Raw genomic sequence first — 226,498 nt, forward strand, 5'->3', positions numbered from 1 at the left:
CCGAGAATTTTCTCGCGGCCATCGATATCGGGGATCGGCACGACGACCTGACGGTCGAACCGGCCCGGACGCAGCAGCGCCGGGTCGAGCACGTCGGGACGGTTGGTCGCCGCGACGATGATAATGCCTTCATTGGCTTCGAAGCCGTCCATTTCAACCAGCAGCTGGTTCAGCGTCTGCTCGCGCTCATCATTGGAATTGCCGAGCCCGTGGCCGCGCGAACGACCGACCGCGTCAATTTCGTCGATGAAGACGATGCACGGCGCGTTCTTTTTCGCCTGCTCGAACATGTCGCGGACACGGCTTGCACCGACACCGACGAACATTTCGACAAAATCGGACCCGGAAATGGTGAAGAACGGAACGCCTGCTTCGCCAGCGATCGCGCGGGCGAGCAACGTCTTACCGGTACCCGGCGAACCAACCAGCAGCGCGCCTTTCGGGATCTGACCGCCCAGCTTGGAGAAACGCTGCGGGTCCTTGAGGAACTCAACAACTTCCTCGAGCTCTTCGCGCGCTTCGTCGATCCCGGCGACATCCTCGAATGTCACGCGGCCCGATCGTTCGGTGAGCATCTTGGCCTTGGACTTGCCAAATCCCATCGCGCCGCCTCCGCCGCCCTTCTGGACCTGGCGCAGCGCGAAGAACGCGATGCCGAGGATCAGGATGAACGGTAGCGATTGGATCAGAATGTAAAGCAGCAGATTGGGCTCCTCACGCGGCTTGCCCGAGAACCGCACGTCGTTCTCCTGCAGCAATTGCGTGATGCCGGTGTCTGCCGGGACGGGGATGGTCGAGAATGTCTGCCCGTTCTTGAGCGCGCCTGTGATGAGGTCTTCGCCCAGCGCCACTTCCTGCACGTCGCCATTGGCGACCTGCGCGCGGAATTCCGAATACTGGATTTGAGTACCGGGATTCTGGCCTGCATTGTTGAACAGCGAAACGACCAAAAGCAGGGCAAGGAAAATGCCGCCCCAGATCATCAATTGCTTGATCCACGGGTTCTGGCCCTCGGGGGGCTGTTGCTGCGGATCTTGGGGGTCACTCATCAGGGGGATTCCTTTCTCGCCTGATTATGTAGGATCGGACGTGTGAATGGCAAGATAATGCGCACCTCGGCTCGTCGTGCTAATTTTCGAACACTGCCATGCGAAAAATCGATTTCACCGCTTCGCTGAGCGCGCTCGTCTAGTCTGCGCCGTAAGCTGCGAGGAAAACATCGACTGCACCGGCGATGCGGCGGTCGCTGTCTTCGGCGGAAACTTCGGCTCCGAAACGGCGCTCAAGATCGCCCATCCCCTTGCACATCGACACGAATTGCTCTGCGGCAAGCTCGGCATTGTCGACATGCAGCTCGCCGCTGGCCGATGCATGGGCAAGAAACGCGCTGAACGCCTGCTTCATGCGCCACGGGCCGGCCTCCAGGAATGCAAGACCGATCGCCGGTTCGAATTCGGTTTCGGCAGCAATACGGCGTTCGAACTGGATCATTTCTGGCCGGGAAAGAAATGCGAACATGGCCTTGCCGATGACCGTCAACCGGTCCCGGATCGACCCGCGCGCCATGTCTTCGATGCTGAAATGGCCGCGCATCTTTTCGCATTCGAGCTCGACCGCTGCACCGAACAGGGAGCGTTTGTCGCCAAAATTGTTGTAGATCGTGACTTTGGAAACGCCAGCATCGACGGCGATCTGCTCGATCGAGCTGGCCGCGAAACCGGCATCGAAAAAGCTCCGCGCAGCCGCTTCGATAATCGCGTTACGCTTTGCGATATCGGACTAGCCGCCCCTGGCGTTTTCGAATGGCAGTTGACAAAATGAACGACTCCGTTCAGTTAAACGCGACCGTTCAATATGTAGCTGAGCCTCCACTCAACACAACCCCTCCTGCTTGCAAAGGTTCCTCCGCCCGTGCTCTGGATCGCCATTCGAATGCTGACCGGTGATGCACAGAAGTTCTATGGACTGCTGTTCGGCATCGCGTTTTCGACGCTGCTGATCACTCAGCAGCTGACGATCTTCGTCAACCTGATCGAGCGCGGGGCCAGCGGCGTCTACAACGCGCCCGAGGCGGAGGTCTGGGTGATGGACCCGGTCAGCCGCACGACTGACGTAAATTACGCCATGCCATCGACCGCACTGGATGAAGTGCGCTCGGTCCCGGGTGTCGAATGGGCCGTGCCGCATCTGCGCGCAGTCGCATCGGTTCGGACCCGAACGGGCGACCTTGAGGGCGTGGCCATTATCGGCGTCGACGATGCGACGCTGATCGGGATGCCAGAAAACATGCTCGAAGGGTCGAAATCGGTCCTGTCGCGGCCTGATTCGGTCATTATCGACGATGGCGGGGTCTTCAACCTGTTTGCAGATGGCGAAAATCCAATCGGCCAGCGGTTGGAGCTCAACGACCAGCGCGCCGTGATCCGCGGCGTTGCCGATTCCATCCCGAGCTTCACCAGCCAAGTGGTGCTTTATACAAAATACAGCCAGGCGCTGAATTACGTGCCGGGAACGCGGAACCGCCTGACCTTTGTCCTAGCAGGAATCTCCGACGGCCTCACCGCAGATGAGGTCGCTACCCGCATTGAGGAGCAAACCGGACTTAAAGCGGAAACGCGAGAAGAATTCGCCGAGGCGGGCGTCAATTTCATCGTCGAAAACACAGGCATTCCGACCAATTTCGGGATCACTGTCGTCCTTGGCTTCGTCGTGGGAGTTGCCATCGTCGGCCTGACATTCAGCCTGTTCATCCGCGATAACATCAAGCAATTCGGAGCGCTCAAGGCTATCGGCGTAACCAATGCCAAGATCGTGAGCATGGTCGCTGCGCAGGCGGCGCTGGTCGGAACGGTTGGATATGCGCTCGGGGTGATTGGCACGGTCGCCTTCATCTATGCCTTCAGCGGCAATCCGTTCTTCAAGGGGTTCTATATCCCTTGGCAAATCCCGCTCATCAGCCTCGTCGCGGTGATCGTGATCCTCGCCATGACCGGCTTCATCGCGCTCAGAAGCGTTCTGAGCACCGAACCCGCGGCGGTGTTCCGGTGATGGCCCAAAATAGCACCAGGACGATGGACACGAGCGCAATCGGCGGATGCTCGCCCGATGCCGCAATCTGCGCGCGCAAAATCGTGCGGGATTTCGAAAGCGGCCAGACAACCATTCGCGCGCTTTACGGCATCGACGCCGACATCTTGCCGGGCGAGATGACCTATGTTGTGGGAGAGAGCGGCTCGGGGAAGACGACGCTGATCTCGATCATGTGCGGCATCTTGTGGCCGACCGAGGGAGAGGTCAGGGTCTTCGGGACCGACATCTACAGCCTTTCGGACACCGAGCTTGTCAATTTCCGCCTGAACAATATCGGCTTCATTTTCCAGCAGTACAATCTCATCCCGTCGATCGACGCGCTCGCAAACGCTGCGGTCCCCCTGATCGCCAAGGGCATGGGGATCGATGAGGCGCGCGAAAAGGCCAAGGTGCTGCTTGAGAAACTCAATATCGCCGATCAGGCCGACAAGCTTCCGAGCCAGCTTTCAGGCGGCCAGCAGCAGCGCGTCGCCATTGCGCGCGCGCTCGTGCATGAGCCGCGCCTTGTGGTCTGCGACGAACCGACGGCTGCGCTCGACGCGAGCTCAGGTCGCCGAGTGATGGACCTGCTGCGCGAAGTCGCCATCGCGCCCGACCGCGCCTGCATCATCGTGACCCATGACAACCGCATTTTCGACCTCGCCGACCGCATCCTCGTGCTCGAGGACGGCAAAGTTACGCATGACGGCAATGAAATGCCGGACGATCACTAAGCCCCTTCCCTGCAATCCCTTGAGAAACCTATGGCCCTCCTTCCCCAAAACCTGAGCTTTTCGCGGCAGATCCTCCCGGTGCTGGCGTTGATCGGAATCGTCGTTGCGGCCTTCATGATATTTGGCGGTCTGCCCGACCGATCGACTGCCGAGCCCGATCAGCAGCCGCCCAAGGCCACCGGTGAACTCGCTAACGCTTCAAGGGTGGCGGGATCCGGGCTGGTCGAACCGTCGAGCGAGATCATCGATATCGGCTCGGCCTTGTCGGGGCTAATCACGGACTTGCGCGTCCAACCGGGCGACCGCGTCGAAAAAGGCCAGCCGCTGTTTCTCGTCGATGACCGCGCCGCCCGCGCGCGCCTCGCCGAAGCCAACGCCGCGATCGGTGAAGCCCGCGCGGCCATCGCCGAGGCACAGGCAGCGCAGAGCACCGCCAGCCAGCAGCTCGCCCTCTACCGCAATCTCGATGATCCCGCAGCCGTAAGCCGCGCCGAGGTTATCCGGGCGGAAGGCGACGCGGCGGCTGCCAAGACAAGGCTAAACCTCGCTAGGGCCCGGCTTTCCGCAGCACAGGCTCAGGCTGGCAGCGCGCGCACCGAATTGGGCAGGCTTACTGTCCGTGCCCCGATCACCGGCGAAATCCTCGCGGTGAATATCAGGCCGGGTGAATTCGTCGCCACTCAAGGCGGCAATTCGCAGCCCTTCATCCAGATGGGCGAGACGAACCCGCTGCACGTCCGCGTTGATATCGACGAGAACGAAGCGGCGCGGGTCGAACTTGGCGCCGATGCCGTGGTCTCGCCGCGAGGTGCTGCGCAAATTCAGGCAAAGGCGCAATTCGTTCGCGCCGAACCGCTCGTGGTGCCCAAACGCCAGCTGACCAACAGCGCGGTACCGAACGGGTCGATGTCAGGGTCCTCCAGATCATCTACGCGCTGCCGCAGAGCGAAGCCTTCCGGGTCGGCCAGCAGGTCGATGCGTTTATCCCCGCTAACGAAGCCGCGGCTGAGCAGGAGTAAGAGCGATGCGCCGTCTTCTCGCATTATCGCTGATGGCAGCCTTGGGTGCTTGTGTGGCCGGCCCGCCGCCGGAAGTCGCGACCCCGACGCCGGAATTGCCGGCAGACTTCTTCTTCATCGGAGACGAGCAAACGGCGTCGTCGGTCGAAGCGCTGTTGCCGAATGAGGACCCGGCCTTTGCCTCACTTGCGACGCAGGCACTCGTGGACGCACCCAGCCTTGCCGAAGCGATTGCACGGGTCGAGGCGGCCCGCGCCAGAGCGCGCCGGGCGGGCGCTGAACGCCTGCCCAATGTGAGCGCCGATGCATCGGTGACTGGAACGCGGATCAATCCCAACCAGTTCGGCGATGGCGCGGGCGGGTTTATCGACACCGAGCAGGTGTCATACGGCGCAAATATCGTCGCAAGCTGGGAAGCGGATATTTTTGGCCGCCTCAAGGCTCAGGAGCGCGCAGCCATCGCCAGGATCGACGCGGCCAGCGCCTCTGCCAATGCAGCGCGCCTTGCATTGATGGCTGAGATTGCGGGCAACGTGATCGACTGGCGCGTGCTTTCCGCTCGTACGGAGGCGCTGGAGGAGGATGTCGACGCTGCAACGCAGCTCGCATCGCTTGCGAAAATACGCGAGGATGCAGGCATTGCGCCCGGTTTCGACAGGGTTCGTGCGGAAGCCACCGCCAGCGCATCGCGGTCACGCCTCGCAGCGCTGGCAAGCGAGCGCGCGCGGATCATCGGGCGGCTCGTCACCCTGACTGGCCAGAACGCAGCGGAGGTGACAGCGGCGCTGTCGCAGCCTGCGGCATTGCCCGAACCCAGCCCTGCCCCATCAGCTCTCCCAACCGAGCTGCTCACTAACCGGCCTGACGTGGTCGCGGCTGCCAGCGAACTTGCGGCCACCGATGCAGAACTCGCCGCAGCCGCGCGCTCCCGCTTCCCCAGCCTCACATTATCCGCCGTCATTGGCCTGATCGCGTTCGACCCAAGTGATATTTTCGATGAGGATTCCATCGTCGGCACGCTGGCGGCTGGCCTTGCCGGACCGCTGCTCGACTTTGGCCGGATCGAGGCCGAGATTGATGGGGCGGCGGCCAACAAGAAAATCGCCTTTGCAGCCTATCGCGGGGCCGTTTTCCAAGCGCTTGGCGATGCCGAGGCGGCTTACGGCCTGATCGCTGCCGCCGATGCCGAAGCTGCGCTTGCCGTGAAGGAGCGAGACCAGCTCAGGCGCGCCGCAAATCTTGCCGACACGCGCTTCCGCGCCGGTTTGGCGAATTTCCTCGAAGTGCTCGGAGCGCGGCGCGCAGCCGATGCGAGCGGGGAACGCGCTGCTGCGGCGCTGGGCCGGGCAGAGCGGGCACGCGTCCTGCTGTGGCAGGCTTTGGGGGGCACCCCGGTGAGCGAAAAACCGGAAGGCTAACCGGCGATCCTCTCGATCAGCCAAAAGCTTCCGGTGATACCGATCGCGTAGGTTGCAAATCCGATCGCCGGGGTCTCCGCCCTGGGAACCGCGCGGCGCATCCCTTCGAGCGCTACCAGTAGCGCAGCGATCACCAGCAGCTGACCCGCCTCGACCCCGAGATTGAACGCGATCAGCGCGCTGGCGACTTCGCCTTGCGGCAAACCGATTTCGGCGAGCGCTCCTGCGAAGCCGAAGCCGTGCAACAGGCCAAACGCGAAGGCGGCAAGCCACGGTATGCGCCGGGTGACAGTTGGATTGTCAGGGGCGCGGATCGCTCGCATGACTTCGGCGGCGAGGAAGACAATCGACAACGCAATCAGCGCCTCGACCGGACGGCTCGGCAGACCGCTATAGCCGAGCGTAGTCGCCACGAGCGTGATCGAATGCGCGATTGTGAAAGCGGTCGCGGCCTTGACCACTGCCCAGCCCCTGCGAACGAGGAAAACCAGCGCGATCACAAACAGGAGATGGTCCCAGCCAAGCAGGATGTGCTCCGCGCCAATGATGAAATAATCGCGCGAGACTGCCCATCTATCGGGCTGCGCGGCAATCCGGGCCGTTGGCGCGCTCGACGTCAGCCTGAAGGTCTGCACTGGCTGGTCAAGCGGGACGTAACGCGCAATCGCGTCGGCATTTCCGATGAGTTCACTAAGGCCGAATGCCGTGCCCGGCATCTCGCCGTCGCAGCGCAATTCGGCGCGGCCAATCAAGGCCAGCGGCGCGGCTCGCCTGACCGGCTCTGCGATCACAGTGCAATTGCCTGGCACGACCGGCTGTGCAACTTGAACAGCCGAAGCACCTCCGCTCGCTGCTATGGGCACGGTCCATTCGAGCAACCATTCGCCGGGAGCGGTTTCCGCCAGCTCCATCACCGCAGGCCGAAGTTCATCGGCGGCGAGCGGCCCGGCAAGGCAGGCACAGACGGCCGCGATCAGTACCCGCATGAGCCTCGTCATCGGTCGATCTCGATACGGTAAGCATCGCGCAGAACTTCGTATGCGCGCGACTTTCGCTTGGCGATTTCTGCGCTGCGCCAGTCGCGTTCCACCCGCAACCGCTGGGCGTCAAAATCGGGCAACGAGGTCGTGCGCTCGCGCATCTTCACCAAATGCCAGCCGAAGCCCGATTGCAGCGGCCCTTGCCACTCATCGCCTTCATCGAGATCCGCGATAGCCTTCGCAAATGCTTCGCCGAAAACGACGCGCACATCTCGAAGCGGTTTGGCCTCCAACACCGGCGGCAGTGACGATGCTTCTCCCCTGGACCGCCACTCAGATGCCTCTCCCACATCGTTTAACGCCGCGCGCGCCGATGCGGCATCTGCAAACACGATCTGATCGAAGGTGACCGAGATTTCTGCTCCATATCGCTCCGGATCTCGCATTGAAAAAGCCTCGCAAGGCGTCCTCATCCGGATCGGCGCTTTCAGCAGCCGCAGCCGCCACCAGATCCATCTTGGAGACCAGCCGCCTGCGCACGACTGCATCGCCTTGATCCAGTCCAAGACGCAGTGCCTCTCGGTAGAGCACCTCATCGCGCACGAAGCGGTCGATTTGCGCGTCAAGTTCGGCATCCGTGGGCGCGCGGCCCATGATCCGTTCGAACTGAAGTGCCAGCTGCGCTTGCTGTTCTCGGTCCACGTCTATCACGCGCGATGCAGGATCGAGCGCATTGCCGCCGGTCCAGACAAAGAAGGCGTAGAGCGCAGCGCCCGCGAGCAGAAAATGAACCAGAGGCTCACGGACCCAGCCTGGAAGTTTCACTCTGCGCCTTTCAGGCGTTCGGTCGGAGCCAGATCGGCGAGGTATAGGCGCGCTCTTGCGCCACCAATTCTACGTCGCTGGTCAGCTCGGTGCCATACTGAACGCGGTCGAAAAGCGGCCAACGAGGAGTCGGGATTTCGAGGACGCGGACATAGTAGAAAGCGCGCAGGCCTTCGGTGTAGTCGGGGTCGGTCCACACGCTGCGCAGCTCCGCCGCCCCGATATCGTTCGTATAGGTCGCGGTTTCGCGGTCGACCGTGTCGCCGACAGCAGGAACCTTGCCTCCGCTGCGCACACGTTCGGTCATATCACTCCACACCACGTCATAGACCCGCTCGCGCAATTCGCCCGAGGCATCAAGCCAGCCCTTCACGACCTGCACCCGGTCCAGATTAGCGCCATCCGGATCTTTCATGGCGCTGATCATGAAACTGGGCGCCTCACCGCCATCGGAAAGCTCACCGCCCATCGGCACGCCTTCGGAATACCCCTTGCGGACCCAGTCGCCTTCCCAGTCACCTTCCTCGAAACCGAAGCCACCAAACACTCGCACGCTCATCCGCGTACCGGTGGTGGCGTAGACTTCACGTCGCTCGAAAGCATCGAAGATCTCGGCGCGCGTATTGCCGCGTGCCCAAGCCGCCGCATATCCACCAGCAAGATAATGCCAGCCGAAGCGTCCCTCGCGCGTCCCGAGATTTTGCGCATCGAGGGCGCGCCCACTGCGCGGTTCGTTGCCGGTGTGCTTGCCGTAGAAATTGTCTTCGCTCGTGGTCGCGAGTGCGGTGTGGCTGTCGGTCGATCCGATCATGCCAAACGCGTAGGGGTTCACGCCCATTTGCTCTTCAAGCGTCAGCCCGCGCTTCAATGCTTCGCGGACATAGGAACCAGCCAGCATGTCAGGCTCGGTTTTCCTCGTGAGCGGTAAATTGCCGAGCTCCCAGCCGGTCACCCCGAAGCCGGCCATTTCGTCATTCGGCGAAAGAAACGGGTGGGCTTCGCTGTCACCCTTGATCTGCGTCACCTCCACCACCGGCTCCGCGGCGGCCCTCTTGGCCGCGTATTCCGCGGTCATCGGCGCGCCGCCGGGCATCGTCATCTCGAACATAAGCCCATTCGAGAGGTTGGAATTGTGCGGTATTGCGAGCGCCCTGCCTCCCGTGTTTTCGGCATAGGCGGCCATGTAATCCCACAGCTGCTCGGGCGTGGTATCCAGGCCCGGAAACGGGACGACCTGGCTCGTCTTGTCGCTGCCATCTCGAAACATCACGACCCGGTGCAGATTGTTGCCATCCGGCATCAGCGTCCATTCGAACCCTGCAAACGCCGTGAAGATGCCAGGCCGGTTGTAACGGTCGAGCAAATCGAGCTGCGTGTTCCAGATATCGCGCGTATTCTCGGCCTGCTGCTCTGGATCCCGTAACGCCTCGGGCAAGGTTCCGTCTGCTGCGACCGTTATCAATTCTGCAATCGCAAGCTGCGACTGCTGCGGGCTTTCGTGCATCATGTCGTACCAGCGCAGCAACGTCTCATCGCCCTGCGCGACTACCCCTATACGCGGCGCATCATATAGCCGCCGCGTTGCTCCAAGTCCGTCGGAGTGGTCCGCGATAACAAGGAAATCGAGCGGGCGAGCCAGCTTCGCCTGCGCGCCCGTGGTCGCGGTGACCTCTTCGCCGCTGGCAAATCTTAGCGCTTCTTCCGGCCCAAGCCGCACGCCAAAACCAAAGGCATCTACCGAGTTGTCGGTGTGGAGATGAGTGTCGCCCCAATAAGGTCGGTCGGGAAATTCAGCGAGTTCGATCGTGCCGGTGCCATCGCCGCTCTGGCTCGCATCGACCGCTTCCAGTCCATCGCACGCCGACAGGCCAATCGCCGAAATGCTCGCCAGCGCGAGCCTTTGCCATGCTGATTGCATGCGCTTTCCCCTCTTCTCTCCGGGGAATAGTCTGCCGCTAGAGCTGCGGGTCCGTCAAGCGCCCATCACAAAAGGCATATAGCCACTGCCAGCTGCTTCGGAGCCGAAGTAATAGAAACCCAGCCCGATCATGGCAGCGAGCGCGAGCACCCACGCAATCAGCATGGCAAGCCCGTCGCGCACCATTATGGCGACGCAGATGATGGAGATCGCGATCATCGGACCCGCGCTCGCCCATGGCAATAATTCGAGCGGAGGAACCGCCAGCGCCAGCACGATAATTATGGCCGCCGCGACACGCAGAGAGGGGCCTTCAGCCAGAAATTCGAGGCGTCCTCTTGCTACACCGTCAAGCTTTTCGTACCGGACCGTCCAGCGTCTTGGTAGCCTTTTCGAGCTTTTCCGACGTGACGGATCGGCTCTGGATAAACTTCGGCACCCAAATGTGATCGCTACCCAAGAGCAACTGCAGGGCAATAAGCGCGATGCACAGCGCGAGCAGGCTCGGTACGCCAGGAATTATTCCGATCGGTGTAAGCTCGAGCAGCGCCAGGACCATCATGATCGGCGCGAAACTCCGATCGCCGAATTTATCCAGCACGTCGCCGAATGATACTTGTGCCTCGCTCTCGGCGAGTTCGCCAAGCCCTTCGACGACATCGCCGATAGATTCAGGTTCTTTGGTTTCCTGCGCCATAGCGATGATACAACGCGCTTCGCAGCGGAATCGGTCCCGGAATTATGCAGATTTATGCAACAAGGCCGAGCGCTCGCAGCGGCAGACCACTTCGTCTCTCTGGTTCACAAGTTCATGAATAAAGGTCACAATTCCGGCTTCCGGACGCGATTTGCTCGCGCGCACCTCCTTCACTTCGCTTTGCGCACGCAACGTGTCTCCGATGAAGACCGGCTTGGGGGTGACAACCTTGTCGAATCCCAGATTAGCCACCAGAGTGCCTAGCGTAGTGTCGCCCACTGACAGCCCGACGAGCAGCGAAAATGTGAAAGTAGAATTCACCAGGATTTGTCCGAACCCGCTCTCCTTGGCCGCCTCGACATCGAGGTGCAGAGGCTGCGGGTTGTGGGTCATGGTCGAAAACAGAAGATTGTCGGTTTCGGTCACTGTCCGCCTGATCTCGTGCTGGATCCGGTCACCGACCTGCCATTCATCGAAGTATTTTCCAGCCATCTTGCGCCTAGCCCTTCGTCCAGTTGGCGGCGATTTCGGCGCCGTCTTCGGTGCTTGAACGGATCGCTCCCGGCGTTCGGCTGAACCGCGGCGCGGGCGCTGTGTGCCAGGCCCCGTCATGCTCGACGAATGCCCCGCGCGCCTTCATGTGAGGATGCTCGCGCGCCTCGTCCATTTCGAGCACCGGAGCAAAGCAGGCATCGGTTCCCTCCAGCAGCGCGGTCCATTCGGCCTGCGTCCTGGTCTTGAACATTGCGGCCAGCCGGTCGGCGTAGTCGTCCCAGTTTGCAGGGTTCATCTGACCCTCTGCAAGGTCCGCCGGAGCCCCTGACTTCGCCAGCAGCTCAGCGTAGAATTGCGGTTCAATCGCACCGACTGACACTTCCTTGCCATCGGCGCATTCGAAACAGCGGTAGAAGTGAGCCGCACCGCCCAGCATCCCTTTGCCTCGCTCGGTAGTGATGAAGGGCCGGTCGCGCACACCGAAGAAAAAGCTCATCAGGCTGGTCGCGCCATCGACGATTGCCGCATCGACCACCTGTCCTTTGCCCGACCGCTGCCGTTCGTATAAAGCCGCGAGAATTCCGAAAGCGCAGTACATCGAACCGCCCCCGAAATCTCCGACGAGGTTTTGCGGCGGGACCGCCGGCTCGCCAGCCTTTCCGACGGAAGACAGCGCGCCGGTGACGGCAATGTAATTGATGTCGTGACCGGCTGCCTGTGCAAGCGGGCCCTCCTGTCCCCATCCCGTCATGCGGGCGTAAACAAGGCGCTCATTCGCTGCGAGCAATTCTTTGGGACCAATGCCCAGGCGCTCCATGACACCGGGACGAAACCCTTCGATCAGAACATCCGCTCTTGCAGCAGCATCGAGGCAAAACGCCTTGCCATCTGCGCTCTTGAGATCGACCGCCACACGGTGCCGGGCGCGCTCCACGACGGGATTTGTGATGGCGGCGCCGGGCCGCTCGATCTTGACCACTTCGGCGCCCAGATCGGCGAGCAGCATCGCGACATGCGGTCCCGGTCCGATCCCGGCAAATTCGATGACTTTCAAGCCGGCTAGTGGGCCATTTGCGTCGCTCATGGGGCGCTCTCCTTATGCTTTACCTCTTTGCCGGTGTGACATAACGCTGGCAACAGTTGGCAAGTCAGGAATTTTTGCGCTCTCTCGAACCGATCGCATACCCCGAAAATTCGGCTCACGCCGGGCTGGGAGCTATGGACTTGCTCATTGCCGACACATGGAGTGGTTGCTATCGCGCACGCGAACAAACGCCATTCCAAGAAGCGAGAATCCCCCCGTGAAAATTGCAATTTTTGGCTTGGGATACGTCGGCTCGACTGCTGCCGGCTGTATCGCCAAACAGGGCCATCATGTGGTCGGCATAGACGTCAGCCAGGCCAAAGTTGACGCGCTAAACGAAGGATGCGCACCAGTATACGAGCCGGGCTTGGACGATTTGATCGCAAACGCGCGGTCCGAAGGGCGGATCGAAGCCTACACCAGCATCGCCGGACATCTCGATGATTGCGACATTGCGATCGTTTGCGTTGGCACCCCCAGCGGTGTCGATGGCGCCCATGATATGAGTTTTATCGCGCAGGTTACGCGAAACATAGCCGAAGCAATCGATCCCGCGCGCTCAAACCCGCTGACACTGGCTTATCGCTCCACGATGCGTCCCGGCTCTTGCGAAAACATCATCTGGCCGATCATCGAAAGCGCGCTCGGAAGCGCTGCAAGCAATGCGGTGGAGTTGGTCTATAACCCGGAATTCCTGCGCGAGGCATCCGCAATCGAGGACTATTTCAATCCTCCCAAGATTGTCATTGGGACGCTCGGTGCAAAACCATCGCTCAACATGCATGCCCTGCATCAAGGTATCGATGCTCCGATTTTCGAGGTTGGCTTGCGCGAAGCGGAGATTACCAAATTCGTAGATAACAGTTGGCACGCCGTGAAAGTGGCCTTTGCCAACGAGATCGGCCGAGTATGCCAAAACCTCGATATTTCAGCGCGGCAAGTCCACGAGATTTTCAAGAGCGATACGAAGCTGAACATATCGGCTTATTACACCCGCCCGGGCGGCGCATTTGGCGGGTCCTGCCTGCCCAAAGATGTACGCGCGCTGCAGTATATTTCGGCAGATACGGGATCGGCAACGCACTTGGTGGATTCGCTCATCAGGTCGAATGAGGCGCACAAACATCATCAATTTCAGCACGCTGTTGATGGTCTGAAGCCCGGAGCGAAGGTCCTGCTGGTCGGACTTTCGTTCAAGATGGAAACCGACGATTTGCGCGAAAGCCCAGCGGTCGACATGGCGCGCAAACTGCTCGAAGCCGGGTTCGCGCTGGAAATTCACGACCCACAGATCGAGCCAGACAATCTCGTGGGACAGAATCTCGGCTATGCTTATGCCTGGCTGCCCAAGATCGACGGGTTGCTGGTAGACAAGGAGCGTGCCGAAAGCGGTGTTCATGACCGCGTCATTGCAACCAATCGCCTGATAGACGATCTCGATATAGACCCCGGGAAGCTCGTTGATGTGAGCACGATCCCGTGAATCAGGCGCTTTCTGCTGAAGCAGGCTTACCCTCCATTATCGAAGGCGAACCGCTAAAGGATCGGCATATCCTGATCGTCGTCGAAAACCTGCCCCTGCCGTTCGACCGACGTGTCTGGCAGGAAGCGCGCACTCTGAAAGCCGCGGGAGCGCACGTTTCGATCATATGTCCCACCGGCAAGGGGCATGAAAAACGCTTTGAAGTGATCGAGGGCGTGGAAATCCACCGCCATCCCTTGCCGCTCGAGGCGAAAGGAGCCCTTGGATTTCTAGCCGAGTATGGTGCGGCGCTGTTCTGGGAAACATTGCTTGCCTGGCGCATATTCTTCAAGCGGCGATTCGACGTCATTCAAGGCTGCAATCCGCCCGACCTGATCTTCATTGTCGCCTTGCCTTTCAAGCTGCTGGGCGTGCGCTACATATTCGATCACCACGACATCAATCCCGAGCTGTACGAAGCAAAGTTCAACAAACGCGGGTTCTTCTGGAAACTGATGGTGCTGTTCGAAAAGCTGACATTCAAGGTGGCAGACGTCTCAATCGCCACCAACGAAAGCTACAAGGCGATTGCAATTGATCGCGGAGGCATGACGCCCGATCGTGTCCACGTCGTGCGCTCAGGCCCCGACTTATCGCGGCTCAAAATCGTGCCGCCCGTCAACGGCTGGAAAAACGGACGCGCGCACATGGTGGGCTATGTTGGTGTCATGGGCGAGCAGGAAGGTATCGATCTGCTGATCGATGCAGTCGAACACATCGTGCGACATAGCGAGCGGACGGACATTCAATTCGTTCTTGTCGGTGGAGGACCCGCGCTTGACGACCTGAAAGCGCTTACGCTCGACAAGAAACTCGAAGATTACATCTCCTTTACAGGAAGAGCTCCTGACAAGGACCTGTTCGAGGTACTTTCGACGATGGATCTCGGGGTCAATCCTGACCGGGTCAACTCAATGAACGACAAATCGACCATGAACAAGATCATGGAGTATATGAGCCTCGAAAAGCCAATGGTGCAGTTTGACGTTACCGAGGGGCGTTTTTCAGCTCAGGGTGCTTCCTTGTATGCTGCGGCGAATGATCCGGTTGATCTGGCTGACAAGATCATCGAGCTTGTCGACGATCCCGTCAAACGTTCCGCGATGGGCAAATATGGCCGCGAACGGGTCATCAAAGAATTGAACTGGCAGCACCAGATCGATCCTCTTCTGGCGGCCTATAAGCAGGCACTTTCGCGCTAGAGACAGAGCGGCACAATCTGCCACAGTGGTAAAAACCGCATAAAGCATAACCCGATCTTAAATCCTTTACGCTCAAGAAACCCTGCAAACCGGGGATTTTTGAGAGCTGATGAACGCACCCTTTGACACTCTGGCAGCATTCGGTCCGGATGCCGCTTATCAACCTGCACCCGATCATCAGATCGCCGTGATAGGTCTCGGGTATATCGGCCTGCCAACATCCGCCGTGCTTGCCAGCTACGGCTGGAATGTGTGCGGCGTCGATCTTTCCCAGAAGATTGTCGAGACTGTTAATGCTGGCCGCGTTCATATCGAAGAGCGTGATCTCGATCGATTGGTCCGGGAGGCAGCTGATACCGGTACGTCTTACTGCGTCAACGACGGTCCCGACAGCGCATTTCTACATGATTGCGGTGCCGACACCGCTTCGCTCCGACAATTCGCCGGATATAGCATTTGTCGAAGCTGCGGCTCGCTCTATCGCCCCGAAAATTCTTCCTGGTGCATGCGTCATCGTGGAAAGTACCTCTCCGGTGGGGACGACCGAAAAAGTCGCTGAAATTATCGCTGATATGCGACCTGATCTGAACATCCCGAAATTCGGCGACAAGAACGGCGGCGATATCGCGCTGGCCTACTGCCCCGAGCGTGTTTTGCCGGGGAAGATCGTTCACGAGCTGGTAGCAAACGACCGGGTCATAGGCGGCATCACACCGGCATGTGCGGAGCGCGCCGCCGCGCTCTACACAAGCTTCGTTCAAGGCGATTGCCTGACCACCAATGCGCGAATAGCCGAAACCGTAAAGCTGGTTGAAAACAGCTTTCGAGACGTCAATATCGCCTTCGCCAATGAATTATCGATGATTGCCGACGAGATCGGCGTAAATGTGTGGGATGTGATCCGGCTCGCCAACCGCCACCCCAGGGTGAATATACTCCAGCCAGGTCCGGGTGTGGGTGGGCATTGCATTGCAGTCGACCCGTGGTTCCTCGTCGCCGGGGCTCCTGAGGCTGCGCGTCTCGTGCGGACTGCTCGCAACGTCAATGACAGCAAGGCAGCCCACACCGAGAATCGCATTCGCGCGATCATGGAAAGCGCGCCCGATTGCAAAGTCGCGCTGCTCGGTCTCGCCTTCAAGCCGGATATCGACGATTTCCGCGAGAGCCCGGCTCTTCAAATTGCAGAGAATCTCGCCGACGAATTCGGCCAACGGTTGCTTGTGGTGGAGCCTTTTGCAGAACAACTTCCGGTACGGATTGAGTGATTGCGGAGCAATGCTTGTGCAGCTTGACGTGGCATTGGATGCAGCAGAAGTAGTCGTGGTGCTCGTCGATCACACCGGTTTCAAACACCTCACGGTCGGCGATTTGGCCGGCAAGGTGACGTTCGACACGCGCGGAATGCTCAACAGATGAGCAAGAGCGCGCGACGTCCGCGCATTTTGGTGACCTTTGGAACGCGTCCGGAAGCGATCAAGATGTTTCCGGTCGTAAATGCACTGCGAGATTTCGATCGATACGACGTTCGGGTCGCAGTCACCGCGCAGCACCGCGAGATGCTCGATCAGGTTCTCGAAATTGCTGATATCGAAGCGGACATAGACCTCGACCTGATGCAACCCGAGCAAAGCCTCGATGCACTTTCAGCAAGGATCATCACCCGCTTCGGTAGCGCTCTGGATGATCAGCAGCCGGACCGGGTGCTGGTGCACGGCGACACCTTGACAACAATGATGGCAACCCTCGCATGCTATTTTCGGCGCATCCCGGTAGGACATGTCGAAGCGGGATTGCGGTCTGGTGACATTTATTCACCATGGCCCGAGGAGGTTAACCGCAAGGTCACCGGCACGATAGCCGATCTTCATTTCGCTCCTACACAGAATGCAGCGAACGCCTTGCGGGCCGAAAACATTCCCGCTGATGCCATTCATGTGACCGGTAACACGGTGATCGACGCACTTTTTGACGCGCAGTCGAAGATCCGCGAGGATCCTTCGCGGGCCCCGCAAGTGGAGAGCCTCAAGAACCGTTTTTCCGGTAAGCAACTCATCGCAGTCACTGCGCATCGGCGAGAAAACTTCGGCAGCGGCATGAAGCAGATTGCAGCGGCTCTCCGCGAGCTTGCGCAGCGCGACGATACGGCGATCATCTACCCGATGCATCCCAATCCGAATGTGGTGGATGTTATGCGTCCGGCCCTTTCAACCTGCAGCAACATCGCGCTCATCGAGCCGCTCGACTATCTTGGTTTCGTTGCCATGCTCGAAGCATGTGACATCGTGCTGACGGATTCAGGCGGCATCCAGGAAGAGGCACCCAGTCTTGGCAAGCCTGTCTTGGTCATGCGCGATACCACTGAAAGGCCCGAAGGCATTTCGGTACCGGCACGGCGAAGTTGGTCGGCGCCGATCGCGCCTCGATAGTCATGGAGACCGAGCACCTGCTGAATGACTCCGATGCGTACTCGCAGATGGCGAAGGCCCACAATCCTTATGGCGATGGCAATGCAAGCCGCCGGATCGCGCAGATTATTGACCAAGCCCACGAGGCGGGCGCGTTGAAATGACGATCTTGACGTAATAAAGCGCACTAGCCGCGACAAGCGCGCTCAGGCCGATGTCTGCTATCCAGTTGAGCTTGAGCGGCCCGTAGAGCAGGCCATCGACCGGGCTCAGCGAAATCAATCTCAAAGCAACCAGGAACAGCATGGCGGCGCCCCCGCCCAATGCCACTGCAACTGCTATGTTGCGGCGACCTGCGATGGAATGGGCAGTGCGGAAGAAGTAAAGGAAGCCTGCAAAGCCACCGAGTGCGACTGCAATCGCCGCCAGCGGTACGCTGGAAATCTCTGCGCGTGTCATAGGTCTCCTGTGAACGCATCGCGTCACGAAAGCTGTCGCGCAAGAGATCTTCGATGTCGAAAAGGCGCATTGCAAGAAGCACGGCAAATAGGGCCGCCAAACCAAGCCAGCTTCGCCAATGCCAACTGCGCTGGCCATTGCGAACAGAGGCGGCGATCGCAGTGGACAGTGCGACTATCACCAACAGGTAAAACCCGCTGGCAAAAAGGCTCAAGCTCGTGACGCCGCTCAACATGATGTGTCAGCTCCCCAAATCACGGTAATCAGCCGCAAAGGCGAATGCCTTCATCGCTCTGGATAATGCGAAAAGACCAACCTGCAACCCGGCGCAATGACATCAGGCACAATGCCGCAAGGACGCCTCCATTCGTCGCGCTCTATTCTGCGCTCTTGTGTGTCAAAACGTGGACAAGTCGTGTTGCACTGCAGAACGCGAAGGGTTAAGCGGAAACACCTACTTTGGGAGGGTTGCTTGAAATTCATCGAATTCAAAGGCCATGCAGGGCAAGGCCTTCTTGCAATTATGGCCATATCGATCGCCGGATGTGCATCGACGCCCGAGCCGGTCATCGGAGCGGCCTCCACTCAAGCACGCAGCGATCTCGGACAGCAGAGCTTCAGTTATGCACGACCTGACGTCTATTTGCTCCGACCATCCGACAAAGTTTCCGTCAATGTCTTTCGCGAACCTGATTTTTCGATGGATGCGGTTCAGATCGGTGTCGAAGGCAACGTTTCATTGCCGCTAATCGGTTCGGTTCGCGCAGCCGGCATGACGGCAAAGCAATTCGAAGAGGATGTGACGCAGCGACTTGCAGGTGCCGGGCTTCGATCGCCGACGGTTAGCGTCAATATCGCGGAGTACGCTTCGCATCTCGTGACGGTCGAGGGTGCAGTTGAAACTCCAGGTGTCTACCCTTTCCAGCCGGGCGCACGGCTATCCTCCGCTATTGCCATGGCCCGTGGCCCGACACGAACAGCGGATACCGAACAAGTGGCGGTCTTTCGTGAGACCCAGGGCGGTATCTCCGTCGCAAAGTTCGATTACCAGCAGATGAGTCAGGGAACCATGCTCGATCCGGTACTCGAACCGAATGATCGAGTTGTCATCGGAACGGACGGGTTGTCGGTGTTCTGGCAGGATTTCCTCCGTGCGCTGCCGGCTTTCGGGATCTTCGCCAACCCCAGTAATTTCTGACCGGTCCAATGAACGATCGCTCGATGATCCACGCGCCAGAGCCCAACGGACGGGGCAACTGGCTAGATGTCTACATGCCCGACAATCAGTTGGTTCCGCACCAACCACAGGCCCGGCTCATCAATGTCGCGGCGATCCGAGGGCTCATTTTCCGGCAGCGGTGGCTGGTGGCGGGTGTGGTGCTTGCCGCTACGATCGCCGGGCTGATCCTTACCCTGCTGGCCACTCCGATGTACGAGGCCCGGGCGACCGTCCGGATCGAGCCATATGGTGCTAACATTGTGGAAGGTCAGGATGTCGATCGAGGTGTCGCATCGAACCAGGTCTACGAACTTCTGGCTACATATGTCGGCATCATAACCAGCCGCCGGTTGGCAGAGACGGTGGCAGAAGACCTCAACCTTGGCGAGCGCTATGACCTGCTAGGTCGCGACATTGACGAGCGGCGGCCCGCCAACATGAGCGATGAGGCCTGGATTCAGGCCAAACAGAATATGGCTGCCTCCATTCTGCACGGATCGGTAACTTCGGAGGTTCCGGTCAACAACTGGATCATTTCGATCGGATACCGGTCAGACAACCCGTTGCTGGCCGCTGAATTAGCCAATGCCTATTCGGATGCGTTTGTAGCCACGGACACGCAGGCTACCCTTGCGAACAACGAATACGCGCAGGAATACCTTAGGGAGCAGATCGATCTAACACGCGCGCGGCTCGAAGATGCAGAGCAGGCTGCAAACGCGTATGCGCGCAGCAGCGGGATCATAGTGCAACCCTCTGCAGGCGAAGACGGCGAAGGGGGCGTGACGCTCACATCAAGCAACCTCGCGAGTATCAATGCGCGCGCCGCAGCTGCCACTGCAGCCAGAATTCAAGCCGAACAACGGTGGCGCTCAATTGCAAACCTCCCGGCAGACCAGCTGCCTGAAGTGCAAAACAACTCCGTATTGCAAGGCCTGACGGCGCAGCGAACTGACAAGCAAACCGAACTCATTGAACTTCGCCAGCGCTATAACGATGAATTCCCTCAAATCGCAAACCTGCTGGCGCAAATTGAAACTCTTGACCGGCAGATCGCTCAGACGAGTGCGAATATCAAGGCGACCGTGAGGAATGAATTTGTCGTTGCCCGTAATCAGGAACAGGCGCTGCTAAGCGAGCTTAATTCGGCCACAGGCGATACGTTGGCGGAGCAGGACCAACAGGTCGAATACAGCGTCTTGGAACGCGAAGCCCAGGCATTGCGTGATCAACTGCAAGCGCTGCTCAATCGCTACAATCAGGTCAGCACAGCCACAAATGTACAGACCGGCACGATTAACCCACTCGATTCTGCAGTGGTTCCAAGCTCCCCCTACGAACCAAGCCTGATCCGAAATATGTCGATGGCAATTGTATTCGGCATAGCCTTGGCCGGTTGTCTCGCCGTCTTACGCGAGACCCTTGATGACCGCGTGCGCACGCTTGACGATATCGAAGACCGGCTCGGCCTGCCCCTGCTCGGCCACACGCCTTACGTGGAAGAGAAAGATATCGATTATGAAGGGAGCAATCACTTCGGCGCACTGATGGAGGCTTATGCATCAATCAGGACGACAATCGATTTTGCATTGCCGCGCGACCGAAACGTGATCCAGCTGACCAGCAGCCAGGAATCCGAGGGTAAATCGACAACGGCAGTCATCCTGGCCGAGCTGTTTGCCAGCCTTGGGCGAAAGACCTTGCTCGTCGACGCCGACCTGCGGCGCCCTTCTGTTGCTAGGCTGCTAGATATCGAACGCCCTAAAGCAGGCTTGGTCGAAGTATTGCTTGGACATACGGACCTTCAGTCCGCCGTCATCAAGGGCGTTCATGACAACCTCGAGATACTGCCAATCGGCGAGCTTCCATCGAACCCGACAGAATTGCTGGCGTCATCACAGCTCCGCGATTTCATTGCCGCACAACGCGAGGACTATTCGCTGATCATCTTCGATTCGCCGCCGGTCCTCGGTTTGGCCGATGCACCTATGCTATCGCGGCTGGTCGATGGAACGATCTTTGTCATGGAAGCCAATCGAGTGCACTTCGGTGAGGCGAAAACTGCCTTGCGCCGGATACGCAGCACTGGCGGTCAAGTTCTGGGTGTGGTTCTTTCCAAATACCGGGCTCTCGAAGCAGGCCAAACATATGATTACCAATATCGCTATTATCGATATGGAGAACGAGAGGACCGCGCGTAGCTGTTCTGAGAGCAGTGCGGTACGCAATTCGCAGGCGTCCCCTTCCCCCTCCAGACGCACGCTGCTCGACGACTGTCTCAAAACGACTTATTGGCTCCCCGCCCCGCTAAAGGAATAGGAAGACGTGGCTCAATCGCCAGCTTTTTCAGTCATCATTCCTGCACATAATGAGGAGGCCGTCATTGCCCGGTGTCTTCGTAGTATCCTGAAGGACGCACCGGCAGACCATCGAATGGAAGTCGTTGTGGCGGCGAATGGCTGTACCGACCAAACGGCAGCTGTTGCCCGCACCGCAGCGCCCGATGCGACAATCATCGAGCTCGAATATGGTTCAAAGACCATAGCCATAAACGAAGGCAATCGCGTCGCCGCGCATTTCCCCCGGATGGTTCTCGATGCTGATGTCGAGTGCAGTTTCGTTGCTCTGGAAGCGCTTGCCGACGCCTTGGAAAAACCCGGTGTGATGACTGCTGCGCCCGCGATCAGAATGGATTTGTCCAAATCGAATTGGTTGGTCAAAGCCTATTACCGGGCATGGATGAAGCAACCATACGCGAAGGAAGGAAAAGGCGGCGCGGGCTGCTATGGTCTGTCCCGCGAAGCGTCACAGCATATTGGAGCCTTTCCCACCATCATCGCCGACGACATCTGGATTCATTCGCGTTTCCCGGAAGATCAGAAGCGCTACATAGCCGAGAATGCCATCGGACAGCCGGTATTTACAATCGTCCACCCACCACGCCAGGCGATCGAGCAGATCCGGGTCGAAGCGCGCCGCAGAAACGGCAACGCCGAAGTCAGTCGACGATATCCCAGCCCTTTTCCGGCTAATTCCCCAAAGCCTAGCGGGGTCGGTGCCGCGCTCAAGGCTGGAATTGCACCGATCGACCTGTTGGTGTTTGCAGCCATGAAGTCTGCAGCGCGAATGCTGGCCGCTTGGAACCGTTGGCGAGGTCGCGGCCAGGTCTGGACGCGGGACGACAGTTCCAGACAATTCTCATGACAAGCCGTGATCATGCTCTCTGGGCAACACCTGACTGACCATCCTTTACCGCAACCCCAGACGAAACCGGATCTGACCGAACAGAATGCAGCACCCCCGCCCCGAATTGAGCATAATGATAGTCGCCTACAATTCGCGCGGCTGCATCGAACGGTGCCTGGATGCTGTCACTAGCCAATCCGTGATTAATGACTACGAAATCCTGCTCGTCGACAATGGTGAGGACGATACGGAAGGCTTTGTGCGTTCCAACTTTCCTCAGGTCAAACTGGTCCCGAGCGAGGGAAATATCGGCTTCGCACGCGGCAATAATCTCTTAGCACGCCGCGCCGAGGGATCATTTCTGCTGCTCCTCAACCCGGACATGTACCTGAAGCCCGGATCCATCGATGCCTTGATAAAAGGTGCGCGGCGCCATCCGCATGCGAGTGCCTGGGGCGGAGTTACCGTCACTGCTGATGGTGAGCCCGATACCGGAAACGCAATTCCAATGCCGTCGATATTGGAATTTGCCACGGCGAGCCGCAGGACGTTCACGGGCGGGAACAAGGCTATCGAAAGTCGGACGGAAGGATGAGCAGACCACCTTGCTATCGGGCGGGTTCGTAATGTTCAGCCGCAAAGCCTGGGACCAAGCCGGCGGTTTTGACGAGAGTTTTTTCCTCTATTGCGAAGAAGTCGATTTGTTCTATCGTCTAGCGCAATCAGGGCATGAATTCTGGCAAATAGCCGACGCGCGCGCGCATCACGCCATTGCGCATGGCAACAGCCTTTCCCCGATGCGTTCGCTTTACCGCGCAGCCGGCACGATGCAGTTCGTTCGAAAACACTGGTCGCCGCCGCGGACATTGGCAGCCATAGTGCTCATCTGGTCAGCTGCCGCCGCACGTTTCGGAGTGGGCCAAATGTTCGGTTGGTCAAGCGACAGGCTTGCCAAGCTTGCAGCAGGCTATCGTCCTGTAGCAATCAACCCTCGTTTGTGGATTTATGGCTACGATTGTGAACGCGGCTTGATGACGCGCCTTTCCGGCATGAAGCCTTAAGGAAGCCGCGTTGCAGCATTTCGTTCTCACTCGGTTCAACATCGCAAGCCCAGGCCGCGAGGCACCTATTCGCAATGCCCCCGGGTGGCTAAATCGGCGATTCGACCTGTTCGAGCAATACTGTCTGCCGAGCATGGCCTCCCAATCGACCGCGAATTTCCAATGGCTCATATATTTCGACAAGGGCACACCGTTCGAATTTCGCGAACGGATTGAAAGTGCCCGGCGAGCAGTACAATTTGAACCAATCTTCGTCGACGTGTTTCGGAGCAACGAAGCGGCGAAACATGTGAGCGTGCGGCTCACTGGCGGATCAAGCCGAATTGTCACCACGCGGCTTGATAATGACGATGCGGTCTCGAAAGATTTTCTCGCGCGGGTGCAATCCGAAGCAGCCAGCTTGCCAGATGAAACCATCATAAATTTTCGTGACGGGATCGCCTTGTGCGAAGGCCGCCTCTATTCCGCAGCCGATGAAAGCAATCCCTTCACATCGCTTGTGGAATCGAGCGAGTCCCCTCGAACGATTTGGGCTGCGCCGCACACCGAGCTGGCAAACCGATTTTGTGTTGCACAGATTGTTACCGAGCCGACCTGGTTGCAGGTCGTTCATGGCGAAAACGTCACTAACCGTATCAAGGGGCGACGTTTGAGTGATTCTGACGTGATCGAGAATTTCGCGATTGCACCTTCGGTATTTCTGAAGCCAACCGGAAGCCTCGCAACCGTTGCGGATCAGCTCTTGCTGCACCCTCTGCGTTCACTCCGCGAAGCAGCCATCGCTCTCGCCAAGATCATCTTGCGCCGCCGCTGATCTTGGCCTGATTGTCTGGTCGAGAATTCAGGCCGATTGGTGGTAATTGCGCACTATACCAATTCCCATGTTTCCTTGATTGGCGTCTTCTACGATCTCTTCGGTATCGAAGCGTTGTTTGACCTCTTCCCAGAAGCGATCAACCTGAATTTCGGCGTCGAAGCGATTGGGCAGTACATCATGCATGACTATGATACCGTCATCGGCGATGAGCGGTGCGTAGAGCTCGAAATCACGTTTCACGCCTTCGTACCGGTGATCCGCATCTATCATTATCAGATCGAAGGGCGCCTCACCTGCCCTCCTGATGACCTCGGCCTTGCTTTCTTCGCTATGTGAATCGCCTCTGATCAGGATCAGTTTTTGATCGGGCTGCGCGAAGGATTCGTAAATCGGGATTTTCCAATCAGGATACCCGCCACCATTTATCCCGAACGGGAGGTCAAGGCTTACGATCGTCGCATCAGCGGAAGCATTCTGGCTGAAAAGAAACAACGTTCCGCCGCGGGCCGTGCCAATTTCCAGAATACGTTTTGGTCCGCGGTCCCGGACAAGTGACATTAGCTGTCCGATCTCATGCCGATTTTGCATCGGCCGAAGAAAGCCCTGTGCGGCATTCATCGCGAAACTAACCTGCGCGTTCAGATCATCGTTTCGACGAAGTTCCGCAAGGTTTTGCTGGAGAGAAGCGCGATTGAAGAAATCTCGCATGTTCACGCGCTGGTAGTTCGCCTTGGCAAGCAGGTTCAGGGGACCCACGAATTTCCCTTCGGACCGAAGTTGGCGCAAGTAGGATTTAACCGAAGGCATGAAGAATTACTCCTGTCGAAGCGCTGCATTTGGGGTCGGCAATGGGGGCCGATCATCGCGGCCATGGAATACCGAAGGTGTCGGCACAAACGAAGCCGCAATCGGTTTCGCGAATTGGCCCAGGCTGACGGTAATACCCAACAGCATGAAGAACCACACTTGTGCCGACAGCCAAATCGACACCGAAACTATCCCGATCGCAAACACTCCGAGCGCAATCAGGACCGCCCGCACCAACCGCCGGTCGGCCAAGCGAAGTTTTACACTGCTGCGAGACAAGGTGACGAGCGCGATGATCGTCGCCAATGCAATAAGCAACGGCGGAATTACGCCGAATTGGATGGCCAACAGAAGCCAATAGTGATCGATCGATTTGGCCATCCATGCTGGCCGGTCCCAGTCCGCATAGCCAATTCCGAACCATGGGTTCTTCTCGACATTCTCGCTGCCGAAGCGCCAGATTAGCAATCTGTAATAGGCATTGTGAGGACTGAGTGAAGCATAGCGCATGATCAAACTGAAGGCGCCTGACTGCGTGCCGAATTCGAGGGCGAAGAATATCAAACCTGAGACCATTAGGAATATTCGCCAGCGCACTTGCTGGTATCGTTCACTCAACCAGTTGTAGATCACTAGTCCCAAGCCTGCCGCAAGCCCGATCAATGCCGCTGAACTTATGGTGAAAAAGCTGCAGATGGCGGCAACGCAGCCCAAAATAGGCGGCCAACCACGCAAACCGGACAGGGCATACAGTGGCAAGAAGCTGGCCAGAAAGATCCCAGCAAGGATCGAATGCGGAAATGATCCTTTCGCCCTCATCAGGCCAAGCCTGACGGGCGTCTCCTGAATGGACGGAGCTCCTGCAATCGCTGAAAAGAGCGGTTGGTAGATATGGGTTTTCGTTAGTGATTCTACTGCGATGATCGCCCCCATCGCAAACAGTCCTGGCGCCAACAGGATCAGGAAGACACGCAAATCGCGAGGCGTCCTAATGACGGCCCGGCCAAAAAAATAAGCAAGCCCGATGTCGCAGATTTGCGCAATCGCGCTGGTGATTGCTTCAGATGCGTCGGTCGTAATGAAGAGTGATAGGGCAATCCAGAAAGTCGCCCCGACCATCGCTAAGTCTGGCCATTCGATACGCATTTGCCCACGTACCGCACGCTGAACGACAAATATCGTCGCGGGCAGAAGAAACAATCGATAGGGCGGCAGGACCGATCCACCGATTGCAACATTGAGCTGCGGCGGTGCTAGCAAAAGGTAGCCGAGCAACACAGCAAGCCAGATCGTCCACATCTCGGTTGGAGAGTGACGATCAATTTCCAAATTTGGCAAAATTGGAGGTTGGCGGAGCCGAGTAGCCATGCGTCAGAACCTATCCTCCCCGGCAGTCTGATCCAAGCAATATTCGCTCGATCTGCAGCGAAAAAGAGGCTGACTGGCGATGCTGAACTCTTTTGCCTGGCTTAAATGGAGGACATGGGCAGATCTGTGCTGTTATAACCTTTTTGGTTAAATGACTTTCCTACAAGTTATCTAAAGGGTTATCACCCTCACCTCAACTAGATACGAGGTAAAGAGATGACATTCGATCCATTTGAATCTGTGGGCGAAAGCATTATCGCTCCTGCCAAAGCGGCGTTCGCAATCACTCCGGCGGATGGCGCCGATCTGCCGAGCGCGACCAAGGCTATTTACATCGGCTCCGGCGGCGATTTGGTTGCAAGAGCAATCGACAATGAATCCGACGTCGTCTTCCGCAACGTGGCCGCGGGCAGCGTTCTCGCCGTCCGCCTGCGTGCCGTGCGCGCGAGCGGTACGACCGCTTCTGATCTGATCGGCCTTACCTAATGCCGTGGCTCGGATTGGGAGTTGTCACCGCAAGTAATGCGGCTAGAAATCCCCACGCAACCAATGGTGTGTATCTAGCCCCTACGTTCACATATGACGGCACGGCAGGCAGCGGCTTTTCGACCACGCCGTCCGATCCGACCCGCACCACGGCCAAACCTGCTGTGCGGCTCATCACGCCGCCAAACCAGCATTTCACATTTGCGCAGGACGTGGGTGTCATGGCGGCTGCGAATGATGGCGGCGACCTGTTCAACACCTTCGGGATCGAAAAGGTTGTCTATCACTTCGAGGGTAGCAGCGCCGAGGTCACTTCGCCGAAGTGGCACACAATCCAGACGCAATCGGGGCCGCGCACCTATTTTGGATGGTGGGCGCAGCTTCGAAAACTCATTGGCACGGTCGGTGCTGGCCATCTGTATATCGAGGCAGTCCCGCGCGATGCGACCATGCAAAGCCGGGTGCTTGGCCCTTACATCTATTCGCCGGTCGATGAGCTATACGACCAGCAGCTTGAGGTCGCCCCATCGCAGCCGGAGATTGCCGGGACGCGCTATCAAAGCATCCTTGCGGCAGGAACCTACGCCAAGCAGCAGAGCGCCCAAAACCCGCTGATCACGATCACAGAGGCGGGCAAGTATGACATTGGCGACCAATCCACCAATGCTTGGGATGCGGATGGCTACTGCAATATCCGCGCGGGCGTCGCGGGCGTCTCTCTCGGCAAGACCAGCTACGCCACAGACGCGGCAGCGGGTATTGCGCCGAACCGAATGAAGCTGCACTTGATCGGCGGCAACGGCTTTACGCTCGATCATCGCTATTCGACCGGATTGCTGACCGCTGCTGGCAATGAGCACAATCACTGGCTCGACGGGATCACCTTCACCAACACCGCGCCCGATAGAAAAGAAGAACTGTTTCGCGGGGGCACTCGCCCGACAACGCGCGCCGTCGCAGGCCGCGCCTATTTCACCGAGTGCGATATCAGCGAGATCGACACGTCGTTCGTCTCGGCCAGCCTGGTGCGCGGCTGCTTTGCCCGCGACATTGGGCAGGACGTTGTGAGCAACTCATTCTGTGTGACGCAATCGGACTTCGGGGACCACGACAACAACATTTGGAACACCGATTTTCCAGCAATCGACGTCCAATATACCGGCTCCGAAACCACGGCGACGATTGAGCGCAGCGGCGGAACCGAAGGCAGTGGCGGCGGCGTTTACACCGTCACTATCGGGGCGACCACCTACACCTTCGACGTCGGGAACGGCAGCGAGGATTTTTTCACCGGCGCGCTGGGAGACGGATACTGGTTTCAGGACGTGGTCGATTGGCTCAATACCCTGCCCGATGTAACCGCAAGCCTTCTGCTCGCGGAGGACCGGCGCGCTGCAACCGGCTCTCTGGCGGGTGATAGGGGGCAAGGTTTCGGCGCAACCGACTTCAAGGCATCGGTGTTGGAGATCCAATCGCACTTCGACAAGCACGGCGATTTCTATCAGCACGATGCAGGCGATTTCGAGAACGTCATCGTGTTCTTCAACCAGCTTCGCCAGGCGCAGACGCAGTGCATATTCCTGTCGCCCGAGTTTAGCGGCACCGAAAGGGACATGCTGTTCCTCGGCAATGTATTCCACACGACCCCGGTAGCCGATCCCAACTTTGACAGCGCCGTGGCGGCTTCGCAATGGGGGCGCAGCAACACGGCGCACAGCCATGTGGTGATCGCCGGGAATTCATTCGTCGATCAGCGCTTTCAGGTCCGCAATGCGACGGGCGCAGTTTCGGACGCCTATTGCCTGTTCTCGAATAATGTCCTGCCATCAATGGCCTTTGACGCAGGAGCGATGGCGAATCTCGTGGTCAAGAACCTGCACCTCTACGATGGTGCGGCCACACCTCCCGGCTCCAGTTTAGTCGCCAAGGGCGGCGATGAAACCACCCTGTTTGCTGACGCGGCGGGCGGGGATTACACGCCAGCAGGCGATTTGCTGACCTCGGGATTTGCCCCGGCATTGCCTCTTGATGCAGACCGAAACACCTACTTGGCTTTCGCAGCTCCTGGCGGCGTTGCGGCAGTGGCGACAGAGTTCGATCCGGGCAGCGGCAGCGCCGATCCAGAGGGCGATCTGCTGGCCGCGATGAACGCCTACGCGCCCTCGCAATCCAGCTATCACGACTACACCAATGCGACCAATCCCGGAACTTGGGATTCTGCAAGACGCGAGCGACAACGATAACGATCACTTCAACGCAACCGGCTCGCAGCAACCGGCTATTGGCGCTGGCGGTGCGACCTTCGATAACGGCGATCAGGTGCGGCAGGATATGTCGGCAGGCACGACCTTCACGGTCATCATGGCCTTTACCAAAGACGATGCCAGCACGATTGGCTCTCTGGTGAGCGACAATGCTGGTTCGGCTCCGGTGCAATACGGTCAGGGCCAGACGGGCGCAGGCCATCAGGCGGACGTTTACGTTGACGGCGTTCTGACCGCCAACCGCGACCTGCTATATCAGGCACTACATCAGGCAGGCGAAGTCGTCGTTCGGATGGAGGGGCTTGATATGTCCGCGCGCACACAGCTTCGTATCGGGCGCGGCGCAACCGGCATGGTCGGAACCGTGCGCCGGGTTTTCGTCATTGATGAAGTGGCTCACGCGGCAACCCTCGCGGATGACCGCGCAAACGCAGAGGCGGCAGCAGCGCTATGATTTGCTGTGCAGTGCCTGAACGCCGACGATCCAACTATGGACTGGTCCGTGGCTGTCGGAAAAGCTTCCGAGAACGTACGGCTATCGTCAATGCCGCACCAATCCAGAACATTTCGAATGCCAGTTGCGCAAATGCAGCGCCGGCAGCGTCGAAGTTCGATATCAGCCAAGGAGCCATAGCCAGCGACGTCAGCGCGATCAGATTGCATACGAACATCGTGCGCGGGCCAATCTCGATGATTATCCAAGCTCGAAGTCCCAGAGTCACGAGCGGAGCACCAGCCGCGAGGACGAGTAGCAAGAGTATCGCCGAAGCCGGTGCGAATTGCTCCCCAGCAACCAGCACCACCAGGATCTCGCCAAACACAAGTACAAACGCACAGGCTCCAGCAGCAATAACAAGGCAGGCTAGTGCAAACTTCACGATAAGTTCGAGTGGCTTTTTCGCGCCATTGATTTCGCGAAACACAGCCTCGAAGCCAGCGCGATAGACCATTTGCATCACCGAAGCGATCCGATCTGCGACCGCATAAAGTCCGACGGCGACCGGCCCGGCGATGGCGCTCAACAAGAGCACAATACCGTGCGTCCGCATTGCCCCGATTGCTCCGGAGCCGCCCGTTGGCAGGCTGAAACCGACAACGCGCTTGAGTTCGCGCGCGCTTGGCCAAGCGGGTTTGCAAGCGTGAATTCCGCGGCTCAGTAACATGCCGGCAGATGCTACCTGGATCAAAGCCGACATCATGATGTAGCTTTCGAGTTCCGCCTCAAGACGCCAAAGCGTGAAAGCTGTGAGGACCGATAACGAAGCAGTTACCATGCGCGCGATGGCGATGAAATCGAACTGGTCTCTTCTCCTCAATATCCCAGTCGCCGGTTCGGGCACGCGAAGCACCAGTGTCGCCAAATGGAGATAGACCACCCATCCCCCCTCCAGTTGAAGTGCAAAAGCGACTGCCAAACCGACACAAACGGCCACGACCCCGCTCGTCAGGTTCATGGCCAAGGCAGCGCCGAAAATGCGGGCCTCATCCTCCCCCTTGTCGGGTAGGGCAAGGACGGCCTGCCAGCACTGCATACCTGCCAACACTTCCAGCATGAGCGAGAGCGCGAGGACGGTTACGTATGAACCGAGCCCTTCAACGCCCAAGGATCGAGCGTTGAAATATGTGCTCGCAAAGCCAGTGACCGCGACGAACGCGAGGGAAGTCAGAGACCAACCCATGTTTCGTCTTAATCTTTGCCACATGCCAGTTTCAATTTCGCTTGATGAGCGATTGAAACCGCTCGGTAATCGCATCGGCCCGCCGAGTTCGAACGGCATCGAATTGTAGCGGTTCGCGGTTTGACAAGCCGCGGATGATATCTTCGAATGGCTTGTCTGCAACATGAAGACCCCATTCGCGCAGCCGTGTTATCATCGCAGAAGAATTTTGCGCAAGGCTCCGCAGATCATGGACCATCACATTCGCAGGACTGGATTGCTCTATGTGATCGAGCAGGCAGGAATTGTAGAATATCCATGCGTCCAGAAAACCGTCCTTTAGTGCTGCGGTTCTTGCCAGGATCTCATTCTTCTTCAGCCAGAATAGCGGGCGCTTCAATCCAGAATACTTGAATTCCTTGATGGCCAGAGGTTCACGCGAAACCAACGAGCCAACCACCTCCTGATAGGAACGAAAAAGCACAATCGATCGGCAATCGAGCCTTTCGCGATAGAACGGAAGAAAAAGACACGTTCTTGGTTCTTTCCAGCCGAACGGTTCGCCGGATGGTTTGCATTTTGTTTCAAGCAAAGTCTCCGCATCGTCGCGATGCGGGCCAGAGATGGTCAATTGGTCATATCGGCATTTATCGAAACGAGGGTGCTCAAGGTCGACCATCCCGTTGTCTGGGAGATCGGCTGACCTGAGCGCGCGTCTGTGCAATTCGAAAAAATCCATGTCCTCGAAATGACCGTCGGTGTTGCCGACACCGTCGGGGAGCAATTCTCCACCCATATCGACACCGCATTCGTTCAGCCAACGCGCGACAAGAGACGTATAGGACCGGTGCATCCCCAGTAAGAGAAGCGCCTGCATTATGCTCCCTCGACCACGTTTTCGTATCCAGCGTCGCGCGCGACTTCCTGAGCCTGCGCTAACAACTTTTCTGGCCGTTGGGCGACATTGCGGCGGCGCCAGCGCACTCGCCAAAGCGGCAGTGGATTGTAGCTAATTTCGCAAATCGTGGTGTATATCGGCAAGCGATGCCGCCATTTGCGGCGCGCGAACTTGTAGCCCTTCACATATCCGCCGCCCAATGACGAGTAAGGGCGGTTATTGTGTACGACAGGTAGCTCGACCGCCCAAGCACTGCGGCCACGATCCCACACGGTTTGCACGAGATCGGTGCCGTAAAGATGAAAATGCGGAAGATCCCTGTCGAATTCGAAGTCCGCCGGGCGCTTGAGTATCAGCAAAAGCTCATCGAGAGACTCAACTGCAGCAGGTGAGAAACCGCGTTCGCCAAGCTCTTTACCCATATTTACGTCCCAAACCCTCCCAATGTGTGTCCCATCCTTGCGGACACCATATGATCCGGCCACCATCCAATCAGGACTAGCTTCTTCGAGGCGGTTCAACTGCTCCACCGCAAGATCCAACCAGCCCGCAGGCAGGTAAACATCCTGGTGAGCGAAAATGCAGATACGTTCATCCGTCTTGGTAAGGCCAGCATTATAGGCCTCGGCCATGCTGCGTGAGTCCCGTATCGCCGTGAGCGGCAGATCGCCGCTCACAATGTCCGGGGACGCAGCAAGGCAGTTTTCCAGTACATAATCGCTGTCAACCGCCGCGATTACGCAGAAGTCGGAACGATCAAAGGTCATGTCTGAAGTGCTTTCCACCAAGCCTCATTGTCGAGATACCAATGCAATGTCTGACGAAGACCCTCGTCAAATCCATGGCTGGGGCGATAGTCCAGCTCCTCTCGGGCCTTGGTCTCATCGATTGCGTAACGACGATCATGACCAGCGCGGTCCGTCACATAGGTCTTGAGACTATCGCTCCGTTTTCCAGTTGCTGCGGGCGCATCAGGATATCTTTCGTCAAGGCCGGATACCACCTCGAACGCTAGATCGACCTCGCGGCAAATCGCATCGATAACCTCCATATTGGGAAGCTCGGCACCGCCGCCGATATTGTAAGTCTCGCCCTGCTTACCGCGAGCCAGACACGCATCGATACCGCGGCAATGATCTTCCACATGCAGCCAGTCACGGACATTCATTCCATCGCCGTAAATGGGCAGCGGTTTACCCGACAAGGCGTTGAGCAAGAATAGCGGGATGAGCTTTTCAGGGTATTGATATGGCCCGTAATTGTTCGAACAATTGCTCGTGGTGACGTTCAGGCCGAAAGTATGATGATATGCCCTGACCAAGTGATCCGAGGACGCCTTTGAAGCTGAATAGGGCGAATTCGGCGCATAGGCCGTCGTCTCGCTAAAAGCGGGATCGTCCGGTTCGAGCGAACCGTAAACCTCATCGGTCGAGATGTGATGAAACCGGTGAGGGACTCCATCGCCGTCGAGCCATACTGCGCGCGCAGCCTTCAGCAGACTGTTCGTTCCCAGAATATTGGTATCGATGAATGCGTCGGGTCCAGTGATCGAGCGGTCGACATGGCTCTCGGCTGCGAAATGGACGATCGTCTCTATTCCGCGTTCGCGCAGAAGCTTTTCAACCAGCTGCGTATCCCGGATGTCGCCTTCGACAAGTTCCGCCTGTTCGACGTCCGCTATGGTCGAGCGGTTGCCCGCATAGGTTAGAGCGTCGAGCACGATCAGCGCGTCGTCTGGATGCTCCTTGCTCCAATAGTGAACGAAATTGCCGCCGATAAAACCGGCGCCGCCAGTTACGAGAAGATTAGCCAAGTGCTTTTTCCTGTTGCAGCATCAGCCGCAGATTTTTTCGCCAGTGCGTTGGTGCGGTGCCGAGCGCCGCGTGCGTTTCGCTGCAATCCAATAACGAAAATTTTGGGCGGCGCGCGGGAGTTGGATATTGCCCTGACTCTATAGGGCGTATGTCCGGGATGGTTTCGAGCATGCCAAGCGCTAAGGCTTCCTCCGCAATCGCCACAGCGAAATCATACCAGCTGGCAACGCCGGCATCGCTAAAGTGATACGCCCCGCTCTTTTCTTTCGCAATTAGCCCCCAAAGGACATTCGCCAAACTCGTCGCCCATGTGGGACAGCCGATCTGATCTGCAACAATGCCAAGCTCATCGCGGTCTTTCATAAGGCGGAGCATCGTCCTCACAAAATTTGCACCGCCCGCTTCATAAACCCAGCTTGTACGTACTAGCAGATCCTTCGGTCGCAACGCATCCTCACCTTCCGCCTTGGTCCGGCCATAGACGGACAAAGGCGCACGGCGAGCGCCTGGCCGATAGGCGCTCACGGCATCTCCATCAAACACGAAGTCCGTGGAAACCTGAACAAGCCGCCCCCCTTCTCGGTCCAGCGCGCCTACGATGTACTGTACTGCTGAGGCATTGACGGCATGCGCTGCGCCTTCATTGCTTTCGGCCTTATCGACGGCAGTATAGGCCGCTGCATTGATGACTACATCGGGAGCTTTGTTTTTTATGAGCGCGGCAACCGAATTCTCATCGGTGATATCGCAATCGGCGATGTCGATCGCAGTAATATCGTTCCCGGCGGGCACCGTCGCCTGGAGCGCGCCGCCGAGTTGACCATCTGAACCGGTGATCAAGATTTTCATGCGAACGAAGCCGCATCAGCAAGGCACTGCCCCTCGCCGTCCTTGCCCGAAATGATCGGCTGGCTACCTTCGAGCGGCCAGTCGATACCGACAGCCGGATCATCCCAAGCCAGTGTATGCTCGTTTCGAGGAGCATAGGGTGCCGTGCATTTGTACAGGAAATCGGTGTCGTCCTCGAGAGTAAGGAACCCGTGGGCAAAACCTTCAGGCACCCAGAGCATACGCTTGTTTACGGACGATAATTCTACACCAATCCATTCACCGAAATGCTCGGACGTCCGGCGTAAATCGACGGCGACATCGAACACTGCACCAGATGTGACCCTCACCAGCTTTCCCTGTGGTTCGGGATTCTGGAAATGCAGCCCGCGAAGGACGCCTTTTTGCGACCTGCTATGATTGTCTTGTACAAAGGCCAGGTCGAGTCCCGCATCCGCGAACACCGACGCATTCCACGTTTCCATGAAAAAACCGCGGTCGTCGCCGAACACGCGCGGCTCGATGACCAATGGCCCGGGGATGGCACATTCGATAATTTTCATGGCGTTGCCGGGGATTCCAAGAGTGCGAGCAGGTATTCGCCGTAACCCGATTTTCGCAGCGGCTCTGCAATCCGGGCCAGTTCCGCATCGTCGATGAAGCCCTGCCGCCAGGCGATCTCCTCCGGGCAAGCAATTTTCAGTCCCTGGCGTTCCTCGGTAATCCGGACATAGGTCGCCGCGTCCAGCAGTGACGAATGCGTTCCTGTATCAAGCCACGCATAGCCTCTGCCCATGATTTCGACCGACATCGATCCTTCATCCAGGTACAATCGGTTGAGATCGGTGATTTCGAGCTCCCCGCGCGGCGAAGGCTTGAGATCGCGCGCCCGGTCCACCACAGTCTCATCGTAGAAATAAAGGCCCGTGACCGCATAATTCGACTTGGGCTGAACAGGCTTTTCCTCGATCGAGATTGCAGTACCACCATTGTCGAATTCAACGACACCGAACGACTGGGGGTCAGTCACGCGGTACGCGAACACGCTCGCGCCTGCAGATTTCTCATTGGCGCTTTGAAGGATTTGAGGCAGGCCGTGCCCATAAAAGATGTTGTCACCCAGGACCAATGCACTGGGGCCGCCCCGCACAAATTCAGCACCGATGTGATAAGCCTGAGCCAGGCCCTCAGGCTTTGGCTGCACTGCATATCCAAGCGAAACGCCGAAATCCGATCCATCGCCCAGCACGCGCTGGAATTGTTCCGCATCTTCTGGCGTGGTGATTATCAGGATGTCTTGAATGCCGGCCAGCATCAGTGTGCTGAGCGGATAATAGATCATCGGCTTGTCATAGATCGGCATCAATTGTTTCGACACGCCGCGTGTCAAAGGATAGAGCCGGGTTCCTGAGCCACCAGCCAAAATGATGCCTTTGCGTGGTCTGCTCACTCTTGCCGTCCTCTACGCATTCTCACTGAGTTTTGCATTGCAGCATGGCCAAAGCGGGTCAATGGGCATGGGGCCTAGAATCACGAAATTGCCTCTGACAGGTAGAGACCATCGGTGGGCCGCTTGCCAATCGATGCCCCAATCGCGATACCGCACACTTTCCTCGCTATTTCAGGATGTATGAAGCGCAATCTGGGCATGACAGAATCCGGGGCCATCGACCAATTTCTAGCCAGTTGTGTGCGCGCTGTAATCCGTGGTTCCGGTATGCCCAAATGGCCTGCAGAATTGAATTCTTCGGACCAGGCCGTGGCCGCTCGCATTTCATATCACGGCATCGCATTGATGCTTTTCGAAGACTCCTCTGCGTTAGCGGGTTGGCCCGATCGTTTGATCGAGGCGGTGCAAGACGAAGCGAGGATGCAGGCGATGTGGGAGGTCAGCCATTCTCGCGTGATGGCACGGCTGGTCGAGGCGCTGCATAATGCCGGCTACCGGTCGGTTTTGATGAAGGGCTCCGCTCTTGCCTATTCCGTCTACGCCGATCCTGCAGTCAGGCGCCGCGGTGACAGCGACCTGCTTGTTGAAACAGGCTCTCGCAGAGCGGTGCGCAAAGTGCTTGCACAGCTCGGTTTCGAACCGACCGGAGGCTCCCACGCGGTTCAGGAATCCTGGCAAATCCCAACCGATGCAGGTTTTTCGCACGAGGTCGATCTTCATTGGATGATCAACGGCAGCGTGGCAGTTTCGCAGGCGCTGGAGCTGTCTCACCCGCGCAAACGAGCAATTACGATGCCGCGCCTTTCACCGAACGCGTGGGGAACCGCGCCAGTCGACACTTTCATACACATCTGCATCAATCGCGCATCGCACGAAGCATTTGGCTACCGTGTCGGGGATAGCAAGTTGTTCGAAGGTGACAGATTGATCTGGGCGGTCGACCTAGATCGCATCGCCTCGATCCTGACACCGGAAGAATGGGATATGCTGACTGCTATCGCACGGAAATGCAAAGCGGCGGACCTTGTCAAATCGGGACTGGACTTCGCACGATGGTCCCTCGGGACGTTGCCTCCAGAACGAGTGACTATTGATCTGGCGGATAGCTCGGCGCAAGGCGATGCCATATCTGTATATTTCAGGACACGGTCAGCGAGCGAGCGGCTGAGAGCCGACGTGCAGGCGGCACAGGATTGGCGGACGAAGTTGACGGTTATCAAGCACCAGGTTTTTCCCGGAAAGCCCTTTATCAGAGAACGCTATCCTCTGAACAAGCGCTGGCCCGTCGCGGCCCTATACACCCGCCGATTGATTGGCGTGGGCGCTCGGTTCCTGCTTGGCAGCGCGAGATGAAGGTGAAGTTCCTGTGGCAACGCGCCCGGCAGTTCAGCGTTGAACTGATACTCATCAGCTGCCTAACGCTGCTTAGCTCCGCAGCAACACTGGCAATCCCGTGGCTGGCCGGTCAGCTTCTGGGGGACATCGTCGAGCCCGATCAAAATGAGCTTGGTCAGACAATTGAATTGCTGATCGGCGCGCTCGTGGTTCTCACGGTTCTCAATATCACGTCAGCCATCATCTCGTCGAGCCGCGTCGCAGCGTATTCTCGCAAAACTTCGGCAGGATATCTACGAACATGTGCAGTTGATGCCGATGGATTTCCACGACCATCGCAGCGGCGGCGATCTCATTTCCTTGATGACCTACGAGGTCGGCAACCTCAGCAGTTTTCTTGCATCAACATTGGCCAATGTGCCCTCCATGTTGCTCACGGCTGGCGGCGCAATCATACTGCTGTTCCTGATCGACCCGTCAATGGCGTTGGTCATACCTTTGCTGATCCCAGTCTTCTTCATAGTTATGAAGCTGATCGGCCGCCGTATTCGCGTGCTGGCAAGACGCGCGCGCAAGGCAGAAACTGAGGTTCTCAGAACCGCCGACACCGATCTGAAGATGCTTTCCGCGATAAAGGCGTTCGCCACGGAAGAGACCCATCGCGGGGAATACGCGGCCAGGGTCGACGAAGCCCGTAAGCTTTCCTTTGAGCAGGCGCGCATCAACGCGTTTATCGGGCCGGTCGTGGCTTTGGTCGCGGCATTGGCGGTCATCGCGATGCTGATTGTCGGTGCGGGAGATCTGGGCGGAGGGGAACGCGATCCGGGAGAGCTCTTTGCTTTCCTGTTGTACGCGGCATTGCTGACGCGCCCGGTCGGAGGTTTAGCGGACCTCTATGGCCGGTTCCAGATCGCGCGCGGTACACTCGCGCGGCTCGAAGGCGTGCTCGATATGGCTCCTGAACCGGGATACGCGCGCGGCGAACCGTTGGGCCGGGCCGAGGGAGCGGTCGTCTTCGAAAATGTGCATTTCCAGTATGAAGGACGCCCGCCCGTCCTCGAAGGCGTCAGCATGGCCATCCGACAGGGTGAAATTGTCGCACTGACCGGCGACAACGGCGTCGGAAAATCTACCTTGGTGAAGCTCTTGCTGCGCTACTATGAACCGCAAGCGGGGCGGATTACAATTGACGGTAAAGATATTGCCAGCCTGCAAATTCAGGCGCTACGCCGCCAATTCGGCTACGTTCCGCAACGGCCGCTGCTGTTCAATGGCACGATCGAGGAGAATATCGCGTTCGGGCATGTGTCTGCCGATGGTACAATCGACACCGAGGCGATCGCGCGCGCGCTGAAGCTCGCACAGGCCGAAAATTTCATTGCAAGGCTGCCCCGCGGCCTGAATACCGAGATCGGCGATTACGGGATCAGGTTGTCGGGCGGTCAAGGCCAGAGGATTGCGCTCGCGCGAGCCCTTTACCGCGATCCACCAATCCTCATCCTCGATGAGGCGACGAGCATGTACGATCTTGATAGCGAGGCGGCTTTTGTCGAAGATTGCATCGAGGCGCTGCGCGATCGCACCGTCATTATCATCACTCACCGACCTGCGAGCCTGAATCTGGCAGACCGCATTCTACGGGTCGGTTCGGATGCAATCCTCGAACTGGATACCTAGAGCCGATATCCAGGCAAGCTGTCGCTCAACAGGCCGCGATTTCCACAAGCTCCTTTGCGAGCAAGTCGCTGGCCAGATCGATGATATCCTTCTCTATCCGGTCCTTAGGAGCATCGTATTCTTCATCGATCGCGTCGCGCAAGGCAGCCACGCTGCGTGGTTCATCGGAAAGCAATTGCCACACTCTGCCGCCAACCGGGTCCAGCCCGAAATAGAGCCCGCTCGCGAGATTGAGCAGCACCATCTCACCGCCGACTTCACGGCCCACAACGTCGTCGCAAGCGCGGATAGTGTCAGTCAGTTTCATCTCGTTCCTTACCTTCACGCAGATTTGTCAGGATCGCATCGCAGACGCTGGGCAATTCGGTATACTCGCGGCGATAATCCAGCGCAAAGCATTCTACTTCGTGTGCCAGCGATGCCAGCCGGCTGAAATGTCCTCGCAAACGAGGCTTGTCCTCGACATCGAGCAGAAAAGCGTGCGGCATCATTGAGGCCAGCGCCTTCTGCTCATTCATGCGTGCGATACACAATGCAGCCTCGTGATCTTCCCCCAAGATGTAGAGCTGGCGCAGACACGCGGGGTCTTGTGAAAATGCAAGACTGCTTCCGGGCCGCAACTCCACCTTGCCCTCGCTGGTGTCGAACCTCTGGCCGCGGCCAAGAATGAATTCGGCACTATCCGGGAAAAGGCGCAGAGCCGAGTGTTTGGGGCGAAGCCAGTGCCCTTCCGACCGGACCTCAAGGTCGATCACATCCTCGGTCATGAACGGGTAGCCAGCCTTGGCGAATGCACCAGCCAGTGTCGTCTTGCCGGACCGCGAAACACCCAGGAAGCCGATCGCTTCCTCACCCACGCGAACCGCGCTGCCATGCAGGAACAGCCCGCCCTGATGATTGCCAATAATCGGGGCTATGGCCGTGTGGAGCAGCCGTTCGATCACTTTCGGCTCGGCCGCTTCGGCGGGATAGGCGTCTATCGCCGTGCAATCTGCCGAGATCAGAAAATCCACCTCGTCAGGAAAGCGCACGAGATATCCTTGTTCGCAGCGATGGAATTCAGCCATGAACTGCCCCGCGGGCGTCACCCAGCGATCATAAGGATCGCTGCCCAAATCGGCTTGGGCGCGCGGCTCATGGATTTCCTGCCTGGTCACGCAGAAGTGTTCCGGGCCAGAACCTTCCGCACAAAATCTATCGCAGCGCTGCGCGTAGGACGGAGTTCCGGGCGCTCTGTCAGAACGGCTTGCTCGATCTGTTCCGAGGTTCGCTTCCCATCCACAAAGGACAGGACATAGGCTGTGTCGGACGCCTTATCCGTCAGCCTGACAGGCTCTCCGTTACGCTGGGGCAAATCATCGCCCGTGAGGATCATGCTTGACCAAGTCGACTGCTTCTGCAGGGCCGCGTCACCGGGAGGCTGGATGTTCCACGAAAGCAATTCACCATCCGACCGGGCGCGAATTGTCACACCGATCCGGTCGCCCGCTTGCACTGCAAAAGGCTTGGAAACCGGAAAAAACGCCTGCCCTCGACCAATATTGCTTTCATCAAACGGGGAGTTTGTCATCCAGACACCCGCGCCCAGATGCGCTGAGAACCAACCGGCGAGCCCATGGAAAACGCAATCGCGTTCAATCTCAAGTTCTGCAAAGAATGTGAAGAGATCTTCGGCGTCCGGGCCAAGAACGACGAGCCCAAGTTGCGCTTCGCGCGAACACAACTCTTCCGTTAGGAACTCCAACGGGTACTTTGAATTGCGCGCGTGCCCGTCCAGCCATCGATATTCTTCCGGTACGGAGCCACTCGACCACGCACTTGCTGCCTTTTCTGCTTTGTCCGACGAAACTCCGGCCAAATGCAGCGAAAGCCTGTCAGGGATCATCTTGCCATCTGGTCTGAGTAGCCTCTTTGCTGCATCGCGCATCATGTCAACGATACCGTAGTCGATACCGAAGAAACCGACATGGTCACACACCAGTGCATCGACCGGCTCGGGAAGCGCCGTGTCGAAAGTGGATCCCGAAATGCATTGATACCTGTTGGTCAGGCCCGCGCGGTTGACCGTCTCTTCAGCGACGTGAATGGCTTTGCTGCTATCGATGCCGTATATCTTGGCAGCGCCTGCATGGAGGCACTGAAGGCCGAGTACGCCCACGCCGCAACCGAGATCGGCCACGACATCGCCATCCTCGATGCTGCCATCTAGCGCCGATTTGTAGAGATCGTACCTGCCCTTGAGTGTCAGGTACGAGATATGTTCGGCCAGTACGCCGGACATTGAAGCTGTACGAAAATTAGAAGAAGAGCGTCAAAACATCATCCGCATGCTGCTGAAGCCATCAGCATCGCCGCCGTTGCTGCCGCCCGTGAGATTGCGGACCGATCCGAAAACCTTCACCTTGGGTGTGGCGTAAGGCCGGAATTCTTTTTGTGCCTTCGACATTGTCATTTCGCCCTTATCATTCCTCAGCTTTAGCAGCACAAGCTATCGTTGTTGCGCTGCAATATCCAGTAAAAATTGCCGAACCATGAAGATGCCCCATAGCTCAAATAACATTTCTGCGCGCCTGCTGTCGTCCGTGTTCGCATCGAGCACCGCGCTCAAGGCTTGTTTATCAACGGCTTGATCCATCGCCTTGGGCCACCCAGCCAGAATTAGCGCGATTACGTGTTCGGCTTCAAGACACGCAAAAAAAGCTGCTTTCGTTCGGCGGTGCACAATTTGCGCTGGAAGGACGTTTTCAAGCGCCCGGCGGTGCACCCACCTCCCAAGCCCGTCCCTCCGTTTCAAATCCTCTGGTAACGAACTGCAGAATTCGATGAATTGCCTGCTGAGCATGGGGCTTCGGCCTTCGATGCCCGATGCTGCGCGCTGCCTGCTCATCAGGTCGTTCGCGAATTGCGTCCAGGTTGACAGAAAAGAAGACTGTTGACCCATTGCGACGGGATTTCCGGGCATCTGCGCATCCCTTTGCTTCATTCGGGCGCGAATGGATGCCGCTATCTGTTCCGGCACATAGTCATGCGAGGGGCCATATGCGCTGGTCAGATCATTTCTGAGCTGACGCAGATGAGCGCGAAAGCCGTCCGGGAGTGCGGCAAGAATTGTCTGGCGCATGGCCGAAGGCAAGGCTTTGAGCAAACCCTGCGCGCCCACTTCCGATCTGATGCCATCCCAATACCGCCCGAACCGTGCCGCTCTCAAGTTTTGCTCTAGGTGTGCGCTCGACCCGTCCAACCACTGATCCCCGCCATTTCCTCCGATAGTGACTTTGGCACCATCGCGGACCATCTGGTTTTCGGCGCCGATGGAATGGGAAGCATTGGGGAAGGTCGCTATATCGGATTCTCGGCTGGTCAGCTGGGCAAACCAGTCGAGCGGCGGCAGGAACAGCGGAACTTCTGTAAGGTTGCCGTGAACGTGCCGGGCTGCTGCGCGGGCGAACTCTACTTCATCGGCGCGAGAACCCGGCTCGCCCGTCAGTGTGTAGCCGCGAATGGAGCGAGCCTGCAGTTCGCCGCTATCCGCGAGCCGGTGAGCGAGACAATAGAGCGCCGAGGAATCCAAGCCTCCGCTGACATCGAACGCCAGCGGGCCAAGAGCGCGCGAGGCCCGCCTGACAACGTCGCTGAGCATATTGAGATACGCCTCGGCATACTCGTCGTCAGATCGGAGATCGCGCACTTCCGAAGTCTGCAAGGTGTAATATTTCGAGATCTTTTGCTTTCCATCGGAATGCGTGAGGGTCGAGGCAATCGGCAGACGATAGATGCCTTTCCAGACGGTATGCTCGATCGAGGCGAATTGCGCGATCGACAGCTCGGCCAGAAATTCGAAATTGGGCTCGGGCCGCGTCTTCATCCCTGAGAGCAGAGCCGCTACGTTCGAGGCCGCCATGAACACGCCGTTGTCGGTACGTGTAGTAGAGCGGGCGCAGCCCTTGGTGGTCACGCGCGCAAAACATCAGGTGGTTGCGCTCATCCGCGACGATGATTGCGAATTCGCCGTCTAGATGGCGGGCGCAGTCCTGACCCCATTGCTCATAGGCACGCAGCGCCAACTCTCCGTCCGACCGATTGCGCAAGGTGACACCGCGCTCGATCAGGTCTCGTCTGAGTTCCTCGTAATTGGTCAGATACCCGTCAAGGACCAGAGCTACACGCTGGTCCTCGGTGACGTGCGGCTGATCCGCATCGAGAGATTCTTCGGTCGTATGCAGCGTGCAGGCAGCCACGGCCTGTCGATCGGAAGTCCACGAGCCGCTGGCATCATGAGGCCTGTCCTCGAGCGACCTCATCATCGATTTGAAGCACCGCGCGTCGATTGGCACATTGGCGAAAATCGCGGCAATCTGAGACATCAAGCCTTCGCAGTCTCTTCAACGAACAAATCGCACAAGGGAACCAGCTCTGGAATGCTGAAGTGATCAGACCAGCGAGCCGGACGGACGAGGTTCTCGCAACCCTTTGGATAATAATGGAGGAACAGCAGGTTGCAGAATGCTCCGGGCTCGATTTTATCGCGATAATGCCACTGAGAGCTGCCATTGAAAATGACCGCATTGTTCGGCTTTAGCGCGTGTGAGCTGAAAGTGAGACGCGATTCTTCCAAGACGTCTCGTGGCTGCCAATCGTTCATCAATTCGGTCGATGGCCAATCTGTGACGTTGCTGAAGTGGATCGGCCACTCGGCGCTCTGCTCGATGCAATAATCCAGCGTGTACATCGCGAACGGCTCGTCCATGTGAAGTGCGCAAGAACCCGATCCGCCATAAAGGCTCAGAAAATTGTATCCGAGCACAAGATCCTTCTGAACCAGATCGCTAACGAGCGGGAGGAGTTCCGACTGCAATTGCAGGAAGTACGGATCATCTTGAACAACTTGCCGTCCGAACGATTTGATCTCATGATCTCGAAATCGAGCAATGAGGCATTGATCGAACGGTTTGTGCGATGCGTTCGGTGGTATCCGCATCGAACAGGTTGTCGATCTTTTTGACCTCGAAATCCGGATCCGGAAGAAGCTTTTCGAACTCGCTTTCGAAATGTCGGAGTGCCTCCGGCCTGACCTCCCTGAGATAAATTCTCGCGGCTTGGTATCGGCGGTGAAACAAGGCATCGTACCATCTCGGCGTGCCCACACGCGCGCACGATGCGACAGCGGCCATGTGCAGGTCGAGATAGGCCGGATCCTCGAGCTTCGATGCGATTGTCGCGGCGCGCATGGAGTACCTTGTCGAACGATTTTCCCAAATTGCGATTGGAAGACCAAGGTATTCCGATCGCGGCGAGCTATATCGCCTTTTGAAACCGTGCGTGGCATTAGACAAGCATGATGGGAACACAAAGTGACACGGTGCCACGCGAAGGAGAAAAACCGCGATTGCGCGATTTGCGCTGGCTCCTGCCCTACAGCCTGCGCGGTCTGAGCGAGCTGCTGCGCGCGAAAATGATCTTTCGCACCCTCAAGTCGAGCGACATTCCCGCATTCAACAAGGCAGCGAGGACACGGACGGTTAAGCCCGTCAACGCGCCGCCGGGATTTGCCGAGCGCGTTGCATATGTTCTTCCCCGCATAGCGCGCCGCCTGCCGTGGCGCAGCGACTGCCTTATCCAGGCCATCGCTGGTCAGAACTGGCTGGCATCGCGCGGTATGGCAAGCGAGATCAGAATTGGCGTCGAACGCCCTGAAGACGGCACGTTCGGGGCGCATGCATGGCTCGTTTGCGGCGACCAGATAGTCACCGGCGGCGACATTTCCCGCTATGATCTGCTGCTTGGAGGCATGGATTGAGCCGCAGACTCAATCATTTGTCGCTGTTTCAGCACGGGTCAGAGTTCATTTACGTGTTTCCCCTAAGGAGTTGTTGTAATCCGTGCTGCACTGCACTAGGCACCATTTTGTAATTTTGCTTGAGGAAACCATACTGATGAGGAAGATCGCTTCACGGCTCGCCGTTGCCACCGCCGCAGCCAGCATGGTTCTGACCCCGATTGCGGCTCAGGCGAACACCCGCGCAGGCGATAACGCGACGATCTATTCGTCCAGCGCTGTCTCGCAGCCGGGCACTGCCCGGAATGCATCAGGCGAAGACCTGGATGGCGCCTTCTTCAATGAACGTTTGCTCTTTGCGCTGATCGCATTGCTGGCCACCGCTGGCGTCATCATTATCATCGACGATGAAGACGATCAGTCGCCAGGGACGTGAAGCAGTCTCATCGCGGCTGAACAGTGACGGACGATAATTGAGCGCACGGTCTTAACGGTCCGTGCGCTTTTTGGTTGGAGCGCGAATGTCCAAGGCCCTGCCGCACGCCCCTTCGCGAACACCACGGGGATTGAACAAGTCTCCAGCGGCTGTGCCGTTCGTGGCAATCGCGGTGCTGATTGTAGTCGCAGTGTTCATGGGAGGAGGCGGAGCCAGATATGGCCTCCTGAACCTTTGCGTCCAGCTCACGGCCCTCGCGGTGCTTGCGATCAACCGGGAGGCTGTCTGGGAATTCTGGACACGCGCTCCCATGGCGCTCAGAATATTGGTCGGCTTGTCCGTTATGGTGCCTATGCTGCAGCTGATACCGTTGCCGGAGCCGGTCTGGAGTGCGCTTCCTGGCCGGGAGCTCGTAAAGCAGTCATTCGAGCTGATCGGTCGATCGGGATGGGCTCCGGCTAGCGTCGATCCGATCCGAACGCTGGTCGCGGCGACCGGGCTTATCGTGCCGGTCACCATCTTGTCCGCCGGCTGGGCTCTGTCACACGATCGATTGGTCCTTGTCGGCTGGATCGTGATCGGGCTTGGTCTGGCGAATGTCGTGTTGGGGATCGCTCAGGTGACCTCGCTGGGTTCGACCGGTAATCTGTATGATGGACAACACGCCGATGTGGTTCTCAAAGGCACGTTTGCTAATCGCAACTCCACCGGCGTATTCCTGATCGCGGCCCTTGCCTTCGCAGCTGTGCTGCCCGCGCCAATACGGCACCCGATCATAGCGCCTGCAAGGGTCGGCTGCGCGCTTCTCCTGATTACGGCGATAATATTGACGCAGTCGCGCACGGCCCTCGTGATCTCCGCACTGCCGATGGCGCTCGCGGCGCTGCGTCTGATTTCTTGGACGCGCGAAGCAAACTTGGCTCGGCACTTCAGCGGATCGAAGCGGATGCGGCTGATTATTCCCGGAGCAATCGCACTTGTTCTCGCAGCAGCAGCGGCCATCATCGTCGCCGCTCCGGGCAGGGTCGGCGATACGATCGAGCGTTTCGAATCGCGAAGTGACGCCCGGACCTACATCTGGGAGGACAGTGAGTATGCCGCGTCACGTTATGCTCCATTCGGATCGGGAATGGGCACTTTCGACGAGGTGTTTCAGGTCGACGAATCGCTCGAGAACACGACCGTGCGCCGCGCAGGCCGGGCGCACAATGACTACCTTGAAGTCTTAATCGAGGCCGGCGCGCCTGGAATGGTCCTCATCCTGTGCTGGCTGCTGCTGGTAGGCTGGCTGTGCTGGCGCGCCCGGGGGTCCGAATGGCGATGGATCGCTTGGGGAGGCGGCGCGGTGCTGCTTGCTATCGCGCTTCAATCCATCACCGATTACCCGCTGCGAAACCAGGCCATGCTGGCGATTGCAAGCTTTGCCCTGCTTCTGCTGGCTCGGTCTGCAATGGACAGGGGTAGCGAAACCCAATGATAGGCCGACTAGCCTGGTATTCCCTGCTTGCCGCAATCGCTGCCATCACGGTCTCCGTGCAGATCGACCGGCAATCGGCAATCCAGCCAGCCTATGCGCCCCTGACGCCAGAGCCGTTCCGAGGGTTCGCACAAGCGCAGTTGGCAGCCATAGCTCAGCAGAGCGGCGATGCAGACCGCGCGGTTACCGAAGCAAGGCTGTTGGTGGAACGGCGCCCCATCCCCGCAGAGACCCTCCGGCTGCTTGCGCAGGCACAATTCGCGGCAGGACACCAAGACGAGGGCTTCGTCACAATCCAGGTCGCAGCGCAGCGCGGCTGGCGCGACCCGGCAGCTCAGGAATCGATGCTCAGACTGGCACTTGCGGCCGGCGATGAAGCCGAAGCGGCGCGGAGATATACCGCCTTGTTCCTGATCAGGAGTACGCAGGATGCGTTATTGCAGGAATTCGGCGCAGACCTCTTCTCGGATGTGGACGGCCCTGCAGTCGCGGAACTCGCTAAGATTGTCGCAGGAAGCAATCGCTGGCGCCGCGCATTCCTCAGCCGAGGCGCCCGCGTAATCCCGCGCGACGCTTTCGCAGCGATCATAGAGACTGCGGCTGAACAAGGAGGCGCGTTCCGATGCGATGACCTGCAAGCCCTCGCACCCGGCATAGCGGCCACAGTCAACGGCTGTGTACCCGAGCCTTGAGGAAAAATGGTGCCCAGAAGAGGACTCGAACCTCCACGCCCTTGCGAGCGCCAGCACCTGAAGCTGGTGCGTCTACCAATTCCGCCATCTGGGCACCGGGTAGCGAGCTGGTCATCGAATACCGCTCGCCGGTAGGCGCGGGCCAATAGCGAGCGGAGCGCCGTGCTGTCAACGCTTTGTGTACCTCGCCTGTGACGATTGTCGCACAGGAACGCTTGCCCACGGCGCCGCGTTGACGCATTGGGCACACACGCATCAACGCTGAACACACGCACCTCATGACCGCACGGGATCATTCGATCATGACCAAGACCTCTCCCCTCGCCGACAAGCTCGTCACCGTCTTTGGCGGCAGCGGGTATATCGGCAATTACGTCGCCCAGAGCCTGCTTGAACGCGGAGCGCGGCTGCGCATTGCCAGCCGCAATCCGGAGAAGGGATTTGCGCTGCAACCGCTCGCCAATCTTGGCCAGCTCCAGTTTGCGCGCTGCGACATCACCAAGCCGGACAGCGTCGCCGCCGCGCTTCACGGGGCCGATTACGTCGTCAACCTGGTGGGCGCGTTCAGCGGCGACCTGGAGGAGCTGATGGGCGAAGCACCCGGCACCATTGCCCGCCTCGCCAGTGAAGGCGATGCCTCCGCGATGGTCCATGTCAGCGCCATCGGCGGGGACGAGGATTCCAGCGCTGCCTATGCGCGCGGCAAGGCGAAGGGCGAGACCAACGTGCTCGAGGCGTTCCCGAGCGCCACGATCATGCGCCCCTCGATCGTGTTCGGTAAGGACGACAACTTCCTCAACATGTTCGGCGGGATGATCTCAATGCTGCCGGTGCTCCCGGTGTTTGGTCCGGATGCCAAGCTGCAGCTGGTCTTTGCCGACGATGTTGCCGAAGCGATTGCGGTCGCTCTGGAAGACCCGGCGAAGCATGGCGGCCATATCTACGAGCTTGGCGGTCCCGAACAGCTCACCATGATGGAGATCAATGAGCGTATCGCCGCAGCGCAGGGGCGCAAGCGGCGCTTCATCGCGATGCCGGACGGACTGTCCTCGGCATTTGCCAGCCTGCCCGGCACACCGATGAGCAAGGACCAGTGGACCTTGCTCAAACCCGGCAGTGTCGTCTCGGGCGAGCACCGCACTTTCGCCGACCTCGGGATCGAGCCGCGTCCGCTTGGCCTTTTTCTCGACAAGTGGATGACCCGTTATCACAGGTTCGGCTGCTTTGGCCGCAGCAATGAGCGCAACAAGGAGCGCATTGCGCGCGGCGTTTCCCGACCCGAGAGCGGCGCAGGCTCCGAACTCTGATCGCTCGTCCATGAGACACATGAGACAGTGTCCTGGGGCAAAAATCCCCGCCTTCTCCTGACCGCGATCAAAACGCGCCGCAGACGGGCTGGACGGGGAGGGATCGCGGTGCATTCCATCGCTGTAGCGCGCACGTTCCAAGTAGGAAAACCCGCGCGTGTCAGACGGATGGCGCAGCTTTAGAGCGCCATGGAATAGAGTTCCTTGAGATCGGTATAAGCCTTCTCGGCGGCGGCCTCATTGTAGGCCGGGCTGTCAGGGACGGTCCAGCCGTGGTCGCCGCTATATACGTCCACCGTGAAGGTCAGCCCCTCAGCTTTCGCCGCCTCGCCGAAGGTCGACTTCGCTTCCGGATCTTCGGCATCGTCATCCTGTGCCACAGCGATCAGCAGGCGTGCATCGACCTGGTCCAGCACATTATGCGGGCTCATCGGATCGTCCTCGCGCACCAGCCCGCCGCCATGGAAGCTGGCCGCTGCCTTGATCCGGTCCGGCACTGCCGCCGCGCTCCAGATGGTGAAGGGTCCGCCCATGCAATAGCCCTGCGTCCCGATCCCGCGCGCACTATCCACCTGCGGCTGCGCATCGAGCCAGCCGACAATCGCCTTCGCATCGCGCTGGATCGCCTCGGCGGTCAGTTTCTCGCGCCAAGGGCGTACCTTGGAAAACCCTTCCGCTGCAATGAAAGAGGCAAAGTCGGCAAATTGCTCGCCCGCCACGTCGCGGTAATAGGGGTTCACGACCAGCACCGCATATCCTTCACTCGCCAGCCGCATCGCCATTTCGATCTTGGACTGGCGGACACCAGCTATATCGGGCCACAGGATCACCGCCGGATATTCCTCGCCCTGTTCTGGATAGACGAGAAAGCCGTCCATCGTTCCGTCCTCGGTCGCGAAGGACACCGCGTCGCTGAACATCGACAAGCCGGTTTCATTTGCGCCCTCGGCTTCCCCGACGGCCGGAGCGCACGCCGCGATCGCCGCTGCGCCCACGGCCGATCCGGCGAGAGCGCCGAATTGCCGCCGGCTGATGGTATTCTTCGCCCAGGTCTTCAGCTTCGCCTCATCGCACATGGTCGCAGTCCTTTCGAATATCCTCGCGCTTTCAATAGGCGCGCGTGGCGGCGATGGACAAGCACTCCTTCACGCGGCAACATGCACCACCAAAGGGAGAGGGATTCCATGAACATCAGAACCTGGGCGCTGCCCATTCTGGCAACCGGCGCGCTGGCGCTGGGCAGCTGCGACAGCGCTTTCGAGGAGCAATTCGCAGGGCAGAGCGGGATAACGCAGGCAATGCTCGTCGGCGCGGACGGCGATCACGCCAACTGGATGAGCCACGGGCGGACCTATTCCGAACAACGTTTCTCTCCGCTCGACCAGATCAACGCAGGCAACGTCGGCGATCTGGGACTTGCATGGTTTGCCGACATGGACACCGCACGCGGGCAGGAAGCGACGCCGCTCGTGATGGATGGGAAGCTCTATGTCACTACAGCGTGGAGCAAGGTGAAGGCATACGACGCTGCAACCGGTGAGCCACTGTGGGATTACGACCCCGAGGTGCCCGGCGAAACTGCGGTCAAAGCCTGCTGCGATACCGTCAATCGCGGTCTTGCCGCATGGGGCGACAGCCTTTTCCTCGGCACGCTGGATGGACGTCTCGTCGCGCTCAGCCGCGATACCGGCGCCGTGCAATGGGAAACCGTCACTGTCGATCAGGCGCAAAGCTACACCGTGACGGGCGCGCCGCGCGTGATCGATGGCAAGGTCATCATCGGCAATGGCGGCGCGGAATTCGGCGTGCGCGGATATGTCGCAGCCTATGACGCGGAAACCGGCGAAGAGGCCTGGCGTTTCTACACCGTGCCCGAAGGAACCGAGGATGAGGGTTCACCCGAATACCTCAAGGTCGCAGCCGAGACGTGGAACACCGAAGTGCTCGCCGGCAACGATTCCATTGGCGGCGGCGGCACAGTGTGGGATTCCATGGCCTACGACCCCGATCTCGACCTGCTCTACATCGGCGTCGGCAACGGATCTCCGTGGAACCGCGCCTACCGCTCACCGGGCGAGGATGGCACCGGTGAAGGTGACAACCTTTATCTTTCCAGCATCGTCGCGATCCGGCCCGATACCGGCGAATATGTCTGGCATTATCAAACCACGCCGGGCGAGACCTGGGACTACACCGCCACGCAGCACATCGTGCTCGCCGATATGGAGATAGATGGCGAAATGCGCGAGGTGCTGATGCAGGCACCCAAGAACGGTTTTTTCTATGTGATCGACCGGGCCACCGGGGAGTTCATCAGCGCCGAAGCCTACATCCCGCAGACCTGGGCCGAAGGCATAGACGAAAACGGTCGCCCGATCGAAAATCCCGAAGCGCGGATCGACAAGACGGGCGAGCCTGCGCTCATCATGCCCGGGCCGCTCGGCGGCCACAACTGGCACCCGATGGCGTACCACCCTGGCGAAAACCTGGTCTACATCCCGGCCTTCGAGGCGGCATGGATCTATGCGCCGCAAGACAATTGGAAACCTGACCGCGCGCGCGGTTTCAATGTCGGCATGGACATGGCGGCGAACGACCTGCCGCCGGATCTTGGTATTCGCCGCGAGATCGAAGGCACGATAAGCGGAAAGCTGGTCGCATGGGACCCGGTCAAGCAGGAGGCCCGCTGGAGCGTCGAGCATTCCGGTCCCTGGAATGGCGGCCTGCTTGCGACCGGAGGCGGCCTCGTGTTCCAGGGCAACCAGTCGAGCACGTTCAAGGCCTATGATGCAGCGGGCGGCGAGGAGTTATGGAGCTTCGGCGCACAGACCGGCATCGTCGCGCCGCCGATTACCTATACGGTCGATGGCGAGCAATATGTCGCCGTGCTGGCCGGTTGGGGCGGCGCGTTCTCGACCTCGACCGATGGCGGCCTGATCGACAAGGACGGCGCGGTGCGCAATATCAGCCGCCTGCTCGTCTTCAAACTTGGCGGTGAGGCTACGCTTCCCGACATGCCGGAGCTTGCCGCCATGCCGCTGGACCCGCCGGTAAGCCGCGCGAGCATGGATACGATTGCCGCCGGGGGCGAAGATTACGCGCGCTATTGCGCGGTGTGTCACGGCCCCGCAGCTGTCGGTGCAAATTACTTGCCCGATCTCAGGCGCTCGGGCGCGCTCGGCAATCGCGGCACCTGGACCTCGATCGTGCATGAAGGCGCGCTGAGTGCAAACGGCATGGCATCGTTCGCGGAATCGCTCAGCGAGGAAGAGATCGAGGCGATCCGCGCTTACGTCATCCACCGGGCAAACGAGGACAAGGGTCTGGAAGGGGCAACGAACAAGGTCGCACGGCGGTAGCGCGCACCGCTCAGCGGTGTCCGCCCATCTGCCATGCCACCGTGAGCGTTCCTGCCGCGAGGACAAGCACGGCTGCGACGCCGGCCCATTGGCGCAGCGGCGAGGTTATTTCGGCGCGCGCCGGGTTGGCGGGGTCATACCGGACGGTCACGGCTTCGCCGAGCGGTCCGGGCTCACTGCGAAATTCGTTCTGGGACTGGACCTCGAATTCTTCCGCTGAACCATCAGGGGTGAACCGAAAGATCGCGCCGTAGCTGTCGTGGGCTTCATCATCGCGCAGAACTCGGTAACCGGTGATGCGGCCCCGCGTTGTCATGCCATGCGCGAGCCTGACATTGCGGTCGGCAAGCCAGAGCGCGATTGCGAAGAGAACCAGCGCACCGATACCGAACAGCGCCTCGGGAAAACCGCCCAGCACTCTTGCCAAGGCATCGGATACACTCATCGCTTCGCTCCCCTACCCGCGGAACACCACCGTTCGGCTGCCATTGGCCAGCACGCGCTCCTCCACGAACAGCCGGACGGCCTCTGATAGCACGCGGCGTTCGATGTCGCGGCCTTTTCGCACGAGGTCTTCGGCGGGGTCGGCGTGCGTGATGCGCTCGACATCCTGGTGGATGATCGGCCCTTCATCGAGGTCGGCGGTGACGAAATGCGCGGTTGCGCCGATGATCTTGACCCCGCGCTCATGCGCCTGGTGGTAGGGGCGCGCGCCTTTGAAACCGGGCAGGAAGCTGTGGTGAATGTTGATGCAGCGACCGGCAAAATGCGCCGATTGCTCATCGGAGAAGATCTGCATATAGCGCGCCAGCACCACCAGTTCGGCATCGGTGTCGGCGGCGATCCGGCGGATTTCGGCTTCCTGCTCGCCCTTTGTCTGCTTGGTCACCGGCAAGTGGTGGAACGGGATTTCGCCGATATCCATCCGCACCGAAGCGGCGCGCGGGTGGTTCGATATGATCGCAACTGGATCGATATTGAGCTCGCCCGTGCGCCAGCGATAGAGCAGGTCGACCAGGCAGTGATCGAACTTGCTGACCATGATGATGACCCGGCGCGGCCTGTCTTGCGCGGCGAGCTTCCACGTCATGCCGAAACCGGTCGCCAGCTTTTCGAACTCGCGGCGCAGGCTTGGTGTATCCGTGCCGGTCGGATCGAAGGCGACCCGCATGAAGAACTGGTCGCTGCTGCGGTCGTTGAACTGCTGCGCGTCGAGGATGTTGCAGCCGCGCTCGAACAGGAACCCGGTGACGCGCGCGGTAATGCCTGGCCGGTCAGCACAGCTTAGCGTGAGGATGAGAGGGTCCGACATCCTACCTCAGCGTGAGCGCCTGTTCGCATTCGGACATCAGCGATACGGTCTTGTGGAAGTCTTTCATGTAATTTCCAGCTAAAATTTAGATAACTTTGGATAAATTCTCAGAAGGACGAATGCCAAGCAAATAAGGTCGATCCGATTATCACAATAGGTATCCAAGTCTTGTCAGTTGATGTGATATAGGATTGCAATTGCAGATTGGGGTTTCGGTATGCTGCGCGAGCGTAACTTGTCGTTTTTACTGGCAGCAGGGTGCCTTTCGATAACGTCCTGCTCAACGTCTGGAACCGATGTTGGCATAGTAGCGCCTCCCCCCTCGCCGGCCGTTATAACTCCGCCTCCTCCACCTTCCCCTCCGCCGATGGGGTGGGAAACGGGCGATCCGGGACCCTCGCCTACACCGGCGCCGACGCCCCTGCCAAGTCCGAACGGAGGAAGCGGCGGGATGGCCGCCGGCTGGGGGCAGTCGACCGGATCCGGCAATACCAGGACGCGCCGCGTTCCAGAAGCGAGCGAGACGCGCGCCCCAGCCGCTGGCGGCCAAGGCGAGTTTGCCTCGGCCATCGAATACGCGGCATCTCCCGAAGCCGCGGCACGAATTGCGCGCGACCATTTCGCGATGCTGCGCGCGCGCGATGCGTGGCTGACCGGACAGGGCACGCTGACCGAGGCATCTGTCCGCGATGTGCTGGCCACATGCGCGGCGATCGGCCTGCATCCGCGTGAATGTGCGGGCAGCATCCTGGCAGGCGAATACCCCTTCGATGTGCTGAACGACACTGTGCGGCAGGAGGCGAACCTGCTGCTGCGTGCGTGCGAGTTGAGCGACAGCATCGCCGAATGCGGCGACCAGATCGAGAACTTCCGTTTCATTCGCGACCTGCCGATCGGAAGGCTGAATCCTCGCCCGCTCGAGATGACGCAAAACGAGACGACGACCTTCACGGCCTTCATCGAGCGGACGAGCATCGTGCGCGTTTCCGGAGAAGACGGGTTTATCGAGCCAGATCAGAACTCCTCAACGGACGAGGGCGAGCGCGATCCGCTCCCGAACAGCGACAATCTGGTCGAATATACGCGCGAGACGTGTTTCAGGCTGACGGCCACGGTGAGCACCGACTTCCGGATCGAAGGTGAAAACCCTCAGTGCCTCACCATCCTGCGATCCGGGCCGCATGCTTTCGCACCGAAATGGGATGTCACGCCGCTGGCCGGGGAGCAGGAGCGCGAGCTGCGCCTGACCCGGATCCTGAAACGCGGCGGGGAGATCGTGGAGGAAGTTCCGGTGAGGCCGTTCCCGATCCCGATCACGGTGGAGCTGGAACCCTCGTTTGCGCAGAAGGTCATCGCATGGCTGACCGAATGGACCGGCGTCGCCGAAGAGGCCCGCAATTTCGTCATCGCGCTGGAGGCTTTGCTGCTCGCGATCAGCGGGGGCATCATCTGGAAATGGCTCCGCCGGCGCAAGCAAGGGCCGGGTGGCGTTCAGCCCGCCCCGCCTCCATCCGCCCTGCCGCCGGCAGGATAGACGATCCGCACCCGGCGAGCGGCCTCTGCAGCAAGTGCGCGGGCCTCGCCGGTCTCGTCAGCGCTGGCAAGCGCCACGCCCATCCGCCGATAGGGCCGGGTCACAGGCTTGCCGAACAGGCGCACGTCGACATCTCCCTCAATTCCGAGCGCGTCGGCCAGTCCTTCGAAGGTGAAATCCTCGCTGTCCCGGTCGGCAAGGATTACCGCCGATGCCGCCGGGCACGTGGCGATCTGCGCAGGCACGGGCAGGCCGAGTACGGCGCGGGCGTGCAGATCGAATTCGGACAGGTCCTGCGACATCAGCGTGACCATGCCGGTGTCATGCGGGCGCGGGGACAGTTCGGAAAAGATCACGTCCTCGCCGCGCACGAAAAACTCAACGCCGTAGAGCCCCCAGCCCCGCCCTTCGCCTTGCAGCGCCTCGACCACCTTGGCCGCCATGTCCTGCGCGCGTTCGAGCACGTCCAGGTTCATGGCGGCAGGTTGCCAGCTTTCCTGGTAATCTCCGCGTTCCTGCCGGTGGCCGATCGGCGGGCAGAAGCTGATGCCGGTCTTGTGCCGCACGGTCAGCAGCGTGATCTCGTAATCGAAGTCGATGAACTCCTCCACGATGACCCGCGCCCGGTCGCCGCGCATATTGGCGACGGCGTAATCCCACGCTGCCTCAAGCCCGGCCTCGCCATTCACCTTGGTCTGGCCTTTGCCCGATGAGGACATCACCGGCTTTATCACGCAGGGCAATCCGCTGTGCCGAGCCGCAGCGCGCACTTCATCGAGGTTCGTCGCATAGCGATAGCGCGACGTGACCAGGCCGAGATCGTCTGCGGCAAGATCGCGGATCGCATCGCGGTTCATGGTGAGCTGCGCTGCCCGCGCCGATGGGACGATATTGAACCCCTCCTGCTCCAGGTCCGCAAGAACCTGCGTGCGGATCGCTTCGATTTCGGGGACGATCAGGTCGGGCTGGTGCTTCTCGGCTGCGGCGCGCAGAGCATCGCCATCGAGCATCGAGAATACCTCCCGCTCATCGGCAAGTTGCATTGCCGGGGCATCGTCATAGGCATCGCAGGCGACGACCCGTGCGCCCAGCCGCTTGGCTGAAATGACGAATTCGCGGCCCAGTTCACCGGAGCCAAGCAGAAGAATCGTTGCAATATGCGCCATGGCGCAAATGCCTAGCGCGCCGCGGCAGCAACTCCAACCGTGCCTGCCATGGATGAGCTTGCCGCCTCCGGCATGATGGCTGCGCCTTCATATCCGATCTGCCCGACCTGCATCCCGCCACCGGCCCTCGCCATGACCAGCGCAAGCTCGGCCTGGCGCAAGGTCCAGTCGACGGTGCATTCGACCGTGGCCAATCCGGCGCTTGCCGAAAGTTGCGGCCCGCGCGCCGAGGATGGCAGCGCCAGGGCGGAGAATGTCTTGAGCACATCGTCCGCCCATTCGCGCGCCGCCTTTGCCGACATGTCCGGCAGGATGACGGCAAAGCGTTCTCCGTCGAGCTGGCCGATCTCGTGACCTGGCAGCGCCATTGTCTCGAGGAACTTGGCGAAACCCCACATGATTTCATCGGAGGTGCGCTGACCGTATTGCATGAAGATCGCGCGCATCGAATCGACTGCCAGCACCGCAACGACCTGTCCGCCGCCCGCAGCGAGATGCCGCCGCAGGCTGGCGCAGAATGCGTGGCGATTGGCGAGGCCGGTGAGCGGATCGGTCACCGCCCGGCTGTGCAATTCGCCTTCGAGCACTCTCTTGTGCTGGACCGAGCGCAGCAATCCCAGCGCACCTTGCACCGCGCCGTCCTCATCCCGGATCGGGCGCAGGCTCAGCGCATACCAGCGCCGGTAGTCCGCCGGGTTGAAAACCGCGTCCGGAGCGTTTGCGATGACTGGAAATTCGCACCAGCTGCGCGGCGCATTGCCGGCAATGACCTTTTCGACAAACTCGCTCACGACATCGCCGTGCTCGCCTTCCGCCAAGTCCGATATGTGCGGCATGACGAGCATGGCCGACAAATCGTGACCCAGTTCGGACACGTTGTCCGATGCGTGAACCATGAACCCCTGTGCATCCAGCCTGACGACGATATCGCCGGATGCCTCTTGAACCAGACCGTGCAGCACACGGCCCTCTACGTCACTCAAACCCATTTTCATGCCGAAAGCCCCCGGCGTTAGCGACCAACCCCTGTCTCTTCGTTTGAGTGTCAAGACGATTCGTAAACTAACAATTCATCGGCTTGGAATAAATTTACCCCTGTTATTCCGTTGCCGAAGATAAATCCTGTTAGTCTCGTGAACTTACTTAACTAAAAAACGAATCAACGCTGGAATTTGTTTACCATAATTCGAAGTAATAAACGTGATCTATTAGACACACCAACGGTATCTCGTCCTAAACCTCGATCATGATACGGATGCTATGCGGGTCGGTTCCGAAGGCCGTAGCAATACGTAAGCGGCATTCCTGAGCGACCGCGCTGCCTTCGCTGGATGGGACCGTATCGCCCAATTCCTCCACCATAACGCCCAGTGCTTCGGCGATCGCCTCGATCCGTTCGGGTAGCGGGCGGGCTTTGCCCTTTTCCCACGCCCAGACGGTCGGCTTGCTGACATCGAGAGCATCGGCAACCTGCGCCAATGTCAGCCCGCGTTCGCGCCGCAACCGGTTGAGCCGGACACCGAAGGGCTCGGAAGCGACGGAGGCAAAGCGCGCGGGGGACGGATCTTGCGCAGTCGCCGGGGAGCGGACCCTGCCCAGCATGTCCTGCGTCTGCGCGGCGGCAAGATCGCTCTCGCTGATGGGCGCAGCAAACGCGCAGCCATACAGCCGCCCGCTCGTCCAGACGACCCGCGCATCGACCGCGCCTGCCTCGGGCAGGTCGACGGCCAGCGCCTCGCCCTGCTCAAGCGGCAAGTCGGTTTCCAGCAGCAATCCGGATGCGGAAAGGTCGTGGACCGTAACGTTCGCCTCGGCCCCGTCCGGCAGCGCACCGGAGGTTTCAAGCTGCATGGCGCGGCGCTGTTCGCGGCGGTCGTCGAGGACGCCGGGGGCTGGATCGAGGTGAGCTTTGAGGACCATGTAATGCGACTCCCGTGTGGAGTGCAATAAGTCCGGTTAGCACCGTTAAACGCGAGTTACCGAGTATGGTTAACAGCGGTCAAATGCCCGCCGGATACCGCAGGCCGAGCCGCGTTAATCCTCCGCGTCCAGACCGTAGGCCGTGTGCAGCACGCGGACGGCCAGTTCGGTCTCGTCCTCGTCGATCATGACGCTGACCTTGATCTCGCTCGTGGAGATCGCCTGGATGTTGATCCCGCGATCCGACAGGGCGCGGAACATTGTGCTGGCGACGCCCGCATGACTTTTCATGCCGACGCCGACGACGCTGATCTTGGCGATCTGACTGTCGGTGATGATGCGGTTGAAGCCGATCATGTCGCGCTTGTCCTCCAGCATCGCCTGCGCGCGGGCGAGGTCTGCCTGCGGCACGGTGAAGGTCACGTCGGTCTCGCCCTTGTCGCGGTCGACGTTCTGGATGATCATGTCGACATTGATGCTGGCATCGGCGAGCGGTTCGAAAATATGCGCCACCGCCCCCGGCTTGTCGGGAACGCGGGTGAGGATGATCTTCGCCTCGTTCTTGTCGTGGGCGATGCCCGTCACGTGCCGGCGTTCCATCAGGCCCTTCTCCACCAATTCGTCCATTTCTTCATCCGACACGATCATCGTGCCGGGCAATTCGTCTGCCGATATTGCATCGTCGCCTGTAAAGCTGGAGAGCACCTGCAGGCGCACCCCTTCCTTCATCGCGAGGCCGACCGAGCGGGTCTGGAGCACCTTCGCCCCGACGCTCGCCAGTTCCAGCATTTCTTCGTAGGTCACCGCTTTCAGCTTGCGCGCCTTGGCCACGATGCGTGGGTCGGTCGTGTAGACCCCATCGACATCGGTGTAGATATCGCAGCGATCCGCGCCGACCGCCGCCGCGACCGCAACCGCCGACGTGTCGGAACCTCCGCGCCCCAGCGTCGCCACCCGGCCCTCGCCCGAGAGGCCCTGGAAACCCGGAACAACAGCAATTTCGCCCGCTTCCATGCTGGCAATCATGCCTGGCGCGTCGATTGTATCGATCCGCGCCTTGGCATGGGATTCGACCGTTTTGACCGGGATTTGCCAGCCGAGCCAGCTGCGCGCCTTGCACCCCAGAGATTGCAGCGTCAGCGCAAGCAGGCCGCTCGTCACCTGCTCGCCGCTGGAGACGACGACATCGTATTCCGCCGGATCGTAGAGCGCGTTCGCCTCGCGGCAGAAATTGACAAGCCGGTCGGTCTCGCCCGCCATCGCGCTGACCACCACGGCAACCTCATTCCCGCCAGCGGCCTGAGCGCGCACGATATTGGCGACGCGGCGAATGCGTTCGGTCCCGGCCATCGATGTGCCGCCGAATTTCATCACGATGCGTTGTTTGCTCTTTGCCAAAGCGCGAAAGCCCCCGCTGGTTAGTGCGCGTTCGCGCTGTTAAGGAGCCTCAATGGGAAACGCAAACGTATCAAATGTAACCATCCGTCCGGAGGAGGCCGCATTCTTCTCCGATCTGGCGCGCGACTGGTGGAATCCTAAAGGCAAGATGGCCAGCCTGCACCAGGTCAATCCGGTGCGCATGGAGTTCATTCGCAGCGCCATCGACGCGCACTGGAACATCGATCCGCGCTCGATCAGGCCGCTTTCCGGCAAGACCGCACTCGATATCGGCTGCGGTGCGGGGCTGGTGTGCGAGCCGCTCTCCCGGCTGGGCGCTGACGTCACCGGGGTCGATGCCAGCGCGGAGAACGTCTCGGTCGCGGCCACCCATGCCGAGGCAAGCGGGCTAGATATCCGCTATATGGCAGGCGAAGTCGGCGGCCTCGATATCGGCACTTTCGATCTCGTGACCAGCGTCGAAGTCATCGAACACGTCGCGGACAAGCGCGCATTCCTCGCCGATGTCGCTGCGCGGCTGGCACCGGGCGGGCTGCTCGTAATGTCCACCCCCAACCGCACCGTGCAATCGCGCGTCCTGCTGGTCGGCGCTGCCGAAGCGGTCGGATACGTGCCTAAGGGTACGCATCACTGGAGCGACTTCATTACCCCGGAAGAATTCGAAGAGCTGCTATCCGAGGTCGGTCTCGAAGTGACGCAGCGCCGCGGCATCGCCTACGGCATCGGCAAGGGGCTGCATCTGTCGGATAACGAGGCGCTCAATTATATCCTCGCAGCAACGCGCAAGGATTAGTCGCCGAGCATGTCGGCGAATTCCTCCACATTGTCGGTGAAGAACCCGTCCGCACCCGATGCAATCGCTTTCGACCACAGCTGCTTGTATCGGCCATCGGCGGCGGGGCCGCTTCCTGTCTGGAGCGCAGCCGGCAGGAAGCCGTTTTCCTTGCGCAGGGTCCAGGGGTGAACCTTTAGCCCGAGGCTTTGAGCATCGGCGACAAGCGTTGTCGCCTCCATGGTCGCCGGGTCGAGGACATAGCCGAGCCAGGGGCCGATCCCGTCGGCATAGAGCGCGATTTCTTCCAGTCCGCTGGGTGTGACCATCTCTGGATAGCGCATATCGGGTTCGTCCACCGGACCGCCCTCCGGGTGGATCAGCTGCACCAGCTTGTAATCGCTGCGCTTGTCGAGTCGCTGGAGCGCGCCGACCTCAAAGCTCTGGATATAGAGCAGGTCGGTCGGTCCAATCCCGAGATCGCGCAATTCGAGCAATATGAGGTCGACCATGTCGATCCCGGCATCTTCGAGCAGGAACGTGGGATGTTTCAGTTCCGGATAGAGGCCGATCCGGCGTCCTGTCTCGGCTTCCTTGATACGGACCAGTTGCACGATCTCGGCGAAGGTCGGCACCTGATAGAGGCCGTTATAGCGGGCATTATCGGGCCGTGCGCTCGGCACGCGTTCCCTTGCACGCAGCGTGCGCAATTCGGCAAGCGTGAAGTCCTCGGCAAACCAGCCCGCGACGCGCTGTCCGTCGATGGTCTTGTCGCGGCGGCGATCCTCGAATTCCTCGCGGCTCGCCACATCGGTCGTGCCGGAGAGTTCGTTTTCGTGGCGGGAGACGAGCACGAGATCCTTGGTCACGACAAGATCGGGTTCGATGTAGTCCGCACCCTGCTCGATCGCGAGTTCGTAAGCGGCGAGCGTGTGTTCGGGCCGGTCACCGCTGGCCCCGCGATGCGCGATGATCAGCGGGTCATCCTGCGCGTAGGCAGGCGCGGATATTGCCGCCGTTGGTAACGCAAGCAATAGCGCCAGTGCGCCCAAGGAGCCCCTCATCAAAATGTCGCGGACCATTCGTCTTCCTTGAAACCAATCAGCGTGCCGTGCGGGTGCACGGCCACTGGCCGCTTGATCATGGAGGGGTGCTGAACGAGCAGCGCTACAGCTGTGTGACTGTCGCGCGCACCCGTCTTTTCCTCATCGGACAGCTTGCGGTAAGTCGTGCCGCGCGTGTTCAGCACCACATCGACGCCGTGCTCGGCAATCCAGGCCTTGAGCTTGGCCGGGTCGGCGCCTTCCTTTTTGTAATCGTGAAAGATGTATTCAACGCCGTTCGCATCCAGCCATTTCCGGGCCTTCTTGACCGTGTCGCAATTGGGGATGCCGTACAGTTCGACCAAAATCATTCTCCGTCAGCCCCGGTCAGGCGATCGGGCACGGCGCAGCAATTAGGTGAAGTCGCCCGCTACGACAAGCGCAAGGCAAGCGCGGGGCAAGCGGCAACAAGGGCGCGCTTTTCGCACGCCCTTGCCTGTCGCCTCAGAGGCTGTCGGTTATTGGCCACTCCGCAGGGGACTGGCGCAGATCAGGTCATTCGCCGGCGCCGTACCAGAGGCCGGTGCCACGCGAATTTGTGTCGGAATACCACTCCATGGTCAGACCGCCGCGGCGCCCTTCGAACGGCCCGGTGCGTCCCTGGATACCGCCCAAGCATCCAAGCGGCGTTTCCGGACCGGGCTTGCCGAGGAAATTGCAGCCATAGATCGATGTGGCCGTGCCGGTTTCGGAAGTCAGATTGCAGGTGAGATGGATTGCGAACACGCCGCCATCGGGCTGGTCCATCCCGACGCATTTGACGGCACCGGAATTCTGGCTGCCATCAGTATAGGTCGCAGTGTAGGCCCCGGTAACGCTACCACCCTGATATTGCGGGCCGTCTTCACCCTCGAGACCGCCGATCTGCTCGACCGGGTCCCACGTCACTTCATAGACAAAGCTTTGTGCATGGGCCGCAGAGCCGGCAAACATGGCTGCGCCAGCCATCAAAGGTAGTGCAAGATTCTTCATGGATTCTCTCCCGAGTCGTCTGCGCGACCACGGTGTTAGTTACCATTTATGCAACTTACAGTCGATCAAGCCCGCTTTGTGTGCGCTGCGGCTATCGCGACAGCGAGCGCGTCGGCAGCATCGGCTCCGGCGATTGCGGCTCCGGGCAGCAGCACCTTGAGCATTGCCTGCACCTGCGCCTTGTCCGCTCCGCCGGTTCCGACCACGGCCTTCTTCACCACCCGCGCGGCGAGCTCGTGCACGTCGAGGCCGCTGGCACCGCAGGCGGCAAGCACCGCCCCGCGCGCCTGCGCAAGCTTCAGCGTCGATTGCGGGTTCTTGTTTACGAACATCTCTTCGCAAGCGGCCCGGCTAGGGCTGGTGCGCGGCAATGACGGCGCGCACCGCGTCATGCAGATGGTGCAGCCGCTCAGCCATCGGAGCCTTTGCGTGCGTTTTGACCTGGCCGTTGGCGATGTGCGTGATGCGCGATCCCTCGGCGCGGATCACGCCCCAGCCGGTGCAGCTGAGCGAGGGATCAAGGCCGAGGATGATCATGAGATCACAGCCCGACCCGCAGTCCGAGCCGCCATAATATCGCCAGCAGCAGTGCAGCGCCCAAGGCTAATGCAAAGGCCCATTCCTTCCAGCTCACGCGGCAAGCCCTCAGGCGTCCAGCTTGTCCATCACGTCGTCGCTGATTTCGTAATTGCCCCACACGGTCTGGACGTCGTCGTCGTCATCGAGCGCGTCGATAAGCTTCAACAGCGTGCTCGCGCCCTTTTCGTCCATCTCGACGGTCAGGTTGGGCTTCCACGCCAGCTTGACTTCCTTGGCCTCGCCCAGCGCCTTCTCGAGGCTGGATGCGACCTCGTGCAGGTCTTCGGCGGCGGTCCAGATTTCATGACCGTCATCGGAGGACGCGATGTCCTCGGCCCCTGCTTCCATCGCCGCTTCAAGGACCTTGTCCTCGCTGCCTGCCTCGGCCGAGTATTCGATATAGCCAAGCCGCTCGAACCCGTGCGCGACCGACCCTTCGGTACCGAGATTGCCGCCGTTCTTTCTGAACGCGGTGCGCACGGCGGTGGCGGTGCGGTTGCGATTGTCGGTGAGAGTTTCCACGATGATAGCGCTGCCGCCGGGGCCGTAGCCTTCGTAGCGAACCTCTTCGTAATTCTCGTCATCGCCCGCGCTCGCCTTGTCGATGGCGCGCTGGATGTTGTCCTTCGGCATGGATTGCGCCTTGGCGGTATTCACCGCCAGCCGCAGACGCGGGTTCATATCCGGATCGGGCGTGCCCATCTTTGCCGCCACGGTGATTTCGCGGCTGAGCTTTGAAAACAGGTTCGAACGCTTTTTGTCCTGCGCACCTTTGCGGTGCATGATATTCTTGAATTTGGAATGGCCTGCCATGAGAACTCTTTTTGCTTGTCTTAAGCGGAAAATAAGAGCCATCGCATTAGCCCGATGAGCGATATGACCACAAGCCCTCTAAGCCCTGCCGAAATCGAGAATGTCTTCGGTGATGACAGCAGTTCTGGCGCGCTTTTGCCCGCCCCGTCTGCGAAAGCCGAATGGCGCCGCTATCTGGCCTTCCTGAAACGGCCCGCACTGCCGGACCGCGTAGGTGCCGCCGCCAACCCCGTGCAGGGGACGGCGCGGATACTGGGGCTCGACCTCATGATCATGACCGCGTTCATCAGCGGTCTGATGCTGATCATCGCGCTTGGCGTGGAATTGCCCGAGAACCTCAACAGCGCGCTCGAGATGAACCTGACGACAGTCGCGCTGGTCGTATTGGTCGCCCCAGTGATAGAGGAGATATTCTTCCGCAGCTGGCTATCGGGGAAGCCTGGCTATCTGCTCGCATTCGCGGTGCTCGTCGTGACCGGAATTGCAACGGCGATGATCGGCGTCTCGGCAACCGGAGAGGCCGCAATGGCCGGCGTCGGACTTGCCCTCATCGCCGGAGTTCTGCTCGCCGGTGTGAGCCAGCTTGTACTCCGCAAACGCCCGCCAATGGGCTGGTTCCGCAAGGTCTTTCCGGGCTTCTTCTGGCTGAGCACGCTCGCCTTCGCGCTGGTGCACCTGCTCAATTACACCGAGGGCGCGCTCGCGATCCTGCTGCCACTGGTGTTGCCGCAATTCGTGCTCGGTTCGATGGCCGCCTATGTGCGGGTGCAATACGGCCTGATCGCAGCGATCGGCCTGCACGCTGCGCATAATGCCTTTGCCCTCACCATCGCCGCTTTGGCGATGGCTGCTGGGCTGGACTAGACTTTCACCGCGGTCCCGCTGGCGGAAACCATCAGCATCGAGCCGGTGTCGCCGATCACTTCGTAGTCGAGGTCGATTCCGACCACTGCATTACCCCCGCGCGCGGCGCATTCCGCCTGCAATTCCTCGATCGCCTGATTGCGCGCGTCAGCAAGAATACGCTCGTAACTGCCCGAGCGCCCGCCGACGATATCGCGGATATTGGCAAACAGATCGCGGAACAGGTTCGCACCGACGATAACCTCGCCAACGACGATGCCGCAATATTCCTGGATCGGCTGCCCTTCGACCGTGGGGGTCGTTGTCACGATGATCCCGCGCGCGTCTTTCCATTCTCCTGCCATCGAATATCTCCTTGGTTAGCTGTATTAAATCGATAACACAGCTTGGAGAAGATGCAATGACATGACGGTAATGGTGCGCCTGGCTTGCCGCTCATTCAAAGACGTCGGTCATCGGCCTCACTGACCTTGCCAGCTCGACATAGAGCGCGATCGCCATCAGGCTAAGAAACCACGTAAAAAAGGCATAGCGAGCGGAAAAAGCAATCTCCATCGCCAGTACAGACTCGGCACTGATGAATTCCGAAATGGCCATCGCCAAGGCCAGATCAACCGCCGAAATGAGAAGATAGAGCAAGAGGAACGCCCATCGCTCGCCCCACACGAAGCGGTGCGCCTGCCCGAGCGTTGGCGAGCGGCGGTCGCAGATCAATCCCGTCTCCCAAACGAAAAACCCAAGGAAGGCCGGGTAAATAATCGTTTCGATGATGGTTTGATGCCATTCAGGCGGAAAGGCCAAGAGCAAGCCGGGCGCAGCGATATAGCTGGCGACAACCAGGGCGTAGCTCAGGCCGAAACTCACGATGCCCAAAATCGCGGCTATGGCAGTCCACATCAGCCACCGAGGCGGCCCCATCTCTAACTTGCCCCGCAGCAATATCCGCGTCAGCGGAAAGATCAGCGCGGCAAAGACGGCGGTACCCACGACCCGCGTAATCGCATTATACTCGAAGTACCCGAATTCGGCAGCCGAGCGACCAATGAAATAAAAGATCGGAACATTGATCAGGAAGAAAACCAGCGCCGCAATCCAGCCTGCCGGGCGCTTGAGCAGCACCAGATAGATGCGCAGGGTCTGCACGGAAACGTGCCCTGTCTCAGCCCATGCCCAGCGCGGCCTTGTAGGTGTCGAGGATCATTTCCTGTTCGCTGCGGTCGTCCGGCTTCATCTTACGCAGGCGCACGATCTGGCGCATGATCTTCGCGTCGTAACCCACCGCTTTCGCTTCGGCGTAGACGTCGCGGATATCGTCGGCGATGCCTTTCTTTTCTTCCTCGAGGCGTTCGATGCGCTCGATCAGCAGACGCAGGCGGTCGTCGGTGGCTTCGGCCATTCTTGAATTGCTCCGGTAAATTGAGAATCGATGCGTGCTGATAAGCGCGCGCCATTGGCTTGGCCAGAGGGGAACGGTGCGATTTGCGCACTGCTTTGCAAACAAACCGTCCTGTAGTACAATCCAAAGAAAAAGCGGCGTCGTGATCCAGGTTAACTAACCGCGGAGCATCACATGCAAAAGAATTCATCGCTTTTACTTGGGCTTATCGCTGCGTTTGGCCTCGTATTGTCAGGCTGCTCCCATCATTTGGCGCAAGTCGATATCCCCGATTACGGGCCGCCGGGCGAACCCGCTTCGCAGACTTCATTCTTTGGGCGCGCAGGTGCGAGCACGAATTCTGCGACCGGCCTGGTCCGGTGCGACAAGGAAGGCTTCGAGCCGCGTCGAGGTGGAGCGGAACATCGGCCAGGGGCTTATCGCTGCGCTGACGCTTGGCACGATCAATCCCGCGACGATCAAGTTCAACTGCATGCCCCCTGCGCAAGTGCCGGAATATGTCTGCGAAGCGGTCGTCGGCGCGCAGGAGATCGTCTGCACCAAAAATCCCGACGGTGAAGGCAGTGAAGTCGTAACGTTCGATTGTGAGCCCGTTACCGCAGGAAGCCCCATTACCGACGGGTTTACCTGCACTCCGCAAAGCTCTGCTTGGACGCGAATACTTCCGTGGATCGAAGCGTCCGAAAGCGCGAGGGGGTAGATCATGCCGCAACAAAACGTCGCCTTCGCCCGCCATAATGTCGGAGCAAAATGGGAAAACTGGCACGAGACGATACCCGATGACGCGACCGGCCCGATCCGCACCGCATGGATCGACGAGATCAATCCGCCTTCCCAAAACCGTACGACCTACTCGGCCAATGCGGTGAAGACCTGCACCGCCCGCATCCAGCAATCCATCAAGGACGCGCTCGATGCCGGTATCGAATGCCGAGCCGTTGGCCGCCGCTGGTCGCTGTCGGATGCCCCGGTGACGCGCGGCGCGATGATCGATCTCTGGCGGCTCAAGGGCAAGCGCCAGATCCGCAAGAGCCAGGTCGATCCGAACTATGTCGGCGGAGATGACACGCGCCGTACGCTGTGTCTGATCCAGGCCGGAAACTACATCTCGGAAATCAACGAATGGCTTGAGGACGATGTCCGCAAGCTTTCGATGCGCACGACAGGTGCAGCCAATGGCCAGACCATTGCCGGAGCCTTGTCGACGGGCACGCATGGCTCGGTGCTTGGCCTGGGCGCGATCCATGATCAGATCGTCGGCCTGCATCTCGTCACCGGTCCCAATCCTTCGGATCAGGTCTGGCTCGAGCGGGCCAGCTATCCGGTCCTGCTACCTGCCGTTACCCAAGGGTACGGCGCAACCCTTGTCCGCGACGACGATCTTTTCAACGCGGCCTTGATTGGCCTTGGGGCGTTCGGCGTGATTCACAACGTGGTGATGGAGACAACGCCGCGCTATCTGCTTGATGCTCACAACACCGATGAGGATGCCAACAACCAGCGGCTGATTCTTGATGCTGATATGCGGCAACGCGTCGGCAATCTCGACTTTTCGGTGGCGCGGCTCGACCCGCCGGGACGAAGCGGCGCGCCCCTTTTCTACCAGCCGATCATCAATCCCAACTCGCACCCGCCGCAAGTCCTGCAAACACACATGTACAGGATCGACTGGGAGGACGGCTATCAACCAGATTACCGGATCAAGGAAGACAAATTCGGTCCGGGCTATGACTTTGTCAGTGTCGCCGGTCGCATTCTCGATGTCGCCGGGTTCCTGGTTCCGATGTTCGCCAACCTCGTCGCGAGCAGCATGTTCAAGTTGGGACCGGCCAAGGGCTCGTGGGGCGAGTTATTCGGTTACAAGGTTCAGCGCACCAAGGTTGCCAGCGGCACGGTCGCGGTCGATATCGCCGATGCGCTGGCAACGCTCGACGCGCTGATCGAACTCAACGCCGATATCGGACCCGTCCCGGTGGTCTATGGTTGCCGCTATGTCGCCAAGACCGCAGCGTTTCTGGGCTTCAACCGCTGGGACACGACATTCGTGGTCAGCATTGACGGCCTCTACAATGACGATTCCATCGCGCTGTTCGGCGCGCTTCCTGCGAAGATGGCGGCCAAGGGGATCGCCTTCACTCAGCATTGGGGCAAGACCAACGCCTATGACGCCGCCACGGTCCGCGCAGCCTACGGCGATGCCGCGGTCGATGCATGGATCGCCGCGCGCCAGCAAGTGCTGCCGGATCCGGCAGTCAGGGCAGCCTTCGCCAACGACCTTATCCGGCGCTGCGGGCTGGACGCCTGACCGGTCAGCGCAGGTCGGGCTTGTTCTTCGTCAGGCTCGCTTCCATCGCCGCGATCTGCGCTTCGGTTGCCGGGATTTGCCGGGTCGCCTTCCATTCTTCCATCGGCATTCCGTGGATCAGCTCGCGCGCTGCCGCCTTGTCGCCGTCATACCCGGCATCGCGGATCCAGTCAGCGAGGCAGTTGCGACAAAACCCGGCGAGCCCCATCAATTCGATGTTCTGGGCATCGTGCCGGTGACGCAGGTGCTTGACCAGCCGCCGGAACGCTGCCGCGGCTACCGCGTCGTCCAGTGTATCGAGCGCATCAGGTGAATTCGTATCCGCAGTGCCTGCTGTCATGTGACTATTCCTTGAGTTGCAAAACTTCCATGCCATAGCTGTCCTCGCACAAGGAAAATTCAAAGCTATGGCAAGACGCGATCAATCAAGGATCGACCCGCGCGGTCGCAAGGTCAAGATTCTGGCGACAATCGGCCCGGCGAGCCGGTCTCCCGAAATGCTCCGACGCTTGTTCAAGGCCGGCGCGGATGCCTTTCGCGTCAACATGAGCCACGGCTCGCACGATGACCATGCTGAAGCGATTAAGGCGATCCGCGCGCTGGAGAAGGAATTTCACCGGCCAATCGCGGTCCTGGCCGATCTGCAAGGGCCCAAGCTGCGCGTGGGCACGTTCAAGGACGGCAAGGCGACGATCAAGCATTCGGCGCATTTCACGCTCGACCGCGACGAGACACCGGGTGACGAGAACCGCGTGTTCCTGCCGCACCCCGAACTGTTCGGCATCATGGAGCGCGGCCAGCGCCTGCTGATCAATGACGGCAAGATCCGCCTCAAGGTCAAGGAAGCGGACGAAAACCGCATCTTCTGCACTGCCGAGGTCGGCGGAGTGATCTCCGACCGCAAGGGAGTGAACGTGCCCGATGCCGAGGTTCCGATCCCCGCGCTCACCGACAAGGACCGCAAGGATCTCGCCTTTGCCGTGCAGCACGGCGCGGACTGGATAGCGCTGTCTTTCGTCCAGCGTCCGGACGACCTTGCCGAAGCGCGCAAGCTGATCGCTTCGCACGGCGGCAAGGCGGTTGCGCTGTGCGCCAAGATCGAAAAGCCGCAGGCCGTGAACCGCCTTCCGGAAATCATCGACATGTCCGACGGCATCATGGTCGCGCGCGGCGATCTGGGTGTGGAGCTGGAGCCGCACGAGGTTCCGCCGCTGCAAAAGAAGATCGTCAACGCAGCGCGGCACGCGGGCAAGCCGGTGATCGTGGCCACGCAGATGCTCGAATCCATGATCGAAAGCCCGATCCCGACCCGCGCCGAGGTCTCCGACGTCGCCAATGCGGTGTATGACGGCGCCGATGCGGTCATGCTCTCTGCCGAAAGCGCGGCGGGCGACTGGCCGCAGGAATCGGTCGCGATGATGCATTCCATCGCGCGCGAAGTGGAGCGCGACGAGGACTATATCGAGCGCGTGCGCTTCCTCGAAACCCCGCCCGACGCGACCACTTCCGATGCGCTCGCGCATAGTTGCATGACCATCGCAGACACGGTTTCGATCAGCGCGATTACCGTGTTCACCGCGAGCGGCTCGACCGCGCGCCGCGTCGCTCGCGAACGGCCCGACACGCCGGTCCTGGTGCTGACACCCTCGATGCGCACGGCCCGCCGGGTGCAATTGCTGTGGGGCACCCACGCGGTTGCGACCAAGGATATCGGCAGCTTCGAAGAGATGATCGCGAAGGGCAAGCGCATGGCGCTGCGCCACGGTTTCGGCGAGGCAGGATCAAAACAGATTGTGCTTGCCGGGGTTCCTTTCGGCGCGCCCGGCTCGACCAACCTGCTGCATATCGTGACGCTCAACGGCGACGAGCTGGAAAAACACGAGCGCTGACGCAGACTTTGCGCGCAATCAGGTCGGAGCGATATCGGTCCTGTAATCGACCCCGCAGGCATCGAGCGCTTCGTTCACCGTCCGGTGAAAGCTGCATTGCTGCGAATTAAGCGAGCCGAGACTGTCGGCCACCGGCTGATGCACGGCGGCGAACCGGGTTTCGATGCCTTCCTCGTGCAGGCGCTGGACCATCCGTTTCAGCATCGCAACGCCGCTTGCATCGACTGCATTGACCGCGCGCATGTCGAGTACGAGACACTCGATCCCGTCATGCTGGCCCAGCCACGCGAATACCTGGTCTTCGATATAGGCGGAATTGGCGAAGAAGATCGAGCGATCGACACGCACGACCAGCGCGGGTTCGGCTTGCGGTTCGACCGTGTCGCGGTCGACCGAGCGGAAGGATTCGCCGTCATCATCGGTGCCGACCCGCGTCACGCGCGGGAGCGATGAGAACCACAGGTGATGCGCAGCAGCCGCCAGCGCTCCGACCAGCAGGCCAAGCTCCACACCAAGCCCTAGCGTCGCAGCAAACGCAATGGCGATGATAACGCCTTCATATCGGTCATGGCGCCAGACATCGCGCATTTCGCGCAGCTTCACGAGACCGAACACCGCGCTGATGACGAGCGCGGCAAGTGCGGTCTTGGGAAGGTACCCAAGCAATGGCGCGAGAAAGAAGATCGTCGCCAACACCAGCAGCGCAGCAATGACGGACGCGAGCGGGGTCTTCGCGCCGCTATCTTCGACCAGCGCCGAGCGGCTAAGGCTCGCGCCGACGGCATAACCGCCCGACATCGCGGCACCGACATTGCCCAGTCCCAAGGCTAGCGCTTCACGGCTGGTATCGAGCGCGCTGCGATCGCTTCCTGCAAGCGATTTGGCAACTGCGGCGGCAGTCACGAAGGTGACGACCGCGACGGCTAGCCCGCTCGGAAGCAAATTGAGCCACAACGCCGGATCGAGCGGCGGGAGCGCCACCGACGGCAGACCGCCAGTGGGCGCTTCGACCCGGGCAACTGTCTCGCCGTAATTGGCAGCGACAAACGCCGCCCCGGCGATGATGAGCAGCGGCAGCGACTTGGTGATGGCCTGGCGCCAGGGCGGCCTGATGCCGACCTTCCAAGCGGCGGGCGCTGCGTAGCGATCGAGCGCGAACAGCAGCACCGTAGCAGCGACGCCGATGGCGGCGGTCACCGGCTGCCAATCGGGCAGCACCTTGGCGAATTCGCTGATCGCCGCCGGGAGGTTGCCCGCACGCTCGGGATCGGTCCCGACCAGTGTCGGCACCTGGCTTGCGCAGATCAGGAAGGCGACCGCGGCGGTGAAGCCGAGCAGCACCGGTCCGCTCACGAAATTTACCAGCCGGCCCAGCCCGAATGCGCCCAGCACCGCAAGGATCACGCCGGACTGGATAGCAATGATCGCGGCGGCGGTCTGAGGTTCGGTCCCAGAGCCGGACGCAGCCTCCGCAATGACAAGCGAGACCAGCGCGACGGGTCCGACAGACACGAACGGGCTGGTCCCGAACAGCAGGTACAGCACCGGCGGCAAAAGCGCGGCGTAGAGCCCGGTTTCGGGCGGAAGTCCGGCGAGCTGCGCATAGGCCATCACCTGCGGGATGAGCAGAATGGCAAGGATCGTGCCCGCAATCCCGTCGGCCAGCGCAGAGCGCCCGTCATACGCGCCGACCCAGCTGAAATCGGGCATCAGGGCGCGCAAATTCATCGAGTCAGTCGCGCTCTCGGCGCGATTGTGCGAGGTTTGGCATCAATCACAGACACATAACTTCAGGCAGCCGCTGCTCGTTCCAGCCGTGCCCGCGCGTCCGTCTCACCTATCAGAGGCAGCAGCTCGCCCATATCGGGTCCGTGGTTCATGCCTGTGAGCGCCTGGCGCAGCGGCAGGAACAGCGCCTTGCCCTTGCGACCGGTCTTGTCCTTGAGCGCCGATGTGAGCTTGCCCCACGGGTCATCCCCCCACGCAAGAGCGCCCGCGGCTTCGGCCAGATAGGCGCGATCATCGCCGGAAAATTCGGGCTGCTCGATCGGTCCGGTGACGAGCCGCCACCATTCGGAAGCCTCGCCCACCGTCTGGATATTGGGCTGCACCGCATGCCATCCGGCCTCGTCCATACCGCCGGGCAACCGGCCTCGCACCGCTTCGTAAGGCATCGCATGAACGATGGCAGTGTTGATTCGCTCCAGATCGGCATCGTCGCATTTTGCCGGCGCGCGGCCAAAGGTCGAAAGGTCGAACGTCTCGATCAGCTTTGCGCGGTCGGCGATTGGTTCGACCGGCAGCGAAGTGCCGAGCCGCGCAAGGACCGCGATGATGGCTTCGGGTTCGATACCGCGCTCCCTGAAAGTGTCGCAGCCGAGCGAGCCGAGGCGTTTGGACAGCTTGCCTTCCTTGCCCACCAGCAGCGCCTCGTGCGCAAAGGCCGGCACGGCGGCGTCCATCGCGGCAAACATCTGGATCTGCACGGCGGTGTTGGAGACATGATCCTCCCCCCGCAGCACCTGCGAAACGCCCATATCGATATCGTCGACCGTGCTGGGCAGCATATACAGCCAAGATCCGTCAGCGCGGCGGATAACGGGGTCCGACAGCAGCTTGGGATCGAATTTCGATGCGCCGCGCACGCCGTCTTCCCAGGTGATCATGGCGGCGTGATCAAGCTTGAAGCGCCAGTGGGGCTGGATGCCTTCAGCCTCTTTCGCAGCGCGCTCTGCCTCGGTCAGGTCCAGCGCGCCGCGATCGTAGATTGGCGGGAGACCGCGTCCGAGCAGAACCTTGCGCTTCAGCTCGAGCTCCTGCTGCGTTTCGTAAGCCGGGTAGATGCGGCCCGCTTCGCGAAGCGCCTCGAAAGCCGCTTCGTATTTTCCAAGCCGCTGCGACTGCCGCTCTTCGCGGTCGGCGGCAATGCCAAGCCAATCGAGGTCGACCCGGATCGCTTCGACATATTCCTCTTTCGAGCGCGCCGCGTCGGTATCGTCGATGCGCAGGATGAACTCGCCGCCGGCCTTGCGGGCGAGCATCCAGTTGTGGAGCGCGGTGCGGATATTGCCGACATGCAATCGGCCCGTGGGTGACGGTGCGAAACGGGTGGTGGTCATGGCGTGTCCGGTAAAGCCCGCAGGCCCGCGCGGCAAGGCTTAGGATGGCGGTGCGGCGTGCGCCTCGGCTGCGACGAGGGCGAGCACCGCGTCCCATAGACGGTGCTTGCGGTCCGGTCGGATTAGCCCGTCGATAGCGCCCTCGAACCCGGAGCGATCGCGCCGCGCTGCGCTGTCGATGAGCGCACCGATTGTCGCCTCGTCATGAGAGAGAAACTGACAGCAGAAACGTGCGACATGAATGCGCTCGGGCCAGCACGACGAAATCGCCTGAGACAGAGCAAGCGCCCGCGCCGCGACCTCCACATTGCCAAGCCTCACTGCGAGTTCCGGCACCGGATCTCGCCGCTCGCGGTCATGCAATGCGATGAGGCGCAGCGAGTAAACGAAACGCGCGGAGATGGGCGACAATTCTTCCACGCACGGCGGATCGGCGAGCTTGGCGATGGTCGATTGACGGGCGGCGAACGATGTAGAGCGGTGAGCCATGGGCCTCCGGTGTGACTGGATTGAACACCACCCATCTAAGCTTTATGCAAATGGTTCGCAATAGCATTTATGTCATTGTGAGAAGAGCAGCACCGAGCGGCCTTGCCCTGTCAGTCTAACGCCATTCTCCCGTGTTCGCTCTGCGCGGGTGACACTGTCAAATGCGCTCGCCAACTGCGTCCACTCCGGTATCAGGCCGATCAGGCACTTTGGTTTTGATGGCGGTGGCACTTCAGCAAGTCCGGCGACTGGAGCTGGCGCTTCAAAGCGCGATAGTTCAAGCGCATCGCCAACAAAGTTTACCTCCCAGATGAACCCCGCGCAAACCGGCTCGAACGAGAGCAGCGGACCATCGACCGAGACTGCGATACCGCGATCGCCGTCGAGCGATGCGCCATCGATCCCCGCTACTCGATATTCACCCAGCAAATCACCAAGTTCGGTTATCGCAGTGCCTTCGGGAGAGCGCTCGGGCTCTTCCGTGCCATCCTGGCCGTGAACAACGACAGGCTCATTGAGCGGGACATCATTAGTGTCCGAGCAGGCGGCCAAGCCAAACAGTGTCAGCGCAATGGCGGCAGGTTTCAGCATGTCTCCAGTCTCGCTCGCGCAGGCTTTACCGGACATGAAAAACCCCGCCGGAGCGCGATGCTCCGGCGGGATTGTTTCATATGCTATGCACGAAAGCGCGCTTATTCAGCCGCAGGAGCTTCGCCGCCGCCCATCGCCGCTTTCATCGCTTCCTCGCTCGACACGGGATCGGCAGCGGGCTCGGGCTCAGGGGCAGCGGCCGCATTGTCCGCTGCAAGCTTATCCTGCTGCTTCTTCCATGCGGCCTTGAGCGCGGCGTCGCGGCTCGAGGCGGTCACGCGCATCCGGTTCATGCCCGCGCCGGTACCGGCCGGGATCAGGCGGCCCACGATCACGTTCTCCTTGAGACCGATCAGCGTGTCCTTCTTGCCCTCAACCGAAGCCTGCGTGAGCACGCGGGTCGTTTCCTGGAAGGACGCGGCCGAGATGAAGCTGCGGGTCTGCAGCGACGCCTTGGTGATCCCGAGCAGGATCGGCGTGCCTTCGGCGGGCTGCTTGCCCTTGCCGAGCTTGGCGTTCGCCTCGTCCATTTCCTCGCGATCAACCTGTTCGCCCGGAAGCAATACAGTGTCGCCGCCCTTGGTGATCTCGACCTTCTGCAGCATCTGGCGAACGATCACCTCGATGTGCTTGTCGTTGATCTTCACGCCCTGCAGTCGGTAGACTTCCTGGATCTCGTTGACGAGATACTCGGCCAGTGCCTCGACGCCCATGACCTCGAGAATGTCGTGCGGGTTCGGCGAGCCGGAAATCAGGGTGTCACCCTTCTTCACGAAGTCGCCTTCCTGCACGTCGATCACCTTGGTCTTGGGGATCAGGTATTCGACTGCATCACCTTCCTCGGGGATGATTGCGATCTTGCGCTTCGCCTTGTATTCGCGAACGAACTCAATCTTGCCCGAAATCTTGGCGATGACCGACATGTCCTTGGGCAGGCGTGCCTCGAACAGCTCGGCAACACGCGGCAGACCGCCGGTGATGTCGCGGGTCTTGGCAGCTTCACGCGATGCACGCGCAAGGATGTCACCCGCTTCGACCGTCTGACCGTCTTCGACCGAGAGCGTCGTGCCCGGTGCGAGCATATAACGCTGCGCTTCGGTTTCGTCCTCGCTCTGACCTTCGCCGAGAAGAGTCATGCGCGGACGCAGTTCTTCTTTCTTCTTGCGGTACGGTTGCCCGGTTTTCGGTCACAACGCGCTGGGCAATGCCCGTCGCATCGTCGGTCTGCTCCTCGAGCGTGGTTCCCTCGACGAGGTCCTGATACTTCACGACACCCGACTGTTCGGTGATGATCGGCAGGGTGAACGGATCCCATTCTGCGAGCCGGTCTCCGACCTTCACCTTGGCGCCGTTCTTGAACATCAAGACCGTACCGTAGGGGACCTTGTGCATCTCGCGCTCACGCCCTTCGGCGTCGATCACGGCAATCTCGCCGTTGCGGGCAAGCGAGAGAATGCGGCCCTTCTTGTCGGTGATGGTCGGCATGTCGCGCAGTTCGATCGTGCCGTCCGAAATCGATTCCAGGTGGCTCGTCTCGTTAAGCTGCGCCGCACCGCCGATGTGGAAGGTACGCATGGTCAGCTGCGCGCCCGGCTCACCGATCGACTGTGCAGCGATAACGCCGACAGCTTCGCCGATATTAACCGGAGTGCCGCGGGCAAGATCGCGTCCGTAGCACGTGCCGCACACACCCTGATCGGCTTCGCAAACCAGCGGCGAGCGGATCTTGGCGGACTGAACTTCAGCCGCTTCGATTTCCTTCACCATCGGTTCGTCGATAAGGGTGCCGGCCTTCACGATGACTTCATCGGTCGCCGCGTTCATGATGTCCTCGGCCACGGTGCGGCCAAGGATGCGTTCGCCAAGCGAGGCGATGACGCTGCCGCCCTGGACGATCGCGCGCATTTCCAGCGCGTTATCGGTCTTGCAGTCCTCGACGACGATCGTGCAGTCCTGCGAGACGTCGACCAGACGGCGGGTCAGGTAACCCGAGTTTGCCGTCTTCAGTGCCGTATCCGCAAGGCCCTTACGCGCGCCGTGGGTCGAGTTGAAGTATTCAAGAACGGTCAGGCCTTCCTTGAAGTTCGAGATGATCGGCGTTTCGATGATCTCGCCCGAAGGCTTGGCCATCAGGCCGCGCATCCCGGCGAGCTGCTTCATCTGCGCGGGCGAACCACGCGCACCGGAGTGGCTCATCATGTAGATCGAGTTGATCTGCGCTTCCTTGCCGTCCTTGTCGATCGGCTGCGACTTGATCTCTTCCATCATGGCGTCCGCCACCTGGTCGCCGCAGCGGCTCCAGGCGTCGATCACCTTGTTGTACTTTTCCTGCTGGGTGATGAGACCGTCCTGATACTGCTGTTCATAGTCGGCAACCAGCGCCTTGGTGTCATCGACCATCTTTATCTTCGAATCCGGGATGATCATGTCATCCTTGCCGAAGGAGATGCCGGCCTTGAACGCGTGGCGGAAGCCGAGGACCATGATGGCGTCGGCAAACAGCACCGTGTCCTTCTGGCCGGTGTGGCGATAGACCTGATCGATCACGTCGCCGATCTCACGCTTGGTCAGCAGACGGTTGATGATGTCGAAGGGAACCTTGTGGTTATTCGGCAGGCATTCACCGATCAGCATCCGGCCCGGCGTCGTCTCGAACCGCTTCATCACGACCTTACCGTCCTCATCGGCCTGCGGAACGCGGGCAAGGATCTTGGTGTGGAGCGTGACGGCCTTGGTCTCGAGCGCCTGGTGCACTTCGGCCATGTCGGCAAAGCGCGGCAGTTTCTCGACCTTCGTGCCGTCTTCGTTCTCGAGGTATTCCGGCTTTTTCTCCTGACGTTCCATCGAGAGATAATAGAGGCCGAGGACCATGTCCTGCGAAGGAACGATGATCGGCTTGCCGTTGGCTGGCGAGAGGATGTTGTTGGTCGACATCATCAGCGCGCGCGCTTCCAGCTGCGCTTCGAGCGACAGCGGAACGTGAACGGCCATTTGGTCGCCATCAAAGTCAGCGTTGAATGCCGAGCAGACCAGCGGATGAAGCTGGATTGCTTTACCTTCGATCAGAACAGGCTCGAACGCCTGAATGCCAAGACGGTGAAGCGTCGGCGCGCGGTTCAGCAGAACCGGGTGCTCGCGGATCACTTCGTCGAGGATGTCCCAGACTTCCTTGCGCTCTTTCTCGACCCATTTCTTCGCCTGCTTGAGGGTCATGGAAAGACCCTTGGCATCGAGGCGGGCGTAGATGAACGGCTTGAACAGTTCGAGCGCCATCTTCTTGGGCAGGCCGCACTGGTGCAGCTTGAGCTCGGGACCGGTCACGATGACCGAACGGCCCGAATAGTCGACGCGCTTACCCAGAAGGTTCTGGCGGAAGCGGCCCTGCTTGCCCTTGAGCATGTCGGACAGCGACTTCAGCGGTCGCTTGTTTGCACCGGTGATGACGCGGCCACGGCGACCATTGTCGAACAGCGCGTCAACGGCTTCCTGAAGCATGCGCTTTTCATTGCGGACGATGATGTCCGGCGCGCGCAGTTCAATCAGACGCTTCAAACGGTTGTTCCGGTTGATCACGCGGCGGTACAGATCGTTGAGATCCGACGTCGCGAAACGGCCACCATCCAGCGGCACCAGCGGGCGCAGCTCTGGCGGGATCACGGGAATCACTTCGAGGATCATCCATTCCGGGCGGTTGCCGGAATCGATGAAGCTTTCGACGACCTTGAGCCGCTTGATGATCTTCTTCGGCTTGAGCGTCGACTTGGTGGTCGCCAGCTCTTCCATCAGATCGTCGCGCTCCTGCTCGAGATCGAGGTCCATCAGCATGACCTTGACCGCTTCGGCGCCGATATCGGCGGAAAACGCGTCTTCGCCGTACTCGTCCTGCGCTTCGAGCAGTTCGTCTTCGGTCAGCAGCTGGAATTTCTCAAGCGGGGTCAGGCCCGGCTCGATCACCACGTAGCTTTCGAAGTAGAGAATACGCTCAAGCTGCTTGAGCTGGATGTCGAGCAGCAGGCCGATGCGCGAAGGCAGCGACTTGAGATACCAGATGTGCGCAACCGGCGCGGCCAGTTCGATGTGGCCCATACGCTCACGGCGCACTTTGGTAACGGTCACTTCAACGCCGCACTTTTCGCAGACGACGCCCTTGTACTTCATGCGCTTGTACTTGCCGCAAAGGCATTCGTAGTCCTTAACCGGACCGAAAATGCGCGCACAGAACAGGCCGTCACGCTCGGGCTTGAACGTGCGATAGTTGATCGTTTCCGGCTTCTTGATCTCGCCGAAGGACCAAGACCGGATGCGCTCGGGCGATGCGATCCCGATCTGGATCTGGTCGAAGGTTTCCGGCTTAGCCAGCTGGTTGGTGAATTTGGTCAGTTCGTTCATGACTTAGTTCCCTCAGGGGGTGAAATTTCTTGAAGAGGCAAAATGAACCGCAGCGATTTGCGCCGACTATTTCGCTATCTCTACCTTGCTCAGACCACTCGTGGATTGATCTGCGGATTCAATTTCAGGCTTGTCCCAAATATGCGGTGAAGCCCGAAGAAAGGAGGCAAATCCGATCACCAGAAATACGACTCCCATCCAACGAAAAATCTCACTGTCACTGTCAACCAAGGAACTTCCGGCAAGGATGGGTATCAGTGATGCCCAAAAAACCATGTAGCCTCTGGTGACGATGACTTTCTCATCATAATCGTGTAGAAATTTCATCGCTTATTCCGCTGCCTCCGGCCATTCGTCGTCGCCCTCTTCGCCGTCGGACAGCGACTTGAGTTCAACGTTCATGCCCAGCGAGCGCATTTCCTTGACGAGAACGTTGAAGCTCTCCGGAATGCCCGCTTCGAAGGTGTCATCGCCCTTGACGATCGCTTCGTAGACCTTGGTCCGGCCCACGACATCGTCAGACTTGACGGTGAGCATTTCCTGCAAGGTGTAGGCGGCGCCATATGCCTGCAGGGCCCAGACTTCCATCTCACCAAAGCGCTGTCCGCCGAACTGCGCCTTACCGCCCAGCGGCTGCTGGGTGACGAGCGAGTACGGACCGATGGACCGCGCGTGGATCTTATCGTCCACAAGGTGGTGCAGTTTGAGCATGTAGATGATGCCCACGGTCACCTTGCGGTCGAACGCCTCACCGGTCCGGCCGTCATAGAGCGTCGACTGACCCGAGCTGTCGATACCGGCTTTCACCAGCATGTCCGACACGTCCGGTTCGCGCGCACCATCGAACACTGGCGTGCCCATCGGGACGCCGGCTGACAGGTTCTGCGCCAGTTCGACGATCTGCGGGGTCGAGCGGCTTTCGAGGTCTTCGAAATACTGCTCGCCGTAAACGTCCTTGAGACGCTCCACGACCGCCTCGGGCGGCTTGGCGTTCTTGTAATCCTCGTCAGCGTTCGGATTGGCGCGCTTCCACTCTTCGAGCTTGTTCGCGATATCCATGCCGAGGCCGCGTGCGGCAAAGCCAAGGTGCGTTTCGAAGATCTGGCCCACGTTCATGCGCGAAGGCGCGCCCAGCGGGTTCAGCACGAGATCGACTGCGGTGCCATCTTCGAGGAACGGCATGTCCTCGACCGGCAGGATGCGCGAAATCACACCCTTGTTGCCGTGCCGTCCGGCCATCTTGTCGCCCGGCTGAAGCTTGCGCTTAACGGCAACGAAGACCTTGACCATCTTGAGCGCGCCCGGTGCAAGTTCGTCACCGCGCTCGAGTTTCTCCTTGCGGTCCTCGAACTTGGCATCGATCCCGGCGACGGCTTCGTCATACTGGGCCTTGATCGCTTCGATCTGGGCCTGACGTCCGTCCTCGGCGACAGCGAACTTGAACCATTCGTGACGCTCGACTTCGCCAAGGACTTCCTCGGTGATCTTGCTGCCCTTTTTCACGCCCTTCGGAGCAGCCGATGCGGTCTGGCCGAGCAGCATGTCCTTCAGGCGGTTATAGGTTGCACGGTTGAGGATCGCACGTTCATCGGCGGCATCCTTGCCAAGACGCTCGATCTCTTCGTTCTGGATCGCGCGGGTACGGTCATCGATCTCGATGCCGTGACGGTTGAAGACGCGAACCTCGACGATAGTCCCGGCAACTCCCGGCGGCAGGCGCAGCGAGGTGTCGCGAACGTCGGAGGCCTTTTCACCGAAGATCGCGCGGAGGAGCTTTTCTTCCGGTGTCATCGGGCTTTCGCCCTTCGGCGTGATCTTGCCGACCAGGATATCGCCCGGATGCACTTCGGCGCCGATATAGACGATGCCCGCTTCATCGAGGTTGCGCAGCGCTTCCTCGCCGACATTCGGGATGTCGCGGGTGATGTCTTCCGGACCAAGCTTGGTGTCGCGGGCCATGACTTCGAATTCATCGATGTGGATCGAGGTGAACACATCGTCTTTCACGATGCGTTCGGAGATCAGGATCGAGTCTTCGTAATTGTAGCCATTCCACGGCATGAATGCGACGAGGCTGTTCTTGCCGAGCGCCAGCTCACCGATATCGGTCGAAGGACCATCGGCGATGATGTCGCCCGCTTCGATCGTCTCGCCCACCTTCACCAGCGGACGCTGGTTGATGCAGGTGTTCTGGTTCGACCGCTGGAATTTCTGGAGCGTGTAGATGTCGACGCCCGACCGGTACCGTCTTCGACATCGCCGATGGCACGGATCACGATACGAGTCGCGTCCACCTGGTCGACGATACCGCCGCGCTTGGCAGCAATCGCAGCGCCGGAATCGCGCGCCACGGTCTCTTCCATACCGGTGCCGACCCAAGGCGCTTCAGCCTTTACAAGCGGCACAGCCTGGCGCTGCATGTTCGAGCCCATCAGGGCGCGGTTGGCGTCATCGTTTTCGAGGAACGGGATGAGCGAGGCGGCAACCGAAACGAGCTGCTTCGGCGACACATCCATCAGGGTGACCGTTTCGCTCGGGGCCATAAGGTTGTCGCCAGCCTGACGCGCCGAGATCAGCTCCTCGACGAAAGTGCCATCCGGGTTCAGCTCGGCGGAGGCCTGGGCAACGGTGTGCTTCTGCTCCTCCATCGCGGAAAGGTAGATCACATCGCCGGTGACGCTGCCGCTATCGACCTTGCGGTACGGTGTTTCGATGAAGCCGTACTTGTTGACCCGGCTGAACGAGGCCAGCGAGTTGATCAGGCCGATATTCGGGCCTTCCGGCGTTTCAATCGGACAGATACGGCCATAGTGGGTCGGGTGAACGTCGCGGACTTCGAAGCCTGCGCGCTCACGGGTAAGACCGCCTGGGCCAAGCGCCGATACGCGGCGCTTGTGCGTCACTTCCGACAGCGGGTTGGTCTGATCCATGAACTGCGACAGCTGCGAGGAGCCAAAGAATTCACGAACGGCAGCCACAGCCGGCTTCGCGTTGATCAGGTCGTTCGGCATGACGGTCGAGACATCGACGCTGCTCATGCGCTCCTTGACCGCGCGTTCCATGCGCAGCAGGCCGACGCGGTACTGGTTTTCCAGCAGCTCTCCGACCGAACGGACACGGCGGTTGCCGAGGTTGTCGATGTCATCGACATCGCCCTTGCCGTCCTTGAGGCCGACGAGTTCCTTGACCACGGCAAGGATGTCTTCCTTGCGCAAAGTCGTCACTGTGTCTTCAGCGTCGAGCTCCAGACGCATGTTCAGCTTCACGCGGCCAACAGCCGAAAGGTCGTAGCGTTCGCCATCGAAGAACAGGCCTTCGAACAGCGCTTCGGCAGTTTCCTTGGTCGGCGGCTCGCCCGGACGCATCACTTTGTAGATGGCCTCAAGGCCCTCATCGCGGTTTTCGGCCTTGTCGACCTTCAGCGTGTTGCGGATCCACGGGCCGGTGTTGATCTCGTCGATGTCGAGCAGCTCGATGCTGTCGATCCCGGCATTGTCGAGCGTTTCGACGTGTTCGAGAGTAAGCTCATCGCCCGCTTCGACGTAGATGCGGTCGGTGCCTTCATCGATCATGTCGCGCGCGGCGTAGCGGCTGACGATTTCCTCGGTTGGAAGCAGCAGTTCCTTCAGACCATCCTTGGCCGCCTTATTGGCAGCGCGCGGGCTGATCTTCTGGTTGGCAGCGAACACTTCTTCGCCGGTCTTGGCATCGACCAATGCGAAAGCAGGCTTCTGCCCGCGCCAGTTTTCTGCGTCGAACGGGATTTTCCACCCATCCTTGGCGCGTTCCCAGACGACCGTGTCGTAGAAATGGTCGAGGATACCTTCGCTATCGAGGCCCAGCGCATAGAGAAGCGCGGTGACCGGCAGCTTGCGCTTGCGGTCGATACGGACGTTGACGATGTCCTTGGCGTCGAATTCGAAATCGAGCCACGAGCCGCGATACGGAATGACGCGCGCGGCAAACAGCAGTTTGCCCGACGAATGGGTCTTGCCGCGATCATGGTCGAACAGCACACCGGGCGAACGGTGCATCTGGCTGACGATCACACGCTCTGTGCCGTTGATGATAAAGGTGCCGTTGTCGGTCATGAGCGGCATGTCGCCCATGTAAACATCCTGCTCCTTGATATCGAGAACGCTGCGGGTCTCGGTTTCCTGGTCGACTTCGAATACGATCAGGCGCAGTGTGACCTTCATCGGCGCGGCATAGGTAATGCCGCGCTGGCGGCATTCCGTGGTGTCGTATTTCGGCGGTTCAAGCTCGTAATTCACGAAATCGAGCTCTGCGGTTCCGGCGAAGTCGCGGATCGGGAACACGCTGCGAAGCGTCTTTTCGAGGCCCGAGACATAATCGATGGCAGGATCGGAGCGGAGGAACTGTTCGTAGCTCTCGCGCTGGACTTCGATCAGGTTGGGCATATCGACGACTTCATGAATGTCGCCGAAAATCTTGCGGATACGCTTTTTCGCAGTTCCCTCAGCCTTGCGGCTGCGGAGCTTGTTCGAGGTTGCTGGAGCTTTCGCCTTGGTCGCCATGGAGGTGATTCGCCTCTTCAGATTGCGCGCGCGGGAAGGAGACCCGCTCGCTTGAATGATATTTCACGTCACGCGAAACGGGGGCCATATACGACGCAAAAGAGCCGCGCGCCTCGGCGCAGACCCTTTCGGGCTGCCGGGATGCAGCTGATCAATCCGTCGCGAATATGGCTAGCGCCGCTTCTATTCTGGAGCCGATTCCCGCGCTTGAATCGGCCTGTCTCGAAGCTGACGTGTGAGGGCTATCTAAGAAGCCTGTTGGATTTGTAAAGGGGGAGTTCGTGAGTGTGCGCACCATCCGACGTGAAATGTACTCGCGCCTTCAGCGTTGCGGGCGGGCGGTCGCCCTTGCAGTCACTGCGCGGCAGATCTCCGCCACCAAGAAAACAACACGAAATCGTCGCGAGCCGCAGGCGAGTCAATCGACGCCATCATATACCCCTAAACGATAACTTCTATATCGTTTTACAATATTATTGATTGACAATAAATCGAGATCGCTCCTAGTTCGTGATTATCGAAAAACAATATCACGCATCAAGGAGAACGATATGTCACAGATGTTCAACCACTCGCTCGCCGTTTTCGGCGCCCTGTTCCTTACCGTCGCCTCGATCGGCGCAATCGTGACCGTCCCGCCCGCACAGGCGCGCGCCTCGCAAGGCTTCCCGGCGTCGGTCGAGCTCGCTTGATCCAGAACGCCGCAAAGGGGAATACCAATGAAAGAACAATTCAACGACCCGCTCCTGCTCGCGGGCAAGGTCCTCACGATCATCATCCAGGGACTGATGGCACTCGCCGGAACGGTGTTGGCCATCTTGATCCCGGTGGTCCTGATTTTCCGCGATGAAATCAACATGGAGCTTAGCGAAGAGCAGGCCGGCATGATCGCCGAGCTGCCGACCATGCCGATTGTTGGCCTGTTCCTCCTGATCATCGTAGTGCTCGCGCTCACCTTCCAGTTCTTCGGAAAGCTGCGCGCCATCATCGCAACCGTCGGCGAACGCGACCCATTCGTCCCGGAAAACGCGGCCCGGCTCAATGTCATGGCATGGCTGCTGCTCGCCGTTCAGGTCCTCATGATACCGGTCGCAGGTCTCGGGCTGCTGGTGGCGAAGTGGGCGGACGAACTGGAGAACGCCGAGTTCACGATAGACGCAGGACTCGATCTCACGGGTATCCTGATGGTGATCGTCCTGTTCATCCTCGCCCGCGTGTTCAAGCACGGCGCAGCAATGCGCGAAGACCTCGAAGGGACCGTGTAATGCCAGCCGATGATGAAGGAGCAACGATCATGGTCAAACTCGACGACCTGCTTCACGAGCGCCGCATGACGCTGACCGAACTGGCCGAGCGCGTCGGCCTTACCCTCGCCAACCTCTCGATCCTCAAGACCGGCAAGGCCAAGGCTATCCGCTTCTCAACCCTGGCCGCGATTTGCCGCGAGCTGGATTGCCAGCCGGGTGATCTCCTCGCTTACGACGCGAGCTGAGCAAGCCATCCGATCCATGCAATGCGAGGGGCCACCGCGTCAGTCAGTGGCCCCTCCGACCAGGACTGCGATCTCAGGGGCGGATCGTCAGCCCTTCGCCGTTTTCGATGGCTCCTGCGAACCCCCACCCACCGAAAGTCTCCGACACCGCAGCCGTCAGGGTGTTTTCTCCCTCCTGCAAATTCAGCAAGACGGCGTCATTGAAGCCGATCGTGCCGAGAAAGAAGAAGTCGCGGCTGCGCCAGCCTGCAATCCCGCTGAAGACCAGCCGACCATTCAGAAACAGCCGGACGCGGTCGGAATAGCCAAAGCGCAAGCGCACTGGCTGCGCCGCATTCGATACGATCCTGGTCGAAACCAGCACGGTGTCCGCATTGTCCTGAGGCCGAGCTGCCCGGCCCAGATCGACGATCCCGCTCGGCTCCACCTGAAGCGTGAGATCTCTGTCCAGAGCTTCCAGCTCGCCGGGCAGGGATATCACGTTGTCGAGCAGGTCTTCGGAAAAGCGCTCTGACACTCGCCAGTTTTCGATGGTTCCGGGCGGTGCAGTCCGAACGTCCTTCGCGCGGCTAGACAATTTGCTCGCCTTGCGCCAAGTCTCGAACAGTCAGGTTTGCGATCCGGACCTTGCCATTCGGTCCGCTGGTGCGAAAGCCAATCCCCCCGCGCCCCCGGTCGGTCGCCAGGTCGGGAATATGCAGCATCGGCTGCTTGCTTCCATTGAAATAGATATCGGCAGTGTCATTTGCGATTATGAACTTGAGTCGGTTCCAACCGTCATAGGTGAAGGCGAATGGCGCCATGGCGTTCGCGTCGGAGAAGATCTGCCACGAAGTCAGCCCGGCGCGCATCGGCGTATATTGTCCGGCATCCGGCAATCCCGATTTGTGCTGGCGAATGTAAAAGTACTCGGCATCGCCAGTATCCGACGCGTGCCACATCAGGCCGCCGAAACCTCGTCTATTCTCGAACGCAATGTCGAATTCGATAACCCCGTCTGTGAAGTCGAGGCCGTCAATCATTGCCGAGGCGCGAGCAAGGATCAGCTCCTGCTGGCCATTGACCTCCTCCACCGAAACGCCGCCTGCCGGGCCAGTGGGCCTGACTTGATAGCTTTCGAATTGGAGCAGGCTCGGCGCGTCATCCTGCGCCTGCGCCATGCTTGCGGCAGTCGCTGCCGTAATCGCTGCAACATATCTCAGATCAAACCAGCCCATCGATTCCTCCACGCAAAACAGATTGCGCGCACGAAGAGCACCCGGTCAGCCCTGCGTATTGAACGAAACGGCCATGATCCGGCGCTGCCTGTGCCATTCGGCGGGACTCGTGCCGATCAGAGCGCGGCATTCTCGGATCATGTGGGATTGATCTGCAAAGCTGTGTCCGGCGGCGATATCCGCCCATGCGGGCTGGTCTGAGCGCTCAGCAGCCAGCATCGCGGTGGTGAGCCGCCGCCTCCTGAGGACCGCGCGCGGCGAAAGGCCGAGACGATCGGCAAAGCCGCGGCGCATGTGGCGTGCACTCAGGCCTGCGCGCGCGGCAAGCTCGCCGGGGCCGAGCATGCCACACGAATTGCGTGCCAGACTTGCGGCCAAGTCGATCCTGTCGAGCTCGACGTCACTTGCTGCAGTGCCGAGCACGGCGAGCATCGCCTGCCAGGCACCGACAAAATCGTCATCATCGGCGCACCGCGCCACCCGATCGAACTTTCGTGAGAGTTTGCTGGGTACTTCGCAATCCTCAGCCAGATGATCCCTGGCGCTCATCCCCAGTCCAGTTTCCATCGCTTCTGGTGCGAGGCGGAGTGCGTAAAGGTCTTCCCCGTGCCGAGGAGCGTAAGATCCGCCATCGGGTTGCGCCCTGAAAATCACGAAATCCCAGTCGGTCGTCTCACCGCCCGGTCCGAACCTGCGGCGCAGCGCGATCGAGGGTTCTGTGAACGGCAAAAGCCGATGCTGTTCCCGCGCACCGTAATGCGAGCGGCTGTACCAGGCAAGATCGACCACGCCGGGCGAACGTGCGGTCAGTTGCCACGCGCGGTAAGAACCGCTTTTCTGGACCGGTTCAGAATTTTCCAAGGCAGGCGTGCTCATCGTCGTTTGTTTCTTGCACATGTCTGCGCTGCATCGAGGGCCGTTTCTACCAGCATCGGACGCCCTTCGACGGGCAGCGTACATCCGCATGGTCACGCTGCGGCACCGGCATATTTGCTTGACTCTGGAGGCGCGGCCTTTATTGGCCCGGCTCGACCGCTTTGCCGAAGGGCTTGGCGGTCATCCGTCCAAGACAGTTGGTGGAGGCAATCTGGCCTCCTTAATTTCCAGCCTAGGCGGGGAACAGAGAATTTCAGGTCCGCTTCCATGCGGTCCGCCCGATGCCGGTCATGGCATCCTCCTTCCCCATCATTGGACCTTATGGCTGTGCCGGTTAGCGGCATGGCCTAATGTGAGCCGGTCGCCCGGAACGTTTCCGCGCGATCATTAGTGAAGGAGTAAGGCATGGATCGTTCGCAAAAAGCCGATGCGGTTGCCCAGCTCAACTCGGTCTTCAACGAGGTTGGTGTGGTGGTCGTCACCCGCAATCTCGGCCTGACGGTGGATCAGTCCACCGATCTTCGGGCGAAGATGCGCGATGCTGGTGCTTCCTACAAGGTTGCGAAGAACCGTCTCGCCAAGCTCGCCCTGAAAGACACCGATTACGTCGGGATCGATGAATATCTCACCGGTCCGACCGCGCTGGCATGGTCGGAAGACCCTGTCGCGGCTGCCAAGGCCGCTGTCGAATTCGCAAAGTCGAACGACAAGCTGGAAATCGTCGGTGGTTCGATGGGTACGCAGGTGCTCGATGAAGCCGGTGTCAGGGCGCTTGCCTCGATGCCGAGCCTCGATGAGCTGCGCGGCAAGCTCGTAGGGTTGGTCAACGCTCCGGCAACGAAGGTTGCCCAGTTGATGAACGCCCCTGCAAGCAAACTTGCCCGCGTGTTCGGTGCCTACGGCGCCAAGGACGCTGCATAAGAGCTGTACGAAGAGACGATTTCGCAAACGCGATTTTTACATGTGTTGGGGTGTGACCTCGTCAGGCCGCCCCGTTTGAATTGGAGTGAACATCATGGCTGATATTGCCAAGCTTGTTGAAGAACTTTCGAAGCTGACCGTCCTCGAGGCGGCACGAACTTGCAACCGCTCTTGAAGAAGAGTGGGGCGTTAGCGCTGCTGCTGCAGTTGCTGTTGCTGGCCCTGCCGGCGGCGGCGAAGCTGCTGCGGTCGAAGAGAAGGACGAATTCGACGTTGTCCTGACCGGCGACGGTGGCAAGAAGATCCAGGTCATCAAGGAAGTCCGTGCCATCACCGGCCTGGGCCTCACCGAAGCCAAGGGTCTCGTCGAAGGCGCGCCGAAGCCTCTCAAGGAAGGCGTCAACAAGGCGGAAGCCGAAGAGATCAAGGGCAAGATCGAAGCAGCTGGCGGCACCGTCGAACTCAAGTAAGAGTTCGCGTCACCAGACGCATCGAACAGCTTTTGCTGATGAGGAAAGGGCGGCGCCAGCGATGGTGCCGCCCTTTTCATGTTCGGACTGCTGAATTGCCACCGGGCGAAGAAGGTGCGGGGCTTAACTCTCGCCAGTGCGGTGGCGGTAGGTGACGTTCACTCGCTCCGACAGCAGCAAGTAGGGCAGCCAGACCAGGGCGCTGATCAGAACCTTGGTCAGGTTTCCGTTTAGTAGTGCGACGAGCGGCTCAGTGAGAAGATGCGAGAGGCTGGCTATGATTCGCCGATGGCCCCGCGCATCTTTACTCTCGTGCGGCTGGGGATGATCTTCCTGCTGCCTGGCCTGTACCTGCTCATCGCCCTGACGCGCCCCGAGCCGCCGAGCTTCCTGCAGATCTACATTGTCGGTTCGCTGCTTGGCCTGCTTGGTCTGTTCCTGCCCAGCCTGTTCATACAGGCCAAGGCAGACCGCCGCCGCGAGGAGATCGTCAATGGTTTTCCCGACTGCCTCGACCTCATGCTCGTCTGCATCGAAGCGGGTCTGGGCATCGAAGCGGCGATGGACCGCGTGGGCCGCGAAATGGTGCAATCGCACCCGCTGGTCGCAGAATTGCTCTCGATCTCTGTGCTTCAACTGCGCGCAGGTGCAACCCGCGAAGAGGCGTTCCGCAAGCTCGCCGATGTTGCGAGCGTCGATGAAATCCGTTCCTTCTCGACGCTGCTCATCCAGTCCGACAAGCTCGGCACGAGCCTTGGCGGGACGCTGCGTGTCTATGCCGAGGAAATGCGCGAAAAGCGCCGGATGCGTGCGGAAGAGAAAGCGCACCGTCTGCCGGTATTGATTTCCATACCGCTCGTGGTTTTCATGCTCCCGACGATGATCGGCGTGATGATGCTGCCTGCGAGTATTCGCATGGTCAAAGAAGTCTTTCCGATGATGGCAGGGGGATAATATTATGAAACATCGTTTGCTGGCTGCGACTGCAATATCGCTCGCACTTCCCCTTGGCGCCTGCTCCGGCGGGCCCGAGTTCAACTTTGCATCTTCCGCCGCCTCCCAAGGCGAGACCGGCGATCTCGACATGTCGGAATATTTCGAACGCCGACTGGTCGACGGTAAGAGGAACCTGATTGCAGGGCGTCTTTCAAAGGCCGCAACTGCATTTCGTCAGGCGTCGCGTCATGCCGATACGGCCGCAGCAGCGGCCAACGGGCTTGCGATCACTTTCGATCGGCTTGGCCGGGACGATCTCGCCGAGAGATACTTCCGTCAGGCCATCGCCATCGACCCTGCGAACAATCGCTTCCAGCGCAATCTCGCCCGCTTCGAGGGCAAGCAGATGCGCGTGCAGCCAGCCGCGCAAGAAACCGGACAGCGCAACTGCGCTCGCAGCGGCTCCGGCCCCTGAACCGAATGCTCCCGAACGGCGCCAAGCGGCTTTGGAGATTACCTCGGTCAAAGTCCGCGCCGAACCGGTCCCATCAAACCGTACCGTCCGCACGGGCGGTGTGCGGATCGAAACCAGTCCGGCCCGTTCTGCCTTCGTGCAGGTCGATGACCGCAGCGTGCGCCTGACGCGGGTTTCGCGCAACGAAGTTCGCATCGGGCGGACAGTAACAACACCGCGCCCGGCAGCGCGCATCGAAACCGAGATCGTCAAGCCCGCCACCAAAACGCCCGACATCGTCTACATCAGCCGCCCGGTGATCCAGAGGATCGCTGCGGCCAGTGAGCGAGCAGACCCGGCTTCATCCTTCGCGCTCAACAGTGCGATAGACGCCTCGATCACCGGCTCTGGTGTGACAGCGATCGCCTCGCTCGACGTGGGCACTCGCGCGCCGCTTGCGCTTGGTGAGGCATGGAACAGCGTGCAAATCGGGCTGCTGATCCGTGCGCTCTGCATGATCGCAGGGGCCGCACTGGACATCAAATCGCGCCGAATTCCCAACTGGCTCTGTCTGGTAACGGCCGCAGCCGGACTTGGCTTTGCAGCTTTTGCCGGCGGCCTCGATGCGGTCCTATGGCACGGCGCCTCCTTGCCGTAGCCCTAGTCATCGGCATGGCGCTATTTGCGGCCAAGATGTGGGGCGGCGGCGATGGGAAATTCCTCGCTGCGAGTGCAGCCTGGATTTCGCTTGGCGAGATGTTCTCGCTGATCTTTGCGATCTCGCTCGCAGGTCTAGGGCTGATCCTTGTGCGATTCGTCGCAAGGGGGTTCAAGCTCAGCGCAAGCAAAGATGAGAAATCCGGGATGGTCCCCTACGGCGTCGCAATCGCCATCGGTACTTTCGTTACAGCCGCCATGGCATACCTCCCATTAGACATGAGCTCGAACATCCTCGGCTGAGCGCCGCGCTGGCGCATTAGCGCTTCCATCACTGACCTCGCTGGCCTATCCGGACCGGCTCGCATTGCCGCGGGCGAGGCACGATATGCGAGAACAGGCTCTTCTTGAGACGCCCAGCTGGGGGCAGGAACTGCGCGCGACGACGCTGCTCGCCGCGCCGCTGGCGCTCGCCAATCTGTTGCAGGCGGCAATCTATATTGTCGATGTCATCTTCATTGCCCGGCTTGGCGAGGAACCGCTTGCTGCATCGGGTCTGGCAGCCGGGTTGTTCGGACTGATTGTCTGGTCGCTGGCATCGCTTACCGGCGCAGTCGCCCCCTTGATCGCAGAGGCGATTGGATCGCGCTCCCCTTCGTTCAGGCCCGTTCGCAGAGCGACCCGCATGGCATTGTGGCTGGCGGTGTTTTGCGGGATTGCCGGTATGGGGCTCGCCCTGATGCTGGGTCCGGTCATGCAGATCACCGGTCAGGAGCCGGTAATTATCGGTCTGGCCATCGAATACAATCTGGTCATCATCTACTCGCTGGTGCCGATGCTGCTTTCATCAGTGCTGCGCAACTACGTCTCCGCTTTGGGACGGCCCGTTGTGGCAACGGCGATCACTGCGCTTGGCATACCGGTGAATGCACTTGCCAATTACGCTTTCATATTCGGCAATTTCGGCGCGCCGGAGCTTGGACTCTCGGGCGCTGCAGTGGCGACGATCATCACCGCGCTGGTGACCCTCGTCTCCTACATCGCAATCATCCTGTTCAATCCCGGACTGGCTCGGTTCAGGATCTTCTATCGATTCTGGCGCCCCGATTGGCAGCGGTTCTGGTTGATCGTCCGGATCGGCACACCGATTGCCCTTACCGTCACGGTACGAAGCAGGCGTGTTCAGCGCAGCGGCGTTCCTGATGGGACGGATCGGCGCAGCGGAGCTTGCAGGCCACATCGTTGCGCTGAATATCGCCGCGCTCGCTTTTCAAGTGCCGTTCGGCGTGGGGCAGGCCGCGACAATCCGCGTAGGATATTTTTACGGCGCCAGGGACAAGAGCGGCATCAAGCTGTCAGGTTGGGTGGCGCTTGCTATCGGGACCGGGTTCATGGCGCTCACAGCATCAGCGATGGTCCTGATGCCGGAAACGCTCCTGCGGATTTTTGTCGACATTGGCGACCCGGCAAACGCCGCGCTGATCGGCTTTGCGCTGCAATTTCTCGTGCTCGCTGCCGCGTTCCAGCTGGTCGACGGTGTTCAGGCCGTGGCCGCCGGAGCGCTGCGCGGATTGCAGGATACGCGCGTGCCGATGTGGATCGCGATTTTCAGCTATTGGGTTCCGGGGTTCGGGCTTGCCGTCGGACTTGGCTTCTTCACACCGCTTGAGGGCGTCGGGGTCTGGATCGGGCTTGCCACGGGGCTCGCCTTCGCGGCGATCCTGCTGACGTGGCGGTGGCTGCTGCGCGAACGGCTGGCGCTGACAAGCCGGCACGGCTGATCACCTGCAAATTTCGTGAGAAAATTTTCCTGAACACTTGTTGACTCGGTGACGCCGCGCACCCATCTGCACTTCGCTGGCACTCTCGGGAGGAGAGTGCCAATCGACACATCAACCTAATTGAAAGGTCATCAATCATGGCATTTCGTCCGCTGCACGACCGCGTAGTCGTCCGCCGCATCGAAGCCGACCAGAAAACCGCTGGCGGCATCATCATCCCAGACTCTGCCCAGGAAAAGCCCAGCGAAGGCGAGATCGTCTCCGTGGGCGAAGGCGCCCGTGACGACGATGGCGCCCGCATCGCTCTCGACGTCAAGGCAGGCGACCGCGTCCTGTTCGGCAAGTGGTCCGGCACCGAAGTCAAGATCGACGGCGAAGACCTGCTGATCATGAAGGAAAGCGACATCATGGGGATCATCGCCTGATCGGCTGACCCAACCGCTTTTTTCAACTCACAAGAATTCCAGGAGAAACACCAATGGCTGCCAAGGACGTAAAGTTCAGCCGCGATGCCCGTGAAGGCATCCTCAAGGGCGTCGATACGCTCGCAAACGCTGTCAAAGTGACGCTCGGCCCGAAAGGTCGCAACGTTGTTATCGACAAGAGCTTCGGCGCACCGCGCATCACCAAGGACGGCGTCACTGTCGCCAAGGAAATCGAGCTTCAGGACAAGTTCGAAAACATGGGCGCGCAGATGCTCAAGGAAGTTGCCTCGAAGACCAACGATCTTGCAGGCGACGGCACCACCACTGCCACCGTGCTGGGCCAGGCTATCGTGCGCGAAGGCATGAAGTCGGTCGCTGCGGGCATGAACCCGATGGACCTCAAGCGCGGCATCGACCTCGCTGTGACCAAGATTGTCGATAACCTCGCCGGTCGTTCCAAGGAAGTTGCCGGTTCGGCTGAAGTGGCACAGGTCGGTGTCATCTCCGCAAATGGCGACAAGGAAGTCGGCGAGAAAATCGCCGAAGCCATGGAGAAGGTCGGCAAGGAAGGCGTGATCACCGTCGAGGAGGCCAAAGGCCTCGAATTCGAACTCGATGTCGTCGAAGGCATGCAGTTCGATCGCGGCTATCTCTCGCCGTACTTCATCACCAATCCGGACAAGATGACGGTCGAGCTTGAAAACCCGTACATCCTGATCCACGAAAAGAAGCTGTCGAACCTGCAGTCGATGCTGCCGGTGCTCGAAGCGGCTGTTCAGAGCGGTCGTCCGCTGCTGATCATCGCCGAAGACATCGAAGGCGAAGCGCTTGCGACCCTCGTCGTGAACAAGCTGCGCGGCGGCCTGAAGGTTGCTGCGGTCAAGGCACCGGGCTTCGGCGATCGCCGCAAGGCGATGCTGCAGGACATCTCGATCCTTACCAAGGGCGAAATGGTCAGCGAAGATCTCGGCATCAAGCTTGAGAACGTCACGCTCGGTATGCTTGGCGAAGCCAAGCGCGTCACCATCGACAAGGACAACACGACCATCGTCGATGGCGCTGGTTCGCAGGACGACATCAAGGCCCGCGTCGGTGAGATCAAGGCGCAGATGGAAGCGACCACCAGCGATTATGATCGTGAGAAGCTGCAAGAGCGTCTTGCGAAGCTTGCTGGCGGCGTTGCCGTGATCAAGGTGGGCGGAGCTTCGGAAGTCGAAGTGAAAGAACGCAAGGACCGCGTTGATGACGCGCTTCACGCAACCCGCGCCGCTGTCGAAGAAGGCATCGTCCCGGGCGGCGGTACCGCGCTGCTCTACGCTTCGAAGGTCCTCGAAGGCGTCAAAGGCGAAAATGACGATCAGAGCCGAGGTATCGACATCGTTCGCCGCGCAATCCTGACGCCGCTGCGCCAGATTGCCGAGAACGCCGGCCACGACGGCGCGGTTGTCTCCGGCAACCTGCTTCGTGAAGGCGATGAGACGCAGGGCTTCAACGCTGCGACCGACACGTACGAAAACCTGGTGGAAGCCGGCGTGATCGACCCGACCAAGGTTGTCCGCACCGCGCTGCAGGACGCAGCGTCGGTTGCCGGCCTGCTGATCACCACCGAAGCGGCGATCACCGACGCTCCGGAAAAGGAAGGCGCCGGCGGCCCGGCAATGCCCGATATGGGCGGCATGGGCGGCATGGGCGGCGGCATGGGCTTCTAAGCCAGCCGCCAGCTCCTACGCTGAAACACGAAGTCCCGGTGGAGCGATCCACCGGGACTTTTTATTTGCCCGGCTCGCAACGATCCTGCTTCCTGTGCGTTGGTCAGAAAAGGGAGATTAAAACCATGAAATTGCCTCACAATTCCCATGTTGCCGTGGTCGATGGAGAAACCTTCCTCCTGTTTCGCAACGAAGGGCAATTGTTCGAGCCCAAGCTGCGCAAGGAGACCAGCCCGAACCTCGACGTCACCAATTTCAGTGCCGGGATCAAGCATCAGGACGATATCGGCCAGCGTCTTGGCAGAACCGATCTCGAAGAGCTCGGTCACGCCGCTGCGGCTGCCGAATGGCTGAGCGCCAAGGCCATATCGGGCGACATTCACGACGTCCTCATCATTGCCGACCCGAAATCGCTCGGTGAAATGCGCCAGCATTACCATTCGGAACTCGAGAAGCGGGTGGTTGGCGAAATTGACAAGACTCTCACCGGACAACCAGTCGAAAAAATCGAACAGGCGATCGCCGCCGCCGAGTGATGCAATGCGCAAATACAAACAAGAGGCTCCGCAGGACTTACCGTCTGACGAGGTCTTTCGTTTATCGAAACCGTCCCTTCCCATAAGCCGCAGGCTGCCCCATGCTGCCGGGCGATCTTGGACACGTAGGGGACTTACCGTGAATACGAAATTTGCAGCCATTCTGCTCGCATCCGTGGCGCTTGCCGGATGCGAACAGCTTACCTCGCCGACCGTCGCGACAGTCGAATGCGAAAGCAGTCAGACCGATTGCATCAATGAATGGTTCGAGACGAAATTCGAGGAAGAGCTGAAGTTCAGCCCGATCCGCCAGACTGCGCTCGGGCGTAAGACCGATTACGACCGGATCGACGACCTCTCGCTCGAAGCACAGCAAGAGCAGATACAGTGGTGGCAGGCGGCGGTGGCCGAAATGGAAGCCAACTTCGACTACGACGAGCTTTCGGACGAAGCCAAGCTGTCATGGGACATGTTCCAGTTCCGCGCAGATCAGGCCGCCCGCGCAGCTGAATTCACCGATCAGGAGTACATCCTGCACCAGATGAACGGCGCGCACACGGCCTTACCGAGCTTCATCCTCACGCAGCACAACGTCGACAATGAAAGCGACATGGAAGCCTTCATTGCCCGCATCAGCGGGATCGGCACCGCGATGGACCAGCTGCTTGAGCGCGTAAAGAACAATGCAGCAGCCGGAACGCGCCCGCCGCGCTTCTCCTATGACGCGGTGATCGAGGAATCGACCAAGCTAACCAGCGGCGCCCCCTTCGACGACAGCGAACCATCCGCTATCTGGGAAGCGAGCGAGGCGCATCTCGCGAAGCTTGTCGAAGACGAAACCATCACCGAGGATCGCGCCGGCGAGCTGCGCGAACAGGCGCGCTCTGCGCTGACCGATGAGTTTGCCCCGGCCTATCGCCGCGTCATCGACTGGTATACCGAAGACCGCGCGAATTCCGACGAGACGGCGCGGGGCGTGAACGCGCTCGCGAAAGGCGAGGAGTTTTACAACTACCGGCTCAACCTGATGACGACCACCGATCTGTCGGCGGACGAGATTCACGAAACGGGCCTGTCCGAGGTTGCTCGCATCCGGTCCGAGATGGAGGCGATCAAGGACATGGTCGGCTTCGATGGAAATCTGCAGGAATTCTTCACCTTCGTGCGCGAGGATGATCAATTCTATTATCCGGAGAGTGATGCCGGCGCGCAGCAATATATCGACCAGGCCGAGGAGCATCTCGCCTTCATCAAGGAACGCCTGCCGGACTTCTTCGGGACACTTCCCAAGGCCGACCTTGTCGTGAAACGCGTCGAGCCTTTCCGCGAACAGGACGGCGCTGCGCAGCATTACCGCGTCGGTACGCCCGATGGCTCACGGCCCGGCGTCTATTACGCGCACCTTTCGGACATGCGGGCAATGCCGATCCCCGCTCTCGAAGTGATCGCCTATCACGAAGGCAATCCAGGCCATCACATGCAGTCCTCTATCGCGCAGGAGCTGACCGGAATTCCGAAGTTTCGCGCGCAGGGCGGCTATATCCCCGCATTCGGCGAAGGATGGGCGCTGTATTCGGAGAAGTTGGCCAAGGAGATGGGCGCCTACGAAGACCCCTATTCCGACTTTGGCCGTCTGACGACCGAGATGTGGCGCGCGATCAGGCTCGTGGTCGATACCGGGCTGCACTCCAAAGGCTGGAGCGAACAGGACGCAATCGACTATTTCCTCGAAAACTCACCGATTCCGGAAACCGCCGTGCGCTCTGAAGTACGCCGCTATATCGTCATGCCGGGGCAGGCGACTGCCTACAAGATCGGCATGATCCGCATCCAGGAATTGCGCGCCAAGGCCGAGGAAGAATTGGGCGACCAGTTCGACATTCGCGGCTTTCACGACACGGTGCTGGGAGGAGGTTCGGTGCCGCTTTCGATCCTGGAAAAGCGCGTAGATCAATGGATCGCGAGCGTCAAAGCGGCCTGATCGGCGATCGCCTCGAATGCAAAAAGGGCGGGATGGCATCAAGCCGCCCCGCCCTTTCGTTCGCTTGCGCTTAGACTTTAACCGCCTTGGCGGCTGTCCTCGACGGCCTCGATCACGTCCGGCGACCAGGTCACCTGCGTCTGGGTCTGCGGGTTGAAGCGCGTGTTCGCATAAGACGCAGCCTCCGCCGCCGCGATTTCTTCGGCGGTTAAATAGTCGCTCGGCTCAAGCGCGAAGACGTCGATCCCGCGCGTGATCTCGGTGCCGTAGATGCGGTACGTTGTACCAATAGGACGACCAGAAGCCGCCCACGACCAGCTGCTCGTCATTGATCGCGCCGCGGTCGAAATAGGCTATTTCCTTGGGATTGGCGCTGTCGGTGAAGTCCATCACGCTGATCCCGCCCTGATACCAGCTCTGCACGAAGATATCGCGCCCCGGCACCGGAACGATCGAGCCGTTATGGGCAACGCAGTTCTCGTATTCGCCCTGCGGCCCCGGCATCTTGTAATGGCTGCGAAACTCGAGTTTGCCATCGACGATGTCGTAGATCGCATTCGCGCCCCATGTCATGGGGTCGGACGCACGGCAGCGCGGTCGCCCGCCCCCGCCCCATTCATCGGTGAAGATGACCTTGGTACCGTCATTGTTGAAGGTCGCCGAGTGCCAGTAGGCGAAGCCCTTGTCGAACACGGCATCGATCCGCTTCGGGTTCATCGGGTCGGAAATGTCCATCAGGATGCCATTTCCCGAACACGCGCCGGCTGCGAGGTTCTTCGACGGAAACACGGTGATGTCGTGGCACTGGTTGGTCTGCGCGGTGCGCTGCGCGCCCTCCTCGCTTTCGCCGCCCTTCCACAGGCCGGCGATCTCTCCGGTTTCGGCATCGGCGAAGACGCGCGGGCTGCTGACGATCCGGGCTGCCGCCGGGTTGGCGACAGGGATTTCGATCACATCAATGCTGAAGAGCGCGGTGCGGCTGCTCGCGGGGCTGTCGATGCAGCGAGCCAGCTCTTCCTGATCGCGCGCGCGGCTGGTGCCCGAGTTGTAGACGATGATCTTCTCGGCATCCGCGCTCACGATCGAGTGCGTGTGGCTGCCGCGGCAGGTCTGGACCTGCCCGACTTGACGCACGGCAGTGAGGTCCGAGATGTCGAAGATGCGCAGCCCCCTGAAGCGTTCGTCGCTCACATCATCCTGCGCGCCCTGCAAACCGCAATCGACCCGGCCGCGGGTCTGCTCGACGCTCATGATGAGAATATCGCCGACCACCGAGACGTCGCCTTGGCCGCCGGGGCAGACCACCGAGCTCAGCAGATTGGGAACACCGTCATCGCCAAGGCGGTAGATGTTGAAGCCGTGATAATTGCCCGCGACCATGATGTCGTCGAAGAAGGCCATGTCGGTGTTGGCAAAATCGAGCAGCGGTGTGCGTTCGGCAAACTGGGTAAGGCTTTCCTCGTCTTCTTCATCGCGGACAGGGTCCTCGGCGTCGACCGCGGCAACCGTTGTGTCGTCGTCATCATCCACTTCGACCGCGACAATGTCATCGTCGGCAAGTTGAGCGAGATTGATTTCCGCCTCGGTCACTTCGGCTTCGCTGGCGTCTTCATCGCCTTCACGCGGCGGCACCACTGCGCGCAAGTCGGCAGGGTTCTCAGGATCGAAGAATCCAGCCGGTTTGGAGAGGCTCGCGACCTTGCGCAGGTTCATGATCGCTTCGCCCGCATTATCGAATCCCGAGGCAAGCGTAGCGCGCGGATCGGCCGAAATGCTTGCGAGGATGGTGTCCATTCGGTCGATCTCGCTCGTCTGGTCATTTTCGACATCACCGACAAAGCGGAACAGGATCGGGTCTGCCGCGCTACCGGGCTGACGCAGCAGCGCATCGACCATGTCCACTGCGCCTTCATGGTGCGCAATCATCAGGGTCAGGAACTGGCGATCGAATTCCGTGCCCTCCGCTTCCTGCAACATGGCGATCTGCTCCGGGGACGCCATGCCCTTCATCATGTGATGCATGTGGTCCTGGTGCCCAGCCATGCCTGGCATTGCGACTGGCTGTCCACGCGCCTCGAGCCATTCGCGCATGAAGGTGACTTCATCGTCCTGTCCGGCAAGGATACGCCCGGCGATTGTAACGACGTCTTCGTTATTGGTCCGGTCATCGACAAGCTCCGCCATCACGACAGCCTGCTCGTGATGGACGATCATCTGCTGCATGAACATCACGTCGGCCTGCGTATATTTCGAGCTGGCGAGCTGCGTCGCCTCTTCGGCGCTCAGCGTCTTGCTGTCCTGACCCGGTGCGCCAGGCTGCACGATCGGCGCGCTCTGCGCAAACGCCAGGCTCGACGTGCCGAGCAACATGGCCGAGATGATAGTGCGGGAACTGCGAATTGAAGTGCTTGAGAGGGTCATGGAGCGTCCTGTTGCGATTGGTGGCTGCATAAACAGCGGCGGTTTTGCCGTCAGTCAAGGCCATTTCCACGGGCGTGTATGGCAAATTGCCGGGAACAAGCTAGCCGCTCCGGATTTCAGGTTTTGACACGGTTGTCGGTATTAGCCTCGGCTGCATCCATTATTGGCGCATAATCGAGTGTCCGCGCCGAATTGAGCACTTGCGGGGACGAATCGCACCGTTCTACAGTGCGCCATTAAGTCGGCGGCAACCATATTGTGAGTAACATCTACCCATGAACTCAAAGCCACGCTTCACCTTCATCGCTGCCCTGGCAGCCGGATTCGCTCTGTTGACCACGCCGGTTTCCGCCCGCGCGCAAGAGCAGGCACAAACGCGGCAAGGTAATGAACTTCAATCCAGCTTCGACAGCGCGTTCGGCACCGACCTGCGTAATCCGCAGACCTTCGAGGCCATTTATGAAACCGGGTTCGAACGTCGCATCGCAGAGCTCGCCGATGGTGGAAAGGGCCGGATTGGTGTCGCTGCAGTTGATCTGAAGACGGGCGAGACGCTGACGGTGCTAGGCGATCAGTTGTTCCCGATGGCATCCACCAGCAAAATCGCCGTGGCCGCAAGATATCTTGAGATGGTCGAGCAAGGCAAATATTCGCTTACATCGGAATTCCCGCTGCTAATCCCCGTACGGTCCCGGAAATTCTCCTCTGCCGCTGCGCCTGTTCGCAAGGGGCAATATATGCCGGCGATTGACCTCATCGAGATCATGATCACTCGGTCAAGTAACCCTGCAACCGACGCGCTGCTCAAAGCCGTTGGCGGCCCGGCTGCGGTGAATGACTGGATGGTCCGTCAGGGCATTACTGAATTTAGCATCGACCGCGACATTGCCACGCTTGTCCGTGACGATGGTGAATACGATCCCGCAACCTGGATCGACAAGCGCGATGCGGCGACGCCGCGCGCGATGACGCGCCTGCTGCAGGGCCTTTACCGCGGGGACTTTCTATCCGACCAGAGCCGGCGCGTATTGCTGGGCGCGATGAGCCGCACGGTGACGGGCAAACGCCGGATCGTGGCGCACATGCCGAGCGAGGCGCGCGTGAGCCACAAGACGGGGTCGCTCAACAACACGTCGAGCGATGTCGGCATCATCGAATATCCCGATGGCCGGGCGATTGCCGTTGCGATCTATGTGACGGGCCAAGGCGCTCGCCGCGCCCGCGAAGCCCGCATCGCATCGATTGCCCGCGCGCTCTATGATGGGTTCGATGCGAAGGCCCGTGCCCGCGAACGCCAGCAAAACTGGACAAGCGCTCCCAATACGGGCGGCTGATGCTGATCCCCATCAGAGCATGAAAAAAAGGCGGCGCCCGATAAGGACGCCGCCTTTTCTGTTTCAAGCGACCTTCGCGCCGCGAAGGTGCGAAAGCGTCTACGAATTAATCGGTAGCAGCTTCGGCTTCGCTTTCGTCTTCGATTTCAGCTTCTGCTTCAATCGCGGCTTCTTCTGCAGCGGCGCCAGCAGCGTCCGCACCAGCTTCGACTTCAGCAGCAGCTTCGCCAGCAGCAGCTTCAACGGCTTCAGCGTTCGCTTCGGCGTCTGCAGCCATCGCGTCGCCCATGTCGCCAGCCTGGTCAGCGGTTTCGCCGCATGCAGCGAGGCCCAGAGCCGAAGTAGCAATAGCGGCTGCGAGTACGATCTTACGCATAATATCAAATCCTTAGTCAGTTAATGAATGAAGCAAGGTCAACAATTCTGGCCGTGCCGAAACCGGTATCTGACCCCCGGCTCTGCATGATCAAATAATGGCAGGAATGTGGCATTGCAAGCAAATTAAGGCGTCCCTGCCTCAATTTGGCCCTCTTATCGCCCCATTTCAGACAGCCCGTGCCCAATTCGCGGCGATAGCCAAACCGGCTTACGCAACCGCCCCACCGATGCTAGCAGGCGCTCATGGCCGATCAGCAGCAACACCTCTATCTCGTCGATGGTTCATCCTACATTTTCAGGGCCTACCACCGGCTCCCGCCTCTGACCGACCCCGAGGGGACGCCGGTTGGCGCCGTTTATGGCTACACGACCATGCTCTGGAAATTGGCGGACGATCTCGACGCGGCAGACGGTCCGACGCACCTTGCGGTGATTCTCGACAAGGATTCGAAAAGTTTCCGCAATGATATCTACCCCGAATACAAGGCCAATCGCCCCGAACCGCCCGAAGACCTGCGCCCGCAATTCCCGCTGATACGCGACGCGACCCGTGCATTCAGCCTTCCTTGCATCGAGGAATCCGGGCTGGAGGCGGACGATCTGATCGCCTCCTATGCCCGCGAGGCGCAGCGACAGGGCTGGAACGTGACCATCGTCTCGTCCGACAAGGACCTGATGCAACTGATCGGCGAGGTCGATGGTGCAAAGATCGACATGCTCGACACCATGAAGAGTGCGCGAATATACATTCCCGAAGTCGAGGAGAAATTCGGCGTCGCGCCGGAGCTGGTGGGCGATGTCCTCGCGCTGATGGGAGATAGCGTCGACAATATTCCGGGCATTTATGGGGTTGGCCCGAAGACCGCTAGCAAGCTCATCGCCGAGCACGGTTCGCTCACCGCAGCACTCGATTCTGCAGAGGACATGAAGAAGTCCAAGCTCAAGGAGCGCCTGCTCGAGCACCGCGACGACGCCGAGATGAGCCGCGTGCTTGTCACGCTGAAAGAGGATTGCGATCTGCCGCAGCCGCTGGATGAAATGCGGATCGAGAAAATTCCTGAGGAACCGCTCGCAGCGTTTCTCGAAAAACACGGCTTTACCTCGCTCCTGCGGCGGCTTGGCACTGGATCGGGCAGTCCGGAGCGGACCAATAATCTCCACCCCGCCGCCGCAGAGAAAGCGGGCGATGCCGGTGAACTTTCAGGCAACAGCCAGCCGCTGCCGGAAATGCCCGATGTGGACCGCAGCTCGTATGAGACCGTGCAGACGGCAGAGCGGCTCGAGACGTGGGCACAGCGCGCGATTGCAGCGCGGCTCGTTGCCGTCGACACGGAAACCTCGTCGCTTGATGCGATGCAGGCAGAGCTTGTGGGGATCAGCCTTGCACTCGGACCGAACGATGCCTGCTACATTCCGCTCGCGCATGGCGGCAGTGACATGTTCGACGAAAAGCCCGAACAGGTGGACCGCGATAAAGCGCTTAAAATCCTTGCGCCCATGCTCACCGATGACAGCGTGACCAAGGTATTTCAGAACGGCAAATACGACCTCAATGTGCTTGCCCGATACGCTGCCAATGTCTCGCCGATCGAAGACATGATGATCGTCAGCTTTGCCCTCGATGCAGGGCGCGGCCAGGACGGGATCGGCGGCGGCCACGGGATGGACGAGCTGTCCGATCGCCACCTCGGTCACCAACCACTCGCGTTCAAGGATGTCTGCGGCACCGGCAAGAAAGCGATTCCCTTTGGGCAGGTGCCGCTCGACCGGGCGACCGAATATGCCGCAGAAGACGCCGATGTGACGTGGCGGCTGTTCCAGCATCTCAAACCGCGCCTCGCGGTGGAAGGGGGCACGAAAGTCTATGAGCGCGTCGACCGTCCGCTTATCCCGGTGGTCGCCCGGATGGAGCGCGAAGGCATCAAGGTAGACCGGGCGCGGCTCGCAAAGCTGTCCGAGGAGTTTGCCAAGGAGATCGGCAGGCTGGAAGGCGAGATCCATGAAATGGCAGGGCAGGAATTTGCAGTCGGCAGCCCCAAGCAGCTCGGCGAAATCCTGTTCGACAAGCTCGGATACAAGGGCGGCAAGAAGGGCAAGAGCGGCCAATACTCGACCGATCAGAGCGTGCTTGAGCGGCTGTCCGGTGAAGGCGCACCAATTGCCAACAAGGTACTCGAATGGCGCCAGCTGTCGAAACTCAAATCGACTTACACCGATGCGCTGCAACAGGCGATCAATCCCGATACGGGCCGCGTCCATACCAGCTATTCGCTGGTCGGCGCACAGACCGGGCGGCTGTCCTCGACCGACCCCAACCTTCAGAATATCCCGATCCGCACGGCCATCGTACCGCCAGATCCGCGAAGCCTTCGTTCCTGAAAGGGGCAACATCCTGCTCGCTGCCGACTATTCGCAAATCGAGCTGCGCCTAGCTGCACACATGGCGGAGGTCGACACGCTCAAGGAAGCCTTCGCCAATGGCGAGGACATCCATTCTCGCACCGCGACCGAGATGTTCGGCGAGGTCACACGCGACACGAGGGCGCGCGCCAAGACGATCAATTTCGCAATTCTCTACGGCATTTCGCGTTGGGGTCTTGCTGGGCGGCTCGAGGTTGAGCCCGATGAGGCGCAGGACATGATCGACACCTATTTCAAGCGCTTCCCCGGCATACAGCGTTATATCATGGAAACGTTGGAGACCGTGCGCGAACGCGGTTATTCCGAAACGCTGTTCGGTACCGAAAGACGTGGTTTCCCCGGATCAAGTCGAAGAACCAGGCCGAACGCCAGGGCTCCGAGCGTGCAGCGATCAACGCTCCGATACAGGGCACGAGCGCGGACATCATCAAGCGCGCAATGGTCCGGATGCTGCCGGCGCTGCGCGATGCAGGCCTGCCGGATATCCGGATGCTTCTGCAAGTGCATGATGAACTGGTGTTCGAACTGCCGGAAAGCGATGCGAAAGACGCGGCCATGGTTATCGAGCGTGTCATGGCCGATGCTGCATTGCCAGCCGTTACGCTGGACGTGCCGCTCGCTGTCGATATCGGGACGGGGACCTCATGGGATGCAGCGCATTAGGTTGTAATCAGGGCGCGCAGTCCATAGGGGCCGAGCATGTTTGATAATTTCAACCCCGCAAATTGGGACATCGACTGGAACCTGTTGGCATACGATGCCGCCGCGTCGGCGCTCGTCGTGCTGATCGCGGTCATCCTGTCCTATGTCGCTTACCGCGTCGTGTTTGCGGTGGTGAACCGGTTCACCCGGATGTCCGAAAACGATGTTGACGACCTCATCATTTCCCGAATGCGCAGCCCGATCAAATGGTCCTTCATCGCCATCGGCGTAACGCTTGCTGCGCAATTCGATGATTCACTTGGCCTGCTGTGGGAGCCTTTTGCGCAGTTCCTGAGGCCGGCCCTGCTCGGCTGGATTGCCTACAATGTCGTTCGCGGTTTCACAGCCGCTCTCGAAGCGCGCATGGAGATGCACACCGATCCTGTAGCGATGCGCAGCAGGCGCACTCGGATCGCGGTGTTTTCGAGGATCGCGACCTTCGCAATCATCCTGATCACAATCGGATTGATGCTTTTCTCGATCCCGGAAGTGCAAGCGATCGGGACCACGATGCTCGCCTCCGCCGGTCTGGCCGCGCTCGCTGTTGGTGCTGCCGCCCAGCCAGCGCTCAAATCATTGATCGCGGGGCTGCAAGTCGCCTTGACTGAGCCCATGCGGATCGGTGACCTCGTCAAGGTCGACGATGACGTAGGCCGGGTTGAGGAGATTCACATGAGCTTCGTTACCGTGCGGACATGGGACGAGCGGGTAATCATCGTGCCAACATCGCGGTTCCTTGATGACAGCTTCGAAAATTGGTCACGCCGCGATGAGCAGCTCACCGGCCCGGTCTTCCTCCACCTCGATCCGGCAACGAATGTGGCGCCGATCCGCAATGAATTCGATCGCTTTGTACGCAATCACGAGCTGTTCGACGGACGCAATATTGCCGCCTTGCTGACCGAGACATACCCCGAGAGCATCGAGCTGCGCCTTTCGATGAGCGCCAAGACGATTGGCGATCTGTGGAACCTGCGCTGCGAGACGCGCGAGCACATGGTCGGCTGGCTGCGTGAACACATGCCGGATGCGCTTATCCGGCACCGGCTGGAAGTGCCCGGTGGCCATGCAAAGGCCGGGGAAGCGGCCGCTCCGTAGAGCAGCCGCCCGCCGCTTCAATCGTGTTTCTTGGCCTTCACCGGCTCAAGGGTGTCGGGTGCGAAAAAGCCGATCGGATTTGCCTCGGCCGCGCGTTTCTTCAGCTCTCCGCGCATCTTGCGATATTCGGCTTCCATCCGCGATGTCACCGTAGCGCGCGAGTCCTCAAGCGCTGATGCAAAATCCTCAGCCGCCACTTCGCTGACGTCGCCGCCGAGCCGCCGCAATGCAGCCAGCCCGGCCCGGCGCACCACGTCTTCGAGATCGGCTCCGGTAAACCGCTCGGTCTTGGCGGCGATGTCCGACAAGTCGACGTCGCCGGCCATCGGCATTTCGGAGGTGTGGATCTTGAGGATATGTTCGCGCCCCTCTTGGTCAGGCGTGCCCACGTAGACGAGCTCGTCGAAGCGCCCCGGTCTCAGCAGCGCTGGATCGACCAATGTCGAGCCGGTTGGTTGCGCCGACTACGACGACTGATTGCAGTTCTTCAAGGCCGTCCATTTCGGCGAGGATCGTATTGACCACGCGGCCCGTGACCTGCGGCTCGCTTTGTCCCGATCCGCGCGCGGGCACAAGGCTGTCGATCTCGTCGATGAAGATCACGCACGGTGCAACGGCGCGTGCACGGGAGAACAGGCGAGCAATCTGCTGCTCGCTCTCACCGTACCATTTCGACAAAAGATCGGAGCTCTTCATCGAGATGAAATTGGCCTCGGCCTCTTTCGCGGTTGCCTTCGCCAGCAAGGTCTTGCCGGTTCCGGGCGGGCCGTAGAGCAGGAACCCCTTGGCAGGTCTGATACCGAGACGGCGGAAGGCCTCGGGGTTCTTGAGCGGCAGCTCGATCCCCTCCTTCAGCTTCTCGATCGCGTCTCCGACGCCTCCGATATCGTCCCAGCGGACGTTGGGCACCTGCACCATGACCTCGCGCATGGCCGAAGGCTGGATGCGCTTGAGAGCAGAGAAAAAGTCATCGCGAGTGACACATAAGTCTTCCAGCACGTCCTGCGGGATCGTGCGCTCGTCAAGGTCGAGGCGCGGCATGATCCGCCGCACCGCATCGATGGCGGCTTCCCGCGCGAGCGCGGCGATATCCGCCCCGACAAAGCCGTGGGTGATGCGTGCAAGTTCGTCGAGCTTCACTTCTTCTTCGAGCGGCATCCCGCGGGTGTGGATCGCCAGAATTTCGCGGCGCCCGCTCTGGTCGGGCACGCCGATCACGATCTCACGGTCGAACCGGCCCGGTCGGCGCAGGGCTTCATCGATGGCATCGGGCCGATTGGTGGCAGCGATGACGACAAGGTTGGCGCGCGCTTCCAGCCCATCCATCAAGGTGAGCAATTGCGCGACAAGACGCTTTTCAGCCTCGCCTGGCACCTGGGTGCGCTTCGGCGCGATCGAGTCGATCTCGTCGATGAAGACGATGGCGGGGGCCGCGCGGGTTGCCTCTTCGAAAACCTCGCGCAGGCGCTTTTCGCTTTCGCCATAGCCGGAGCCCATGATTTCGGGGCCGTTGATGGTGAAGAACTCTGCATCGCTTTCGTTGGCGACCGCCTGCGCCAGCCTTGTCTTGCCGGTTCCGGGCGGGCCGTGGAGCAGCACCCCCTTAGGCGGATCGACACCAAGCCGCGTAAACAGTTCGGGGTAGCGCAGCGGCAATTCTACCATTTCGCGCAGCTGCTGGATGGTCTCTTCCATCCCGCCGACATCATCGTAATTGACGACCGCGCGGGCATCGCGCGGCTCTTCGAAATCTGTGCGCAGCTCGACTTCGGTGTTCTCGTCGATGTGGACGATGCCCTTGGGACTGGTCGAGGCGACGGAGAGGCGGATCTGGGTCAGGGCATAGGCCGGGGCGCGGAGCAACTGGCGCACGTCCGACGGCATGTTCTGAACCGGCTGCTGCCCGGTGGTCGCGACCAGATCACCCGCGACGAGAGGTTTCCTGAAGAAATTGCGCTTGAGCGCCTGCGTCGGGCCTTGCAGCCGCATTTCCCGCTGTGCCGGCGCGAACACCACACGCGTCGCCGGGCGCGATTCGGCGGCCTTGATCTCGACATGCTCACCCGATCCTGCCTCGGCATTGCCCCGCTGCAAGCCGTCGAGCCGGACGACATCGAGTGTCTCATCCTCGGCATAGGCAGCGGTCGCGATGGCGGCGGTCGTCCGCTTGCCGGTTATTTCGACCACGTCGCCTTCGGTAATGCCGAGTTCCTGAAAGGCCGAGCGCGGCATGCGGGCGATGCCCTGTCCGGATTCCTCCTGCCTTGCGGCCGCGACTTGCAGGCGAGCGGTTCGACTGGGGGCGGCGGCTTCGGCATCAGCCATTGGCAAATCCTCTGGGCAGTTGGAGTCGTTGGTCGGACAGCCTTTTAGCTAGGCAGCACGGCGGTCCTTTGCAAACGAGGAGGGACGCAATCCGATCCGCTCGAACATGCCAAACCGACCTTTTCCTTCGGCACGGGTCCGCCTCCATTATCTTTTTCGTCAAAAAGATTGCGGGCAGAAAAAAGCCCGGCACGAAGGCCGGGCTTAACAGTTTGGGAGAGGATGCCTGAAAGGCAGTGACATGTATGCTCGCGGACCATTCATTTCGCAAGTGCGAAAGGCGCATTCTTTGTTGCAAATTGCGCAATAATATCTGGCCATATTGTCCCTGTTGTCCTGATTAACGCAAATTCATTGCCTATTTTTTGTGCATCGGCACGATTTGAGGGCAAATTTGCGCCTGCCAGATTGTGCGGCGCAGCATGATTTGAGTGCTGCGATACCTCATCGACGCAATGGGTGACATCAATCGATCAAACGATTAATCACACGTCAAACAAGACGTTAACGCGACAGCAAAAATCATCACTACGGCAGGCAGACATTTTTCATGAGCAAGCTATTCCCCGATGCCGCCAGCGCGCTTGAAGGCGTCCTTCAGAACGACATGCTTGTGGCTGCGGGCGGATTCGGCCTTTGCGGCATTCCGGAAAGGCTGCTCGATGCGATACAGCAAAGCGGCGTTACCGGCCTGACCTTCGCAAGCAACAATGCCGGGATCGACAATGAAGGCATCGGCAAATTGCTCAGGACGCGGCAAGTGAAGAGAATGATTTCTTCCTATGTCGGTGAAAACAAGGAATTCGAGCGGCAATTCCTCGCCGGCGAACTCGAGGTGGAATTTTGCCCGCAGGGTACGCTTGCCGAACGCATGCGCGCCGGAGGGGCGGGCATTCCCGGCTTCTACACCAAGACCGGCGTCGGCACGCAGGTTGCGCAAGGCAAGGAGCACAAGGAGTTTCCCGATCCCGACGGCGTGATGTCGACCTACATCCTGGAGCGCGGCATCTTTGCCGACCTTGCCATAGTGAAGGCATGGAAGGCGGACGAAACCGGCAATCTCACATTCCGGAAGACTGCGCGAAATTTCAACCAGCCGGCTGCGACATGCGGCAAGGTTTGCGTCGCCGAAGTCGAGGAGCTGGTCCCTGCCGGCGCTCTCGAACCCGACGAAATTCACCTGCCCGGCGTGTTCGTCAATCGCATCATTGTCGGCGCGCCCTATGACAAGAAAATTGAATTCCGAACCACGAGAGAACGCGAGACTGCATGATGAACAAACGCATTCTGACCCTGTGCGCGCTGGCCTCTGCCAGTTTTGGCCTTTCCGGTTGTATCGCTGCAGCCGTTCCAATTCTCGCGGGCGGAGCGCTCACGCGGACTGCAACCGATGGCCGTGAAGCAAATGTCACGGTCGAGCCAGGCGCGTCGGTGCCGGTCGAAACGAGTATGCCTGCGCCAGTCGAATCAGAACTGGCTGAAGCTCCCGCGAATACTGCCGCGGCGCCTGCAACGCGAATGTCCGATGCCGAGATTGCAAATGATCGTCTGATCGAGCCCGGCGCGGCAACCTCGATAGAACCGAGCGCGCCCGCGCTCGCAGAGACCGAACTGGCGCAAGCACCCGTGCAATCCTCCGTCGCTTCTGCCGCACGGATGTCCGACGTCGAGATCGCCAATGACCGCTTGATCGAGCCCGGCGCGGCATCCCCTATAGAAGCGAGCACGCCCACGCCCGCCGAAACTGAACTGGCGCAAGCCTCGGCAAGCACAGCCGTAGCCGCTGCCGCGCCTATGTCCGATAACGCAATCGCCAATGACCGGTTGAATCAGCCCGGCGCGGCAACCCCGGTCGAGGCGCGCGCATCCGGACCTGCCGAAACCGAATTGGCGCAGGCCCCGGCAAACACAGCCGTTTCCGCCGCCGCACCGATGTCCGATACCGCAATCGCCAATGACCGGTTGATTCAGCCCGGTGGGCAGGTGTCAAAGCCGTTGGCCTTTGCGTCCTCTCCGATGCTGGCGGACTTCATCCGCTATGCAGGTGAGCAGGCTTTTGTCGCATCGGAAAGCGGCATGCCGCAGCCATCCGCCGTGTTGAGCGATCCCGGAGCTCTCGATGGAGATCGGCGTCAATGCAGGGTAAGCGTGAACAGGCCCGCTTCCGTTCTGATCGACATCGATCCCGGCGCAGAGCCCTTCGATCCCGAGACTGTCGGCCTAGCCTCCCCCGACCTCGCGCTGAGCCTGAAAGTGCTGCGCCTCGAAGGTGTGGAGATTGCCTGGATTTCCAGCAACTCGTACCGCAAGAGCCGATGTAATTCGAAAAGCCCTCTCGGATAGCGGCCTCGATCCGCAGGGCGAGGATCAATTGCTGCTGCTGCGCTATCCCGGTGACCGCAAGCAGACGCGGCGCAAGCAATTGGCATTGGAGACCTGCCTCCTCGCTATCGCTGGCGATCAGCGCAGCGATTTCGACGAGCTTTACGACTTCCTGAACAACCCTGACGCCGCGCTTGAGCTCAATCGCCTGATGAACAATGGCTGGTTTCTCATCACACCTGCGCCTCAATCACAGACATCGCCGGCTGCAGGGCCGTCAAGCACCCGAGAAGAGCAGCCGTAATGACACAGGACACATCGGGCTGGACCCGCGACCAGATGGCAGCGCGCGCCGCCAAGGAACTGAAGGACGGCTATTACGTCAATCTCGGCATCGGCATCCCCACGCTCGTCGCGAACCACATTCCCGAAGGCATGTTGGTTACGCTCCAGAGCGAGAACGGGATGCTGGGCATCGGTCCCTTCCCCTATGACGACGAGGTCGACCCCGACCTCATCAACGCGGGCAAGCAGACTATCAGCGAATTGCCGCACAGTGCATACTTCGACAGCGCGACCAGCTTTTCAATGATCCGCGGCGGTCATATCGACCTGACCGTTCTGGGGGCGATGGAAGTCGCCGAGAATGGCGACATCGCCAACTGGATGATACCCGGCAAGATGATCAAGGGGATGGGCGGCGCGATGGATCTTGTCGCTGGCGTTAAAAAGATCATCGTCGTGATGGATCACAATGCCAAGGATGGCAGCCCGAAATTCATCCCCGAATGCACCCTGCCGCTGACTGGCGCAGGGGTCGTAGACATGATCATCACCAATCTCGGCGTGTTCCACCGACCGGACAAATCCTCGCCATTTCGCCTGATCGAATTGGCACCGGGCGTGAGCGAAGAAGAGATCGCGGCCAAGACGACTGCCAATTACGAGGTGGCGCTTGAGACCGCTTGAGCCATGTGGCTTGAAGAACTCCGCAATCCCGACGCTCCGCTTGCCGGCGTCAAGGTAATTGAGCTCGCCCGTGTCCTTGCCGGACCGTGGGCGGGTCAGATCCTCGCTGATCTCGGCGCGGATGTGATCAAGGTCGAGAGCCCCGAGGGCGATGGCACAAGACAGTGGGGGCCGCCCTGGGTCGAGCGAACAGGCAGCGACGGCACCGTTCACCGCGAGGCGGCCTATTACCACGCCTGCAATCGCGGAAAGCGCTCGATCATTGCGGACTTCCGCGATGCGGCCGATCTGGAGCGAGTGCGCGAACTGTGTGCATCTGCCGATGTGCTGATCGAGAATTTCAAGACCGGCAGCCTTACGAAATTCGGCCTCGACCATGCATCGCTCGCGGCGGTCAATCCCGGCCTCGTCTATTGCTCGATCACCGGCTTCGGACAAACCGGGCCGCGCGCGCATGAGGCGGGGTACGACTTTGTTATCCAGGGGATGAGCGGGTTCATGTCGCTCACCGGAGAGCCGCAGGGCGATCCGATGAAGATGGGGGTGTCCATATCGGACCTGTCGACCGGAGTTTATGCAGCAACCGGCATACAGGCCGCGCTTATTCAGCGTGCGCGGACCGGCAGGGGACAGCAGATCGATATGAGCCTGCTCGACTGTTCAATCGCGCTATTGGCTAATCAGGCGACGTTTTTCATGAATACAGGCGAAAATCCGCCCCGTATGGGCAATGCACATGCCCAGGTCGCTCCGTACGGTGTCTTTCCGGTGAGCGATGGCCATGTGATCCTTGCCCCTGCCAATGACCGGCTCTTCGTAAAGCTGGTGAGACTGCTCGGACGCCCTGAACTTGCAGATGATCCCCGCTTCGCCAGCAATGGCGAAAGAACCGCAAATGCTGCCGCGCTGGATGCGGAGATAGCTACGGCGACGGCGAAATGGAGCAAGGCGGCGTTGCTCGCCGAATGCGCGACGCAGGGTGTGCCAGCCGGACCAATCAACAATCTGGACGAAGTGTTTGCCGACCCGCAGGTGATAGCGCGCGGGATGCGCGTTGACCTTGGCGGGATGCCGGGCGTGCGCAGCCCGTTCACTTTTTCCGAGGCTGAACTGGCGCTCGACCGCCCCTCACCAATGCAGGGCGAGGACGGCTAGGAGAGCAACTTCGCTCCCGAGCGCCAAAGCCGCTCGAAGGGCCCCTGCCCGAACCTGGCAAGCCACAGCGGCGACCACAGCAGCATCGCTGCGATAGGCACGAAACCGAGCGCGAAGGCCTGCGCACGCGAAACTTGCGCAAAAAGCCCCATGCCCCAGCTCGCAAACATCGCCGCGAGCATCACGCTCGCCATCAGGTAATTGGTCAGCGACAGGCGTCCTGCCGCTGCGAGGCGCTTGGTCAATGGTCCGGAAACGCCGAAAAACGCCATCGCCAACGCCGCATAGGCTAGCGCGAGCAGCATATCGAACGGCGCCGATAGGATGAGCGATGCCGCCCCGACCAGCGCTCCGGGAAAGCCATTGCTCGAAACCCACCACGCAAGCGCGAGCAGCACCGGGATCGCGAGAATAGCGCAAATCGCCGCGAGTCGCTGCAACCGGAACGTCCGCCATTCACCGGCCAGCATCCGGTCCTTCCACAAGGCCATCCCGAGTGTCATGGCCGCGAGGTTGAGCGGTACAGAGCCCGCGATCGCCGCGATCTGGTTAGGGATCGCCGCTGTCCGGCGCGCGATCCGTTCGCCAAACCCCTCGCGCCCCAGTTCAAGCGCATGTCTCAGCGCCGGCTCATCGGTTCCGAAATTGCGCTCTGCATAGAGTGACGCATCCGTCAGCATACGCTCTGCGTAGAAATCGATGACACTGCTGCCGAACAGGACAATGCCTCCTCCGACATGCACCATGACGAAACCGATCGCGATTGCGTAAAGTGCCCGGTGGGACAGCGGCGCAAGCAGCGGCAGCAGCAGGCCTGCCAAGGCATAAGCTCGCAGAACATCGTTGCTTGCCAGCAAGACCGAATGCACAAGACCGATCACAAACAGCACTGCCATGCGCGCATAGTGGCTGCGCATTGGATGCTGCGCATCGCGCTCGATCAGGATCAGGCAGCCCGCACCGAACATCATGGCGAACAGCGTGCGGAACTTGTCTTCTACAAAGACGAAGCTTGCCGCCCAGATCAGGCGGTCGGCACCGCCCTCTCCGCCCCACGCGACCGGATTGTAATAGGCCTGAAGCGGTAGGGCGAAGGCATGGACGTTCATCCACACGATACCGATCACGGCGAGCCCCCGCAGCGCGTCGAGCTCGGCAATACGGTCGGTTCGGGAATTGGGCGCCGCCATCGCAAGCGCCCTTATCACATCAAGCGAGAGCTGCCTTCAGGTCATCGACGAGATCCGTCTTCTCCCACGGGAAGAAGTCTCCATCCGCCGTCCGTCCAAAGTGCCCGTAAGCTGCGCTTTTCCGGTAGATTGGCTTGTTGAGGCCAAGATGCGTCCGGATCGCGCGCGGGGTCAATCCGCCCAGCTTGCCGATCGACTTGATCGCATCTTCGATCGAGGCATCGTCCGCTCCACCCGAACACGTCCCGTGCGTATCGACATACAGCGACAGCGGCTCTGACACCCCGATAGCATAGGCAATCTGGATGGTGCAGCGCTTCGCCAGCCCTGCTGCGACCACATTCTTGGCGAGATAGCGGGTGATGTAGGCCGCGCTGCGGTCCACCTTCGTCGGGTCCTTGCCGCTGAACGCGCCGCCGCCATGCGGGCTTGCACCGCCATAGGTGTCGACGATGATCTTGCGTCCCGTGAGGCCCGCATCCCCGTCCGGACCACCGATCACGAAGCTTCCGGTCGGATTGATGTGCCACTGGGTCTCGTCGGAGATGAAGCCGTCCGGCAGAATGTCCGCCACGACGCCTTTGACATAGGATTTGAGTTCAGCTTCCTTTTCGCCGTCGTCATAGCCTTCGGCGTGCTGCGTGCTGACCACGATTGCTGTGCATCCGACCGGCTTTCCATCCTTGTACCGCAAGGTCACCTGGCTCTTGGCATCCGGTTCGAGGAAAGGAGCTGCACCCGAATGACGGTCTGCCGCAAGCATTTCGAGGATCTTGTGGCTGTAATCGATCGGTGCCGGCATCAAATCGGGCGTTTCGTCGCAGGCAAAGCCGAACATGATGCCCTGATCGCCTGCGCCTTCATCCTTGTTCGAACCATCCTCGCCCGCATCGACGCCCTGAGCGATGTGCTCCGACTGTCCATGAAGGTGGTTTTCGAAGGTCAGCGTCTTCCAGTGAAAGCCGTCCTGCTCATATCCGATGTCGCGGACCGTGCTGCGAACCGCCTTTTCGATCTCTTCTTTGGCGCCGGGTGCCCAGCCGCCGTTCACCGCCCAGTCTTCGTTGTTTTCGTCATACATCGGCGCGCAGCGAATTTCGCCCGACAGGATGACGCGCTGTGTCGTCGTCATCGTCTCGCAGGCGACGCGCGCTTCGGGATCCTTGCCGATCATCAGGTCGACGATCGCATCGGAGATCTGGTCCGAAACCTTGTCGGGATGACCTTCGGAAACGCTCTCGGAGGTGAAAAGAAAATCGCTACGCATGGGGACTCCCGGAGAAATATCGGTATCGGCTGGCGGCCCTTATGCAGATATAAGGAAACCTTTATGTGTTCGGATAGGGCCTAGCCGCGAGCGCTGCGCAGTGCAAGCATTCTCGGGCCCACTATTCCGAGTAGTATCAGCAAGCCAGCCCAGCCCAGCGGCAGCGCATTGCCCAGTCGGGCAAAGAGCGTCGGCGACATCGCCGGCGGAATGATCCCGCTGATGGCATCGGCTTTGCCCGAAGCGATCGATTGGCGCACCTTGCCGCGCGCATCGATCACCGCGCTGATACCGGTGGTGGTGGAGCGCAGGACGGGCAGCCCCTCCTCGATCGCGCGCATCCGCGCTTGTGCGAGATGCTGCGGCGGGCCCCACCATCCGAACCATCCGTCATTGGACGGATTGAAAATGTAGTCCGGGCGGTTGTCGGGATCGACGACCTGACCCGAGAACACGATCTCGTAGCAGATCTGGATGCCGGCCTTGCCATGCACGCCCAGATCGATGGTGCCCGGTCCGGGTCCGGGGTCGTAATCTATTGAGCCAGCCACAAGGCGTGACAGGCCGAGCGGTTCGAGGATCGGGCGCATCGGCAGGTATTCGCCATACGGGACGAGGTGCGCCTTGGCATAATGCCCGGCAATCTCGCCCGCGCTGTCGATGGCGAGCACCGAATTGCGCGCGGAGGCGACCCGCTTGATCCCCGATGTTTCGACAAAATCGAGGTTCACCGCTCCTGTCAGCAAGGTCGCTTCAGGCCCGGCGATTGCCGCCATGCGCCGCCGGGCGAATGCCGGATCGCCGCCAGCAGTCATGCGATCGTAATATCGCTGCGGATAGCCGTCTTCGAGATAATCGGGGACGGCGCTTTCCGGCCACAGGACAAGCCGAGACTGATCGCGGCCCGGCGTCGTCAGTCTCGTAATCCGGTCGAACTGTTCCTCGAACTTGGTCGGATCGTTGATCTCGTCCTGCGTGAGCAGCGGCTGGACGAGGGTATAGGGCACGCCATTGGTAGGCGATGTGACGACGAAATTTGGCAAAAGTATTGCGACTGCAAAAACTGCGGCAAATACGCCTGTCCAGACCCAGCGACGCGTAGCCAAAAACCATTCAATGAGGCTGGCAGCGAGAATTGCGACGCCGGATAGAGCATAGGTGCCAAGCCACGGGAGCAACCGCGCTATCCCGGCGCTGTTCCAGTCACCAAGCAGCAAGAGCCCAAGCGGCGGCCACGGATAGCCCGTGAAGACCCACGCCCGAAGCCACTCGGTAAAGATCCATGCTCCGGCCAGGACGAGCCCAAAAGCCAGCCGCCCGGACTTCCTCGCCAGCAGATGTGCCGTCAAAGCCGCGAGGGCCGGATAGATCGCAAGATAGATGCACAGCAGCGGGACCGCGACCCAGCCAAGAAATTCAGGCATTTTCGCCTGGTGGGTAAACGCGGTTGCGATCCAGTTGTTCGCCAGCGTCAAGTGTGCCCAGCCGAACAGCCAGCCCATCCATGCCGCCGATCGCCAGCTGGCTGCCTCACGCAGCAGCGCGATGAAAACGGCAAGCGCTGGTATCGCAAGCCACCATGCGTGAAGCGGCGGATAGCCGCAGGCCGCGATGAGCCCGAGTATGGCCGAACTCAGCCCGGGCCGAGCCTGCGCTGTTGCATAGACCTGTTCGAGCCGGGCGCGCATCCGAAGCTACTCGCGTGTCTTCAAGCGCCGCCCGTCAGAGCCCGATCAACCGACCGCTTCAAGGCTGTCGTCGCTGTCCTTGTCGGACGCCGAACTCGCGCTGATCGCGGGCGGAAGAACCGACGAATCGATTTCACCGGCACCGGAATTGTCGTCAGACTTGGGCGCGCGAGGCTTGCGGCGCTTGGGCTTCTCATCGCCGCTCGCCGCTTCGCTGCGCGGCTTGCGAGCGCGGCGCTTGGGTTGCTCGGATTCGTCGGAATCATCCCGCGAGGAGGTGTTCTCGTTCTCCTGTCCGGAATCGTCGCCGCGCTGGCTCTCGGTATCGTCCCGTCGTCCGCGCGGGCGGCGATTTCCGCCACGGCGATTGTCGCCCCGGCGGTTGTCACCGTCCTCGTCGTCGCTGTCATCATTGGCCTGACCGCGCTCTTCATTGCGTTTCGCACGAGCTTCGTCCTGGCGCGCCTTGTTATCGGCGATGACGCGGAAATAGTGGTCTGCAAACTGCAGGTAGTATTCGGCCTGGACGCGGTCGCCATTGTGCTGCGCGTCCTGCGCCAGCTTTTTATACTTGTCGAGCAGCTGCGGCGCGTTGCCCCGCGCGCGGCTGTCGATCCGGTTAAGCTGGTTGCCTCCGCCGCCGCCCTGATTGCGATTACCGCGACCGCGGCGACGATTGTTACGTTGGTTATTCAAGGAAATTCTTCCCTTTAGCGACCTTGCGCAATCACAGATTGCACTCTCGGCCAACAGACTGCTCGTCTTTGCGCGTGATACAATTCACGCGCGCTCCGTGCTGCCTTGGCCGGGGGCAAGCCCTGACGGCCGTTTGACATCGAATTTGGAGCTTGGCCGGTGACTTTGCGCAGTTCACAAATCAGTGGCCTGATTCGGAGGTAGCGAGCCAAATCGCATTTGCCAAGCCCTGTGCGCCTTTTCATGTGCGGAAGATCAAGACGCGTGGCCTATTTGCAAGATCACGGCGCATTTCGACCGAAAATCCGGCTTTTTCGGCGATCTTCGTGACGGATTGGGCCTGGGAGGCTCCGATTTCGAAGACAGCGCCGCCGCCATTGTTTAAAAGCTTGCCAAGCTGCGGGACAAGGACGCGGTAGTCGTCAAGCCCCTCGGGTCCGGAAAATAGCGCGCTCGCAGGCTCGAATGCGCGAACGTCCGGCTGAAGCGCGGCATCCTCCTCGACATAGGGCGGATTGCACAGGATCAGGTCGAATGTGCCAAGGCCGCTTGCCCAATCGCCTGCAGTCCAGTCTCTCCGCTCGAAATCGGCAGTACCGCCCAGCCCCAGATCGCGCGCATTGGCAGCTGCCACCTCCAGCGCCGCCGCCGAAGCATCGACCCCGAGACCGCTCGCATCAGGTAGCTCGGCCAGCATCGTCAGCAGGAGCGCTCCCGAACCCGTCCCAAGATCGAGCACCCGTTTCGGCGCAGGGGCGAATTCAAGCGCCGCCTCGATCACGATTTCGGTGTCGCCGCGCGGAATCAGGACGCCGGGTTCGACAGCAAAAGAGCGCCCGTAAAATTCCTGCGTGCCCGTAATATAGGCGACTGGCTCATGCGAAATACGGCGCTCGACAAGCGCGCCGAACCCCTCGGGCGCCTCGCCTCGCATCGCTTTTATCAGCATGTCCGACCGGCTCAGCCCCAGCGAATGCGCCATCAGCAATTCGGCATCCAGCCGCGCGGTGTCGCTGGTTGCGCCGAGCTTGTCTGCTGCCGCGCGGATCGCTTCTGCGACTGTCATTCCGAAAGCGCAGCGAGCCGCTTGCCTTCGTCCTCGGCAATCAGGGCATCGGTCAGTTCACCAAGCCCCGGTCCCGCGAGCACTTCCTCAAGCTTGTGCAGGGTCAACCCGATGCGGTGATCTGTCACTCGCCCCTGCGGGAAATTGTAGGTCCGGATGCGTTCGGAGCGGTCGCCGCTGCCGACCATCGCCTTGCGCGCTTCGGCCTCGGCCCCTTGCGCTTCGTCGCGGGTCTTTTCGAACAGCCGCGCGCGCAGCACCTGCATCGCCTTTTCGCGGTTCTTGTGCTGGCTCCGCCCATCTTGGCAGGTCACGACCAGCCCTGTGGGTTCATGCGTGATCCGGATCGCGCTGTCAGTGGTGTTGACGTGCTGCCCGCCCGCCCCGCTCGCACGGTAGGTGTCGATCTTGAGGTCGCCGGGATCAATCTTGATGTCGACATCGTCCGGTTCGGGCAGCACCGCCACGGTCGCTGCGCTGGTGTGGATGCGCCCGCCGCTTTCGGTGACGGGCACGCGCTGCACGCGGTGCACGCCGCTTTCGAACTTGAGCTTGGCAAACACGCCCTGCCCGGTGACGTTGGCGACGATTTCCTTGAAGCCGCCCACCTCGCTTGCATTCATGCTGACCGGTTCGACCTTCCACCCTTGCTCGGCGGCGTAGCGCTCGTACATGCGGTAGAGATCGCCGGCGAACAGCGCCGCTTCATCGCCGCCCGTCCCAGCGCGGATTTCAAGCATCGCAGGCTTGCTGTCGGCGGCATCGCGCGGAAGCAGCGCTACGGCGAGCGCGCGCTCCTTTTCGGGTAGGCTGGCGCGCAGGCTCGCAAGCTCCTCTTCGGCCATCGCCTTCATCTCCGGATCGGCCAGCATCTCCTCAAGTCCCGAAATCTCCTCGCGCATCGCCTTCACATCGGCTGCGGTTTTCGCGACCGGCTCCAGCTCGGCATAGTCGCGGCTGGCCTGCACAAACTCGTCGCCCTCAAGCGTGCCCGACGCCATCCGCGCTTCGAGCTCGGCGAAGCGGTTGGCGATCTGGTCAAGGCGGGCGGCGGGGATTTGCAATCGGGTTCTCTGGAATTACGGGTGACAGACTGGACCAAGTGTCATGCGTGTCATATAGACTAACACTATGATTTTACGCGATTTTATCATGTATGATACGGATGACACTTATCCAACTTGAAACGGATTTGGCGCAGCTTCGATTTTCCTACCGTTAGCCGTAATTCGGCGCAGTAGGAAAGGGGCTGCCTTGCCGCGCCGTCATCCCGGCCCCAGTGGTCATTTGGCTCGCCGGGATCCCGCTCACTACTTGCAACACTGGAAAGCAATCCCGGATCAAGTCCGGGGTGACGCTGAGTTTCGATTGATGGCGGCCACGATCCTGTCTGTGCTGCCCTCACCCGAAATCCCGTAATAGCCGGTCTCGTTTACTCGCAGGATATGTTGAGGGTGCTGCTTCAGGGCCTTTTCATAACGCTTCTTGGGCGATCCCGAGGCCATGATTTCAGCGACTACCCCTCCAGCGCGAAGGTCAGCGAGAAGCTTGTTCGCAGCAGCGAGGCCGTCGTCATGTTCTACCAGCACAATAGCTGCGAGGAGGTCCTCCTGCTTCTCCCCAACCAACATCGCCAGCCGTTCAATTCCCGCAGCCCAGCCAACCGCAGGCGTGGGCGCGCCGCCGAGGCTTTCCATCAAGCCGTCATAGCGCCCGCCGCCGAGCACCGTGCTTTGTGCGCCCAGCGCATCCGCCGCCGCCGAGCCGTCGTCCGGGATGAATTCGAACGCTGTGTGCCGGTAATAATCGAGCCCGCGCACCAGGCTTTCAGCGCGTTTCCACTTTACGCCTGCCGCGTCCAGGCCGCTGGTGACGCTTTCGAAAAACGCGGTCGCCTCGTCGGTCAGGAAGTCGTCGATTTTCGGTGCATCCGCGAGGAACGCCTTGTCGCGGCGATCCTTGGAATCGAGGATGCGTAGCGGATTCTTCTCGAGCCGCTCCTGCGAATCCTCCGACAATTCATCCTTCACTGCGCGGAAATACTCCACCAGCGCCGAGCGCCATTGCTCGCGGCTGTCGGCATCGCCCAGCGTGTTGAGGTGCAGCGTCACGCCCTCGATACCCAGCTCTTTAAGCAGCTGGTCCGCCATCGCCAGCAATTCGACATCGGCCTGAGGCTCAACCGCGCCAATGATCTCGGCATCGATCTGGTGAAACTGGCGATAGCGGCCCTTCTGCGGGCGCTCATAGCGGAACAGCGGTCCGTGGGTCGCCAGCTTCAGCGGAGCGCGCTGCTGCCAGCCATTGGTGAGAAAGGCGCGCGCGATCCCGGCGGTAAATTCGGGGCGCAGGGTGAGCGAATCCCCGCCGCGATCCTCAAATGAATACATCTCTTTCGACACGACATCGGTCGTCTCGCCGATCGCGCGGCTGAAAACTTCGGTCTTTTCGAACACCGGCATTTCGACCCGGCGAAACCGGTACAGGCGGCGCACGCGCTCGAATGTCTCGACCACGAAGGCGAAGGCCTCGGCGTCGGGGCCGAAGATATCCTGCGCGCCGCGAATGGCTTTGGGTGTATTCTTGGACATGATTTCCTACTTTTGAGCGACGCGCTTAAGACCAAGGGAGGTCTTTCGCAATGCCGCGACAGCGGCTAGAGGCGCGCTCAACCCATTCCCTCCCTTTTCAAATTCGAGAAAATCATGCGCATCGACAAGATCCCCACCGGCACCAACGTCCCCGACGATCTCAACGTCATCATCGAAGTCCCGACCGGCGGCGAACCGGTGAAATACGAATTCGACAAGGAAAGCGGCGCGTTGTTCGTCGACCGCATCCTGCATACGCCGATGCGCTATCCGGCCAATTACGGCTTCATCCCGCACACGCTTTCACCCGATGGCGACCCGCTCGATGCGCTGGTGATCGCGCGCTCACCCTTCATGGCCGGGTGCGTCGTGCGTGCGCGCCCCATCGGTGTACTCAACCTCGAAGACGAGCACGGCGGCGATGAAAAGCTGGTCTGCGTACCGGTCGACACGACCTTCCCGTATTATTCGGATGTCGGCGAGACAAAGGACCTGCCCTCGATCATATTCCAGCAGATCGAACACTTCTTCACCCACTACAAGGATCTCGAAAAGGAAAAGTGGGTGCGCGTCGGTAAATGGGGCGACAGAGCCGAGGCCCGGCAGATCGTCCTCGAAGCGGTCGAGCGCGCTTCCTCCTGAGCCCCCAAGCGCCGGGCGCGGCATGACCCGCGGCGGCCCATCGGCACAATGTTATTCTACTGGGCGCGAGGGATCGAGCAGGTCCTTCGCCTGCTCAGGATCAGACTGGCGCTCGCTTTCAACCATTTCGCTGATTTCGCTCTCGGGCCGCACGTCGTCGCCATCCGCTGGCGGTGAGGCGCGCCTCTTGGCCGGTGCCGGCGTCGCATCGCCATCCTTCGGCGATCGCCCGATAGGCAGGGGGTCGGTTCGCCCGTCAAAGCGCAGGCGGTAGATCGGCTCCGGCAAGGCGAAGCCTGCATCCTCCAGCGCTTCCTTCACCGCTGCAATGGCGAGACTGCGCGATTTAAACCAATCCGCCTCGCGCTGGTCGATCCAGCCGAGGAACAGGATGACGATGTTGGAATCGCCCACCTGCTCGATCCGCCCCGCAGGTTCCGGTTCATCGAGCACGAATGGCAGTCCCAGCAAGACCTCGCTTCCGAGCTGCATGGCCGAGCGCGGATCGTCATCGGCATCGATACCAAGCTCAAAGCTGAAGCGCCTTTGCGGGTTGCGCGTGAAGTTGACGATCACAGCCTTGAACACCTGCGAATTGGGAACGCGCAAGTGGTTGCCTTCCAGTGTCATAAGCACCGTCGCGCGGCTGGTAAGGCGGATCACGCGGCCTTCCAAATCGTCGATCAGCACGTGGTCGTTGGGCCGGAACGGTTGGCGCAGGCTCAGCATCAGCGATGCGACATAGTTCTCGATCGTGTCCCGCATCGCAAAGCCGAGCGCGATCCCGATCACGCCAGCTCCGCCCAGGACCGCGCCGAGCAAAGCGCCCGCGCCCAACATGTCGAGGGCAATCACGATCCCGCCCACTACGAACGCGAACCGGATCGCGCTGCGGATGAGCTCGCCAAGGAAGGCGTTCGGAGCGATCCGGTCCCAGATGAAGCCCAGGCCGGCGATCAGATATCCTACCGCCCCGATGACAAGCGCCGTGAGCATCGCCACGGCGAACAGCGGGAGGCCCGCCATAAAGCTGTCGAACAGGCCCGAAACTTCTCCGAATACCGACAGGTTCTGTTCAACGGACAGATCGCGCTCGATGGCATTCTCGACCGTCACGACGCCTGACACGCGCGACGCGATTCCCTCCGCGCGCGCGATCGCATCGGCATCGGCGAGCGTTCCGGTCAGGCTGACAACGCCTTCGTTGACTTCGACGCCGACCGTTTCGAAGTTCGGGAGTTCTGCGAATATGCCTTCGATACGCTCGGTTATCCGGGCGTCATCGCCCTCGCCCTGCCCTTGCGCGATGGTCTGCTGGACCGGTTCAGACGCCGCGCTGTCCGTCGCAGGAGCCTCGAGACCGGGAATGGCGGCAAGCGCGGGAAAAGCAGCGATGAGCGCGAGAAAAACAAGGATCGAACGGAAAAATTTCACGCAGACAGCACCGCAGCAGCGCCAGAGTGCGGCGCACGTGATCTAAACTTGTTGGAGATGGTTCGGGTTCCCGATGCGAGCCGGGAGCCTCCTCACATCACGGCGAACATGCCCTTGAACAATCCAGTCAGCGCGAAAGGCAGGCCAATAGCCAGCAGCCAGAGTGCTATGATGTCGCGGCGGAACTCGTCTGCCAATGCCGGGTCGGAAGCTTCCTCATCGGACAGTCCGGTCCAGCGCCGCTCGAACCAGCGACAGGCGGGAATGATCGCCGCGATCAGCACTACAAGCGCGAAATAGGGCAGAAGCGAGGGAAGACCTTCGGACATGGCCTTGACGGTCATGAAGATATGCAGGCCGGTATAGGCGAGCAGCGCATAGGCGACGTGGTCGCTAATCGCCTTGCGCCAGTCCTTTACCTCGCCATTCGAGGCAGACTGCGCGGTACTTTTCGTGCTTTGATGCGAATAATCGCCCATTAAGCCGCTCCCCAACGGATTCTCTCTCTCACGGGAGGAGTATCTCAAACTGTGCGATGAGTTGCAAGCGCGGTAACCAAAATGCAACAATGTTGCGCCCCGCGCCTTGCAGAGCAAAGCGAGGCAATGCGGGGCAATGCGTCATGCGTTCGCCCGAAACCCTCGCTCGCATCCGGTCGCTTAAATCCGCATGTAAAGCAAAAATCCTGCCAAAACGGCAAACGGCCCCTTTTCTGTCAGGGCTGGGCTGCTAAAGCTTGGCCGATGAGCGAGTCACCCGCCCTTGAAGAGCTGGCCCAGTCCGCTTCGGACACGGTCGATGCGACCGTGCCGCTGCCTGATGGCGGTCTCGAAGTCGTCTCCATTGCCAAGAGCTACGACAAGCGCGCCGTCCTGACCGATATCTCGCTGAGCGTCGGCAAAGGCGAAGTGCTGGGCCTGCTCGGCCCGAACGGCGCGGGCAAGACGACGTGCTTCTATTCGATCATGGGCCTCGTTAAACCGGATTCCGGGCGCATCCTGATGGACGGCGAGGACGTGACCAAGCTTCCGATGTATCGCCGCGCGATCCTGGGCCTCGGCTACCTGCCGCAGGAAACCAGCATCTTCCGCGGCATGACTGTCGAGCAGAACATCGCCTGCGTGCTGGAAATGGTTGAGCCCGATGCCGAAACGCGCAGCGCCGAACTGGAGCGGCTTCTGGACGAATTTGGCCTCACGAGGCTGCGTGAAAGTCCCGCCATGGCGCTGTCCGGCGGTGAGCGCAGGCGCTGCGAAATCGCGCGCGCCCTTGCGGCAAAGCCTTCAATCATGCTGCTCGACGAACCCTTTGCCGGGATTGATCCGCTATCGATCAGCGACATCCGCGATCTCGTCGCCGACCTCAAGACGCGCGGGATCGGAGTGCTGATCACTGACCACAATGTCCGCGAAACCCTCGAGATCGTGGACCGCGCCTGCATCATATATGGCGGGCAGGTCCTGTTCGCCGGCACGCCGCAGGAACTCGTCGCCGACGAAAACGTGCGCAGACTTTATCTTGGTGAGAGCTTCACCTTATGATGTGCCGGCGGGAGGTGATCTGATGCTCTGGGGCGGATCTTGGTCCGCCGGGTGCTGCACCAGCCCAGCGCGTAGTGCGGCGCAAGCCGAACGGATCGACACATAATGGCGCTCGGACCCAGGCTCGACCTTCGCCAATCGCAACAATTGGTGATGACGCCGCAATTGCAGCAGGCGATCAAGCTGCTTGCCGCATCCAATCTCGAAATCGAAACCTTCATCGGTGACGCGCTCGAGAGCAATCCACTGCTTGAGGCCGGCTCGGTCACCAGCGAGGATACCGGCCCGCCGGGTGAGCCCGATGATATCCCGCGCGAAGAATTCACCTCGGACCAGCTGATGTCGCAGGCGCAGGGTGAGCGCGAGGCTCCGCTCGACCTCGATACCGGAGCGCTCGATCGGGACCGCGATACCGGCGACGGCTCGCGCGGATCCTCCGCGCAAGGCGACGGCGAGTGGGGAGCAGGCGGCGCGACATACAGTGCAGGCGATGGCGATTTCCCTGGCATCGATGCAACCCGCGCGCATGAGATCACACTAAGCGAGCACCTGAATGAACAGGTCGGTTCGGTTGCGGTGAACCCGAAAGAATCCTTCATTGCGCGGCATCTGATCGGATTGCTCGACGAGGCTGGCTACCTGACCGGCGACCTGCGCAAGATCGCCTACGACCTGGGCGTAAGCATGGACGAAGCCGAAGACGCGCTGACGGTCGTCCAGATGCTCGATCCGAGCGGTGTGGGCGCGCGCAGCCTCGCCGAATGTCTGGCGATCCAGGCCCGCGAAGCCGACCGGTTCGATCCCTGCATGCAAAAGATGATCGACAATCTCGAGCTTGTCGCGCGCGGCGAAGTGGCGCGGCTCAAACGCCTTTGCGAGGTGGATGACGAAGATTTTGCAGACATGCTCGCCGAACTGCGCGGCTACGATCCGAAGCCCGGCTTGGCTTTTGCCCCCGACACCGACAGCGCTGTGATCCCCGATATCTTGCTCAATGCCAAGGACGATGGCGGCTGGGACATTGCGCTGAACGAGGAAACGCTCCCCCGACTGATCGTGAACCGCGACTACTATGTCGAGCTCAATGAGGGATCGCCCGACCCGCAGGCGCAAAGCTGGCTGAAGGAAAAGCTGGCCGATGCGCATTGGCTGATCCGCGCGCTCGACCAGCGGCAGAAGACGATTCTCAAGACCGCCGCCGAGATCGTGAAGCAGCAGGACGGGTTCTTCAGGCGGGGCGTTTCGGAATTGCGCCCGCTCACCTTGCGCGAGGTGGCCGAACAGATCGACATGCACGAAAGCACCGTCAGCCGGGTAACGAGCAACAAGTACCTGCACTGCGATCGCGGCTGTTTCGAGCTCAAGTATTTCTTCTCCAGCGGCGTTGCCTCCAGCGACGGCGAAGGCGCATCGTCCGAGGCGATCAAGGCACGCATCAAGGCGCTGACCGACGCCGAAGACCCGAAGAAGGTGCTGTCGGACCAGAAGCTCGCTGACATGCTGGGGGAAGAAGGATTCGACCTCGCCCGGCGAACTGTTGCGAAATACCGCGAGGCAATCGGGATCGGATCGAGCGCCCAGAGGCGGCGAGCGAAAAAGCTGAATGCGTTATAGTGTGCGCATCTCCTCCGGTCGAGGACATCGCGCACCGGATTGCGTTCGCAGAACAAAAACTCCCGCGCCCGGCGGCAGAGGGCGCCAAACCGATATGTTGCACAAAAGACTCGCAAACTTTCGCGCGAGGCGTTTACGGCGCGTTAACCTTTTCCGTTCAGATGTTGTGTGGTTAATACATGGCAACACCTCTTGACGAGGCGTTACCGACACAGCTTGCCAAAAGGTAAGCTTGCCAGGTTCTGGGGCAAAGTAGGGGACCAGATATGCGAGTGCTGTTGATTGAGGACGAGCCGACAACCGCGAAAGCGATTGAGCTCATGCTCACCACCGAGGGGTTTAACGTCTATTCGACCGATCTGGGCGAGGAAGGCCTCGATCTTGGTAAGCTGTATGATTACGATATCATCCTGCTCGACCTCAACCTGCCGGACATGCACGGCTACGACGTGCTGAAGAAACTACGCGTCGCCAAGGTGCAAACGCCTGTCCTGATCCTGTCGGGCATTGCCGAAATGGATAGCAAGATCCGTTCGTTCGGCTTTGGCGCTGACGATTACGTGACCAAGCCGTTCCACCGCGAAGAACTGGTCGCCCGCATCCACGCTGTCGTGCGCCGTTCGAAGGGCCACAGCCAGTCGATCATCCGCACCGGTAAGCTCGCCGTGAACCTCGACGCAAAAACTGTCGAAGTCGACGGCGCCCGCGTTCACCTCACCGGCAAGGAATATGCGATGCTTGAGCTGCTCAGCTTGCGCAAGGGCACCACGCTGACCAAGGAAATGTTCCTCAACCACCTGTATGGCGGAATGGACGAACCCGAACTCAAGATCATCGACGTCTTCATCTGCAAGCTGCGCAAGAAGCTCAGCCATGCATGTGGCGGCGAAAACTACATCGAGACCGTATGGGGTCGCGGATATGTGCTGCGCGACCCGAACGAAGAGGCTGAAGCCGCCTGACGTCACTCGGTTACCCAACGGAAGACACCCGGAGCGCCTACAAGCGCTTCGGGCGTTTTCGTTTGACTAGTCTGCCGCCGAAACCAACGACGCAAAGTCCCGACCACTCGGCTCCTGGAACACGCGCAGGCCGAATTCGGGAACGATCGAAAGCAGGTGGTCGAAGATGTCCGCCTGGATCGCTTCGTATTCGCCCCAAGTGGTCGTGTCGGCAAAGCAATAGATCTCGATCGGCAGACCCTGCGGTCCCGGATCAAGTTGCCGCACCAGCATCGTGAAACCGTCCCCGATGCGCGGATGCCAGTCGATATAGGCGGCTATATACGCGCGGAACGTCCCAATATTGGTGAGCCTGCGCGCGTTGACCGGCTGGTCGTCGCCAGCAAGCTCTGCCTTGTTCCATTCCGCAATCTCATCGCGCTTGGCAGCCAGATAGGGTTTGAGGATGCGGAATTTCTTAAGGTCAAGCACCTCCTCATCGCTCAGGAACCGGATCGAGTTCTGATCAAGCACGATCGACCGCTTGATCCGCCGCCCGCCGCTCTCGCTCATCCCGCGCCAGTTGCGATAGGCGTCGGATACGAGCCGGTGCGTCGGGATCGTGGTTATGGTCTTGTCGAAATTCTGAACCTTTACCGTGTGCAGAGAGATGTCGATCACATCGCCGTCCGCCTGCATGCTCGGCATTTCGATCCAGTCTCCGACCCGCAGCATGTCGTTCGAGGTCAGCTGGACACTCGCCACCAGCGACAGGATCGTGTCCTTGAACACCAAGAGCAAGACCGCAGTAATTGCCCCGAGGCCCGACAACAGCAGCAGCGGCGATTCGTCGATGAGGACCGAGATCATGATGATCGCTGCACCGCACAGGACGATGATCTTCACGACCTGCACGAAACCCTTGATCGGGCGATTGTTCGAACGCGGTTGACGCTCGTAAACCTCGTTCGCGTAGGCGAGCCCCCTGACGATGGCCATCGCCACCGACACCACGATGAGCGCCTGCGCGACATTTCTGACGACAGTATAGACGTCCTCGGGCAGGTGCGGGACAAGGCCAATCCCGCGCGAAACAATCAGGAGCGGCGCAACCGTCGCGAGCCATGCGGCGGAATGGTCTATCGTTTTCGTGGCGCGGTCGAGATACGGCGCGGCAAGTCGCAGCATCACATGCTTGAGCACGTAATTGACCGCCAGGGCTGCCACGGCAAGGGCGACGAGCCCGATCAGCGATTGCACCCACAGCGGCTGGTCCCCGAAGAGAGAAATGAGATAATCCATGAACGGCGCGTTAGCGGTTCGGTAGGGCACCGCTCAACCCCGCATGTCACTCACGAAGAAATCCTCCCGTCATCCGGTCTGGACAACCACCCGCATCAGGCCTTAGCGGACCCACCATGAGTGCGTTCAAAGAAGGCGACCCCACCACCCTCAGCCGGCTGTATGGCCGCAGCGTCGGCAAACCCCTGCGCGCGCGTCAGCAGGGTCTGGTCGATAATCTCCTGCCGAAAATCGCCGTGCCCGAAGAGGGCCCGGTCACGGCCGAGAGGCTGTTTGGCGAGGACTGCCCGCTCCATGTCGAGATCGGGTTCGGCAGCGGAGAGCACCTCGCCTACCGCGCGGACTTGCTGCCCGATCACGGCTTTATCGGCGCAGAACCCTTCCTCAACGGTGTGGCCGCAGCGCTGGGCCATGTGGATGACGAAAAGCTCGCCAATGTGCGGCTCCATCACGGTGATGCGCTCGAAGTCCTCAAGCGCATCCCTGATGGGGCGCTCACTATGGCGTATCTGCTGCACCCCGACCCCTGGCCCAAGAACAAGCATGCAAAGCGGCGCATGATGAATGATGGCCCGGTCGGCCTGCTCGCGGACAAGCTGAAACCCGGCGGCGAGTTCCGCTTCGGTACCGATCACGCGGTTTACCTGCGCCACGCGCTGATGGTGATGCAGCGCTTCACCGACAAATTCGAATGGGTCGTCGATGGGCCAGCAAGCTGGCAGAACCGTCCGAGCGGATGGAGCGAGACGCGCTACGAGCACAAGGCGCGCACCGTGTTCGGTCACGAAGTCTGGTATTTCCGGTTCCGGCGGCTGTGATGGGAGTGCTGCTGGTGCGACATCTGCATTGGCTCTTCAGCCTCGCGATTGCTCTCGACCTAGCAATAATCTTCGGTCCACCGCTTTTCGAATCCGGGAATTGGGTTGTGTCGTATCTTTTGCTGGCAACGCGGTGGTTGGTGATGGTGCTTGCGGTTCTGGCACTCTACAGAGCGCACCAAAGTTCGCATTTTTCGACCAAGGAGCTTGGTTGGAACAGCATCTACTTCATATTCGGCTTCACCGCCGCTGGCGCCGCGAACGGATTTGTAAACACGGTTTCCTGAAGGCGCCGACTGCGAGATTGCATTCCATCCCCGACCGCGTCAGTTTACTCGTTATCAAGGTGGGGACAAAACAAATGGTAGCACGGCGACAGTTTCTCGGCGGACTTGCAATTGCAGCGGGGTCTCTCGCGGCATGCCGCCAGGTGCAGGGCCAAAGCGCACTTCCCGCTCCCTCGCCCGGGGTCAAGGCGACCGCCCTCACCCGGACCGATCTGGAAGACGCGCTGGTCGGCAGCTCCTATCTGGGCACGGGCGGCGGAGGCAGCCTATCTGCGGCGCGCGAGCTGATTGCCAGCGATCTGGCGGCCGGGCTCGCGTTTTCAGTGATCCCGGTAGAGGGTCTATCCGATACCGACCGCGTCGCGTGCCCCTATGGTCTCGCCAGCCTCGCCGACACCAGTGAAGCAATGCAGGCGAAGCTCGATGCGATCGAGAGCCCGGTGGAGATGCCGGTGCAGGCCGCTTTCGAAGCGCTCGAGCGTCATATCGGCCAGAAATTCGCAGGCGTCATCATGGGCGAGATCGGGCCACTCTCCCTTGCCGAGGGGCTCTCGACCGCCGCTCGTCTCGGCGTGCCTGCGCTCGATGCCGATACCGTCGGGCGCGCAGTTCCGGAGATCAACCAGCACTCGGTCAAGGTCGCTGGCATCCCGCTCACCCCGATCGGTGCAGCAACACCGTTCGGTGACGAGATGATCGTCGAGGCACTCGGCGATCCCACCAGAGCCGAAGACATTTTGCGCAGTATAGCGGTGGTCAGCCGGGAATGCGGCGTCACCGACAGCCCGATCACCGGAGCGCAGGCCAAGCAGGATGGCACACTCGTAACCGGCAGCCTCACTCTGGCAAGGAACATCGGCAAGGCGGTGCGAGAAGCCAAGGCGGAGGGGAGCAATCCGGTTGAGGCGGCGCGCGCTGCGGGCGATGGATACCTCCTGTTCACCGGGACCGTCTCCGATTTCGAATGGCGCGACGAGGACGGATTTCTTGTGGGGCAAGTTTCGCTCGCCGGGACAGGCGCGTTCGCGGGGCAGACCTTCGTTTCCGACGTCAAGAATGAGCATCTCGTGGCTCGCCGCGATGGCGCCGTCATCGCCACGTGCCCCGATCTCATCAGCATCATCGACACCGGCAGCGCCGACGGCATTGTCAATCCCGGCTACGAACGAGGACAGCGCGTAACGGTGCTCGGATTTCGCTGCGATCCGCTGTGGCGCAGCGAGGCTGGCCTTGCCGTCTTCAGCCCGCGATATTTCGGCTACGATCTCGATTACGTGCCGATCGAACAGCGGCTCGGCTGACACGATAAAGCGGCACGCAGCTCGTCGCGGACGAGTCCCGCCTCACCGTATCTATCGAAAATATAATAGTTTTTTCGGAACGATCGCGCGTGCGGCCCATTGGTCTTGTGAAAAGCAAATCAAACCAAGGGTAGAATACTCAATGACCATCAACACTCTCAAAGACCTCTATATCGACCAGCTTCAGGACATCTACAGCGCCGACAAGCAATCGCTCGATGCAACCAAGAAATTGCACGAAAAAGCGACCTCCGAGGACCTCCGGTGCGCGCTCGAAGACGGCGTGAAGGGTATTTCGGAAGGCATGGTCCAGGTGCGCAATCTGATCGAATCGCACGACGCCAATCCGAACGGCGAATTCTGCAAGGGCATGGAAGGCCTCGTGAAGGAAGCCAAGGCACATGCCATTGATGCCGATATCGAAGACAAGGACGTCCTCGACGCCTCTATCATCACGCAGTTCCAGCGCATGACGCACTATGGACTTGCAGGCTATGGAACAGCAGTGGCGTTCGCCAAGCGCCTCGGCCTCGACCAGGACGCGGAAACGCTGCAGACGTGTCTCGATAACACCTACGGCGGTGACCGCCGGATGACCGAGATTGCGACCGGCGAAGTCAACAAGGAAGCGATGGCCGCGTAATATCCGCGCCTCTTCCTAGATCACGGATACAGAAAAAAGGGCTCGGCACTGCGCCGGGCCCTTTTTCCTTGTTCGCTACCGGCTCCGATTGGTCAGCCGACCACCCCGGCCCCAGCCAATACCGCCAGCGTCAAGACATCCGGTGCAAGTGCCGTCATCGGCACGATCTGCACCGGCTTTTCCATCCCGATCAGCATCGGGCCGATGGTCGCATTGCCGCCAAGCTCGCGCAAGATCTTCGCAGAAAGGTTCGCCGATTGCAGGCCCGGCATCACCAGCACATTGGCCGGCGCGGACAAGCGGCTGAACGGATAAAGCTCCATCACCTTGGGATTAAGCGCAGCGTCGGGCGCCATCTCGCCTTCATATTCGAAACCAGGCTCTTCCTTGTCGAGGATCGCCACGGCTTCGCGGATATTGTTGAGCCACTGTCCCGACGGATTGCCAAAGGTCGAGTATGACAGGAATGCGACGCGCGGCTCATGCCCCATGCGGCGCGCGACGGCAGCGGTTTCGCGCGCGATATGCGCGAGCTCTTCTAGCCGTCGGACGCTCGTTGATGGTGGTATCGGCGAGGAAAGTCGTGTGGTTTTTGCCGATCATCATGTGGATGCCGAACGGGATCGCTCCCGGCTTCGGTTTGAGGACGCGATTAATCTCCTTGGCGGTCTGGGCGAAGGTTCGCGTCAGGCCGGAAATAACCCCGTCGCCGTGCCCAAGCGCGACCAGCAGCGCGGCGAAGATGTTGCGTTCCTGATTGACCATCCGGCGCACATCGCGCTCGGTATAGCCGCGCCGCTGGAGCCGCTTGTAAAGATAATCGACCATTGCGGGCACATGCTCGCTATCAGCCGAGTTCTGGATTTCGAAACTGCCCGGATCCGAGACCGAGAGCTGGTGCAGCTTGTCGAGAACCGCTTTCGTCCGCCCGACAAGGATTGGCGTGCCGTAGCCGAAATCGCGGAACTGGATCGCGGCGCGCAGCACCACTTCCTCTTCGGCTTCGGCAAAGACCATACGCTTCGGGCTGGATTTCGCTTCGTTGTAGACACCGGTCAGGACCGAAGTCGTCGGATTGAGGCGCGATTTCAGCTGATGCTGGTATTCCTCGAAATCCTCGATCCTCGCCTGTGCGACGCCTGAATCCATCGCTGCTTTCGCCACGGCGGAGGATACGACCTCGATCAGGCGCGGATCGAATGGCGCAGGTATGATGTAGTCTGTGCCGAATTTCTGGTTCTTGCCGTACGCGCTTGCCACTTCTTCGGGCACTCGCTCGCGTGCAAGCTCGGCAATGGCCTGCGCAGCGGCAACCTTCATCTCTTCGTTGATCGTTGTCGCCTGCACATCGAGCGCGCCGCGGAAGATGAAGGGGAAGCCGAGCACATTGTTGACCTGGTTCGGAAAGTCGCTGCGCCCGGTCGCGATGATCGCATCGGGACGAACCTTCTTTGCATCGTCCGGCATGATCTCGGGCACGGGGTTGGCCATTGCGAAGATAATCGGTTTGTCCGCCATTTCCTTCACCCATTCGGGCTTGAGCGCGCCGGCAGCCGAAAGGCCGAGGAAGATATCCGCGCCTTCAAGCGCGCCTTCGAGGTCGGTCGCATCGGTCTGTACCGCGTGAGCGCTCTTCCACTGATCGACATTGTCGCGGCCCGGCGTGATCGGGCCCGAGCGGTCGCACATGATGACATTGTCATGCGGAACGCCCATCGCCTTGATCAGTTCGGTGCAGGCAATTGCAGCCGCACCCGCTCCGTTTACGACGACCTTCACATCTCTGATATCGCGGTCGGTCAGGTGGCAGGCATTGAGCAGGCCCGCAGCGGTGATGATGGCGGTGCCGTGCTGGTCATCGTGCATGACCGGAATGTTCATCCGTTCACGCAGCGCCGCTTCGATGATGAAGCATTCGGGCGCCTTGATATCCTCAAGGTTGATCCCGCCAAAGGTCGGCTCCATCAGTGCGACCGCATTGATGAAAGCTTCGGGGTCTTCGGTATCGAGCTCGATATCGATCGAGTCTACATCGGCAAAGCGCTTGAACAGCACCGCCTTGCCTTCCATCACCGGCTTGGACGCCAGCGCGCCAAGATTGCCGAGCCCGAGGATCGCAGAACCGTTGGAGATTACCGCAACAAGGTTCGCCTTGGCAGTGTAGCGCGCGGCCAGCGCAGGGTCCTGCGCAATGGCTTCGACCGGAGCGGCAACGCCGGGCGAATAGGCCAGGCTGAGGTCGCGCTGCGACGTCATGGGCTTCGTCGCAACGATCTCCAGCTTACCGGGACGAATGGTCTCATGGTAGAACAGCGCCTCGCGAGTGGTGAAACCCCCCGGCGCCCGCTTGTCTGTCCGCCGTCTTGATCGTCCGACATAAAACCCTTTTTCCTTTACGGCATTTGCCTGAATCCTGCCTGCGCTTAGCCCGCTCCGATTACAAACGATAGGGGAAACACGGGCCATACCCGTTCCGAATCACCGCCGCGCTAGCTAGGCCGGTCATATGGCCTCGCCCAAACCCTCCCAGCCGACCCCGATGATGCGGCAATACCTTGCGCTCAAGGAGCAGGCGGACGGGTCATTGCTGTTCTACCGGATGGGCGATTTCTTCGAGCTGTTCTTCGATGATGCGCGCGAGGCGGCGGGAATTCTCGACATCGCGCTGACGACGCGCGGGGAGCATGGCGGAGAGCCGGTGCCGATGTGCGGCGTTCCGGTGCACTCGGCGGAAGGATACCTTGCGCGGCTGATCAAGGCGGGGCAGCGAGTCGCCATCGCCGAACAGGTCGAAACGCCCGGCGAGGCCAAGGCGCGCGCCAAGTCCGAAGGCAAGCCGTCATCGAAAGTGCTCGTAAAGCGCGACATCGTCCGTTTTGTCACGGCTGGCACGCTTACCGAGGAGGCGCTGCTCAATCCGCGCAAGGCCAACCTGCTCGCGGCGCTCGCCGAGGTACGCGGCACTATCGGCATTGCGAGCTGCGATATCTCGACCGGCACTATGGTGCTGGAAGAATGCAGCGCCGACATGCTGGGCGCGCAGCTGGCGCGGATTGGCGCGACGGAAGTTGTGGTGCCGGAAGATTGGACCGAGGGTCCGGAAGACGCGACCTTCCATAATCGCGGCGACTTCTCGAGCGATGCGGGCGGCGAGCGGCTGAAGGCTATTCACGGGGTCGCGACGCTCGACGGTTTCGGCAATTTCTCGCGCGCGATGCTGGCGGCGGTACGGAGGACTGATCGCCTATCTCGACCATGTCGGGCGCGGCAACCTGCCGCTGCTGCTGCCTCCCTTGGTCCGCTCGGGCGCTTCGGGAATGGCGATGGACGAGGCAACCCGCGCAAGCCTCGAAATATTGGAGACGCAGCAAGGCGGGCGCGCAGGCAGCCTGATTGCCGCGCTGGATCGCTGTGCAACTGGGGCCGGGTCACGGTTGCTGGCCGAAGACCTGTCCGCCCCTTTGCTCGACCAATCCGCCATCAATGACCGTATCGCGCTCGCCGAGTTCTGGCGGAGCCGCCCGATCGAGCGGGCGGACCTCCGTGACACTCTGCGCGCGCTCCCCGATGTCAGCCGCGCGCTCGGGCGCATTGTTGCAGGCCGGGGCAGTCCCCGCGATCTGGGACAGGTCCGGGATGGGCTGGCAGAGGCGCAGCGCGTGCATGACCGCTTACAGACCGAAGCGGACCGCCCTGCCCTACTCGATCTACTTCTACCCGACCTGACCGGGCACGGCGCTCTCGTCGATCATCTGGCACGCGCGCTTGTCGCCTCGCCGCCGACAGAGCGCGGTAATGGCGGCTTCATCGCCGATGGCTACGACGCCGGGCTCGATGAATTGCGCGAGGTTTCGGGCAATGCCCGCCGCGCCATTGCAGCGATGGAGACGCGCTACCGCGAGGAAACCGGCATCGCATCGCTGAAGATCAAGCATAACGGCGTGCTCGGCTACTTTATCGAGGTCCCCAGCCGTCACGGCGACGGCCTGATGGAGGCCGATAGCGGCTTCACGCACCGGCAGACCATGAAGGGCGCGGTTCGGTTCAACTCGCTCAACCTGCATGAAGAGGCCTCGCGCATTTCCGAGGCTGGTGGACGCGCTCTGGCCGCCGAAGAAGCGCATTTCGAAGAGCTCACTGGCGAAGTCAGCGCGGTGCGTGAAGCCATTGCGCGCACTGCCTCGGCGCTCGCGCGGATCGATGTCGCGGCGGGCAATGCCGAACGCGCTTCGGAGGGCGACTGGGCGCGGCCCGAAATTACCGCGGATGCCGGTCTTGCCATTACTGGCGGGCGCCACCCCGTGGTCGAGGCTGCACTGGCAAAGGCGGGCGATCGCTTCGTGGCCAACGATTGTTCGCTCAATGCAGATGACAGGCTGTGGCTGATTGGCGGCCCGAACATGGGCGGCAAATCGACCTTCCTGCGACAAAACGCGCTGATCGTGCTGATGGCGCAGGCGGGCTGCTTCGTCCCTGCAGACGCGGCGCGGATCGGGCTCGTGGACCGACTGTTCAGCCGTGTCGGCGCATCCGACAACCTCGCGCGGGGCCGCTCGACCTTCATGGTCGAGATGGTCGAAACCGCCGCGATCTTGTCGCAAGCGACCGAGCGAAGTTTCGTCATCCTTGACGAGGTCGGGCGGGGCACTTCGACCTATGACGGTCTTGCACTGGCTTGGGCGGTGGTCGAAGCGGTGCATTCCCGCCTCGCCTGCCGCTGCCTGTTCGCAACGCATTACCACGAGCTTGCCCGGCTGGCCGATAGCTGTGAGGCGCTCTCGCTGCACCATGTGCGCGCGCGCGAATGGAAGGGCGACCTGGTGCTCTTGCACGAGCTTGCCGAAGGGCCGGCGGACCGGTCTTACGGACTGGCCGTAGCCAAACTCGCCGGCGTGCCGGAACCAGTTGTCAAACGCGCGGCGCAAGTGCTCGCAAAACTCGAAGAAGCGCGTACTGAAACCGGCGGTATCGCTGCGGGGCTTGGCGAATTGCCGTTATTTGCCGCTGCCGCGCAGCAGGGCGACCCGGAACCTACGCCGGAACAGCAGCTTGCAGAGCAGCTATCGCGGACCGATCTCGATGCTCTTTCGCCGCGCGAAGCGCTCGATCTGCTTTACGATCTCAAGCGAAGAATTGCCTCCACCGAACATTAACGGTTGGTGAGTTATGGCATGATCCCATGCTTGCTACCTTGTTCAAAAACCCGAAGGTCGCGCTTGCGTATGTCGGCTTTACGCTGCTGAGCGTGGTGTTGTTCGTGGGGACGGAAGACGATCCGGGCAGTCTGACGCAGACGGTCGATACCCTCGGTAGCGGCAACAATACCGCTCGCTCAGGTCCCGAGCCAAGATTCGGCGATCAGCGACCGGGTCAGGCAAGCGCGGCTCCCGACTTTTCACAAGAGCGCGGCAGCGCAACCGAATTTGCGACCGATGAAGATCTGGTCGACGGCGCAGAAGGGTTCGATCCGTCACCGAGCGAGGATTTTTCCGGCTTCGATCCCAATCCGAACAAGCTGCCGTATCTCAGCGATCAGGACAAGGTCTCAGCGCAGGATTCCGATGCCGGATGGGCAGTCCCTATCGAAGAACCGGTCGAAAGGCTGCATCAGTAGCGTAGGCTTTTACTGCTCTTTGCCCTGATACTTGGATGTATTGTCGTCGTGGTTTGGTTCCCCGGCGAACGCGCCGTTATCGATCCGGCCGGTGTCTTCCATGTCGCGCATTTGGTCGATCATGTCTGTCTCGGTCCCGGCAACTCCATCGACGGAGGGTGAGCCGGGCTTGCGGCTTTCCGTAGCACCTGCCGCTGCGGCATGGTCTTTCGCCTGCATGGCGATTTCCTGCGCCTGGCTGCGGTGATCGTCCTGCTCATCATTGTGCATTTCGGGTGCGAGCTCGGCCTGGCGTTCTTCCTGGCTCTTCACGGGAATGTTGCGGTCGGTCATGCGAATATCTCCTTTGCATGACCAACGGGGGGCTGCGGCCTGTGTTCCGAATTTTACCGCGTCGGAACGGGCGCTTCGCCGCTGTAATCGTAGAAACCGCGCCCGGTCTTGCGGCCCAGCCAGCCCGCCTCGACGTACTTCACCAGCAAGGGTGCCGGGCGATACTTGGTGTCACGGGTCGTCTTGTAGAGCACCTTGATAATGTCGAGGCAGGTATCGAGCCCGACGAAATCGGCCAATTGCAGCGGCCCCATGGGGTGATTGAGCCCGAGACGGCAGCCCTTGTCGATATCCTCGATCCCGGCGGTAGACTGGCCGAGCACGAACACCGCTTCGTTGATCATCGGCAAGAGGATGCGATTGACGACGAAGCCGGGTTCATCCTGGCTCAGGACCACCTGCTTGCCGAGCCCCTCGGCAAAGGCGGTGACCCGGTCGGTCGTACCTTTCGAGGTCGCGAGGCCGGGAATAACCTCGATAAGGCCCATGACCGGCACGGGATTGAAGAAGTGCAGCCCGATGAAACGCTGCGGATCGGGCGAATGGTTTGCCATCCGCGTGATCGGGATCGAGCTGGTGTTCGACGCCATGATCGCGCTATCGTCCAGCACCTTGCCCGCGGCATCGAAAATCGCCTGCTTGATCTGTTCCTTTTCGGTCGCCGCCTCGATTATCAGCTCGGCTTCGGCCATCGGCTCATAGTCCGCCACCGGGGTGATCCGGGTCAGCAACGTTTCGGCCGCGTCTGCTTCGATCTTGCCGCGCCCGACAAGCTTCGTGACCGCTTTCTCGATCGAATCCTTGCCAGCCTGCGCGCGCGCGAGATCCACGTCCGACAGCATGACATACATGCCATGCTGCGCGACGGTCTGGGCGATGCCGGTCCCCATCTGACCAGCTCCGATGACCCCGATTTTCCGCATGATGATTCCCTTCGCAAGCGCAGCATTTTTGTTCGCCGCGCGTGTTAGCGCCGGGGGACGGGGTTGGCCAGAGAAACCCTCTAGCGGTTCGCGCCCGGCACCCATTTCACATCGGCCTGACCGTCATCGTTCAGCACCCGTGCGAGCACAAACAACAGATCGGAGAGGCGGTTGATATAGGCCGATGCTGCCGGGTTTACCGGGGTTTCGGCTGCCATGGCGGTCACGGCGCGCTCTGCCGAGCGGGTGGTCGCGCGGGCGACATGAACGCGCGCCGCCGCCTCGCTTCCGCCAGGCAGGACAAAACTGGTCAGCGGTTCAAGCCGTTCATTCAGCGCGTCAATCTGACCTTCGATCCACTCGGATTGGGATTCGATCATGCGCAGCACCATGTCAGACGGCGCGAAATCGCTGTCTTCCGCCGGTGTCGCAAGGTCTGCACCCAGATCGAACAAGTCGTTCTGTACCCGCGTGAGGAGGGCGCTCAAAGCCTCGTCCCCGATCGCACAGATAGCGTGGCCGATGGCGCTGTTGGCCTCATCGACCTCGCCTATCGCAGCGATACGGGCTGAATACTTGGGACAGCGCGAGCCGTCGACGAGGCCCGTCGTACCATCGTCGCCGGTGCGAGTGTATATCTTGTTGAGTTTTACCATGCCCGCGCCCTAGCGCGCCCGGCACAGGCGCGTCTAGCGTGAGACTGCGAGGATGATCGCGACCACGGCGATCGCCAGCGCCTGATACTTGATCCGGGCAAACATCGCCTTGTTTTGCAGCAGCTGCATATCGGTCGCTGTTTCGCCTTCGCCTGTTTCGAGGTCGATCTTGGTCGTCTGCAGAAAGGCGATCACGCCGCGAATGAGCGAGACGACTACCATGATGCACAGGAATACAAGGGCGGCGACGAGGATATAGGTCATGGAACCTAAATGGAGAGCATCTCGCTAAGTTCCAGATGCTTTTTGTTGCAACCGCAATTGCTCGGCGAGCGCCAGTCCGTCTTCGCCGGCTTCGCGGCGGTCCGCGATGGCAGGCGAACCGCGCCGCTTGGCCAGTTTCTGACCGTCATCGTCCAGCAGCAATTTGTGGTGATCGTAGTGCGGGACGGGCAGATCGAGCAATTCCTGCAATATCCGGTGCACATGCGTCGCGGCGAACAGGTCGGACCCGCGTGTGACGAGGGTTATGCCGTCGACCGCGTCGTCGAGAGTTGCAGCGAGGTGATAGCTTGCCGGGAGATCCTTGCGCACCACAACCACGTCGCCAAATTCACGCGGATCGGCGATGACCGAACCTGCCTCTTCATCGGTCCAAACCAGCTCGCCTAGCTCGTCCATCGCCTTGTCGACATCCAGCCGGAGCGCAGCCGGCTTGCCCGAATCGAGCAGACGCCCTTTGCAAGTGCCTGGGTAGACCGCGCCGTCCTCGCCGCGGCGCAGCCCCAGCGCCTCGATTTCCTTACGCGTGCAGGTGCATAAATAGATCATGCCCATGTCCAGCAGCCGAGATGCCGCGTCCCGGTAGCTGTCGAGCCGGGTCGATTGGGCGGGAACCTCGTCCCATTCGAGCCCCAGCCATTCGAGGTCGCGGCGAAATTCGTCGGCAAACTCCGGGCGCGAACGCGGACCGTCGATATCCTCGACCCTCAAGAGAAATTTTCCGCCAGCCTCCCTTGCCAGATCGTGCGCGTAAATCGCCGAATATGCGTGCCCCATATGCAGGTGGCCGTTCGGGCTCGGCGCGAAGCGGGTAACGATCTCGGGCGACGCATTCATGTTTTGCCCATGCCACAACCGTTATCCATAAGCTATGCACACGGCATCCACAGGCCGTCACTGTGGATATGAACATTGTCATGGGTTTGACTCTTTTTGTTGCCACGGCATGGTTCGATCAATCAGGGAGGAACGCAAAGCGTGTTCAAGAGCGAACTGATCGAAACAGCGGCCAAGTTCCGCAGCGCACAGGAAGACCCGACGCGCAACCTGTCGGCTTGCCCCGCATTGGTGCTCAACGCGGACTACACCCCCTTGTCCTATTATCCGCTGAGCCTGTGGCCGTGGCAGACGGCGATCAAGGCTGTGTTTCTCGACCGGGTGGATATCGTCGAGAGCTATGACCGAGAGGTCCATTCGCCCAGCCTCGACATGAAAATTCCGAGCGTGATCGCGCTGAGGCAATATGTGAGGCAGAGCGAATTTCCAGCGTTCACACGCTTCAACGTGTTCCTGCGTGACAAGTTCACATGCCAGTATTGCGGCAATCCCGATCACCTCACTTTCGACCACGTCATTCCCCGGCGGCTGGGCGGCAAGACGACCTGGGAGAACATCATCACCGCCTGCGCGCCGTGCAACATGAAGAAGGGCGGGCGCACTCCCAAGCAGGCGAGCATGCCGGTTCAGATGAAGCCGATCCGGCCCACCAGCTGGCAATTGCAGCAGCAGGGCAAGCAATTCCCGCCGAACTACCTGCATGAAACCTGGCGCGACTGGCTCTATTGGGACATTGAACTGGAAGCCTGACGCCGGAGGCCGGATTCAACCTGCCTTCGGGAGACCATGCGCCCGAAATCGGACTGCCGTTTGGCTTAGACAACCCTGAATTCGCTCGATATAGCCTCCAGGGTCTAGGACAATGGATCGGGGGAGCCTTTAGTGGAAAGTCTGCTGGCCAAATACGGCAAGGTCACGCCCCTGCGGCAGGAGGAAGAAGACGCCTTCAAGAGCCTTGCCTGTGCCAAACGCAGTTACGAGGCGGGCACGAACCTTGTCGCTGGCGAAATCAGCGAACCCGACCAGCTTTTCATCGTCGAGCAAGGGCGGCTGTTTGCATCGCTTGAATTGCCGAGCGGTGAGCGAGCCATCACCCGGCTGTATTTCTCGGGCGACATCGTCGGCACCGCCAATATACCCTTCGAACACGCCACCCAGACGATCACCGTCAACGCGCCTTCAGAGCTGTATATTTTTCCGCGCAGCCATTTGATCGAAGCATTCACGAATTTGCCGCGCGTGGCTGCGATTTTCTATACATTCGCCGCCATGGAAAGCGCGATCCTGAACGACCGGCTGGTATCCGTCTAGCCGGACCAGGGGTAAAGCGCGGCTGGCCTCCCTGATTCTCGAAATCGAGGTGCGCCGCAATCTGCTGCTCGACATGCCGGAAGATCGGTTCCGGCTCGGGCTGACGCAGGGGCAGATCGGCGATGCGATCGGCCTGACCGAGGTTCAGGTCAGCCGGCTGTTCCGCCAGCTGATCGAAGATGGAATTATCGAGCGCCAGAACGGCGGCACAAAGATCCTCGACCGGCAGCGACTGGTCGATCTCGGCCAGTTTACCGACCGCTATGAAGATCTCGATCTCGACTGGTTCGAAGACAACGACTGATTACGGTCGCACCCTCGCTATCGATCTAATCCTGATTAAAAAATGCCCCGCCGGACAGTCAGGAGTCCGGCGGGGCGAGATATCCACCGCATCGCTGCGCCGAGAACGACAGATACCTCATTCAAACTTTTAAAGTGCGGTTGCGTACTGCAATCCGCCGAGCCTTGGTGACAAAGCAATCACCGGGTCAGCCACTCGCCTGTTTCTGGGCGCCTTCGACCAGCCAGACCCCGGTTTCCTCGACCAGCCTCATCCGGCATACCATTCGACCACCATTGTACAGTTCGGCCCAATCGCCATCGGCGGAGGTTTTCGCGATCTCCAGCGCGCCCGCAGTCGAGTGTGCGTAGAACGACACCGTCTGCTCACCCGCGGAATTGTCCGCTGCAAATTTTAGCGAGTACTGGATCACGTGACACCCCTCGATTGGCGTCATGCAATACCGATCCGTGAGATTACCGCATTAACAAATGATGGGGCTGCCCCTGGGCGAGCGCCCAGGGCCCATGCCTGAGCAAGCGCTATATCGGCGAAGCTTGACCGGTGAGGGCGGATAGGATCAATTCCGAATCCATGATCGCTATTGTCCTTGCCGTCCTCCTGATCGCCGCGACGATCTTCATCCATTACGAGATTCTACGATACACCTCGCTCGGAGCCACCGATCTCCGGGTGCATCCGCGCATGCGGTTGTGGATGATGCTGACAGCGGCGATGATCTCGCACATTCTCCACGTACTGCTTTACGCGGGCGCGTTTGTCCTGCTGGAAGATGTGTTCGCTGTCGGCACAATCGCCGGGCCGAATTCAGGCGCGTATAACGATGCGTTCTATTTCTCGATCACCAGCTACACCACGCTGGGTATCGGCGATATCTATCCGACCGGAGAGGTGCGCCTGCTGAGCGGGCTCGAGGCTCTCAATGGGCTGGTCATGGTCACCTGGACAGCATCGATGACCTATCTGCACATGGAGCGATTCTGGACCATCCACCTGACCAACCAATTCGATGACAAGAGCTAGGTAACTGCGCTGCGCCGATTGAATTGCTCGCGCTGCCATTCCTCGCCCTGAAGCACATCGGCAAGGTGCCGCGCAGCCTCGGCCATGTCCTCGTACCGTAGATAAGCTGGTGCAAAGCCCAGCCGCAGAATGTCGGGATCGCGGAAATCCCCGATAACGCCGCGCGCGATCAAAGCCTGGCACATCGCATAGGCGTGCTCGTGGCGAAAACTCAGTTGGCTGCCGCGCTCCCCGCTGCTGGCAGGGCTTACCAGGTCGAGGTCCACATTCCGTTCGGCAAGGCAATCGAGGAAGAACTCCGACAACGCCTGCGACTTTGCATAGAGCCTGGCCGCACCGATTTCGGCAATCAGGTCGACGCCGACCTCCAGCGCGGCAAGCCCCAGCACCGGCGATGTCCCGCACTGCAATTGCTCTATACCCGGCGCAGCTTCGTATTTATCCGAGAATGCGAAGGGCCGCGCATGGCCGAACCAGCCGGTCAGCGGCTGCTTCAGGGCCGCGTGATGGCGCTCAGCGACAAAGGCAAAAGCGGGCGCGCCCGGTCCGCCGCACAGATATTTGTACCCGCACCCGGTCGCGAAATCGGCTCCGACCCGGTTCAGGTCGACCGGCATCGCGCCGGTGCTGTGCGACAGGTCCCACAGGACCAGCGCGCCGGCCTCATGCGCCGCTTTCGTAAGCGCTGCCATGTCGAACAACTCGCCCGTCTTGTAATGCGCGTGGGTGAGCATCAGCAGCGCGACATCACCGTCGAGCGCGGACTGCAATTGCTCGCGCGGTGCCAGCCTTTGCGTGGCCAGACTCTGCCGCTCGAGCCCTTCGACCATGTAGATATCAGTCGGAAAATTGCCCGGCTCCGACAAAATGACACTCCGTCCCGGGCGCATATCGAGCGCAGCCGCGATCAGCTTGAACAGGTTCACGCTGACCGTGTCGCACGCAATCACCTCGCCTGCGCCCGCGCCGATCAGCGGGGCGATCTTTCCGCCAATGCGCGTGGCCATCTCGAACCAGTCCGCCTCGTTCCAACTGCGGATCAGCCCTTCGCCCCATTCCTGCTCGATAACGCGCTGCATCGCTGCCGGGGTCGCTTTCGGAAGAGCGCCGAGCGAATTGCCATCAAGGTAGATGACCCCCTCGGGCAAAATGAACCGTTCGCGGTATTCGGCGAGCGGGTCGGCGCCGTCGAGTTCGCGGGCTCGGTCTATCATTGCATGGCCCTCAGGATTGCACGGACGGGCGAAGCGTCGCCGCCGATGATCGGCAGCGGCAGTGCAATCAGCTCATAACGTCCTTCCGGCACATCATCGAGCACCAGCCCTTCGAGCACGCGGATATCGTGTTTCAGCACCGCCTTGTGCGCGAGCATGTCCTTTGAATCCTGCGGGTCGATCGAGGGGCCATCGATACCGACGAGCTTCACGCCCTGCACGGCCAACCACGCGATAGTCTCGGGCGCAATAGCGGCGGTGTCCGCGTCCCATTCATCATGAGGGAAGGCATCGAAGGTGCGAAACAGCACCCGGTCAGCGCTGCGGAGATGCGGCAGGTCGCCGACCTCGATTGCGCTACCGACGCCGCGCGCATCGACGACCAGGCATTCACCCAGATACGCGTCCAGATCGACAGAGGCGATATCGGGCGCGGTTTCGCTGTAGTGCAGCGGCGCATCGGCGTGGGCACCCGAATGGGTCGAGAGCGTGAGCGCGGACACATTGACCGGAGAGCCCTCCTCCATCTGCCACGTCTTCGCCTGCGTGAATACGGTGTCGCCGGGCCATACTGGAAGGCCGGGGCGCAATTTCTGCGAAATATCCCAGATGCGTCGTTCGTTGCTGGCCGTCATCAGATCGCGGTCCTGACGCTGAGCAGTTCAGGAAAAAACGCCTGTTTCAGCACTCCGGCAAGATAGGGCGCGCCCGGCGTTCCTCCGGTGCCGCGCTTGAAACCGATGATCCGCTCCACGGTCTTGAGATGGCCGAAGCGCCAACGCTGGAAATGATATTCCAGATCGACCAGCTTTTCCGCGAGTTCGTACAGGTCCCAGCGCTTGTCTGGTGCACGGTAAATCTCCGCCCACGCGCGCTCGACGCTGGCATTGTGGACATAGGGCGCGTCGAGATCGCGCTCCAGCACCGCCGCATCGATTGCAAACCCTCGCCTGGCAAGCAGGTGGATCGCTGCATCGTAAAGGCTGTCGCGAGCCACTTCGCCGCGTAGCCGGTCCGACCAGTTGCCGGTCTTTTCATGCAGCGCGATATGCTTCAGATCGCGCCCGCCCAGCATGAATTCCATCATGCGGTATTGCGGCGACTGAAAGCCGCTCGAGGCGCCAAGATGCGGCCTGATGCGCGAATAATCGTGCGGCGTCATCGTGCTCAGCACGTCCCAGCTCTGGATCAATTGCTGCTGCGCGCGGGCGACACGTGAAAGCATCTTGAATGCGGGGCGCAGGTCATCGGCTTCGATGCATTCGCGCGCTGCGGTAAGTTCATGCAGGCACAATTTGAGCCACAGCTCACTTGCCTGGTGGACCACGATGAAGAGCATCTCGTCATGCGCGCCCGATGCCGGATGCTGGGCCTCAAGGACCTTGGGGAGGTCGAGATAGCTGGAATAGGTGACGTTTTCGGCCATGAGGCACGCCCTAGCGCGCTCGCCGAAGAAAAGGAATTACCCCTTGATAATCCGCGTCTCGGGATAATGTTTGTCGAGGTGCTTCTTGATGATCTTGAGGTTGCGCGAATTGGATCGGAACAAAAAGTCTGCCGCGTCCCCGACCACGGGGATCAGTCCGATAGCCGTGTCAAAAGCCACGTTGGCGCCCATTCGGGTCAAATGCCATTTCGAAAGGCCAAGATTGCGTCCTTCCCAAACAATGTAGGCGCCCATCGCGGTGGTGATGAAATCCCCCACTACCGGGATAAGGCCGACGATCGCATCGAGGCCAATCGGCATGTTTACGCCGGGCACGCGAAAGCTTCGCTCGAGCAGCATTTCGACCGCTTCGACCCGCGCCCTGATCGATGCAGGATCAGTGCCGCTGGGCAATTTCAGGCTGAGCGTTTGCGGGCGATTGGGGCCGTCCATGGGGTCTCCTTGTCCCGCTTATGTGGTGGGCTGCGACAGCGGGAACAAGGGGTGCAGGCCCCACTGATTGGCCTGGTAGGCCGTGACCGCGCCGCGCACGAGCGACCAGCGAACCGGCGCGCCGAGCGGGATGAACACCTCCTCCTCGACCAATGCGGCGTGCGCCTCAGCCAGTACGCGCTGCTTAGTATCCATGCTGCGCTGGGTCAGCGATTCGCGCACCAACTGGTCGACTTCGGTACGAGCACAGGCCGACCTCAAGCTCGCAATTGAACTGGTTCAGAAACCACCGCGGAGACGAATACCGCGCCAGCCGGTCGCGCAATTCAAGATCGGCCCCCTCACCCGGCGCAACGCGCTGCAACGCAATGCCAATCGCGGTCCAGCTTTCCTCAAGCTGTTCGAAGAGAAGGTCGCTTCCCGGCCCCTCCGGCAGGCCGATGCGGAGCAAGGCTTCCTCTCCGCGTTCCCCCTGCCATGCGGCGATCCGGCGCCGTGCAATCGCGCGCCGCTCTTCGATCGACAGGTCGCCCCAGCGCGAGATCGGGATAGACTTGCTCGCCAAACAAGCCGGGCGGCACGATCCACGTGGTCGGCTGCCAGCCGCCGAGTCCAAAAGGCTGGATCAGCGCATCACGGTCGAGCGCCATCGACAAGGCCTCCCGCCGTTCAGGATCGCCAAGAACCCCCGAATCGCTCCGGAAAACGAGGCCGAACAGGCCGAGCGCGGGATCGACCTGGATTGCACCGCGCGAAAGCGGGCCGAGCTGCGCCAAAGGAAAACTCGATAACCGGCCATTCAGCAGCAGGTCGACCTCGCCATCGGCAAAGGCATTGACCGCGTCCTCGGCAGGAAGCGCGCGGATTGTGATGGCGCGCGACAGGTCCTCCCAATCCTCCCGAGCGGCTAATCCGCGCGCCTCCGGCGGCAGCGCGCTGAGCCGGGCAATGGGCGCATTTTCGTCGCGCGAGACGACCATCGGTCCCGAGCCTCCGCCGCTTTTGACAAAGCCAAGCTCGGGCTGCGCGACCAGCCGCAGGAACTCTGGCATGGGGCTCGAGAGCCGCAGCTCGACGACACGCCCGGTCATCGCCCTGACCTCGGTCACCTTGGCCAGATCCAGCCCGAGCGAACTCCCCTCCAGCCGCTCTAGCGTGTCGCTCAGAAGTGCACGGACATCCTCGGCGGTAATTGGTTCGCCATCGGGCCAGGAGGTGTTGCGCAGCCGAAAAATGTAGCTGAGGCCGTCATCGGTCACGATCCAGCGTTCGGCTATCGCAGGGACAATCTGCCCGGCAGGATCGAGCGCCACGAGCCCTTCGTAAGAGGCGGCACGCAGGTGCTGGGCGGCAGGCGAAAGCCGCACACCCTGCTGAAACAGACTTTGCGGCTCACCGATAATCGCAATGTCGACGGGACCGAAATCGGCTGCCGGGCCGCATGAGCCAAGCGCCAGCGCGCACGCCGTCAAGGATAGGAATCGCTTCACGCCGCGGGGCTTAGCAGCTTGCGGCGGGCGGGTCAGCGTTTGTGCGCACGACCTGGTGCAGTAGGTGTGGGTTAGACTTTCCGCAGGGTCTTGGAATCGGACGCCGCTGGGGCACGGTGCCTCCATGACCGGTCCGATCCGGTCTCCGGAGCATTGTCGTCGCTCACAGGCCGCCGGGCACGCTGCGAATCAACCTCTTCATCGAAAGCGATGCCAAATCTGTCGTCCTGAACCCACGCGACGCTGCCATCGACCTTGCCGATATTGCGCATCTCGATTTCGAGCCGGTTGCCGCGTTTTACCCGCAGATTTCCTTCGCCCATCATCCCGCCATCCGACAGATTGCGAACGCGGACCTTGTGGAAATCATCGTCCTGTTCGACCCGGATATTGGCCAGCAGGAACAGGCTATCGCGGGAATCACTCCTGGTTTCGAGACCTGACATAAACGAACCGCCTCCTTAGGGCTCTTGCGTTGCGACCTTGTTATTGGCTTCGCTGCTCCGGCTCTTGCGGACGGACGCAACGAAACACATGGGATCGCGCTAGAAATTCAAGGTTGACGATTCATTAAGTTTGCCGCGCGGGCAAAGCCGCATGGGGGCTGCGTCCCAAACTGATACGTCTGTTAGCCAAATCCCTGTGACGTGCCGGGACTGGCTTGGCTCAGTCGTCGCGGGAGATTTTTTCGCGGCGTTCGTGCGCTTCCTGCGCTTCGACAGTCATCGTGGCGACTGGCCGTGCGATCAGGCGCTTCAGGCCAATCGGGTCGCCGGTCTTTTCGCAATAACCGTATTCGCCTTCATCAATGCGGCGCAGCGCGGAATTGATTTTGGAAACAAGCTTGCGTTGCCGGTCACGCGTACGAAGTTCGATGCCCCAATCGGTTTCGCTCGACGCGCGGTCATTGAGATCGGCTTCGCGGATCGGGCCATCCTGCAGCGATTGGAGGGTCTGGTCTGCCGCATCCCGGATCGAACGTTTCCATTCGATCAAAAGCATCCGGAAATACGCCTGGTGCTTCTCGTTCATATACTCTTCGTCTTCGCCGGGCACATAGTCCGGCGCGAGTATACTCTTCGCGCTTTCCAGAATTTCAGTCTCTTTAGACGCCGCCGTGGCCATGTGATCCTCTCGTCCCAACACTTCCCGCGAGACCGTCCCGTCATCGCGCCCCAAGAAATTCAGCGGCGCGATCCACCCCAGCAAGTCACTGCTTGGTCGGGCCTATAGGCAAGCCGGTAGGCAGGCACAAGCCGTTTGCACTCGAGACTGTTCGCATTCGGCGGAATTGTCCCAAATGCGGGCGGAATTCACACTTAAGTTGCGCCTCTTCCACGAAAAAAGGTCGTGCTGCGTTAACCAATTGTTGACCATGATCCGCAAATTCTGAGGTCAACGCGGTCCGCAAGGGGGTTGGATCGCGCTAAACACGGGGACTAGAAAAATGAAGCTCACACCGCTCAACGGAGGCGAATACGAAACCGCCCGCAGCGCCGATATCGATCTGGCCGTGGCCCGGTACATGGCCGACGCGAGCGGCGGGGATATCACCGCATTGTTCGATCTCGGAGTCGCATTCTCGACCGGTTCCGAAGATGTGACCTGCGACCTCATCGAAGCGCACAAATGGTTCAACATTGCGGCATCGCGCGGTCATGAAGAAGCCGGATTTTGCCGCGCCGACATCTCCGATGAAATGACCGCGCGTGAAATCGCCGAGGCCCAGCGCCGCGCGCGCCAGTGGCTTTCGGACAACCGCGCGAAAGCTGCCTGAGCATAGACTAGGCCTTTTTGAAAGGTGTCCGCTCACCTAGGAAAAGCTGATCGGTGGCGACGCCATCGCGCTCTCGCTCCAGGAAATCGGCGACGGCTTCGCGGAAACCCGGATCGGCCAGCCAGTGCGCCGAGTGGGTCGGTACCGGTTCGTATCCGCGGGCCAGCTTGTGCCCGCCCTGCGCGCCCGCCTCGACCCGCGGCAAGCCTAGCTCGATGGCGATATCAATCGCCTGGTAATAGCACAGCTCGAAATGAAGGAAGCGCACGTCGCGTGTGCATCCCCAATAGCGGCCGTAGAGCGCGTCCGACCCGATAAAATTGAGTGCACCGGCAATGGGATGATCGCCTTCGAAAGCAAGGATCAGGACCAGCCTGTCCCCCATCCGCTCACCCAGCAGCGTAAAGGCCTCGCGCGTCAGATAAGGCGTGCCCCATTTGCGCGCGCCGGTATCCTGATAGAAGATCCAGAACGCATCCCAATGTGCAGGCTTGATATCATCGCCGGACAGGCGCTCGATCCTGAGGCCGTCCTGCGCCGCCGCGCGCTCCTTGCGCAGGTTCTTGCGTTTGCGGGATGCCAATGCGTCCAGAAAGCCATCGAAGCTGTCATAGTCACGGTTGAGCCAGTGGAACTGGATATCGTCCCGGATCAGCCAATCACCCGCCTCGAACAATGGCACCTGCTCATCCTCGATGAAGGTAGCGTGCGCGGAGGACAGGCCGTTCTGGAGGCAAACGGCCTCGGCCCCCTTGAGCAGATGCGGCGCGAGCGAGGTATCGGACAGCAGCAGCCGCGGGCCGCTTGCCGGGGTGAACGGCGCGGCGATTTGCAGCTTCGGATAATAACTGCGCCCGGCGCGCTGCAAGGCGTCCGCCCATGCGTGATCGAACACATACTCGCCCTGACTGTGGCCCTTTGCATAGCTCGGCAGGGCGGCGAGCAGGTTTTCATCTGCGTCGGTGATGACAATGGGGACGGGGTCCCAGCCGGTCCCTTCACCGACACTGCCCGAATCCTCCAGCGCCGTCAGGAATTCATGGCTAACGAAGGGGTTGCGCTTCCCACCCAGCGCATTCCACGCCTCAGCCTCGAAACTGCCAACCGACGGGGCGAGGCGAACCGTGAGTTCCTGCGGCTGGGAATTGCTGCCGGTCACGCGGTCCCCTCGCCTTCGGCGATCAAGGCGTCGGCGTGCTTCAGCGCTTTCGCCCGGCGTTCTGCGGAGCTGATCGTCCAGCTGAGAAGCGGGCGCCCCCCGGCTCGCCATTCGGTTGCAATCCCGGTTGGCAGGTCGCGGACATCCACTGCGAGAAAATCCGGGTCGGCCTGTGTGATAGCTCCTTCGGCGCGCCAGGCGCCAAGCCATCCGTGATCGAGCGTATCGGTGCAGACGAGCCCGCGCGTCCGGTCCGGGTCATGCGCCGCAAACCACTCGCCGCAGCGCGGGTCGAAGCTCATGACGGCAACCGGGCCGCCATAGCCTTGCAGCGCCCCTGAAACCGCCGCGCAGGCTTCCTCGACAGTGAAATCCGGCAGCGACTTGATTTCAACCAGCAGCGGAACGCGGCCATCGATCTGTGCCAACAGGTCGCTCAGGCTCTCGATTCGGTCGCCGGTTTCGGTCAGGTGCGTCTGGCGCAGGCTGTCCGCATCGTGGGCCGCGACGAAGCCGCTGCCATCGGTCAGCCGCTCTAGCACCCAGTCATGAAACACCATCGCGACCTTGTCGCGGCTAAGCTGGACGTCGCACTCGATCCCCATCCCCGCCGCGATTGCGGCATCGAAAGCGGAGCGCGAGTTCTCGATCCTCAGACCGCGCGGAGATGTGTCGTGGAGCCCGCGATGGGCGTATTCCCATTCGGTCAGCCAGTCCGGGGCGCGGCATTCATTCATCCGGTGATGGCGATTACGGCATCGACCTCCACCGCCGCGCCAAGTGGAAGCGCAGAAACCCCGACCGCCGCGCGGGCATGGCGGCCCTTTTCGCCGAATACGTCGAACATCAGGTCCGACGCGCCATTGGCGACCTTTGGCTGGTCGGTGAAGTCTTTTGCCGAGTTCACGAACGCGCCGAGCTTGACGACGCGCTCCACGTTTTCGAGCGGGATCAGCGCGGCTTTGAGCTGCGCAAGGATCATCAGGCCGCAGGCGCGGGCGGCGGCCATCCCGTCTTCAAGCGAGACATCTTCGCCCAGCCTTCCGGTCACGATCTCTCCATCGACGAACGGCAACTGGCCCGAGACATGCGCAAAGCCGCTGTGCACCACGACAGGCACGTAACTGGCGACAGGAGCGGCCGCTTCAGGAAGGACAATGCCGAGTTGTTCAAGGCGTGCTTCGATAGTCATGCAGGTTCTCCGTCCAGTCGTTCCATCAGCCACGGTAATGCCTCATCCCACCGGTCGATACGAGCGTCGGCGTGGCCGGCCTTGTGCGCGCAGTCGATCGAGCCGGCGATCATGGGTTCGCCGCACATATGGAGGCGCGTCACATGCGGCGTGGTCTCCAGCACCGAAAGGTGATGCTGCGGCAGGTCGTCGATGAAGAACGCTCGGCTGGGCGCGAATTCCTCGACAATTTTTTGCAAGGCCGGACCCTTGGGCCCCTGGTTCGTGAAGACCGGCGCGGTGATGCCGTGCGCCGCAAGCTGCTCGGCCCGCATGTCCCGGCGCTTGTCGACGAGATTGGTCAGGATTACGATATCGGCATGCTCACCCAGCGCATTGATTGCATCGACCGCACCGGCAATCGGCAATTGGCGGTCCATTTCGGTATCGAAGAAACCGCCCAGCATGTGCCAGACCTCGCTTGCCTCGAGCAGTTTGCCGCTATCCTGCCAGCGCAAGGCCTCGCCGAAATTGGCTCCATCGAGGTTGAAGTCGACACCCTGGCTCTCTTCGAGCCAATCCTTGAAATGCGAGACCATGTGGAGCAGCACTTCATCGCAATCGCTGATTATTAGAGGGCGGCTCATTGAGAAAGCTCCTGACGGGCGGCGACGAGCTCTTCGGGCGTAACGGCAAGCGCTTCGTACCGCGCGGATCAGGTCTGGTTCGTGATTGGCGAGAAAATCGAGCGGCGATGCGAGTATGATGGGATCGTCCAGCCCCGCCCGCAATGCATCGGGATCGAGCCCGGTGAGGCTCAAGAAGCGTTCGGCTCGCTCACCATCCTCCAGCACCCAGCCGAGCGCGGCGAGCGCGAGCGTGCGGGCGGAAAGCTTGCCGGTATCGCCGGGACTTTGCGAAGAATGATCTGCGTGCGGGATTGTGGCGGCCTCTTGGTCGGGGTAGTTGTCGGCAAACAATGGGATCGGGGCGTGCAGTGGCAAAGCGAATAATGGTTGTCGAGGACAACGATCTCAACCGGAAATTGTTCTGCGATGTTCTGAAAGCGAACGGATTCGACGTGGAACCGGTGGCTGACGGCGAAAGCGTGCTTGCGACTGCGCGCGCAGTGACACCCGATCTCATCATCATGGACATCCAGCTGCCGGGCATATCCGGCGTCGACCTGATCGAGGCGGCGCAGCGCGACAGAAACTTGCGCAACATCCCGGTGCTGGCGGTCACGGCTTTTGCGGCCAAGGGTGACGAGGAGCGGATCCGCACAGCCGGAGCGTCGGGCTATCTGTCGAAGCCGGTTTCGATCATGCCGTTCATGAACGCGGTGAAGGCGCTTCTGCCCCATTAGAGCGCCGCTTTCACAGGGTTCTTCGACCGTTTGAATGTCGCCTTGAACGCGAAGCGCACAGGTACGAAAACTTGACAAGCGGCATCCGCAACCGCTTTGCAGCCGTATGCTTTTGGCAATTACCCAGTCGCCGACCAACAGAGAGTAAATCCGCATCATGACCGAAGCCGAAGTCGACACGCGCATCCGTGCCTTGATCGAGCCGTTCAACAAGAAGGGCGTCGAGATCACCAATGCCACGACCTTCCAGAACGATCTGGAATTCGACAGCCTGACAGTCATGGATTTCGTCGCCGAGATCGAGGACGAATTCGACATCATCATCAGCATGAACCAGCAGGCCGAGATTGAAACATACGGTCAGCTCGTCAGCGCGGTTCACAAGCTGCAGGCCGGATCATGAGCGAAGGCATCGCGCAGCCCGATCAGCCAGTGCAACACGAAGGCGGCACCAAAGACCTGTTTTCCAAGTTCGACGACATCATCCAGACCCGCGAGACGCTGCTCGCGAGCGGGGTCGAAGATCCGTACAACCTGGTCATGGAAAAGGTGCTGTCGCCGACCCGCGCGATCTGCAACGGGCGCGACACAATCCTGCTTGGCACTTACAATTACATGGGCATGACATTCGACCCGGACGTGATCGATGCGGGCAAGCAGGCACTCGCCGACTTCGGGTCAGGCACGACAGGCAGCCGCGTTCTCAACGGGACGTATCAGGGCCACAAGGAGTGCGAGGACGCGCTCAGGGAATTTTACGGCATGGACAACGCCATGGTCTTCTCGACCGGGTACCAGGCCAATCTCGGCATCATTTCGACCATCGCGGGCAAGGGCGATTACGTCATCCTCGACATCGACAGCCACGCCTCGATCTACGATGGCTGCGCGATGGGCAACGCTGAAATCGTGCCGTTTCGCCACAACGATATCGAAGCGATGGAGAAACGGCTGAAGCGCATTCCCGAAGGCGCGGGCAAGCTGGTGATTCTCGAAGGCGTCTACTCGATGCTGGGCGATGTCGCCCCGCTCAAGGAAATGGTCGCGATAGCCAAGAAGCACGGCGCGATGGTGCTCGTCGATGAAGCACACTCGATGGGCTTTATCGGCGAAAACGGGCGCGGAGTGTGCGAAGAGCAAGGCGTCATCGACGATTGCGACTTCATCATCGGCACGTTCTCGAAAAGCGTCGGCACGGTCGGCGGTTTCTGCGTTTCGAACCATCCGAAGTTCGACATCATGCGGCTCGTCTGCCGCCCCTATGTCTTCACCGCCAGCCTCCCGCCCAGCGTGGTCGCCACAGCCGCAACTTCGATCCGCAAGCTGATGCACGGTTCGAACAAGCGCGCGCATCTGTGGGAGAATTCGAAAACGCTGCACAAGGGCCTGCGCGATCTCGGCTTCGACATCGGCACCGATACGCCGCAAAGTGCGATCATCGCGGTGATCATGCCCGATCTGCAACGCGGCGCGATGATGTGGGAGGCGCTTCTGAAAGAGGGGCTCTACGTCAACCTCGCCCGCCCGCCTGCAACGCCTGCGAACATGACGCTTCTGCGCTGTTCGCTGTGCGCAGAGCATTCGACCGAAGAGGTGCAGACGATACTCAAGATGTTCGAACGTGCTGGTAAAGCGGTTGGGATCATCTGATTGCAGGCAATAACGGGACTACCTGAATTGATCCCGAGCAGATTTTCTCCAATCTGTTCTGTTAAGTTATTGTAGCTACGAAATATCTCGGTAATGTACCCAAGACATTCCGAGGGGCGTATTTATGAAGTTCAAGGGGTCTTGCTCGCGCATCGCGCTGAGCGTGTTTGGTGTGCCGGCAATTCTGGTTCTTGCAGGATGCGGCGGTGGTGGTGGATCTTCTCCCACACCGACCGCCTCCCCGCCGCCGGTCCAGACTGCTCCCTCAATAACATCGGCCAGTACGACACGTGTGACTGAAAATGTTACTGGCGGCTTTTACACTGCGACCGCAACCGATCCGCAAAATGACCCGATTACATGGGAGGTGTTCTCCGGTGCTGACGCTTCGAGCTTCATTATCGACGGTTCGGGTGTCCTGACTTTCCAGGATTCGCCGAACTTCGACCTGCCCGAAGACGCGAATCAGGACAATGTATACGAGGTATCCCTGCGAGCGACAGCTGGAGGTGAAACGGACCTGCTTTCTTTGCGGGTCACGGTAGATAACGACAAGGAGGGCATCGATCTGCGGCGCATCGTCACCGGTCTTGTCGATCCGGTCTCGATCAGCTCGTCGAATTCCGGTCGCGGCCTTCTTATCGCCGAAAAAGCTGGCCGCGCGCTCTTCCTCGACACGGATACTGGAAATCTTGAAGAGGATATCCTCATCAGGGACAATCGGCGACCGGGTGAGATCATTGCCGCCTACTATGCCTTTTCCGGCTTCAATCAGTATGGCGAAGGCGTGATCCTCATCACGCATCAGCCCGGAGAGGGTCTGATGATGCAGGTCTTCGACCCTGAAGGACGAGACTTTCAGTTTCTGCCATTCGGCGATCCGTGGGCGGAACCGGTCAAGGCGGCGATGATCGACTTGGGAGAACGCGTTCTTCTGGCGGTCGGAGATCCGGGCGGCTCGCTCGCCCAGACAACGAGCTCGGCCTATGGCAAGTTGTTCTCAATCACACCGTTAAATCCATATGCTCTTGCCAGCGTTCCTTCGGCAGGCACACGGCTCCACCGCCTTGAAATGATCGGAGACGGTTTGCGTCAACCCGGTGGTATCGGCATTTTCAACGCCGAACTCGTCATGGCTGATCAAGGCGACACCGCCGCGCACGGCCTTACCCTGTTTCGCGCTGACTGGCGGCCACTCGATTTTGGATGGCCCTTTTATGAAGGAGCCGTGGAGGTACGCGCCGATGCCCCCGCGCGTATAAACGGCCCGAAGGTGTCCTATGAATTGGGCAATGGCCGGGGTGAGGGGCTCGGGCCAATACCGGGATTTTCGATGCCCGGTGCTCCGTCTGGGCTACAGGACCAGTACACTTTTTTCGATGTGTCCGGGAAAGTCTTTTCGGTACCCGACTCGGTATTGACAGACAGCAACCTGCATTTCGGCAATGAGCTTGAAGACCGTACGCTCGATTTCGAGCCGGATGCAGGAAAAATTGACAATCCCGTTGCTGCAACACGTTCCGCCGACGGAGCATTCTTCATCGATGCCGACGGAGAAGTCTTCGCGCTTTTTTCTAGCTGACGTATTTGATCAGCTGGAGCGCTCGTCCAGCTGCTCAAGACTCGTCACGCTGTCGCACGGGTTCTCCGAAGCCTCGTCGTCGCTGCCGCCGAATTGCGTGATCGCAATGAATCCCGCGACAACGAGAACGACGAATATCGTCGTGACCGTGCCAAGATACTGGTCGATCACTCGCTTGATCGGAGCGCCGAATATCTGGAAGAGCACCCCGACCACCATGAAGATCAGCGCCCTGCCCGCGATTGCGGCAGCGAAGAATGTCGCCAGGTCCATCTCGATGAAACCTGCGGTGATGGTCATCAGCTTGAACGGGATCGGAGTGCCAGCCGCCAGGAAAACCGCCGCCGCGCCCTGTTCGCGGATGTAGCAAGCCGCGACCGGGAAACTTTCGCTCAGCCCCAATACGCCCAGCATCCATTCGCCCAGCGTCTCGTAGAGGAAGTAGCCGATAGCGTAGCCGAACAGCCCGCCGAGCACCGAGGCGACCGTCGCGATCGCCGCGAAGCGCAAGGCTTTTTTCGGCTCGGCCAGGCACATTAGACCCAGCAGCGGGTGCGGCGGGATCGGAAAAAAACTGGACTCAATGAAAGAAAAGAAGGCGAGCCAGAACGGTGCCTGCCGGTGCGCCGCCTTTTCCATGGTCCAATTGTAAAGCGAGTGCAGCCAAGCCAATGTCGAGCGGCCTTTGTAGGGGGAGTTGGCGCGAAGGCTTAAGCGACAGCCACACAGGGCGCAAGCGACAATATCACGAACCTATTTGGTTTTTTATATTGACATCGTGACGCTCTTTGGTTAGGAAGGGGCATAGTCGAAAAATAGCGATTCGCCACAAGGCAGCCATCAGAAGTGATGCGCTGCCTCTTTTGATTTGGACGGGAGGCCACGATCATGACAACGCGCGGTGGTCACAAGCCGGCAGGCAGTGACGGTCCCCATTGGCGCAAGCCTTTTCTGGCAAACCTTGCCGAGAGCTCGAACGTTAGAAGTTCGGCTCGCAAGGCCAGGATTGGTGTCGCCACCGCTTACAAACTGCGCCGGGATAACCCTGAATTCGCGCGTGAGTGGATGGCGGCCCTGTGGGAAGGATACTTGCACCTGGAAATGGAAGTGCTGCGCCGCCTGCGCGAGGGCGACCAGCAAACCGACGCCGCCGACAAATACGATTTCGCCAACGCCATTCGGTTGCTCAATGCCCACAGGGAAAATGCAGCAAGAGCGCAGGCCGAACAGCGCAACGTCAGCGCGGCCGAGGTCCGCGCATCGATCGACCGCAAGGTGGAAGACATCCGCATGAGGATCAAACAGGAGGCTCGCCGCGGGACTTCCGGATCGTGAACGAGCGCCTGGATTGGCTCGCGCAGGCCCCTTCCGAAGAACGTGCCCGACTCGCCCGTTCGCTCAATGACGACGAACGCGCGGAGTTCGATTATCACTGGCAGTTCTTTGCCCGCGATGCGCAATTGCCGCCTGAGGGGATGTGGCGGGTGTGGCTCATCATGGCGGGCCGCGGCTTTGGAAAGACCAGAGCCGGGGCGGAATGGGTTCGCCTCGTTGCAGAAAGCAATCCGTCCGCGCGGATTGCCCTTGTCTCGTCTTCGCTCGCCGAGGCGCGGGCGGTGATGGTCGAGGGAGAGAGCGGCATAATGGCATGCGCACCGCCGGACCGGATGCCGCGGTTCGAAGCATCCTTAAGGCGTCTTACCTTTCCAAATGGCGCGCAGGCGCACTTGTTCTCTGCCGCTGAACCTGAATCCCTTAGAGGACCTCAACATAGTCATGCCTGGTGCGATGAGATCGGCAAGTGGCCGCTGGCGCATGACCGCGCGACAAAATGCTACGACAACCTGCTGATGGGCCTGAGGCTTGGCAGCGATCCAAGGATTGCTGTCACCACGACTCCCGGGCCGTGCCGCTGGTCCAGCGGTTGCTCGGGCAGGATGGCGAGACCTCGACGGTCGTCTCGCGCGGATCGACTTATGACAATGCCGGCAACCTCCCCTCACGCTTCCTCGAAGCGATGGAGAGCGAGTTCGCGGGCAGCCAGCTCGCCCGGCAGGAGATTGGCGGTGAACTGGTAACAGATATCGAAGGGGCTTTGTGGACCCGCAGCCTGCTTGAGCAGGTGCGGGAAACCGGCGCTCGTCCTGAAAGCCGCCGGGTTGTCGTTGCGGTCGATCCGCCTGCCTCTTCGACCGGCGATGATTGCGGGATTGTGGTCGCTGCGCTTGGAATGGATGGACGAGCCCGCGCGCTCGCCGATTGCTCGATTTCCAAGGCACAGCCTGACCAATGGGCCGCAGCGGTCGCGAGTGCAGCGAAGGAATGGAATGCCGACCGGGTTATCGCTGAAGCCAATCAGGGTGGAGCGATGGTCGAAAGCGCGCTGCGCGCCGCTGATACCGGCCTGCCGGTAAAGCTCGTCCATGCGAGCCGCGGCAAGGTCGCCCGCGCCGAACCGATAGCGGCGCTCTACGCCGCAGGGCGCGCCAGACATTGCGGGCATTTCCCGCAGCTTGAAGACCAGATGTGCGGGCTGATGCTGGGCGGCGACTATGCCGGACCCGACCGCAGCCCGGACCGCGCCGATGCCCTTGTCTGGGCGCTCAGCGAATTGATGCTCACACCCGCAGCTTTCCCAAGCGTGCGGACGATCTGACAGGCCCCGAGGCCTCACACAAAAGGAACAGCCATGGCTATGTTCGAAACACTGCTTTCCGCCTTCAAGGGCGGAGGGTCAAACCGCGTGCCGCTTGCATCCGGATACCTCCCCGACTGGATTTCAGCGTTTGGCGAGAGCAGCGGCACATCCGCCTATTCCTATCAGGGCGCGGTGAAATCCGGCTTCCTCGGCAACCCGGTCGCCCAGCGCGCCGTGCGCATTGTCGCAGAGGGCGTCGGGCAGGCTCCGCTGTCCGGCAGCGATGACAGGCTCATGGCGCTGGTCACGGCGACCAGTGCGGGCCAGCCGCTGATCGAGACGGTCGCAGCGCATGTTCTCCTGCACGGCAACGGCTACGTCCAGATCATCAAGGATGCGAGCGGACATCCGGTGGAACTGTTTGCGCTGCGCCCCGACCGGGTTCAGGTCGTCACGGGGCGCGATGGCTGGCCCTGCGCCTATGAATATACGATCGAAGGTGACACGGTACGCATCCCGGTGGAGGATGAGGACGGCTGGCCGTCGATCATCCACATCAAGGCAATGCACCCGCTCGAGGATTATTATGGAGCGGGCGCCTTGGAGGCCGCTCACCAGGCGGTCATGATCCACAATGCAGCCGCCGCATGGAACCGGTCGCTGCTCGAAAACGCGGCGCGCCCATCCGGAGCCCTGGTTTACGACGCCGCCGATGGCGCCGGTCTGACGCAAGAGCAGTTCGAGCGGCTCAGATGCGAACTTGAAGGTGCCTATTCCGGCTCGGGCAATGCCGGCCGCCCGATGCTCCTCGATGGCGGCCTTACCTGGCAAAGCATGGCCCTGACGCCTGCCGACATGGACTTTGCGACGCTGAAAAGCGCCGCCGCGCGCGAGATCGCGCTCGCTTTCGGGGTTCCGCCGATGCTGCTGGGGCTGCCGGGCGACAACACCTATTCGAATTACCGTGAAGCAAACCGGGCACTGTGGCGGCTGACGCTGCTGCCACTTGCAACGAAGCTGTTCTCCGCTTTGCAGGAGGGTCTGGATCCGTGGTTTCCCGAAAGCAGTCTTGCGGTCGATCTCGACCAGATCACTGCGCTGTCGGAGGACCGTGAGCGGCTCTGGAAACAGGTTTCGGATGCCGAATTCCTGTCGCGCGACGAAAAGCGCAAACTGCTCGGCTTTCCGCCCGAGGAGGCGCAGCAATGACCCGGGCAGACGTTATCGCCAGCCTGATGGTCAGCGCCAATCACGAAGGTGCAGGAGTCGAAACATTGCGCGCCATCGTCGAAGAGACAGCGGAGCTTGCCGCTGACCGTGTGCTTGGCCGTCTAGGCCTCGGCGATGCGATGGCCGAAGGTGACCTGGGCGAGCTGCGCGAGCTGCTCAAGGCATGGCGCGACGCCAAGTCATCGGCTTGGAAAGCTCTGATCGAATGGGCCATCCGCGCTGCGCTCGCACTTTTGCTGGTCGGGATAGCCGTTCGGCTCGGCGTGTGGGAGCTGCTATGAGCGAGCGCACGCCCATCCGCTTTGCCGGGTATGCCGGCCTGTTCGATCTTCCCGATGCCGATAACGACACAATTCGCGAGGGCGCGTTTTTGGCAACGCTCGCGCAGAGGAATGCTCCGCTGCCGCTGCTGTGGCAACACCGCGCGGACCAGCAGATTGGAGAGATAGAGCATGTCGAGGAAGATGCGCGCGGGTTGCGCGTGATTGCGCGGCTCGACCGCCCCCATAGTCGCGCCGCACAAATGCTCGAAGACCGGCAGGTCAGCGGCCTGAGCTTCGGATACCGCGCCAACCGGTCGCGGATGACCGGCGCGGGCCGCGAATTGCTGACCATCGACCTGTTCGAAGTCAGCCTGGTCACCCATCCGCTTCAATACGGCGCACGCGTTCATCTCATCGCCTGATTACCGCTCACCCGAGCACCCACCGGTCGCCTTTTGGCGGCCTTTTTCATGCCCAACCGAAAGGCCCAACTGCCCTATGGATATCACTGCAACACCCACCGTTCCGAGCGCTCCAGCCGATGGGCTCGAAGAGAGCTTCGACCTCGTCGCCCGCCAGGATCAGGCCGAAGCCGACATTGCCGGCCTGCGCTCCGACGTCGATGAGGTCAAAGCCCGGCTCGACAAGGTTTCGCGCGCAGCTTCGCGCCCCGCTCTTGGGGGCGGCAATGCTGGTGCAACCGAGGAAGTGAAAGGCTTCGTCGATGGCTATCTGCGCCGCGACCGCGAAACCGAAGTGAAGTCGCTGAACGGCACCGCTCCCGGCGATGGCGGCTATGCCGTACCGCGCGAGATCGACGCGGTCATCGCCCGCGAACTGGCCGAAATCAGCCCGATCCGCTCGCTCGCCCAGGTCGTGCAGACCGGCACGTCGGGCTACCGCAAGCTCGTATCAACCGGCGGGACCGCTTCGGGGTGGGTCAGCGAAACTGCTGCGCGCCCTGAAACCCAAACGCCGAACTTCGCCGAAATCGCCCCGCCCAGCGGCGATCTCTACGCCAATCCGACCGCGAGCCAGTCCATGCTCGACGATGTCGGCTTCAACATCGAAACCTGGCTGGCAAACGAGATCGCGATAGAGTTTGCCCGCGCTGAAGGCGCTGCATTTGTTGGCGGCACCGGTGTCGACCAGCCCGAAGGCTTCCTGACCGCGCCGACCGGCATCGCCGAAGACGGCGTACGGGCGTTCGGCCAGGTGCAGTATATCGGATCGGGCGATGCAGCAGGTTTCGATGCTGCTCCCGAAGCAAAGCTGATCGACCTGATCCATTCGCTGAAAGCCGGCCACCGGCAGGGCGCGAGCTTTGTCATGAACTCGGCCACGCTGGCGACGGTGCGCAAGCTCAAGACCGCCGATGGCGCGTTCCTGTGGCAGCCGGGCCTTGTTGAAGGCCAACCGGATCGCCTGCTCGGCTATCCGGTGGTCGAAGCCGAGGACATGCCGGATGTGTCGGGCGGCGAATTCCCGATCGCATTTGGGAACTTCCGTCATGGCTATCTGATCGCAGAACACAGCGCGACCAAGGTGCTGCGTGATCCGTTCACCAACAAGCCGTTCGTCCACTTCTACGCAACCAAGCGCGTGGGCGGCAAAGTGCTCGATTCCAACGCGATCAAGCTGCTGAAAATCGAAGCCTAACCGCTTCGCCTGCGTTCCCGGCAAGGTCGAGTTCCCCCTTCTCCCTTGCCGGTTTCCTGCACCCGCGCCGCCCGAGGCGACCCTCTCGCCCGGTTTCGCGGCGCGGGTGCATTTCTTGCTGAATTCTTCTGGGAGATCCCGCGATGCAGCGGATTATTGTTCAGACCGCCGACGTTTCGGGTGCGGCGCTGGCTGACCTCAAAAGCTGGCTGGGTATCTCCCGGCCCGATGAAGACGAATTGCTGACAGACCTGCTCCAAGCGAGCCTCTCACTGTGTGAAGCGTTCATCGGGCAGGCTCCATTGGCGCAGACTGTCGAGGAGAGGTTTTCACCTCAGGCGGGCCTCAAGAGGTTCACTTCCCGTCCTGTGCAATCACTGGTGTCGGTCGATCTCGTCGCAGACGATGGAACGCTGTCGCCCATGGGTAACGACAAGTACGGCTTTTCACTCGAAGCAGCCCGGATCGCCAGTCTCGTGATCGGGCAATCGCTCGAAGGGCAAGCCATTGCCGCAAGGGTGATTGCCGGCATCGCGAGCGACTGGAACACCTTGCCATCTGCTCTCAAGCAAGGCGTCATTCGCATGGCAGCCTATCATTACCGCGACCGCGAAGCCGGAGGAAGCCGCGCCGCGCCGCCTCCATCAAGCGTGGCGGCACTCTGGCGTCCGTGGCGCTCGCTGCGCCTCGCATGATTGAGGCCAGATCTGACCTCCGCGGCCTGATTGCTCGCCTCAGGGCAAAAGCCGAGCGAGCTGCCACCCGTCATGTCTCGGCTCGGAAAGGCACGCTGGATGGCCGTCATCTCTGGCGCTCCGCCGCCAGCCTCTGGCCCACCTATGGAAAGGACTGACCGCATATGGAAAATGACCTTCGCGCCAGTCTGATCGATTGGCTTCGCAGCGATCCAGCGCTCGCAGGCATCAACGCCATCGAGGAAGAATCGCCACTAACGGCCAGCGCTCCCTGGCTCGGCATTGCTGCCAGCGCCTCGACCGATTGGGGAACGAAAGACAGGCGAGGCCGAGAAGTCCGTGTCGCGCTCGAGCTGGAGAGCCGTGCGGACGAACCGGATGCCAACGCCGCGCTGCTTTCAGCGATCGAGCGCCGCGCGCTCGACCTGCCCCCGTTCCAACCCGGTTTCGAACTCGCTTCGATCCGCTTTCTGCGCGGACGCAGCGAAGCGCGCGCGAACAATCTGCGCGGCGCGCTCGCCGAATTCCGCTTTCGTATCCTCGAACCTTAATGGAGAAACATTATGCCAGCCCAGAACGGCTCTGCCTTCCTGCTGAAAATCGGCGATGGAGCTTCGCCACCAACTTATGAAACGGTTGCGGGGCTTCGGACCACACAATTGTCCATCAATGGTGATCCGGTTGCGATCACCCACAAGGAATCCGGCGGATGGCGTGACCTGCTGTCCGGCGCGGGCACGCGGTCCGTATCCGTCAGCGCTGCGGGCATCTTTCTCGGCAGCACCGCCGAAAGCACGGTGCGCGCCCATGCCCTGTCTGGGACGATCGACGAATACGAGTTGTCGTTCGAAGATGGCGAGAAACTGCAAGGCCGCTTCCTCGTCCAGCGGCTCGATTACTCCGGCGATTTCAATGGCGAGCGCAACTACACGTTGCAGCTTGAAAGCTCTGGCCCGGTCGTCCCTGCGTGAGCCGCCAAGCCAACGCGCTTCGCGGTGAAATCAGGCTGACTATCGGCGGCACTTCTTTCATACTGAGACCCACATTCGAGAGCCTGGTCGCCGCTGAAGAGGAGCTGGGCTCACTGTTTGCGCTGGTTGAGCGAGCTTCGGAAGGCGCACTTACAGTCTCGGAAATGACTGCGCTGCTCTGGCACTGTCTGGAGCCAGAGACCCGCCCTTCGCGCGACGATGTCGGAAAGGCGGTCCTGTCGATGGGTCTGGTGGAGGCGACCAAACCGGTCCGGGCAATCCTGGCCCAGGTACTGCAAGGCCAGCGGTGACCAAATCCACTTTTGGCGATTGCGCGCGCGGCTGGTGCGGCCTTGCATCACAAGTGCTGAACTGGCGGCCAGACGAGTTCTGGAGCGCGACGCCTTGCGAACTCGCAATGGCGCTCTCCAACCCTATCGCTGCTGGATCGACGCCCGCCCCGAGCCGCGAACTGATCGAACACTTGATGGAGCGTGATGCAAATGAATGAAACTTTCGAAGAACTCACTGTCGAAATTCGTGCGGCGACCGAAGGCTTCACCGCCGATCTTGATGCGATGCGCAGCTCGCTTGACACTTCATTGCTCGACGGGTTCGGCAAGGCTGGCAATGTCCTGGAACGCGGATTGCTATCCGCCATCAGGAAAGGGAGCCTCGGCTTTGACGATTTGAAGCGTGTCGCATTCGGCGCTCTCGACCAGATTGCCTCCCACGCCCTGAACTCAGGCCTGGCCTCGCTTTTCGGCGAAGGAGGAGGCGGCTTCGGCGGCCTGATCAGCCAGACATTCGGGTCACTGCTTGGCCTTCCAGGCCGGGCGACAGGCGGCCCGGTTTCACCGGGCAGAGGATATTTGGTCGGCGAAGACGGGCCCGAACTGTTCGTTCCGACCAGCGCGGGCAAGGTCGAATCGAATGCAGCGCTTTCAGGCGCAAGCCGCGATGTGAGGGTAGCCATCCAGCTCTCCTCTCCGCGCGGCACAAGCGCGCCGGTAGCGATGCAGCGATCATCGCGGCAAATCGCGAGCGCCGTTCGGCGAGCCATTCAGGACAGCTAGAACAAGGAGGACGAGGCATGGCCTTCTGGCTCGCCCGCGAACGACGCGGGCAGGAATTCACACATATGCAGCGCTTCGATGCTCGGTTTTGGACCGTCGATTTTCCGCGTCCGGCAATGGCTGCCGCGACCGCACGATCGGAGACTGTCCTGCGCGTAGACGTCGAGCTGCACCACAAGGGCGAAATCATCGGGTTGATCTGGGACAGCGTCGATACGCTCGATCACCCGCTGCTCGCGTACGAGACCAACCGCGATTATTCCAACACGACACTGACCTTTGATTGGCGGTCGCTCGGAATCATTCCGCTCGATGAGCCGAACGGTCCGACGCTGACAATCGAGGGGCGCGATGCAAACGGAACGCCGCGTACGTGGTACGTCAGGCTCTGGAACTACGCGACCGGGACGCCGGATGACGCATCGATCACGCTTCCCTTTTCTGCGTTGGAGAGCGGTTATTCTCTGCCCGGAGAGCCAGTTTATCCGGGCGATATCGACCGCATGTTCATCTCGATCGTCGCCCCTGAATTCGAGGCCGAGAGTACCGAGCCGCTATCGCAGCCCGTGTCAGGAGCGATCCGGCTCTCAAACCTCAACACCGATGGCGGCAAGGCCATGCTCCAACTGGGGGATGTCCGTCTTCCACCGCATGGCGAGCGAATGGCGACCGCTTATGACGATGCCTACAACCAAACGCCGGAGCGGTTGATCCGAAGCATCGTCGCACTCGGGTACCGCGATGACTTTGTTCATTATGTCGGCATGAGCCACTTCATGAAGCTGGAGCGGCAGAGCTCTGGCGAGCTTCTTGCGAAGGAAGGCGGCGAGCTGAGCTTTCCAGCGCGCTTTTGGCACCAAATGCTGTTTCAGGACGCTAGGGACGCCGGTCTCGAAGTCGTGGCGTCGATCTCATACGAACTGTTCGATGAGTATTGCCATGATGAATGGAAGCAGCGGACATTCGCGGGTGCGGAGGCTTTGACGGGATGGGTCCCGCCATCGACGCTGCTTTCACCTGCCAATTCCGGCGCGATGTCATGGCTGCAGGCAAGCGCGTCAAACTTTGCCGGCTTGCTGGAGCAGTCCCAGCAACCAGTGCGTATGCAGATCGGAGAGCCGTGGTGGTGGGTGACGCCGGCAGGAGAGATTTGCCTGTATGACGATGCAGCGAAGATCGCCTTCGGAGGAGCTCCGGTGGACATACCGGATTTGCGCGCCCCGCTCTCCGCTGACCAGACAGCTCTGCTGGATAGCGCAGGCGCGTTGTTGGCGCAGTCGACCGCCGATCTGACCTCGGCAATACGCACTGCGGCGACAGGCTCAACCGAAGTCCTGCTGCTCGCTTTCACGCCAACCATTCTCGACCCCGAAACCCCCGAACAATACCGTGCCAATATGCCGCTGGGATGGGCCGCGCCTGCTTTCGATCGGCTTCAGCTTGAGGATTATGACTGGCTGACCAGCGGAAAAGATGCGCTGCGAAGAGCGGCCTATAACTATGTGGATGACCGGCTCGGTTATCCGCTCGAAGACCAGGATTACCTGTCCGGATTTGTACTCGATCCTGACGATGCAGAACTGTTCTGGGCCCGCATTGATCGCGGCCTAGATGAAGCAGCCGAGCGCGGAGTGGCCCGCCGTTATGTCTGGGCGCTGCCGCAGATCAATCGCGACGGCTACACCCGCCTGCTTTCCAACAATGAGGATGCCATGGAACCGTTCGACGATGTCCTTTATCCATTTGCACTCGTACCGCAACACTGCGGTCGCACCGGAATTTTCGACTTCCGTGACGGTCACGGCCTCGGGACATGAACAGCGCAATTCGCTCTGGTCCGATGCCCGCATCCATTTCGATGTCGGGCCCGGAATACGGTCCGAGAGCGAACTCGCTCAGCTTATTGCATTCTTTCGGGCACGGCGCGGCGCTGGAAGAGGCTTCCGCATCAGCGACCCTTTCGATCACAGCTCGAATGGCATGACCGGCACCCCGACAATGCTGGACGAACTCATTGGTGTCGGGGACGGTGCCACAAGTGACTTTCAGCTGATCAAATCGTACGGATCGGTCGGTGATCCTCAGGTGCGCTCGATCACCCGCCCCCGCGAAGACACGGTCTTGGTTAGCGTCGGCGGGCAGCTCGTGACTAACTGGACGCTGAATCTCGGCGGCGCGCTCCAGCTGGGAGACGCTCCACCCTTTGGGGCGGAGGTCCGCGCGGGCTACCTGTTCGATGTCCCAGTCCGGTTTGCCGAAGACCGGATCGACGTTTCGGGCGTCAATTTTTCCGCAGGCGAAGCGCCGAGCATCCCCCTCATCGAACTGCGAGAGCTTGCCTGATGCGCACCTTCTTCGATCGCGAATTGGACACGGTCGCGACGTTCTGGCGGGTCTACCGCCGCGACGGGACCCTCTTTGCCTTCACCAGCCATGACCGCGACCTGACCTTTGACGGCAAGGCGCACAGGGCCGCGCCCGGCATGGTCCCGGCGGCCATAAGGCTCACATCCGATCTCAGCGATGACAGCGCTGAAGTCGAAGGCGCGCTTTCACACTCATCCATCAGCGAGACCGATCTGGCAGCCGGGCTGTTCGATTCAGCGCTGATCGAAGTGGGCGCCGTGGCATGGGAAACACTGGAGCATCATGTCGTATATTCGGGCCAGCTCGGCAGGATCAAAGACGATCGCCTTGGTTTTTCGGCAGAACTTCGCTCTGCAAAACGCGCGCTGGAGGAAGACCTGGTCCCTCAAACAAGCCCGACATGTCGTGCCGAATTCTGCGGCCCGGGCTGCGGATTGTCAGAGCGACTTTTTTCGAGCGCAGATACGCTCGCGGAAATTGACCTCGACCTTAACCGCGTGCGACTTGCGCAGGCTTCCGGCCTCGATTTCGTGGACGGCAAACTTCGATTTCTAGCTGGTCCGCAGACCGGGATCGTGTTCTTGATCGTGAGCTCAGAGGGGGACTGGTTTACTCTGGATCGATCGCTGGTCGCAGGCGCGGATATCGGAACAAAGATCGAATTGCGCGAGGGCTGCGACCATACGCTTGAAACGTGCAGTTCGCGCTTTGACAATGCCCTGAACTTTCGCGGCGAGCCATTTTTGCCCGGCAACGATGTTCTGGCACGCTACGGACCGGCCTCTGGATGAGCCGCGATAGCGACATCGGCATTCAGCTGGCGCAGGCGGCTGGTCAATTTATCGGATGCCGGTTTCGACTACATGGCCGCGACCCGCGCACCGGCCTCGATTGCGTAGGACTTGTCGGCGCAAGCTTGGCCGTCATGGGCCGCCAGTCTGATCTTCCAGTGGGATACGCACTGCGGAATTCCTCGATCGACTGCTGGCTGGCCCATGCCGAGCTTTCCGGTTTTGAGCCTGTAAAGGGCCCTATCGAAACCGGTGACGTGCTCCTTACAATGCCTGGCCCTGGTCAACAGCACGTCGCCATAGCGAGCAGTTCACTGAGCATCATTCACGCTCACGCTGGCCTTCGCCGGGTCGTGAGGCAACCGCGTGATACAGATTGCCACCCGCGGTCAATCTGGCGGCTTCGCAAACTTCTCTGACAGATTCTCGAATTAAGGAACGCCTCATGGCAACACTGCTTTTAACAGCCGTCGGCACAGCGGTCGGCGGACCTATCGGCGGCGCAATCGGCGGGCTGCTCGGGCGTCAGGTCGACGGCGCGGTCTTCGGTAACGGCTCGACAAATGGACCTCGCCTCAAGGAATTGTCCGTCACTACGTCGAGCTACGGTCAGCCAATCCCGCGGATTTTCGTACCGGATGCGTGTCGCCGGGAGTGTGATCTGGGCAACCGATCTTATGGAGACAACCCAAAAAGACGGTGGCGGCAAAGGAAAGCCATCGACCACTTCCTATAGCTATTCGGCCTCATTTGCGGTGGCGCTTTCCAGTCTTCCCATCTCGCGTGTCGGACGCATTTGGGCGAACGGCGAATTGTTGCGAGGAGCGAATGACGATCTGAAGGTTGGCGGGACAATACGGGTCTATCTGGGGCACGGTGACGACCCTGTCGATCCGTTGATATCGGCAGACAAGGGCGCTTCGGCACCGGCGTTCAGGGATACCGCCTACGCGGTGTTCGAGGACCTGCAATTGGCCGACTTTGGTAACCGCATACCTGCCCTGACTTTCGAAATCTTCGGGCAAACGGATGCTTCGGTTTCTTTGGATGAGTTCGTTCCTCAAAGCGTGAGCAGCGGCCAAGGAATCATTCTGCCCGAGGCTCGAGGCTTTTCTGATGAAGGCGGCTCTCTGTCATCGACTTTATCGGCGATAGACCGCGTCTACCCCCTCACCTGTGTTGTGACCGGCGACGGACTGACCTTGTCGAGCACACCCAGCTCATTTGATGCGGTTCCGATACTGCCAGAGCAATTGTCCAGTCGCGACAGCTCCGACGCTGCGGAGCGCCACAAGCAACGCGGCGAGCAAATCGTACCGGGAGCCAGTCGCGCTGCGATATTACGACGAGGGTCGTGACTATCAGCCTGGCATCCAGCGCGCCAATGGGCCGCGAACGGTCGGGCGCGAGACGACGATTGATCTGCCCGCCACCCTGACTGCGGAAGGGGCCAAGCAATTGGCGAATGCAAACGCTCACCGGTCGCGGTGGCGGCATGAACGCATCACTTGGCGAGTGGGACAACTCGATCCCGAGATAAGACCTGGCATCATCGCAAGGCTCCCCGATGCTCCCGGCCATTGGCTCGTGAGAAGTTGGGAGTGGTATGAGCGCGGCATCGAGCTGGAGCTCGAGCGTGTTGCGCCGCAAATGGCAGCCATAGCTGGAAGCGATTCCGGGACGACAATGGCGCCGCTGGACATAGCGAGCCCGGCCACAGACCTTGCCGCGATCGAGGTGCCCGCCGACAGTCCTGCGGATAACGACACCTCGATCCTGTTCGCAGTCGCCAGCGCCTCGAATGCAACTTGGAAGGGTGCTGCGCTCTATGTGGAGCAAGGCACTTCGCTTGTGCCGATCGGCACTGCAGGTGCAAGCAGAGCAATACTCGGTGAATTGTCTGGCCCACTTCCGCCGTCTAGTGGCAGCTATCTGGAGGCTAACGCCGCATTGGAAGTTACCCTTCTTGGCGATGATCTGGCTTTTCAAAACGCAGACCTGATCGCTATCGCGAACGGTGCAAACCGGTTGTGTGTCGGCGGCGAAATCCTCCAGTTCGTGACGGCGGAACAAATCTCCCAAACCGGTTGGCGCCTGCAAGGATTGCTCCGTGCACGCTGGGGAACAGAAGATGCCGCGCTAGTTGGTCATCCTACTGGGACTAGTCTCACACAAATCGATGACCGGCTCACGCGGCTTAATGAATTACAAGCCCCATCTGACCCTTCGACCCGAGTTGCTGCCATCGGGCGCGGCGACGAGGAGCCAGTATTTGCATCTTTGCAGAATGCAGGCCTCTCTCGCAGGCCGCCGATGCCGGTGCACCCACGCATCGCGCGACTTGCCGACAACGCGCTCGAAATCTGCTGGACTCGCCGGGCAAGAGGGCACTGGCGGTGGGACGCTCTGGGCGAAGTGCCGATCGTAGAAGCCGCAGAGCAATACACGCTTGGCTACGGCTCCTCGGACCAGCCCTCAGCGACATGGTCGCTTGGTGAAGCACATTTCATTCTGAGCGCTGCCGAGCAGGCCACCCTCGTTGATACATTCGGTTCGGCGGCATTGTGGGTCAAACAGGTGGGGACGTTCTCGCTATCGCCGCCGCTCATGCTGGCCTCGCTCAATTAACGATCTCGGAGAATTACCATGACAACCCCAATCTCGTTTCCCTCGACTACGGCACGCTTCAATCTGCCGCTGTTAATTTCAGGCCAGGCGCAGAAGGAATTTTTCTTAAATCAGGCACTTGCGATGATAGACTGCATCGCGCAGTTCGCGGTCGAAAGTGCGATTGATACACCGCCTCCCAGCCCCGCCGAAGGTGATTGCTTTCGAGTTGTCCAAAACGCAACTGGCACATGGGAAGGTCATGATGATCAGATTGCCATCTGGATTGCAGGCGCATGGCACTTCCTGGACCCAGCAGATGGCATGATGATCTTCGACCGTTCGGAAGGGCAATTCAGCTATTATGCCGGTGGCTGGGACCAAGCCGCAAACCCGAGCCGGCCAACTGGTGGAAGCACCGTGGATCAGGAGGCCCGCGCCTCCATCGGACAATTGATCGACGCGCTTCAAAAATCAGGCGTTTTCGGCGGCTCGACCTGATCATCCGCGTCATCTTGATCGCGCTTCTAGTCTATTGAATTGATTGGAGTTGGTCGTTTTTTTGCGCCTAACGCAAGATAGAGGCATTCTTGCAACAGTTTAGAACGAATACTCGCTTGCCACCTTTTGGTCGAGAAGTTAGACACGCTCTGTGCCTCAATCCGATAAAAAGGGGATAATTAGAATGCGTAAACTCGTCATTGGTATGGCGATGGCTTCGACGGCGCTCACTGCACCTGCCACGGCTCGCGAGGGCCAGTGGTACATCCAGGGTGATGGTGGCGCGATGCTTGTTGAAGACATCGATTTCGACGTAAACGGCGGAGCGGTTGATGCTTCTGCCGATTTTGATGAAGGCTACGACTTCGGTGGCTTGGTTGGTTACGACTTCGGGGCTTTCCGTCTTGAAGCTGAAGCCAGCTATCGCGCAGCCGATACCGACGAGCTTTTCTACGGTGCAGCCGTGCCTAATCAGGTGGCAGCCGGGACGACTCAGGAAGCTGCGGGCGAATTCAACGCTTTGAGCTTCATGCTGAACGGCCTTTTCGATTTTGGTGACGATGATGGCATCCAAGGCTTCGCCGGCGGTGGTATCGGTGTCGCTCGCGTAGATATTGACGCTCAGTACTTCTCGAACCTCCCACCGGTATTCGACGATTCGGACACCGGGCTTGCATGGCAGCTGCTTGCAGGTGTTCGTGCTCCGCTCAGCAACAACTGGGACGTTGGCTTGAAATATCGTTATTTCAACGCGGAGAACGTCGAGCTGATCGATACGTTCGGCAATGATCTCGAAACCGATATCAGCAGCCACTCCATTCTTGGTTCGATCATCTACAACTTCGGTGGCGAAGCTCCGCCGCCGCCACCTCCTCCGCCGCCGCCGCCACCGCCGCCGCCGCCTCCACCCCCGCCACCGCCGCCGCCGCCTCCGCCGCCGCCGCCGTGCAACACGGGTCCTTACATCGTCTTCTTCGATTTCGATGAGTCGGCGATCACGGCAGAAGCAGCGACAATCCTCAACAATGCTGTGACGGCTTACGCCAATTGCGGCACGGCCAACGTCATGCTTGCCGGTCACACCGACCGTTCGGGCAGCGTGACCTACAACATGGGTCTGGCGGAACGTCGCAACTCATCGGTGCGTGATTATCTCACCGGTCGCGGCATTCCTGACGCACGCATCAGCAGCGAAGCATTCGGCGAATCTCAGCCGCGTGTTCCGACCGCCGACGGCGTTCGAGAGCTGCAGAACCGCCGCGTTGAAGTCACCTACGGTCCGGGCTCCGGCATGTAAGGTTGAGCTTCACGCTCTGACTAGATTGAGGGGCCGGAGCAATCCGGCCCCTTTTTCGTTGAATGGCAATTAAACAATGAGGAATGACGATGCGCATTGATCGCAAGGTACCTTTGGCCATCTTAAGTGTTGCTGCAGCAGTCAGTTGCTCGCAAAGCGAGGACCCTTCGGTCGAAAACGAAGCCAGCGACCCAATCGGAACCGTCGGAACTGCCATTCTGGCAGATCGAGAAGGGAATCGAGTTGGGGTCGTTTCGCTAAAACGCGAAGGCGATGCACTTTTTGTCAGCGCCGAAATCGAAAATTTGGGGGCTGGTACAAAAGCATTCCACCTACATGCGAAAGGAGATTGCTCGGCATCTGATTTCACCTCGGCTGAAGGCCACCTCAATCCCGCAGGCAACACGCATGGCAGCCTGAGCGAAGGTGGTAAGCACCTCGGCGATCTGCCCAACATAGAGATTGCAGAAGACGGCACTGCGACTGCAGAATTTCCGGTCGAGGGGGCGGCATCCGATACGCTTGGCGAAATCTTTGACGAAGATGGTACGGCCGTCATGATCCACGAAGGGCCGGATGACTACCTCAGCGATCCGGCAGGTGCCGCAGGTCCTCGTATAGCCTGTGGGGTGATCACCTCGGAGACGACTTGAATTAGCCTTTAACTTGCAGCGGGCTCTCCCGCTGCGGTTGCCCTTTCCAAGACACTGGCATTCGCTTTTGGCACAAGACGGAGTGCCGCGACCAATAGCGCCAAGCCAATCGGCGTAATCCACAGGGTCGACAAAACGCCTTTGCTCAAGTCGCCCTCATTCTGGGCCGACACATAACCTGCCATGTACGGCCCGAGCGCCAGACCCACCAAGGTTGTCGCAAGGAAGAATGTTGCTGTCGCTGTTCCCCGCATCCTTGGAAGGACCAATGCCTGGCTACTAGCGGCAGCAGCCCCCAACGCGGATGCCGCGAGCGCCCCTACGACTAAATTCAGCATCAAGAACAGGGCCCAGATGTCGGTCGTGTATTGAACAATCGCAAAAGGGATAGGACTGAGCAGTCCGAACAAGACCACCCAGATGCGACCAGCTGACGTTTTGGTATACAGATAGTCGGCCATCCGACCCCCGAGAATGACGCCGAGGAACCCGCCGGCGGCTCCGCCGCCTCCCAGCCAGAAACCAAGTTCGGCTTTCGAGACGTCGAATACTCGTTCTGCGTATGGCGCCCCCCAGTAAGATGCTGAGTACGCCATGAAAGCAACCGTCCCGTACCCGAGTATCGTGCAGAGGAATGCAGGCGATCCCCAAGTGAGCGCAAAGGTGGGGTAATCGCGCTGACGCAGAGCGCTGGCCCAGCAGAACACTGCGTAATAGCCGATTGCCAGCAGCAGCCATTGATCGGTAATTTGGCCCAGATCGATTCCTAGAAGCGAAGCAAGCGCGCCGCAGATTAGCCCTTGGCCTGACTGCAATATCGAGGTCACAAGAAGAGCGACGACCAAAGCCGTAACGAAAACTGCGATATTGAGCGCAAAAGCTACTCCGCCGCGCGCAGCCGCACCGAGGAATGTAAAGGGCGGAATAACGGTGTAGAGCTCTTTCACAAAGCCGCGGAACGGATGCGGATCCTCCGGCGTGGGCAAGCCATCGATCGCGCCCCTTACCGGCTCCCTGAGCGTGAAGACCCACATCGCCAGCAATAGTCCTGGAATACCTACTGCGATAAATGCCGCTTGCCAGCCTGCGAGACCGAGATACGGGTCGCCTTGAGGAAACGCACGGTTCCAGTTGTCTACAATGACGCCGCCAATCGCGAGCGAAACGCCGCCGCCGATATATAGCCCGGATGAGTAGATCGCGAGGGCCGTTGCGCGCAGGCGAGCTGGAAACCAATCAGAAATGAGCGAATAGGCAGAAGGGCTGGCAGTGGCTTCGCCGACTCCGACACCGATCCGGGCCACGGTCAGCGTGGAAGCATCGCGCGCAAATCCGGATACTGCAGTCATCGCCGACCAGAGGGACAGGCCTATCGTCATGAGGCGGACGCGCTTCCAGCTGTCCGCCAACTTCCCCAGAGGAATGCCGAAAAGCGCATAAAATATGGCGAACGCAGTACCGTACAAGAATCCTAGATACGCGTCGTCTACGCCGAGGTCCGCCTTGATATCATTCGCGAGGATCGAGAGTATCTGCCGGTCGATGAAGTTCAGGACATAGATCAGGACCAATACGCTGAGCGCATACCAGCTGTAAGCTGGGACCGGCTGATCTGCCTGACCCGGCTCGACGGTGTTGGCTTCCTTCAAGAATCGTTCCCCCAAACCCACTGTGATGAAATGTAAAGCGTAACCGTGGCTCTTCTACGCTGCATATCGCGCGCTATCGGTTATTCCCGCTTCGGCAAATCCCTTTTTGCGCAAGCGACACGAATCGCACAGTCCGCATGCAATGTCGTCCTCGGTTGGGTCATAGCAGGACCAGCTCCAAGCGGGGTCCAGGCCGAGCCTGTTGCACTCGGATGCAATTTCCGCTTTCGTCATGTCTTGAAGGGGCGCGTGGATCGTAAATGGCTTACCCTCCACGCCCGCCTTTGTCCCGAGCCGCGCGGTTTCTGCGAAGCTGGAAATGAATTCAGGTCGGCAATCAGGATAGCCGGAATAGTCGAGCGCGTTGACGCCGATGAATACGTCCGCCGATCCTGCCGCTTCTGCGCATGCTGTCGTCAATGCAAGGAAAACGAGGTTCCTCGCAGGGACATAGGTGACCGGGATATCGCTCCCGACACCCTCTTTAGGTACCGCGATGGAATCGGTCAGGGCCGAGCCTCCGAATGCCCTGAGGTCGAGTACAATCTCGACTTGGCTGGCGAGCTCGAGTTTTGCCGCGATTGTCTTAGCCGATTGAAGTTCGAGCCGATGCCGCTGTCCATAATCAATCGACAAGGCGCGGACGTTGAAGCCGCTCTCCTTTGCGATGGCTGCGGTCACCATCGAATCGAGGCCGCCGGACAGCAGCACGATTGCCTTTGGTTTGGATTTATCGGGCCCGGGTTCGCTCATTCAGTGACGATTAGCGCCCATCCCCGATTTCGCAACGTCACATCTGCAAATTCTGGCTGTCAGCAGGTACCCGAGCGGCGCGCCTCGGCTACCATCTGGAAAGGCACTCCAGAGGCAATGCCTTGGCTCTCGATCTGGACGAGCGATCCTGTCTCCCGCCGGATGTATGTGCGACCGTACCCATTGCCAGGACACGTATATTGTACGGTCACTTTCGAAGGCGCATCTTCAACGACGAAGCGGCTGCATCCCCTCTCGGTGTGCCGGAGCTGGATGAGCTCCTGCCCGGACCGAACGCAGATCTTGCGGTCGGGCGATCCGTCGCGGTGCTTTACGGTCCACTCCCCTTTGGCGAGCTTCCCCAACATGGCGAGGCCTTCAGATTGGGCAGCGGAAGGAATGGCCAGGACGAGTATGCCCGCACTCATCGCCAACCCAGCTGAAACCATGAGTTTTTTACCAAGGTAGATCATGTTTCTATCAACGCTCATTTCTCTTCAATCGCTTGCATATCCTAGCATTACCACGATGAGTCGTTTCTGAATAGCGACGAAACGTTAGATCGCGAGCTCGAATTCACGGGCACAAAAGGCGCAATCGACCACCACCTTGCCGTCTTCATTGCGCATCGCGGCCTGTTCCGCCGGTGGAAACCGCGCAATTACAGTCTCGTAATAGTCCGCACTGCAGCGGCAACCGCGCGACAAATCGGGGCCAGGCTGTATCCGGATTTCATCCTCCTCATGAAACAACCGCCAGGCGATCGCCTCCATCGATAACGCAGGATCGAGCAACTCGTCATGGCTGATCGTCGAGCCAAGCGCGAGGATATGCTCCCAATCCGGATGATCCATGCGGACATGAAGGCGCTCACGCCCTTCCTCGCCATCAGCAAGGTGCTGGATCAGCAAGCCCGATGCAACGCGCCCGTCGCTGCCTGACCGGCTGGCGACGCGGATCATGGTCGGGATCTGCTCCGATTGGCTGAAATAGGTTTCGCAGGCTTCGGAGAGTGTCTCCCCCTCAAGCGGAACGATCCCCTGATAGCGCTCTCCTCCACCTGTCTCGAATGTGATCGCGAGGTATCCTTCGCCAAACAGGGCAGCGAGAGTCGGGTTCGCCCCAAGGTCGGAAAGCCGTTCCGAGTCGAAGTCGGCATAACCGCGCACCGCCCCGGCGCGGTAGTCGCAGACCAGCAGCGACACCACGCCCGATTGCGTCTGCGCCTGCATTGTTAGCTGCGCCTCTTCACCCTTGAGCAGACCGCCCATCAGCGCGCTCAGGACAAGAGCTTCGCCCAAGAGATGTGTGATCGGCGCGGGGTAATCGTGCGCGGACAGCACCTCGTCCACCACTCCGTCGAGGCGCACCGCGCGCGCGCGCGTTGCGGGCGGGCAAAGTAAAGCCCAGCAACTTATCTGAAAATGTTTCGGCCTGATTTTCCATATCGGCGATATGGTGGCTGTGCGGGCCAGCGTTAACCCCTGACCGGCGCAAAAACCCTGCGGGTCAGCCGAGTAGCCCGAAACTCCAGAGCAAGACCGACTTTTGCGCGTGGATGCGATTTTCCGCTTCGTCGAAGACAACCGACTGCGGACCTTCGAATACGTCCTCAGTCACTTCCTCGCCCACGTGAGCAGGAAGGCAGTGCAGGAACACCGCATCCGCCTTGGCCGCTTTCATCACTTTCGCATCGACCTGGTAAGGCTCCATCGCCGTGCGTTTTTCGTCGGCATCGGCCTGGCCCATGGAAATCCAGGTGTCGGTCACAACCACATCGGCGCCGCGGGCTGCGGCAAGCGCGTCCTGCGTCAGTGTCACCGTGCAACCGGCAATCCGCGCCATATCGACGAATTCCTGCTCAGGCTCGAAACCGGCTGGCGTTGCGATGCGGAGGTTGAACTTCATCAGGCTCGCCGCTTCGAGGATCGAGTGAAGGACATTGTTGCCATCGCCAAACCACGCAAGCTCCATCCCCGGCAGCGCCTTGCCGTGCTCGATCACGGTAAGAAGGTCGGCCACTATCTGGCACGGGTGCGAGCGATCGGTGAGGCCGTTGATGACCGGCACGCTCGCGTGACGCGCCATTTCCATGATCTTGGCGTGATCGTCGGTGCGCAACATGATCCCGTCGACCATACGGCAAAGGACGCGCGCTGTGTCGGCGATGCTTTCGCCGCGCCCCAACTGGCTCGATCCAGCTTCGAGGAACAGCACCGTTCCACCAAGCTGGCGCATGGCGATATCGAAGCTGGCGCGTGTGCGGGTCGAATTCTTTTCGAATACAAGCGCGAGCACCCGTCCGGCCAAAGGTGCGTCCTCGTCGGCCTTACCTTTTGGCAAGTCGGCGCGCGCGGCCTTGCGGTCGATCGCGTCGTTGATCATTGCCGCGATCGCATCCGGTCCGGCATCGGACAGGTCGAGGAAATGGCGCATTGCCATCAGGCTGGCTCGGGCACCTTGAAGCTGGCGGCACCAGCTGAAAGCTTTTCGAAAAACTCGTCAATCTCGGCATCGCCAATTACCAGCGGCGGGATCACTCGCACGGTCTGGTCGCCCGCCGCCACTGTGAGCAATTGGTGGTTATCGCGCAGGTGCACGAAGAAAGGCCGGCTCTCGACCTTCATCTTGATCCCGAGCATCAGCCCCTTTCCGCGCACAAGTTCGAACAGGTCGGGATAATTGCCGATGAATTGCTCGAGGCGCGTGCGAATGCGTTCGCCCTTTTCGCGTACAGAGGCGAGGAAATCCACGTTGGCAACGGCATCCATGACCGCACTACCGGCCGCCATTGCCAGCGGGTTTCCGCCATAGGTCGAGCCGTGCGCGCCAAAGACCATGCCGCGCGCAGCTTTCTCTGTCGCCAGGCACGCGCCAAGCGGGAAACCGCCGCCCAGCCCCTTGGCCGTGGCGACGATATCGGGTTCGATGCCGTATTGCTCATAGGCGTAAAGCGTGCCGGTTCGAGCGACCCCGCACTGCACTTCATCGAGAGCAAGCATCAGATCGTGTTCGTCGGCGAGCGCGCGCAGGCCCTGCATAAATTCGGTCGAAGCCGGACGAATGCCGCCTTCTCCCTGGATCGGCTCGACAAGGAAACCCGCTGTTTTTGGCCCGATTAGCGCTTTTGCGGCGTCGAGATCGTCGAACTCTGCGTATTTGAAGCCTTCGAGCAGAGGCGAGAATCCATGGTGCATCTTCGTCTGGTTCGACGCGCTGATGGTCGCCATCGTCCGCCCGTGAAAGGCGTTGGCGAAAGTGATGATCTCGAACCGATCCGCATCGCCCTCATCGCCGGCATTCTGATGGTATGCGCGCACGCACTTGATCGCGGTCTCGACCGCTTCAGCACCCGAATTGGTGAAGAAGACCGTGTCGGCGAAGGTGTTGTCCACCAATTGCTGCGCGAGCTTTTCGCCTTGCGGGCTGCCATACAGGTTCGACACATGCATCAGCGTTTCGGCCTGCTTCTGGATCGCTCCGATCAGACCGGGGTGCGAGTGGCCAAGCAGGTTGACCGCGATCCCGCTCGCGAAATCGAGGTAGCGCGTTCCGTCCTCGTCAATGAGGTGGCAGTGCTCTCCGCGAACCGGTACGTACGCCGCAGCGCGGATAGACAGGCATGAGCGGGGTAATCGACATAACGTAAATCCTAGGACTGAAATGGGCTCGAAAAACAAATGGCGGCTCATCAAGGAGCCGCCATCTGGTTTGGAATAGGGCCGCTCGCTTGGTTGGTCAAACGGTACGGATATGGTCGCGGGGAGTTTACTCCTGCACCGGCACGAGATTGACCGCCGAATACTTCCCGCGTCGGTCGACTTCGAGGTCGAATTCAAAGCGTTCGCCTTCGTTGATCGCCGTGAGGCCAGAGCGCTCGACCGCGCTGATATGCACGAATGCATCGGGCTGACCGTCGTCGCGCACGAGGAAACCGAAACCCTTCATCGAATTGAAGAATTTCACTGTTCCGGTGGCCTTGTCGCCGGTCAGCTCGCGCTTGGGCGGGCCTTCCGTCTTCTCGACAGCGATCACATCGCCGACAACCTGAAGATCCTGAGCGGACACTTTCCCGCCGCGATCCACGAGGTTGAACTCGAGCTCCTGCCCTTCGGCCAGACCTTCAAGGCCAGCGCGTTCAACCGCGCTGATGTGCACGAACACGTCCTCGCCGCCGGTTTCCTGCTGGATGAAGCCAAAGCCTTTCTGGCTGTTGAAGAATTTCACCGTGCCTTTGCCGGTGCCAACGACCTGCGCGGGCATGCGGTTGAAACTGCCTCCACCGCCGCCGCCGCGATCACCGCCGCCGCCGCCGCGTGGGCCGCCGCCGCTTCCGCCGCCGCTGTAGCGATCTCCGCCACCGCCGCCGCCGCCACCATAACGGTTGCCGCCACGGTCAGAGCCTCCACGATCATTTCCGTAATCGCTGGGCGGAGGGAAACCATCCATACCGCCACCAAAAGGATCAAAACTGTCCTCGCCGAAACCGTCGCGCTTATCCCGACCGCGCCGACGTCCCCTATCGTAACCCATAATCCAGTACGTACCTTGTCACACTGCCAGACCTTCAATGCGTCGGTATCGGGGCAGCAGTCCGTACCAGACGCAAGCGAGACTTCGAAGTATCGAATATCGCTCTCTATTGCGGGTCATAGCCTACAAAGCCGTGCTTTGCGAACGATTTAACCAGCCGCGCTTCAATCGCGCAAAATTATGACAATTTCGAAGTGCGAGATCGAGCGTTATCGCTCGTTCGCCGCGCGGCAGCTTCGTCCTGCCTCGCTGTGAGCAATTGAGTTTGCGCCGTGGCGTCCCTAGCTTGGAGACCAACAATCAAAGGATGCAGCATCGTGAGCGATTTTCGCAAACTGTCCGATTCGGTTCTCGCCAGCCCGCAAATTTCGTTGAGCGATGTAGCGTCGGCAAAAGACCAGGGCGTAACGTTGATCGTCAACAATCGTCCCGACGGCGAAGACGCCTCCGCTCCGCAAGGCGGCGAGATAGAGGCTGCGGCAAAAGCTGCCGGGATCGGTTACGCGGCGATACCCATCGGTCATTCCGGTTTCAGTGAGCCCCAGGTTGACCAGATGATTGCCGCTCTGGGTGCCAATGAAGGCAAGGCGCTCGCCTATTGCCGCTCGGGTACGAGATCGACGCTGCTCTGGGCTCTTGCACAAGCAAAGTCCGGCTCCGACCCGGACGACATTGCGCGCGCGGCGAGCGAGGCTGGATATGATGTCAGCCCCATTCGCCCGATGCTCGACATGCTCGCGTCTCGTTAGCTCTTATTTGCGATAATCGAGCGGCGGATCGCGGTCGCCCAGCAGCGAGCGATATTCGTAATCTTCGCCCCGTGCAGCATCGAATTCGGCCCGCGCCGCCTCGCGCAGCTCAGCATTCGTGAACAATTCGGTCGCCATCAGTGACATCGCCTTGGCCGCATTTTGCGCGCCCTTGATCCCGATCGAGTGTCCGCTTGCCGCGACAGCCTGCCAGCTATGCGCGCTGGTCCCGGGGACCCACGTCGCCGTCCGCGCGCCAACTGTCGGGGTCGCCCACGAAACATCGCCGACATCGGTCGAGCCATAGCCGAGGCTTTTCTCGTAGGGCTGGATTTCCGAGGCGCTCGAGAGCGGCAGCGCTGCATCGCCAAGCGAAGCCTGCAATTGCTCGGCCCATTCGCGCTCCTGCGGCGTGTAATCGATACCGCCCACGCTGCGCAGCTTGGCATCCATCACCTTGGCCAGTGTTTCATTGACCAGCAGCGGATTGTTGCCGTGGATCACCTCCCAGGTCACTTCGGTGCCGGTTCCCATCGCCGCCCCGCGCGCCGCCTGTTCAAGACGCGTCCAGATCTCTTCGACCCCGTCGGGATCGGGATGGCGGACGTAATAGAATACCTCGGCAAAGTCGGGCACGACGTTGGGAGCATTCCCGCCGCTCGTGATGACATAATGCATCCGCGCGTCCTGCGGCATGTGTTCATGCAGCATATTGGCCATCATGTTCATCGCCTCCGCCCCGTCGAGCGCCGAGCGCCCGCGTTCCGGAGCGCCGGCTGCATGCGCGGAAATGCCGGTGAAGCGGAACTTGGCCGACCGGTTTGCGAGGCTCGTGCGCGCCGCCGCGCTGTTCTCGTCATCGGCATGCCAGTGGATCGCGATGTCGACATCTTCGAACATGCCTTCGCGGGTCATGTAGACCTTGCCCGATCCGCCTTCTTCGGCAGGCGTTCCATAGAGGCGGATGCGTCCCGGCGTGCCTGTTTCCTCAAGCCATTTCTTCACTGCAATGGCGGCGGTGAGAGAGCCTGCACCGAACAGGTTGTGCCCGCAGGCGTGCCCCGCATGCTTTCCGGCAATCTGGTCGCGGATCGCCGAATCGGACTGGTTGATACCGGGCAGCGCGTCCATCTCGGCAAGGATCGCGATCACCGGACCGCCCTCACCCCATTCGGCCACGAAGGCGGTAGGAATGTCGGCTATGCCGCTTGTCACCTTGAAACCTTCAGCCGAAAGCTCGCTTTGCAGCAAGCCCGTCGATTGCGTTTCGAGATAGCCAAGCTCTGCATATTCCCACAGCTGCTGTGCGACGCGCGCGGTGCGGTCGGCATCGAGCCGCCACGAAAGCGGCCGGATCGACGCCCAGCTGCGCGTGATTGTCAGCGGTGAGCGGCGCTGATCCGAAAGCCAGCGTGACGAATGCGGCGGCGGCAAGCGGTGTTGTCGGCAATTTCATCGTTATCTCCTCAACGTCCTGCTTGCCGCAAAGTGAGCCGCATGCCAATCCGTTGAAACATGGAAATTAACCTGCAAATCCTGATTTTTGCCGTTTCACTCGCAGCGATATTCGCGCTGGCCGGCCTTGCGGCACTGATGCGGCTGGGCGGAACACCGGCGCTTGAGAGCGAGCGGGACGCAGCGCGCGCCGCAAACGAAGTTCAGGACGGGTTCGAGCCGTCCGAAATCGCTGTCGATCGAGGCGGGGCCGCGGCAATTCTTTGCGATGCCAGCGGGCAAGTCATGCTGATAAAGCGCCACGGCAACCACTTTGCAGGACGTATATTGACGCCCGCTGCCAAGGCCGAGGCGAGCGGCGAGAAACTGACTATCGCATCGGGAGAGGCGCGATATGGCAGCGTCAGCCTGATCCATCCTGACGCAGCATCTTGGGCTGAGACGATCAATCGGCTAGAACGGCGTCACGATGCCTGACTTTTCGCCAACCCAATATGCCATCCCCCTGTTCGTGATTGCGGTCCTGGCCGAGATGATCTGGGCGAAGCTGCGCGCGCCGGAATCCTACGAACCGAAAGACACGCTGGTCAGCCTCGCATTCGGCCTTGGGTCGACCGTGGCAGGCGGATTGCTCGGCGGATTAGCGCTCTATGTTTTTATCGCTGCCTACCAATACCGCGTCTTCGATTTCGGCGAGCAATGGTGGGCAGTGTGGTGGGCCTGGCCGCTATGCTTCGTCCTCGATGATCTCAAATATTACTGGGTCCACCGCGCCGGGCACCGCATCCGCTGGATGTGGGCGAGCCACGTGAACCACCATTCCAGCCAGCACTACAACCTCTCGACCGCGCTTCGGCAAAGCTGGACCGGGGCATTCACTTTCGGCTTCCTGTTCGCGGTACCTCTGGTCCTGCTGGGCTTTCATCCGGCGATGATCGCAATCTGCGGCGGGTTCAACCTGATCTACCAGTTCTGGATCCATACCGAGGCGATTGGCCGGATGCCGCGCTGGTTCGAGGCGGTCATGAACACGCCGAGCCATCACCGCGTGCACCACGCGACCAATCCGCGCTATCTCGACCGCAATTACGCCGGCGTCTTCATCGTGTGGGACAAGATGTTCGGCACATTCGAACCTGAGCGCGATGATGAGAAGATCCGCTACGGCATCATCAAGCAGCTCGGCAGCTTCAACCTGCTGTGGGCGGTCTTTCATGAATGGATCGGGATGATTGGCGACATCTGGCGCGCGCCGTGGAGGCACAAGCTGTCCTATCTGCTGCGCGAGCCGGGCTGGAGCCACGATGGCTCACGCGACACGTCGGACATGATCCGCGATCGCTGGCGCGCGCGTAATGGCGAAAAAACGCAGATCGCAAAACCGGTTGCTGCGCGAAACCCGATTGAAAGGCCGAGCGAAGCTGCGTAACCCTCTCCAGCAAGAGGAGAGAGCATGGAAAGCTTCGATTACATCGTTATCGGTGGCGGCAGCGGCGGCAGCGCAGCCGCAGGCCGCCTTGCCGTGGACGGCACACGCCGGGTTTGCCTGATCGAGGCCGGCGGGCGCAATGACAACGTCCTGATCAAGACGCCGGGCTTCATGCCCTTCATCCGCAACTCTGCCAATTACAAATACGATACCGTCCCGCAAAAGGGTCTGAACGGTCGCATAGGCTACCAGCCGCGCGGCAAGGGTCTGGGCGGGTCATCTGCGATCAACGCGATGGTCTATATTCGCGGCAACAAGTGGGATTACGACAATTGGGCGAGCATGGGCTGCACCGGCTGGTCCTATAACGACGTGCTCCCCTATTTCCGCAAGGCCGAAGCAAATGAGCGCGGCGCGGATGAATTCCACGGAGGCGGCGGGCCGCTCTTCGTTTCCGACCAGGTCGATCCCAACCCGACCAGCCATGCCTTTGTCGAGAGCGCGGCTGCACTGCAATTGCGTACGAACGACGATTTCAATGGCGAGCGACAGGAAGGCTTCGGACTCTACCAGGTCACGCAGCGGAACGGAGAGCGCTGGTCCTCTGCGCGCGCCTATGTCGAGCCGATCCGCGGACAGGGCAATTTCTCGGTTCGCACCGACACACTGGTCGAAAGGCTCGTGATTGAGGGCGGGCGAGTGACCGGCGCGCGCGTGCGCCGGGGCAAGCGCAGCGAGATGATTTGCGCCCGGCGCGGCGTGATCCTGTCCGCAGGCGCGTTCAATTCGCCGCAAATACTCATGCTGTCGGGCATCGGCCCGGGCGAGCACCTGAAAGAGCACGGTATCGAAGTCGCGCTCGATCGGACAGCGGTCGGCTCGAACCTGCAAGACCATATCGACTATGTCTCCGGCTGGTCGACCACGTCGAATGTGCCGATCGGCGGCACGATCAAGGGCACGCTCAAGATGGCAGGCGCGATCCTCCAGCACAGGCGCAATCGCACGGGCGCGATGACGACCTGCTATGCCGAGGCGGGCGGCTTCTGGAAAACCGACGAGGATGCCCCCGCGCCCGACGTGCAATGGCATTTCGTGCCTGCAGTGCTCGAGGATCATGGGCGCGAGAACGTGAAGGGCTACGGCTTTTCGCTCCATGCCTGTGTCCTGCGTCCGGAAAGCCGGGGCACAGTGCGGCTGGGATCTGGCGATGCCGCGGCTGCGCCGATGATCGATCCCAACTTCCTCGACGATGACCGCGACATTGCTGTCCTTCGCGAAGGCGTCCGATTGTCGCACCGCATTGCCGACGCTCCGCCGCTACAGGCCTATGGCCCGACCGATCGCCATCCGGTCGACATGCAGGACGAGGCCGCGCTCGACAACCTCATTCGTGAGCGTGCGGATACAGTCTACCATCCGGTCGGCACATGCCGCATGGGCTCGGACGAGGATGCTGTGGTCGATCCCACGCTCAAGGTGCGCGGGCTCGAAGGGCTGTGGATGGCCGATGCCAGCGTCATGCCCAAGATCGTCAGCGGCAACACCAACGCGCCGAGCATCATGATCGGAGAGCGCTGCGCCGACTTCGTGAAGGCAGCCGAATAGGCAAACAAACGAAAAAGCCGAGGCGTACGCGCCCCGGCTTTTCCCTTGTCAGTTGAACCCGCCTCAGAACTCTTGGCGAACCGTAGCGCCGAATGTGCGCGGATTGCCGATCCGGTAGCCGAGCCGCGCCCGTCCGCCGCGCTCGCGGTCGAAGGACAGCAGCGCGTTTTCGTCCAGCACGTTGTTGGCATAGACGCTCAGGCTCAGGCCACTATCGAAGTCGAGCCCGGCGCTGAGGTTCACCAGCTGGTAATCATCGAGCAGAAGATCGACCGTGGTCGATGCGGTTGCGGGCGCTCCGCCGAACGGCAGGCCATGCACGAAGGTGCGCGGATTGTCTTCCTGGTCGGCAGGCTGGGTAAAGCGCGATCCGACATGGGTGAACGAGGCAGCGAGAAACGCTTCCGCCGAGTCCGAGATCGGCCATTCATAGCTGCCGCTCGCGGAGAGCTGAAACTCGGGCACGGATGGTAGGCGGTTGCCTTCACGAATGCCCGTGGCACCGGCCAGCGCGCCCGGCAGTGTAGTGTCGAACTCGGCCTCGATGAAACTGCCCGACAGATTGAAGTTGAGGCCCGGAAATGGGTTGAGCCCCAGCTCGGCTTCGATCCCTGCCGAATGCGCATCGGGAACATTGAAGACAATGCGCGAAGAACAGCTGCCCGCGTCGAGCGTCACCTGCAGATCGCTGATGTCGTTGTAGAAGGCAGCGGCGTTGAAGGTGAAAATGTCACCTTGCGTTTTCACACCCACCTCGTAGTTCCAGAGGGTCTCGTCCTCATAATCCTGGAAGCCGCCGAACAGCGCCAGATCCTGTGCGTTGCACAGCGGCACGTTGAGCGGATCGTTGACACCGCCAAGACGGAAGCCTTGAGAGGCCTGCGCGTTGATCGAGACGTTGGGACTGACCTCGTAGCTGAGCAGGAAACGCGGCGTGAAGCCGTCCGAAGACGTCTCGTCGACCACGCCGACATTGCCATTGGCGAACAGGCCGCCAGTGGTGATCGTGCGGGTTTCCTCGAAATCGTAGTAACGCCCGCCGGCCGTGAAGGTCAGCGCGTCTGTGATTTCGAAGCTCGCCTCGCCGAACACGGCGAACTGCGAGATGTCGTAGGGCAAGTCCGAGTTGAACGGCGAATCCGCCGGGAATCCATTGGCAACCGCAGCCGATGTGCCCGCACCGAGCGTGGCGTCGGTAAAGGCATCATAGCCCGGTGTCGGCAGTCGCTGCGCATAGACGCGGTCGACCTCCGAATAGAACACGCCGACCAACCATTGCAGCGGCCCGTCCGTATCGGAGGCAAGCCGCAGTTCCTGTGTGAAGGTTTCAAGATCGGTCGTGTCGCGAAGGTTCGATGGCAGCGTGACCGCCGCGTCCGGGTAGCCGAGATCGACCGAAACCGATCCGGACAGGGCGCTCGCATCGCGGCTCACCAGGATATCGCGATTGGTGTAGGAGCTGACCCCGGTCAGGGTGACCGCACCAAGGTCCGCCTCGACCACCACGTCCGCGATCAGGGTTTCGTCCTCAAAGGCTTCGCGCAGCAGCAGGTATTGCTCGCGCTCGCCCAGCTGGATCGCGGGCCGGGTGGTGGTGAACGGATTGGCGAATAGGTTAAAGATTTCCTGCCGGTTGAACCCGTCGGCGGTCACCTTCTGATAGACCACGCGCGGGGTGATGCTGAAGCCTTCGCCCGTATCGAGGGTGAAGGCCAATCGGCCACCATAGCGCTCACCGCTATTCACATTCTCTCCACCAGCTGGGCCCAGCGCGTCGATGAAACCGGCATACTCGGTGTAATACCCGACCAGCCTGACGGCAGCGACGTCACCCAGTGGCAGGTTGACGGCAGCCTTCGTGTGCCAGCCCACATCTCCGCCTTCGAGGACATTGACGTTCGCCTCGACCGTGCCCTCAGTGACGCCGACTATCGGCTGGTTGGTGATGTAGCGGATGGTGCCGCCGACCGACCCCGATCCGAACAAGGTGCCCTGTGGTCCTCGCAGCGTTTCCACGCGGTTGAGGTCAAACAGGTCGAGGTCGGGGGTGAACAGCGAGAGCGAAATCACCGATCTCGTCGAGATAGACGCCGACCTGTTCCTTCACCCCCGGCTGATCGCGAACCACCTGTCCGGCGGAAACGCCGCGCACCGACACCTGGCTTTGGCCCGGCCCGAGGTTCTGGACCGAGAGACCCGCGACATTGCGCGAGAGGTCTTCGAGCGTCACCGCACCGGACCTCTGGATGTCCTCGGCGGTCAGCGCACTGATCGAGAACGGAATGTCCTGAATCGTTGAATCGCGCTTGGTCGCGGTCACGACGATCACATTGCCGGTGGTCCTCGCCTCCGCCTCGGGCGGAGTTTCTTCATCTTGCGCCAGAGCCGGGGTCCCGCACATGGCAAAGGCACAGCCAGCCAGCAGAGCGTGGCGCAAACGGATGGCGGCGGACGCATTGGTGGTCTTCGATTGCATCAGTGTCTCTCCCTAAAAACCGAGCTTGTCGCCCTGTTGACCGCAAAAAGGCTCTCCGGACGACAAAAACGCAATATGGGCCCATCAACCCGCTCGTTTTTTGCAGTTTTGTGTCACCCGCCAGCCACATGCGAAGCGCGCAAAAAAGAGGCCGGAGCGAACATGCCGCTCCGGCCTTCATCAGTCTGTTCGTTCGCAGGAGGAACGGGTGGAGGCGGGGAAAGAGGGAGAGGAGAGAGTTCTTCCCCCGCCAAGGTGGTTACGCTCAGGTGGTTCGAGCGAATTCAGGATAGGCCTCCACACCAATCTCGGCATGGTCGAGCCCGGCAAGTTCTTCATCTTCCGTCGGGCGAACCCCGATGGTGATTTTGAGGAGGGTCCAGACGATGGCCGAAGCGGCGCAGACCCAGACAGCGGTCAGTGCAACACCGACGAACTGGCCGACGATGGTTGCATCACCGTTGCTCAGCGGAACGACCATTGTGCCCCAGATACCTGCGAACAGGTGAACCGGGATGGCGCCGACGACGTCATCGATCTTGAGCTTGTCGAGCATCGGAACCGCAAAGACCACGATGGCCCCGCCGATCCCGCCGATAACAATCGACTGGCCAACCGATGGTGCGAGCGGTTCTGCGGTGATCGACACGAGGCCGGCCAGCGCGCCGTTCAGCGCCATGGTCACATCAGCCTTCTTGTAGAGAACCTGCGTCAGGATAATCGCGACGACCACACCGCCCGCAGCGGCCATGTTGGTGTTCACGAAAATTTTCGACACGTCCGAAACGTCGCCAACCGTGCCCATCGCGAGCTGCGATGCACCGTTGAAGCCGAACCAGCCCAGCCAGAGGATGAAGGTACCCAGCGTTGCGAGCGGGATGTTGGCGCCCGGGAACACGTTGACCTTTCCATCCTTGCCATAGCGGCCTGCCCTCGAGCCGATGATGATCGCGCCCATTAGCGCCGCCCAGCCGCCGGTCGAGTGGACCAGGGTGGAGCCGGCGAAATCGCTGAAGCCCCATTGGCTGTCGAGATAGCCTGCTCCCCATTCCCAGCTGACCACAACCGGATAGATGATGCCGGTAAGGACCGTTACAAAGATGAAGAATGGCACGATCTTCACTCGCTCGGCCACAGTGCCTGAGACGATCGAAGCGGTGGTGGCGCAGAAGACCATCTGGAAGAACCAGTCGGATGCGACCGAATAACCTGTGTCGAGGTCGGCCTCGCCCACGGCTTGCATTCCATATGGAAAGCCCGCGATGCCAAACAGGCCAAGCGAGCCCTCGGCAAAGCCCGGATAGGCGATCGAGTAACCGATCACCCAGAACATCAGGCCGGCAATCGAATACAGGCCGATATTCTTGAGGCACTGGGTCGAGGTGTTCTTGGACCGTACCAGTCCAGCCTCGAGCATGGCAAACCCGGCCGCCATCCACATGACGAGGAACCCGCCAATCAGGAACAGCAGCGTGTTGAGGATATAGGCGGTGCCGCCGCCGACCGCGTCAGCGACGGGCGCAGCGGGAGCCGCTGCCATCGCCGGCGCTGCAAAAACGCTTGCTCCGGCCACCAGGGCGGCAAGTTTCAGGAAATTATGCTTCATGATGCTTGTCCCCCTTAGAGTGCTGTTTCGCCCGCTTCGCCGGTGCGAATGCGAGTTGCCGATGCGAGATCGAGAACGAAAATCTTGCCGTCGCCAATGGCTTCGGTGTTGGCGGTCTGCTGGATCGTTTCGACCACCTGAGCGGCGATATCGTCGCTCGCCGCGATCTCGAGCTTCACTTTCGGAAGCATGTTGGTCGAATATTCCGCGCCGCGATAAATCTCGGTCTGGCCTTTCTGACGTCCGAAACCCTTGACCTCGGATACGGTCATCCCGGCGACCCCGATGGCGCCCAGCGCTTCGCGGACTTCATCGAGTTTGAACGGCTTGATAATGGCGATGATGAACTTCATGCCTTTTGGCCCCCTTTGGCTCTCCGGGCACATCCCGGTCCCATCAAAGTAGCAAGAGGCGCGCCAATTTGCATCGGGGGCACTGACGCCACGGAATCAGGCACTTTGTTCGCACCTGCACAAATACGCGCGCTCAAATTTTAATCTTTTGATTACTTTTTGGGCAACGCCCTGTCAGGAAACGTGCATTGTCGCCCAAACCGGCAGGTGATCGGAGGCCTGAACCGACAGCCCGCTGTGATGCACTCCGCTATCGACATAACCGAGATCGGGAGAGGTGACGATCCGGTCCAGCCGCGCCAATGGCCGCCGCGCCGGATAGCTCGCGCCCGGAGCCAATTGCTGCCAAGCCATGCCAAACTCGCGCATGGCGCCCGTCAGCCTGCCCCACTGGTTGAAATCGCCCAAGATTACGGTCGGCATCCGAGTGCGCTTGCCGCATGCCGCAATAAGCGCGCGCACCTGGTCGCGGCGCCTGAGCCCGGACAGGTCGAGATGAGTGCCGACGATCCTCAAGACCTGCCCGCCGATAACGATCTCGGCCATCGCCGCACCCCTTGGCTCCAGCGTCGGCAGATCGAGCGGCTGTGCCTCGAGGCACTCGATATCGCGCCGGACCAGCAGGGCATTGCCGTGCCAGCCGATGCTGCGCGGGCGTCGGGCGACATGCAAAGGCCGCCACTTGGTGTCGTCGAGCAGCGCGCGGGGCAGCACGCTTTCACGCTGGCCAAAGCGCCGGTCGGCCTCCTGCAAGGCGATGACATCGGCATCCACTTCGCGCAGCACCCGGATGATGCGTTCCGGATCGCGCCTGCCATCCAGCCCCACCGCCTTGTGGATGTTGTAGGTGGCGAAGGTCAGTTCCATGTGCAGCGCCCGCTCGCTCTATTCGCCTGCAATATAGCGCGAAGTCGCACGGGTCGGCAGACCGTCGATACTCGCGGTGCGCGCAGCCGTTTTCGCCTCCCATCCGGCAGGATCGGCCTGGCGGTGCGCTTTTTTGAGCGTCTCGCGCTCGGTCTCGTAATTCATGAACGGCACGCCCCAGCCGCATGACGTCTGAATGCTCTCCACCGCAATATCGAAGATCTGGCGCGTACCGGGAAGCATCGTGAAATGCTCGGCCAATTCGCCCCAGCCTTCATCTTGCGGAAGCACCGGCTTGCCCCGGCCGTAAATGCGAAGGATCAGCGCAGGTTGATCGAAATTACAGAACATCACCGTGATCCGGCCCTTGTCGGCCTGGGTCGCAGCCAGATGTGCGTGGGTCTCGTTGCCCGATCCGCCGAGGTCGAGATAGGCGACACGCGTCGGCGAAAGCACGCGAAACGCATCGTAGCCCTTGGGGCTGAGGTTGATGCGGCCATCTGCCGCCGCCGTGGCTACGAAGAACACCGGCTGCTTTTCGATCATCGCCATATGCTTCGGGTCTAGCGCGTCGAAAAAATCAGCCATTGTGTCGCTCCGAGAGTGTTAGAGGAATTCGCGTAATACCCCGACGAACTTATCGAACTGATCGTGGTGGAGCCAGTGCCCTGCCTTTTCGAATTCGATCACTTCGTACCGTATTGAAGTGTTCGATCCGGCCATCCTTTGCCGGATTGGAAGCCCAGCTATCCGCGCCGTAAAGCAGCAAGGTCGGGCAGGCGATAGCCGCCCAGGTCGCCTCCATGAATTCATCTGCGACGTCTTCCACGCCCCAGACATTGAGGTGCGGGTCGAACTTCCAGCTATAGGTGCCGTCCTCGTTGCGATTGACGCCGTGGACGGTCAGGTGCCGCGCCTGGTCCTCGGTCAAATACGAGTTTTCCTCGATCATCCGGGCAAAGGCGGCTTCTATGCTTTCGTATTTGCGCGGGCTTCGCCCGGCGGCCTTGCGCTTCTTCTCGATCCATTCGGCCATGCGCTGCGGATATGGCGTAGCGCGCTGTTCGGCCTTCCATTCGGGCGACGGACCGAGTCCTTCGATCGCGACCAGCTTTGTCACCATGTCGGGGAACATCCCGGCATAGCGCAGTGCGACATTGCCGCCCATCGAATGCGCGACCATCCGCACCGGCCCCACGCCGAGCTGGTGGATCAGCTGCGCGAGATCATAGACCATGTCGCCAGCGGAGTAATTCCCGTCCGAGACCCAATCGCTGTCGCCGTGGCCGCGGTGATCCATGGCGATGACATGGTAGTCTTCGCACAAGGCTTCGGCAGTCCAGTCCCAGCTGCGCGCGTGATCGCGTCCGCCATGGACAAGGATCAGCGGCGGCTTTCCCCTCCCTCCCCAATCCTCGTAATTGAGCCGCAGCCGCTGCGAGATGAATGTCTGCGACGTCGGGCCGAAGCGGGAAGGTGTGTAGCCGTTCATGTCCGCTCACATGCCGCGATGCAGCGCGCTCGGCAAGCCTAGCGTTCCTTCGTGGCCGAGAAGGTGAGCTCGGGGTTCTTTTCGACCTGGTAGTTCACGTCCCACGGGCTTTTGGCCATGAAGACGAGATCGCCGTCACGGTCGCGCGCGAGATTGGCGCGGTTGAAGCTCTCGAATTCGTCGAGCGCCTTTTGCTCGCCCTTGAGCCAGCGCGCGGTGGCGAATGGCGAGTCTTCGAGAGCCGCCTCGACCTTGTACTCCGCTGACAGGCGCGAAATAAGCACGTCGAGCTGGAGCTGGCCGACCACGCCGACAATGTGTTGCGCGCCGATCTCGGGATAGAACACCTGAATCACGCCTTCTTCGGAAAGGTCGTCGAGCGCCTTGCGCAACTGCTTGGTCTTGGTCGGGTCTTTCAGTTGCACTCGCCGCAGGATTTCAGGCGCAAAGTTGGGCAGACCGGTGAAGCGCACCGTGTCCTTTTCCGAAAGCGTATCTCCCACGCGCAGGGTGCCGTGATTGGGAATGCCGATAATGTCGCCCGCCTCGGCGGTGTCGGCAATCTCGCGGTCCTGCGCGAAAAACAGGATCGGCGAATGGATCGCGATCGGTTTGCCAAGACCCGATGGCGTCAGCTTCATGCCGCGTTTGAACGTGCCCGAAACCTGCCGCATGAACGCGATGCGGTCGCGGTGGTTCGGGTCCATGTTCGCCTGCACCTTGAAGATGAAGCCGGTCACCTCGTCATAGCCGGGCGCGATCTGGTCTTCGCCAGCAGGCTGCGGACGCGGCGGCGGGGCGTATTTGGCAATGGCGTCGATCAGCTCGGTAACGCCGAAATTCTTGAGCGCCGATCCGAAGTAAACAGGCGTGAGGTCGCCACTGCGATAGGCTTCGAGGTCGAACTCGGGATAGCCAACCTGCGCAAGTTCGGCTTCCTCGGCCCATTCCTCGGGAATTTCGGGATCGCTGTCGCGCTTACCGAGGAATTCCTTCGACGGGCCTTCGGGGCGGCTTACCGTGCCGCTTGCGAAATCGAGCAGGCCCTCGAACTGTCCGCCCATCCCGATCGGCCACATCTGGGGCGACACGTCCAGCGCCAGCATGTCGGCGACCTCGTCGAGCGTTTCGAACGGATCACGCCCTTCGCGGTCGACCTTGTTCACGAAAGTGATGATCGGGACATTGCGCAGCCGGCACACCTCGAACAGCTTGCGGGTCTGCGGCTCGATCCCCTTGGCGGCATCAATCACCATGATCGCGGAATCGACAGCCGTCAGCGTGCGGTATGTATCTTCGGAAAAGTCCTCGTGCCCCGGCGTGTCGAGCAGGTTGAAGGTGATCGTCTCACCGTCATATTCCTTCTCGAACGTCATCACGCTGGACGTGACCGAGATGCCGCGTTGCTGCTCGATCTTCATCCAGTCCGAGCGCGCGCGCCGTGCCTGCCCGCGCGCCTTCACTTCGCCCGCAAGGTGGATCGCGCCGCCTTGCAGCAGCAGCTTTTCGGTGAGCGTCGTTTTACCCGCGTCGGGGTGCGAGATGATCGCAAAGGTGCGGCGATTGGACATAGGTGGATCGGCTGCGCGGCATTACCCGCGCAGCTCCGCTCCCTGCTTGGCCGCGCCCGCAACGATTGCGTCGGAGATCGCCTTGAGATCGGCGTCCTTGTAGGTCTTTTCGTGCGGCTGGAGTGTAACCTCGACCGCCACCGATTTCTTGCCTTCGGGCACGCCTTGGCCCGCGAACACGTCAAACACGCGCGCATCGGTAATGTTGGCCTTGTCCGCGCCCTTCACCGCGCGCACCAGATCGGCGGCGGCAAGCGTCTCGGGCACGAGAAACGCGAAATCGCGTGTCACCGATTGCAATGCAGGCGGCTCGAAGCTTGGCCGAGCGAAGCTCTTGGGGCCCTTGGCGGCTTTCTTTTGCGGTATCGCGTCGAGGAATATCTCGATCGCAGCGACCTGGCCATCGACATCAAACGCCTTGAGCGTTGCCGGGTGCAGCATGCCGAAGCGCGCAAGCACCTTTTTCGGGCCGAGCCGCAGCGTGGCCGACTGGCCGGGATGGAACTGCGGACCAGCCTCTCCCATGACCATCAGATTGCCCACTGGCGCGCCGACCGCTTCGAGCATTTGCATGGCAACCGCCTTGGCATCGAAGGCATCGAACATCGCAGCCTTGCCGCTCGCCCAGCCGCGCGCTGCTTTCTCGCCCGCAAGTACCACGCCCAGGGTCGCGCGCTCATCGCTGAGGCCGCCCGGCCCGCGGAAATACCGCCGCCCAATCTCGAACAACCGGGTCGAGGCGCTGCCGCGCGTCGCGGCACGCTTGGCCGAGGTCAGCAGGCCGGGAATAAGCGAGGGGCGCATGACCTTCATGTCCTCGCTGATCGGGTTGGCAAGCTTCCAGAGATCGTCGGTCGCGGTGAAGTGCGCGGCCTCGTCTTCAGGAAGGAACGACCATGTGATCGCTTCGTCGAGGCCGCTCGCGGCAGCCGCGCGGCGCAGTTTGCGTTCGAGCACCTGTTCGGGCGAAGCGGTCGGGCGAGCGACGCCGTCAGCGCGCGGCAGGGCGACGCTCTCGACCTTATCCAGCCCATGAATGCGCACGACTTCTTCGACAAGGTCGGCTGGCCCTTCGATATCGTGGCGGCGCAGCGGACATGTCACCTGCCAGTCATCGCTAACTTGGAAATCGAGGCTTTCGAGGATGCGCCGCTGCTCGTCCGCCGGCACTTCCACGCCGCCCAGCCGGGCGGTGCGAGCGGTATCGAATGCCAGCACCTTGGGGTCTTTTGGCGGCGAACCGGCCTGCACTGCCTCGCTCGCCTGACCGCCCGCCAATTCGACAATCAACCCGGTGAGCAGGTCGAGACCGTCTTGCAGAAACGCCGGATCGACACCGCGCTCGAACCGCGTGCGCGCATCCGAGGCAAGGCCGAGCCTGCGCCCGGTCACACCAATACGCGCGGGCTCGAAGTAAGCGATTTCGAGCAGCAGGTCGCTCGTGTCATCGGACACGCCCGAATTCTCGCCGCCCATGATGCCTGCGATATCGTGAACTTCCTTGTCGTCGGCAATTACGACCATGCTCTCGTCGAGCGTGTAGGTCTTTTCGTTCAGCGCCAGTACCTGCTCGCCGGGCTTCGCGCGCCGCGCAACGACTGCGCCGTGCAGCTTGGCGAGATCATAGGCGTGCGCCGGACGGCCAAAGCTGAGCATCAGGTAATTGGTGAGGTCGACCAGCAGCGAGATCGGGCGCTGACCTGCGCTCTTCAATCGCTGCGCGAGCCAATCGGGCGACGGGCCGTTTTTCACACCCTTGATAACACGGCCATAGAACGCCGGGCACCCTTCGGGATCGTCGGTGCGGATTTCGACCGGGCACGCGCCCGAGGCTTCGAACTCCGGAAACGCGATCGGCTTGAGCGTGCCAAGTCCCGCTGCTGCAAGGTCGCGCGCGATCCCGTAAACACCCATGCAATCGGGCCGGTTGGGCGTGATCGCGACGTCGATAATCGGAGAAGAGCCGTGATAATCGGCAAAGCTGTGCCCGACCGGCGCATCCTCGGGCAATTCAATGATGCCGTCATGCTCTTCGCCCAGTTCGAGCTCGCGCACAGAACACATCATGCCGTTGCTCTCGACGCCGCGGATCGCGCTCTTGCGCAATTCCATGCCGTTCGACGGGACGACTGCGCCGGGCTGGCCGAGCACGCCTTTCATCCCGGCGCGCGCATTGGGCGCACCGCACACGACTTGCAGCGGATCGCCCGCTCCCGTGTCGACGGTGAGCACTTGCAGCTTGTCGGCATCGGGATGCTTTTCGGCGGTCAGCACCTTGGCGACAGTGAAGCCTGCCAGTCGCTCGGCTGGATCCTCGACGCCTTCGACCTCAAGCCCGATCGCGTTCAGCGTGTCGAGGATGTCCTGAAGGGTCGCATCGGTTTCGAGGTGGTCTTTGAGCCATGTGGTGGAGAATTTCATGCGCCCGCTCCCACTCCGGCGGAAAGCGTCGGCTGGTCGACCGCAGCAAACCCGTAATGCGCGAGCCAGCGCGGATCGCCATCGAAGAACGCGCGCAGATCGTTCATGCCGTATTTGAGCATCGCAAGCCGGTCGACGCCGAGCCCCCAGGCAAAGCCCTGCCATTTGTCGGGATCAAATCCGCCCATTTCCAGAACGCGCGGATTGACCATGCCGCTGCCGAGCAGCTCCATCCAGTCATGGCCCGCATCGTCGCCCGATCCGCCAACCACGCGGCGGCCCCCTTCATTGGAATAGCCGACATCGACCTCGACGCTCGGCTCGGTGAAGGGGAAGTAGGACGGGCGCAGGCGCAGCACGATATCGTCGCGCTCGAAAAACGCTTTGAGAAAGGTCTCCAGCGTCCACTTGAGGTGACCAAGGTGAATGTCGCTGTCGATGACCAGGCCTTCGACCTGATGGAACATCGGCGTGTGGGTCGCATCGCTGTCGGAGCGATAGACGCGGTACGGGCGCGATGAGCCTGATCGGCGCGCCGCCGGGTGTCTTCTCGGCGACCGCTTTCATCGTGCGGATTTGCACCGGCGACGTGTGCGTCCGGAGAAGGATCTCGCCTCCATCACTGGTTTTGTCCGGAAAGTAGAACGTGTCGTGCATCGCGCGCGCAGGGTGCGATTCGTCCATGTTCAGCGCGGTGAAGTTGTGCCAGTCATCCTCGATCTCGGGTCCGGTGGCGACTTCGAAACCAAGATCGGCGAAGATCTCAGCAAGCTCGTCCATCACCTGGCTGACGGGGTGGACCGACCCCTTAGGCGTGGCTGGCGCAGGCAGCGTCAGGTCGAGCGTTTCGCTGGCCAGCTGGGCTTCGAGTTCGGCGGCTTCCAGCTGTTCTTTCTTCGCTTCGATTGCAGCCGCGATTTCGGCGCGCACCGCCTGGATTGCGGGCGCTGTTTCCTGCCGCTCTTCAGGGCTCATTTGCCCGAGCGTTTTCAGGGCAAGGCTCACCCAGCCTTTCTTGCCCAGCGCCGCGACGCGCTGCTCGTCAAGCGCTTCCAGCGACCCGGCATCGGCAATCGCGGCGAGGCCGGCTTCTTTTGTGGTGTCAAATCGGTCATGGTCTGGCTCAATCAAGTGAGCGCGTCCGCTAGCGAGAAATGGCCGACAAGGCAAAGAGGCATTGCCTTTGTGGCTTCATTTTTCGCCGCTCCGGCTGCGATGCGGCGCAGCCTAGCCCTTGGGACGGTCGAGTGCCTGCGCAGCGCTGCCCCATATCCTCGCCCGGGCTTCCATGAAGGAAGACAGGATGGGATGGTCGAGCGCGGCATATTCGCTGGGGTTCATGGTCATGAATTCGTGGAACTCGCGGGTGAACTGCGCCTGGTCGTGGTAATCCGCGTCCATCGCCTCGGTCCAGCGGCTTTCTTGGTGCAGCATGAAGCTTGCAAGGCTGCGGGTGAAGCGCTGGCGGCGCATCAGGCGCTTGGGGGTAAAGCCGAAATATCGGCGGCACACCCGCTCTAGCGTGCGAATGCTCATGCCGCATGCCTCGGCGAGTTCCTTGACCGCCAGGTACGAGCCATCAACCAGCGCTGTGTGAACCCGCAGGATCTTGGGCTCGTCGCGGCTGGGACGCATCAGCTGGCCCATCGTCTCGGCAATCGCAGCGGCCTGTTCTTCGCGCGTAGCTTCGAGATCGCACAGCGTTTCCGACATGGTATCGAACTTGGCAAAGGCGGGGTGCTTCGAGCCGTCCCACAGCGTGTTGGCGAGACCGTGCGCATCGGCATCAATGAACCGCGCCCAGCCGAGCGGGAGGAACCCGATGCCCCACATCTCGGAACTGCCAAGCTTGAAGTGGCAGGGCAGCGAGCTCGGGCCGGTCGCAGAAAAGCGTGCACCCTTCACCGCCGACCCGTTCATGTAAGCCTCGGGCCGCCCCCCTGCGAAGAAGCGGATATTGCTCCATTCGGGCTGGAGGTAATCCTCTACAAGCCCGCCATCGGCCACTTGCAGCGAGAGGTGGTAGAAGGTCGTGAAGCAGCCATCGAACTGGCTTGGCGGCGTGTAGAAGTGGCTGCGAACCTTGTAATCCGCACTTTTCAAACCGCCGTTTGCGTTTCTTGCGACCATTGCACGTAGCTGTGCAACACATGGCGTGTTTATACAAGGGATTTGGCAGATTCTTACAAGTGCCGCGTCAATCTGGCACGCACCAAAAAGGGGGCAGCCGCGATCGCGCTACCCCCTTGTTTGGTAATCTCAATTCCCGTGCCGCCAATTCGGCAGTCCGGGTTATGCAGGCAGCGCGTCTTTCGCCTGAGCGATGATCGACTTGAACGCTGCTTCTTCGTTCATGGCGAGGTCGGCCATGACCTTGCGGTCGAGCTCGATCCCGGCAAGCTTCACGCCGTGCATGAACTGCGAATAGGTCAGGCCTTCGGCGCGGACAGCGGCGTTGATGCGCTGGATCCACAGGGCGCGGAAGTTGCGCTTCTTGATCCGGCGATCGCGGTAGGCGTACTGGCCGGCCTTTTCGACGGCCTGGCGCGCGACGCGAATGGTGTTCTTGCGCCGACCGCGATAGCCCTTGGCTTGTTCGAGTAGGCGCTTGTGCTTCTGGCGCGTGGTAACGCCGCGTTTGATGCGTGGCATGGTAGTATATCCTTCGTTTCGTTCAGGGTGCCGAGCCTCGGCGTTAGCCGTTCAGGTCAATCGAGCCCGTAGGGCGCCCATTTCTTGATCGTCGCGGTGTCGGCGTCCGAGAGGACCTTCGTGCCGCGATTCTGGCGGATATACTTCGCATTGTGGTGGGTCAGGCGGTGACGCTTGCCAGCGACGCCGTGCTTGACCTTGCCGGTTGCAGTGATCTTGAAGCGTTTCTTCACACCGCTCTTGGTCTTAAGCTTGGGCATTTCTATCTCCTTTGATCAGAGACACATTGGACCAGCCCTGGCAGCCCTTGTCGCCAGGCCGGACTCGAAATCTGTGTCGTTGAAGCACGCGCACATAGCGGTTTTGCGGGCGGATGCAAGCGATCTCGCACGTTTTGCGGCCCCCTCCCATGAGACACATGAGACAGTGTCCTGGGGAGAATAACATCCCTCCCGCACGCCCGTTTCAAATTTGGCGTTTGGATCTATCGGTGAAGCGGCGGACATGGCGCGCAAAGTGTCCGATTGCCGCCGAGTAGGAAAGCGAATTCACATGGCGAAGCTTTCGCCCACCAGCTCCTCGCTCACCTGCCACAATCGCCTGGCCACACCTTCGTCCAAAGCGCGCTGCTCGACATCGGCATCGCCCACGGGGCCGCGCGCGTCGAAGAAGCCGGTGGGACCGTAATAGCCGCCGCTCTCCGCCCGCGGATCGCCAGCTGCGAGTGCGGTCGGATAGGCACCCAGCTCCGCCGGCTGCGCGACGATCGCATTGGTGACCTTGTAGACCGCCTTGAACAGGCCGGTCGGCCCGCTGAATTGCAGCTCGGTGTTCGAATATCCGGGATGGCAGGCGACTGACTTGATGCGCGAATCCGCCGCCTCCAGCCGCCGGTGCAGCTCCATCGCATACAGCAGGTTTGCCAGCTTTGAGCGCGTGTAGGACCGGGTCGGATCGTATCCGCGCTCCATCATGAGGTTGTCGAAATCGATCCGGCCAAATTTGTGGGCGATGCTGGAGACGGTCACAATGCGCCCGCCGCGCCCATCGACCTGATCCAGCATCAGCGCATTCCAGAGGAAATGGCCGAGATGGTTGGTGCCGAGCTGCATTTCAAAGCCGTCTGAGGTCTTCTGCTTCGGTGTCTGCATCACGCCCGCATTGTTGATCAGCCCGTAGATCGCTCCAAAGCGCTGCTTCGCCTCGGCGGCAGCAGCGCGGATCGATTGCATGTCGGCGAGGTCGAGCGAGAGCAGTTGGCAGCGCCCCGCACCCGCGTTGACGATCTTGGCGAGCGCCTGCTTGCCCTTGGCCTCATTGCGCGCAGCGATCACGACATCGGCGTTCTTGCTCGCCAGGATTTTTGCGGCCTCGAACCCGATGCCCGAATTGCCGCCGGTTATCAGGAACAGCTTTTCCGACAGGTCGGGCAAGTGTTCAGGCGTCCAATCGGCAATTCCGCTGGTGCTCATATGCGGCATGAAAATGTCCTCTTGTTGCAGCGGGGCTCACCCCATCGCTTCAAGAACGTCTTCGAGCCGTGCCGGGTCCCCGAGAGCTATTACGCGCCCGTCGCTGCCTGCATCGAGCGGGTTGCCCTGCCAGTCGCTCATCATGCCGCCTGCGCCCTCTACCACGGGGACCAGCGCGGCATAATCGTAGAGCTGCAATCCGGCCTCCACGACGATATCGACATGGCCGCTCGCGATGAGGCCGTAATTGTAGCAATCGCCGCCATAGATGATCTTGCGCTCCGCCACCGATTTGGCGACGCCCATGAAGGCATCGACATCGTCGCCGGAGAACTGGTGCGGCGTGGTGGTGCCAAGCACGGCGTCCGAAAAATCCTTGCACGCGCGCACTTGCGCCAGCTTGCCATTGAAGGTCGTGCTCTCGCCGATCCGGCCAACCCAGCGTTCGCCCGCAATCGGCTGGTCGATGACGCCGAGCACCGGCCAGCCATCCTGCATCAACGCGATCAGCGTGCCGAAAATCGGGCGGCCGGCGATGAAGCTGGTCGTGCCATCGATGGGATCGAGCACCCATTGGCGGTCGGCGCCTTCGTTGCGAGCGCCGTATTCCTCCCCGATGATCCCGTCGGCGGGCATCCGGTCCTCGATCAGGGCGCGCATCGCGGCCTCGGCGGCGCGGTCAGCCTCGGTTACGAAGGTGCGATCCTGCTTGCGCTCTTCGCTCCACGCCCCCCGAAACAGCGGGCGAATGGCGGCGCCCGCGGCATCGGCAAGCGCATTGGCAAGGTCGAGGTCGGCAGAAGTCATGACGGATTGATGTCCTTGCGGTCGGTGAACGCTCCGCGCCTAAGCATCCGGATCGCGGCAACGTCAAACGCTTATCGCAAATGTTAAGGCCGGTGTTTGTCGGTTCTGTCCTAGACCTTTACACCTAGGCGGCCTGAAAGGAGCCGGATTTCTTTCGCAGTGGGGTCGCATCCAAGGCAAAAGGAAAGCACGACCGGTTTATGGCTTCATCGGGGGCGACATCAACGAATACTGCGCCGCAAGCTGAACAGGATTTCAGCGGTGCGAACCCGGAACTGCGCTCTGCCCTTGGCTATTCACGCTCGGGTGAGCCGCTTTCGGCGAACCGCGCGCCCGTCGAAAGCCTCTCCCCGTGGGTGGCGCGAGTCTATGTGACGCAGGTCGATCAGGATCCCGGCAACCAGATCAATTGCGGCCTGTTTTCCGATGTCCCGGTGCTGCGCGCGCTCTTCAGCGGCGACTGGACCGCCGAAACCCGCGACGGCGTTGGGCGCTATGGCCAGAGCGCGCTGTTGTTTGGCCCCCAGACCCACCGCATGCCAGCAAGCGTGACGGGGTGCTTCTCGACCGTGGGCGTGTGGCTCAAACCCGGGGCCATGCAAGCGCTCAAGGGGCCTGAAGTGGGCGATACGCTCGACCGGATCATCCTCTACGACCACATCTATGGCGACAGGGAATGGGGATCGAGCAAGCAATTGGTCGAATGGTTCGACCCTTCCGGCCCGCCCGAACGCTGGATGCGTGTAGGCGAAAAGCTTATCGAAAACCTGATCGATCGCACTGGCAGGACAAAGCCCGACCCGCTGATCGAGAAGTTCGACAAGGCGGCGTTTCACGATCCAAACATGAACATCGCCGAATTCGCCGAGGAGCACGCGATCGAGCGGCGGCGGATGGAACGCCTGATCAAGCGGGCATACGGACAGACCGCAACGCAGGTGCTGCGCCGTGCCCGCGCGCTCGATATTGCGGCGCATCTGCGCGGAGTAGCCGACGACCGCGAAGCCGAGGAAGCCGCGCTCAAGTTTTTCGACCAGAGCCACATGATCCGCGAGTTTCGCGCATTTTTCGGCATGACGCCGCGCCAGTTCGCGACCACCCCCCAGCCCTTCATGACGATCACGCTGGAGGCGCGGCAGGCGCGCAGGCTGGAAGTGCTGGGCCGGAAGGACCCGGACACGCCGCCGCCCTGGCGCAATCCGGCGTGGGCCAACGGAAAAACGTGACAACTTCATCGAGCGGGTCCACTAAACTTCCCAACTAGATAAAAACAATCAGGTTGCACCAATGGATTTTGACAAAGCGGCAGAAAGTTCGCTCCTGCCGGAGACCGGAACGACCGATGAGGGTGCGCCGCTATCGTTCAATCGCGATCCCGACCCGCGGATCGAACCGTGGGTCGCCCGGTCGATGGTTGCCTCCGCAACGCAGGCCGAGCCGGTCAGGCTCACCGGGCATCTCTGCAACGACGCGGCTTATCTGCGGTGCGCTGTCGGGGTGGACTGGGTGGCCGAGACTGCGGACGGCCCGCTCGATATTCGCGACGAGACTATCCTTTGCGGCCAGCACAGCCGGGCGATGCCGCTGGCTTATCTGGGCGGTATCAGGGTTGCAGGCCTCATGCTCAGACCCGGCGCCATGCAGGCGCTGTTCGGGCTGGGCGATTCCGACCTGCTCGACCGCATTGTTTCGGTGGAGCGGGGCGGAATTCCCGACCGAGATCTGACCGGCCTGTACGAAGCCGGGATGGAGCCTGATGAATGGCTTACCCGGATCGAGCGCTGGCTGGCCGAATACATCACGCGCAATCGCATCGCGCCGCCCAGCAAGCTGTCGCAGGCCATCGAGCTGCAGGCATTCGCCGAACCGAACCGCCTGCTGCAGGAGTTCGCCGATGAGCACGGCGTGTCGCTGCGCACTGTCGAGCGGACGGCGAAGCGCGATTTCGGCCTCCAGCCCAAGCAAATCATGCGCCGCGCGCGGATCCTCGACCTGGCTGCCCGGATCTGCGGGGTGGCGGACGAGGAAGAGGAAGATATCATGCTGCGCTTCTTCGACCAGGCGCACCAGATCCGCGAATTTCAGGCCTTTTTCGGGATGACCCCGAGGGAGTTCAAACGCACACGGTCAGCGCTGCTTACCTTGAGCCTCGAGATCAGGCAGTCGCGGCGGCTGGAATTGCTCCACCGGATCAAGCCGGGCGCGGTGCGGCCGTGGATGCGCAGGCCGCTGCTCGCTGCGTGAATCGGCGCTCGCAGGTCAGTCGAACAGCGAGCTCACGCTGCTTTCGTCGGCGATCCGGCGGATGGCCTCGCCCACCAGCGGAGCGATGGTCATGATGCGGATGCGGTCGGACTTTTCGGCGGCTTCGGTCGGGCGGATGGAATCCGAAATGACCAGCTCCTTGAGCTTGGACCCGTCGATCCGCGCCACCGCTCCGCCCGACAGCGCGCCGTGGGTGATGTAGGCGGCGACCGATTTCGCCCCGTTTTCAAGCAGCGCGTCGGCGGCGTTGCACAGCGTTCCGCCGGAATCGACGATGTCGTCGATCAGGATGCAGTGGCGCCCCTCGACCTCGCCGATGATGTTCATGACCTCGCTTTCGCCGGGCCGGTCGCGGCGCTTGTCGACGATGGCGAGCGGGGCGTTGTCGAGCCGCTTGGCGAGGGCCCGCGCGCGAACCACGCCGCCGACATCGGGTGAGACGACCATCAGGTCCTGGTCGCCGTAGCGCGCCTGGATATCCGCTGCCATGACCGGCGCGGCATAGAGGTTGTCGGTCGGAATATCGAAGAAGCCCTGGATCTGGCCTGCGTGCAGATCCACAGCCAGCACCTTGTCTGCACCCGCTTCGGTAACGAGATTGGCGACGAGCTTGGCGGAGATCGGCGTCCGCGGTCCCGGTTTACGGTCTTGCCGGGCATAGCCGAAATAGGGGATGACCGCGGTAATCCGCCGCGCCGAGGCCCGGCGCAAAGCATCGATTCCGATCAGCAGTTCCATCAGATTGTCGTTGGCCGGGAAGCTGGTCGACTGGACGATGAACACGTCCTCGCCGCGCACATTCTCATGGATTTCGACGAACACTTCCTCATCGGCGAAGCGCCGGACGCTCGCATCGGTGAGGGGCATTTCGAGATAACCTGCAATGGCGCGCGCCAGCGGCAGGTTCGAATTGCCGGACATGATCTTCATGGTGAGCAGATCCCCGCGTGAAAAGTGACCCTCAACGCCTAGCCGAGCGTCATGGAAACGCAACAGAGGGCGCGCGAGTTTTGCCCGCAGATCAGCGGCGATGACGCTCGATTATTGTGGCAAGGTCCTCGGGCAGTGCCATGGGCTTGATCGGACTGACGTTGGCACCGCCGGTATTGCCAACCGGGATCCAGCCGATCGCGGTTTTCGTCGCCGCTCCGACGATGCGGAGCACCTGCCCCGCCATTTCGCGCCAATCGGCGTTGCGCCACGCCCATTTGAACATGAGTAGATGCACTCGGACATGGTCGCGCGTCGAATATTGGCTGAGGATATGCGCGCGCTCGAGATAGGCAAACTCCCGGCGCGCATCTGGCGCCGATCTTGCAAACTCGATTTCGCGATTTACGAAGTCGTTGAGCGTATTCATGAGGTCATCCTCCTGTCGGAAGAATACCAATCGAGTTGCAAATTGCAACCTTAGCCGATCCGGTGCTCACCCTTCACCCACCTGACGGTCCCCGACGAGGCGCGCATGACCACGCTGTCGGTTGTCATGATTGTCTCGCCGGTGTGCTTGCGGCGGCGTTTTACCCCGTCGAGCAGCGAGCCTTCGGTGACGCCGGTTGCCGCAAAGATGCAATCGCCCTTGGCGAGGTCTTCGAGCTTGTAGATGCGGTTCAGATCTTCGATGCCCCACTTCTTCGCGCGGGCTTTCTCGTCGTCATTGCGGAACACCAGCCGCCCGTTGAACTGTCCGCCAACACAGCGCAGTGCCGCTGCCGCGAGCACGCCTTCGGGCGCGCCGCCTTGCCCCATATACATGTCGATCGTGGTGTCCTCATCGGTCACCGCGATCACGCCTGCGACATCGCCGTCTCCGATCAGCACCACGCCGCAACCGAGCGAACGCAGCTCGGCAATAAGCTCGGCATGACGCGGTCGGTCTAGCGCGCAGACGATGATCTCTCCCGGCTCGACGCCCTTGGCCTTGGCCACGGCTTTGACGTTCTCGGTTGGGCTTTTGGCAAGGTCGATCACGCCTTCGGGATAGCCGGCCCCAACCGCCAGCTTGTCCATGTAAACATCGGGCGCGTTGAGCAGGTTGCCTTCTTCCGCCGCCGCCAGCACGGCGAGCGCATTGGGCCCGGCCTTGGCGGTGATGGTCGTGCCTTCGAGCGGGTCGAGCGCGATATCGATCTTCGGGCCTCTGCCCGGCGCGCCGCCGACCTTCTCGCCGATATAGAGCATCGGCGCTTCGTCGCGCTCGCCTTCGCCAATCACCACTGTGCCATCCATGTAGAGGTCGTCGAATGCGCGCCGCATGGCCTCGACAGCAGCGGCGTCGGCGGCCTTTTCATCGCCGCGCCCGACCAGCTGCGCTGCGGCGACCGCAGCCGCTTCGGTCACACGCACCATCTCCAGCACCAGCACGCGGTCGAGCGCGCTTCCGGTCGAGGTTTGCTTGTCGGCGAGGACGTCGGTCTTGTCGGGGGTGTTCATGAGAAATTCAGTCCCTGTGCTCTTTCAATCGCGCAGCCACACGTGCAGTGTATCGCTCTAATCGCTTAAGCCGAAGGAGACGGGCTTGTCGAGCAATGCTGGCCCCGTTTTGCGCTTTTGCGCCCAGCCCATAATCCTTGCCGCCGCCGTAGGTATGTCGAGCGCGCTAGCCGCGCAAAGTGACGATGCAGCGACTCAAGCTGCACCCGAAGACGAGGCCGAAGCCGAAGCCCTACCCCAGCGGCTCGACCTGTCGGTCACCGTCCCGCGCGAGGAATCGGACCAATTGCTGGAAGAGGATTGCGAGGAAGAGGCCGATGCCGCCCGCATCGCCAATGAGATCGTGGTTTGTCGCCAACTGGGCGAAGCGACCGATGGCTCATGGAACAAGGCGGAGTGGGAGCGCGGCTATGCCGAGCGGACCAAGGGCCGCAGCACGCCCAATACCTTCGGCATCGCCAATCACGGCAATCCGATCGGGTTCGGATCGGTCCCGCCGCCTGCCCTGCTGATCGATGTCGAGGCGCTGCCGCAGGCTCCCGCCGGGTCGGATGCCGACCGGATTGCGCGCGGGCTCCCGCCGCTGGGAAGCAGCCCCGAGGCAACGCCCGAGGAAATCGCCGAGCGCCGCCGCAAGCTCGGGCTGGAAGCGCCGCCTTCGGCAAGCGCACCTGAATGATGCGAGCGCGGCGCCTTCTCGTGGTTGGCGTTTCGCCCGCGACATGGCTGGCAATGCTGGTCGCTGCTCCCGTCGCTTTGGCTGCGCAGCCGCAGGACGATCCGCCCGTGCCCGATGGCGAAGATGAGCCGGTGCGCATCGACATTCTAGCGCCCGCACCCGGAGCCCTGCCGCCTAGCGAGGCAGAAATTCGGGAGTGCGAAGAAGAGATCGACGCCGCCACTGTCACCGGCGAGATCATCGTGTGCAGACAGATCGGGGAAGACCCGGCCTATTATTACAGCGGCGACCGCGACAGTGCGCAGCGGCGTTATGCCGAGGAAACCGCCTTTGCGGGCGAGATCCGTGCGCCCGATGTCGCAGGCGCAGGCATTTTTCGCGGGCCTGCCACGATCAGCGGGCTGTGCTTCATCCCTCCATGCCCCAAGGACCCGGCCCTGCTTATCGATGTGGAGGCGCTGCCCGAAGCCGAACCAGGCTCCGATGCGGACCGGATCGCGCGCGGATTGCCGCCGCTTGGGCAGGAGCTGACGCCTGAGGAAATTGCCGAGCGCCGCCGCGAGCTGGGGCTCGATGGGGCGCTCGCCGACCCGGAGCCGCAAGCGGCTTCGGGCTCGGACTAAGGCTCAGTTCGGAAGGATCGGCATGACCAGCGGCTCGCCGGTCAGGCTGTCGGACCCATCGAGCAGGTCGAGCGCCTTGTGCACGCACCGCTCCGGACCCTCATGCGTGACCATCGCGACCAGGACTTCCTCGCCATTGTTCGCGCGGCCTTGCTGGATCAGGCTTTCGATCGAAACATCGGCATCTCGCATCGCGGCGGTGATCTCGGCGAGCACGCCGGGGCGGTCATTGACGGTGAAGCGGATATAGGTGCGCTCCATCCGGTGGCCGGGCTCGGCAGGCGGCAGTTGAGAAAGCTGCGCGACCGGCATCGAGAACGGCGCGCTGATCTCGCTGCGGCAGATATCGATCAGGTCCGCGACCACCGCGCTCGCGGTCGGCCCGTCACCTGCGCCCGCGCCCTGGAACAGGAGGCGGCCCGAGAAATTGCCCTCGGCGACGACCGCATTGGTCGGGCCATCGACCGGGGCGAGCGGGTGATCCTTTGCAACAAGGCAAGGACGCACGCGCTGGAGCAGGCGGGCATCGCTGCCTTCGCCTTCCACGTCGGCTTGCGCAATCAGGCGAATAACGAAGCCCAACGCATCGGCCTGCGCGATATCGGCGGCACGGACCTGCACGATGCCGGTGGTGCGCACGGCACCGAAATCGACCCGCGCGCCGAAACCGATCGCGGCAAGGATGGCGAGTTTGTGCGCCGCATCGATGCCTTCGATATCGAAGGTCGGATCGGCTTCAGCATATCCCAGCTTCTGCGCTTCGGCGAGGGTTTCGGCAAAGTCCGCGCCGGTCTCTTCCATCTCGGACAGGATGTAATTGCAGGTGCCGTTGAGGATGCCATAGACATTGGTAAGCGCGTTGGCCGAGGTGCCTTCACGCAGGCCCTTGACCACCGGAATGCCGCCCGCCACGGCGGCTTCGAACTTGAGCGGGACGTTCGCCGCCTCGGCAAGCTCGGCAAGGTCGAGGCCGTGATGCGCGATCATCGCCTTGTTGGCGGTCACCAATCCCTTGCCCGCTTTCAGCGCGGCGCGCGAGGCGGCGAGCGCGGGGCCGTCCGATCCTCCGACCAGCTCCACCATGACGTCCACATCATGGCGGGAGGCAAGCGCGCTCATGTCGTCCTCCCACGCATAGCTCGAGATATCGACACCGCGATCGAGCGTGCGGTCGCGCGCGCTCACGGCAACCACTTCGATGGCGCGTCCAGCACGCGCGGCGATCAGGTCGTGATTGGTGCCGAGCAGGCGGATCACCCCTGCCCCGACCGTGCCGAGACCGGCAATGGCGATGCGAAGCGGCGAGGCCATATCGGGATCGGACGAGGGGGTGGGATCAGACAAAAAAGCGCTCCAATGCTGCAATGCAATAGGCGGCGATTAAACCAAGCGGCGGCCTCGTCAAGCCGGAGCGGCGCGGCGGAGCAGGCGCTGGCAGCGCCGCCTAGCCCGTGATCGCGCGGTCGCATGTCCCCAGCTGCTCGATCACGAAAGCGTAATCGGCGGCGGCCAGCCGGCGTGCGGCAGGGTCGCGCGCGAGATTGGCACTGCTCGGCAATTCACGCGGGAGCGAACAAGCGAGCCGGTACCAGCGCAGCGTCTCGCGCTCCGGAGAGCGCGCGGCCGAATCGATGATCTCGCCCCATGACACCCCCCACACCGGGGTCTGGCCCGGACGGCGCAGCACGGTCAGCGAAACGGGAGAGCGATCTCGGGTGCGCAGGAAAATCTGCGTCTCGGATTCGCCCGCTAACGTGCCCTGAACACCCAGCGCATCGGCCACGCCTTCTACCTGCGGAGGCACATCACCCTGCGCGAGTGACGCGAGGATCAGCCGCAGGCGCGCTTCGAATGCGGGTGAATAATCGAGCTGTGCGTTCTCGCCTGTCAGCCGGATTTCGCGTCCTCGCGGCGTTGCCGGGCGGCTCGGAACCGTGTCGGCAAACAGGATAACCTGCTTCTTCCTGAGCTTGGGCGGCCTGCCTTTGGCATCGCGCGGCACGTCGACGAGATAGACGAGCGACTCGCCGATCGCCGTGTCGGCAGCGATCAGCGCGAGCGTGTCGGCCTCTATATAAAGACGTGCGAATCCCGGCTGCAAACCGGGCGCGCGTTCGGCGCTCACCTCGCTCTGGCGGCGAATCTGGGCCCGGATAACGAGGTCGCTGCGTTCAGCGAGATCGACGAGGTCGGCATAGGTCGCACGCTCAGCCGCAGTCGCAGGCTCTGCGGGCAAATCCTGCGCTGTCGCTGGCAACGGAACTGCCGCCGCCAGCACGCCTGCCGCCGCAAGGCCACATAGGCCACTGAAATTGATCTTTAAAATTTGGTTAATGATCGTCATCGTCCAGAAATCCTGCGCCATCGGAGCGGCATTATTCGCACACTTGCCCACCCGAAAGGAAGCGCAGTGAATCGCCCCTGAACCGATAAAGCGTTTGATTGCCTAGGGGTTGACCGTTAAAGCCATCCCGGCTCGCACGGCAATTGGGGACATCGACCGGGCGGGCAAATGCACCGTACATATGGTATATGTCGGTGTCTCGCAGGGCGGAGACTGGCCATTGATTTGGGAACCAGCGACCCTCCGGTGAGGTTTAATATTCTGGGATTCGCGTCTGGGCGGTCCGATTCGGAAAGCATCTGATTCGGACCTGACGCGAGAATTGCGCCGGTATGTCCGCCGGCCTGAGTGATGGAGAGAAAGCGACTGGATGGCCTACGCTGACCAACAAATGAGTGGGAACAAGGTTGTTTCCATAGTCATCGTGGCGGTGATCCATGTGCTGATCGGGTACCTGCTCATCTCCGGCCTGGCCATTTCGGCCGTTAAAGAGGTCGTTGAGCGCGTTACCACGGTCGACATTGAGGAGCCCCCGCCCCCTGAAGAGCCGGATGAACCACCGCCCGAGCAGCCGCAAGAAGTTGCGCCGCCGCCGCCTGTGGCACCGCCGCCTCCGATCAATATCGCGCCGGCTCCGCCGCCGATCCAGACGCAGCCTACGATACCGCCGCCCGCTCCGCCGGCGCTGGTTATCCCGCCGCCTGCACCGGTCGCACCGCCTGCACCGCCGCCTCCGCCGTCACAGGCACGCGGCGCCACCACGCGCGGCGAACGCCGCTGGGCGGCCCGCATTCAGGAAAACTATCCCTCGCGTGCATTGCGTGAAGAAATCGAAGGCACGGTCGGCGTTCGCGTTACCGTCACCGCCGAAGGGCGCGCCACGAATTGCTCTGTCACCGCATCGAGCGGTTCGAGCATTCTCGACGATGCGGCGTGCCGCGGGATGGAACGATATGCCCGGTTCAACCCGGCACTGAACGCTGCCGGCAATCCGACCACGGGGAACTACGCAACGCGGATCACCTATCGTTTGAACTGATAAACATTTCGGGTGTGCCCTGGAGGATAGGGCACATGCACTGAAACGATATTTTCAAGAGGACTACTCGCAATGAACCTTTATACTCTTACGGCTGCTGCCACTGAAGCGCCGGTCAACGAATTCGGCTTCTGGAAAGCAATGGAAGAAGGCGGCCCCGTCGCCTGGTCGATCCTTGGCGTCATGGTCATCATGTCGGTCGGATCATTCTACATCCTGTTCACCAAGCTGTTCGAACAGAACAAGGTGATGAAGCAGTACAAGGCTGTGAAAAGCTCCTACTGGCGCGCTCCTACGCTGAAGGAAGGCGCAACCAAGCTCGAAAAGAACAGCGCATGGCGCCAGCTCGCCGATGACGCGGTCACCGCTCAGGAGCACCACGGCAAGATGGAAGGTGCCGGCAACGAGATTCACTTCGTCGAAGAAGAACTCGCGCACTCGCAGGACACCATCAACCAGTCGCTTTCGGGCGGCCTCTCATTCCTCGCATCGGTCGGTGCAACCGCACCGTTCATCGGTCTGCTCGGAACGGTGATCGGTATTTACCGCGCCCTGATCAACATCGGCATCGAGGGTTCGGCTTCGATCGACAAGGTTGCAGGTCCGGTTGGCGAAGCGCTCATTATGACCGCTATCGGCCTGCTCGTTGCTGTGCCTGCCGTGCTTGCGTTCAACTGGCTGCAGTCGCGCAACCGCCGCATCAACGCCCTGATGACCGATTTCTCGAACGACATCGTCGCGTACATCGGTTCGAACGGCACGATCAAGCCTGCCATTGCTACCGGTGCCGCTGGCAAGCCGAAGCCTGCTGCGAAGCCGGCAACGACTTCGGGCGGCGTCCGCACCCCGCCTACCAAGTCGTAATAACCGGGTGATCTCGGCGGGAGGCGCGGACAGCCTCGCCTCCCGCCTCACCCCACACGACGACTGAAATTTACAAGGGATAGGAATTAGGCAATGGCGATTTCGATGGGAGGCGGGGAGACCCCGATGTCCGACATCAACACCACGCCGCTGGTGGACGTGATGCTCGTGCTTCTGATCATCTTCCTGATCGCGGTCCCGGTCGCGATCCAAACAATCGAGAAGCTCGAGATTCCGGTGTTTGAATCGGTTGAATCGAAGAACAAGGTCGAAAACCTCCTGCTCACGGTCAGCACCACCGACACGTCCGGCCGCAGCGCCGGCGAGCCGGGTTTCGAAGGCGCTTCGCGCAGCGGTGAATGCCGGGTCTATTTCAACAACATCACTCCGGTGACTTCCGAGGAACTGTACGACCGGGCGTTCACGCGCCTCGACAACATCGTGCAGGCAGCCGGCGGACCCGAAGCGATCATGGAAGATCCCGAGCGTATCCCGCAGGTTCACATCCGCGGTGACACCCAGGCGCCGTGGCGCTGCGTTGCCGGTGCGATCTACAACGTGCAGGCAGCCGGTTATCCGACCGTGGGCTTCATCTCGAACCCGGTCGAACCCGGTATCTAATAGTGCATCCGGTCCCGCCTCAGCGCAGACCGGACAGTAAGGAGTAACAATCATGGGTATGGCAGGAGGCCAGCTAGACGGCGAGCCGATGCTCGACATGAACATGACGCCGCTTATCGACGTTTTGCTCGTGCTGCTCATCATGTTCATCATCACGATCCCCGTGGCAACGCACTCGGTCGATATCGATTTGCCGCAGGACAATTCGAACACGCCGCCGCCTCTCATCGATCCGGTGAAGAACAAGTTGGTGCTGACTTCCACCGACCAGATCCTCTGGAACGGCGAGACAATCACCCAAGGCACGCTGGTGACGCTGCTGCGCGATTCGACCGCGATGGCAGTCGAGCCCGAGCTGCAATTCGAACCCGAGGCGCTGGCAAGCTACGACCTGTCGGCCAAGGTTCTGCAGATCATCAAGGTTTCGGGCGTGACCAAGTTCGGCTTTGTCGGCAACGAGAAGTACCGCACCTTCGGGACCGGTGGCCCCGGATCCGGCGGACAGCAATAAGAGCTGGTCCCGCACAGCAAGAATTGAAAGAGGGGCTGCCCGTTTAGGGCGGCCCCTTTTTTGTTGCCGCCCTCCCGTCCCAAGGCGCCGCACACCCATGCCCCGTGCTCTGACGGGGTAGGTTGCAAGCGCCATACAGGTACGCGTTAGGCAACCTATTGGTTATGATATACTATCTTCTTTAGACTGGCGCGAACCGGTTCGGTGCCGGCTCGCTGTATGAGGAGATATCCATGCCGATTGCCCCAACTGCCCACCGCAGCCGCTTTTCCAACAGCCCCCGAAGTGCAAAACCCCGCGCAAAGCGGCCCATGGGCGAGATGAATGTCACGCCGTTCATCGACGTTCTGCTTGTCCTGCTCATCATGATTATCCTCGCCGTGCCGATCAAGACGCACGAAACGACCGTTGATCTGCCGGGCGACCCGCCAGAGGTGCCCTTCGCCATCAAGGAGGAAAACACCGTCTTCATCACGGCCAGCGACCAATTGCTATGGAATGGCGAAGCACTCACGCCCGACCAACTCCGCGCGCAGGTGACCGCCGCAAGCGCACTGGAGCGCCAACCGCTCCTGCGCTTCGAGCCCGACGCCCTCGCCAGTTACGATCGCGCCGCCCGCACCATTGCGCTCATCAAGGAAGCAGGCGCGGAAAGTTTCGCCTTCGTCGGCAATGCGCGGCATCGGGATTTCGGCAATTGAAGTCTGTTGGCAGTCGATAGCCAGATTGAGCATCAAGACACGCGCTACCAGGCTTGCAATTCTAATCGTCGGCTCTCGTCAGCAGCGGCCACGATTTCATCCAAGCTTTCGACCGGATTGGTTTCTCGAAGATGGAGCGTTTCCCGGTGGAAAATCCATGTGTTGGACGGAGAATGAGCTTAAAGAAATCATCCAAGCCGAGAGGACTGGCGATTTCGCAGCGGTCAGGGCCAATACGTCTCGCTGCCACCGCAGTTGCCGTCTCTGGCCAATATCGCATGGCGTCGGTTGCAGACCGGTAGGGCAGATCGCCATTGCGCAAGTGCATTCGCGCCTGATTCTTGACCGACCAATCGATCGAAGATGCCTTTGCATGTAGGGCTTCTTCTATCGCTCGGTCGCCAGCCTCGTCGCAAGAGGCAGAGTCGAACCAGATTACGTCTACATCGCCGCATGGCGGTGCAGGCGACCGGCGATGCAGCGCATCCCACACAGCATTTCTTATGAAACCTGCGGCGATCCAGCAGTCTGCAAGAGCCAAATCGGAGACCAAACCCAACAAGTGCCAACGAAGGGGGTCGGCTCGCAGGATGGCAATCAAGCGCGATTTATCTGACATGGACTGACGCTAGCGAGAGATCAAAGTATTTGAAACGGGCCTTCCGGTGACGATCGGTGGGCTGCGGTGATACGAGTTTGGTGAAAACCGGAGACAGACATCCGACGAAGCATGCGCTGTCTCAATCCTCCAACTCAACCCCCTCCTCCGGCCCGATCCGCATCGCCTCTCCCACCAGCGTTTCCGCTTCTATCAGCAACTCGTCATCGACCGCGCCCTGCGGTACCGCCTCGCGGTCGATCATGGTCATCACCGGCACAGCCAGCGGTGAGACACGCTCCAGCTCGACATGGACCAATTCGTGCTGCGAACGTTCGAGTAAATCGGCGAGCCTCCCGACATCGGTCATCCGCGCGCGGGCATCGGCCCAGGCCGCCTCAAGCAGCACGTGGTCGGGCTCGTATTTCTTGAGCACGTCGTAAATGAGGTCGGTCGAGAAGGTCACCTGCTTGCCGGTCTTGCGCTTGCCTGGATGCTGGCGCTCCACCAGTCCGCTGATCACGGCAACCTCGCGAAAGGCGCGGCGCAGCAGGTGCGATTCCGTCACCCAGTCGGTGAATTCGTGCGTCAGGATATCGGGGGAGAGCAGCGGCTTCGGATCGTCGACCGGCTTCAGCCCCCATACCGCCAACGTGTAATCATTGGCGACGAACCCGCCCGGCATCAGCCCGCGATCCTCCATCCGCCGGGTGATGAGCATGCCGAGGCTCTGGTTCGCGTTCCACCCCTCGAACGTGTAGTAAACGGTGTAGTGCTTGCCGCCATTGGGGAAGCTTTCGACCAGCAATTCGCCCGGCGCTGGCAAGCGGCTGCGGTAATCCTGCACTTCCAGCCACTCGCGCACATCGTCGGGAAAGCGGCCCCAGCCCGCGCGGTCATCGAGCATCTCCTGCACGCGGCCCGCCAGATGCGTGGTAAGCGGTAGGCGCAGCCCACCATAGCTCGGGATCGTCGCGGATGTCTTGGCCGCGCGCACGATCACGTCCATGTCCTTCACGCTCTCCACCTCGAGGCTCATTCCCGAGAAGAAGAACGTGTCGCCGGTCGATAGCTGCGCGGCAAAGCGCTCCTCGACCTTGCCAAGCTGGCGGCCATTCTTGAAGCGCACGGTGAGCATTTCGGAATCGACGATGATCCCGGCATTCATCCGGTGGCGCTGGGCCTGGTTGGGATGCGCGAGCCGCCACACGCCGTCCTTTGCGCGCACGATCCGCTTGAACTTGTCGTAGGCCCGCAGCGCATAGCCGCCATTCTCGACGAAGCCGAGCACACGCTGGAATGCTTTGTCATCGACCCACGCATAGGCCAGCGCGGAGCGGATTTCGGCCAGCAGGTCGTCCTCGTGAAACGGCGCGGCGCAGGCGCAGGCCATGACGTGCTGCGCGAGCACATCGAGCCCGCCCGCGCGAAAGTCCTCGCCATCGCGCTGGCCCTCATCGACCGCATCCTTGGCCGCCATCGCTTCGAGGAATTCGAACCGGTTGCCGGGCACAAGTATGGCGCGGCTGCGCGTGTCGAGCCGGTGGCCCGCGCGCCCGATCCTTTGCAACAGTCGCGAAGAGCCCTTGGGCGCGCCCATCTGCACGACAAGATCGATATCGCCCCAATCCACACCGAGGTCGAGGCTGGCGGTGGCGACCAGCGCGCGCAATTCGCCCCGCGCCATCGCATCCTCGACCTTGCGCCGCGCCTCCTTCGACAGGCTGCCGTGATGCGCGCCGATGGGCAGGTGATCCTCGTTCTCCTCCCACAGGCACTGGAAGATGAACTCCGCGAGGAAGCGGGTATTGGTGAAGACCAGCGTCGTGCGATTCGCCTTGATCGCTTCGTACAATTGCCCGACGGCCCAGCGCCCGGCATGGCCGCCCCACGGGACGCGCTCCTCGATGGGAAGCAGGATCTCGACCTCCGGTTCCGCGCCCTTTTCGCCCAGCACAAGGTCGAGCCGCGTTGATTTCGCCGGTGCCGTCCACGGGTTGCGGGGCAAGCCACTCCTGAAAGCTCAGCGGATTGGCGAGCGTCGCGGACAGCGCGGCCCGCTGGAGGCCCGGCGCAATGCGTTGCAGCCGCCCCAGCGCGACGGCGAGCAAGTCTCCGCGCTTGCCGGTCGCGAAGGCGTGCACCTCGTCGATCACCACCCGGTTGAGCCCGGAAAACAGGTCGAGGCTCTCCGGATAGGACAGCAGCAGCGAGAGGCTTTCGGGCGTCGTGAGCAGTACGTGCGGCGGTTTCTCGCGCTGGCGTTTCTTGCGGTCCGACGAGGTATCGCCGCTGCGCGTCTCGACCGTGATCGGCAGCCCGATCTCCTCGATCGGGGTCAGCAGGTTGCGCTTCACATCGTGGGCAAGCGCCTTCAATGGCGAGACATACAGCGTGTGCAGCCCGTCATGCGGATCGGTCCCGGCAGAGGGTGCGAAATCGCACAGGGTCGGCAGGAATCCGGCCAGCGTCTTGCCCGCACCGGTATCGGCAACGAGCAGCGCGTGCCTGCCTTCGCGCGATTTGGCGAGCATATCCAGCTGGTGGCGGCGAATGCGCCACCCGCGCGCATCGAACCAGCTCTGGATTTCAGGCGGTATGGCCGGGCTGGTGGAAGAGGTCATACCGCGTCAACTCGCGGCAGCGGGAGGGCGTTCCGTCAGATCACGCCTTCTTCGCTTTCAGCGGCCTCTTCCTCTTCGGGCGGCTGCAGTGCCTCAAGCTCGTTCTCGGACTTGCCGATCAGGCGCGCGGCGCGCTCGCGTTCGGCGGCGCTCAGGTCGGAGAAACTGCGCGCTTCGTCAAATTGCTCCTCGAGACTTGCAACACCTTCCATCATGCCGGGCATCACCTCAACCATGGCAGGGCCCATCTGCTCCATCACGCCCATCATCTGCGGATCGTATTGGACAAGGAAGCTTTGCCGCGCGAATTTCGCTCCGACAGGTTCGCCGAAGAAGGCAAGCAGCTGCGTCATTTCCGCTGCATCGAACTTGGTAGTCAATGCGCGCGCATAGGCATCGCGGTAGGCCGGCTCCATCGCGGCAAAAAGCTGGCCGATCATGTCGACGATCAGGTCGCTCATCTTGTCGGTGCGAGCGGAAAATTCCGGGTCGAAAATGTCGAGCGCTTCCTGCGCCTGCGTATCATCGAGGCTGCCGAGTTCGTCCGCTTTGACGCCGGTCACCGCGCCGAGCCTGATGCGCGGATCCTCGGCAAATGCGCCCATGATCGCACCCATCATCGGCTCCATCGTGTCCTTCATGACCACGCCGAACGTGCCCACCGGCATGATCGTATCGACCATGTCCTGCGCGAGCGGCAGCCGCGCCTCCTGTTCTGGCGTCAGCGGATCGACCTTGAAAATCTCGCCGAGCAGCGCGAAGCTTTCCTCCATCTCGCGCTCAAATTCCTTCATCGCCTCTTCTTCCTCGCTCAGGAATTCGAAGACCTCCGCGTCCCCGACTTCGCCCTGTTCCGCAAGGTCGACATCCTCCTGCGCGGCCAGCGGCGCTGCGGTCCCGAGCGCCAAAGCGGGCAGGAAAGGCAAGGCAGCTTTGAATACTATCTTCATGTGAGATCCCTTGAATTGGCTGGTGGTTCTTGTGACCGATGCGCGCGCGCCGCTCAAGGGTGATGAGCCTTACAGCGCCGCCAGCATTTCGGGCGTCACGTCGGCGCGCCGCTCCAGCATCGCCTCGAGCAGAGCAATTTCGGCAGAACAGCGGTTTGCGGACACCGGGTCCTCCATTGCCGCGCGAAGGGCCTCTGTATCGAGCGCGCCCTTGTCTGCTGCCGAGATGAAGGCCCAGTCGGGCAGCACTGCGGGCGCGCCTGCGCTCACCGGCGGCGTATCCTCGAAAGCGCCTGATCGAAGCAGGGTTGCAGCCACGCTCTGCTCGAAATCCACCCAGTCTCCGCGCATGACCGGATTGCCATTGGCGAACACCTCGCCTGTCACGTCGCGGCATGCTGCAATGCCGTCAGCCTGGGCGGTCATCAGCCAAGCGAGGTGCAGCTCGGCGATGGCCAGCGCTTCGTCCTTGGTGACAGCGGCGCGGGCGCGCAGGATGCGAATGCGCAAATAGGCGCGGGCCACATCGAAGCTGCGCGAAGTTGTTTCGGCGCGCAACATCAGCTGCGAAGCCAGCGCCGGAGCGGCGGTGCTAAGATAGGCATAGTCGATCTGCTCGCCGAAGAGCGCGCGTGTCATCGGCTCGGCCTGGGGCGGCAGGTTGGCCGAGGCCCCCTCAGCGCCCGAAGCGGATCCGGGGACAGCTTCCCGTATTGGAGGGGTAGACGAGAGAAGTTCATCCTCGTCCCCGCCGCTGCAAAATGCGAGCAGGCCGAACAGGGCTAGCAGCCACCAGAAACCGTATTTCTTGAGCGAATACCGCTCCATGAACGGCGTCGGGGTGCCGCCCTGCCAATAGGTCGCAGCCTCGCGCTCGCTGCGTTCGTCGGGGGTTTCGACCAATTCTGTGAGCGAGAATTCTTCGGCAATATCCAATTCAGGCTTGTAGCCGCCGCCTGGCGCCCACGGCGTCGGTGGTCCGGTTGCTGCGTCCGCGTTCGCTTCTGGCTCAGGCTCAGGCTCAGGCTCAGGCTCAGGCTCAGGCTCAGGCTCAGGCTGATTTTCCGGGGGCAGCGTGTCAACGCGGTCCGCGGCTGCCGGCTCGCCATTGCCTGCCGCTTCACGCTCCTGCTCGCGAATCATGGCCGAGGCAAAGAACAGCGCTTTCTCACGCGCTTCGGTCAGCTCGGCGAAAGCGGAAATCCGCATCGCTTTTGCATTCAGCTCAGCGCGCTGCTGTTCATAGGCCGCGTGGATCGCTGCCTTGTCGGTTGTCGCAGCGATACCGAGCGCGGACCAAGGCCAGTCGCCCTGTGCGCGCCCTCGCGAAGATTTAGTGCCCAACGCTCTCCCCGCGCTCCAGTCCGGACAGCGCCAGCTGCTCGTCGATCTGGCCGATCAGTCGCTCCAGCCCATCCTCGCTATCGCTTTCGGCGCGGGCGACCAGCACATCCTGCGTGTTCGAGGCGCGCAACAGCCACCAGCCGTCCTTGGTGTTGACCCGCACCCCGTCGGTCGCGTTGACCTCTTCGACCTGCGGCCCGGGATTTGTGGTGAGCCGCTCACTGATCTCGGCAATCGCCGGGAACTTGCGCGCTTCATCCACCTGGAACCGCATTTCGGGGGTGTTGAGCATGTTGGGCATCGCCGATTTCAGCTCGGTCACCGATTTTCCCAGCCGCGCGGAGGCCGCCAGCAGGCGAATCCCTGCATAAAGTGCGTCGTCGAATCCGTAATACTCGTCCGCGAAAAACACGTGGCCGCTCATTTCTCCGGCCAGCGGCGAGCCAGTTTCCTTCATTTTGGACTTAATCAGCGAGTGGCCGGTCTTCCACATCAGCGGCTTTCCGCCATGCTCCGCGACGTGATCGAACAGCGCGCGGCTGGCCTTTACATCGGCGATTATTGTCGCGTTCTGGTGGGTTTTGAGCACGTCCTCGGCATAAATCATCAGCAATTGGTCGCCCCAGATCACCCGGCCCTCGCCGTCAATCGCACCGATCCGGTCGCCATCCCCGTCAAAAGCCACTCCGAAATCGAGGTTCTTTGACGCGACCAGCTCGCGCAGATCCGCCAGATTGGCCTCAACAGTTGGATCAGGATGGTGGTTTGGAAAATGTCCGTCGACATCGGTAAACAGCAGATGATGCTCTCCAGGGAGCTTCGAGGCGAGCGCCTCGAGAGCGGGACCAGCGGCCCCGTTGCCGGCATCCCAGCCGACCTTGATCCCGGCGAGGGCGCCGGCGTCTATCCCGGCCAGTCCTTCGAGCATACGCTCGACATACTCGCCCATGATGTCGGCAGTGGCGACTTCTCCGGCCCCGTCGGTCCAGTCTCCGGCGGCGGAGACTTTCCCGAGCTCCTGGATGTCGGCCCCGAAGAACGGGCGCCCCTGAAATACCATCTTGAAGCCGTTGTAATTGGGGGGATTGTGGCTGCCAGTTATCTGAATGCCGCCATGCACCTCTTCGCTTGACGCTTCCGCGTAATACAGCATCGGCGTCGCGCTCATGCCGATCCGCAGCACATTGCAACCACTCGCCGTGAGCCCTTCGACGAGCGCATGTTCGAGCATGGGTGAGCTCACCCGCCCGTCATAGCCAACTGCAACCGTGGGGCTGGCGAGCCCCTCACCACTGGCGCGGATCAGCATCGTCCCGAAACTGCGCCCGATTGCGCGCGCATCGTCCGGGCCAAGTGTCTCGCCGATGATCCCGCGAATATCGTATTCACGAAGGACGGTCTGATCGAATGTATACGTCATGGGACAAGGCTTCCTGTCGGTTCATCAGGCATTGCGGGCCGTGATTGCACCGCAATTGTTTCAATCCTGCAATGTCTAAATGGAGTTATTACGGATCAATCGGGTCGAGAATCGTCACGGTCAGCTTCGCGGCTGCGATCGGGCAGTTCCTCGAGCAGCAGGTCGCGCGCATCATTGGCCTCGTGAACCTGCCCGTTGGTTCCGCCCTTGTCGGGGTGGACGCTGGCCATCAGCCGCTTGTGCGCGGCGAGGATCTTCTCGCGACTGGCCCCGTCCTCGATCTTCAGCAATTTGCGCGCCCGGAATAGCCGCTGGCTGCGCGACGGCGCGGTGCTCAGGGCTTGCCACGGCCATTTGCCGAACGCCCACCGGAACAGAATGAAGAGAATTATCAGGATAATCGCGATGCGAAGCATGGGTTTACGCTAGCTCCAAACGCGGCTGGCGGCGAGTGAATTCGGGCAGATTTAACGCCTTCAGAAGCGCGCGCAGTTCCTGCCGCGCGATCAGGTGGCTGGTGCCAAGCTCGCCCAGATGCCCCTTGTCCAGCAAGGTCAGGCCGGAAGGGAACAGCTCGCGATAGATCACGCGCTCGGAAAGGCCGTGCGCAACGCGGAAACCGACCCGCTTCGACATTTCGGTGAGCGCCTGCTCGATCCGCATCATGTTGCGCGCCTCGACATGGCCGGTGCGGTTGCGCACGACGATCCAGTCCATCTCCGGACGCTTGCCATCGGCAGTCGCGCGGCTGCGTTTCATGCGCGCCTCCCAGATCAGCTCGGCGAAAAAGGACAGCTTCTTGACCTTGAACGTGTCGGAATCGACCTGCCCGATCAGGTCGAAATCGACAAAGCTGTCATTCATTGGAGTGACCAGCGTATCGGCGTTTTCCGCTGCGGTGCGTGCGACTGGGTCGTCGCGGCCCGGATTATCTATGATCAGGAAATCGCAATTGCGCTCAAGCCGGTCCATCGTGCTGAGCAGCTCCGGCTTGCTTTCCCCGCGAAAGACTTCGCAGTTCGGCGTCGGCAAGGTGATCTTGCGCCGCTCGAGCGTGTTCAGCCGGTTCTCGATATAGCGGTGCGTCGTGCGCTGGCGCGGATCGAGATCGAGCGCGGTCACACGCGCGCCCAGATAGGTGAGCGCAACCGCGATATGCACGGCGGTGGTCGATTTGCCGGTCCCGCCCTTTTCGTTGGCGAACACGATCCGGTGTGCAGGCTTGGGCGTTGCAGTCGGAGGGGTCGGGGAGACTGGATCGTTCATGGCGCGCAAATGCATCCTGAAAAGGGGCCCAAGACGGCGTGACCTGCATTCTTGCCAAAAGCCCTATGTTACCAAGGCTTGAGAGTGGACTGCGACCGTCTACTGTAGGCTGACGAACTTATCCGGGGAGACGAACGGGTGCAAATCGCAAACACGCTCGATGTGTTGAGAACACACATCGCAAAACTGCGTAGCGGCGGCGAGACCATTGCTCTGGTGCCCACAATGGGCGCGCTGCACGAGGGGCATCTGACGCTGGTGCGGCGCGCGCGTGAAATGTGTGACCATGTGGCAGCTTCGATTTTCGTGAACCCTACCCAGTTCGGCCCGAACGAAGACCTCGACGCCTATCCGCGCCAGTTGGAGGCGGACGCCGCCATGCTCGAACGCGAAGGATGCGCGCTGCTCTGGGCCCCGGACGCGCAGGTCATGTATCCCGATGGCTTCGTCACCAATATCTCGGTCAGCGGCGTGAGCGAGGGGCTGTGCGGAGCGTCGCGGCCCGGCCATTTCGACGGTGTGGCTACCGTGGTCTGCAAGCTGTTCAACCAGGTCCAGCCGACCCACGCCTTCTTTGGCGAGAAGGATTTTCAGCAGCTTGCGGTCATCCGGGCCATGGCGCGCGATCTCGACCTGTCCATGCCGGATGCGCGCTCGATCATCGGTGTGCCGACCGTGCGCGAGGCGGATGGGCTCGCGATGTCGAGCCGCAACCGCTATCTCGGCAAGGAAAACCGCGCCGCAGCAGCGACCTTGCCGCGCGAAATGCAGGAGGCCATCGCCCGCATCGAGGACGGGCAGGAGGTCCGCCCGACACTCGCCGCGCTCGAAGATGCGCTGCTGGGCGCGGGCTTTTCCGGCGTCGATTATGCCGTGCTCGCAGATGCCGCTTCGCTGGCACCGCTCGATGCGCTGGCAGATAGGCCGGCTCGCCTGCTGGTGGCGGCAAGGATTGGCGGCACGCGCCTGATCGATAACATGGCAGTCGAGCAGAATCGTTGACGCGGGACCGGCAAACATGGCAATGGGCCTGCGCCTGGTGCGACAAGCGCCGTGAGCGGGTATAGCATAGTGGTAATGCTCCAGCCTTCCAAGCTGGCTAGAGGGGTTCGATTCCCCTTACCCGCTCCAAGCTTTTCCTTGATTGTGGACGATGCGGGTCGGTTGATCCTGCTATCAAACTTGCCCGCCCCAAACCAAAAGTATACTTGTTTTGTGCGGTGCAACCTTTAGCTGCAAAGTCATGCGCACGCTCACTCATCTCGAACGGCTCGAAGCCGAAAGCATCCATATTTTCCGCGAAGTTGTGGCAGAGGCTGAAAAGCCGGTCATGCTGTATTCGGTAGGTAAGGACAGCTCGGTAATGCTGCACCTCGCGCGCAAGGCATTCTACCCTTCGCCTCCACCTTTCCCGATGCTGCACGTCGCGAGCGGCTGGGATTTTCAGGCGCTGCTCGACCACCGGGACAAGACGGTGCGCAATTACAATCTCGACCTGATCGTTGCACAGAACGACGACGCCGAGGCGCAGGGCATCAATCCGTTCGACACCGGCAGCGCGCTTTACAGCCAGGCGCAGCTCACCGATCCGCTCAAGAAAGCGCTTACCAAGCACGGTTTCGATGCGGCGTTTGGCGGCGGGCGGCGCGACGAGGAAAAGGCGCGCGCAAAGGAGCGCGTTTTCAGCTTCCGCACGGCCTCGCATCGCTGGGACCCGAAGAACCAGCGGCCCGAGCTGTGGAACCTCTACAATGCCAAGAAGAACGAGGATGAGAGCATTCGCGTCTTCCCGATCTCGAACTGGACCGAGCTCGACATCTGGCAGTATATTGCGCTCGAAAAGATCGACATCGTCCCGCTGTATTTCTCCGCCCCGCGCCCGACAATTGTCCGCGACGGGCTGACGCTGGTGGTCGATGATGAGCGCTTCCGCCTCGAAGACGGCGAGGAGGTCGTCGAACGCTCGGTCCGCTTCCGAACGCTCGGCTGCTATCCGCTGACCGGCGCGACGCTTAGCGATGCGACCGACATGAACCTGATCATCCAGGAAATGCTGCTGGCCACCGGCTCCGAACGGCAGGGCCGCGCGATCGACAAGGGGCAGTCGGCTTCGATGGAAGACAAGAAACAGGAGGGGTATTTCTGATGGCCGACGCCGCGCACCCCTCCTTCGAAACCGACGCCCTCATTGCCGAGGATATTGACGCCTATCTGGAACAGCACCAGCACAAGAGCCTGATGCGCTTCATCACCTGCGGCAGCGTGGATGATGGCAAATCGACGTTGATCGGACGGCTGCTGTACGATTCGAAGATGATCTTCGAAGACCAGCTGTCGGCGCTCGAATCCGACAGCCGTAAACACGGCACGCAGGGCGAAGAGATCGATTTCGCGCTGCTCGTCGATGGCCTCGCCGCAGAGCGCGAACAGGGCATCACCATCGACGTCGCCTACCGGTTCTTCACGACTGAAAAGCGCAAGTTTATTGTCGCCGACACGCCCGGCCACGAGCAATATACGCGCAATATGGTGACCGGCGCATCGACCGCCGACCTCGCTGTGATCCTCGTCGATGCGCGCAAGGGCGTGCTCCAGCAGACCCGCCGTCACAGCTATCTCGTGCATCTGCTCGGCATCAAGCATCTGGTGCTGGCGGTGAACAAGATGGACCTGGCCGATTACGATCAGGCGACCTTCGACGCGATCGTCGCCGACTACGCCGCCTTCGCCGAGGAAGTGGGTATCGAGGAGTTTACCCCGATCCCTATTTCGGGATTCAAGGGCGACAACATCACCGACTCTCCCTCGATCAACACGCCGTGGTATAAAGGCCTGTCGCTGATCGATCACCTCGAGACGGTCGAGCTTGCCAACACCGCCGCGCAGGAGCGCTCTTTCCGGATGCCGGTCCAGTGGGTGAACCGGCCCAATCTCGATTTTCGCGGATTTGCCGGGCTGATCACCGGCGGCACGGTCAAGCCAGGCGATGGCATCCGCATCGTGCCCGCAGGCAAGACCAGCACGGTGCGCTCGATCACCACCTTCGATGGCGATCTGGACGAAGCGGTTGCCGGGCAGTCGGTCACGCTCACCCTCGAAGACGAGGTCGATTGCAGCCGCGGCGACGTGATTGCCGCCGCCGACGATCCGCCCGAGTCCTCCGACCAGTTCAGCGCGACGATCGTGTGGATGGACGAGGAAGCCCTGAAGCCGGGGCGTGGATACTGGCTCAAGCTCGGCAGCCAGATGGTAACCGCGACCGTGCAGCGGCCGAAATACGAGATCGACGTCAATTCGCTCGAACATCTGGCGGCAAAGACGCTCGAGCTCAATTCCATCGGGGTCGCGGAGTTTTCAACCGACCGTCCGATCACATTCGAGCCTTATGCCAAAAGTCGCCAGCTTGGCGGTTTCATCCTGATCGACAAGTTCACCAACGCTACTGTCGGTGCCGGGATGATAGAATTCAGCCTGCGCCGCGCTCAAAACGTGCATTGGCAGCCGACCACCGTCACCCGCGACGATCATGCCGCGTTGAAGAACCAGACCCCGCGCGTGCTTTGGTTCACCGGACTTTCGGGCTCGGGCAAATCCACGATTGCAAACGAAGTCGAGAAGCAGCTCGCGGTGATGAACCGGCACACCTTCCTGCTCGACGGCGACAATGTCCGTCACGGCCTCAACCGGGATCTCGGCTTTACTGAAACCGACCGGATCGAAAACATTCGCCGGATTGGCGAGGTCGCCAAGCTGATGACGGATGCGGGCCTCATCGTGCTCACCGCCTTCATCTCTCCATTCCGCGCAGAGCGGCAGATGGTGCGCAAGATGCTGCCCGAGGGCGAGTTTATCGAAGTGTTTGTCGACACTCCGCTCGAAGTGGCCGAGCGCCGCGATGTGAAGGGCCTCTACAAGAAAGCCCGCAGCGGCGAGCTGAAGAACTTCACCGGGATCGACAGCCCCTATGAAAAGCCGGAGAATGCGGAAATCGTTGTGAACACGGTCGACATGACGCCGGTCGAGGCCGCCGACTACATCATCAAACAGATCCTGCCGCTGAAATGACGGCTGCAACCATGACAGATGCCGAGCTGGCCGCTCACCTCGCCGAGGTCGCAGGACGCATCCTGCTCGACGTGCGCAGCAGCGGAATGTTCGAGGGCAAGGCCCTTGGCAGCGCGGGAGACGCGACCGCGAATGAATTCCTTTGCCACGCGATCCGCTCCGCTCGCCCCGACGACGGATTGCTTTCGGAAGAGGAAAAGGACGATATCGCGCGCTGCTCGATGAGCCGCGTGTGGATCGTCGATCCGGTCGATGGCACGCGCGAATATGGCGAGCAGCGCAGCGACTGGGCGGTGCATGTCGGCCTTGCGATAGACGGGGTTGCGAGCGTGGGCGCAGTCGCGCTGCCCGGCCTAGATGGCGGCATCGTCTTGCGCACCGACACAGTGTCGGCCCTGCCTGCGCCTGCGGCTAGACCGCGTTTCCTTGTCAGCCGAACACGGCCCGCCAAGGAAGCCGTCGCAGTATCCGAGGCGATGGACGGTGAGCTGGTCGGCATGGGCAGCGCAGGCGCCAAAGCAATGGCTGTCGTGCGCGGCGAGGCGGAAATCTACCTGCATTCGGGCGGTCAGTACGAGTGGGACAGCTGCGCGCCGGTCGCTGTCGCAGCGGCGCACGGCCTGCATTGTTCGCGCATCGACGGCTCGCCGATCCGCTACAACATGGCCGATCCGTATTTGCCCGACCTGCTGATCTGCCGGCCCGAACATGCCGAACAGGTTCTCGAACGGGTTGCCGGGCTGAATTAGGCCTCGGGCTAGGCTTCCGGCTGAGGGGTCTCAGCTGCCACCGGGCCCGCGTCACCAACGATCACCTCGATATCGACCCGGCGATTGGCTGCGCGCCCTGCTTCGTTGGGTTCGCCATCGGGCAAGGCGTTGGGCTCGACTGGGTTCTGCTCTCCGAAGGCGATGAGAGTGATCTGCTCGGCGCTCACGCCGTTATCGACAAGCCAATCGCGAACGGCTTCGCCGCGCGCTTCTGACACGCGCATATTGACCGCATCGCTTCCGCCCGCATCGCTGTGTGCCCGCAGCATCACCGCGCTGTCTTCTGCCATTTGCGCGGACGCGGCCAGCTCTTCGAGCGCCAAAGTGGCGGCAGTATCGAGGTCGCTGCCCCCGTCCGGAAATCCGATCGTCACCGCGAGTGATTCAAGTGGGGCCTCGGGCAATTCAGGGTGTTCGACATCTGACCGGATGATAGAGATCGGCGCGTCGGGATCGGGCGCAGCGGCCGGCGCTCCTGTCGCCTCCGGATCGCCAGTCTCAGCGCCGCCGCCGTCAGGCTGGGTGTTGCACGCAGCAAGCGCGGCGATGGCAAATAGGGTCAGTGCGGCTTTCGTCTCTCTCATCAGGGCCTCGTGATCGAAGTCTTATCTTTCGTGGTTTCTTATGTCGGCTGCGGCTTAGGCGGCGATTGATCGCCTTTCGCACGCCCGCTTTCCTTGGCTGATCGCCGTGCCGCCTTTTCTTCGGGTGTTTTGATCTGCGGCGGCGAAAAGGTGATTATCGTGTCGCCCGCGCGCGGTTCGGGACGCGCGGCGTGGGTGAAGAAACGCAAGGTTCCGCTGCTGCGCACGAGCAGCAGCATGTTCGCGCTGTCGGGCAGTTTTTCCTGCGCCTGCTCGAAGTCGAACTCGTCGGACAGCTTGGTCTTGCGGAACACCCACCCTTGCTGCTGGCGCTCGTGAACATCGGTCACGCCGAAGCCGCTTTCGAACAGCGCGCGCCCGCGCAGGGTCGGCGGGAGGGCGTGCTTGTCATCATCGCCGTCAGCGCTCTCGCCCAATTGGTAGACGCTGTCGCGCCCCACTTCGTGCGCAAATTCATTGCAGACGAGTGTGTTGTACGCCTCGTTATCGGTCGCCGCGACCAGCACTTGATACGGCGTCAGGTCGAGATTGTGTTCGGTCGCCTCGTTCAGGATTTCTCCGTGATAGAACGGCAATCCTTCGCGCCGGGCCGGGCCGAGGCTCTGCCAGCTTGGATCGACGATCATCACCGGTGTCTTGAGCGCCTGCATTTCCTTGGCCAGTGCGATGGTCCACGGAGTCGAACCCACGATCAAGAGGCCGGGCCGCGATGTGCCTTTGACCCCCAGCCATTTGGCCACGATGTCCACGGTAAAGCCGTGCGCGACCACGGTGGTCACCACGACGGCGAAGCTGAGCGCGGTGAGAACCTGCCCGTCGCTGTAACCCAGATCCGCGAGCCGCAGCGCGAACAGGCCGCTGATAGCGACGAGCACGATGCCGCGCGGCGCAATCCACGCGATGAACAGCCGCTCGTTCCACGGAACATCCGATCCGAGCAGGCTGATGAGCACAGTCAGCGGGCGCACCACGAACAGCAGCGCGAGCAGGAACAGGATGAAGCGCAGGCCGACCTCGGTAGTCGGGTCGAGATAGACAAGGTCGCTCCAGCTGAGGCTGGAGGACAGCAGAA

At 60.8% G+C, this 226,498-nt stretch carries 213 protein-coding genes, 2 tRNA genes and 22 pseudogenes (2 of these 237 running past the window's edge); 110 read left to right on the forward strand and 127 right to left on the reverse strand.

Annotated elements, in window-relative coordinates; translation table 11 throughout:
- The 3 genes and pseudogenes from ftsH to AC0L39_RS14930 all read right to left on the reverse strand — a co-directional run.
- Positions 1-1,049, reverse strand: the 5' portion of a protein-coding gene (gene ftsH, locus AC0L39_RS14920) for an ATP-dependent zinc metalloprotease FtsH (RefSeq protein WP_473259045.1). Its footprint begins 925 nt before the window's first position; 1,049 of the gene's 1,974 nt are visible here — the first part of the coding sequence; the start codon lies at positions 1,047-1,049; its stop codon lies beyond the left edge, outside the window.
- Between the two features lie 139 nt (positions 1,050-1,188).
- Positions 1,189-1,593 carry a TetR/AcrR family transcriptional regulator C-terminal domain-containing protein gene (locus tag AC0L39_RS14925; RefSeq protein WP_473259046.1) on the reverse strand — a complete coding sequence of 135 codons (405 nt, stop codon included), beginning with the start codon at positions 1,591-1,593 and terminating at the stop codon, positions 1,189-1,191.
- A gap of 84 nt (positions 1,594-1,677) precedes the next feature.
- A pseudogene (locus tag AC0L39_RS14930) lies at positions 1,678-1,773 on the reverse strand (TetR/AcrR family transcriptional regulator); the annotation flags it as partial.
- Positions 1,774-1,911: 138 nt separating this feature from the next.
- Between AC0L39_RS14930 and AC0L39_RS14935 the strand changes: the two are divergent.
- Genes AC0L39_RS14935 through AC0L39_RS14950 form a run of 4 tightly spaced genes read left to right on the forward strand, consistent with a single transcriptional unit; the run spans position 1,912 to position 6,240 of the window.
- A complete protein-coding gene (locus tag AC0L39_RS14935; RefSeq protein WP_473259047.1) occupies positions 1,912-3,048 on the forward strand; it encodes an ABC transporter permease in 1,137 nt (378 codons plus the stop codon).
- 23 nt (positions 3,049-3,071) lie between these two features.
- Positions 3,072-3,803: an ABC transporter ATP-binding protein gene (locus AC0L39_RS14940; protein ID WP_473259048.1), complete on the forward strand. Its 732-nt coding sequence runs from the start codon at positions 3,072-3,074 to the stop codon at positions 3,801-3,803.
- Between the two features lie 30 nt (positions 3,804-3,833).
- Positions 3,834-4,988 (forward strand): efflux RND transporter periplasmic adaptor subunit, encoded by a 1,155-nt coding sequence (locus tag AC0L39_RS14945; RefSeq protein WP_473259050.1) that lies wholly within the window; start codon positions 3,834-3,836, stop codon positions 4,986-4,988.
- Complete coding sequence (locus tag AC0L39_RS14950; RefSeq protein WP_473259052.1) at positions 4,876-6,240, forward strand: efflux transporter outer membrane subunit; 1,365 nt, start codon at positions 4,876-4,878, stop codon at positions 6,238-6,240. Before AC0L39_RS14945 ends, AC0L39_RS14950 begins: the two co-directional genes overlap by 113 nt.
- Here AC0L39_RS14950 and AC0L39_RS14955 read toward each other — a convergent pair.
- Genes AC0L39_RS14955 through AC0L39_RS14990 form a run of 8 tightly spaced genes read right to left on the reverse strand, consistent with a single transcriptional unit; the run spans position 6,237 to position 12,239 of the window.
- The gene (locus AC0L39_RS14955; protein ID WP_473259054.1) at positions 6,237-7,238 is read right to left on the reverse strand and encodes a HupE/UreJ family protein; all 1,002 of its coding nucleotides are present in this window, start codon (positions 7,236-7,238) and stop codon (positions 6,237-6,239) included. The two genes, AC0L39_RS14950 and AC0L39_RS14955, sit on opposite strands and share 4 nt — an antisense overlap.
- Positions 7,235-7,666 (reverse strand): peptidylprolyl isomerase, encoded by a 432-nt coding sequence (locus AC0L39_RS14960; RefSeq protein WP_473259055.1) that lies wholly within the window; start codon positions 7,664-7,666, stop codon positions 7,235-7,237. Before AC0L39_RS14960 ends, AC0L39_RS14955 begins: the two co-directional genes overlap by 4 nt.
- Positions 7,554-8,045, reverse strand: coding sequence for a hypothetical protein (locus AC0L39_RS14965; RefSeq protein WP_473262489.1), 492 nt, complete (start codon positions 8,043-8,045; stop codon positions 7,554-7,556). The genes AC0L39_RS14960 and AC0L39_RS14965 overlap by 113 nt, the downstream gene beginning before the upstream one ends.
- A 10-nt stretch (positions 8,046-8,055) precedes the next feature.
- Positions 8,056-9,963: a DUF3604 domain-containing protein gene (locus tag AC0L39_RS14970; RefSeq protein ID WP_473259057.1), complete on the reverse strand. Its 1,908-nt coding sequence runs from the start codon at positions 9,961-9,963 to the stop codon at positions 8,056-8,058.
- Positions 9,964-10,017: 54 nt separating this feature from the next.
- Complete coding sequence (locus AC0L39_RS14975) at positions 10,018-10,413, reverse strand: exopolysaccharide biosynthesis protein (RefSeq protein WP_473262415.1); 396 nt, start codon at positions 10,411-10,413, stop codon at positions 10,018-10,020.
- Positions 10,313-10,660, reverse strand: a complete 348-nt coding sequence (locus AC0L39_RS14980) for an exopolysaccharide biosynthesis protein (RefSeq protein ID WP_473259059.1) — start codon at positions 10,658-10,660, stop codon at positions 10,313-10,315. The genes AC0L39_RS14975 and AC0L39_RS14980 overlap by 101 nt, the downstream gene beginning before the upstream one ends.
- Positions 10,661-10,702: 42 nt before the next feature.
- A complete protein-coding gene (locus tag AC0L39_RS14985) occupies positions 10,703-11,152 on the reverse strand; it encodes a MaoC family dehydratase (protein ID WP_473259060.1) in 450 nt (149 codons plus the stop codon).
- Positions 11,153-11,159: 7 nt separating this feature from the next.
- Positions 11,160-12,239, reverse strand: a complete 1,080-nt coding sequence (locus AC0L39_RS14990) for a CaiB/BaiF CoA transferase family protein (protein ID WP_473259062.1) — start codon at positions 12,237-12,239, stop codon at positions 11,160-11,162.
- Between AC0L39_RS14990 and AC0L39_RS14995 the strand changes: the two genes are divergently transcribed.
- The 4 genes and pseudogenes from AC0L39_RS14995 to wecB all read left to right on the forward strand — a co-directional run bounded on the left by AC0L39_RS14995 (position 12,199) and on the right by wecB (position 17,532).
- Positions 12,199-13,722, forward strand: a complete 1,524-nt coding sequence (locus tag AC0L39_RS14995; RefSeq protein ID WP_473259064.1) for a nucleotide sugar dehydrogenase — start codon at positions 12,199-12,201, stop codon at positions 13,720-13,722. The two genes, AC0L39_RS14990 and AC0L39_RS14995, sit on opposite strands and share 41 nt — an antisense overlap.
- Complete coding sequence (locus AC0L39_RS15000) at positions 13,719-14,963, forward strand: glycosyltransferase family 4 protein (protein ID WP_473259066.1); 1,245 nt, start codon at positions 13,719-13,721, stop codon at positions 14,961-14,963. The genes AC0L39_RS14995 and AC0L39_RS15000 overlap by 4 nt, the downstream gene beginning before the upstream one ends.
- 109 nt (positions 14,964-15,072) lie before the next feature.
- A pseudogene (wecC, locus tag AC0L39_RS15005) lies at positions 15,073-16,379 on the forward strand (UDP-N-acetyl-D-mannosamine dehydrogenase).
- A pseudogene (wecB, locus tag AC0L39_RS15010) lies at positions 16,376-17,532 on the forward strand (non-hydrolyzing UDP-N-acetylglucosamine 2-epimerase). Before wecC ends, wecB begins: the two co-directional pseudogenes overlap by 4 nt.
- Here the strand turns inward: wecB and AC0L39_RS15015 are convergent.
- A complete protein-coding gene (locus AC0L39_RS15015) occupies positions 17,495-17,827 on the reverse strand; it encodes a hypothetical protein (RefSeq protein ID WP_473259067.1) in 333 nt (110 codons plus the stop codon). The pseudogene wecB and the gene AC0L39_RS15015 overlap by 38 nt on opposite strands.
- Positions 17,828-18,299: 472 nt before the next feature.
- Between AC0L39_RS15015 and AC0L39_RS15020 the strand changes: the two genes are divergently transcribed.
- The 6 genes from AC0L39_RS15020 (at position 18,300) to AC0L39_RS15045 (ending at position 24,107) form a co-directional block, all read left to right on the forward strand.
- Positions 18,300-19,025, forward strand: coding sequence for a polysaccharide biosynthesis/export family protein (locus AC0L39_RS15020; protein WP_473259069.1), 726 nt, complete (start codon positions 18,300-18,302; stop codon positions 19,023-19,025).
- Positions 19,026-19,033: 8 nt separating this feature from the next.
- On the forward strand, positions 19,034-21,247 hold the full coding sequence (locus AC0L39_RS15025; RefSeq protein WP_473259070.1) for a GumC family protein: 2,214 nt from the start codon (positions 19,034-19,036) through the stop codon (positions 21,245-21,247).
- Positions 21,248-21,371: 124 nt separating this feature from the next.
- Positions 21,372-22,250: a glycosyltransferase family 2 protein gene (locus tag AC0L39_RS15030; RefSeq protein WP_473259071.1), complete on the forward strand. Its 879-nt coding sequence runs from the start codon at positions 21,372-21,374 to the stop codon at positions 22,248-22,250.
- A 115-nt stretch (positions 22,251-22,365) separates the two neighbouring features.
- The gene (locus AC0L39_RS15035) at positions 22,366-22,827 is read left to right on the forward strand and encodes a glycosyltransferase (protein ID WP_473259073.1); all 462 of its coding nucleotides are present in this window, start codon (positions 22,366-22,368) and stop codon (positions 22,825-22,827) included.
- A gap of 31 nt (positions 22,828-22,858) precedes the next feature.
- Entirely contained in the window at positions 22,859-23,293 is a 435-nt protein-coding gene (locus tag AC0L39_RS15040) for a glycosyltransferase family 2 protein (RefSeq protein WP_473259075.1), read from the forward strand.
- A 10-nt stretch (positions 23,294-23,303) separates the two neighbouring features.
- A complete protein-coding gene (locus AC0L39_RS15045) occupies positions 23,304-24,107 on the forward strand; it encodes a glycosyltransferase (RefSeq protein WP_473259076.1) in 804 nt (267 codons plus the stop codon).
- A gap of 27 nt (positions 24,108-24,134) precedes the next feature.
- On the opposite strand, the gene AC0L39_RS15050 is transcribed toward AC0L39_RS15045, so the two are convergent.
- Positions 24,135-24,866 carry an O-methyltransferase gene (locus AC0L39_RS15050; RefSeq protein WP_473259077.1) on the reverse strand — a complete coding sequence of 244 codons (732 nt, stop codon included), beginning with the start codon at positions 24,864-24,866 and terminating at the stop codon, positions 24,135-24,137.
- A gap of 57 nt (positions 24,867-24,923) precedes the next feature.
- Positions 24,924-26,285 carry an O-antigen ligase family protein gene (locus AC0L39_RS15055; protein WP_473259079.1) on the reverse strand — a complete coding sequence of 454 codons (1,362 nt, stop codon included), beginning with the start codon at positions 26,283-26,285 and terminating at the stop codon, positions 24,924-24,926.
- A 216-nt stretch (positions 26,286-26,501) separates the two neighbouring features.
- On the opposite strand from AC0L39_RS15055, the gene AC0L39_RS15060 reads away from it, so the two are divergent.
- From AC0L39_RS15060 to AC0L39_RS15070, 3 genes are all read left to right on the forward strand, one after another.
- Positions 26,502-26,771 (forward strand): spike base protein, RCAP_Rcc01079 family, encoded by a 270-nt coding sequence (locus tag AC0L39_RS15060; RefSeq protein ID WP_473259081.1) that lies wholly within the window; start codon positions 26,502-26,504, stop codon positions 26,769-26,771.
- A gap of 68 nt (positions 26,772-26,839) precedes the next feature.
- On the forward strand, positions 26,840-29,014 hold the full coding sequence (locus AC0L39_RS15065) for a hypothetical protein (RefSeq protein ID WP_473259083.1): 2,175 nt from the start codon (positions 26,840-26,842) through the stop codon (positions 29,012-29,014).
- The gene (locus AC0L39_RS15070) at positions 28,962-29,489 is read left to right on the forward strand and encodes a hypothetical protein (RefSeq protein WP_473259084.1); all 528 of its coding nucleotides are present in this window, start codon (positions 28,962-28,964) and stop codon (positions 29,487-29,489) included. Before AC0L39_RS15065 ends, AC0L39_RS15070 begins: the two co-directional genes overlap by 53 nt.
- Before the next feature lie 34 nt (positions 29,490-29,523).
- Here AC0L39_RS15070 and AC0L39_RS15075 read toward each other — a convergent pair whose 3' ends face one another.
- Genes AC0L39_RS15075 through rfbA form a run of 7 tightly spaced genes read right to left on the reverse strand, consistent with a single transcriptional unit; the run spans position 29,524 to position 35,656 of the window.
- Positions 29,524-30,813 carry a lipopolysaccharide biosynthesis protein gene (locus AC0L39_RS15075; RefSeq protein WP_473259086.1) on the reverse strand — a complete coding sequence of 430 codons (1,290 nt, stop codon included), beginning with the start codon at positions 30,811-30,813 and terminating at the stop codon, positions 29,524-29,526.
- Complete coding sequence (locus tag AC0L39_RS15080) at positions 30,746-31,570, reverse strand: hypothetical protein (protein WP_473259088.1); 825 nt, start codon at positions 31,568-31,570, stop codon at positions 30,746-30,748. Before AC0L39_RS15080 ends, AC0L39_RS15075 begins: the two co-directional genes overlap by 68 nt.
- Positions 31,570-32,358: a glycosyltransferase gene (locus tag AC0L39_RS15085; protein ID WP_473259090.1), complete on the reverse strand. Its 789-nt coding sequence runs from the start codon at positions 32,356-32,358 to the stop codon at positions 31,570-31,572. Before AC0L39_RS15085 ends, AC0L39_RS15080 begins: the two co-directional genes overlap by 1 nt.
- On the reverse strand, positions 32,355-33,404 hold the full coding sequence (gene rfbB, locus AC0L39_RS15090; protein WP_473259092.1) for a dTDP-glucose 4,6-dehydratase: 1,050 nt from the start codon (positions 33,402-33,404) through the stop codon (positions 32,355-32,357). Before rfbB ends, AC0L39_RS15085 begins: the two co-directional genes overlap by 4 nt.
- Positions 33,397-34,254 (reverse strand): dTDP-4-dehydrorhamnose reductase, encoded by an 858-nt coding sequence (gene rfbD / locus AC0L39_RS15095; protein WP_473259093.1) that lies wholly within the window; start codon positions 34,252-34,254, stop codon positions 33,397-33,399. The genes rfbB and rfbD overlap by 8 nt, the downstream gene beginning before the upstream one ends.
- Positions 34,251-34,796 carry a dTDP-4-dehydrorhamnose 3,5-epimerase gene (rfbC, locus tag AC0L39_RS15100; RefSeq protein ID WP_473259095.1) on the reverse strand — a complete coding sequence of 182 codons (546 nt, stop codon included), beginning with the start codon at positions 34,794-34,796 and terminating at the stop codon, positions 34,251-34,253. The genes rfbD and rfbC overlap by 4 nt, the downstream gene beginning before the upstream one ends.
- A complete protein-coding gene (gene rfbA, locus AC0L39_RS15105) occupies positions 34,793-35,656 on the reverse strand; it encodes a glucose-1-phosphate thymidylyltransferase RfbA (protein WP_473262417.1) in 864 nt (287 codons plus the stop codon). Before rfbA ends, rfbC begins: the two co-directional genes overlap by 4 nt.
- 372 nt (positions 35,657-36,028) lie before the next feature.
- Here rfbA and AC0L39_RS15110 point away from each other — a divergent pair, with 372 nt between their 5' ends.
- Positions 36,029-37,036 (forward strand): nucleotidyltransferase family protein, encoded by a 1,008-nt coding sequence (locus tag AC0L39_RS15110; RefSeq protein ID WP_473259097.1) that lies wholly within the window; start codon positions 36,029-36,031, stop codon positions 37,034-37,036.
- Positions 37,037-37,330: 294 nt separating this feature from the next.
- Entirely contained in the window at positions 37,331-38,695 is a 1,365-nt protein-coding gene (locus tag AC0L39_RS15115) for an ABC transporter ATP-binding protein (protein ID WP_473262418.1), read from the forward strand.
- Between the two features lie 25 nt (positions 38,696-38,720).
- Here AC0L39_RS15115 and AC0L39_RS15120 read toward each other — a convergent pair whose 3' ends face one another.
- The 8 genes and pseudogenes from AC0L39_RS15120 to AC0L39_RS15155 all read right to left on the reverse strand — a co-directional run bounded on the left by AC0L39_RS15120 (position 38,721) and on the right by AC0L39_RS15155 (position 43,923).
- Positions 38,721-39,002 (reverse strand): PqqD family protein, encoded by a 282-nt coding sequence (locus tag AC0L39_RS15120; RefSeq protein ID WP_473259098.1) that lies wholly within the window; start codon positions 39,000-39,002, stop codon positions 38,721-38,723.
- On the reverse strand, positions 38,989-39,762 hold the full coding sequence (locus AC0L39_RS15125; RefSeq protein ID WP_473259100.1) for a hypothetical protein: 774 nt from the start codon (positions 39,760-39,762) through the stop codon (positions 38,989-38,991). The genes AC0L39_RS15120 and AC0L39_RS15125 overlap by 14 nt, the downstream gene beginning before the upstream one ends.
- Positions 39,763-39,848: 86 nt before the next feature.
- Positions 39,849-40,976 (reverse strand): 50S ribosomal protein L11 methyltransferase, encoded by a 1,128-nt coding sequence (locus tag AC0L39_RS15130; protein WP_473259102.1) that lies wholly within the window; start codon positions 40,974-40,976, stop codon positions 39,849-39,851.
- Positions 40,977-41,006: 30 nt separating this feature from the next.
- On the reverse strand, positions 41,007-41,141 hold the full coding sequence (locus AC0L39_RS15135; RefSeq protein WP_473259104.1) for a hypothetical protein: 135 nt from the start codon (positions 41,139-41,141) through the stop codon (positions 41,007-41,009).
- Between the two features lie 42 nt (positions 41,142-41,183).
- The gene (locus AC0L39_RS15140; RefSeq protein WP_473259105.1) at positions 41,184-42,650 is read right to left on the reverse strand and encodes an asparagine synthase-related protein; all 1,467 of its coding nucleotides are present in this window, start codon (positions 42,648-42,650) and stop codon (positions 41,184-41,186) included.
- A gap of 7 nt (positions 42,651-42,657) precedes the next feature.
- Positions 42,658-43,059 (reverse strand): annotated as a pseudogene (locus AC0L39_RS15145) (hypothetical protein); the annotation flags it as partial.
- The gene (locus AC0L39_RS15150) at positions 43,059-43,442 is read right to left on the reverse strand and encodes a hypothetical protein (RefSeq protein WP_473259106.1); all 384 of its coding nucleotides are present in this window, start codon (positions 43,440-43,442) and stop codon (positions 43,059-43,061) included. The gene AC0L39_RS15150 and the pseudogene AC0L39_RS15145, both read right to left, overlap by 1 nt.
- A 160-nt stretch (positions 43,443-43,602) precedes the next feature.
- Positions 43,603-43,923 (reverse strand): hypothetical protein, encoded by a 321-nt coding sequence (locus tag AC0L39_RS15155; RefSeq protein WP_473259108.1) that lies wholly within the window; start codon positions 43,921-43,923, stop codon positions 43,603-43,605.
- 158 nt (positions 43,924-44,081) lie between these two features.
- On the opposite strand from AC0L39_RS15155, the gene AC0L39_RS15160 reads away from it, so the two are divergent.
- The 4 genes from AC0L39_RS15160 to AC0L39_RS15175 all read left to right on the forward strand — a co-directional run bounded on the left by AC0L39_RS15160 (position 44,082) and on the right by AC0L39_RS15175 (position 47,076).
- Positions 44,082-44,492 carry a lasso peptide biosynthesis B2 protein gene (locus AC0L39_RS15160; RefSeq protein ID WP_473259109.1) on the forward strand — a complete coding sequence of 137 codons (411 nt, stop codon included), beginning with the start codon at positions 44,082-44,084 and terminating at the stop codon, positions 44,490-44,492.
- 136 nt (positions 44,493-44,628) lie between these two features.
- Entirely contained in the window at positions 44,629-44,907 is a 279-nt protein-coding gene (locus AC0L39_RS15165) for a hypothetical protein (RefSeq protein ID WP_473259111.1), read from the forward strand.
- Between the two features lie 130 nt (positions 44,908-45,037).
- Positions 45,038-46,384 (forward strand): O-antigen ligase family protein, encoded by a 1,347-nt coding sequence (locus AC0L39_RS15170; RefSeq protein ID WP_473259113.1) that lies wholly within the window; start codon positions 45,038-45,040, stop codon positions 46,382-46,384.
- A complete protein-coding gene (locus AC0L39_RS15175; RefSeq protein ID WP_473259115.1) occupies positions 46,381-47,076 on the forward strand; it encodes a hypothetical protein in 696 nt (231 codons plus the stop codon). The genes AC0L39_RS15170 and AC0L39_RS15175 overlap by 4 nt, the downstream gene beginning before the upstream one ends.
- Before the next feature lie 7 nt (positions 47,077-47,083).
- On the opposite strand, the gene AC0L39_RS15180 is transcribed toward AC0L39_RS15175, so the two are convergent.
- Positions 47,084-47,170, reverse strand: a tRNA-Leu gene (locus AC0L39_RS15180).
- Between the two features lie 208 nt (positions 47,171-47,378).
- Between AC0L39_RS15180 and AC0L39_RS15185 the strand changes: the two genes are divergently transcribed.
- Positions 47,379-48,383 carry a complex I NDUFA9 subunit family protein gene (locus AC0L39_RS15185; RefSeq protein WP_473259116.1) on the forward strand — a complete coding sequence of 335 codons (1,005 nt, stop codon included), beginning with the start codon at positions 47,379-47,381 and terminating at the stop codon, positions 48,381-48,383.
- Between the two features lie 179 nt (positions 48,384-48,562).
- Here AC0L39_RS15185 and AC0L39_RS15190 read toward each other — a convergent pair whose 3' ends face one another.
- Entirely contained in the window at positions 48,563-49,459 is an 897-nt protein-coding gene (locus AC0L39_RS15190) for a dienelactone hydrolase family protein (protein ID WP_473259117.1), read from the reverse strand.
- 108 nt (positions 49,460-49,567) lie between these two features.
- On the opposite strand from AC0L39_RS15190, the gene AC0L39_RS15195 reads away from it, so the two are divergent.
- Positions 49,568-51,742, forward strand: coding sequence for a PQQ-dependent dehydrogenase, methanol/ethanol family (locus AC0L39_RS15195; protein WP_473259119.1), 2,175 nt, complete (start codon positions 49,568-49,570; stop codon positions 51,740-51,742).
- A 10-nt stretch (positions 51,743-51,752) separates the two neighbouring features.
- On the opposite strand, the gene AC0L39_RS15200 is transcribed toward AC0L39_RS15195, so the two are convergent.
- Together AC0L39_RS15200 and purU are read right to left on the reverse strand one after the other, a co-directional pair.
- Positions 51,753-52,187: a DUF3592 domain-containing protein gene (locus AC0L39_RS15200; protein WP_473259121.1), complete on the reverse strand. Its 435-nt coding sequence runs from the start codon at positions 52,185-52,187 to the stop codon at positions 51,753-51,755.
- Between the two features lie 12 nt (positions 52,188-52,199).
- Positions 52,200-53,054 carry a formyltetrahydrofolate deformylase gene (purU, locus tag AC0L39_RS15205; protein WP_473259123.1) on the reverse strand — a complete coding sequence of 285 codons (855 nt, stop codon included), beginning with the start codon at positions 53,052-53,054 and terminating at the stop codon, positions 52,200-52,202.
- A 451-nt stretch (positions 53,055-53,505) separates the two neighbouring features.
- On the opposite strand from purU, the gene AC0L39_RS15210 reads away from it, so the two are divergent.
- Positions 53,506-54,588 carry a hypothetical protein gene (locus AC0L39_RS15210; protein WP_473259124.1) on the forward strand — a complete coding sequence of 361 codons (1,083 nt, stop codon included), beginning with the start codon at positions 53,506-53,508 and terminating at the stop codon, positions 54,586-54,588.
- On the opposite strand, the gene purT is transcribed toward AC0L39_RS15210, so the two are convergent.
- The 4 genes from purT to AC0L39_RS15230 form a co-directional block, all read right to left on the reverse strand.
- Positions 54,546-55,754: a formate-dependent phosphoribosylglycinamide formyltransferase gene (gene purT / locus AC0L39_RS15215; protein ID WP_473259126.1), complete on the reverse strand. Its 1,209-nt coding sequence runs from the start codon at positions 55,752-55,754 to the stop codon at positions 54,546-54,548. The genes AC0L39_RS15210 and purT overlap by 43 nt on opposite strands.
- A gap of 11 nt (positions 55,755-55,765) precedes the next feature.
- Positions 55,766-56,737 (reverse strand): sensor domain-containing diguanylate cyclase, encoded by a 972-nt coding sequence (locus AC0L39_RS15220; protein WP_473259127.1) that lies wholly within the window; start codon positions 56,735-56,737, stop codon positions 55,766-55,768.
- Between the two features lie 250 nt (positions 56,738-56,987).
- Positions 56,988-57,674, reverse strand: a complete 687-nt coding sequence (locus AC0L39_RS15225) for a helix-turn-helix domain-containing protein (RefSeq protein ID WP_473259129.1) — start codon at positions 57,672-57,674, stop codon at positions 56,988-56,990.
- A 114-nt stretch (positions 57,675-57,788) separates the two neighbouring features.
- Positions 57,789-59,045 carry an aspartate kinase gene (locus tag AC0L39_RS15230; protein ID WP_473262419.1) on the reverse strand — a complete coding sequence of 419 codons (1,257 nt, stop codon included), beginning with the start codon at positions 59,043-59,045 and terminating at the stop codon, positions 57,789-57,791.
- 79 nt (positions 59,046-59,124) lie between these two features.
- On the opposite strand from AC0L39_RS15230, the gene ubiG reads away from it, so the two are divergent.
- Entirely contained in the window at positions 59,125-59,865 is a 741-nt protein-coding gene (gene ubiG / locus AC0L39_RS15235; protein WP_473259131.1) for a bifunctional 2-polyprenyl-6-hydroxyphenol methylase/3-demethylubiquinol 3-O-methyltransferase UbiG, read from the forward strand.
- On the opposite strand, the gene AC0L39_RS15240 is transcribed toward ubiG, so the two are convergent.
- The 5 genes and pseudogenes from AC0L39_RS15240 to AC0L39_RS15260 all read right to left on the reverse strand — a co-directional run bounded on the left by AC0L39_RS15240 (position 59,862) and on the right by AC0L39_RS15260 (position 63,311).
- The gene (locus AC0L39_RS15240; RefSeq protein ID WP_473259132.1) at positions 59,862-60,926 is read right to left on the reverse strand and encodes a glycerophosphodiester phosphodiesterase family protein; all 1,065 of its coding nucleotides are present in this window, start codon (positions 60,924-60,926) and stop codon (positions 59,862-59,864) included. The genes ubiG and AC0L39_RS15240 overlap by 4 nt on opposite strands.
- Complete coding sequence (locus tag AC0L39_RS15245) at positions 60,908-61,255, reverse strand: ArsC family reductase (RefSeq protein WP_473262421.1); 348 nt, start codon at positions 61,253-61,255, stop codon at positions 60,908-60,910. The genes AC0L39_RS15240 and AC0L39_RS15245 overlap by 19 nt, the downstream gene beginning before the upstream one ends.
- 187 nt (positions 61,256-61,442) lie before the next feature.
- Positions 61,443-61,919 (reverse strand): hypothetical protein, encoded by a 477-nt coding sequence (locus AC0L39_RS15250; protein ID WP_473259134.1) that lies wholly within the window; start codon positions 61,917-61,919, stop codon positions 61,443-61,445.
- Between the two features lie 65 nt (positions 61,920-61,984).
- Positions 61,985-62,456: pseudogene (ruvC, locus tag AC0L39_RS15255) on the reverse strand (crossover junction endodeoxyribonuclease RuvC).
- A 108-nt stretch (positions 62,457-62,564) separates the two neighbouring features.
- On the reverse strand, positions 62,565-63,311 hold the full coding sequence (locus AC0L39_RS15260) for a YebC/PmpR family DNA-binding transcriptional regulator (RefSeq protein WP_473259135.1): 747 nt from the start codon (positions 63,309-63,311) through the stop codon (positions 62,565-62,567).
- 54 nt (positions 63,312-63,365) lie between these two features.
- Here AC0L39_RS15260 and AC0L39_RS15265 point away from each other — a divergent pair, with 54 nt between their 5' ends.
- On the forward strand, positions 63,366-64,175 hold the full coding sequence (locus AC0L39_RS15265; RefSeq protein WP_473259137.1) for a CPBP family glutamic-type intramembrane protease: 810 nt from the start codon (positions 63,366-63,368) through the stop codon (positions 64,173-64,175).
- On the opposite strand, the gene AC0L39_RS15270 is transcribed toward AC0L39_RS15265, so the two are convergent.
- The 3 genes from AC0L39_RS15270 to AC0L39_RS15280 all read right to left on the reverse strand — a co-directional run bounded on the left by AC0L39_RS15270 (position 64,172) and on the right by AC0L39_RS15280 (position 65,571).
- The gene (locus AC0L39_RS15270) at positions 64,172-64,519 is read right to left on the reverse strand and encodes a heavy metal-binding domain-containing protein (RefSeq protein ID WP_473259139.1); all 348 of its coding nucleotides are present in this window, start codon (positions 64,517-64,519) and stop codon (positions 64,172-64,174) included. The genes AC0L39_RS15265 and AC0L39_RS15270 overlap by 4 nt on opposite strands.
- 91 nt (positions 64,520-64,610) lie before the next feature.
- Positions 64,611-65,318, reverse strand: coding sequence for a hypothetical protein (locus AC0L39_RS15275; protein ID WP_473259141.1), 708 nt, complete (start codon positions 65,316-65,318; stop codon positions 64,611-64,613).
- 16 nt (positions 65,319-65,334) lie between these two features.
- The gene (locus AC0L39_RS15280; RefSeq protein ID WP_190788839.1) at positions 65,335-65,571 is read right to left on the reverse strand and encodes a DUF2312 domain-containing protein; all 237 of its coding nucleotides are present in this window, start codon (positions 65,569-65,571) and stop codon (positions 65,335-65,337) included.
- A gap of 325 nt (positions 65,572-65,896) precedes the next feature.
- Between AC0L39_RS15280 and AC0L39_RS15285 the strand changes: the two genes are divergently transcribed.
- Complete coding sequence (locus AC0L39_RS15285; protein ID WP_473259143.1) at positions 65,897-66,271, forward strand: hypothetical protein; 375 nt, start codon at positions 65,897-65,899, stop codon at positions 66,269-66,271.
- Positions 66,272-66,274: 3 nt separating this feature from the next.
- Complete coding sequence (locus AC0L39_RS15290) at positions 66,275-67,876, forward strand: FAD-binding protein (RefSeq protein ID WP_473259145.1); 1,602 nt, start codon at positions 66,275-66,277, stop codon at positions 67,874-67,876.
- Positions 67,877-67,880: 4 nt separating this feature from the next.
- On the opposite strand, the gene AC0L39_RS15295 is transcribed toward AC0L39_RS15290, so the two are convergent.
- Positions 67,881-68,216, reverse strand: a complete 336-nt coding sequence (locus tag AC0L39_RS15295) for a DUF1244 domain-containing protein (protein ID WP_473259147.1) — start codon at positions 68,214-68,216, stop codon at positions 67,881-67,883.
- 67 nt (positions 68,217-68,283) lie between these two features.
- Between AC0L39_RS15295 and pyk the strand changes: the two genes are divergently transcribed.
- Positions 68,284-69,765, forward strand: a complete 1,482-nt coding sequence (pyk, locus tag AC0L39_RS15300; RefSeq protein ID WP_473259149.1) for a pyruvate kinase — start codon at positions 68,284-68,286, stop codon at positions 69,763-69,765.
- A gap of 18 nt (positions 69,766-69,783) precedes the next feature.
- Here the strand turns inward: pyk and AC0L39_RS15305 are convergent, their stop codons facing one another.
- The 6 genes and pseudogenes from AC0L39_RS15305 to rpoB form a co-directional block, all read right to left on the reverse strand.
- Positions 69,784-71,493: a SulP family inorganic anion transporter gene (locus tag AC0L39_RS15305; protein WP_473259151.1), complete on the reverse strand. Its 1,710-nt coding sequence runs from the start codon at positions 71,491-71,493 to the stop codon at positions 69,784-69,786.
- 62 nt (positions 71,494-71,555) lie between these two features.
- Positions 71,556-72,884: a glutamate--tRNA ligase gene (gltX, locus tag AC0L39_RS15310; RefSeq protein ID WP_473259153.1), complete on the reverse strand. Its 1,329-nt coding sequence runs from the start codon at positions 72,882-72,884 to the stop codon at positions 71,556-71,558.
- A gap of 39 nt (positions 72,885-72,923) precedes the next feature.
- Positions 72,924-73,373, reverse strand: coding sequence for a DNA-directed RNA polymerase subunit beta' (locus AC0L39_RS15315; RefSeq protein ID WP_473259155.1), 450 nt, complete (start codon positions 73,371-73,373; stop codon positions 72,924-72,926).
- A gap of 72 nt (positions 73,374-73,445) precedes the next feature.
- On the reverse strand, positions 73,446-73,964 hold the full coding sequence (locus AC0L39_RS15320) for a hypothetical protein (RefSeq protein ID WP_473259157.1): 519 nt from the start codon (positions 73,962-73,964) through the stop codon (positions 73,446-73,448).
- Between the two features lie 101 nt (positions 73,965-74,065).
- Positions 74,066-78,353: pseudogene (gene rpoC, locus AC0L39_RS15325) on the reverse strand (DNA-directed RNA polymerase subunit beta').
- 330 nt (positions 78,354-78,683) lie between these two features.
- Positions 78,684-82,891 (reverse strand): annotated as a pseudogene (rpoB, locus tag AC0L39_RS15330) (DNA-directed RNA polymerase subunit beta).
- Positions 82,892-83,442: 551 nt separating this feature from the next.
- On the opposite strand from rpoB, the gene AC0L39_RS15335 reads away from it, so the two are divergent.
- From AC0L39_RS15335 to AC0L39_RS15345, 3 genes are read left to right on the forward strand one after another with little or no spacing between them, the layout of a single operon-like run.
- Entirely contained in the window at positions 83,443-83,583 is a 141-nt protein-coding gene (locus AC0L39_RS15335; protein ID WP_473259158.1) for a hypothetical protein, read from the forward strand.
- A gap of 27 nt (positions 83,584-83,610) precedes the next feature.
- Entirely contained in the window at positions 83,611-84,156 is a 546-nt protein-coding gene (locus tag AC0L39_RS15340; RefSeq protein ID WP_473259160.1) for a DUF2975 domain-containing protein, read from the forward strand.
- Entirely contained in the window at positions 84,156-84,383 is a 228-nt protein-coding gene (locus AC0L39_RS15345) for a helix-turn-helix domain-containing protein (RefSeq protein WP_473259161.1), read from the forward strand. Before AC0L39_RS15340 ends, AC0L39_RS15345 begins: the two co-directional genes overlap by 1 nt.
- A gap of 73 nt (positions 84,384-84,456) precedes the next feature.
- Here AC0L39_RS15345 and AC0L39_RS15350 read toward each other — a convergent pair whose 3' ends face one another.
- Genes AC0L39_RS15350 through AC0L39_RS15360 form a run of 3 tightly spaced genes read right to left on the reverse strand, consistent with a single transcriptional unit; the run spans position 84,457 to position 86,476 of the window.
- Positions 84,457-84,960: a hypothetical protein gene (locus AC0L39_RS15350; protein ID WP_473259162.1), complete on the reverse strand. Its 504-nt coding sequence runs from the start codon at positions 84,958-84,960 to the stop codon at positions 84,457-84,459.
- Positions 84,953-85,600, reverse strand: coding sequence for a hypothetical protein (locus AC0L39_RS15355; RefSeq protein ID WP_473259164.1), 648 nt, complete (start codon positions 85,598-85,600; stop codon positions 84,953-84,955). The genes AC0L39_RS15350 and AC0L39_RS15355 overlap by 8 nt, the downstream gene beginning before the upstream one ends.
- Before the next feature lie 45 nt (positions 85,601-85,645).
- Positions 85,646-86,476 (reverse strand): AraC family transcriptional regulator, encoded by an 831-nt coding sequence (locus AC0L39_RS15360; protein ID WP_473259165.1) that lies wholly within the window; start codon positions 86,474-86,476, stop codon positions 85,646-85,648.
- 405 nt (positions 86,477-86,881) lie between these two features.
- On the opposite strand from AC0L39_RS15360, the gene rplJ reads away from it, so the two are divergent.
- From rplJ to AC0L39_RS15420, 12 genes and pseudogenes are all read left to right on the forward strand, one after another.
- Positions 86,882-87,397: a 50S ribosomal protein L10 gene (gene rplJ, locus AC0L39_RS15365; protein ID WP_473259166.1), complete on the forward strand. Its 516-nt coding sequence runs from the start codon at positions 86,882-86,884 to the stop codon at positions 87,395-87,397.
- Between the two features lie 94 nt (positions 87,398-87,491).
- Positions 87,492-87,867, forward strand: a pseudogene (gene rplL / locus AC0L39_RS15370) (50S ribosomal protein L7/L12).
- Between the two features lie 288 nt (positions 87,868-88,155).
- The gene (locus tag AC0L39_RS15375) at positions 88,156-88,821 is read left to right on the forward strand and encodes a type II secretion system F family protein (RefSeq protein ID WP_473259168.1); all 666 of its coding nucleotides are present in this window, start codon (positions 88,156-88,158) and stop codon (positions 88,819-88,821) included.
- A gap of 4 nt (positions 88,822-88,825) precedes the next feature.
- On the forward strand, positions 88,826-89,278 hold the full coding sequence (locus AC0L39_RS15380; protein ID WP_473259170.1) for a hypothetical protein: 453 nt from the start codon (positions 88,826-88,828) through the stop codon (positions 89,276-89,278).
- Positions 89,279-89,309: 31 nt separating this feature from the next.
- Positions 89,310-89,915, forward strand: coding sequence for a hypothetical protein (locus AC0L39_RS15385; RefSeq protein WP_473259172.1), 606 nt, complete (start codon positions 89,310-89,312; stop codon positions 89,913-89,915).
- Positions 89,891-90,217 carry an A24 family peptidase gene (locus AC0L39_RS15390; protein ID WP_473259173.1) on the forward strand — a complete coding sequence of 109 codons (327 nt, stop codon included), beginning with the start codon at positions 89,891-89,893 and terminating at the stop codon, positions 90,215-90,217. The genes AC0L39_RS15385 and AC0L39_RS15390 overlap by 25 nt, the downstream gene beginning before the upstream one ends.
- 85 nt (positions 90,218-90,302) lie before the next feature.
- Positions 90,303-90,797: pseudogene (locus AC0L39_RS15395) on the forward strand (MATE family efflux transporter); the annotation flags it as partial.
- 295 nt (positions 90,798-91,092) lie between these two features.
- Entirely contained in the window at positions 91,093-91,695 is a 603-nt protein-coding gene (locus tag AC0L39_RS15400) for an MATE family efflux transporter (protein WP_473259175.1), read from the forward strand.
- A gap of 137 nt (positions 91,696-91,832) precedes the next feature.
- A complete protein-coding gene (gene groES, locus AC0L39_RS15405; protein WP_473259177.1) occupies positions 91,833-92,120 on the forward strand; it encodes a co-chaperone GroES in 288 nt (95 codons plus the stop codon).
- Between the two features lie 53 nt (positions 92,121-92,173).
- Positions 92,174-93,829 (forward strand): chaperonin GroEL, encoded by a 1,656-nt coding sequence (gene groL, locus AC0L39_RS15410; RefSeq protein ID WP_473259178.1) that lies wholly within the window; start codon positions 92,174-92,176, stop codon positions 93,827-93,829.
- A gap of 125 nt (positions 93,830-93,954) precedes the next feature.
- Positions 93,955-94,365, forward strand: a complete 411-nt coding sequence (locus AC0L39_RS15415) for a baeRF12 domain-containing protein (RefSeq protein WP_473259179.1) — start codon at positions 93,955-93,957, stop codon at positions 94,363-94,365.
- 139 nt (positions 94,366-94,504) lie between these two features.
- Positions 94,505-96,346, forward strand: a complete 1,842-nt coding sequence (locus tag AC0L39_RS15420) for a DUF885 domain-containing protein (RefSeq protein WP_473259181.1) — start codon at positions 94,505-94,507, stop codon at positions 96,344-96,346.
- A gap of 77 nt (positions 96,347-96,423) precedes the next feature.
- Here the strand turns inward: AC0L39_RS15420 and AC0L39_RS15425 are convergent, their stop codons facing one another.
- Both AC0L39_RS15425 and AC0L39_RS15430 read right to left on the reverse strand, forming a co-directional pair.
- On the reverse strand, positions 96,424-96,675 hold the full coding sequence (locus AC0L39_RS15425) for a hypothetical protein (protein ID WP_473262491.1): 252 nt from the start codon (positions 96,673-96,675) through the stop codon (positions 96,424-96,426).
- A complete protein-coding gene (locus tag AC0L39_RS15430) occupies positions 96,572-98,767 on the reverse strand; it encodes a DUF305 domain-containing protein (protein ID WP_473259183.1) in 2,196 nt (731 codons plus the stop codon). The genes AC0L39_RS15425 and AC0L39_RS15430 overlap by 104 nt, the downstream gene beginning before the upstream one ends.
- 275 nt (positions 98,768-99,042) lie before the next feature.
- On the opposite strand from AC0L39_RS15430, the gene AC0L39_RS15435 reads away from it, so the two are divergent.
- Positions 99,043-100,101, forward strand: a complete 1,059-nt coding sequence (locus AC0L39_RS15435) for a serine hydrolase (protein WP_473259184.1) — start codon at positions 99,043-99,045, stop codon at positions 100,099-100,101.
- A 106-nt stretch (positions 100,102-100,207) separates the two neighbouring features.
- Here AC0L39_RS15435 and AC0L39_RS15440 read toward each other — a convergent pair whose 3' ends face one another.
- Complete coding sequence (locus AC0L39_RS15440) at positions 100,208-100,477, reverse strand: hypothetical protein (RefSeq protein WP_473259186.1); 270 nt, start codon at positions 100,475-100,477, stop codon at positions 100,208-100,210.
- Positions 100,478-100,722: 245 nt separating this feature from the next.
- Here AC0L39_RS15440 and polA point away from each other — a divergent pair.
- Positions 100,723-103,563, forward strand: a pseudogene (gene polA / locus AC0L39_RS15445) (DNA polymerase I).
- 36 nt (positions 103,564-103,599) lie between these two features.
- Positions 103,600-104,700 (forward strand): mechanosensitive ion channel family protein, encoded by a 1,101-nt coding sequence (locus AC0L39_RS15450; RefSeq protein ID WP_473259188.1) that lies wholly within the window; start codon positions 103,600-103,602, stop codon positions 104,698-104,700.
- Positions 104,701-104,717: 17 nt separating this feature from the next.
- On the opposite strand, the pseudogene AC0L39_RS15455 reads toward AC0L39_RS15450, so the two are convergent.
- A pseudogene (locus AC0L39_RS15455) lies at positions 104,718-107,025 on the reverse strand (CDC48 family AAA ATPase).
- A 550-nt stretch (positions 107,026-107,575) separates the two neighbouring features.
- Here AC0L39_RS15455 and AC0L39_RS15460 point away from each other — a divergent pair.
- From AC0L39_RS15460 to AC0L39_RS15480, 5 genes are read left to right on the forward strand one after another with little or no spacing between them, the layout of a single operon-like run.
- Positions 107,576-108,298, forward strand: coding sequence for a CoA transferase subunit A (locus tag AC0L39_RS15460; RefSeq protein ID WP_473259189.1), 723 nt, complete (start codon positions 107,576-107,578; stop codon positions 108,296-108,298).
- On the forward strand, positions 108,298-109,368 hold the full coding sequence (locus AC0L39_RS15465; protein ID WP_473259191.1) for a hypothetical protein: 1,071 nt from the start codon (positions 108,298-108,300) through the stop codon (positions 109,366-109,368). Before AC0L39_RS15460 ends, AC0L39_RS15465 begins: the two co-directional genes overlap by 1 nt.
- 28 nt (positions 109,369-109,396) lie before the next feature.
- Positions 109,397-109,651, forward strand: a complete 255-nt coding sequence (locus tag AC0L39_RS15470) for a hypothetical protein (RefSeq protein WP_473259193.1) — start codon at positions 109,397-109,399, stop codon at positions 109,649-109,651.
- A complete protein-coding gene (locus AC0L39_RS15475) occupies positions 109,651-110,316 on the forward strand; it encodes a CoA transferase subunit B (RefSeq protein WP_473259195.1) in 666 nt (221 codons plus the stop codon). The genes AC0L39_RS15470 and AC0L39_RS15475 overlap by 1 nt, the downstream gene beginning before the upstream one ends.
- A 3-nt stretch (positions 110,317-110,319) precedes the next feature.
- The gene (locus AC0L39_RS15480) at positions 110,320-111,471 is read left to right on the forward strand and encodes a CaiB/BaiF CoA transferase family protein (protein WP_473259196.1); all 1,152 of its coding nucleotides are present in this window, start codon (positions 110,320-110,322) and stop codon (positions 111,469-111,471) included.
- On the opposite strand, the gene AC0L39_RS15485 is transcribed toward AC0L39_RS15480, so the two are convergent.
- The 7 genes from AC0L39_RS15485 to hisS all read right to left on the reverse strand — a co-directional run bounded on the left by AC0L39_RS15485 (position 111,468) and on the right by hisS (position 119,969).
- Complete coding sequence (locus tag AC0L39_RS15485) at positions 111,468-112,661, reverse strand: DUF418 domain-containing protein (RefSeq protein ID WP_473259198.1); 1,194 nt, start codon at positions 112,659-112,661, stop codon at positions 111,468-111,470. The two genes, AC0L39_RS15480 and AC0L39_RS15485, sit on opposite strands and share 4 nt — an antisense overlap.
- Before the next feature lie 19 nt (positions 112,662-112,680).
- Positions 112,681-113,928, reverse strand: a complete 1,248-nt coding sequence (metK, locus tag AC0L39_RS15490; RefSeq protein ID WP_473259199.1) for a methionine adenosyltransferase — start codon at positions 113,926-113,928, stop codon at positions 112,681-112,683.
- Between the two features lie 80 nt (positions 113,929-114,008).
- Positions 114,009-115,616 (reverse strand): apolipoprotein N-acyltransferase, encoded by a 1,608-nt coding sequence (gene lnt / locus AC0L39_RS15495; protein ID WP_473259201.1) that lies wholly within the window; start codon positions 115,614-115,616, stop codon positions 114,009-114,011.
- A gap of 45 nt (positions 115,617-115,661) precedes the next feature.
- Positions 115,662-116,312, reverse strand: coding sequence for a DUF4167 domain-containing protein (locus AC0L39_RS15500; RefSeq protein WP_473259202.1), 651 nt, complete (start codon positions 116,310-116,312; stop codon positions 115,662-115,664).
- A 241-nt stretch (positions 116,313-116,553) separates the two neighbouring features.
- Entirely contained in the window at positions 116,554-117,378 is an 825-nt protein-coding gene (gene prmC / locus AC0L39_RS15505; RefSeq protein ID WP_473259204.1) for a peptide chain release factor N(5)-glutamine methyltransferase, read from the reverse strand.
- Positions 117,375-118,442, reverse strand: a complete 1,068-nt coding sequence (gene prfA / locus AC0L39_RS15510) for a peptide chain release factor 1 (protein WP_473259205.1) — start codon at positions 118,440-118,442, stop codon at positions 117,375-117,377. Before prfA ends, prmC begins: the two co-directional genes overlap by 4 nt.
- Before the next feature lie 276 nt (positions 118,443-118,718).
- Complete coding sequence (gene hisS / locus AC0L39_RS15515; protein ID WP_473259207.1) at positions 118,719-119,969, reverse strand: histidine--tRNA ligase; 1,251 nt, start codon at positions 119,967-119,969, stop codon at positions 118,719-118,721.
- Positions 119,970-120,083: 114 nt separating this feature from the next.
- On the opposite strand from hisS, the gene ppa reads away from it, so the two are divergent.
- Complete coding sequence (gene ppa, locus AC0L39_RS15520) at positions 120,084-120,611, forward strand: inorganic diphosphatase (RefSeq protein ID WP_473259208.1); 528 nt, start codon at positions 120,084-120,086, stop codon at positions 120,609-120,611.
- A gap of 51 nt (positions 120,612-120,662) precedes the next feature.
- Here ppa and AC0L39_RS15525 read toward each other — a convergent pair whose 3' ends face one another.
- A complete protein-coding gene (locus AC0L39_RS15525; protein ID WP_473259210.1) occupies positions 120,663-122,045 on the reverse strand; it encodes a mechanosensitive ion channel domain-containing protein in 1,383 nt (460 codons plus the stop codon).
- 92 nt (positions 122,046-122,137) lie between these two features.
- Complete coding sequence (locus AC0L39_RS15530) at positions 122,138-122,524, reverse strand: hypothetical protein (RefSeq protein ID WP_473259212.1); 387 nt, start codon at positions 122,522-122,524, stop codon at positions 122,138-122,140.
- 264 nt (positions 122,525-122,788) lie between these two features.
- Between AC0L39_RS15530 and lptB the strand changes: the two genes are divergently transcribed.
- From lptB to ctrA, 3 genes are all read left to right on the forward strand, one after another.
- On the forward strand, positions 122,789-123,586 hold the full coding sequence (gene lptB / locus AC0L39_RS15535; RefSeq protein WP_473259214.1) for an LPS export ABC transporter ATP-binding protein: 798 nt from the start codon (positions 122,789-122,791) through the stop codon (positions 123,584-123,586).
- A gap of 105 nt (positions 123,587-123,691) precedes the next feature.
- Positions 123,692-125,200 (forward strand): RNA polymerase factor sigma-54, encoded by a 1,509-nt coding sequence (rpoN, locus tag AC0L39_RS15540; protein WP_473259216.1) that lies wholly within the window; start codon positions 123,692-123,694, stop codon positions 125,198-125,200.
- Positions 125,201-125,466: 266 nt separating this feature from the next.
- Positions 125,467-126,162, forward strand: coding sequence for a response regulator transcription factor CtrA (gene ctrA / locus AC0L39_RS15545; RefSeq protein WP_142787809.1), 696 nt, complete (start codon positions 125,467-125,469; stop codon positions 126,160-126,162).
- Positions 126,163-126,228: 66 nt separating this feature from the next.
- Here ctrA and AC0L39_RS15550 read toward each other — a convergent pair whose 3' ends face one another.
- Complete coding sequence (locus tag AC0L39_RS15550) at positions 126,229-127,443, reverse strand: mechanosensitive ion channel family protein (protein ID WP_473259219.1); 1,215 nt, start codon at positions 127,441-127,443, stop codon at positions 126,229-126,231.
- A 116-nt stretch (positions 127,444-127,559) separates the two neighbouring features.
- Between AC0L39_RS15550 and trmB the strand changes: the two genes are divergently transcribed.
- From trmB to AC0L39_RS15570, 4 genes are all read left to right on the forward strand, one after another.
- The gene (gene trmB, locus AC0L39_RS15555) at positions 127,560-128,261 is read left to right on the forward strand and encodes a tRNA (guanine(46)-N(7))-methyltransferase TrmB (RefSeq protein ID WP_473259220.1); all 702 of its coding nucleotides are present in this window, start codon (positions 127,560-127,562) and stop codon (positions 128,259-128,261) included.
- Positions 128,261-128,548 carry a hypothetical protein gene (locus AC0L39_RS15560; protein WP_473259222.1) on the forward strand — a complete coding sequence of 96 codons (288 nt, stop codon included), beginning with the start codon at positions 128,261-128,263 and terminating at the stop codon, positions 128,546-128,548. The genes trmB and AC0L39_RS15560 overlap by 1 nt, the downstream gene beginning before the upstream one ends.
- Before the next feature lie 74 nt (positions 128,549-128,622).
- Positions 128,623-129,849, forward strand: coding sequence for a DUF917 domain-containing protein (locus AC0L39_RS15565; RefSeq protein ID WP_473259224.1), 1,227 nt, complete (start codon positions 128,623-128,625; stop codon positions 129,847-129,849).
- 142 nt (positions 129,850-129,991) lie between these two features.
- The gene (locus AC0L39_RS15570) at positions 129,992-130,492 is read left to right on the forward strand and encodes a ferritin-like domain-containing protein (protein ID WP_473259225.1); all 501 of its coding nucleotides are present in this window, start codon (positions 129,992-129,994) and stop codon (positions 130,490-130,492) included.
- Positions 130,493-130,584: 92 nt separating this feature from the next.
- On the opposite strand, the pseudogene AC0L39_RS15575 reads toward AC0L39_RS15570, so the two are convergent.
- Positions 130,585-132,805: pseudogene (locus tag AC0L39_RS15575) on the reverse strand (NADP-dependent malic enzyme).
- Between the two features lie 226 nt (positions 132,806-133,031).
- Between AC0L39_RS15575 and mutS the strand changes: the two are divergent.
- Both mutS and AC0L39_RS15585 read left to right on the forward strand, forming a co-directional pair.
- A pseudogene (mutS, locus tag AC0L39_RS15580) lies at positions 133,032-135,645 on the forward strand (DNA mismatch repair protein MutS).
- Between the two features lie 26 nt (positions 135,646-135,671).
- The gene (locus AC0L39_RS15585) at positions 135,672-136,106 is read left to right on the forward strand and encodes a hypothetical protein (protein ID WP_473259227.1); all 435 of its coding nucleotides are present in this window, start codon (positions 135,672-135,674) and stop codon (positions 136,104-136,106) included.
- Between the two features lie 9 nt (positions 136,107-136,115).
- On the opposite strand, the gene AC0L39_RS15590 is transcribed toward AC0L39_RS15585, so the two are convergent.
- The 5 genes from AC0L39_RS15590 to gluQRS all read right to left on the reverse strand — a co-directional run bounded on the left by AC0L39_RS15590 (position 136,116) and on the right by gluQRS (position 139,137).
- Entirely contained in the window at positions 136,116-136,439 is a 324-nt protein-coding gene (locus tag AC0L39_RS15590) for a hypothetical protein (RefSeq protein WP_473259229.1), read from the reverse strand.
- A 53-nt stretch (positions 136,440-136,492) separates the two neighbouring features.
- Positions 136,493-137,362, reverse strand: coding sequence for a 3-hydroxyacyl-CoA dehydrogenase NAD-binding domain-containing protein (locus AC0L39_RS15595; RefSeq protein ID WP_473259231.1), 870 nt, complete (start codon positions 137,360-137,362; stop codon positions 136,493-136,495).
- 80 nt (positions 137,363-137,442) lie between these two features.
- Complete coding sequence (locus AC0L39_RS15600; RefSeq protein ID WP_473259232.1) at positions 137,443-138,018, reverse strand: cob(I)yrinic acid a,c-diamide adenosyltransferase; 576 nt, start codon at positions 138,016-138,018, stop codon at positions 137,443-137,445.
- Positions 138,019-138,051: 33 nt separating this feature from the next.
- Entirely contained in the window at positions 138,052-138,282 is a 231-nt protein-coding gene (locus AC0L39_RS15605; protein ID WP_473259233.1) for a hypothetical protein, read from the reverse strand.
- A 24-nt stretch (positions 138,283-138,306) separates the two neighbouring features.
- Positions 138,307-139,137 (reverse strand): tRNA glutamyl-Q(34) synthetase GluQRS, encoded by an 831-nt coding sequence (gene gluQRS, locus AC0L39_RS15610; RefSeq protein ID WP_473259235.1) that lies wholly within the window; start codon positions 139,135-139,137, stop codon positions 138,307-138,309.
- Positions 139,138-139,278: 141 nt separating this feature from the next.
- Here gluQRS and AC0L39_RS15615 point away from each other — a divergent pair, with 141 nt between their 5' ends.
- The 3 genes from AC0L39_RS15615 (at position 139,279) to AC0L39_RS15625 (ending at position 140,752) form a co-directional block, all read left to right on the forward strand.
- Positions 139,279-139,887, forward strand: a complete 609-nt coding sequence (locus AC0L39_RS15615) for an HNH endonuclease (RefSeq protein WP_473259237.1) — start codon at positions 139,279-139,281, stop codon at positions 139,885-139,887.
- A gap of 132 nt (positions 139,888-140,019) precedes the next feature.
- A complete protein-coding gene (locus AC0L39_RS15620; RefSeq protein ID WP_473259238.1) occupies positions 140,020-140,448 on the forward strand; it encodes a Crp/Fnr family transcriptional regulator in 429 nt (142 codons plus the stop codon).
- 49 nt (positions 140,449-140,497) lie between these two features.
- Complete coding sequence (locus tag AC0L39_RS15625; RefSeq protein ID WP_473259240.1) at positions 140,498-140,752, forward strand: helix-turn-helix domain-containing protein; 255 nt, start codon at positions 140,498-140,500, stop codon at positions 140,750-140,752.
- Between the two features lie 187 nt (positions 140,753-140,939).
- On the opposite strand, the gene AC0L39_RS15630 is transcribed toward AC0L39_RS15625, so the two are convergent.
- The gene (locus tag AC0L39_RS15630; RefSeq protein WP_473259241.1) at positions 140,940-141,188 is read right to left on the reverse strand and encodes a hypothetical protein; all 249 of its coding nucleotides are present in this window, start codon (positions 141,186-141,188) and stop codon (positions 140,940-140,942) included.
- A gap of 137 nt (positions 141,189-141,325) precedes the next feature.
- On the opposite strand from AC0L39_RS15630, the gene AC0L39_RS15635 reads away from it, so the two are divergent.
- Positions 141,326-141,775 carry an ion channel gene (locus AC0L39_RS15635; protein ID WP_473259243.1) on the forward strand — a complete coding sequence of 150 codons (450 nt, stop codon included), beginning with the start codon at positions 141,326-141,328 and terminating at the stop codon, positions 141,773-141,775.
- On the opposite strand, the gene kynU is transcribed toward AC0L39_RS15635, so the two are convergent.
- From kynU to dksA, 9 genes are all read right to left on the reverse strand, one after another.
- Positions 141,772-142,989: a kynureninase gene (gene kynU, locus AC0L39_RS15640; protein ID WP_473259245.1), complete on the reverse strand. Its 1,218-nt coding sequence runs from the start codon at positions 142,987-142,989 to the stop codon at positions 141,772-141,774. The genes AC0L39_RS15635 and kynU overlap by 4 nt on opposite strands.
- Positions 142,986-143,624 (reverse strand): arylformamidase, encoded by a 639-nt coding sequence (gene kynB, locus AC0L39_RS15645; RefSeq protein ID WP_473259247.1) that lies wholly within the window; start codon positions 143,622-143,624, stop codon positions 142,986-142,988. Before kynB ends, kynU begins: the two co-directional genes overlap by 4 nt.
- Positions 143,624-144,415, reverse strand: a complete 792-nt coding sequence (locus tag AC0L39_RS15650; RefSeq protein ID WP_473259249.1) for a tryptophan 2,3-dioxygenase — start codon at positions 144,413-144,415, stop codon at positions 143,624-143,626. Before AC0L39_RS15650 ends, kynB begins: the two co-directional genes overlap by 1 nt.
- A gap of 36 nt (positions 144,416-144,451) precedes the next feature.
- Positions 144,452-144,868, reverse strand: a complete 417-nt coding sequence (locus AC0L39_RS15655; RefSeq protein ID WP_473259251.1) for a DUF4112 domain-containing protein — start codon at positions 144,866-144,868, stop codon at positions 144,452-144,454.
- Between the two features lie 18 nt (positions 144,869-144,886).
- A complete protein-coding gene (locus AC0L39_RS15660) occupies positions 144,887-145,090 on the reverse strand; it encodes a hypothetical protein (protein ID WP_473259252.1) in 204 nt (67 codons plus the stop codon).
- Positions 145,053-145,319: a hypothetical protein gene (locus tag AC0L39_RS15665; protein ID WP_473262492.1), complete on the reverse strand. Its 267-nt coding sequence runs from the start codon at positions 145,317-145,319 to the stop codon at positions 145,053-145,055. Before AC0L39_RS15665 ends, AC0L39_RS15660 begins: the two co-directional genes overlap by 38 nt.
- On the reverse strand, positions 145,261-146,340 hold the full coding sequence (locus tag AC0L39_RS15670; protein WP_473259254.1) for an ABC transporter substrate-binding protein: 1,080 nt from the start codon (positions 146,338-146,340) through the stop codon (positions 145,261-145,263). Before AC0L39_RS15670 ends, AC0L39_RS15665 begins: the two co-directional genes overlap by 59 nt.
- A gap of 89 nt (positions 146,341-146,429) precedes the next feature.
- Positions 146,430-146,804 (reverse strand): PilZ domain-containing protein, encoded by a 375-nt coding sequence (locus tag AC0L39_RS15675; RefSeq protein WP_473259256.1) that lies wholly within the window; start codon positions 146,802-146,804, stop codon positions 146,430-146,432.
- A 220-nt stretch (positions 146,805-147,024) separates the two neighbouring features.
- Positions 147,025-147,483 carry an RNA polymerase-binding protein DksA gene (dksA, locus tag AC0L39_RS15680; RefSeq protein WP_473259257.1) on the reverse strand — a complete coding sequence of 153 codons (459 nt, stop codon included), beginning with the start codon at positions 147,481-147,483 and terminating at the stop codon, positions 147,025-147,027.
- A gap of 322 nt (positions 147,484-147,805) precedes the next feature.
- Between dksA and AC0L39_RS15685 the strand changes: the two genes are divergently transcribed.
- On the forward strand, positions 147,806-148,135 hold the full coding sequence (locus tag AC0L39_RS15685) for an SEL1-like repeat protein (RefSeq protein ID WP_473259259.1): 330 nt from the start codon (positions 147,806-147,808) through the stop codon (positions 148,133-148,135).
- 7 nt (positions 148,136-148,142) lie between these two features.
- On the opposite strand, the gene AC0L39_RS15690 is transcribed toward AC0L39_RS15685, so the two are convergent.
- The 5 genes and pseudogenes from AC0L39_RS15690 to AC0L39_RS15710 form a co-directional block, all read right to left on the reverse strand.
- The gene (locus AC0L39_RS15690; RefSeq protein ID WP_473259260.1) at positions 148,143-149,294 is read right to left on the reverse strand and encodes a GNAT family N-acetyltransferase; all 1,152 of its coding nucleotides are present in this window, start codon (positions 149,292-149,294) and stop codon (positions 148,143-148,145) included.
- Positions 149,291-150,031, reverse strand: coding sequence for a glycerophosphodiester phosphodiesterase family protein (locus AC0L39_RS15695; RefSeq protein ID WP_473259262.1), 741 nt, complete (start codon positions 150,029-150,031; stop codon positions 149,291-149,293). Before AC0L39_RS15695 ends, AC0L39_RS15690 begins: the two co-directional genes overlap by 4 nt.
- Complete coding sequence (locus AC0L39_RS15700; protein WP_473259263.1) at positions 150,028-150,486, reverse strand: RidA family protein; 459 nt, start codon at positions 150,484-150,486, stop codon at positions 150,028-150,030. Before AC0L39_RS15700 ends, AC0L39_RS15695 begins: the two co-directional genes overlap by 4 nt.
- Positions 150,483-151,112, reverse strand: coding sequence for an HAD family hydrolase (locus AC0L39_RS15705; RefSeq protein ID WP_473262423.1), 630 nt, complete (start codon positions 151,110-151,112; stop codon positions 150,483-150,485). The genes AC0L39_RS15700 and AC0L39_RS15705 overlap by 4 nt, the downstream gene beginning before the upstream one ends.
- Positions 151,113-151,226: 114 nt before the next feature.
- Positions 151,227-151,319, reverse strand: a pseudogene (locus tag AC0L39_RS15710) (DUF3572 family protein); the annotation flags it as partial.
- Positions 151,320-151,462: 143 nt separating this feature from the next.
- On the opposite strand from AC0L39_RS15710, the gene AC0L39_RS15715 reads away from it, so the two are divergent.
- The 4 genes from AC0L39_RS15715 to AC0L39_RS15730 all read left to right on the forward strand — a co-directional run bounded on the left by AC0L39_RS15715 (position 151,463) and on the right by AC0L39_RS15730 (position 155,063).
- Positions 151,463-151,831 (forward strand): response regulator, encoded by a 369-nt coding sequence (locus AC0L39_RS15715; protein ID WP_473259265.1) that lies wholly within the window; start codon positions 151,463-151,465, stop codon positions 151,829-151,831.
- Positions 151,832-151,988: 157 nt separating this feature from the next.
- Positions 151,989-152,234: an acyl carrier protein gene (locus AC0L39_RS15720; protein ID WP_473259266.1), complete on the forward strand. Its 246-nt coding sequence runs from the start codon at positions 151,989-151,991 to the stop codon at positions 152,232-152,234.
- Positions 152,231-153,481, forward strand: a complete 1,251-nt coding sequence (gene spt, locus AC0L39_RS15725) for a serine palmitoyltransferase (RefSeq protein ID WP_473259267.1) — start codon at positions 152,231-152,233, stop codon at positions 153,479-153,481. Before AC0L39_RS15720 ends, spt begins: the two co-directional genes overlap by 4 nt.
- A 292-nt stretch (positions 153,482-153,773) precedes the next feature.
- Entirely contained in the window at positions 153,774-155,063 is a 1,290-nt protein-coding gene (locus AC0L39_RS15730) for a BTB/POZ domain-containing protein (protein ID WP_473259268.1), read from the forward strand.
- A 9-nt stretch (positions 155,064-155,072) separates the two neighbouring features.
- On the opposite strand, the gene AC0L39_RS15735 is transcribed toward AC0L39_RS15730, so the two are convergent.
- On the reverse strand, positions 155,073-155,702 hold the full coding sequence (locus AC0L39_RS15735; RefSeq protein WP_473259269.1) for a YqaA family protein: 630 nt from the start codon (positions 155,700-155,702) through the stop codon (positions 155,073-155,075).
- Between the two features lie 249 nt (positions 155,703-155,951).
- Here AC0L39_RS15735 and AC0L39_RS15740 point away from each other — a divergent pair, with 249 nt between their 5' ends.
- The 19 genes and pseudogenes from AC0L39_RS15740 to AC0L39_RS15830 all read left to right on the forward strand — a co-directional run bounded on the left by AC0L39_RS15740 (position 155,952) and on the right by AC0L39_RS15830 (position 171,811).
- Positions 155,952-156,398 carry a hypothetical protein gene (locus AC0L39_RS15740; RefSeq protein ID WP_473259270.1) on the forward strand — a complete coding sequence of 149 codons (447 nt, stop codon included), beginning with the start codon at positions 155,952-155,954 and terminating at the stop codon, positions 156,396-156,398.
- Positions 156,395-157,719, forward strand: a pseudogene (locus tag AC0L39_RS15745) (DNA-packaging protein). Before AC0L39_RS15740 ends, AC0L39_RS15745 begins: the two are co-directional and overlap by 4 nt.
- A gap of 33 nt (positions 157,720-157,752) precedes the next feature.
- Entirely contained in the window at positions 157,753-158,910 is a 1,158-nt protein-coding gene (locus AC0L39_RS15750; RefSeq protein ID WP_473259272.1) for a phage portal protein, read from the forward strand.
- On the forward strand, positions 158,907-159,212 hold the full coding sequence (locus AC0L39_RS15755) for a DUF6127 family protein (protein ID WP_473259273.1): 306 nt from the start codon (positions 158,907-158,909) through the stop codon (positions 159,210-159,212). The genes AC0L39_RS15750 and AC0L39_RS15755 overlap by 4 nt, the downstream gene beginning before the upstream one ends.
- On the forward strand, positions 159,209-159,616 hold the full coding sequence (locus AC0L39_RS15760; protein ID WP_473259275.1) for an HK97 family phage prohead protease: 408 nt from the start codon (positions 159,209-159,211) through the stop codon (positions 159,614-159,616). The genes AC0L39_RS15755 and AC0L39_RS15760 overlap by 4 nt, the downstream gene beginning before the upstream one ends.
- A 76-nt stretch (positions 159,617-159,692) precedes the next feature.
- Positions 159,693-160,853, forward strand: coding sequence for a phage major capsid protein (locus AC0L39_RS15765; RefSeq protein WP_473259276.1), 1,161 nt, complete (start codon positions 159,693-159,695; stop codon positions 160,851-160,853).
- 143 nt (positions 160,854-160,996) lie between these two features.
- On the forward strand, positions 160,997-161,548 hold the full coding sequence (locus AC0L39_RS15770; RefSeq protein ID WP_473259278.1) for a head-tail connector protein: 552 nt from the start codon (positions 160,997-160,999) through the stop codon (positions 161,546-161,548).
- A gap of 164 nt (positions 161,549-161,712) precedes the next feature.
- On the forward strand, positions 161,713-162,099 hold the full coding sequence (locus tag AC0L39_RS15775) for a DUF3168 domain-containing protein (protein WP_473259279.1): 387 nt from the start codon (positions 161,713-161,715) through the stop codon (positions 162,097-162,099).
- A gap of 12 nt (positions 162,100-162,111) precedes the next feature.
- Positions 162,112-162,519 carry a phage major tail protein, TP901-1 family gene (locus AC0L39_RS15780; protein WP_473259280.1) on the forward strand — a complete coding sequence of 136 codons (408 nt, stop codon included), beginning with the start codon at positions 162,112-162,114 and terminating at the stop codon, positions 162,517-162,519.
- Positions 162,516-162,830 carry a gene transfer agent family protein gene (locus AC0L39_RS15785; protein ID WP_473259282.1) on the forward strand — a complete coding sequence of 105 codons (315 nt, stop codon included), beginning with the start codon at positions 162,516-162,518 and terminating at the stop codon, positions 162,828-162,830. The genes AC0L39_RS15780 and AC0L39_RS15785 overlap by 4 nt, the downstream gene beginning before the upstream one ends.
- Positions 162,827-163,030, forward strand: a complete 204-nt coding sequence (locus AC0L39_RS15790; RefSeq protein ID WP_473259284.1) for a phage tail assembly chaperone — start codon at positions 162,827-162,829, stop codon at positions 163,028-163,030. The genes AC0L39_RS15785 and AC0L39_RS15790 overlap by 4 nt, the downstream gene beginning before the upstream one ends.
- Positions 163,023-163,595, forward strand: a complete 573-nt coding sequence (locus tag AC0L39_RS15795; protein WP_473259286.1) for a tail tape measure protein — start codon at positions 163,023-163,025, stop codon at positions 163,593-163,595. The genes AC0L39_RS15790 and AC0L39_RS15795 overlap by 8 nt, the downstream gene beginning before the upstream one ends.
- Positions 163,596-163,612: 17 nt before the next feature.
- Positions 163,613-165,938, forward strand: a pseudogene (locus AC0L39_RS15800) (DUF2460 domain-containing protein).
- On the forward strand, positions 165,938-166,753 hold the full coding sequence (locus tag AC0L39_RS15805) for a DUF2163 domain-containing protein (protein WP_473259288.1): 816 nt from the start codon (positions 165,938-165,940) through the stop codon (positions 166,751-166,753). The pseudogene AC0L39_RS15800 and the gene AC0L39_RS15805 overlap by 1 nt, the downstream one beginning before the upstream one ends.
- 563 nt (positions 166,754-167,316) lie before the next feature.
- Complete coding sequence (locus AC0L39_RS15810) at positions 167,317-168,111, forward strand: hypothetical protein (protein WP_473259290.1); 795 nt, start codon at positions 167,317-167,319, stop codon at positions 168,109-168,111.
- Positions 168,086-169,381 (forward strand): GTA baseplate fiber-binding domain-containing protein, encoded by a 1,296-nt coding sequence (locus tag AC0L39_RS15815; RefSeq protein WP_473262424.1) that lies wholly within the window; start codon positions 168,086-168,088, stop codon positions 169,379-169,381. The genes AC0L39_RS15810 and AC0L39_RS15815 overlap by 26 nt, the downstream gene beginning before the upstream one ends.
- Positions 169,382-169,399: 18 nt before the next feature.
- On the forward strand, positions 169,400-169,861 hold the full coding sequence (locus AC0L39_RS15820; RefSeq protein ID WP_473259291.1) for a DUF2793 domain-containing protein: 462 nt from the start codon (positions 169,400-169,402) through the stop codon (positions 169,859-169,861).
- A 184-nt stretch (positions 169,862-170,045) separates the two neighbouring features.
- A complete protein-coding gene (locus AC0L39_RS15825) occupies positions 170,046-171,158 on the forward strand; it encodes an OmpA family protein (protein ID WP_473259293.1) in 1,113 nt (370 codons plus the stop codon).
- A gap of 83 nt (positions 171,159-171,241) precedes the next feature.
- On the forward strand, positions 171,242-171,811 hold the full coding sequence (locus AC0L39_RS15830) for a superoxide dismutase family protein (RefSeq protein WP_473259295.1): 570 nt from the start codon (positions 171,242-171,244) through the stop codon (positions 171,809-171,811).
- Positions 171,812-171,819: 8 nt separating this feature from the next.
- Here AC0L39_RS15830 and AC0L39_RS15835 read toward each other — a convergent pair whose 3' ends face one another.
- The 7 genes and pseudogenes from AC0L39_RS15835 to AC0L39_RS15865 form a co-directional block, all read right to left on the reverse strand.
- The gene (locus AC0L39_RS15835) at positions 171,820-173,460 is read right to left on the reverse strand and encodes an MFS transporter (RefSeq protein ID WP_473259297.1); all 1,641 of its coding nucleotides are present in this window, start codon (positions 173,458-173,460) and stop codon (positions 171,820-171,822) included.
- Positions 173,461-173,514: 54 nt separating this feature from the next.
- Entirely contained in the window at positions 173,515-174,213 is a 699-nt protein-coding gene (gene queC / locus AC0L39_RS15840; RefSeq protein WP_473259298.1) for a 7-cyano-7-deazaguanine synthase QueC, read from the reverse strand.
- Positions 174,214-174,272: 59 nt separating this feature from the next.
- Entirely contained in the window at positions 174,273-174,704 is a 432-nt protein-coding gene (locus AC0L39_RS15845; RefSeq protein WP_473259300.1) for a hypothetical protein, read from the reverse strand.
- A gap of 66 nt (positions 174,705-174,770) precedes the next feature.
- A pseudogene (hslO, locus tag AC0L39_RS15850) lies at positions 174,771-175,659 on the reverse strand (Hsp33 family molecular chaperone HslO).
- 63 nt (positions 175,660-175,722) lie between these two features.
- Entirely contained in the window at positions 175,723-176,655 is a 933-nt protein-coding gene (gene argF, locus AC0L39_RS15855; protein ID WP_473259301.1) for an ornithine carbamoyltransferase, read from the reverse strand.
- Positions 176,655-177,855, reverse strand: a pseudogene (locus tag AC0L39_RS15860) (acetylornithine transaminase). The gene argF and the pseudogene AC0L39_RS15860 overlap by 1 nt, the downstream one beginning before the upstream one ends.
- A gap of 126 nt (positions 177,856-177,981) precedes the next feature.
- Positions 177,982-178,746: a cold-shock protein gene (locus AC0L39_RS15865; protein ID WP_473259303.1), complete on the reverse strand. Its 765-nt coding sequence runs from the start codon at positions 178,744-178,746 to the stop codon at positions 177,982-177,984.
- A 317-nt stretch (positions 178,747-179,063) separates the two neighbouring features.
- Between AC0L39_RS15865 and AC0L39_RS15870 the strand changes: the two genes are divergently transcribed.
- Positions 179,064-179,495 carry a protein tyrosine phosphatase family protein gene (locus AC0L39_RS15870; protein ID WP_473259305.1) on the forward strand — a complete coding sequence of 144 codons (432 nt, stop codon included), beginning with the start codon at positions 179,064-179,066 and terminating at the stop codon, positions 179,493-179,495.
- Between the two features lie 3 nt (positions 179,496-179,498).
- On the opposite strand, the gene AC0L39_RS15875 is transcribed toward AC0L39_RS15870, so the two are convergent.
- Positions 179,499-180,929, reverse strand: a complete 1,431-nt coding sequence (locus AC0L39_RS15875) for an amidohydrolase (protein WP_473259307.1) — start codon at positions 180,927-180,929, stop codon at positions 179,499-179,501.
- 81 nt (positions 180,930-181,010) lie between these two features.
- On the opposite strand from AC0L39_RS15875, the gene AC0L39_RS15880 reads away from it, so the two are divergent.
- The 3 genes from AC0L39_RS15880 to AC0L39_RS15890 are packed head-to-tail and all read left to right on the forward strand — an operon-like array spanning position 181,011 to position 183,987.
- A complete protein-coding gene (locus AC0L39_RS15880; RefSeq protein ID WP_473259309.1) occupies positions 181,011-181,427 on the forward strand; it encodes a hypothetical protein in 417 nt (138 codons plus the stop codon).
- The gene (locus tag AC0L39_RS15885) at positions 181,420-182,379 is read left to right on the forward strand and encodes a sterol desaturase family protein (protein WP_473259310.1); all 960 of its coding nucleotides are present in this window, start codon (positions 181,420-181,422) and stop codon (positions 182,377-182,379) included. The genes AC0L39_RS15880 and AC0L39_RS15885 overlap by 8 nt, the downstream gene beginning before the upstream one ends.
- Before the next feature lie 24 nt (positions 182,380-182,403).
- On the forward strand, positions 182,404-183,987 hold the full coding sequence (locus AC0L39_RS15890; RefSeq protein WP_473259312.1) for a GMC family oxidoreductase: 1,584 nt from the start codon (positions 182,404-182,406) through the stop codon (positions 183,985-183,987).
- Positions 183,988-184,050: 63 nt separating this feature from the next.
- On the opposite strand, the pseudogene AC0L39_RS15895 reads toward AC0L39_RS15890, so the two are convergent.
- From AC0L39_RS15895 to hisN, 14 genes and pseudogenes are all read right to left on the reverse strand, one after another.
- Positions 184,051-186,388, reverse strand: a pseudogene (locus AC0L39_RS15895) (TonB-dependent receptor).
- Between the two features lie 340 nt (positions 186,389-186,728).
- Entirely contained in the window at positions 186,729-188,069 is a 1,341-nt protein-coding gene (locus tag AC0L39_RS15900; protein WP_473259313.1) for an ammonium transporter family protein, read from the reverse strand.
- A 14-nt stretch (positions 188,070-188,083) separates the two neighbouring features.
- The gene (locus tag AC0L39_RS15905; protein WP_190788754.1) at positions 188,084-188,422 is read right to left on the reverse strand and encodes a P-II family nitrogen regulator; all 339 of its coding nucleotides are present in this window, start codon (positions 188,420-188,422) and stop codon (positions 188,084-188,086) included.
- A 174-nt stretch (positions 188,423-188,596) separates the two neighbouring features.
- A complete protein-coding gene (locus AC0L39_RS15910; RefSeq protein ID WP_473259315.1) occupies positions 188,597-189,289 on the reverse strand; it encodes an endonuclease/exonuclease/phosphatase family protein in 693 nt (230 codons plus the stop codon).
- Positions 189,290-189,307: 18 nt separating this feature from the next.
- Complete coding sequence (locus AC0L39_RS15915) at positions 189,308-189,877, reverse strand: pyridoxamine 5'-phosphate oxidase family protein (protein ID WP_473259317.1); 570 nt, start codon at positions 189,875-189,877, stop codon at positions 189,308-189,310.
- 18 nt (positions 189,878-189,895) lie between these two features.
- Positions 189,896-190,781, reverse strand: a pseudogene (locus AC0L39_RS15920) (alpha/beta fold hydrolase).
- A gap of 38 nt (positions 190,782-190,819) precedes the next feature.
- Positions 190,820-192,352 carry a peptide chain release factor 3 gene (locus AC0L39_RS15925; protein ID WP_473259319.1) on the reverse strand — a complete coding sequence of 511 codons (1,533 nt, stop codon included), beginning with the start codon at positions 192,350-192,352 and terminating at the stop codon, positions 190,820-190,822.
- A 21-nt stretch (positions 192,353-192,373) separates the two neighbouring features.
- Positions 192,374-194,773 carry a phenylalanine--tRNA ligase subunit beta gene (gene pheT / locus AC0L39_RS15930; protein ID WP_473259321.1) on the reverse strand — a complete coding sequence of 800 codons (2,400 nt, stop codon included), beginning with the start codon at positions 194,771-194,773 and terminating at the stop codon, positions 192,374-192,376.
- Positions 194,770-195,888, reverse strand: a pseudogene (pheS, locus tag AC0L39_RS15935) (phenylalanine--tRNA ligase subunit alpha). The gene pheT and the pseudogene pheS overlap by 4 nt, the downstream one beginning before the upstream one ends.
- Before the next feature lie 112 nt (positions 195,889-196,000).
- Entirely contained in the window at positions 196,001-196,876 is an 876-nt protein-coding gene (locus tag AC0L39_RS15940; RefSeq protein WP_473259322.1) for a helix-turn-helix domain-containing protein, read from the reverse strand.
- Positions 196,877-197,065: 189 nt separating this feature from the next.
- Positions 197,066-197,425 carry a 50S ribosomal protein L20 gene (gene rplT / locus AC0L39_RS15945; protein ID WP_473259324.1) on the reverse strand — a complete coding sequence of 120 codons (360 nt, stop codon included), beginning with the start codon at positions 197,423-197,425 and terminating at the stop codon, positions 197,066-197,068.
- Between the two features lie 56 nt (positions 197,426-197,481).
- Entirely contained in the window at positions 197,482-197,685 is a 204-nt protein-coding gene (gene rpmI / locus AC0L39_RS15950; RefSeq protein WP_390584178.1) for a 50S ribosomal protein L35, read from the reverse strand.
- Positions 197,686-197,973: 288 nt separating this feature from the next.
- On the reverse strand, positions 197,974-198,906 hold the full coding sequence (locus tag AC0L39_RS15955) for an oxidoreductase (RefSeq protein ID WP_473259326.1): 933 nt from the start codon (positions 198,904-198,906) through the stop codon (positions 197,974-197,976).
- A 27-nt stretch (positions 198,907-198,933) separates the two neighbouring features.
- Positions 198,934-199,704 (reverse strand): histidinol-phosphatase, encoded by a 771-nt coding sequence (gene hisN, locus AC0L39_RS15960; RefSeq protein ID WP_473259327.1) that lies wholly within the window; start codon positions 199,702-199,704, stop codon positions 198,934-198,936.
- A gap of 200 nt (positions 199,705-199,904) precedes the next feature.
- Here hisN and AC0L39_RS15965 point away from each other — a divergent pair, with 200 nt between their 5' ends.
- Together AC0L39_RS15965 and AC0L39_RS15970 are read left to right on the forward strand one after the other, a co-directional pair.
- Entirely contained in the window at positions 199,905-200,930 is a 1,026-nt protein-coding gene (locus AC0L39_RS15965) for a helix-turn-helix domain-containing protein (RefSeq protein ID WP_473259329.1), read from the forward strand.
- A gap of 61 nt (positions 200,931-200,991) precedes the next feature.
- Positions 200,992-201,948, forward strand: coding sequence for a helix-turn-helix domain-containing protein (locus tag AC0L39_RS15970; RefSeq protein WP_473259330.1), 957 nt, complete (start codon positions 200,992-200,994; stop codon positions 201,946-201,948).
- Positions 201,949-201,963: 15 nt separating this feature from the next.
- Here AC0L39_RS15970 and AC0L39_RS15975 read toward each other — a convergent pair whose 3' ends face one another.
- The 3 genes from AC0L39_RS15975 to glpX all read right to left on the reverse strand — a co-directional run bounded on the left by AC0L39_RS15975 (position 201,964) and on the right by glpX (position 204,402).
- Positions 201,964-202,899, reverse strand: coding sequence for a ribose-phosphate pyrophosphokinase (locus AC0L39_RS15975; RefSeq protein ID WP_473259332.1), 936 nt, complete (start codon positions 202,897-202,899; stop codon positions 201,964-201,966).
- Positions 202,900-202,990: 91 nt separating this feature from the next.
- Positions 202,991-203,329 (reverse strand): DUF3703 domain-containing protein, encoded by a 339-nt coding sequence (locus AC0L39_RS15980; RefSeq protein WP_473259334.1) that lies wholly within the window; start codon positions 203,327-203,329, stop codon positions 202,991-202,993.
- Positions 203,330-203,379: 50 nt separating this feature from the next.
- A complete protein-coding gene (gene glpX, locus AC0L39_RS15985; RefSeq protein ID WP_473259336.1) occupies positions 203,380-204,402 on the reverse strand; it encodes a class II fructose-bisphosphatase in 1,023 nt (340 codons plus the stop codon).
- A gap of 85 nt (positions 204,403-204,487) precedes the next feature.
- Here glpX and AC0L39_RS15990 point away from each other — a divergent pair, with 85 nt between their 5' ends.
- Both AC0L39_RS15990 and AC0L39_RS15995 read left to right on the forward strand, forming a co-directional pair.
- Positions 204,488-205,081 (forward strand): hypothetical protein, encoded by a 594-nt coding sequence (locus AC0L39_RS15990; protein ID WP_473259338.1) that lies wholly within the window; start codon positions 204,488-204,490, stop codon positions 205,079-205,081.
- Complete coding sequence (locus AC0L39_RS15995; RefSeq protein ID WP_473259340.1) at positions 205,078-205,704, forward strand: hypothetical protein; 627 nt, start codon at positions 205,078-205,080, stop codon at positions 205,702-205,704. Before AC0L39_RS15990 ends, AC0L39_RS15995 begins: the two co-directional genes overlap by 4 nt.
- A 3-nt stretch (positions 205,705-205,707) precedes the next feature.
- Here AC0L39_RS15995 and AC0L39_RS16000 read toward each other — a convergent pair whose 3' ends face one another.
- Together AC0L39_RS16000 and AC0L39_RS16005 are read right to left on the reverse strand one after the other, a co-directional pair.
- Positions 205,708-207,015, reverse strand: a complete 1,308-nt coding sequence (locus AC0L39_RS16000) for a homoserine dehydrogenase (RefSeq protein ID WP_473262426.1) — start codon at positions 207,013-207,015, stop codon at positions 205,708-205,710.
- A 133-nt stretch (positions 207,016-207,148) separates the two neighbouring features.
- A complete protein-coding gene (locus AC0L39_RS16005; protein WP_473259341.1) occupies positions 207,149-208,048 on the reverse strand; it encodes a hypothetical protein in 900 nt (299 codons plus the stop codon).
- Between the two features lie 391 nt (positions 208,049-208,439).
- Here AC0L39_RS16005 and AC0L39_RS16010 point away from each other — a divergent pair, with 391 nt between their 5' ends.
- The 5 genes from AC0L39_RS16010 (at position 208,440) to AC0L39_RS16030 (ending at position 211,784) form a co-directional block, all read left to right on the forward strand.
- Positions 208,440-209,087 carry an energy transducer TonB gene (locus tag AC0L39_RS16010; RefSeq protein WP_473259343.1) on the forward strand — a complete coding sequence of 216 codons (648 nt, stop codon included), beginning with the start codon at positions 208,440-208,442 and terminating at the stop codon, positions 209,085-209,087.
- A 72-nt stretch (positions 209,088-209,159) separates the two neighbouring features.
- Entirely contained in the window at positions 209,160-209,951 is a 792-nt protein-coding gene (locus AC0L39_RS16015; protein ID WP_473259344.1) for a MotA/TolQ/ExbB proton channel family protein, read from the forward strand.
- Positions 209,952-210,044: 93 nt separating this feature from the next.
- A complete protein-coding gene (locus AC0L39_RS16020; protein ID WP_473259346.1) occupies positions 210,045-210,572 on the forward strand; it encodes an ExbD/TolR family protein in 528 nt (175 codons plus the stop codon).
- 52 nt (positions 210,573-210,624) lie between these two features.
- Positions 210,625-211,083, forward strand: coding sequence for an ExbD/TolR family protein (locus AC0L39_RS16025; protein WP_473259347.1), 459 nt, complete (start codon positions 210,625-210,627; stop codon positions 211,081-211,083).
- A 311-nt stretch (positions 211,084-211,394) separates the two neighbouring features.
- Entirely contained in the window at positions 211,395-211,784 is a 390-nt protein-coding gene (locus AC0L39_RS16030) for an ExbD/TolR family protein (protein WP_473259349.1), read from the forward strand.
- A 61-nt stretch (positions 211,785-211,845) separates the two neighbouring features.
- Here the strand turns inward: AC0L39_RS16030 and AC0L39_RS16035 are convergent, their stop codons facing one another.
- The 7 genes and pseudogenes from AC0L39_RS16035 to AC0L39_RS16065 form a co-directional block, all read right to left on the reverse strand.
- Entirely contained in the window at positions 211,846-212,403 is a 558-nt protein-coding gene (locus tag AC0L39_RS16035; RefSeq protein ID WP_473259351.1) for a nucleotidyltransferase family protein, read from the reverse strand.
- 121 nt (positions 212,404-212,524) lie between these two features.
- A pseudogene (locus AC0L39_RS16040) lies at positions 212,525-215,006 on the reverse strand (ligase-associated DNA damage response DEXH box helicase).
- A 35-nt stretch (positions 215,007-215,041) separates the two neighbouring features.
- Positions 215,042-215,956, reverse strand: coding sequence for a DUF2059 domain-containing protein (locus AC0L39_RS16045; protein ID WP_473259353.1), 915 nt, complete (start codon positions 215,954-215,956; stop codon positions 215,042-215,044).
- A 69-nt stretch (positions 215,957-216,025) separates the two neighbouring features.
- Entirely contained in the window at positions 216,026-217,300 is a 1,275-nt protein-coding gene (locus AC0L39_RS16050; protein WP_473259355.1) for a hypothetical protein, read from the reverse strand.
- On the reverse strand, positions 217,290-218,720 hold the full coding sequence (gene pgmG, locus AC0L39_RS16055) for a phosphoglucomutase/phosphomannomutase PgmG (protein WP_473259357.1): 1,431 nt from the start codon (positions 218,718-218,720) through the stop codon (positions 217,290-217,292). Before pgmG ends, AC0L39_RS16050 begins: the two co-directional genes overlap by 11 nt.
- A gap of 95 nt (positions 218,721-218,815) precedes the next feature.
- Positions 218,816-219,136, reverse strand: coding sequence for a J domain-containing protein (locus tag AC0L39_RS16060; protein WP_473259358.1), 321 nt, complete (start codon positions 219,134-219,136; stop codon positions 218,816-218,818).
- 4 nt (positions 219,137-219,140) lie between these two features.
- Entirely contained in the window at positions 219,141-219,986 is an 846-nt protein-coding gene (locus AC0L39_RS16065) for a division plane positioning ATPase MipZ (RefSeq protein ID WP_473259360.1), read from the reverse strand.
- 138 nt (positions 219,987-220,124) lie between these two features.
- Between AC0L39_RS16065 and panC the strand changes: the two genes are divergently transcribed.
- From panC to AC0L39_RS16090, 5 genes are all read left to right on the forward strand, one after another.
- Positions 220,125-220,988, forward strand: a complete 864-nt coding sequence (gene panC / locus AC0L39_RS16070) for a pantoate--beta-alanine ligase (RefSeq protein WP_473259362.1) — start codon at positions 220,125-220,127, stop codon at positions 220,986-220,988.
- Between the two features lie 55 nt (positions 220,989-221,043).
- A tRNA-Gly gene (locus AC0L39_RS16075) sits at positions 221,044-221,117 on the forward strand.
- Positions 221,118-221,229: 112 nt separating this feature from the next.
- Positions 221,230-222,132, forward strand: a complete 903-nt coding sequence (gene cysD, locus AC0L39_RS16080; protein ID WP_473259364.1) for a sulfate adenylyltransferase subunit CysD — start codon at positions 221,230-221,232, stop codon at positions 222,130-222,132.
- Positions 222,132-224,051 (forward strand): sulfate adenylyltransferase subunit CysN, encoded by a 1,920-nt coding sequence (gene cysN / locus AC0L39_RS16085; RefSeq protein ID WP_473259366.1) that lies wholly within the window; start codon positions 222,132-222,134, stop codon positions 224,049-224,051. The genes cysD and cysN overlap by 1 nt, the downstream gene beginning before the upstream one ends.
- Positions 224,048-224,800 carry a 3'(2'),5'-bisphosphate nucleotidase CysQ gene (locus tag AC0L39_RS16090; RefSeq protein ID WP_473259368.1) on the forward strand — a complete coding sequence of 251 codons (753 nt, stop codon included), beginning with the start codon at positions 224,048-224,050 and terminating at the stop codon, positions 224,798-224,800. Before cysN ends, AC0L39_RS16090 begins: the two co-directional genes overlap by 4 nt.
- Positions 224,801-224,808: 8 nt before the next feature.
- Here the strand turns inward: AC0L39_RS16090 and AC0L39_RS16095 are convergent, their stop codons facing one another.
- Positions 224,809-225,405, reverse strand: a complete 597-nt coding sequence (locus tag AC0L39_RS16095; RefSeq protein WP_473259369.1) for an OmpA family protein — start codon at positions 225,403-225,405, stop codon at positions 224,809-224,811.
- Positions 225,406-225,443: 38 nt separating this feature from the next.
- Positions 225,444-226,498, reverse strand: the 3' portion of a protein-coding gene (locus AC0L39_RS16100) for a cation:proton antiporter (RefSeq protein ID WP_473259371.1). Its footprint extends 865 nt past the window's final position; the window shows 1,055 of its 1,920 coding nt (coding positions 866-1,920); its start codon lies beyond the right edge, outside the window — the gene reads right to left on this strand; it ends in the stop codon at positions 225,444-225,446.

This window comes from Erythrobacter sp. K21-9, from assembly GCF_055808355.1.

What these genes read in the sequence shown, in the direction of transcription:
- pheT (WP_473259321.1), bottom strand. Translation starts at nt 194,773, where the DNA reads ATGAAATTCTCCACCACATGGCTCAAAGACCACCTCGAAACCGATGCG.
- AC0L39_RS15570 (WP_473259225.1), top strand. Translation starts at nt 129,992, where the DNA reads ATGACCATCAACACTCTCAAAGACCTCTATATCGACCAGCTTCAGGAC.
- AC0L39_RS15655 (WP_473259251.1), bottom strand. Translation starts at nt 144,868, where the DNA reads ATGGACGGCCCCAATCGCCCGCAAACGCTCAGCCTGAAATTGCCCAGC.
- AC0L39_RS15075 (WP_473259086.1), bottom strand. Translation starts at nt 30,813, where the DNA reads ATGCCGTTCGAACTCGGCGGGCCGATGCGATTACCGAGCGGTTTCAAT.
- AC0L39_RS15750 (WP_473259272.1), top strand. Translation starts at nt 157,753, where the DNA reads ATGGCTATGTTCGAAACACTGCTTTCCGCCTTCAAGGGCGGAGGGTCA.
- AC0L39_RS15995 (WP_473259340.1), top strand. Translation starts at nt 205,078, where the DNA reads ATGATGCGAGCGCGGCGCCTTCTCGTGGTTGGCGTTTCGCCCGCGACA.
- AC0L39_RS15150 (WP_473259106.1), bottom strand. Translation starts at nt 43,442, where the DNA reads ATGGACGAGCCGTTCGCGATGTACACGCTGGATTATTGCATCGAGCAG.
- AC0L39_RS15340 (WP_473259160.1), top strand. Translation starts at nt 83,611, where the DNA reads ATGAAAGAACAATTCAACGACCCGCTCCTGCTCGCGGGCAAGGTCCTC.
- AC0L39_RS15760 (WP_473259275.1), top strand. Translation starts at nt 159,209, where the DNA reads ATGAGCGAGCGCACGCCCATCCGCTTTGCCGGGTATGCCGGCCTGTTC.
- AC0L39_RS15155 (WP_473259108.1), bottom strand. Translation starts at nt 43,923, where the DNA reads ATGCGCGCCGCGACAATCGCATCGAAGCTCGAGGATCCGGCCTATCTC.
- AC0L39_RS15135 (WP_473259104.1), bottom strand. Translation starts at nt 41,141, where the DNA reads ATGTCGAAGGCACAAAAAGAATTCCGGCCTTACGCCACACCCAAGGTG.
- hisN (WP_473259327.1), bottom strand. Translation starts at nt 199,704, where the DNA reads ATGACTTCTGCCGACCTCGACCTTGCCAATGCGCTTGCCGATGCCGCG.
- AC0L39_RS15390 (WP_473259173.1), top strand. Translation starts at nt 89,891, where the DNA reads ATGGCACGGCGCCTCCTTGCCGTAGCCCTAGTCATCGGCATGGCGCTA.
- AC0L39_RS15035 (WP_473259073.1), top strand. Translation starts at nt 22,366, where the DNA reads ATGATAGTCGCCTACAATTCGCGCGGCTGCATCGAACGGTGCCTGGAT.
- AC0L39_RS15200 (WP_473259121.1), bottom strand. Translation starts at nt 52,187, where the DNA reads ATGAGTGTATCCGATGCCTTGGCAAGAGTGCTGGGCGGTTTTCCCGAG.
- AC0L39_RS15195 (WP_473259119.1), top strand. Translation starts at nt 49,568, where the DNA reads ATGAACATCAGAACCTGGGCGCTGCCCATTCTGGCAACCGGCGCGCTG.
- AC0L39_RS15590 (WP_473259229.1), bottom strand. Translation starts at nt 136,439, where the DNA reads ATGACCGACCGCAACATTCCCGTGAAGAGCCAGGAAGAACGCCAGGCC.
- AC0L39_RS15475 (WP_473259195.1), top strand. Translation starts at nt 109,651, where the DNA reads ATGACACAGGACACATCGGGCTGGACCCGCGACCAGATGGCAGCGCGC.
- AC0L39_RS15605 (WP_473259233.1), bottom strand. Translation starts at nt 138,282, where the DNA reads ATGACCTATATCCTCGTCGCCGCCCTTGTATTCCTGTGCATCATGGTA.
- AC0L39_RS15210 (WP_473259124.1), top strand. Translation starts at nt 53,506, where the DNA reads ATGGCCGCCGGCTGGGGGCAGTCGACCGGATCCGGCAATACCAGGACG.
- AC0L39_RS15585 (WP_473259227.1), top strand. Translation starts at nt 135,672, where the DNA reads ATGCTTGCTACCTTGTTCAAAAACCCGAAGGTCGCGCTTGCGTATGTC.
- AC0L39_RS15770 (WP_473259278.1), top strand. Translation starts at nt 160,997, where the DNA reads ATGCAGCGGATTATTGTTCAGACCGCCGACGTTTCGGGTGCGGCGCTG.
- AC0L39_RS16065 (WP_473259360.1), bottom strand. Translation starts at nt 219,986, where the DNA reads ATGAACGATCCAGTCTCCCCGACCCCTCCGACTGCAACGCCCAAGCCT.
- AC0L39_RS15925 (WP_473259319.1), bottom strand. Translation starts at nt 192,352, where the DNA reads ATGTCCAATCGCCGCACCTTTGCGATCATCTCGCACCCCGACGCGGGT.
- AC0L39_RS15720 (WP_473259266.1), top strand. Translation starts at nt 151,989, where the DNA reads ATGACCGAAGCCGAAGTCGACACGCGCATCCGTGCCTTGATCGAGCCG.
- AC0L39_RS15595 (WP_473259231.1), bottom strand. Translation starts at nt 137,362, where the DNA reads ATGCGGAAAATCGGGGTCATCGGAGCTGGTCAGATGGGGACCGGCATC.
- AC0L39_RS15415 (WP_473259179.1), top strand. Translation starts at nt 93,955, where the DNA reads ATGAAATTGCCTCACAATTCCCATGTTGCCGTGGTCGATGGAGAAACC.
- AC0L39_RS15970 (WP_473259330.1), top strand. Translation starts at nt 200,992, where the DNA reads ATGGATTTTGACAAAGCGGCAGAAAGTTCGCTCCTGCCGGAGACCGGA.
- AC0L39_RS15290 (WP_473259145.1), top strand. Translation starts at nt 66,275, where the DNA reads ATGCCGCAACAAAACGTCGCCTTCGCCCGCCATAATGTCGGAGCAAAA.
- AC0L39_RS15250 (WP_473259134.1), bottom strand. Translation starts at nt 61,919, where the DNA reads ATGAAGAATCTTGCACTACCTTTGATGGCTGGCGCAGCCATGTTTGCC.
- AC0L39_RS15975 (WP_473259332.1), bottom strand. Translation starts at nt 202,899, where the DNA reads ATGAAGATCATGTCCGGCAATTCGAACCTGCCGCTGGCGCGCGCCATT.
- AC0L39_RS14970 (WP_473259057.1), bottom strand. Translation starts at nt 9,963, where the DNA reads ATGCAATCAGCATGGCAAAGGCTCGCGCTGGCGAGCATTTCGGCGATT.
- cysN (WP_473259366.1), top strand. Translation starts at nt 222,132, where the DNA reads ATGGCCGACGCCGCGCACCCCTCCTTCGAAACCGACGCCCTCATTGCC.
- AC0L39_RS15565 (WP_473259224.1), top strand. Translation starts at nt 128,623, where the DNA reads ATGGTAGCACGGCGACAGTTTCTCGGCGGACTTGCAATTGCAGCGGGG.
- groL (WP_473259178.1), top strand. Translation starts at nt 92,174, where the DNA reads ATGGCTGCCAAGGACGTAAAGTTCAGCCGCGATGCCCGTGAAGGCATC.
- AC0L39_RS16000 (WP_473262426.1), bottom strand. Translation starts at nt 207,015, where the DNA reads ATGGCCTCGCCGCTTCGCATCGCCATTGCCGGTCTCGGCACGGTCGGG.
- AC0L39_RS14990 (WP_473259062.1), bottom strand. Translation starts at nt 12,239, where the DNA reads ATGAGCGACGCAAATGGCCCACTAGCCGGCTTGAAAGTCATCGAATTT.
- AC0L39_RS15890 (WP_473259312.1), top strand. Translation starts at nt 182,404, where the DNA reads ATGGAAAGCTTCGATTACATCGTTATCGGTGGCGGCAGCGGCGGCAGC.
- rfbD (WP_473259093.1), bottom strand. Translation starts at nt 34,254, where the DNA reads ATGAAAATCTTGATCACCGGTTCAGATGGTCAACTCGGCGGCGCGCTC.
- AC0L39_RS15175 (WP_473259115.1), top strand. Translation starts at nt 46,381, where the DNA reads ATGATAGGCCGACTAGCCTGGTATTCCCTGCTTGCCGCAATCGCTGCC.
- rpoN (WP_473259216.1), top strand. Translation starts at nt 123,692, where the DNA reads ATGGCGCTCGGACCCAGGCTCGACCTTCGCCAATCGCAACAATTGGTG.
- AC0L39_RS15055 (WP_473259079.1), bottom strand. Translation starts at nt 26,285, where the DNA reads ATGGCTACTCGGCTCCGCCAACCTCCAATTTTGCCAAATTTGGAAATT.
- AC0L39_RS15910 (WP_473259315.1), bottom strand. Translation starts at nt 189,289, where the DNA reads ATGGAACTGACCTTCGCCACCTACAACATCCACAAGGCGGTGGGGCTG.
- AC0L39_RS15685 (WP_473259259.1), top strand. Translation starts at nt 147,806, where the DNA reads ATGAAGCTCACACCGCTCAACGGAGGCGAATACGAAACCGCCCGCAGC.
- purT (WP_473259126.1), bottom strand. Translation starts at nt 55,754, where the DNA reads ATGGCGCATATTGCAACGATTCTTCTGCTTGGCTCCGGTGAACTGGGC.
- gluQRS (WP_473259235.1), bottom strand. Translation starts at nt 139,137, where the DNA reads ATGAATGCGTCGCCCGAGATCGTTACCCGCTTCGCGCCGAGCCCGAAC.
- AC0L39_RS15430 (WP_473259183.1), bottom strand. Translation starts at nt 98,767, where the DNA reads ATGACCCTCTCAAGCACTTCAATTCGCAGTTCCCGCACTATCATCTCG.
- AC0L39_RS15265 (WP_473259137.1), top strand. Translation starts at nt 63,366, where the DNA reads ATGAGCGATATGACCACAAGCCCTCTAAGCCCTGCCGAAATCGAGAAT.
- AC0L39_RS15955 (WP_473259326.1), bottom strand. Translation starts at nt 198,906, where the DNA reads ATGCCGCATATGAGCACCAGCGGAATTGCCGATTGGACGCCTGAACAC.
- AC0L39_RS16090 (WP_473259368.1), top strand. Translation starts at nt 224,048, where the DNA reads ATGACGGCTGCAACCATGACAGATGCCGAGCTGGCCGCTCACCTCGCC.
- AC0L39_RS15360 (WP_473259165.1), bottom strand. Translation starts at nt 86,476, where the DNA reads ATGAGCACGCCTGCCTTGGAAAATTCTGAACCGGTCCAGAAAAGCGGT.
- AC0L39_RS15885 (WP_473259310.1), top strand. Translation starts at nt 181,420, where the DNA reads ATGCCTGACTTTTCGCCAACCCAATATGCCATCCCCCTGTTCGTGATT.
- AC0L39_RS14980 (WP_473259059.1), bottom strand. Translation starts at nt 10,660, where the DNA reads ATGGCGCAGGAAACCAAAGAACCTGAATCTATCGGCGATGTCGTCGAA.
- AC0L39_RS16010 (WP_473259343.1), top strand. Translation starts at nt 208,440, where the DNA reads ATGAGTGGGAACAAGGTTGTTTCCATAGTCATCGTGGCGGTGATCCAT.
- AC0L39_RS15450 (WP_473259188.1), top strand. Translation starts at nt 103,600, where the DNA reads ATGTTTGATAATTTCAACCCCGCAAATTGGGACATCGACTGGAACCTG.
- AC0L39_RS15130 (WP_473259102.1), bottom strand. Translation starts at nt 40,976, where the DNA reads ATGTCCGGCGTACTGGCCGAACATATCTCGTACCTGACACTCAAGGGC.
- AC0L39_RS15480 (WP_473259196.1), top strand. Translation starts at nt 110,320, where the DNA reads ATGTGGCTTGAAGAACTCCGCAATCCCGACGCTCCGCTTGCCGGCGTC.
- AC0L39_RS15635 (WP_473259243.1), top strand. Translation starts at nt 141,326, where the DNA reads ATGATCGCTATTGTCCTTGCCGTCCTCCTGATCGCCGCGACGATCTTC.
- AC0L39_RS15900 (WP_473259313.1), bottom strand. Translation starts at nt 188,069, where the DNA reads ATGAAGCATAATTTCCTGAAACTTGCCGCCCTGGTGGCCGGAGCAAGC.
- AC0L39_RS15165 (WP_473259111.1), top strand. Translation starts at nt 44,629, where the DNA reads ATGAGGAAGATCGCTTCACGGCTCGCCGTTGCCACCGCCGCAGCCAGC.
- AC0L39_RS15765 (WP_473259276.1), top strand. Translation starts at nt 159,693, where the DNA reads ATGGATATCACTGCAACACCCACCGTTCCGAGCGCTCCAGCCGATGGG.
- AC0L39_RS15880 (WP_473259309.1), top strand. Translation starts at nt 181,011, where the DNA reads ATGGAAATTAACCTGCAAATCCTGATTTTTGCCGTTTCACTCGCAGCG.
- AC0L39_RS16005 (WP_473259341.1), bottom strand. Translation starts at nt 208,048, where the DNA reads ATGACGATCATTAACCAAATTTTAAAGATCAATTTCAGTGGCCTATGT.
- trmB (WP_473259220.1), top strand. Translation starts at nt 127,560, where the DNA reads ATGAGTGCGTTCAAAGAAGGCGACCCCACCACCCTCAGCCGGCTGTAT.
- AC0L39_RS14985 (WP_473259060.1), bottom strand. Translation starts at nt 11,152, where the DNA reads ATGGCTGGAAAATACTTCGATGAATGGCAGGTCGGTGACCGGATCCAG.
- AC0L39_RS15630 (WP_473259241.1), bottom strand. Translation starts at nt 141,188, where the DNA reads ATGACGCCAATCGAGGGGTGTCACGTGATCCAGTACTCGCTAAAATTT.
- gltX (WP_473259153.1), bottom strand. Translation starts at nt 72,884, where the DNA reads ATGACCACCACCCGTTTCGCACCGTCACCCACGGGCCGATTGCATGTC.
- AC0L39_RS15025 (WP_473259070.1), top strand. Translation starts at nt 19,034, where the DNA reads ATGAACGATCGCTCGATGATCCACGCGCCAGAGCCCAACGGACGGGGC.
- AC0L39_RS16015 (WP_473259344.1), top strand. Translation starts at nt 209,160, where the DNA reads ATGAACCTTTATACTCTTACGGCTGCTGCCACTGAAGCGCCGGTCAAC.
- AC0L39_RS15825 (WP_473259293.1), top strand. Translation starts at nt 170,046, where the DNA reads ATGCGTAAACTCGTCATTGGTATGGCGATGGCTTCGACGGCGCTCACT.
- AC0L39_RS15780 (WP_473259280.1), top strand. Translation starts at nt 162,112, where the DNA reads ATGCCAGCCCAGAACGGCTCTGCCTTCCTGCTGAAAATCGGCGATGGA.
- glpX (WP_473259336.1), bottom strand. Translation starts at nt 204,402, where the DNA reads ATGAACACCCCCGACAAGACCGACGTCCTCGCCGACAAGCAAACCTCG.
- AC0L39_RS16060 (WP_473259358.1), bottom strand. Translation starts at nt 219,136, where the DNA reads ATGCTTCGCATCGCGATTATCCTGATAATTCTCTTCATTCTGTTCCGG.
- AC0L39_RS15110 (WP_473259097.1), top strand. Translation starts at nt 36,029, where the DNA reads ATGCTTTTCGAAGACTCCTCTGCGTTAGCGGGTTGGCCCGATCGTTTG.
- AC0L39_RS15805 (WP_473259288.1), top strand. Translation starts at nt 165,938, where the DNA reads ATGCGCACCTTCTTCGATCGCGAATTGGACACGGTCGCGACGTTCTGG.
- AC0L39_RS15185 (WP_473259116.1), top strand. Translation starts at nt 47,379, where the DNA reads ATGACCAAGACCTCTCCCCTCGCCGACAAGCTCGTCACCGTCTTTGGC.
- AC0L39_RS15650 (WP_473259249.1), bottom strand. Translation starts at nt 144,415, where the DNA reads ATGGCCGAAAACGTCACCTATTCCAGCTATCTCGACCTCCCCAAGGTC.
- AC0L39_RS15905 (WP_190788754.1), bottom strand. Translation starts at nt 188,422, where the DNA reads ATGAAGTTCATCATCGCCATTATCAAGCCGTTCAAACTCGATGAAGTC.
- AC0L39_RS14995 (WP_473259064.1), top strand. Translation starts at nt 12,199, where the DNA reads ATGACTTTCAAGCCGGCTAGTGGGCCATTTGCGTCGCTCATGGGGCGC.
- AC0L39_RS16035 (WP_473259351.1), bottom strand. Translation starts at nt 212,403, where the DNA reads ATGTCAGATAAATCGCGCTTGATTGCCATCCTGCGAGCCGACCCCCTT.
- AC0L39_RS15485 (WP_473259198.1), bottom strand. Translation starts at nt 112,661, where the DNA reads ATGGCGGCGCCCAATTCCCGAACCGACCGTATTGCCGAGCTCGACGCG.
- AC0L39_RS15315 (WP_473259155.1), bottom strand. Translation starts at nt 73,373, where the DNA reads ATGGCTCACCGCTCTACATCGTTCGCCGCCCGTCAATCGACCATCGCC.
- purU (WP_473259123.1), bottom strand. Translation starts at nt 53,054, where the DNA reads ATGTCGGACCCTCTCATCCTCACGCTAAGCTGTGCTGACCGGCCAGGC.
- AC0L39_RS15355 (WP_473259164.1), bottom strand. Translation starts at nt 85,600, where the DNA reads ATGGGCTGGTTTGATCTGAGATATGTTGCAGCGATTACGGCAGCGACT.
- AC0L39_RS15795 (WP_473259286.1), top strand. Translation starts at nt 163,023, where the DNA reads ATGAATGAAACTTTCGAAGAACTCACTGTCGAAATTCGTGCGGCGACC.
- AC0L39_RS15845 (WP_473259300.1), bottom strand. Translation starts at nt 174,704, where the DNA reads ATGAGCGTTGATAGAAACATGATCTACCTTGGTAAAAAACTCATGGTT.
- metK (WP_473259199.1), bottom strand. Translation starts at nt 113,928, where the DNA reads ATGCGTAGCGATTTTCTTTTCACCTCCGAGAGCGTTTCCGAAGGTCAT.
- AC0L39_RS15260 (WP_473259135.1), bottom strand. Translation starts at nt 63,311, where the DNA reads ATGGCAGGCCATTCCAAATTCAAGAATATCATGCACCGCAAAGGTGCG.
- AC0L39_RS15775 (WP_473259279.1), top strand. Translation starts at nt 161,713, where the DNA reads ATGGAAAATGACCTTCGCGCCAGTCTGATCGATTGGCTTCGCAGCGAT.
- lptB (WP_473259214.1), top strand. Translation starts at nt 122,789, where the DNA reads ATGAGCGAGTCACCCGCCCTTGAAGAGCTGGCCCAGTCCGCTTCGGAC.
- cysD (WP_473259364.1), top strand. Translation starts at nt 221,230, where the DNA reads ATGCGCACGCTCACTCATCTCGAACGGCTCGAAGCCGAAAGCATCCAT.
- AC0L39_RS15440 (WP_473259186.1), bottom strand. Translation starts at nt 100,477, where the DNA reads ATGCGTAAGATCGTACTCGCAGCCGCTATTGCTACTTCGGCTCTGGGC.
- spt (WP_473259267.1), top strand. Translation starts at nt 152,231, where the DNA reads ATGAGCGAAGGCATCGCGCAGCCCGATCAGCCAGTGCAACACGAAGGC.
- AC0L39_RS15755 (WP_473259273.1), top strand. Translation starts at nt 158,907, where the DNA reads ATGACCCGGGCAGACGTTATCGCCAGCCTGATGGTCAGCGCCAATCAC.
- ctrA (WP_142787809.1), top strand. Translation starts at nt 125,467, where the DNA reads ATGCGAGTGCTGTTGATTGAGGACGAGCCGACAACCGCGAAAGCGATT.
- AC0L39_RS15550 (WP_473259219.1), bottom strand. Translation starts at nt 127,443, where the DNA reads ATGGATTATCTCATTTCTCTCTTCGGGGACCAGCCGCTGTGGGTGCAA.
- AC0L39_RS15280 (WP_190788839.1), bottom strand. Translation starts at nt 65,571, where the DNA reads ATGGCCGAAGCCACCGACGACCGCCTGCGTCTGCTGATCGAGCGCATC.
- AC0L39_RS15225 (WP_473259129.1), bottom strand. Translation starts at nt 57,674, where the DNA reads ATGGTCCTCAAAGCTCACCTCGATCCAGCCCCCGGCGTCCTCGACGAC.
- AC0L39_RS15375 (WP_473259168.1), top strand. Translation starts at nt 88,156, where the DNA reads ATGGCCCCGCGCATCTTTACTCTCGTGCGGCTGGGGATGATCTTCCTG.
- AC0L39_RS16030 (WP_473259349.1), top strand. Translation starts at nt 211,395, where the DNA reads ATGGGCGAGATGAATGTCACGCCGTTCATCGACGTTCTGCTTGTCCTG.
- groES (WP_473259177.1), top strand. Translation starts at nt 91,833, where the DNA reads ATGGCATTTCGTCCGCTGCACGACCGCGTAGTCGTCCGCCGCATCGAA.
- AC0L39_RS15240 (WP_473259132.1), bottom strand. Translation starts at nt 60,926, where the DNA reads ATGGTCCGCGACATTTTGATGAGGGGCTCCTTGGGCGCACTGGCGCTA.
- AC0L39_RS15695 (WP_473259262.1), bottom strand. Translation starts at nt 150,031, where the DNA reads ATGAATGAATGCCGCGCCCCGGACTGGCTGACCGAATGGGAATACGCC.
- AC0L39_RS15115 (WP_473262418.1), top strand. Translation starts at nt 37,331, where the DNA reads ATGCCGATGGATTTCCACGACCATCGCAGCGGCGGCGATCTCATTTCC.
- AC0L39_RS15345 (WP_473259161.1), top strand. Translation starts at nt 84,156, where the DNA reads ATGCCAGCCGATGATGAAGGAGCAACGATCATGGTCAAACTCGACGAC.
- AC0L39_RS15740 (WP_473259270.1), top strand. Translation starts at nt 155,952, where the DNA reads ATGACAACGCGCGGTGGTCACAAGCCGGCAGGCAGTGACGGTCCCCAT.
- AC0L39_RS15335 (WP_473259158.1), top strand. Translation starts at nt 83,443, where the DNA reads ATGTCACAGATGTTCAACCACTCGCTCGCCGTTTTCGGCGCCCTGTTC.
- ubiG (WP_473259131.1), top strand. Translation starts at nt 59,125, where the DNA reads ATGGGAAACGCAAACGTATCAAATGTAACCATCCGTCCGGAGGAGGCC.
- pyk (WP_473259149.1), top strand. Translation starts at nt 68,284, where the DNA reads ATGGCAAGACGCGATCAATCAAGGATCGACCCGCGCGGTCGCAAGGTC.
- AC0L39_RS15060 (WP_473259081.1), top strand. Translation starts at nt 26,502, where the DNA reads ATGACATTCGATCCATTTGAATCTGTGGGCGAAAGCATTATCGCTCCT.
- AC0L39_RS15460 (WP_473259189.1), top strand. Translation starts at nt 107,576, where the DNA reads ATGAGCAAGCTATTCCCCGATGCCGCCAGCGCGCTTGAAGGCGTCCTT.
- AC0L39_RS15085 (WP_473259090.1), bottom strand. Translation starts at nt 32,358, where the DNA reads ATGACCTTTGATCGTTCCGACTTCTGCGTAATCGCGGCGGTTGACAGC.
- argF (WP_473259301.1), bottom strand. Translation starts at nt 176,655, where the DNA reads ATGGCAATGCGCCATTTCCTCGACCTGTCCGATGCCGGACCGGATGCG.
- AC0L39_RS14960 (WP_473259055.1), bottom strand. Translation starts at nt 7,666, where the DNA reads ATGCGAGATCCGGAGCGATATGGAGCAGAAATCTCGGTCACCTTCGAT.
- pgmG (WP_473259357.1), bottom strand. Translation starts at nt 218,720, where the DNA reads ATGACGTATACATTCGATCAGACCGTCCTTCGTGAATACGATATTCGC.
- AC0L39_RS15600 (WP_473259232.1), bottom strand. Translation starts at nt 138,018, where the DNA reads ATGGTAAAACTCAACAAGATATACACTCGCACCGGCGACGATGGTACG.
- ppa (WP_473259208.1), top strand. Translation starts at nt 120,084, where the DNA reads ATGCGCATCGACAAGATCCCCACCGGCACCAACGTCCCCGACGATCTC.
- AC0L39_RS15270 (WP_473259139.1), bottom strand. Translation starts at nt 64,519, where the DNA reads ATGGCAGGAGAATGGAAAGACGCGCGCGGGATCATCGTGACAACGACC.
- hisS (WP_473259207.1), bottom strand. Translation starts at nt 119,969, where the DNA reads ATGTCCAAGAATACACCCAAAGCCATTCGCGGCGCGCAGGATATCTTC.
- AC0L39_RS15040 (WP_473259075.1), top strand. Translation starts at nt 22,859, where the DNA reads ATGTTCAGCCGCAAAGCCTGGGACCAAGCCGGCGGTTTTGACGAGAGT.
- AC0L39_RS15120 (WP_473259098.1), bottom strand. Translation starts at nt 39,002, where the DNA reads ATGAAACTGACTGACACTATCCGCGCTTGCGACGACGTTGTGGGCCGT.
- AC0L39_RS15080 (WP_473259088.1), bottom strand. Translation starts at nt 31,570, where the DNA reads ATGCAGGCGCTTCTCTTACTGGGGATGCACCGGTCCTATACGTCTCTT.
- AC0L39_RS15810 (WP_473259290.1), top strand. Translation starts at nt 167,317, where the DNA reads ATGGACCTCGCCTCAAGGAATTGTCCGTCACTACGTCGAGCTACGGTC.
- AC0L39_RS14955 (WP_473259054.1), bottom strand. Translation starts at nt 7,238, where the DNA reads ATGACGAGGCTCATGCGGGTACTGATCGCGGCCGTCTGTGCCTGCCTT.
- prmC (WP_473259204.1), bottom strand. Translation starts at nt 117,378, where the DNA reads ATGACAGTCGCAGAAGCGATCCGCGCGGCAGCAGACAAGCTCGGCGCA.
- AC0L39_RS14940 (WP_473259048.1), top strand. Translation starts at nt 3,072, where the DNA reads ATGGACACGAGCGCAATCGGCGGATGCTCGCCCGATGCCGCAATCTGC.
- AC0L39_RS14925 (WP_473259046.1), bottom strand. Translation starts at nt 1,593, where the DNA reads ATGCGCGGCCATTTCAGCATCGAAGACATGGCGCGCGGGTCGATCCGG.
- AC0L39_RS15865 (WP_473259303.1), bottom strand. Translation starts at nt 178,746, where the DNA reads ATGGGTTACGATAGGGGACGTCGGCGCGGTCGGGATAAGCGCGACGGT.
- AC0L39_RS15705 (WP_473262423.1), bottom strand. Translation starts at nt 151,112, where the DNA reads ATGAGCCGCCCTCTAATAATCAGCGATTGCGATGAAGTGCTGCTCCAC.
- AC0L39_RS15830 (WP_473259295.1), top strand. Translation starts at nt 171,242, where the DNA reads ATGACGATGCGCATTGATCGCAAGGTACCTTTGGCCATCTTAAGTGTT.
- AC0L39_RS15700 (WP_473259263.1), bottom strand. Translation starts at nt 150,486, where the DNA reads ATGACTATCGAAGCACGCCTTGAACAACTCGGCATTGTCCTTCCTGAA.
- rpmI (WP_390584178.1), bottom strand. Translation starts at nt 197,685, where the DNA reads ATGCCCAAGCTTAAGACCAAGAGCGGTGTGAAGAAACGCTTCAAGATC.
- AC0L39_RS15425 (WP_473262491.1), bottom strand. Translation starts at nt 96,675, where the DNA reads ATGACGAGCAGCTGGTCGTGGGCGGCTTCTGGTCGTCCTATTGGTACA.
- AC0L39_RS15190 (WP_473259117.1), bottom strand. Translation starts at nt 49,459, where the DNA reads ATGTGCGATGAGGCGAAGCTGAAGACCTGGGCGAAGAATACCATCAGC.
- kynB (WP_473259247.1), bottom strand. Translation starts at nt 143,624, where the DNA reads ATGACGGCCAGCAACGAACGACGCATCTGGGATATTTCGCAGAAATTG.
- AC0L39_RS15465 (WP_473259191.1), top strand. Translation starts at nt 108,298, where the DNA reads ATGAACAAACGCATTCTGACCCTGTGCGCGCTGGCCTCTGCCAGTTTT.
- AC0L39_RS15015 (WP_473259067.1), bottom strand. Translation starts at nt 17,827, where the DNA reads ATGACACGCGCAGAGATTTCCAGCGTACCGCTGGCGGCGATTGCAGTC.
- rplJ (WP_473259166.1), top strand. Translation starts at nt 86,882, where the DNA reads ATGGATCGTTCGCAAAAAGCCGATGCGGTTGCCCAGCTCAACTCGGTC.
- rplT (WP_473259324.1), bottom strand. Translation starts at nt 197,425, where the DNA reads ATGCCACGCATCAAACGCGGCGTTACCACGCGCCAGAAGCACAAGCGC.
- kynU (WP_473259245.1), bottom strand. Translation starts at nt 142,989, where the DNA reads ATGATAGACCGAGCCCGCGAACTCGACGGCGCCGACCCGCTCGCCGAA.
- AC0L39_RS14945 (WP_473259050.1), top strand. Translation starts at nt 3,834, where the DNA reads ATGGCCCTCCTTCCCCAAAACCTGAGCTTTTCGCGGCAGATCCTCCCG.
- AC0L39_RS15980 (WP_473259334.1), bottom strand. Translation starts at nt 203,329, where the DNA reads ATGAATACGCTCAACGACTTCGTAAATCGCGAAATCGAGTTTGCAAGA.
- AC0L39_RS16020 (WP_473259346.1), top strand. Translation starts at nt 210,045, where the DNA reads ATGGCGATTTCGATGGGAGGCGGGGAGACCCCGATGTCCGACATCAAC.
- AC0L39_RS16045 (WP_473259353.1), bottom strand. Translation starts at nt 215,956, where the DNA reads ATGAAGATAGTATTCAAAGCTGCCTTGCCTTTCCTGCCCGCTTTGGCG.
- lnt (WP_473259201.1), bottom strand. Translation starts at nt 115,616, where the DNA reads ATGCGCGCCCGGCTCGAACAGGTCTATGCAACAGCGCAGGCTCGGCCC.
- AC0L39_RS15675 (WP_473259256.1), bottom strand. Translation starts at nt 146,804, where the DNA reads ATGTCAGGTCTCGAAACCAGGAGTGATTCCCGCGATAGCCTGTTCCTG.
- AC0L39_RS16095 (WP_473259369.1), bottom strand. Translation starts at nt 225,405, where the DNA reads ATGAGAGAGACGAAAGCCGCACTGACCCTATTTGCCATCGCCGCGCTT.
- AC0L39_RS15230 (WP_473262419.1), bottom strand. Translation starts at nt 59,045, where the DNA reads ATGAAATTCGGCGGCACATCGATGGCCGGGACCGAACGCATTCGCCGC.
- AC0L39_RS15320 (WP_473259157.1), bottom strand. Translation starts at nt 73,964, where the DNA reads ATGCTGAAACCTGCCGCCATTGCGCTGACACTGTTTGGCTTGGCCGCC.
- queC (WP_473259298.1), bottom strand. Translation starts at nt 174,213, where the DNA reads ATGAGCGAACCCGGGCCCGATAAATCCAAACCAAAGGCAATCGTGCTG.
- AC0L39_RS15380 (WP_473259170.1), top strand. Translation starts at nt 88,826, where the DNA reads ATGAAACATCGTTTGCTGGCTGCGACTGCAATATCGCTCGCACTTCCC.
- AC0L39_RS15560 (WP_473259222.1), top strand. Translation starts at nt 128,261, where the DNA reads ATGGGAGTGCTGCTGGTGCGACATCTGCATTGGCTCTTCAGCCTCGCG.
- AC0L39_RS15530 (WP_473259212.1), bottom strand. Translation starts at nt 122,524, where the DNA reads ATGGGCGATTATTCGCATCAAAGCACGAAAAGTACCGCGCAGTCTGCC.
- AC0L39_RS15965 (WP_473259329.1), top strand. Translation starts at nt 199,905, where the DNA reads ATGGCTTCATCGGGGGCGACATCAACGAATACTGCGCCGCAAGCTGAA.
- AC0L39_RS15435 (WP_473259184.1), top strand. Translation starts at nt 99,043, where the DNA reads ATGAACTCAAAGCCACGCTTCACCTTCATCGCTGCCCTGGCAGCCGGA.
- AC0L39_RS15125 (WP_473259100.1), bottom strand. Translation starts at nt 39,762, where the DNA reads ATGGCTGAATTCCATCGCTGCGAACAAGGATATCTCGTGCGCTTTCCT.
- dksA (WP_473259257.1), bottom strand. Translation starts at nt 147,483, where the DNA reads ATGGCCACGGCGGCGTCTAAAGAGACTGAAATTCTGGAAAGCGCGAAG.
- AC0L39_RS15295 (WP_473259147.1), bottom strand. Translation starts at nt 68,216, where the DNA reads ATGACAGCAGGCACTGCGGATACGAATTCACCTGATGCGCTCGATACA.
- rfbC (WP_473259095.1), bottom strand. Translation starts at nt 34,796, where the DNA reads ATGAAAATTATCGAATGTGCCATCCCCGGGCCATTGGTCATCGAGCCG.
- AC0L39_RS15820 (WP_473259291.1), top strand. Translation starts at nt 169,400, where the DNA reads ATGACAACCCCAATCTCGTTTCCCTCGACTACGGCACGCTTCAATCTG.
- AC0L39_RS15735 (WP_473259269.1), bottom strand. Translation starts at nt 155,702, where the DNA reads ATGGAAAAGGCGGCGCACCGGCAGGCACCGTTCTGGCTCGCCTTCTTT.
- AC0L39_RS15305 (WP_473259151.1), bottom strand. Translation starts at nt 71,493, where the DNA reads ATGAATTTGCGCGCCCTGATGCCCGATTTCAGCTGGGTCGGCGCGTAT.
- AC0L39_RS16025 (WP_473259347.1), top strand. Translation starts at nt 210,625, where the DNA reads ATGGGTATGGCAGGAGGCCAGCTAGACGGCGAGCCGATGCTCGACATG.
- AC0L39_RS15070 (WP_473259084.1), top strand. Translation starts at nt 28,962, where the DNA reads ATGCGACCAATCCCGGAACTTGGGATTCTGCAAGACGCGAGCGACAAC.
- AC0L39_RS15915 (WP_473259317.1), bottom strand. Translation starts at nt 189,877, where the DNA reads ATGGCTGATTTTTTCGACGCGCTAGACCCGAAGCATATGGCGATGATC.